Origin of the sequence: Tengunoibacter tsumagoiensis (assembly GCF_003967535.1) — a bacterium.
Taxonomy (GTDB): Bacteria; Chloroflexota; Ktedonobacteria; order Ktedonobacterales; family Ktedonobacteraceae; genus Tengunoibacter; species Tengunoibacter tsumagoiensis.
Genome location: NZ_BIFR01000002.1, coordinates 1,038,086 through 1,268,771 on the forward strand (window position 1 = coordinate 1,038,086; position 230,686 = coordinate 1,268,771).

At 49.6% G+C, this 230,686-nt stretch carries 196 protein-coding genes, 3 pseudogenes and 6 CRISPR repeat arrays (2 of these 205 cut by a window edge); of the genes and pseudogenes, 96 read left to right on the forward strand and 103 right to left on the reverse strand.

What is annotated here, in order from left to right:
* From EL628_RS24525 to EL628_RS24570, 10 genes are all read left to right on the forward strand, one after another.
* Positions 1-243, forward strand: partial view of a carbohydrate ABC transporter permease gene (locus tag EL628_RS24525; RefSeq protein WP_126582635.1) — the 3' portion only. The gene continues 738 nt to the left of window position 1, outside the view; the window shows 243 of its 981 coding nt (coding positions 739-981); the start codon falls outside the window, past its left edge; the stop codon is at positions 241-243.
* Positions 244-292: 49 nt separating this feature from the next.
* Entirely contained in the window at positions 293-1,174 is an 882-nt protein-coding gene (locus tag EL628_RS24530) for a carbohydrate ABC transporter permease (protein WP_126582636.1), read from the forward strand.
* A gap of 110 nt (positions 1,175-1,284) precedes the next feature.
* Entirely contained in the window at positions 1,285-2,787 is a 1,503-nt protein-coding gene (locus tag EL628_RS24535; RefSeq protein ID WP_126582637.1) for an ABC transporter substrate-binding protein, read from the forward strand.
* Between the two features lie 24 nt (positions 2,788-2,811).
* Positions 2,812-4,614, forward strand: coding sequence for a cache domain-containing sensor histidine kinase (locus tag EL628_RS24540; protein WP_126582638.1), 1,803 nt, complete (start codon positions 2,812-2,814; stop codon positions 4,612-4,614).
* A gap of 15 nt (positions 4,615-4,629) precedes the next feature.
* The gene (locus EL628_RS24545; protein WP_126582639.1) at positions 4,630-5,385 is read left to right on the forward strand and encodes a response regulator transcription factor; all 756 of its coding nucleotides are present in this window, start codon (positions 4,630-4,632) and stop codon (positions 5,383-5,385) included.
* Positions 5,382-6,677 (forward strand): ABC transporter substrate-binding protein, encoded by a 1,296-nt coding sequence (locus EL628_RS24550; protein WP_126582640.1) that lies wholly within the window; start codon positions 5,382-5,384, stop codon positions 6,675-6,677. Before EL628_RS24545 ends, EL628_RS24550 begins: the two co-directional genes overlap by 4 nt.
* 612 nt (positions 6,678-7,289) lie before the next feature.
* Positions 7,290-7,817, forward strand: coding sequence for a discoidin domain-containing protein (locus tag EL628_RS24555; protein ID WP_161975741.1), 528 nt, complete (start codon positions 7,290-7,292; stop codon positions 7,815-7,817).
* A 142-nt stretch (positions 7,818-7,959) separates the two neighbouring features.
* Positions 7,960-9,339: an ADP-ribosylglycohydrolase family protein gene (locus EL628_RS24560; protein ID WP_126582642.1), complete on the forward strand. Its 1,380-nt coding sequence runs from the start codon at positions 7,960-7,962 to the stop codon at positions 9,337-9,339.
* A 50-nt stretch (positions 9,340-9,389) separates the two neighbouring features.
* Positions 9,390-12,227 (forward strand): family 78 glycoside hydrolase catalytic domain, encoded by a 2,838-nt coding sequence (locus EL628_RS24565; RefSeq protein ID WP_126582643.1) that lies wholly within the window; start codon positions 9,390-9,392, stop codon positions 12,225-12,227.
* A 42-nt stretch (positions 12,228-12,269) separates the two neighbouring features.
* A complete protein-coding gene (locus tag EL628_RS24570; RefSeq protein WP_161975742.1) occupies positions 12,270-13,901 on the forward strand; it encodes a right-handed parallel beta-helix repeat-containing protein in 1,632 nt (543 codons plus the stop codon).
* Positions 13,902-13,955: 54 nt separating this feature from the next.
* Here the strand turns inward: EL628_RS24570 and EL628_RS24575 are convergent, their stop codons facing one another.
* Positions 13,956-14,234, reverse strand: a complete 279-nt coding sequence (locus EL628_RS24575; protein WP_126582645.1) for a hypothetical protein — start codon at positions 14,232-14,234, stop codon at positions 13,956-13,958.
* 769 nt (positions 14,235-15,003) lie between these two features.
* Here EL628_RS24575 and EL628_RS24580 point away from each other — a divergent pair.
* Positions 15,004-15,222 carry a site-specific integrase gene (locus EL628_RS24580; protein WP_126582646.1) on the forward strand — a complete coding sequence of 73 codons (219 nt, stop codon included), beginning with the start codon at positions 15,004-15,006 and terminating at the stop codon, positions 15,220-15,222.
* Here the strand turns inward: EL628_RS24580 and EL628_RS24585 are convergent.
* Positions 15,206-15,553 carry a hypothetical protein gene (locus EL628_RS24585; RefSeq protein WP_126582647.1) on the reverse strand — a complete coding sequence of 116 codons (348 nt, stop codon included), beginning with the start codon at positions 15,551-15,553 and terminating at the stop codon, positions 15,206-15,208. The genes EL628_RS24580 and EL628_RS24585 overlap by 17 nt on opposite strands.
* 144 nt (positions 15,554-15,697) lie before the next feature.
* Between EL628_RS24585 and EL628_RS24590 the strand changes: the two genes are divergently transcribed.
* The 7 genes from EL628_RS24590 (at position 15,698) to EL628_RS24620 (ending at position 22,206) form a co-directional block, all read left to right on the forward strand.
* Positions 15,698-16,879, forward strand: coding sequence for an MFS transporter (locus EL628_RS24590; protein WP_126582648.1), 1,182 nt, complete (start codon positions 15,698-15,700; stop codon positions 16,877-16,879).
* A gap of 339 nt (positions 16,880-17,218) precedes the next feature.
* Positions 17,219-18,751, forward strand: a complete 1,533-nt coding sequence (locus tag EL628_RS24595; RefSeq protein ID WP_245994551.1) for a sensor histidine kinase — start codon at positions 17,219-17,221, stop codon at positions 18,749-18,751.
* Positions 18,748-19,101, forward strand: a complete 354-nt coding sequence (locus EL628_RS24600) for a response regulator (protein WP_126582650.1) — start codon at positions 18,748-18,750, stop codon at positions 19,099-19,101. Before EL628_RS24595 ends, EL628_RS24600 begins: the two co-directional genes overlap by 4 nt.
* A gap of 205 nt (positions 19,102-19,306) precedes the next feature.
* On the forward strand, positions 19,307-19,888 hold the full coding sequence (locus EL628_RS24605) for a carbonic anhydrase (RefSeq protein ID WP_126582651.1): 582 nt from the start codon (positions 19,307-19,309) through the stop codon (positions 19,886-19,888).
* A gap of 29 nt (positions 19,889-19,917) precedes the next feature.
* Positions 19,918-20,787 carry an SGNH/GDSL hydrolase family protein gene (locus tag EL628_RS24610; protein WP_126582652.1) on the forward strand — a complete coding sequence of 290 codons (870 nt, stop codon included), beginning with the start codon at positions 19,918-19,920 and terminating at the stop codon, positions 20,785-20,787.
* Positions 20,788-20,909: 122 nt separating this feature from the next.
* Positions 20,910-21,683, forward strand: coding sequence for an LLM class flavin-dependent oxidoreductase (locus EL628_RS24615; protein WP_126582653.1), 774 nt, complete (start codon positions 20,910-20,912; stop codon positions 21,681-21,683).
* 190 nt (positions 21,684-21,873) lie between these two features.
* A complete protein-coding gene (locus EL628_RS24620; protein WP_126582654.1) occupies positions 21,874-22,206 on the forward strand; it encodes an SDR family oxidoreductase in 333 nt (110 codons plus the stop codon).
* Between the two features lie 238 nt (positions 22,207-22,444).
* Here the strand turns inward: EL628_RS24620 and EL628_RS24625 are convergent, their stop codons facing one another.
* Positions 22,445-23,719, reverse strand: a complete 1,275-nt coding sequence (locus EL628_RS24625) for an MFS transporter (RefSeq protein ID WP_126582655.1) — start codon at positions 23,717-23,719, stop codon at positions 22,445-22,447.
* 507 nt (positions 23,720-24,226) lie between these two features.
* Here EL628_RS24625 and EL628_RS24630 point away from each other — a divergent pair.
* Together EL628_RS24630 and EL628_RS31140 are read left to right on the forward strand one after the other, a co-directional pair.
* A complete protein-coding gene (locus tag EL628_RS24630) occupies positions 24,227-25,024 on the forward strand; it encodes a class I SAM-dependent methyltransferase (protein ID WP_126582656.1) in 798 nt (265 codons plus the stop codon).
* Between the two features lie 93 nt (positions 25,025-25,117).
* The gene (locus EL628_RS31140; RefSeq protein WP_174719976.1) at positions 25,118-25,450 is read left to right on the forward strand and encodes a hypothetical protein; all 333 of its coding nucleotides are present in this window, start codon (positions 25,118-25,120) and stop codon (positions 25,448-25,450) included.
* Here the strand turns inward: EL628_RS31140 and EL628_RS24640 are convergent.
* The gene (locus EL628_RS24640) at positions 25,447-26,181 is read right to left on the reverse strand and encodes an N-acyl homoserine lactonase family protein (RefSeq protein ID WP_126582657.1); all 735 of its coding nucleotides are present in this window, start codon (positions 26,179-26,181) and stop codon (positions 25,447-25,449) included. The two genes, EL628_RS31140 and EL628_RS24640, sit on opposite strands and share 4 nt — an antisense overlap.
* A gap of 565 nt (positions 26,182-26,746) precedes the next feature.
* Entirely contained in the window at positions 26,747-27,025 is a 279-nt protein-coding gene (locus EL628_RS24645) for a zinc-binding dehydrogenase (protein ID WP_126582658.1), read from the reverse strand.
* 8 nt (positions 27,026-27,033) lie between these two features.
* Between EL628_RS24645 and EL628_RS31145 the strand changes: the two genes are divergently transcribed.
* A complete protein-coding gene (locus EL628_RS31145; RefSeq protein ID WP_126583608.1) occupies positions 27,034-27,339 on the forward strand; it encodes an alpha/beta fold hydrolase in 306 nt (101 codons plus the stop codon).
* A gap of 480 nt (positions 27,340-27,819) precedes the next feature.
* Here EL628_RS31145 and EL628_RS24655 read toward each other — a convergent pair whose 3' ends face one another.
* Positions 27,820-28,347 (reverse strand): pyridoxamine 5'-phosphate oxidase family protein, encoded by a 528-nt coding sequence (locus tag EL628_RS24655; RefSeq protein ID WP_126582659.1) that lies wholly within the window; start codon positions 28,345-28,347, stop codon positions 27,820-27,822.
* Between the two features lie 140 nt (positions 28,348-28,487).
* Between EL628_RS24655 and EL628_RS24660 the strand changes: the two genes are divergently transcribed.
* Positions 28,488-29,129: a TetR/AcrR family transcriptional regulator gene (locus EL628_RS24660; protein ID WP_126582660.1), complete on the forward strand. Its 642-nt coding sequence runs from the start codon at positions 28,488-28,490 to the stop codon at positions 29,127-29,129.
* 63 nt (positions 29,130-29,192) lie between these two features.
* Here the strand turns inward: EL628_RS24660 and EL628_RS24665 are convergent, their stop codons facing one another.
* From EL628_RS24665 to EL628_RS24685, 5 genes are all read right to left on the reverse strand, one after another.
* Complete coding sequence (locus tag EL628_RS24665) at positions 29,193-29,471, reverse strand: recombinase family protein (RefSeq protein WP_126582661.1); 279 nt, start codon at positions 29,469-29,471, stop codon at positions 29,193-29,195.
* A 389-nt stretch (positions 29,472-29,860) separates the two neighbouring features.
* The gene (locus EL628_RS24670) at positions 29,861-30,094 is read right to left on the reverse strand and encodes a tectonin domain-containing protein (protein WP_126582662.1); all 234 of its coding nucleotides are present in this window, start codon (positions 30,092-30,094) and stop codon (positions 29,861-29,863) included.
* A 96-nt stretch (positions 30,095-30,190) separates the two neighbouring features.
* Positions 30,191-30,811, reverse strand: coding sequence for a GNAT family N-acetyltransferase (locus EL628_RS24675; protein ID WP_218028989.1), 621 nt, complete (start codon positions 30,809-30,811; stop codon positions 30,191-30,193).
* Between the two features lie 75 nt (positions 30,812-30,886).
* Complete coding sequence (locus EL628_RS24680) at positions 30,887-31,738, reverse strand: SDR family NAD(P)-dependent oxidoreductase (protein WP_218028990.1); 852 nt, start codon at positions 31,736-31,738, stop codon at positions 30,887-30,889.
* 60 nt (positions 31,739-31,798) lie between these two features.
* Positions 31,799-32,677 (reverse strand): SDR family NAD(P)-dependent oxidoreductase, encoded by an 879-nt coding sequence (locus EL628_RS24685; RefSeq protein ID WP_126582663.1) that lies wholly within the window; start codon positions 32,675-32,677, stop codon positions 31,799-31,801.
* A gap of 165 nt (positions 32,678-32,842) precedes the next feature.
* Between EL628_RS24685 and EL628_RS24690 the strand changes: the two genes are divergently transcribed.
* From EL628_RS24690 to EL628_RS24700, 4 genes and pseudogenes are all read left to right on the forward strand, one after another.
* A complete protein-coding gene (locus tag EL628_RS24690) occupies positions 32,843-33,445 on the forward strand; it encodes a TetR/AcrR family transcriptional regulator (protein WP_126582664.1) in 603 nt (200 codons plus the stop codon).
* 197 nt (positions 33,446-33,642) lie between these two features.
* Positions 33,643-33,759: pseudogene (locus EL628_RS31220) on the forward strand (IS3 family transposase); the annotation flags it as partial.
* Between the two features lie 397 nt (positions 33,760-34,156).
* Positions 34,157-34,360 carry a hypothetical protein gene (locus EL628_RS24695; protein ID WP_126582665.1) on the forward strand — a complete coding sequence of 68 codons (204 nt, stop codon included), beginning with the start codon at positions 34,157-34,159 and terminating at the stop codon, positions 34,358-34,360.
* A gap of 79 nt (positions 34,361-34,439) precedes the next feature.
* Positions 34,440-35,399, forward strand: coding sequence for a P1 family peptidase (locus EL628_RS24700; RefSeq protein WP_126582666.1), 960 nt, complete (start codon positions 34,440-34,442; stop codon positions 35,397-35,399).
* Between the two features lie 76 nt (positions 35,400-35,475).
* Here EL628_RS24700 and EL628_RS24705 read toward each other — a convergent pair whose 3' ends face one another.
* From EL628_RS24705 to EL628_RS24715, 3 genes are all read right to left on the reverse strand, one after another.
* Complete coding sequence (locus EL628_RS24705) at positions 35,476-37,140, reverse strand: glycosyltransferase family 4 protein (protein ID WP_161975743.1); 1,665 nt, start codon at positions 37,138-37,140, stop codon at positions 35,476-35,478.
* Positions 37,141-37,383: 243 nt separating this feature from the next.
* Positions 37,384-37,806, reverse strand: a complete 423-nt coding sequence (locus EL628_RS30640) for an alpha/beta hydrolase family protein (protein WP_245994421.1) — start codon at positions 37,804-37,806, stop codon at positions 37,384-37,386.
* Positions 37,803-39,611 carry a WD40 repeat domain-containing protein gene (locus EL628_RS24715; protein ID WP_161975744.1) on the reverse strand — a complete coding sequence of 603 codons (1,809 nt, stop codon included), beginning with the start codon at positions 39,609-39,611 and terminating at the stop codon, positions 37,803-37,805. The genes EL628_RS30640 and EL628_RS24715 overlap by 4 nt, the downstream gene beginning before the upstream one ends.
* A 211-nt stretch (positions 39,612-39,822) precedes the next feature.
* On the opposite strand from EL628_RS24715, the gene EL628_RS24720 reads away from it, so the two are divergent.
* Genes EL628_RS24720 through EL628_RS24735 form a run of 4 tightly spaced genes read left to right on the forward strand, consistent with a single transcriptional unit; the run spans position 39,823 to position 43,650 of the window.
* A complete protein-coding gene (locus tag EL628_RS24720; RefSeq protein ID WP_126582669.1) occupies positions 39,823-40,869 on the forward strand; it encodes an ArsR/SmtB family transcription factor in 1,047 nt (348 codons plus the stop codon).
* A 51-nt stretch (positions 40,870-40,920) separates the two neighbouring features.
* Entirely contained in the window at positions 40,921-41,736 is an 816-nt protein-coding gene (locus tag EL628_RS24725; protein ID WP_161975745.1) for an ABC transporter permease, read from the forward strand.
* Positions 41,736-42,761 carry an ABC transporter ATP-binding protein gene (locus EL628_RS24730; protein WP_126582671.1) on the forward strand — a complete coding sequence of 342 codons (1,026 nt, stop codon included), beginning with the start codon at positions 41,736-41,738 and terminating at the stop codon, positions 42,759-42,761. The genes EL628_RS24725 and EL628_RS24730 overlap by 1 nt, the downstream gene beginning before the upstream one ends.
* Positions 42,748-43,650, forward strand: a complete 903-nt coding sequence (locus EL628_RS24735) for an ABC transporter permease (RefSeq protein ID WP_218028991.1) — start codon at positions 42,748-42,750, stop codon at positions 43,648-43,650. The genes EL628_RS24730 and EL628_RS24735 overlap by 14 nt, the downstream gene beginning before the upstream one ends.
* 407 nt (positions 43,651-44,057) lie before the next feature.
* Here the strand turns inward: EL628_RS24735 and EL628_RS24740 are convergent, their stop codons facing one another.
* Positions 44,058-44,930, reverse strand: coding sequence for a sigma-70 family RNA polymerase sigma factor (locus tag EL628_RS24740; RefSeq protein ID WP_126582672.1), 873 nt, complete (start codon positions 44,928-44,930; stop codon positions 44,058-44,060).
* A 179-nt stretch (positions 44,931-45,109) separates the two neighbouring features.
* Between EL628_RS24740 and EL628_RS24745 the strand changes: the two genes are divergently transcribed.
* Positions 45,110-45,739, forward strand: coding sequence for an LUD domain-containing protein (locus EL628_RS24745; RefSeq protein ID WP_245994426.1), 630 nt, complete (start codon positions 45,110-45,112; stop codon positions 45,737-45,739).
* Between the two features lie 205 nt (positions 45,740-45,944).
* On the opposite strand, the gene EL628_RS24750 is transcribed toward EL628_RS24745, so the two are convergent.
* Complete coding sequence (locus EL628_RS24750) at positions 45,945-46,142, reverse strand: hypothetical protein (RefSeq protein ID WP_126582674.1); 198 nt, start codon at positions 46,140-46,142, stop codon at positions 45,945-45,947.
* A 42-nt stretch (positions 46,143-46,184) separates the two neighbouring features.
* On the reverse strand, positions 46,185-46,343 hold the full coding sequence (locus EL628_RS29970; RefSeq protein ID WP_161975746.1) for a hypothetical protein: 159 nt from the start codon (positions 46,341-46,343) through the stop codon (positions 46,185-46,187).
* Between the two features lie 335 nt (positions 46,344-46,678).
* On the opposite strand from EL628_RS29970, the gene EL628_RS24755 reads away from it, so the two are divergent.
* A complete protein-coding gene (locus tag EL628_RS24755) occupies positions 46,679-47,497 on the forward strand; it encodes an inositol monophosphatase family protein (RefSeq protein WP_126582675.1) in 819 nt (272 codons plus the stop codon).
* Between the two features lie 133 nt (positions 47,498-47,630).
* Here the strand turns inward: EL628_RS24755 and EL628_RS24760 are convergent, their stop codons facing one another.
* Together EL628_RS24760 and EL628_RS24765 are read right to left on the reverse strand one after the other, a co-directional pair.
* A complete protein-coding gene (locus EL628_RS24760; RefSeq protein WP_126582676.1) occupies positions 47,631-48,467 on the reverse strand; it encodes a sugar phosphate isomerase/epimerase family protein in 837 nt (278 codons plus the stop codon).
* Complete coding sequence (locus EL628_RS24765; protein WP_161975747.1) at positions 48,464-49,528, reverse strand: Gfo/Idh/MocA family protein; 1,065 nt, start codon at positions 49,526-49,528, stop codon at positions 48,464-48,466. Before EL628_RS24765 ends, EL628_RS24760 begins: the two co-directional genes overlap by 4 nt.
* A gap of 131 nt (positions 49,529-49,659) precedes the next feature.
* Here EL628_RS24765 and EL628_RS24770 point away from each other — a divergent pair, with 131 nt between their 5' ends.
* The 3 genes from EL628_RS24770 (at position 49,660) to EL628_RS24780 (ending at position 52,269) form a co-directional block, all read left to right on the forward strand.
* Positions 49,660-50,496, forward strand: coding sequence for a helix-turn-helix domain-containing protein (locus EL628_RS24770; protein ID WP_161975748.1), 837 nt, complete (start codon positions 49,660-49,662; stop codon positions 50,494-50,496).
* A gap of 455 nt (positions 50,497-50,951) precedes the next feature.
* Positions 50,952-51,473: a GNAT family N-acetyltransferase gene (locus EL628_RS24775; protein ID WP_126582679.1), complete on the forward strand. Its 522-nt coding sequence runs from the start codon at positions 50,952-50,954 to the stop codon at positions 51,471-51,473.
* A 169-nt stretch (positions 51,474-51,642) separates the two neighbouring features.
* Positions 51,643-52,269 (forward strand): nucleoside/nucleotide kinase family protein, encoded by a 627-nt coding sequence (locus EL628_RS24780; protein WP_126582680.1) that lies wholly within the window; start codon positions 51,643-51,645, stop codon positions 52,267-52,269.
* Between the two features lie 78 nt (positions 52,270-52,347).
* Here the strand turns inward: EL628_RS24780 and EL628_RS24785 are convergent, their stop codons facing one another.
* The 3 genes from EL628_RS24785 to EL628_RS24795 form a co-directional block, all read right to left on the reverse strand.
* Positions 52,348-53,412 (reverse strand): GOLPH3/VPS74 family protein, encoded by a 1,065-nt coding sequence (locus EL628_RS24785; protein WP_126582681.1) that lies wholly within the window; start codon positions 53,410-53,412, stop codon positions 52,348-52,350.
* Between the two features lie 318 nt (positions 53,413-53,730).
* A complete protein-coding gene (locus EL628_RS24790; protein WP_161975749.1) occupies positions 53,731-55,110 on the reverse strand; it encodes an MFS transporter in 1,380 nt (459 codons plus the stop codon).
* Between the two features lie 532 nt (positions 55,111-55,642).
* The gene (locus tag EL628_RS24795; protein WP_161975750.1) at positions 55,643-56,242 is read right to left on the reverse strand and encodes an HD-GYP domain-containing protein; all 600 of its coding nucleotides are present in this window, start codon (positions 56,240-56,242) and stop codon (positions 55,643-55,645) included.
* A 558-nt stretch (positions 56,243-56,800) separates the two neighbouring features.
* Here EL628_RS24795 and EL628_RS24800 point away from each other — a divergent pair.
* The gene (locus EL628_RS24800; protein WP_126582684.1) at positions 56,801-57,715 is read left to right on the forward strand and encodes an AraC family transcriptional regulator; all 915 of its coding nucleotides are present in this window, start codon (positions 56,801-56,803) and stop codon (positions 57,713-57,715) included.
* Positions 57,716-58,048: 333 nt separating this feature from the next.
* Here EL628_RS24800 and EL628_RS29975 read toward each other — a convergent pair whose 3' ends face one another.
* A complete protein-coding gene (locus tag EL628_RS29975; RefSeq protein WP_161975751.1) occupies positions 58,049-58,186 on the reverse strand; it encodes a hypothetical protein in 138 nt (45 codons plus the stop codon).
* Positions 58,187-58,793: 607 nt separating this feature from the next.
* On the opposite strand from EL628_RS29975, the gene EL628_RS24810 reads away from it, so the two are divergent.
* From EL628_RS24810 to EL628_RS24820, 3 genes are all read left to right on the forward strand, one after another.
* On the forward strand, positions 58,794-59,903 hold the full coding sequence (locus tag EL628_RS24810) for an alpha/beta fold hydrolase (RefSeq protein WP_218028992.1): 1,110 nt from the start codon (positions 58,794-58,796) through the stop codon (positions 59,901-59,903).
* Between the two features lie 34 nt (positions 59,904-59,937).
* Positions 59,938-60,399, forward strand: a complete 462-nt coding sequence (locus tag EL628_RS24815; RefSeq protein ID WP_126582686.1) for a cupin domain-containing protein — start codon at positions 59,938-59,940, stop codon at positions 60,397-60,399.
* Positions 60,400-60,817: 418 nt separating this feature from the next.
* On the forward strand, positions 60,818-62,134 hold the full coding sequence (locus EL628_RS24820; protein WP_126582687.1) for an MFS transporter: 1,317 nt from the start codon (positions 60,818-60,820) through the stop codon (positions 62,132-62,134).
* Between the two features lie 43 nt (positions 62,135-62,177).
* Here EL628_RS24820 and EL628_RS24825 read toward each other — a convergent pair whose 3' ends face one another.
* The gene (locus EL628_RS24825) at positions 62,178-65,819 is read right to left on the reverse strand and encodes a WD40 domain-containing protein (RefSeq protein WP_126582688.1); all 3,642 of its coding nucleotides are present in this window, start codon (positions 65,817-65,819) and stop codon (positions 62,178-62,180) included.
* Between the two features lie 585 nt (positions 65,820-66,404).
* On the opposite strand from EL628_RS24825, the gene fxsT reads away from it, so the two are divergent.
* Together fxsT and EL628_RS24835 are read left to right on the forward strand one after the other, a co-directional pair.
* Entirely contained in the window at positions 66,405-68,987 is a 2,583-nt protein-coding gene (gene fxsT / locus EL628_RS24830) for an FxSxx-COOH system tetratricopeptide repeat protein (RefSeq protein WP_161975752.1), read from the forward strand.
* 486 nt (positions 68,988-69,473) lie between these two features.
* On the forward strand, positions 69,474-70,928 hold the full coding sequence (locus EL628_RS24835) for a hypothetical protein (protein ID WP_126582690.1): 1,455 nt from the start codon (positions 69,474-69,476) through the stop codon (positions 70,926-70,928).
* Positions 70,929-71,009: 81 nt separating this feature from the next.
* On the opposite strand, the gene EL628_RS24840 is transcribed toward EL628_RS24835, so the two are convergent.
* The 3 genes from EL628_RS24840 to EL628_RS24850 all read right to left on the reverse strand — a co-directional run bounded on the left by EL628_RS24840 (position 71,010) and on the right by EL628_RS24850 (position 74,231).
* The gene (locus tag EL628_RS24840; RefSeq protein ID WP_245994429.1) at positions 71,010-72,080 is read right to left on the reverse strand and encodes a hypothetical protein; all 1,071 of its coding nucleotides are present in this window, start codon (positions 72,078-72,080) and stop codon (positions 71,010-71,012) included.
* Positions 72,081-72,458: 378 nt separating this feature from the next.
* On the reverse strand, positions 72,459-73,001 hold the full coding sequence (locus tag EL628_RS24845; RefSeq protein ID WP_126582691.1) for a dihydrofolate reductase family protein: 543 nt from the start codon (positions 72,999-73,001) through the stop codon (positions 72,459-72,461).
* Positions 73,002-73,181: 180 nt separating this feature from the next.
* Complete coding sequence (locus EL628_RS24850; RefSeq protein WP_126582692.1) at positions 73,182-74,231, reverse strand: aldo/keto reductase; 1,050 nt, start codon at positions 74,229-74,231, stop codon at positions 73,182-73,184.
* A gap of 164 nt (positions 74,232-74,395) precedes the next feature.
* Between EL628_RS24850 and EL628_RS24855 the strand changes: the two genes are divergently transcribed.
* On the forward strand, positions 74,396-74,830 hold the full coding sequence (locus EL628_RS24855; RefSeq protein WP_126582693.1) for a MerR family transcriptional regulator: 435 nt from the start codon (positions 74,396-74,398) through the stop codon (positions 74,828-74,830).
* A gap of 63 nt (positions 74,831-74,893) precedes the next feature.
* Here EL628_RS24855 and EL628_RS24860 read toward each other — a convergent pair whose 3' ends face one another.
* Positions 74,894-75,490 carry an NUDIX hydrolase gene (locus EL628_RS24860; protein ID WP_126582694.1) on the reverse strand — a complete coding sequence of 199 codons (597 nt, stop codon included), beginning with the start codon at positions 75,488-75,490 and terminating at the stop codon, positions 74,894-74,896.
* A gap of 612 nt (positions 75,491-76,102) precedes the next feature.
* On the opposite strand from EL628_RS24860, the pseudogene EL628_RS30645 reads away from it, so the two are divergent.
* Positions 76,103-76,222 (forward strand): annotated as a pseudogene (locus EL628_RS30645) (chaplin); the annotation flags it as partial.
* Here the strand turns inward: EL628_RS30645 and EL628_RS24870 are convergent.
* The gene (locus tag EL628_RS24870) at positions 76,212-77,522 is read right to left on the reverse strand and encodes a winged helix DNA-binding domain-containing protein (RefSeq protein WP_126582695.1); all 1,311 of its coding nucleotides are present in this window, start codon (positions 77,520-77,522) and stop codon (positions 76,212-76,214) included. The pseudogene EL628_RS30645 and the gene EL628_RS24870 overlap by 11 nt on opposite strands.
* 300 nt (positions 77,523-77,822) lie before the next feature.
* On the opposite strand from EL628_RS24870, the gene EL628_RS24875 reads away from it, so the two are divergent.
* Positions 77,823-78,428, forward strand: coding sequence for a dihydrofolate reductase family protein (locus tag EL628_RS24875; RefSeq protein ID WP_126582696.1), 606 nt, complete (start codon positions 77,823-77,825; stop codon positions 78,426-78,428).
* A gap of 548 nt (positions 78,429-78,976) precedes the next feature.
* On the opposite strand, the gene EL628_RS24880 is transcribed toward EL628_RS24875, so the two are convergent.
* On the reverse strand, positions 78,977-79,429 hold the full coding sequence (locus EL628_RS24880) for an NUDIX domain-containing protein (protein ID WP_126582697.1): 453 nt from the start codon (positions 79,427-79,429) through the stop codon (positions 78,977-78,979).
* A gap of 385 nt (positions 79,430-79,814) precedes the next feature.
* On the opposite strand from EL628_RS24880, the gene EL628_RS24885 reads away from it, so the two are divergent.
* Positions 79,815-80,618 carry a hypothetical protein gene (locus EL628_RS24885; RefSeq protein WP_136626722.1) on the forward strand — a complete coding sequence of 268 codons (804 nt, stop codon included), beginning with the start codon at positions 79,815-79,817 and terminating at the stop codon, positions 80,616-80,618.
* Positions 80,619-80,624: 6 nt separating this feature from the next.
* On the opposite strand, the gene EL628_RS24890 is transcribed toward EL628_RS24885, so the two are convergent.
* The 3 genes from EL628_RS24890 to EL628_RS24900 form a co-directional block, all read right to left on the reverse strand.
* A complete protein-coding gene (locus tag EL628_RS24890) occupies positions 80,625-81,197 on the reverse strand; it encodes a GNAT family N-acetyltransferase (protein WP_126582699.1) in 573 nt (190 codons plus the stop codon).
* A 149-nt stretch (positions 81,198-81,346) separates the two neighbouring features.
* Positions 81,347-83,110 (reverse strand): ABC transporter ATP-binding protein, encoded by a 1,764-nt coding sequence (locus EL628_RS24895; RefSeq protein ID WP_126582700.1) that lies wholly within the window; start codon positions 83,108-83,110, stop codon positions 81,347-81,349.
* Positions 83,107-84,852: an ABC transporter ATP-binding protein gene (locus EL628_RS24900; RefSeq protein ID WP_126582701.1), complete on the reverse strand. Its 1,746-nt coding sequence runs from the start codon at positions 84,850-84,852 to the stop codon at positions 83,107-83,109. The genes EL628_RS24895 and EL628_RS24900 overlap by 4 nt, the downstream gene beginning before the upstream one ends.
* A gap of 257 nt (positions 84,853-85,109) precedes the next feature.
* Between EL628_RS24900 and EL628_RS24905 the strand changes: the two genes are divergently transcribed.
* Positions 85,110-85,577: a macro domain-containing protein gene (locus EL628_RS24905; RefSeq protein WP_126582702.1), complete on the forward strand. Its 468-nt coding sequence runs from the start codon at positions 85,110-85,112 to the stop codon at positions 85,575-85,577.
* 157 nt (positions 85,578-85,734) lie between these two features.
* On the opposite strand, the gene EL628_RS24910 is transcribed toward EL628_RS24905, so the two are convergent.
* The 5 genes from EL628_RS24910 to bioF form a co-directional block, all read right to left on the reverse strand.
* Positions 85,735-86,976 (reverse strand): beta-ketoacyl-[acyl-carrier-protein] synthase family protein, encoded by a 1,242-nt coding sequence (locus EL628_RS24910; RefSeq protein WP_126582703.1) that lies wholly within the window; start codon positions 86,974-86,976, stop codon positions 85,735-85,737.
* Positions 86,963-87,976 carry a biotin synthase BioB gene (bioB, locus tag EL628_RS24915; RefSeq protein WP_126582704.1) on the reverse strand — a complete coding sequence of 338 codons (1,014 nt, stop codon included), beginning with the start codon at positions 87,974-87,976 and terminating at the stop codon, positions 86,963-86,965. Before bioB ends, EL628_RS24910 begins: the two co-directional genes overlap by 14 nt.
* Positions 87,977-87,981: 5 nt before the next feature.
* Complete coding sequence (gene bioD, locus EL628_RS24920; protein WP_126582705.1) at positions 87,982-88,707, reverse strand: dethiobiotin synthase; 726 nt, start codon at positions 88,705-88,707, stop codon at positions 87,982-87,984.
* Positions 88,700-90,055 carry an adenosylmethionine--8-amino-7-oxononanoate transaminase gene (gene bioA / locus EL628_RS24925; protein WP_126582706.1) on the reverse strand — a complete coding sequence of 452 codons (1,356 nt, stop codon included), beginning with the start codon at positions 90,053-90,055 and terminating at the stop codon, positions 88,700-88,702. Before bioA ends, bioD begins: the two co-directional genes overlap by 8 nt.
* 143 nt (positions 90,056-90,198) lie before the next feature.
* Complete coding sequence (gene bioF, locus EL628_RS24930) at positions 90,199-91,392, reverse strand: 8-amino-7-oxononanoate synthase (protein ID WP_126582707.1); 1,194 nt, start codon at positions 91,390-91,392, stop codon at positions 90,199-90,201.
* A 202-nt stretch (positions 91,393-91,594) separates the two neighbouring features.
* Here bioF and EL628_RS24935 point away from each other — a divergent pair, with 202 nt between their 5' ends.
* From EL628_RS24935 to EL628_RS24950, 4 genes are all read left to right on the forward strand, one after another.
* Positions 91,595-93,073: a glycosyltransferase family 87 protein gene (locus EL628_RS24935; protein WP_126582708.1), complete on the forward strand. Its 1,479-nt coding sequence runs from the start codon at positions 91,595-91,597 to the stop codon at positions 93,071-93,073.
* Between the two features lie 75 nt (positions 93,074-93,148).
* On the forward strand, positions 93,149-94,768 hold the full coding sequence (locus EL628_RS24940; protein ID WP_126582709.1) for a molybdopterin-dependent oxidoreductase: 1,620 nt from the start codon (positions 93,149-93,151) through the stop codon (positions 94,766-94,768).
* A gap of 229 nt (positions 94,769-94,997) precedes the next feature.
* Positions 94,998-96,257 (forward strand): MFS transporter, encoded by a 1,260-nt coding sequence (locus EL628_RS24945; RefSeq protein WP_126582710.1) that lies wholly within the window; start codon positions 94,998-95,000, stop codon positions 96,255-96,257.
* A 245-nt stretch (positions 96,258-96,502) separates the two neighbouring features.
* Positions 96,503-96,955: a hypothetical protein gene (locus EL628_RS24950; protein ID WP_126582711.1), complete on the forward strand. Its 453-nt coding sequence runs from the start codon at positions 96,503-96,505 to the stop codon at positions 96,953-96,955.
* Between the two features lie 248 nt (positions 96,956-97,203).
* On the opposite strand, the gene EL628_RS24955 is transcribed toward EL628_RS24950, so the two are convergent.
* On the reverse strand, positions 97,204-97,467 hold the full coding sequence (locus EL628_RS24955; RefSeq protein WP_126582712.1) for a hypothetical protein: 264 nt from the start codon (positions 97,465-97,467) through the stop codon (positions 97,204-97,206).
* A 330-nt stretch (positions 97,468-97,797) separates the two neighbouring features.
* On the opposite strand from EL628_RS24955, the gene EL628_RS24960 reads away from it, so the two are divergent.
* The 4 genes from EL628_RS24960 (at position 97,798) to EL628_RS24975 (ending at position 101,287) form a co-directional block, all read left to right on the forward strand.
* Positions 97,798-98,427, forward strand: coding sequence for a hypothetical protein (locus EL628_RS24960; RefSeq protein ID WP_126582713.1), 630 nt, complete (start codon positions 97,798-97,800; stop codon positions 98,425-98,427).
* A gap of 53 nt (positions 98,428-98,480) precedes the next feature.
* Positions 98,481-99,578 (forward strand): WxL protein peptidoglycan domain-containing protein, encoded by a 1,098-nt coding sequence (locus tag EL628_RS24965; protein ID WP_126582714.1) that lies wholly within the window; start codon positions 98,481-98,483, stop codon positions 99,576-99,578.
* Positions 99,579-99,797: 219 nt separating this feature from the next.
* Positions 99,798-100,709 (forward strand): hypothetical protein, encoded by a 912-nt coding sequence (locus tag EL628_RS30285; protein ID WP_176589864.1) that lies wholly within the window; start codon positions 99,798-99,800, stop codon positions 100,707-100,709.
* A gap of 248 nt (positions 100,710-100,957) precedes the next feature.
* Entirely contained in the window at positions 100,958-101,287 is a 330-nt protein-coding gene (locus EL628_RS24975; protein WP_126582715.1) for a GIY-YIG nuclease family protein, read from the forward strand.
* A 60-nt stretch (positions 101,288-101,347) separates the two neighbouring features.
* Here EL628_RS24975 and EL628_RS24980 read toward each other — a convergent pair whose 3' ends face one another.
* The 3 genes from EL628_RS24980 to EL628_RS24990 are packed head-to-tail and all read right to left on the reverse strand — an operon-like array spanning position 101,348 to position 105,358.
* Positions 101,348-102,457, reverse strand: coding sequence for an ABC transporter ATP-binding protein (locus EL628_RS24980; RefSeq protein ID WP_126582716.1), 1,110 nt, complete (start codon positions 102,455-102,457; stop codon positions 101,348-101,350).
* Positions 102,420-104,294, reverse strand: a complete 1,875-nt coding sequence (locus EL628_RS24985) for an ABC transporter permease (RefSeq protein ID WP_161975753.1) — start codon at positions 104,292-104,294, stop codon at positions 102,420-102,422. Before EL628_RS24985 ends, EL628_RS24980 begins: the two co-directional genes overlap by 38 nt.
* Positions 104,267-105,358 (reverse strand): ABC transporter substrate-binding protein, encoded by a 1,092-nt coding sequence (locus EL628_RS24990; protein ID WP_126582718.1) that lies wholly within the window; start codon positions 105,356-105,358, stop codon positions 104,267-104,269. The genes EL628_RS24985 and EL628_RS24990 overlap by 28 nt, the downstream gene beginning before the upstream one ends.
* 304 nt (positions 105,359-105,662) lie before the next feature.
* Here EL628_RS24990 and EL628_RS24995 point away from each other — a divergent pair, with 304 nt between their 5' ends.
* Both EL628_RS24995 and EL628_RS25000 read left to right on the forward strand, forming a co-directional pair.
* Positions 105,663-106,460, forward strand: a complete 798-nt coding sequence (locus EL628_RS24995) for a COG4280 domain-containing protein (protein ID WP_126582719.1) — start codon at positions 105,663-105,665, stop codon at positions 106,458-106,460.
* A 41-nt stretch (positions 106,461-106,501) separates the two neighbouring features.
* A complete protein-coding gene (locus tag EL628_RS25000) occupies positions 106,502-106,720 on the forward strand; it encodes a hypothetical protein (protein ID WP_126582720.1) in 219 nt (72 codons plus the stop codon).
* Between the two features lie 54 nt (positions 106,721-106,774).
* Here the strand turns inward: EL628_RS25000 and EL628_RS25005 are convergent, their stop codons facing one another.
* Complete coding sequence (locus tag EL628_RS25005) at positions 106,775-107,398, reverse strand: Chromate resistance protein ChrB (protein ID WP_126582721.1); 624 nt, start codon at positions 107,396-107,398, stop codon at positions 106,775-106,777.
* A 1,858-nt stretch (positions 107,399-109,256) separates the two neighbouring features.
* Positions 109,257-109,593: a CRISPR direct-repeat array (repeat unit 37 nt).
* 380 nt (positions 109,594-109,973) lie between these two features.
* Here EL628_RS25005 and EL628_RS25010 point away from each other — a divergent pair.
* A complete protein-coding gene (locus EL628_RS25010; protein ID WP_126582722.1) occupies positions 109,974-110,576 on the forward strand; it encodes a GNAT family N-acetyltransferase in 603 nt (200 codons plus the stop codon).
* A 405-nt stretch (positions 110,577-110,981) separates the two neighbouring features.
* Positions 110,982-111,610: a CRISPR direct-repeat array (repeat unit 37 nt; unit sequence GTCCAAATGGGAGAAAGCCCGAAAGAGGGATTATAAC).
* Positions 111,611-112,303: 693 nt separating this feature from the next.
* The gene (locus tag EL628_RS25015) at positions 112,304-112,864 is read left to right on the forward strand and encodes a YcxB family protein (protein ID WP_126582723.1); all 561 of its coding nucleotides are present in this window, start codon (positions 112,304-112,306) and stop codon (positions 112,862-112,864) included.
* A gap of 261 nt (positions 112,865-113,125) precedes the next feature.
* Here EL628_RS25015 and EL628_RS25020 read toward each other — a convergent pair whose 3' ends face one another.
* Positions 113,126-113,758, reverse strand: coding sequence for a hypothetical protein (locus EL628_RS25020; protein ID WP_126582724.1), 633 nt, complete (start codon positions 113,756-113,758; stop codon positions 113,126-113,128).
* 353 nt (positions 113,759-114,111) lie between these two features.
* Between EL628_RS25020 and EL628_RS25025 the strand changes: the two genes are divergently transcribed.
* The 3 genes from EL628_RS25025 (at position 114,112) to EL628_RS25030 (ending at position 115,755) form a co-directional block, all read left to right on the forward strand.
* Entirely contained in the window at positions 114,112-115,065 is a 954-nt protein-coding gene (locus tag EL628_RS25025) for a hypothetical protein (protein WP_126582725.1), read from the forward strand.
* Positions 115,066-115,224: 159 nt separating this feature from the next.
* A complete protein-coding gene (locus EL628_RS29980; protein WP_161975754.1) occupies positions 115,225-115,362 on the forward strand; it encodes a hypothetical protein in 138 nt (45 codons plus the stop codon).
* Between the two features lie 3 nt (positions 115,363-115,365).
* Positions 115,366-115,755, forward strand: coding sequence for a VOC family protein (locus EL628_RS25030; protein WP_126582726.1), 390 nt, complete (start codon positions 115,366-115,368; stop codon positions 115,753-115,755).
* Between the two features lie 4 nt (positions 115,756-115,759).
* Here EL628_RS25030 and EL628_RS25035 read toward each other — a convergent pair whose 3' ends face one another.
* Together EL628_RS25035 and EL628_RS25040 are read right to left on the reverse strand one after the other, a co-directional pair.
* A complete protein-coding gene (locus tag EL628_RS25035; protein WP_126582727.1) occupies positions 115,760-116,401 on the reverse strand; it encodes a YczE/YyaS/YitT family protein in 642 nt (213 codons plus the stop codon).
* 420 nt (positions 116,402-116,821) lie between these two features.
* Complete coding sequence (locus EL628_RS25040) at positions 116,822-117,079, reverse strand: hypothetical protein (protein WP_126582728.1); 258 nt, start codon at positions 117,077-117,079, stop codon at positions 116,822-116,824.
* Between the two features lie 460 nt (positions 117,080-117,539).
* Between EL628_RS25040 and EL628_RS25050 the strand changes: the two genes are divergently transcribed.
* Together EL628_RS25050 and EL628_RS25055 are read left to right on the forward strand one after the other, a co-directional pair.
* Entirely contained in the window at positions 117,540-118,154 is a 615-nt protein-coding gene (locus EL628_RS25050; RefSeq protein ID WP_126582729.1) for an IS607 family transposase, read from the forward strand.
* Positions 118,126-119,352, forward strand: a complete 1,227-nt coding sequence (locus tag EL628_RS25055; RefSeq protein ID WP_126582730.1) for an RNA-guided endonuclease InsQ/TnpB family protein — start codon at positions 118,126-118,128, stop codon at positions 119,350-119,352. The genes EL628_RS25050 and EL628_RS25055 overlap by 29 nt, the downstream gene beginning before the upstream one ends.
* On the opposite strand, the gene EL628_RS25060 is transcribed toward EL628_RS25055, so the two are convergent.
* Positions 119,304-119,723 (reverse strand): Uma2 family endonuclease, encoded by a 420-nt coding sequence (locus EL628_RS25060; RefSeq protein WP_126582731.1) that lies wholly within the window; start codon positions 119,721-119,723, stop codon positions 119,304-119,306. The genes EL628_RS25055 and EL628_RS25060 overlap by 49 nt on opposite strands.
* Before the next feature lie 500 nt (positions 119,724-120,223).
* Between EL628_RS25060 and EL628_RS29660 the strand changes: the two genes are divergently transcribed.
* The 3 genes from EL628_RS29660 to cas6 all read left to right on the forward strand — a co-directional run bounded on the left by EL628_RS29660 (position 120,224) and on the right by cas6 (position 123,155).
* Positions 120,224-120,388 carry an MFS transporter gene (locus EL628_RS29660; RefSeq protein WP_136626723.1) on the forward strand — a complete coding sequence of 55 codons (165 nt, stop codon included), beginning with the start codon at positions 120,224-120,226 and terminating at the stop codon, positions 120,386-120,388.
* Between the two features lie 140 nt (positions 120,389-120,528).
* Positions 120,529-121,590, forward strand: a complete 1,062-nt coding sequence (locus EL628_RS25065) for a beta propeller repeat protein (RefSeq protein WP_126582732.1) — start codon at positions 120,529-120,531, stop codon at positions 121,588-121,590.
* 632 nt (positions 121,591-122,222) lie between these two features.
* A complete protein-coding gene (cas6, locus tag EL628_RS25070; RefSeq protein ID WP_126582733.1) occupies positions 122,223-123,155 on the forward strand; it encodes a CRISPR-associated endoribonuclease Cas6 in 933 nt (310 codons plus the stop codon).
* Positions 123,156-123,550: 395 nt separating this feature from the next.
* Here the strand turns inward: cas6 and EL628_RS25075 are convergent, their stop codons facing one another.
* Positions 123,551-127,387, reverse strand: a complete 3,837-nt coding sequence (locus EL628_RS25075; RefSeq protein ID WP_126582734.1) for a HEAT repeat domain-containing protein — start codon at positions 127,385-127,387, stop codon at positions 123,551-123,553.
* A gap of 277 nt (positions 127,388-127,664) precedes the next feature.
* Here EL628_RS25075 and EL628_RS30650 point away from each other — a divergent pair, with 277 nt between their 5' ends.
* The gene (locus EL628_RS30650; protein ID WP_281276569.1) at positions 127,665-127,841 is read left to right on the forward strand and encodes a CRISPR-associated endonuclease Cas2; all 177 of its coding nucleotides are present in this window, start codon (positions 127,665-127,667) and stop codon (positions 127,839-127,841) included.
* A 198-nt stretch (positions 127,842-128,039) separates the two neighbouring features.
* Positions 128,040-128,440: direct repeats of the CRISPR family, unit length 37 nt; unit sequence GTCCAAAGAGGAGAAAGCCCGAGTAGGGGATTATAAC.
* Between the two features lie 371 nt (positions 128,441-128,811).
* Here EL628_RS30650 and EL628_RS25085 read toward each other — a convergent pair.
* From EL628_RS25085 to EL628_RS25100, 4 genes are all read right to left on the reverse strand, one after another.
* Entirely contained in the window at positions 128,812-130,353 is a 1,542-nt protein-coding gene (locus EL628_RS25085; RefSeq protein WP_126582735.1) for a phospholipase C, read from the reverse strand.
* Positions 130,354-130,589: 236 nt separating this feature from the next.
* The gene (locus EL628_RS25090; RefSeq protein ID WP_126582736.1) at positions 130,590-131,375 is read right to left on the reverse strand and encodes a sulfite exporter TauE/SafE family protein; all 786 of its coding nucleotides are present in this window, start codon (positions 131,373-131,375) and stop codon (positions 130,590-130,592) included.
* Between the two features lie 105 nt (positions 131,376-131,480).
* Positions 131,481-132,914 carry an MBL fold metallo-hydrolase gene (locus tag EL628_RS25095; RefSeq protein ID WP_126582737.1) on the reverse strand — a complete coding sequence of 478 codons (1,434 nt, stop codon included), beginning with the start codon at positions 132,912-132,914 and terminating at the stop codon, positions 131,481-131,483.
* A 34-nt stretch (positions 132,915-132,948) separates the two neighbouring features.
* On the reverse strand, positions 132,949-133,533 hold the full coding sequence (locus EL628_RS25100) for a rhodanese-like domain-containing protein (protein ID WP_126582738.1): 585 nt from the start codon (positions 133,531-133,533) through the stop codon (positions 132,949-132,951).
* Between the two features lie 456 nt (positions 133,534-133,989).
* Here EL628_RS25100 and EL628_RS25105 point away from each other — a divergent pair, with 456 nt between their 5' ends.
* Positions 133,990-134,562, forward strand: coding sequence for an RNA polymerase sigma factor (locus EL628_RS25105; RefSeq protein ID WP_218028993.1), 573 nt, complete (start codon positions 133,990-133,992; stop codon positions 134,560-134,562).
* 786 nt (positions 134,563-135,348) lie between these two features.
* A CRISPR array of direct repeats spans positions 135,349-136,048; the repeat unit is 37 nt.
* A 335-nt stretch (positions 136,049-136,383) separates the two neighbouring features.
* Positions 136,384-138,047: direct repeats of the CRISPR family, unit length 37 nt; unit sequence GTCTGAATGGTGGAAAGCCCGAAAGAGGGATTATAAC.
* Positions 138,048-138,068: 21 nt separating this feature from the next.
* On the opposite strand, the gene EL628_RS31225 is transcribed toward EL628_RS25105, so the two are convergent.
* Positions 138,069-138,200 (reverse strand): hypothetical protein, encoded by a 132-nt coding sequence (locus tag EL628_RS31225; RefSeq protein WP_443098293.1) that lies wholly within the window; start codon positions 138,198-138,200, stop codon positions 138,069-138,071.
* Positions 138,201-138,418: 218 nt separating this feature from the next.
* Between EL628_RS31225 and EL628_RS25110 the strand changes: the two genes are divergently transcribed.
* A complete protein-coding gene (locus EL628_RS25110) occupies positions 138,419-138,994 on the forward strand; it encodes a hypothetical protein (RefSeq protein ID WP_126582739.1) in 576 nt (191 codons plus the stop codon).
* Between the two features lie 45 nt (positions 138,995-139,039).
* The gene (locus EL628_RS25115; RefSeq protein WP_126582740.1) at positions 139,040-139,390 is read left to right on the forward strand and encodes a YrdB family protein; all 351 of its coding nucleotides are present in this window, start codon (positions 139,040-139,042) and stop codon (positions 139,388-139,390) included.
* Between the two features lie 150 nt (positions 139,391-139,540).
* Here EL628_RS25115 and EL628_RS25120 read toward each other — a convergent pair whose 3' ends face one another.
* The 5 genes from EL628_RS25120 to EL628_RS25140 form a co-directional block, all read right to left on the reverse strand.
* Positions 139,541-140,029 carry a GNAT family N-acetyltransferase gene (locus EL628_RS25120; protein ID WP_126582741.1) on the reverse strand — a complete coding sequence of 163 codons (489 nt, stop codon included), beginning with the start codon at positions 140,027-140,029 and terminating at the stop codon, positions 139,541-139,543.
* Positions 140,030-140,093: 64 nt separating this feature from the next.
* On the reverse strand, positions 140,094-140,669 hold the full coding sequence (locus tag EL628_RS25125; protein ID WP_126582742.1) for a GrpB family protein: 576 nt from the start codon (positions 140,667-140,669) through the stop codon (positions 140,094-140,096).
* Positions 140,670-140,799: 130 nt separating this feature from the next.
* Entirely contained in the window at positions 140,800-142,443 is a 1,644-nt protein-coding gene (locus EL628_RS25130) for an MDR family MFS transporter (protein ID WP_126582743.1), read from the reverse strand.
* Positions 142,444-142,595: 152 nt separating this feature from the next.
* Positions 142,596-145,904, reverse strand: coding sequence for a winged helix-turn-helix domain-containing protein (locus tag EL628_RS25135; RefSeq protein WP_126582744.1), 3,309 nt, complete (start codon positions 145,902-145,904; stop codon positions 142,596-142,598).
* Positions 145,905-146,090: 186 nt separating this feature from the next.
* The gene (locus tag EL628_RS25140) at positions 146,091-147,338 is read right to left on the reverse strand and encodes a cytochrome P450 (protein WP_126582745.1); all 1,248 of its coding nucleotides are present in this window, start codon (positions 147,336-147,338) and stop codon (positions 146,091-146,093) included.
* Positions 147,339-147,803: 465 nt separating this feature from the next.
* Between EL628_RS25140 and EL628_RS25145 the strand changes: the two genes are divergently transcribed.
* The gene (locus EL628_RS25145) at positions 147,804-148,775 is read left to right on the forward strand and encodes an aldo/keto reductase (RefSeq protein ID WP_126582746.1); all 972 of its coding nucleotides are present in this window, start codon (positions 147,804-147,806) and stop codon (positions 148,773-148,775) included.
* Positions 148,776-148,924: 149 nt separating this feature from the next.
* Here the strand turns inward: EL628_RS25145 and EL628_RS25150 are convergent, their stop codons facing one another.
* On the reverse strand, positions 148,925-149,332 hold the full coding sequence (locus EL628_RS25150) for a VOC family protein (protein ID WP_126582747.1): 408 nt from the start codon (positions 149,330-149,332) through the stop codon (positions 148,925-148,927).
* Between the two features lie 333 nt (positions 149,333-149,665).
* Between EL628_RS25150 and EL628_RS25155 the strand changes: the two genes are divergently transcribed.
* Positions 149,666-150,238, forward strand: coding sequence for a TIR domain-containing protein (locus EL628_RS25155; RefSeq protein ID WP_126582748.1), 573 nt, complete (start codon positions 149,666-149,668; stop codon positions 150,236-150,238).
* Here the strand turns inward: EL628_RS25155 and EL628_RS25160 are convergent.
* A complete protein-coding gene (locus EL628_RS25160) occupies positions 150,235-151,464 on the reverse strand; it encodes an ISAs1 family transposase (protein ID WP_126581053.1) in 1,230 nt (409 codons plus the stop codon). The genes EL628_RS25155 and EL628_RS25160 overlap by 4 nt on opposite strands.
* 227 nt (positions 151,465-151,691) lie before the next feature.
* Between EL628_RS25160 and EL628_RS25165 the strand changes: the two genes are divergently transcribed.
* Together EL628_RS25165 and EL628_RS25170 are read left to right on the forward strand one after the other, a co-directional pair.
* Positions 151,692-152,462 carry a hypothetical protein gene (locus tag EL628_RS25165; protein WP_126582749.1) on the forward strand — a complete coding sequence of 257 codons (771 nt, stop codon included), beginning with the start codon at positions 151,692-151,694 and terminating at the stop codon, positions 152,460-152,462.
* Between the two features lie 54 nt (positions 152,463-152,516).
* Entirely contained in the window at positions 152,517-154,319 is a 1,803-nt protein-coding gene (locus EL628_RS25170) for a WD40 repeat domain-containing serine/threonine protein kinase (RefSeq protein WP_126582750.1), read from the forward strand.
* Positions 154,320-154,425: 106 nt separating this feature from the next.
* Here the strand turns inward: EL628_RS25170 and EL628_RS25175 are convergent, their stop codons facing one another.
* Positions 154,426-155,679 (reverse strand): RNA polymerase sigma factor, encoded by a 1,254-nt coding sequence (locus tag EL628_RS25175; RefSeq protein ID WP_126582751.1) that lies wholly within the window; start codon positions 155,677-155,679, stop codon positions 154,426-154,428.
* 488 nt (positions 155,680-156,167) lie between these two features.
* On the opposite strand from EL628_RS25175, the gene EL628_RS25180 reads away from it, so the two are divergent.
* On the forward strand, positions 156,168-156,872 hold the full coding sequence (locus EL628_RS25180) for a DUF998 domain-containing protein (RefSeq protein ID WP_161975755.1): 705 nt from the start codon (positions 156,168-156,170) through the stop codon (positions 156,870-156,872).
* 60 nt (positions 156,873-156,932) lie between these two features.
* Here the strand turns inward: EL628_RS25180 and EL628_RS25185 are convergent, their stop codons facing one another.
* Complete coding sequence (locus tag EL628_RS25185) at positions 156,933-157,493, reverse strand: hypothetical protein (RefSeq protein ID WP_126582753.1); 561 nt, start codon at positions 157,491-157,493, stop codon at positions 156,933-156,935.
* Between the two features lie 724 nt (positions 157,494-158,217).
* Here EL628_RS25185 and EL628_RS25190 point away from each other — a divergent pair.
* Together EL628_RS25190 and EL628_RS25195 are read left to right on the forward strand one after the other, a co-directional pair.
* Complete coding sequence (locus EL628_RS25190; protein WP_126582754.1) at positions 158,218-159,078, forward strand: hypothetical protein; 861 nt, start codon at positions 158,218-158,220, stop codon at positions 159,076-159,078.
* 351 nt (positions 159,079-159,429) lie between these two features.
* Entirely contained in the window at positions 159,430-160,335 is a 906-nt protein-coding gene (locus EL628_RS25195; RefSeq protein ID WP_126582755.1) for a P-loop NTPase family protein, read from the forward strand.
* Between the two features lie 314 nt (positions 160,336-160,649).
* Here EL628_RS25195 and EL628_RS25200 read toward each other — a convergent pair whose 3' ends face one another.
* The gene (locus tag EL628_RS25200; protein ID WP_126582756.1) at positions 160,650-161,102 is read right to left on the reverse strand and encodes a rhodanese-like domain-containing protein; all 453 of its coding nucleotides are present in this window, start codon (positions 161,100-161,102) and stop codon (positions 160,650-160,652) included.
* A gap of 133 nt (positions 161,103-161,235) precedes the next feature.
* Here EL628_RS25200 and EL628_RS25205 point away from each other — a divergent pair, with 133 nt between their 5' ends.
* Positions 161,236-162,120 carry a LysR family transcriptional regulator gene (locus EL628_RS25205; protein ID WP_161975756.1) on the forward strand — a complete coding sequence of 295 codons (885 nt, stop codon included), beginning with the start codon at positions 161,236-161,238 and terminating at the stop codon, positions 162,118-162,120.
* 79 nt (positions 162,121-162,199) lie between these two features.
* Here EL628_RS25205 and EL628_RS25210 read toward each other — a convergent pair whose 3' ends face one another.
* Positions 162,200-162,634, reverse strand: a complete 435-nt coding sequence (locus tag EL628_RS25210) for a DoxX family protein (protein WP_126582758.1) — start codon at positions 162,632-162,634, stop codon at positions 162,200-162,202.
* Positions 162,635-162,951: 317 nt separating this feature from the next.
* Between EL628_RS25210 and EL628_RS25215 the strand changes: the two genes are divergently transcribed.
* Together EL628_RS25215 and EL628_RS25220 are read left to right on the forward strand one after the other, a co-directional pair.
* On the forward strand, positions 162,952-164,220 hold the full coding sequence (locus EL628_RS25215; RefSeq protein ID WP_161975757.1) for an MFS transporter: 1,269 nt from the start codon (positions 162,952-162,954) through the stop codon (positions 164,218-164,220).
* Between the two features lie 416 nt (positions 164,221-164,636).
* Complete coding sequence (locus EL628_RS25220; RefSeq protein ID WP_126582760.1) at positions 164,637-166,736, forward strand: glycoside hydrolase family 36 protein; 2,100 nt, start codon at positions 164,637-164,639, stop codon at positions 166,734-166,736.
* Positions 166,737-166,813: 77 nt separating this feature from the next.
* On the opposite strand, the gene EL628_RS25225 is transcribed toward EL628_RS25220, so the two are convergent.
* The 3 genes from EL628_RS25225 to EL628_RS25235 form a co-directional block, all read right to left on the reverse strand.
* On the reverse strand, positions 166,814-167,038 hold the full coding sequence (locus EL628_RS25225) for a hypothetical protein (protein ID WP_126582761.1): 225 nt from the start codon (positions 167,036-167,038) through the stop codon (positions 166,814-166,816).
* A gap of 489 nt (positions 167,039-167,527) precedes the next feature.
* Positions 167,528-168,175, reverse strand: a complete 648-nt coding sequence (locus tag EL628_RS25230; protein WP_161975758.1) for a response regulator — start codon at positions 168,173-168,175, stop codon at positions 167,528-167,530.
* A gap of 18 nt (positions 168,176-168,193) precedes the next feature.
* The gene (locus EL628_RS25235) at positions 168,194-170,578 is read right to left on the reverse strand and encodes a sensor histidine kinase (protein ID WP_126582763.1); all 2,385 of its coding nucleotides are present in this window, start codon (positions 170,576-170,578) and stop codon (positions 168,194-168,196) included.
* 264 nt (positions 170,579-170,842) lie between these two features.
* Between EL628_RS25235 and EL628_RS25240 the strand changes: the two genes are divergently transcribed.
* From EL628_RS25240 to EL628_RS25260, 5 genes are all read left to right on the forward strand, one after another.
* Complete coding sequence (locus tag EL628_RS25240; protein WP_245994434.1) at positions 170,843-171,601, forward strand: ABC transporter ATP-binding protein; 759 nt, start codon at positions 170,843-170,845, stop codon at positions 171,599-171,601.
* On the forward strand, positions 171,598-173,964 hold the full coding sequence (locus EL628_RS25245; protein ID WP_126582764.1) for an ABC transporter permease: 2,367 nt from the start codon (positions 171,598-171,600) through the stop codon (positions 173,962-173,964). The genes EL628_RS25240 and EL628_RS25245 overlap by 4 nt, the downstream gene beginning before the upstream one ends.
* Positions 173,965-173,988: 24 nt before the next feature.
* Positions 173,989-174,651 carry a hypothetical protein gene (locus EL628_RS25250; protein WP_126582765.1) on the forward strand — a complete coding sequence of 221 codons (663 nt, stop codon included), beginning with the start codon at positions 173,989-173,991 and terminating at the stop codon, positions 174,649-174,651.
* 320 nt (positions 174,652-174,971) lie between these two features.
* Positions 174,972-175,580, forward strand: a complete 609-nt coding sequence (locus EL628_RS25255) for a TetR/AcrR family transcriptional regulator (RefSeq protein WP_161975759.1) — start codon at positions 174,972-174,974, stop codon at positions 175,578-175,580.
* 46 nt (positions 175,581-175,626) lie between these two features.
* Entirely contained in the window at positions 175,627-177,231 is a 1,605-nt protein-coding gene (locus EL628_RS25260) for an FAD-dependent monooxygenase (RefSeq protein ID WP_161975760.1), read from the forward strand.
* A gap of 7 nt (positions 177,232-177,238) precedes the next feature.
* Here EL628_RS25260 and EL628_RS25265 read toward each other — a convergent pair whose 3' ends face one another.
* The 3 genes from EL628_RS25265 to EL628_RS25275 form a co-directional block, all read right to left on the reverse strand.
* Positions 177,239-178,027: a class I SAM-dependent methyltransferase gene (locus EL628_RS25265; protein ID WP_126582768.1), complete on the reverse strand. Its 789-nt coding sequence runs from the start codon at positions 178,025-178,027 to the stop codon at positions 177,239-177,241.
* A 71-nt stretch (positions 178,028-178,098) separates the two neighbouring features.
* Positions 178,099-178,764, reverse strand: coding sequence for a P-loop nucleotide/nucleoside kinase family protein (locus EL628_RS25270; protein WP_126582769.1), 666 nt, complete (start codon positions 178,762-178,764; stop codon positions 178,099-178,101).
* A 14-nt stretch (positions 178,765-178,778) separates the two neighbouring features.
* Complete coding sequence (locus tag EL628_RS25275; protein ID WP_126582770.1) at positions 178,779-179,756, reverse strand: alpha/beta hydrolase family protein; 978 nt, start codon at positions 179,754-179,756, stop codon at positions 178,779-178,781.
* 265 nt (positions 179,757-180,021) lie between these two features.
* Here EL628_RS25275 and EL628_RS25280 point away from each other — a divergent pair, with 265 nt between their 5' ends.
* On the forward strand, positions 180,022-182,553 hold the full coding sequence (locus EL628_RS25280; protein ID WP_126582771.1) for an ATP-binding protein: 2,532 nt from the start codon (positions 180,022-180,024) through the stop codon (positions 182,551-182,553).
* A 125-nt stretch (positions 182,554-182,678) separates the two neighbouring features.
* Positions 182,679-183,749 carry a VLRF1 family aeRF1-type release factor gene (locus EL628_RS25285; protein ID WP_126582772.1) on the forward strand — a complete coding sequence of 357 codons (1,071 nt, stop codon included), beginning with the start codon at positions 182,679-182,681 and terminating at the stop codon, positions 183,747-183,749.
* 87 nt (positions 183,750-183,836) lie between these two features.
* Here EL628_RS25285 and EL628_RS25290 read toward each other — a convergent pair whose 3' ends face one another.
* Positions 183,837-185,600 carry an ABC transporter ATP-binding protein gene (locus EL628_RS25290; RefSeq protein ID WP_126582773.1) on the reverse strand — a complete coding sequence of 588 codons (1,764 nt, stop codon included), beginning with the start codon at positions 185,598-185,600 and terminating at the stop codon, positions 183,837-183,839.
* The gene (locus EL628_RS25295) at positions 185,597-187,342 is read right to left on the reverse strand and encodes an ABC transporter ATP-binding protein (RefSeq protein WP_126582774.1); all 1,746 of its coding nucleotides are present in this window, start codon (positions 187,340-187,342) and stop codon (positions 185,597-185,599) included. Before EL628_RS25295 ends, EL628_RS25290 begins: the two co-directional genes overlap by 4 nt.
* Before the next feature lie 521 nt (positions 187,343-187,863).
* On the opposite strand from EL628_RS25295, the gene EL628_RS25300 reads away from it, so the two are divergent.
* From EL628_RS25300 to EL628_RS25315, 4 genes are all read left to right on the forward strand, one after another.
* Positions 187,864-188,226 (forward strand): TfoX/Sxy family protein, encoded by a 363-nt coding sequence (locus tag EL628_RS25300; protein WP_126582775.1) that lies wholly within the window; start codon positions 187,864-187,866, stop codon positions 188,224-188,226.
* A gap of 84 nt (positions 188,227-188,310) precedes the next feature.
* The gene (locus EL628_RS25305; RefSeq protein WP_161975761.1) at positions 188,311-189,372 is read left to right on the forward strand and encodes a LacI family DNA-binding transcriptional regulator; all 1,062 of its coding nucleotides are present in this window, start codon (positions 188,311-188,313) and stop codon (positions 189,370-189,372) included.
* Positions 189,373-189,506: 134 nt separating this feature from the next.
* The gene (locus EL628_RS25310) at positions 189,507-190,520 is read left to right on the forward strand and encodes a zinc-dependent alcohol dehydrogenase (RefSeq protein ID WP_161975762.1); all 1,014 of its coding nucleotides are present in this window, start codon (positions 189,507-189,509) and stop codon (positions 190,518-190,520) included.
* A gap of 76 nt (positions 190,521-190,596) precedes the next feature.
* Positions 190,597-191,364: a hydroxypyruvate isomerase family protein gene (locus EL628_RS25315; protein WP_126582778.1), complete on the forward strand. Its 768-nt coding sequence runs from the start codon at positions 190,597-190,599 to the stop codon at positions 191,362-191,364.
* 221 nt (positions 191,365-191,585) lie between these two features.
* Here the strand turns inward: EL628_RS25315 and EL628_RS25320 are convergent, their stop codons facing one another.
* The 23 genes from EL628_RS25320 to EL628_RS25425 form a co-directional block, all read right to left on the reverse strand.
* Positions 191,586-192,755 carry a tyrosine-type recombinase/integrase gene (locus tag EL628_RS25320; RefSeq protein WP_126582779.1) on the reverse strand — a complete coding sequence of 390 codons (1,170 nt, stop codon included), beginning with the start codon at positions 192,753-192,755 and terminating at the stop codon, positions 191,586-191,588.
* A gap of 17 nt (positions 192,756-192,772) precedes the next feature.
* The gene (locus tag EL628_RS25325; RefSeq protein ID WP_126582780.1) at positions 192,773-193,027 is read right to left on the reverse strand and encodes a helix-turn-helix transcriptional regulator; all 255 of its coding nucleotides are present in this window, start codon (positions 193,025-193,027) and stop codon (positions 192,773-192,775) included.
* 49 nt (positions 193,028-193,076) lie between these two features.
* Positions 193,077-193,196 carry a helix-turn-helix domain-containing protein gene (locus EL628_RS30425; protein ID WP_136626724.1) on the reverse strand — a complete coding sequence of 40 codons (120 nt, stop codon included), beginning with the start codon at positions 193,194-193,196 and terminating at the stop codon, positions 193,077-193,079.
* Between the two features lie 123 nt (positions 193,197-193,319).
* Positions 193,320-194,420, reverse strand: a complete 1,101-nt coding sequence (locus EL628_RS25330; protein WP_126582781.1) for a 3'-5' exonuclease — start codon at positions 194,418-194,420, stop codon at positions 193,320-193,322.
* A 105-nt stretch (positions 194,421-194,525) separates the two neighbouring features.
* Complete coding sequence (locus EL628_RS25335; protein WP_126582782.1) at positions 194,526-195,524, reverse strand: hypothetical protein; 999 nt, start codon at positions 195,522-195,524, stop codon at positions 194,526-194,528.
* A 790-nt stretch (positions 195,525-196,314) separates the two neighbouring features.
* On the reverse strand, positions 196,315-197,475 hold the full coding sequence (locus EL628_RS25340; RefSeq protein WP_126582783.1) for a phosphoadenosine phosphosulfate reductase domain-containing protein: 1,161 nt from the start codon (positions 197,473-197,475) through the stop codon (positions 196,315-196,317).
* A gap of 39 nt (positions 197,476-197,514) precedes the next feature.
* Positions 197,515-197,862: a hypothetical protein gene (locus tag EL628_RS25345; RefSeq protein ID WP_126582784.1), complete on the reverse strand. Its 348-nt coding sequence runs from the start codon at positions 197,860-197,862 to the stop codon at positions 197,515-197,517.
* Positions 197,863-198,101: 239 nt separating this feature from the next.
* A CRISPR array of direct repeats spans positions 198,102-198,579; the repeat unit is 37 nt; unit sequence GTCAAAAAGGGCTCTGGATCCCAGTTGGGATTGTAAC.
* 59 nt (positions 198,580-198,638) lie between these two features.
* Positions 198,639-200,867 carry a DNA polymerase gene (locus tag EL628_RS25350; RefSeq protein WP_126582785.1) on the reverse strand — a complete coding sequence of 743 codons (2,229 nt, stop codon included), beginning with the start codon at positions 200,865-200,867 and terminating at the stop codon, positions 198,639-198,641.
* Entirely contained in the window at positions 200,864-203,764 is a 2,901-nt protein-coding gene (locus tag EL628_RS25355) for a bifunctional DNA primase/polymerase (protein WP_126582786.1), read from the reverse strand. The genes EL628_RS25350 and EL628_RS25355 overlap by 4 nt, the downstream gene beginning before the upstream one ends.
* 31 nt (positions 203,765-203,795) lie before the next feature.
* Entirely contained in the window at positions 203,796-204,356 is a 561-nt protein-coding gene (locus EL628_RS25360) for a DNA N-6-adenine-methyltransferase (RefSeq protein WP_126582787.1), read from the reverse strand.
* Positions 204,353-206,023 carry a DEAD/DEAH box helicase gene (locus EL628_RS25365; RefSeq protein WP_161975763.1) on the reverse strand — a complete coding sequence of 557 codons (1,671 nt, stop codon included), beginning with the start codon at positions 206,021-206,023 and terminating at the stop codon, positions 204,353-204,355. The genes EL628_RS25360 and EL628_RS25365 overlap by 4 nt, the downstream gene beginning before the upstream one ends.
* A 77-nt stretch (positions 206,024-206,100) precedes the next feature.
* Positions 206,101-207,456: a DNA cytosine methyltransferase gene (locus tag EL628_RS25370; protein WP_126582789.1), complete on the reverse strand. Its 1,356-nt coding sequence runs from the start codon at positions 207,454-207,456 to the stop codon at positions 206,101-206,103.
* A 142-nt stretch (positions 207,457-207,598) separates the two neighbouring features.
* Positions 207,599-208,060, reverse strand: a complete 462-nt coding sequence (locus EL628_RS25375; protein ID WP_126582790.1) for a hypothetical protein — start codon at positions 208,058-208,060, stop codon at positions 207,599-207,601.
* A gap of 66 nt (positions 208,061-208,126) precedes the next feature.
* Positions 208,127-208,513, reverse strand: coding sequence for a DUF488 family protein (locus EL628_RS25380; RefSeq protein ID WP_161975764.1), 387 nt, complete (start codon positions 208,511-208,513; stop codon positions 208,127-208,129).
* A gap of 147 nt (positions 208,514-208,660) precedes the next feature.
* Positions 208,661-208,867, reverse strand: coding sequence for a hypothetical protein (locus tag EL628_RS25385; protein ID WP_126582792.1), 207 nt, complete (start codon positions 208,865-208,867; stop codon positions 208,661-208,663).
* A 200-nt stretch (positions 208,868-209,067) separates the two neighbouring features.
* Entirely contained in the window at positions 209,068-209,334 is a 267-nt protein-coding gene (locus EL628_RS25390; RefSeq protein WP_126582793.1) for a hypothetical protein, read from the reverse strand.
* Positions 209,335-209,609: 275 nt separating this feature from the next.
* Positions 209,610-210,857 (reverse strand): hypothetical protein, encoded by a 1,248-nt coding sequence (locus EL628_RS25395; protein ID WP_126582794.1) that lies wholly within the window; start codon positions 210,855-210,857, stop codon positions 209,610-209,612.
* A gap of 170 nt (positions 210,858-211,027) precedes the next feature.
* Complete coding sequence (locus EL628_RS25400; protein ID WP_126582795.1) at positions 211,028-211,549, reverse strand: DUF84 family protein; 522 nt, start codon at positions 211,547-211,549, stop codon at positions 211,028-211,030.
* Between the two features lie 53 nt (positions 211,550-211,602).
* Positions 211,603-211,845, reverse strand: coding sequence for a hypothetical protein (locus EL628_RS25405; RefSeq protein WP_126582796.1), 243 nt, complete (start codon positions 211,843-211,845; stop codon positions 211,603-211,605).
* 118 nt (positions 211,846-211,963) lie between these two features.
* Complete coding sequence (locus EL628_RS25410; protein WP_126582797.1) at positions 211,964-213,631, reverse strand: hypothetical protein; 1,668 nt, start codon at positions 213,629-213,631, stop codon at positions 211,964-211,966.
* The gene (locus tag EL628_RS25415; protein WP_126582798.1) at positions 213,624-213,938 is read right to left on the reverse strand and encodes a hypothetical protein; all 315 of its coding nucleotides are present in this window, start codon (positions 213,936-213,938) and stop codon (positions 213,624-213,626) included. The genes EL628_RS25410 and EL628_RS25415 overlap by 8 nt, the downstream gene beginning before the upstream one ends.
* Positions 213,939-213,959: 21 nt before the next feature.
* Positions 213,960-214,853, reverse strand: coding sequence for a sigma-70 family RNA polymerase sigma factor (locus EL628_RS25420; RefSeq protein ID WP_126582799.1), 894 nt, complete (start codon positions 214,851-214,853; stop codon positions 213,960-213,962).
* A gap of 35 nt (positions 214,854-214,888) precedes the next feature.
* Complete coding sequence (locus tag EL628_RS25425; protein WP_126582800.1) at positions 214,889-215,719, reverse strand: hypothetical protein; 831 nt, start codon at positions 215,717-215,719, stop codon at positions 214,889-214,891.
* 398 nt (positions 215,720-216,117) lie between these two features.
* On the opposite strand from EL628_RS25425, the gene EL628_RS25430 reads away from it, so the two are divergent.
* On the forward strand, positions 216,118-216,327 hold the full coding sequence (locus EL628_RS25430) for a helix-turn-helix domain-containing protein (protein WP_126582801.1): 210 nt from the start codon (positions 216,118-216,120) through the stop codon (positions 216,325-216,327).
* A 99-nt stretch (positions 216,328-216,426) separates the two neighbouring features.
* Here the strand turns inward: EL628_RS25430 and EL628_RS25435 are convergent, their stop codons facing one another.
* Positions 216,427-216,570, reverse strand: coding sequence for a LapA family protein (locus EL628_RS25435; RefSeq protein ID WP_126582802.1), 144 nt, complete (start codon positions 216,568-216,570; stop codon positions 216,427-216,429).
* 436 nt (positions 216,571-217,006) lie between these two features.
* Between EL628_RS25435 and EL628_RS25440 the strand changes: the two genes are divergently transcribed.
* Positions 217,007-218,008, forward strand: a complete 1,002-nt coding sequence (locus EL628_RS25440) for a helix-turn-helix transcriptional regulator (RefSeq protein ID WP_126582803.1) — start codon at positions 217,007-217,009, stop codon at positions 218,006-218,008.
* A gap of 126 nt (positions 218,009-218,134) precedes the next feature.
* The gene (locus tag EL628_RS25445) at positions 218,135-218,611 is read left to right on the forward strand and encodes a PPC domain-containing DNA-binding protein (protein WP_126582804.1); all 477 of its coding nucleotides are present in this window, start codon (positions 218,135-218,137) and stop codon (positions 218,609-218,611) included.
* A 132-nt stretch (positions 218,612-218,743) separates the two neighbouring features.
* Here the strand turns inward: EL628_RS25445 and EL628_RS25450 are convergent, their stop codons facing one another.
* From EL628_RS25450 to EL628_RS29985, 7 genes are all read right to left on the reverse strand, one after another.
* A complete protein-coding gene (locus tag EL628_RS25450) occupies positions 218,744-219,988 on the reverse strand; it encodes an MFS transporter (protein WP_126582805.1) in 1,245 nt (414 codons plus the stop codon).
* Positions 219,989-220,280: 292 nt separating this feature from the next.
* Positions 220,281-221,126 (reverse strand): DNA damage-inducible protein D, encoded by an 846-nt coding sequence (dinD, locus tag EL628_RS25455; RefSeq protein ID WP_126582806.1) that lies wholly within the window; start codon positions 221,124-221,126, stop codon positions 220,281-220,283.
* A gap of 242 nt (positions 221,127-221,368) precedes the next feature.
* The gene (locus tag EL628_RS25460) at positions 221,369-222,352 is read right to left on the reverse strand and encodes a hypothetical protein (protein WP_126582807.1); all 984 of its coding nucleotides are present in this window, start codon (positions 222,350-222,352) and stop codon (positions 221,369-221,371) included.
* A gap of 17 nt (positions 222,353-222,369) precedes the next feature.
* Complete coding sequence (locus EL628_RS25465) at positions 222,370-223,254, reverse strand: hypothetical protein (RefSeq protein WP_126582808.1); 885 nt, start codon at positions 223,252-223,254, stop codon at positions 222,370-222,372.
* Positions 223,251-224,144, reverse strand: a complete 894-nt coding sequence (locus tag EL628_RS25470; protein ID WP_126582809.1) for a hypothetical protein — start codon at positions 224,142-224,144, stop codon at positions 223,251-223,253. Before EL628_RS25470 ends, EL628_RS25465 begins: the two co-directional genes overlap by 4 nt.
* Positions 224,145-224,585: 441 nt before the next feature.
* Positions 224,586-229,211 carry a caspase family protein gene (locus EL628_RS25475; RefSeq protein WP_161975765.1) on the reverse strand — a complete coding sequence of 1,542 codons (4,626 nt, stop codon included), beginning with the start codon at positions 229,209-229,211 and terminating at the stop codon, positions 224,586-224,588.
* A 351-nt stretch (positions 229,212-229,562) separates the two neighbouring features.
* A complete protein-coding gene (locus EL628_RS29985) occupies positions 229,563-229,715 on the reverse strand; it encodes a hypothetical protein (protein WP_161975766.1) in 153 nt (50 codons plus the stop codon).
* Positions 229,716-230,063: 348 nt separating this feature from the next.
* On the opposite strand from EL628_RS29985, the pseudogene EL628_RS25480 reads away from it, so the two are divergent.
* Together EL628_RS25480 and EL628_RS25485 are read left to right on the forward strand one after the other, a co-directional pair.
* Positions 230,064-230,315 (forward strand): annotated as a pseudogene (locus EL628_RS25480) (xylose isomerase); the annotation flags it as partial.
* 59 nt (positions 230,316-230,374) lie between these two features.
* Positions 230,375-230,686, forward strand: the 5' portion of a protein-coding gene (locus tag EL628_RS25485) for a hypothetical protein (RefSeq protein WP_126582811.1). The gene runs 15 nt beyond the window's last position; the window shows 312 of its 327 coding nt (coding positions 1-312); its start codon is at positions 230,375-230,377; the stop codon falls past the right edge of the window.

Sequence of the window (230,686 nt, forward strand, 5' to 3'; positions counted from 1 at the left end):
TCAATACTTGGCAGTTTGCAAGTGTTTGATCTGGTACAGGTTTTGACCCATGGCGGTCCTTACTTTGCTACAGAAGTCGTCAATACTTATATCTATCATCAGGCCTTTGGGGATACGGCGGCCTCAGTTGTGGAGCCAAATGTTGGCTTCGCCTCGGCAGCCTCCTTTTTTTACGGGCTGATTTTATTAGCGCTTTCGATAATGCAATACTTCGTCTTTCGCATTATCCGCCGCCAGCAATAACAAGTTGTTTGTCTTTTTGTACGTGTACAAATAGAAAGAAGGTACCTTCATGGCAACACGTGTTTCAAGATATCGGCAGAAGAAGCGGCTCCCGGCGTATAAACGTCGCCAGCGTCTCAGCAGCCTACTAACACATATGGTGTTAATTGCTGGCGGTTTTCTCTGGGTTTATCCATTTCTCTGGGTGTTTTCAAGCTCACTACGCAAACCGGAGCACTTTTTTACAGAAGGGCTGAACCTGATTCCTAAAGAACTGGCTTTATCAAACTATGTAAATACCTGGAATGACGCCTCCTTTGGTGCTTACTTCTTCAATTCAGTTTTTACGACTGTTTTGACCGTGGTCCTCACTCTTTTTGTTACGTCTATGGCTGGTTTTGTACTTGCGCGCAAGACATTTCCCGGCAAAAGGGCTATCATTGTTCTGGTTGGAATAACGCTTTTCTTGCCGCATGGTTATACTATTATTCCCATTTTCGATATTATGCAGAGGTTGGGGTTGTTAGACACGTTATGGTCAATTGTTATTGCTGAGACCGCGGGTGGTCTGGTGTTCAGTACCTTTTTGTTCATGGGCTACTTTTCGACCATGGATAGACAGATTGAGGATGCTGCGCGTGTTGACGGGGCAGGATTTCATCAGTTATACTGGCGAGTCTTATTCCCACTGGCAGGTCCGATGGTTGCGACAGTAGCATTATTCACTTTTATCAGTTCCTGGAATAACTTTCTGATCCCGCTGGTTTTTACGCTTGGGCGACCAGACCTCAATACCCTGGCGATTGGACTTTATTCGTTTATTGGAGAGCACTCCACCAACTGGACTTATGTCTGCGCTGGTTCAGTAATTACATTAGGTCCTATTATGCTGATCTTCGTCCTGTTGCAGCGCTATTTTATTGATGGTGTCAGTGGAGCGGTCAAAGCATGAGTGAAGCATGGAGTAATGTATACGAAGACAGGGGGAGGCCTCTCCTCCTGCTTTTCTTTTTCCTCTATATGTTGTAGAGTATAAAACAAAGACAAGGGGGTCTTGATCATATGAGTCATCTTCAACAAGCATCGATACGTAGAAGCCGCCGCAGCATTTTACAGGCTGCGGTGACTGCGGCTGGTGCTCTAACTTTGAGCGAACTTCTCTCAGCTTGTAGCGAGCGACCAACAACCTCCCCCTCTACTGTCAATCTGGTCTACTGGGACTGGTTGATAGCGCAGGCCCCCTGGGTGAACAACGAGATCAGGCTGTTTGAAAAAAGCCACCCTCACATCAAGATCCGCAAGGTTACGCAAGGCACTGGCCTCTATGACACGCTTTTTGCGCTGGCAATCAAGGGTAATCAGGTTCCAGATATTTTTATGATCCCTGAGACACCAATGATGAACAAGCAGATCGCAAAAGGCTGGTTATTGCCGGTGGACAGGTGGGCTGATCATGCCTGGAAAGCCAGGTTTCCGACGGGCGCACTGCAGGAAGGAAGCAATATTTTTAACGGCAAGCTCTATACTGCGCCATTAAGTGGAATGGCGCCAGGGCTACTGCTTTATATCAATAACGCGGTTTTTAAACAGGCTGGATTGGTCAACAGAGACGGAAGCGTGCTTGTTCCACAGACATGGGATGATGTCACACACGCGGCTGAGAGTATTCAAAAGAAGAGTAATGGCACAGTGTATGGCTTCGGCTTTGGAAATGTCGGATTTTCGGTGTTGTCCTGGTGGATGGATGTTTTTATACGGGGTGCTGGCTCAGTAGGGGGCGCAGGCAACACCTTTGGTTTGTTTGGCAATCTTGATTATCGCGTTGGCAAATATACCTATGCTACCGATCGCAATTACGCTGATTGTATCGATCTTTTTCTTGACTGGAAACGGCGCAACTATTTTTATCCTGATTCTTTGAGCGTAAGCGATGAGGTGGCACGTGTGTTTTTTGAGCAAGGGAAATTTGGGATGATTGTAGGCGGAGTGTGGAACCAGGCTGAATGGACATCCCATCATTTTACTGATTATAGTCTGACAACACTTGTATCGCCCACAACGATCCCCGCAGGGTACTTTTACCACACAAATGGAGGAAGTTTTTTCGGAATTTCGGCGAAGACTCAGCATCCAGAGGAAGCGTGGGCCTGGTTTGACTGGCTCTACAGCCCCGAAACCGGGAAACGCTGGGTGCAGATGGGTGAGGATCTCTCAGTTTACCCACAGAATAACGATCCTGCACTCGTAACTCTTGCACCTTTTAGGCAATATATAGGTATGACGAATTATACCCTGGCTGGCCCTGATCCATCCATACGCAATCCTGAGACCGCACATGTCCTGCTTACGCCTATGAAGCCCGATATTGGAGATGTATTGACTGGAATCTATACAGGGCAGATAGCAGATAGCAGTGAAGCGCTTTCTGCGCTTGCCAACCGGTCGCAGAACATTCTGAGTGATTCTATAACGTTAGCGCAACAGCAGGGGTACAATGTGAGCATCAATGATTTTATCTTTCCTGATTGGGATATTTTGCAGCCGTATATTACGAGATCAGTATAAGTGTTGTATAGGAAAAGCGAGGCAATGATGCTCCATATTTCTCTCCGTCATGATGGTATCTTATTGTTTCGCACGCAGCTTTTTCTCCTGCTTTTTCCCTTAATTATCGTGCCAGTACTGGTTGTAGGTCTCATCTCATATGCTGTTTCCGCGCAGGCGTTACAAAATCGTTCAACGGCGACAGTCGATAGTATATCGACCCTGCTCAATCAGAACATGGATACCACATTGCATCAGATGACCCAACTCGCCCAGATGTCATTATATAATCCGAAACTTTTGCGGATCGTCACCGATTATACACAGCATCCAGAGCGTCAATTGAGCATCAATGATACTGTCCAATTACGGGACGCGCTGAACCAGATCATGATCGAGGACAACTCAATTGTCTCGGTCGATGTGTACACTGAGGGGCAGGTTACGTTCAGTCAGCCGGTACAATACAGTGTTCTGCCAGCATGGAAACAGCAAGCATGGTACAATCGTGTAACGCAAACTGCCACGCGCACCGTCTTTTTGCCGACGCATCAACTTCCATCAGATATGATGGAGCGTTTGCGACCGCGTATTTCCGTCTTTTCCATTGTGCAGACGCTGGTCAACCTGGATACATTACAGCCAGTTGGGGTAGTAGTTATTAACGTTGATGCTCGGACGCTCGAACAGACCATTAGTAATTCGCAAGGTGCGACTGACACCAAATTTTTAATCTATGATGAGAAACAGCAACCTGTGTATCCTCTCGTTGCCACCTCGGAGAAAGACCTGAATATTACGAATGCCGTCTCACATGCGATACAGCACAAGCAGCAGCAACTGAACTGGGAGCAGACCGATTATTTTCTTTCGAGCAATACTTCTCTTTTATCAAGGTGGACCGTCGTAGCGCTTGTTCCTACCCAGAGTCTTTTGCGTGATATTGATGGCATAACCAGAACGACGTTCATTGTAAGTGCGCTCGTTCTCGTTTGCACACTGTTCTTACTGTTCTTTTTTGTCAATGGAGTGAGCAGCCAGGTCACACTGCTCAGGCAACTCATGCAAAAAGTAGAGCGAGGCAACCTGGACATCCAGTTTCAGCATCGTGGAAAAAGTGAAATTATCATCTTAGGGCAGAGCTTTAACCGGATGGTTGAGCAATTGCGACAGCTTATTCAGGATAAATATGAGGCGCAGCTACAACGACAGCGAGCGGAGCTGGCGGCATTGCAGAGCCAATTGAATCCGCATTTTTTATACAACACGCTCTCTACATTTCAGATGCTAGCGATCAGTGAAGGGAATGATGCTCTGGCTGAGATGTCGTACGCTTTAGGGCAGATGATGCGTTATTCGCTGGCCGCCGAAGAGATTGGAATGCTTGGCAGAGAAGTAGAACATCTGCAAAACTTTTTGCTCTTAATGAAATTTCGCTTTAATGATCGGCTTCATTATCGTATAGATATTGCAGAGGAGCTCTATAATTGCTTTTTACCCAGATTAACATTGCAACCTCTGGTCGAGAACGCAATTTATCATGGAATTGATCCCAGAATAGAAGGGGGGAGCGTGATCGTGCGTGGTTTTGTCCAGGAGGATCTTTTGATTCTGGAGATAGATGATGATGGAGTTGGTATGACCGAGGAAGTAGAGCGACGCTTGCAAGCGTCGCTCTCGTATGATGCAAATTTCGTAAGGAGGTCAAAGCATATAGGAATGCTCAATATCCAGGGGCAATTGCAAAGAATTTTTGGGCCCGACTATGGTCTCTCTGTATCTCGTGGGGAGAGAAGTGGAGTAACCGTCAGAATACGGGTGCCAATCACAAGAGATGGAGTAGTGTAAACACAGGAGAACTGTATGCAGCCACGTTTAGAAGGATCGATCCTCGTCGCAGATGACGAAGATGTTACGCGCAAGGGGCTCTGTCGTCTCATTCAGCGGACAAATGGCTCTTTTCCTGTATTAGAAGCATCAAACGGCCTGGAAACATGGGAGATCATGCGTTCCGTCAGCACTCTCTCGCTTGCATTTATTGATATTCGGATGCCAGGAATCGATGGTTTAACCGTCTGCGAAAAGGCCAGGGCGGCCAGTCTCGCGACCAGGATCGTCATTATTTCAGGTTTTAAAGAATTTGAATATGCGCGTCAGGCGTTACGGTATGGAGTATCTGACTATCTTCTCAAGCCCGTAAAGCCCTCCGATATTGTACACCTGATCGGCAATATCAATGCCCCACTTAATCGAGAGCCTGTCCATGATGAGAGTCAAGAGCGTATGATCATCGAGTGGGTAAGAACATATGTCTACGACTACCTGGATAAAGATCTCACGCTTGCAGAGATAGCCGAGAAATTGCATTACACGCCAAACTACCTTGGCGTGCTTTTTAAGCGGGCTCTTGGCAAAGGTTTCCAGGAATACCTCATGGATTGCCGCTTGCAGCGAGCAAAACTCCTTTTGCAAGACCCCTCTTTGCGCCTCTCAGAAATTTCGGAGCGTGTAGGGTATACCAACACGAGAGCCTTCACGCTCGCATTCCGAAAAGTCTATGGACGGTCACCGAAAGAATATCGAGAGGCTGCCGGGCTGGTGACAGGGGAGATGGAATGAACGAACGTTTGACGCGTCGTCAGTTGCTCAAGGATGCATCACTGCTTGCGAGTACTGGTGTACTCATGAATGCTTGCAATCAGAGTACATTGACACATGCAACCACAGAACCCACCGTCGTAACTGCGTATTCCTGGTTAGGGCCCGACAACGTACAACAAAACGTCGTGGCCTTTAACGCACTCTTTGATGGCTTTCATCAAGCTCATCCTGATATCTCCATCAAATGGACGCTCCTGAGCGCCGAAGATTACGACATGATGCTCAGGGTTCGTGTCGCTGCAGGTACAGCCGCAGACCTGTTGATGCTGCATCCGGGTACAGAGATGTATCGCTATATCAATGCAGGAACCTTAACTGATCTTTCCAAAGAAACCTGGACAAAATATGTAGAGCCTGGTGCGCAAAGGGTTGCTTCCTATCATCAGAAGATCTATGGCTTGCCCGTGGGCCAATCGGCATTGGGAGTCATCTACAACCAGAAGATTTTTCAGGAATTGCACCTCGTTGTGCCCTCCAACTGGAGCGAGTTTCTTCAGACATGCCGCATGCTCAAGGCGAAAGGTTTCACGCCTCTCGCTCTGGGGATGAACGGAGCGGAAACCGCAGAGTATATCCCCTATGCTATGGCACCATCGGCTCTCTATCAGCATGATCTCGATTTCGATGAGCGAATGCGTCATGAGCAGGCTACATTTAGCAGCTCGGTGTGGAAAGATATGTTGCAAGATTACCTTGCGCTTTATCACCAGGGATTTTTTACAGCCGATCCTTTACATACGACCTCTGATCAGGCAATACAGTATATTGCCGAAGAGAAAGCGGCAATGATTATTGAGGGGAACTGGAGTATCCTATCTATCCAACAGGCAAATCCTGGCATACAACTGGGAATGTTTCCCTTGCCCTATGTTACAGGAGATACCTTACCATGGGTTTCCTCTGCGGTCAGTGCAGTTCTGGGTATCTCAGCCCAGACAAAAGTGCCCGAGCAAGCAAAAACGTTTTTGCGTTACTGGTCCCAGCCAGAAGTGATGAAAAGCTTTGTGGAGACTACATTGACGTACTCAAGCTTTTCGAACGTAGATGTCGTTATGACAAGTCCCGTTGGTGATATGATTCCTTACTTAAAGTTTGGATCATACCCTTTTCTGAATCAACAATGGCCAGATGGAGTACAAGCAACGATGCTGAGAGATATTCAAGAGCTTTTTAGTGGAACCATCAGTATAGATCAGATGCTTTCTGACATGGATATGGTCTTTCAGCAACACCGTACTCAAGTTGAGTAATGTGAGGAAATCCTTGTGTGTGCAGCACTACGCGTCCTCCACTACGAGCATACGCTACAATTGCGGAAGCCACCTGCGAGTGGCAGATACTCCACTGGAGGAATCACTAGCAGCCGATAGGTTCCTCTCCTTTGCAGCATTCATGGTATCGTCGACCTGATACTGGCTGGGATAGTCGCAGGCCTCGTTGTTCCCATATGAATTGCAGATACCATTGCCGACTCCTTCGTCTAAACCCAGATAAAACATATTTGGGCCTGAAACTCGAAATGGATTTCCATTAAGCGTTAGTTGAGACCCGGAACGGGTCTCAAAACCACTCACCGCAGCATGCGCTTTCTGATGAGATGATGAAACAAGCGCAAAAGCTCATTGATTATCAGCACTTTTTTGTTGATTGACTACGTCATACATGTGCCATTTTCATTTATAGTTAGAATGGTGTCTATGCTTCTGAAAAAAGCTTACCACTTCAATCCCTTCAGACCTGTATGCAAATTGGTCTGGAGCATACAAACAACGCTGTTTATGTATAAAATGAAGGCCAAAAGGAGGATCTTCGTACGCATCAGCGCCAGTACCCTTCCTGGTGACGATGGAGGGACCTATCGCATGGCTTTCGCTGAAGTCGAAGCTTATGCACTGGTGAATGTGGCTCGCACGGCAACGCCCCTGGCCACAAGCTCAGTTGAGGATACCAACATCAAGTGGGGATTGCAATACGTGAACGATGGACAGCACAATTCGATCCTGTATTCCTCATTGGGTTGGATCAGCAGCAATAGCTTGCAAAACAATCATACAGAGACACTCACGCTCAACCTGGGAACTGCCAAAACCTTTACCTATGTTGATCTCTATCCTCGCAACGATACTGGCGTAGTCGGGACCGACTTTCCGGTTGATTTCACTATCGATGCTTCCAGCGATGGTACGACCTGGGCTCCCCTCGTGACCAGGCTGGCTACCCCACTCCCAGTGATGGCGGTGTGCAACGCTTTAGCTTCGTTACCCAGACAATACAGTATCTGCGTATACAAGCGACGAAACTGCGTGGAGATGGGGACGGAGGTACGACCTATCGTGTGGCCTTCGCCGAAGTCGAAGCTTACTAGGAGACCGCTCGCTTTGAACAGATAACTTTATGATGAGTCATCGCGAATGTTCGAAGAGTTAAAAGGGCTCCTCGGCAATTCGGGATGACTCATAGAAGCTCTTCTGGGAGCGTAGTTTGTAACCACTGGGGGCTTACCAAGCTCCCTCACAGTTAAGGAGGAATGATATGGCTGGATGGGATATATTGGAGAACCTTGTTCGCCAGGAAGTGATCCAGAGACGAGAGGAAGGGTGTGGAACTGAAGGCTTTATTCAGCAGATAGAGCAGGCCGCAGGACAGGAGCAACGACTGATGGAGATATATATGGCTTTGCAAGCGCTTCCTATACAGACTGATTTTCCTTTTGCTGAACCAAATGATTTGGAAGCTATTCGTGCTGAGCGACCGGAGCCGGTAGATCTCTCTCCCAGGGACCTTTCTGAAGAGGACTGGTACGATAAATTTCTGGGGGCCTGGTTGGGACGTTGTGCTGGTTGTGCCCTGGGGAAACCTCTTGAAACGGGGCTTTTTATGCACGGTGGTTGGACGTATGTCAAACGCTGGTTTGAAGGTGCAGATGCCTGGCCTATCACAGGCTATACTCCTGCACAATCGCGCGCACAAGCAGAAGATGGTCTTGAGATTACGAACAGCAGCATCAAGAGCACGCGGGAACATATCCGTTTCATGGAGACCGACGATGATATACGCTATACCGTCTTAGGTTTGTTGCTGTTAGAGGAACGCGGCAGCAACTTTGACGCATGGGATATTGGCAAACTCTGGCATCGTACACTTCCCTATGAATATGTGGCGACAGCAGAGGCGCAAAGTTATCTGAATTTCTCGCAGGTGACATCTCATGCCCAAAGAAACGAAGTGCCTTCCAATTGGAACATCCAGACACAGGACTGGGTACGGACATATCTTAATCCCTATCGTGAGTGGATCGGCGCACAGATTCGGGTCGACGGTTGGGCATATGGTGCGGCAGGACGGCCTGAACTGGCTGCTGAACTGGCCTGGCGTGATGCATCGTTCTCACATGTCAAAAACGGTATCTATGGGGCGATGTTTATGGCCGCCATGATTTCAGCTGCCTTTATTGAAGACGACATGGAGCGCATCATCGCGATTGGCTTGAGCAAAATTCCGCGCAATTGCCGTCTGGCACATGATATTCGGCGCGCTTGTGAGATCGCGCATGCGGCTCAGAGCCAGGAAGAATTGGTTGAGTCAATCTGGCAAGCGTTCAAGCACTATGGACATGTGCATACAAATAACAATGCAGCGCTGGTGGTGGCCGCGCTTCTTTTTGCGCAGGATGATTATCAGACCGCAATAACAACTGCGGTACTGGGTGGTTGGGATACCGACTGTAATGGAGCGACGGTTGGCTCTATCATGGGCGCGAAACTGGGTGCGCGGGCCATTCCAGAGCATTGGACTGCGCCGCTGCATGACATGTTGTATGCCGAGATTCATGGCTTCGATCCAATCTCAATCTCTACCTGCGCTAAACGAAGCTATAAAGTCTTTCAACGTTTGCGCGGCCAGCAGCTCTAATAGTATCTATTTTCACTATTTGAACAAAGAGAACATGGAAGAGTAATAGTATGCAGTTTCAAGCCCATTGGATATGGAAGAGAGGCGAAGCGATACCCCGGAATGTGGTGATGCAATTTCGTCAGACGTTTCACCTGACACAGCCTCTTCCCAGTATGTCTTTACATATCAGTGCAGATAGTCGTTATATTCTCTTTCTCAATGGGGTACGTCTGGGATATGGTCCAGCGCGCGCCTTTCATGAGCACTATGAGTATGATACCTATGATGTGTCGCCCCATCTTGCTGAAGGCATAAATGTCATCGCCGTCATGGTTCAGCATTGGGGTGAAGGAACATTTTTGCAAAGAGTTGGACGTGCTGGTCTGCTCGTACAATTGGATAACCAGTTGACCCATGAGACGGTGGTGGCAACAACTGAAGATTGGCGTGTCAAGCGTGCCTATAGCTATCGACAAGATACTGTACGTATCGCCTGTCAGCTCCCCTGGGAAGAACAATTTGATGCACGCTTAGAGGAGAAAGGATGGACAACTACTCTTTTTGACGATACCACATGGGAACACGCTGTGGAACTTGGCCCGGTAGGCATGCAGCCATGGGGTGACCTTCTGGCCCGCACTATTCCATTTCTCAGCGACGAGCCAGTGTCGCCGGTACGGATAACCGCCGCCGGACTCTGGCGACGTCCAGAGGTCGTGGCAGCCATCCATCTCCTACCGTATATTGCCCCTGGCGATCTCACTGTTAAAAAGCAGTATATAGATATAGTACTTGCCACTATTCTACAGATGCCAGAAAAGGGTGAGGTAACAGTGAAGATCTGCAGCCCATATGGGCAAGGTCCACAACTTATCATCGATGGGCAAGTGAGTGAATGGCAACCGTCATCCTCAGATAGAGAAGTAGAGTGTCAGCTCGCTCAAGGCGACCATGTGTTGTTATTGAATTGGCAGGGTGAGGGGCATGATCTAGACATCACTATCACAGTCAGCGGTCAAGAGGGTATGAGCGTGAGGCCACTCCTTGAGAACAGTGAAAGCTGCTGGTATATTGCTGTTACACCGTGGGAGAGCCGTGCAGCAATTTTACATGCAACCACTATTGATGAATTACTGGCCAGTGGAGGTACCTGGCAGGTGGTTTCAGCCCTGAATGCACCAACCGTTGATGTGTATATGGATATTACCTCCAGTCGTGTCGTGATAGAACAACACAGTCAAGTTAGCTTGCCCATTGACGTACCTGCAACAGAGCCACAGCTTGCACAACACTATCTTATTGATTTTGGGCGTGAAGTTATTGGCTGGATTACATTCGAGCTAGAAGCACCTGCAGGGGCAATTATCGATCTGGTAGGCATCGAAGGTATTCAAAAGGGGCAGCTTCAATGGACAGAGTATATGAATAACTCGCTGCGCTACACCTGTCGGGATGGATTGCAGACATACACTTCGACAACACGGCGTGGCTTTCGCTATCTCGTAATCGCAGTTCATAGTGCCACTGCTCCTGTACGACTGAATACTCTGCTCACCTCACTCTCAACCTACCCTGGTCGTCAACGCGGGAGCTTCCGTTGCTCCGATGTACGTCTGACCCAGATCTGGGAGATGTGTGCCTATACGCTCAGAATGTGTACAGAAGATACTTTTACCGACTGCCCCGCCTATGAGCAGACGTTATGGACAGGTGATGCCTACATTGACACCATGGTTCATGCGGTTGTCCATGGAGATCCGCGTATCGTGAAGCGAAACCTGAAGCTGGTGGCCGATTCTTTGCGTTATCTACCAGTGGTTAATTCTCAGGTGCCGAGCGATTGGGAAGAAGACCTCATTCCCAACTGGAGTTGGTTATGGACTCTGGGATGTCTAGAGTACTATCACTATACAGGCGATCTGCAGACGATACAAGAACTCTATCCGGCCCTTGTACAGCAGGCTGATTTTATTTTGCAGGCGCGCAATACGTTTGGGCTCTTTGAAATGCGTGGTGTATGGCATCTGTTGGATTGGGCACCGCTGGATGATAGAGAACCGAACATCATTGCACACGAAAATATATTCGCAGTCGCTGCCTTGCGTGCGACTGCTGCTTTAGCCAGAATCGTCAACGATATGTCAGCTGTAGAGCGCTATGAGCAGGGAGCTGATCAGATGCAGAGCGCCATCAACAACGTTTTCTGGTCTGAGCAAGAACAGGCATATGTTGACAGTCTCCATGGTGATGGAGAGCTGAGCACAACCATCTCGCAGCCGACCAATATCAGTGCGCTTTTTGTAGAGGTGGCTACTAAGCAGCGGGCGAGTGTGCTCATGCCTGCTGTCGTAAAGAAGCCTGATCACTGGGTACGCACGGGAAGTCCGTGGATGTTATCCTTCAACCTTCAGGTGCTGGCACGTGAAAAGAAAAGTTCAGAGATGCTTACAATGATCCGCAATTATTGGGGCGATATGCTTGATAAAGGAGCCACCACCACCTGGGAGGCCTTCGCAGGCTGGATGCCCAATGGACGCTGGTCTCGTTCCTGGTGTCATGCCTGGTCAACGATGCCCGCCTATGTACTCTCATCGGTTGTACTTGGTATTCGTCCGCTTGAAGCGGGTTTTGCGCATAGTTTGATTGCGCCTCAACTCTGTGGGATGTCCTGGGCGCAGGGTAGTATGCCTACGCCACATGGAGAGATCGACGTATGGATAGAAGCTGAAGCAGGAAGTTTGATGTTACAGGTTCACTTGCCGTCTGAGATCTCAGCAGAAGTGCGTTTACCAGTCCATAAAAAGAGTAATCCTGGCGTTATCGGCTCAATAGCCCGAATAACGCAGGTAGATAATGAATGGCGTATCGCACTGCCTCAGGGTTCAAGAGTAACTATAGAAGTGTAATGATGTATAGTTGACCATTTATTGAGTAGCATGGAGTATAAGATGATACGTTGGCATAGCTTCCTTCTCTTCATTTTTATGAGTGGTATCTGTCTGACGGGTACGTTTTTGGTCATGATGCAGACGAGCAGAGCAGCAGGGGCAGTCTATTATGTTTCGACCACAGGTAATGATAACAATGTGGGTACGATTGATCAGCCTTTTGCATCAATCAGTCGTGCAGGCTCTGTGGCGAAGGCAGGTGACAGAATAGATGTGCGTGGCGGCGTCTATGCGCTCTCTGACGGAGTGCTGATTGGAACTACAGGGAGCCCTGGCGCTTTGATTACCTACGAGGCCTATCCTGGTGAGCAAGTTATATTGGATGGAAGCCATGCAAAAGCGGATGCAACCTGTCTGGTTATCATGGGCCAATATAACAGCGTGAAAAATTTCACCTGCCAGGGTCCCTGGTTTCAAGGTATTCTGGCGTGGAATGCCCAGCACGATCAGATTATCGGTAATAGTGTACATGATACAACCGCGTATGGCATGTTAATTGCAGGCGATAAAATGGGGAGTACGGCCGATATTTTTGTGCAAGGTAATACTATTTTTCACAATGGCGGTGTCCAGAATGGCACGGGTGGGATCGATGCTACCTATGCGACTGCTGTGACGCTTGCTGGAAATATTATTTATGGGAACCGTGGGCTCGGTTTAGACATTAATGGGTGTGATACCGTTGATATGGTGGGAAATGTCTTACATGATAATACTGGTGTCGAGATCCAATATAACAACACCATAAATACCACAGCTGAACAGAATTTTGTGTACGAGTCGACAAGTGCGAGCAATCATGCTGATGGGAAGCTTCCCCATGGAGTCCAATTTGGCAATTTTTCAGATATTGGCGCAAACCCCATCAATAACAATGTTGTACGGAACAATATTTTCGTTGGACAAGATACAGGGTTTATATATGTGAGTGTGGGGCTTGGAGGTGGTCTGAAAAACACAGTGGTCGCGAACAATACCTTTTATGGTGGACCAGGTGGTTTTGTCGTCTATATCGATCCAGATGCCGGGCACCAGAACACCCAGTTTGTCAATAACATTTTTATGGGTACCCATTCGGGCTGGGTTGGTGATGTACCGCAGAGTGCTGGCTTGCAATTTCAACACAATACCTGGTGGGGAGGCGATGGAAATGCTATAGGGGGAGCCAGTGCCAGTGATGTTAATGCCAATCCACAATTTGTTGGTGAAGGATCGTTGGATGCTGCAAGCTATCAATTGCAGGCTGCTTCTGCCCTACGTGGCAAAGGTGTTCATCTCGCCACTGTGACGAATGATTTTGCTGGCAGCAAACGTCCTATTCAAGGTAGCTATGATATTGGTGCATATCAATATGCCAGTGCTCAAGCCGTAGATGTGACACCACAGCCAACTCCGATTGTAACTCCGACCCCAACCCAGGCATGGCGTACGCAGGTTGTTTTCGGTGCTCCAAAGACAACAAAATATGCAGTCCAGGGTCCCCCTGCAACTATCAAGGGTCATACAAACACTTCACCATTCAGCCCTCTGCTGTATATCGTTGGGGGCGTTGGTGCTCTACTGTTGCTAGGAGGTGCCATTTTTTGGGTATGGTCAAGAAGAAACAAGTCAAAAACACCTATAGTAGAGTAACTTCCTGCTAAGCTGCTGATATTTAGATGAGATGACCAGACCTGGTATATAATGTTACTCTTCGATCTCTTCAAGTGCAGGAATCAGACGAAGATAGCTAATTGGCTTGATAAATTCTGTATGTAATCCGTGTTGTTGTGGCTTTTGCTGAGCATGTGCAACTTTCTCAGAATAAGCTGGGTACGAGACGTGCAAACTGTAATCGACAACAGAAAGCCCACTGGTACGACGCTTCTCATGTTCCCGACCAAACAGACCATTCCAGGCTCCTGTATCACAGGAAACAACGCCAGGAAGTACAATGCCTGCTTGCAGCGTCTTTTTTGGAAACAAGCAGAGGTCCCTATTCTTCTTTATCAGAGAATGAGGCTCAACGATAAAGGTTGAATAAGTGAAAGATGCCTCTCTTTCACTTTTAAGCAAAGAAGTGAGTTCTCGTAAGAATAAGACCACTTTCCAAGCAAGTCAAAAGAAAACGGATGGTACCTATGCTAGAGTTTAGCACGGAACGTACTAAAGACCCGCCTTTGGAGGTCACCTCCAATTCTTGGAGAGACCTGATGCATTTTATCTCTCCCATCCCCCTATCGCAACAAGAAAGCATTTGTGGGGGCCAATCAATTCTTCATTTGAAAAAGGCAGTCTATGAATACAGGCGTTCTACTGCCAGACTGGACTATGTGAGGAGAGATGCAGGACAGGGCTTTTTGGTTGTCCCGAAAGTCATGAGTGGGTGCAAAAAACGTCATTTCTTGCCAGGATAACGAAATTCCAAAACCGTTAAGAAAGTGAGAAATGACGTAAATGTACCTTACCATATTCGGCGAAGTCGAGCAACATGAGCACGTCTCATTGGAGATTGATGTCGCTTCTTTGTACTCGGCATTTGAAAAAGTGAAAGACGGGCGGAAAGACAGAGGAAAGCGCTATCCGATTGCGTTGATATTGATGCTCCTGTGTATGATCAGTCCCGTCATACCAGGGGAGTGACGCAAGCTCGTGCAAAAGTACAACGGACGAAATTGGAGGCACAGGAGTACACATCCGATGCAGAATAAGGGAGGAAAAAGCCGTCAGAAGAGTCTGAAGAAATCGAAAGTATGTGAGTCTGGAACGTGCCATTCAGGACTATCTCGATGACCATGAAGGCGGCAACCATAGTGAAAAAACGATCGAGTGGCATGCAACCGCTCTTGGACTCCTGAGAGGTTTTCTTGAGGGACGAGGTATCCTGCGCGTTATTGACGTTGATGCCCCAGATATCAGCGCGTGGTTTGTGCTCTTTGACATAGCGGGGCGAGGAGTCAGTTACGGGCGATAATGTTACACAAGCTTTGATCTGTGTCACTACTCTCATTGTAGACGCCATGTCTTTTCTGTCGCTTGCTCAATTCGGTCTGTTTGCTGCGGCGCTCCTGGTCGCAGAGGGTATCGGTGGGAACGAACCAGATTGCTTGCTGAGGGCTAGAGAGATAGGGGGCAACGCATTGAGGGAAAAAGTTGCCCTCTGCGCCCCCTGCAACGATAACATTCTCTCCAGGCAGGATCAGGAGATCCTCAATGACCAGGGCGAAGTTCCTGGGCCACGATTCAACTGTCTCCCGGAATAGTTCTTCAACCGGGCGCTGAATCCAGCGCTGGTTCATATTCATAGAGAGAAATTTTTGAGCTTCGATGTCCTCTCCTCCCAGGCTTCCCTTTTATCTCCTCTCAGCAACCAGGCGGTGACTTGAAAAAGGAGTCTGGGCGTGGTACAGTGCCGAGAAATTATAAATTCATCTTTAAGGAGTTGTCTTTTGTTCACACAGCCGACGGCGTTGCGAACGGCACGTTATGCTATATCTCTTATGTTTTTTGTCAATGGGATGCTCCTGGCAAGCTGGGCGTCACGTATCCCCACAGTGCAACAGCAGCTACAGTTAGATCCTGGTCCACTGGGAATCGCCCTCTGGGGTCTTGCGGTAGGCTCGCTTGTAGCGTTTTCTTTTGTGGGCTGGCTGATTGTTCATGTGGGGAGCCGCCTGTCTACGACGATAGCCGCTATTGTCTGCTGCCTGGGCCTGATTGTTCCGGCCTTTGCGCCCAATCTGCTGCTTCTCTGGATCTCACTCTTTTTGCTGGGTATGGGCAATAGCGTTATGGATGTGTCGATGAATGCCCAGGCCGCCGCATTGGAAGAGCTTTACCGTCGGCCAATTATGTCGTCTTTCCATGGACTCTGGAGCGTGGGGGCCCTGGTTGGGGCAAGTCTGGGTAGCTTGATGGCCTGGCTGAATATCATCCCCCTATTCCATTTCATGCTTGTCGCCAACCTGCTTTTCCTGGTAGTGGTGTTTGCCAGTCGCTGGCTCTTGCCGACAATGACAAAGCCTACCGAGAAAACACCTGTCTTTGCGCGTCCAACAAAGGCTCTGCTGGGCCTGGGTATTATCGGCCTCTGTTCTTTTATGAGTGAAGGCGCGATGGCGGACTGGAGTGGTGTTTACCTGCATTTTTCGCTGGGTACTGGTGTTGGTCTGGCGGCTATGGCTTTTACCGTGTATTCCTTTGCAATGACCATTGCGCGCCTGCTGGGTGATTCTGTGACAAAACGGATTGGCCCCGTGCTGCATGTGCGCCTGGGTGGTCTGCTGGCGGCTTTAGGACTGGGCGTGGCCCTGGTATTTCATCAGCCTATCGTGGCCCTTGTGGGCTTTGCCTTCGTGGGAATTGGACTGGCCTGCATGGCTCCCCTGGCCTTTAGTACCGCGAGTCGGGCCCCTAACCAGGCTCCTGGCCTGGCTCTGGCCGCTGTGGCGACTATGTCTTATGCTGGTTTGCTGGTGGGGCCTCCTGTTATCGGGCAACTGGCGCAAGTCTTCTCTCTACCTTTTGCGCTGGGTTTTCTGGTCCTGCTGGCCCTGGTCATTGTGTTGTTTGCTCCTACGCTCGCACGCACACCCCAGCCTCAGGAGGCGGAAGCTGCTGAAGTAGGTTGATTCTGGTTCCCAAAAAGCATCAGGGCCGCTCTCAAGTGGCCCCTGATGCTTTTTGGGAACCTTGTGTTTATAGTGGTTTGACGTGGTTTGACATCTTCAGGCAGGAGGTTCAAATAAGCTTGATAGTCAGCCTGGGCTTCAGTGGGATGCACGAGTTCTTTATGGCAGCTCTGCGCTCGGGTAAGGTAAGACATGGGACGCGATCCTCTGGTTTGTTCTGGTCCGACATCTCGACACGCGTAGACTGTATCAGCTTGCATCAGCTTGATACAATACAGAATGAGAATGAGCGATCCTCCAAAGCACAGGGGACAGTAAAAGGGGGGCGTTGGCGTGGATATGAAAATCAGAGAGAGAAGGGCTGACCTGACCCATACACAACAAGAGGCAGAAGCACTGGATGGGCAGTTGCAGGAAATACAAGAACGACTTCAATTGGTACAACAGGCCGCAAATGTAGGCATCTTTGAGTGGGACATGCGGACCAGAATCATTACCTGGACAAAAGAGGCTGAGGCTCTTTTCGGACTCCAACCAGGAAGCTTCGGCGGAGACTTTGCTTCCTGGGAAAAAACTGTGCATCCAGACGATCTATCAGAAGCTTGTACAAAGGTTTTTGAATCAGTAACACAAAAAACCAGGCTGGATGTACAATTTCGCACCATCTGGCCTGATGGCAGCATTCACTGGATTTATACGAAAGCGCGCACTTTCTACGATACTCAAGGGAACCCTCTGCGCATGCTTGGCATTAATATTGATATTACCGAGCGGAAAAACGACGAAGAGCAATTACGCCTTTCAAGAGAGCAACTCCGTCTCTTCGCGGAAAGCGATATTGTTGGGGTGTTTATTGCTGATATTTACGGCACTATCTACCACGCAAACGATGCGTTTTTACAGATCGTTGGTTATAGCCGCACAGAACTTTGCGAAGGAAAGATTCGCTGGACAAATATGACGCCACCAGAATGGCTGCCTTTTGATCAAGAAAAGCTTCGTCAGGCACAGCAAGCCGAAACGCCGATGATCTATGAGAAGCAATATCTGCGTCGAGATGGGCGCATAATTGATGTGCTGGTTGGGTATTTGCTGGTTGGTGAACGGCGAGAGCAGGCCATCGCATTTGCCCTGGATGTGACGGAGCGCAAGCAGGTAGAGCGGCAGAAGGATGAATTCCTGGGAGTCGTCAGTCACGAATTGCGCACCCCCGTCACCAGCCTCAAAGTCTTTGTGCAAACCGTGCAGAAGCGCCTCAAAAAATCTGGTGACGATGAGAATGCGGAACTGTTGGGAAAAATGGGTGCGCAAATCGATAGATTGGCCAGGTTGATTGCAGAGCTGATAGATATTACGAAGTTAGAAACAGGAAAGCTGCAACTCTCTGCACTCCAATTTGACCTTTCGTCCTTAATTGATGAAGTCATTGAAGAGATGCAACGCACAACCACCCATCATAGTATTCGCAAAGAGGGTATACTATCAATAAGCGCCTGGGGAGATAGAGACCGCATCGGGCAGGTCCTTATAAATTTGCTCAGCAACGCAATAAAATACTCACCTCTGGCTGATAGCATCTGTGTTAAAATGGAGGCAGATAGTGAACAGGTCACGGTGAGCGTACAGGATTTTGGTCTGGGCATTCCTCAGGAGCAACAGGAGCAGATTTTCCAGCGCTTTTACCGCGTGGAAGAGAAAGACCGCGAAACGATCTCTGGTCTTGGACTTGGTCTCTATATCGCTGCTGAGATCATCAAACGCCATGGCGGAAAAATATGGTTTAAGAGTACTCCAGGAGAGGGATCTACATTTTTCTTTAGCTTACCATTGCAGAGATATCCATCTCTCATGGAAGAAATGGAAGGTGCATGAGCAAACGAATTTTGTTAGCTGATGATGACAGAGCAATCCTTGAAGCGATTAAAGCGATGCTTGAAGATGAGGGCTATGAAGTAGAAGCGACGCCTTTAGGGGCAAGAGTGATTGATCTCTGTGATGATCCTCCGGCGGTACTCATACAAGATATCTGGATGGGGGGAGTAGATGGACGTGACATTTGCAAAGCGCTCAGGCAGCAAGAGAAGACGAAAGAGCTTCCTATTATTCTTATTTCAGCAAATAGAGATGTGCGGCAGATCGCACAAGAAGTTGGTGCGAATGACTTTTTAGTGAAGCCATTTGATATCGATAACTTGCTTAATAAAGTTCAAAACTATACATAACAAGATGTTTTCCTTGAATTTTCATATATCCATCCTGACGCTCTCGTCTTCAGTCGTCAAGGAGCATTTTTTTGCTTGCCAACGCCCGTACCGGTTGGTGGCTGCCAGGACTTGACGTTGTCGTTACGTAACGTGTTAAGCTGGTTGGGGATGAAATAGAATAAGGAGAGTATGGCGGTTCGATAGCATCCAGAGGAGAAGCATCATGACTGATACGACTTTTGCGACCTTCCTACAACGCAATAAAGATTTTGCTGCCCGTCATTTCACAACGGATACAACTCAGGAGAAGTCGCTGGCGGAGAAGCTGGCGAGTGTAAAGGCTCTGATCATCGGTTGCGCTGATATGCGCGTAGATCCTGCTCATGTGTTGGGCCTTGAACTGAGTGAGGCGGTTGTGTTGCGCAATATCGGCGGACGTGTCGTGCCAGGTACGTTGCGTATGATGGGTATGCTTGCCCAGGTTTCCCAGGCTGCCGGGACTAATCCTGGGGGTGGCAACCCGTTCAACTTGATCGTCCTGCAGCATACCGACTGCGGTATTACACGACTGGGAGATCAGCCTGCCATGCTGGCCAATTACTTCGAGATCAGTCCCGAGGAGCTCAAGGCCAGAGCGATCAGCGATCCCCGAGCTGCGGTGGCCTTCGACGTGGCTATGCTCCGGGCAACTCCTGCCTTGCCTGCCAACTGGCTACTATCCGGACTGGTCTACGATGTCTTGACAGGCCTGATCGATGTCGTTGTACCACCCGCCCCGCTGCGTTCCGCCGCCAGTGCTGTCTAAGAGAGGTTTCTCCTACTATTATTGAATTTGTGGGTGACTCGATTACTTCTGGTCTGACTGACTCAAAGTCTTCTCTCTCCGCTTATGGCTGGTTGGCTGGTGAGCAGTTAGATGTGGAGCATACGCAGGTTGCGTTTTCGGGTATCTGTCTCGTTGAGCAGTGCCATTCATCGACCGATGTGGGTATGAGTACTCAGTTTTTTAAAGAGAAGACAGTGCTTTTTTCTGACTCTCCGGATTGGGATTTCCAGCGCTATCAGGTTAGCGAGGTCGTGATTAATTTGGGAACAAATGATAATGCGAATACCTCGGATGCACATTTTCAGAGTGTTTATACTTCGTTTCTCCAGAATATTCGGCAGAAATATCCGAATGCTGCGATCCTGGTCTTGCAGAACCTGTTAGGTGAGTGGATACCACAGACGCAGGCAGCGGTCCAGGCGCTCAATGATGCCGGTGATAGCAATGTTTTTTACATTGATACGAGCAACTGGCTGGTCTATCAGTCGTCTGATTATAATGATGGAGCTCATCCCAGCGATTCCGGTCATGCTAAAATAGCTCAGCAGCTGGTTCCGGTTTTGAATGCTCATTTGCCGGGTTCAGGAACACCGACACCTACCAGTACTCCTACGGCAACGCCTACATCGACACCTACCAGTACTCCTACCTCTACCCCAACAGCAACGCCGACGAGCACTCCGGTTGTAACCTGGACAAAGTGTGCGGATGAGGGTGGTACCTGTACGTTCGGTGGTATGCATCAGGTTCGTTATGGTGCTAATGGGACGTATAATTATCAAACAGCAACTGGCAGTATTGACTGTAATAATGCGACCTTTGGCGATCCAACGCCAGGAGTTTTTAAAGAGTGTGATGTAGCTTCTTCTGATACATAGATGCCAACGCCAAAAGTGGGAAAGATCCAAATAATGCAGCAGGATCTGACATTTTTCGCAGGTGTTGAGCATACTTGCTTCTACAGCATAAAGAATGATGAAAGAGGGAGGCGAAAACGCCTATGCGCATTGGAGTAATATTCTACGCCAAAACAGAATGGGAAGATGTGCTTGCAGCAGCAAAAGAAGCAGATCAAAGCCGTATTGACGCTATTGGTATTGGGGATCGCTACTATGGTGATGCTGATGACCCGTTTCTTTCTGGGCTCACACTCTATGGGGCGCTCGCAGTGGCAACTCAACGCGTGAATCTGGTCCCCATGGTTCTTTCTCACCCAAATATGCAGATTGGTCGCCTTGCAAAGGAAACAACCATGCTGGCGATGATGAGTCATGGACGTTTTGAACTAGGAATTGGAGTGGGGGATTACCCACTAGAGCCCCATGCATGGGGAGAGCCCTGGCCTGCTGGTCATGAACGAGTAGATGCATTGGAAGAGACCATCATGGTGTTACAACGAGTGTGGACTGGTGAACACGTTACCTTTGAGGGTCGCTATCTCCATACACAAGGAGCTGGGTGCCGTCCAGTTCCAGCCCGTCCCCCCCGCATTGTCATTGGTGCTGGCAGATCAAGTTATCTTGTACGAAGTGCGATCAAGTACGCAGATGAAATCAATGTATGGGGAGAAGATATGCTGCGACAAGCGAGTCTCCATATCGCACAATCAAGAAGACCTATTCAGCTCTCCATCGGCTGGGACCAGGAAGTAGCAGCATTTGAGCAGCAGGTTGAAGCATTAGAGAAGATGGGTGTCTCTCGTGTGTACTTCAACCTTTGGCATCCTTTCACGTCTCTTCCCGCGTTGTGCAATGTAGCAGAGAAGCTTGCATAACAGGTTTCTTGCTCTCTCAACTCTTGTCGAGATCATGCCTGCACGCTATCAACAAGATCCGACAGGCCCCCTCCAGGTGAGCACTACACCTCCTCACCTGGACTCTTCTACCAGGTTCGTTCATCGGCAGAGTATCATCTGATGTTGATCCAATTGCAAAACTACGGGGCTCACCAACGAACATTTCAGCATCGCACGAAGCCCAGGTGCTCGACGGTCAAATTCCAACTTCTTCGCTCTCTCGGTTGCCAAAGCCAGTGTCGAGAGTATGGTGAGAAATCTTGCTGAAGAAGTCGGCCCCTCTGGCATTCGTGTGAATGCGGTAGGCGGAGGGATGATTCTGACCGATGTCAATGCCTTCATGCCTCAGACGCTCAAAGATCAGATGGCGCAAAGCACTCCCCTACGGAGAAATGGGCGTCCCGAGGAGGTTGCCAGTGCTATTCTGTTTCTGGCGTCGGATCAGGCAGCCTTCATCACAGGTGCGTATCTAACCGTGGATGGAGGCAATTTCATTATGTAATCGCAAGCTTGTGCTCTCAAGCATCTGTCGGCAGGCAAGAAGGACCTGGAACCTGTATGCTGCATTCCCTGGTCACGATCTAGATCACGCCGGAATCTGTTCCCTCCATTCCGGCCTTTTTGGGAGAAGTGGCGGTCTTTGCCCAGGTGCTCGCGCATACTGGTTGGCTTCAACGCATTCAAGTTTGACCAGGGCTTCTCCAGTCTCTTGAGGTGAGAAGAGAAACTGTTCACCACACTCACTGGTGAGCACCTTTGACTAACAGTGCACCTGCGAGGAGCGTTACCCCAACCACCATCCACCCGGCGTGAAAGATACCAGCGTGCTGGATTATTCCCCCAAAGAGGAGTGCAAAGAGTACAAAGGCGAGCGAGGAGAGGGCACTCACCCCCGAGGCTGCTCCTGCGCGTACTTCTGAGGGGAGGGAATCGTGCAGCATGCGGGTAAAAATCGTATTGACCGTGACTCCCCCTGCAACCAATACTCCCTGGGCCAGAATAACAATCATAGCGTTTCTCACGACGACCAGCGCCAGGCTCGACGCCACCAGTAACCCGACCATCCCCACGACACTGGTCGGCTTCGTGAATGTCAGTCGAGCTGCAAGCCAGGAGCCTGCACCTCCCGCTAAGAGCAACGCCGCATTGGCTATCCCATAAAGCCCAACCGGAGCATCCAGGGCTAACTGCCAGAGCGGCCCAAACTCGAAGACCGCCGAGAGAAGGAGCGAGGTGGCAAGTAAGATAGAGATGGTGCGCAGAAATTTTCCTCGCTGGAAGAGGATCTGCGAAATAGCTCGCACATGACTGACGAATGAGGTGCGTTTCTCGGTGTGATGCAGATGAGGTTCCTGGAGGGTGAGTAGGGCGACCAGGGAAATAATCCCCAGCGGAATCGTAGCAAAATATGCCAGCCGAGGTGAAAGCAGCACAGCCACCAGCCCACCAGCGAGCGCACTGAGGAGTAAGGCCAGGCTATTGAGTTGCTTGACATGGCTCAGACGTTGGGCAAAGGCGAGCCCATGCCCCGTCTCTTCCAGCAGCATATCGTACAGGATGGACTCGTAGGTGCCTGACATTAGGGCGACTGAGACCCCGAAGAAGAGGGTGCTGACCAGGTAGGTCGGGATATTGTAGCTGAGCCCCCCGAGCAGGGCGTTGATCATGGTAGCGAGCGAGGATAGCATGAGGATGCCCTTGCGGCTCCAACGATCAGCAAGGAGCCCTGAGGAGAGATCGAATAGAGGGATCAGGCTGCCATAGCAAGCGGCCATCAGGCCAATGGTGGCTTGATCAAACCCAAGACTCCGGAGAAACACCTTCTCGATGGGTGCCCAGAGCACCAGCCCCTGTGAAAAAGCGGCAATATAAAGTGGTAGTAGGCGGGTTCGCAACGCTTGAGACCGAGATGTCCATGACGTGTGGTTGATGAGAGGTTGCTGCATGTCGTTGTTCCCTTTTTTCAGAGCATTGATATCATTTAAATAGGCATTATGTGCAACATTTAGTTGCATATAACTTCTCAATGCGAGGCGCAAAAGTGGAAACGTTCAAACGTCGATTCTTGAAGAAGATATGAAGTCTTTGAAACTCACAGGGGGTGCGTGTATGCTTCTTTGACCTCTTTGGAAGGAAAGCCACTCTTTCGACGAGGTTGGAGAGATATCTCGCCTATAGCTTCTGGTGTGGCAGGAAGTTCTCCGGGCAATGGTCCTGCGCTGAAAATGGCTCCCGTTGGGCTGTATATGCAGGCGAGGGGCCAGTATGAAGAAGGATTACACTTCGCCGAGATGGCAGGGAAAATGACGCATTGGCTAGAAACGAGTGGTGCGACTGATGACGCAGTCCGGGCTTGTTGCTCTCCATCGCACGCATCGCGTTGTCATCATACGAACTGATCCAGGCAGGTGGTGAAGGGCTGGAGAGGGGGCGCGCTTGTCCTGGCCTTCACCCGTATGGTAGACTGAAAATCCCGCACGGGAGGCATTTGGTACCAGATAGGAACAAGAGGAAAGAAGAATATGCACGATCATATACCCCTTCGCCAAACGTTCGATCAGGAAGCTGAACTCTATGACGAGGCTCGACCAGGGTATCCCGAAGCCCTCTTCGACGATGTGGTGGCGCTCTCAGGTATCCCTCAGCAAGGGCGTATTCTCGAAATTGGGTGTGGAACTGGGCAGGCAACAGTTCCGATGGCACACCGTGGATATCATCTTTTGTGTATTGAACTTGGTGCAAACCTGGCAGCGGTTGCTCGCCGTAATGTGCGTGCCTATCCGCAAGTACAGGTGCAGACGTTGGCTTTTGAGGATTGGCCAGTGGAGGAAGGGGCTTTTGACCTTGCGCTTTCTGCCACGGCCTTCCATTGGATCGATCCTGCCATCGCTTATCAGAAAACCGCACAGGCTCTCAAGCCTACGGGAGCCTGTGCTCTGTTCTGGCACGTGCATGTGCAAAGTGAGGCATCTGCGGGCTTTTTTGAGGAGGTGCAGCAGATCTATCGGTCACTGGTCCCTGAGCAGCAAGAGAAATACGGCCCATTACTGTGGCCCCATGAGGTCGGAGAACCGGTTAAGGCGGAAATGGAGCGGACGGGCCTCTTTCGTGACGTGTCAGTCCGTCGATATTACTGGGATGTCACCTACGATGCAGCCAGTTATCTTCGCTTGCTGGACACCTATTCCAACCACAGAGTGTTAGAGAAGCCCCGACACGACCGTCTCTTTCGCGAGATCGCTGATTTGATCACTACCCGCTATCATGGTCAGATAACGAAAGGATATATGGCCATCCTGTACGTGGCACAGCGAAAATGACCATGCAGCCAAACGCTATCTCAAGTTGAGGCGCGAGATAGGTGATGTCAAGCCCAAGGCTATTCCAGGGCCACACTAGAGAAAAGGTACAGCGTGCCATCGAAGCATGGGGATGCCAACTTCAGTTACACGCTCTTTCTGCCCTCCAATTCATCCGACTTGTCACCCATTGAAGAGGCTTTCTCCAAGCTCAAAGTCGCGTTACGCCGAGTAGGAGCGCGAACCCGAGAGAGCTTACAAGAGGCGATTGGACAAGCGCTCCTCACCATTACTCCACAGGATGCCATCGGTTGGTTCCAGCACTGTGGCTATTGTTCATTGGCACAAGGATTGCTCGAAAAAGGGAGCACTGTTCCGCAAGAACATCCTTTTGATCCGGTACCGGAGAATGCCATCATGCCGCCAAGGTTGGGCAGCTGCAGTTAGTCGAAAAAGTCGGGGAGTTGTTTGAGCGTCGCCCATTGAGGGCCATCGTGTCCGAAAATGATCAAGGAGAGGTGCCTCCTCTCGGCCAGATTGAGCAACTTGCGCGTGCTGGCAATGGCACCCGCTCCGTCGGCATCCGTTGGACCAACTGGCCGATCAGTCGTGAAATGAGCCTGGACGGCGACGGCATCAATGGTAAGAAGCACTGGCCCGGTCTGAGGCAGATGGACAAGCACCGCCTGGTGTCCAGGAACATGTCCACTGGTCTCGATGAGTTCGAGGCCAGGAAGCAATTGGGTGTCGCCATCAACCAACTGATATCGCGAGGCTGGCTGATCCCACTGGGAACGGGTGAGCGCAAAACGGGGATGACCGGCATGCGCTACTTCATATTGTCGGCGTTGTGCAATGAGCTGGGCATTGGGGAAGGCTCCATGATTGCCGGAGTGATCATCGTCGTAGTGTGTACAAATGAGGAGATCTATGTCAGAAGCTTGCACACCTATCATTGCCAATTGTTCAATAACGCCCTTCCCGTGTTCTATTCTCTGAATCCCCGGTGTGTTTGGCAGTGGCTGGAAGTTTGGGGGAAAGCCGCTATCAATCAGAATGTTTTTGCCATCTCTGGTCTGAATGAGATAGCAGGGAACAGGTAAGGTGAGTGGACCCACAATCATGGTTGCTACCTGCATCAGGTAGAGTCGCTGCGGGTCAGATGCGCTGGTTCTCATACAATGGTCCTTACATTTGAAAAAAGACGAGTTTCAATTTGGGCGCGGCATCCGCACCAGATCGAATGGTCCCCTTTACAGGAGTGTCGTCAATACCGAGACGTGACAATCAGACAAAACGACCTGCAAGAAGTGTAGCATGTTCAGAGTAGCCAGAGAAAGAGCAAATCTATGCTATCAGCATACACATACGCATCAGTATGCTGTTAACATAGGTTCAAGAGTGTGTGTCCCTCTCCAGGATCGCCTCTGCTGCCACGTGCATTAACTCGTCGAGAATAAACTACTCTTTTGACCATCAGGAACGCTCTCAAAAGGCGGCTCAAGACTTCTGTGCACCGTTGTAGATGTTGTTCTCCAGGCTCGCTGTGTTTTGCTCCCACATCATAGGCAAAGCGATCTGGTCATTTCTTGTATTTGGCATCTGGAGGACGAAACCGCCCAACTGTGCAGTCTTTTGCGTCTCTCTCCTGATCGAGGCGCAAAAGACCGCCCGTGCCATATTGTCATCACCAGTTCAGATGGTCATGTGAATACGAGGGGTAGGCGTGTACGAGCAATGACCTTACTCTACGACGCGCAAAACAATCTTTCCGCGCAGATGGCCCGCTTCGCCGCGCTCGTGAGCCTGGTATGCTTTGGGCAGTGGCACGATGGTATCGATGGCAACGCGTACCTGTCCGGTGTCGATCAAGCGTCCGATTTCGACAAGCTGTCCCGCGTTGGCATGCACCTGTTTGCCTCCGATTATGACTCCAAATGCCTCTGCCTGCGAAGCGGCGGGATGGCCCAGATTGATCGGAATCAACATGCCGCCGTGTTTGAGCACGGGGAGAAGTTGCATGGGGTTCTCTGGTAACAACCTATCGTTACGATCAACGCTCCTGTGGCCGGTCTACTGGAGATCCTCTCTATGATGTAAAGACAGCAGTCGCTGATCTTGATGCCTTACGTGCGCACTGGAATCTCCCACAATGGATTGTCCTGGGACATTCGTGGGGAGCCACCCTTGCGCTTGCCTATTGCCTTGAATATCCCTCCCGTGTACGCGCATTGATGTATATCTCTGAGGCATTGATGAGTCATGGCACGCTGAATATCACCGCAATCAAGACGCGCTATTCACGTCTGCTGAACAACGTCATCTCGCAGATTTAAAAGCACAGCTTTCCATGGTACAAGGAGAAGCGTTTGATGCAGTTGAGCGAGCGTATTGTGAATTGTCCTAGTCTACTGATATCGCCGATAGATCACGTGCTCGGGAACTCGCTCGGCAGCTTTTTGTGGATGGCCTCCATATCAATTTCCAGGTCAATCAGGTTCTTGGGGCAGATTGTAATCGCTTTATACAGCAGCCAACTATGATGGAACAGGTTGCTGCCTTGCAGATACCAACATTGGTTATTCACGGTGCACTCGATCCACGCCCGGCCAGGGGAGCTCAGCACCTTTCTCAATGCCTACCATCTGCCAACTACATTGAACTTCCCGGTGTCGGACATCTACCATGGATAGAACAACCAGATCTCTTGAGTAGCGTCCTCCGTCCATTTCTAACACATCTTTTGTGGCAAGAAAAGATCTTGCCGTGCCTCAAGGTGGGTAGTATAGGACTAACACAGGTGTTGCGAAACCGCTTTATGGAGGTGGCATGGCTCCGCCGTAGCGGGCAATCATGGTCAGAGGACGGACGCGCAAAGCAACTGGGGACACTGCTGCCGCTTGCTGGATGGTTAATCCCTGGTGTTCAAAAAACGCCTGGTATTTTGCCACCCAGGCAGGAATCTGATCAAACGAAGGATCGTCCAGGCTCACTTTCGCCTCACCGGTCAGGATAAAGGAGTCGGCCCCACTCATGTCGAGGTTAAAATGCAGGCCCACCTTTGGATTCTGCTGGATCTGTGTCAGTCGGTCGCGATCCTCCTCTGCTGTGCTGGCGATGAGAAAGGTGGATTGCGCCTCATCCCACAGAAATGCGGCCGGGAGGGCGTGCGGTGTCCCGGTTGCATCAACGGTGGTGAACCAGAGAAACAGTTCCTCGCGCAGGCGGCGAAGGATTTGCTCTCCAGCTGGAGTTGAGGGATCGGGAGACTGAAAAGGTGCCTCGCGATGATGAGGGAGGCGTCCGCGGTCGGGTGTGGAGGAATCAGAAGAGTGAGAAGACATAGGTTGTTCCTTTCGTTTGTTTTTTGCAGTTAACAGATGCTCTTTCCTAAACGCAGGAAAGCTTGCATTAAGTATAGCTGGAACGCTTCCGTAATGCAAGCTTTCTTGCTTTATCAGGCTACACAGGATATACTGGTAGGATGAATATACCTCACCCGAACGCGCCACTCGCCAGACCAACAGGCAAGGAGAGAGATGCGGTGCGCCGCCGACCAGGTGGTCGGAGTGCTCGCGTGCAAGCTGCTGTGTTTGAAGCGACCTTCCAGCTTCTCGAGGAAAGGGAATATGAAAGGCTCAGCATGGCCTCCATTGCCGAGCGTGCTGGTGTCCACGAAACCTCTCTCTACCGCCGTTGGAAAACAAAAGAACAGCTGGTCCTCGACGCCGTCAATCATCGGGTCGTACAGGAGGTTCCTGTTCCTGACACTGGAGCGCTGCGTTCTGATCTCATCGCGGTGTTACAGTCTCTTCAGCTCTTTCTGCAATCGAGGGTGGGGCAGGCCCTTTTTCAAACGGCAGGTGCGACGCTCCACTTGCCTGAACTCTGTGCTCTCCGGCAGGAGCGCTGGGGTCAGCGACGTGCTCAGCTTCAGATCCTCTTTGATCGTGCCATCGCACGTGGGGAATTATCGCCACAGGTAGATTGCCAATTCCTCTTAGAAATGCTCAGTGGCATCATGTACATGCGCTTATTTGTGGTCAATGAACCGGTTGATGAGATGTTACCCAAACGGGTCGTGGATCTCATCCTTGCAGGGCAAACCAACTTAATTGCCAACTGACCCACTAGTACGCTGTAGATTTTGGAATTCTGTGGGTGAAAATTCGGTAATTACGTGGGTGATTCAACCTCTTTGACATAGCGATACAGCGTAGCACGAGAGATGCCTAATACTGCGCACATTTCTGGGATAGAGTGAACGTCCTGCCCGATCCAATTTCTCGACCATAAAGGTGTCGCCTCGTAGTACATATGCCAGTGCTTCGTTCAGCCCCTTGCGTTCGGCTTTTGATCCCGTAATCTTGTCCACAAACCATTTCTCACATCCTGCTGTTTTCAGCGCATCAATCTGGAGCGCCTCGTTTTGCTCCTGCTTGGAGACGCGCACATAGCCAATCTTCATAAACTCCTCCGTTTGCCTCAGATTTCCCGTCAACGGCCTAACGTTTTGAGATTCGTCAAGGAGACGTTTTGTGCGTGCGGAGCTGATGCGACCCTCCCCTAGAAAAGCAGCGCCATCTGTTGCAGAAAATGGACGTTTGGTGAGTCAACTTGGTGAGATCTCTGGTAGTGCTGCTCGGGCCAGCAATAAGAAACAGTTTCTGATCTGCAAACGTGCCTTCATCGGCCCTTGCAGATCAGAAAACTGCTTCTGGAGGCTTGGAGCGCGAACTCGCTCATGGTGCCTCTCAGTGCTCATACCCGAGTGCCAGGCAGCCCCAGCCCGGATCGCAGGAGCGTAAGAGGCATGATTCGGGCTGGGGTCTGAACTCTCGGTGCTTCTTGCTGGCGTCAAACAACCAGTGGTGTCCAGGCATTGTTCACCAGGCGATAGACCTTGTTATCTGTACCAATGGACCATGCTGTTCCATCAGAGGCCACACTTACCTGTTTCCCAGTACTGGGGGCTGCCTGCGTCCAGCTCTTCCCTGTGAGCTTGTAGTACTGACCATTGAGACCTATTCCCCATAGGATTGTTGCCGATCCAGAGGACTGTTGTGAAAATTGCCAGGCTATTGCTTTCACTGATGGATCCCAACTGTTGCTCTTACTTTCTGAGCATGAAGCTCTCGCGTTTTCAAGTAGAGACGGTTCTTTTTCACCGAGAATGCGTAAGAGCCCTTAGGACCTGGTTTGTCGCAAGTTGGCGGGTCTGTTTTCAAGGATACCTACCACCTGAAACCAGGGCGGATCAGGGAAGGGATTCTTTTCAATTCGCATCCCTACGTTGCGCATCACCCCAATGGAAGCCACATTCTCATAGGTGGTCGTCGCTACAATCCGCTTCAGATGAAGCTGCGTGAAAGCATAGTTGATCAATGCTTGGATTGCTTCTGTGGTATATCCCTGTCGCTGATAAGTTGGGGAGAGGGCGTAAAACAAGCCGAATTCAGGCGATTTGAAGTAGACATCTGCGTCCTGGCTGCCCGACCGCAATGAGGGCAATTGCTCAAAGGCCCTAAAACAAGGAACAAACCCGCACGCACCAATGACTTGCTGCGTTTGCTTGAGCACAACGGCCCGATCTCCGTAGGGTGGTTGGTTGAGCTTGGCCAACTCTTCGTAGCTCAAAATGGTCCACTGCAACCAGCTCTTACGCTCATCACGTGTGTTCGCTCCTTCTGTCCCAAATTCGGCAGCAAGGAGATCGACATCAAGAATCTGGTGAATATCATCGAGATCATTGAGGGTAAAAGGTCTGATGATCAGTCGTTCAGTTTCTAGAGGTGGAACACGCATCATAACCTCTTTTCTTTTCCATGTTTCATACATCTCCAACAGAACTATTGAGTCAGAGTGCGATGTTCGCTCTCTGACTCATAGCGAGGCGAGCGCGCCTGCCAACCCGGTTAGCTGTTCACTGATCTGTCGGAGTCGGTGGCGTGCAGCCACGTCATACGCTTGAGGATGCGCACGTGCCTGCTGCATCTGGTCAAAGTATTGGCCTGTCACATTGTCCAGCGTCGACGATGTTGCCAGGTACATCACGGAACGAACACCTTCTTCGACCGTGGTCTGGGTAAAAGGGATCGTCTCGCGAACCATTTTGGTGTTCATCAGCGAGGCTGGATGTACACAATTGACGGTAATATGTTCTTCTTTCAACAGATCAGCCAGATCAATGGTAAACATCACCAGCGCGAGCTTACTGCGGCGATAAGCATCATAGCCATTATAGCGGCGTTCAAACATGATATTGTCAAAATCAATTGGAAGTTGCCCGACTGATCCCACGTGAATAATGCGTGCTGGCTGGCTTGTGCGCAGACTGGGTAACAGGAGGTGCGTGAGTAAGAAAGGCGCGAGATAGTTCACCGCAAAACGAAGCTCATATCCATCTCGGCTGAGTTCGCGTCTGCCTCCCAGGAGCTTTCCGCTCCCCACACCGGCGTTGTTAATGAGCATATCAATCTGAGGATGTTGGGTTTGCACGCGCTCAGCCAGACTGCGTACCTCTGAAAGATCGGCCAGGTCCGCCAGATAGGTCTCCAGATTCCTCTTTCCTGTTGCTTCTTGAATTTCTCGCAGCGTCTTCTCCAATCGCTGTTGATTACGCCCATGAAGCAGCACTGTTGCGCCTTGTCTGGCCAGGGCAAGCGCGGTCTGTTTTCCGAGTCCATCGGTTGATCCGGTGATCAGGATTGTTTGTTGCGCAAGAGGTTTCATCATATGTTCTCTTTTCAAGCATGATGTTTTCTGTGTACGAGAATGCTCTGCGTCGCGGGCGTCCTATGAGATGGGTTGGGCGTTTGCAAGGCCCAATGCTCTTAGCAGCAGTCCATCACGTGTACGGTCAGGCAACAAGCGTAGGACAGCAATCATTCTGAGCCCTCGCCCAGCGAAATAGCGCGTTTTGGGACGGCGGGAGGTTAGCGCCTGAACAATGGCAGCTACTACGACATCAGGGTTCTCCAGTGACTGGCTGGCTGAAGCTTTCGCTACTGCAGCAAGTGCTGGCGCATACAGTTGCATAAGTTCTCCAGGCACCTGCTCCCTGGCCTGTTGGGCCGCTGCTGCCGACTTTTGAAAGATCTCTGTCTGCGTAGCCGCTGGTTCAACGATAGAGACAGATATCCCCCAAGGGCGAAGCTCGCTACGCAGCGCATCGGTTACCGATTCTAGCGCGGCTTTCGAGGCTGAGAGCACTCCCAGATAGGGAATTGACACCAATCCAGTCGGCGCGCCAACATTAATGATACGTCCCCGCGTTTTCCGTAGCAGAGGGAGAAAAGCTTGTGTGACCGCAATATGTCCGATGACATTCACCTCAAATTGTTTGCGTACTTCCTCGATTGGAACCAATTCAACCGGACCCTCCACGATAATACCAGCATTATTCACCAACCCAACCAGTCCCGCATTCCCAATTACCCTGGTAACGGTTTCCACTGCTTGAGCAACGGAGACGGGATCAGTGATATCGAGCAAAACAGGAGTAATCCGAGCAGAGATATCGCGTTGGAGCTTCTCCCCATCAGAGGATCTTCGTACACCTGCAAAGACCTGAAATCCTGATGCATCGAGCCGGTGTGCAGTTGCCGCACCAATACCACCAGCTGCTCCCGTAATCAAAACGGCTCCACTCCGTGCCTGAGTCGTTGTAGCCATAGAGATCATGTTCCTTCCGCTGAAAGAAGAGAACAGTTTGTCTCTCCACCCAGCTTCTGCTAGAATAAACGAAACGTAGCGTGTCACTCATTGACGCTTTATAAATATATACGAAACGTGTCGTTTCTGTCAAGAGGCATTCTAGAAGTGGAGAGGAACATCAAGATGACTCAGGAGGCGAAGAAACTGGAGTCCTTCACACCTGGTCGCCGGCGCAGTGATCAGGCGCATCGGGCGATTTTGCAAGCGGCCAGGGAGGTACTGGAGCAGGTGGGCTATCAGGCGATGACCATTGAAGCGATTGCGGAGAGAGCTGGTGCGGGAAAAAAGACCATTTATCGCTGGTGGCCTTCCAAAGCAGCAGTAGCGCTTGAAGCCCTGACCTCGCAGACCGAGGTGCAGGTGCTTTTTTCCGACACAGGTTCTCTGGAGGGGGACTTACTCGCCTACTTTGAGCTTTCTTTTTCAGGCTTGCGGGGAAAATCAGGAACGGTGTTGAGCGGGCTCGCTGCTGAAGCGCAGTTGGACCCGGAATTTGCGCGAGAATTTCAGCGGACGTTCATTGTGCCACGCAAGCAAGAGCTGGTTACGCTCTTGCAACGCGGCATACAACGAGGTGAACTGGCCCCTGATACCAATCTCGAGGTCCTGGCGGACTTGATTTATGGAGCCAAATGGTACCGCTTTCTCTTATATCCTGCGCCATTGGATGATGCGTTTGCCAGGGAAATTGTCAAGCTGATTCTCCGCTTGCGATCAGAAGCGTAGCGCTCGTAGTACCGCTTTGTCACAAACCGCTCCACAAGAGGAAAGATTTCGGACATTGACCACTATCTACAACTGTAGGACTAAGCAAGAGTGACCAGCGATACTGGAGAGCCGGATGCCAGGAAACCGGCACGTCCGTTTCTGGGGAGGGGGGTCGAAAAAGGACCATCGCTAGATGGCAATTCGTCAGCCTCCTATCCCACGTCACGTACATTGCGACAGCAAATGGTTGGATGTACCTGGCTGCCGTCTTGGATCTTTACTCGCGGTGGATTGTTGGCTGGGCCATGGTAGCCAGGCAAGATGAAGCCTTGCAAGCCAGAGGCTGGCTTTTTAACCCCCAGGATAGAGGGGTGCAACTCATTCAAAGTGATGTCGTGCGATCAAGCAGGACGCGTTGGAGTCCATCCATTTTCCGGTTGAGGTCTTTGACACATCTTTTCCTTTTACAAACTGAGGATGCTCGCAGGTGTGCCCATCAGACTGGAGACACAGGAATGATCGCTTCGATGTGCGTATAGTCATTGTTCAGGAGCGATACAGGATAGGCTGTGATGCCGATGAGCAAGGCTGAGGGCCTCATATTGAGGCAAAAGGATCGTCTCAGTGACCCTTGACCGAAGCTGCCAGAAAAGCGACGATTCGTGGCGACATCGCCATCTACCTCCTTCACACGCCGCTGCGTATTCCACGTGCTAACAAAGGCCCTCTATGGACCAGACAAGAGACAACCTGGACCAGGAGGTCGCGAAGAGCGCACTATATATTCCTCGTTTGCCCTGTGTCCACTTCTTGTCCACCTCTCATAGAGGGGAGACGAAGATCCTGGCGATCCGCCTGGGAGTCCATCCCACAACAGTGTTGACAGAGACGCGCATTCAAAAATTGCTTGCTCGCTCGAAAGAGGGCAGATAACGATATACGAAGCAAATGGTATAATAGGGGCAGGGGAAAATACACTTTCTACACAACTCTCTCGAAAGGATTTTCTTGTATGCAACAGTTCATTCCGCAAACGCTTTTTGACGGTCCAGCTCTCACATTTGACTTTCCCGCTCTGCTCATTGGAATTGCTGAATATGAAGAAGGACCAACTGGGTGTAGTGTCTTTCTGTTTCCTGAACGTGTTTCGACGAGCATTGATATCCGAGGTGGTGGTGCAGGAACAATGGGAATGGTTGGAGATGAGGTTCGCCTCCATGCCATTTGTTTTGCCGGAGGCTCTCTCCCTGGTCTTGAAGTCGTCAGTGGGGTGACCGCCGCCTTGTGGGAACAATGGGGGCGGCCCGTTGGGCAATATGCTATTGGTCACGGCGCAAGTATCAACGATTACCGGCGACGCAACAATAGCGTCTACCCAGATTACCTGTTGGGACGTGCAGCTGTATCTCACGCGCGAGCTGGATATTTTTCTCTGGGAGCCAGAGGGGCCGGGCGACTGGCCAATTGTGGAGGACTCTTTGGGATTGAGCGGGGAGAACCATCAGGGCAAGGTGCAGCCTTCCAGCAGATTGGCCCAACAAAAATCGCGGTGTTCGTCGTCGTCAATTCCTTTGGGGTCATTCTGGATCGATCTGGACAGGTTGTGCGTGGAAATCGCCATCCACAAACCAAAGAACGCAGGCATCCTCTTCTGGAAATGCAGATGCTTCACGCGCTTGGAGAACCGATTCCTTCTCCTTTTGGGAATACCACGCTAACCCTTGTAGTGACTAATCAGCGACTCAGTGTGCAGGCGCTACGCCATCTGGGGCGCCAGGTTCATACGGCAATGGGAAGATGTATCTATCCATTTCACACCATACAAGATGGAGATGTGCTCTATGCTGTAACAACCAATGAGGTTGACAATCCAGCATTGGGTGGGGTCGCTCTCGGTATCCTTGCTTCTGAACTGGCATGGGATGCAATCTTAGCAAGTGCTTCAGAACCAGAAAAAAATGGATCTCTTTGATGACTTTCCAGGCGAGGGAGCGTACAACACTACTTCTGGAAAGTCATCCAAGTGGAGGCATACTAAAGCCCCTGGCTTACCTGCTTAAAAGAGAGAGATGAATGTCATGATTGGCAAAGAGGATAAATCCTTCAAGGTAGAGTTCCCATAGGATCGCACGGCAGGCTTTTTGGTCTTTTTTGTGCTGCTGCTGGACAATCATGGCGACACTATAACGTCCATCAATGGTGCGGATTATCTCCCCTTCTAGTGGCGTTAAGAAGCGACGATGAGGCCAGATAGGATCTTCGTCTGAGAGAAGCAGCCGAGATGGATCAAATCTGACCTGAGAGGGAAAATACGGCCTCCAGTCGGCCTCAATCTGGTGTGGTTGTAGGTCAGACGCTAATTGGCTTGCATAGGGAGCCATTAATTGTTCATAGAGTGCATAGGACGCTCCCTGGAACATGGGAGGATACCAGGTATGCTCTTCTTCCGCTGCATACCATCCGCACGCTCGCTTGTGTTGCTCATACTCTTTGGCAAAGAGGCTGGGCTGGTAGACAGGCCGAGACGTATTGGTTGATGGTTGTTGTGCGACTGTGACAAGCGTCGCCAGATTCTGCCGGAGGGCATTCATACTGAAGCGTTCCTGAGCAAGCGAGTGAGCTTTCTTTCCCATCTCCTCGCGGTGTGCTTTGTGTTGAAGCACGTGTAGTAACGGTGATATGGCCTGACCCCAATTGACCTTGATCCCGTGTTTGGTAAGAACAGTATCAACTGTATAGCCGGTTACTCCTGTCTCGACCACATCCTTAAAGCCGCCCCACGCTGAGCATATTACGGGCACTCCACAAGAAGCTGCTTCGGCCTGCGAAAGACCGAAATTCTCCCGGTGATAGAGGCTAAAGTTGACCACTACATCTGCTGCCGCGTAGAGATCCGCCAGGTCTTTGCCGAAAAGAGGACCCGGAAATATGACCCGGTCTGCAATGTTCAGGTCTGCTGCTAATTGTCGTAGCCAGGCCACATAGCCAGTATTGCGTACTGCGAACTCGCCTAAACAAATGGAGTCCTCCTCTCCTACCAGGCAAAGACACACCTCAGGGAGCTGCTTCGAGAGGGCCGCGAGCAGGTAAAAGAGTGTATGCAGATTCTTTTGAATGTTGAGCCGGCCCACATAGAGAAGCAATGGGGCATGAGCGGAGAGATGATGCTTCTCCCGTGTACCCTCTCGTTCTTCAAAACGCTGTGGAGCAAATACGCTCTCATCGACGCTTAAGGGGATCACCCCTTCTCGTAAGGTGCTCCAACTGATCAGGCGCTTCCAGATGGCTTGATCTGCTTTGCTCGTAAAGAGCAGGGTATCCTCTGCTCGCAAAAAATGCTGCCAGGGGAAGAGCATCGCCTCTGCTCCTTTGGGCATGACTCCTCCCGCGAACAAAATTGCCGGGAAGGAAAGATCAAGTTCCGCTCGGAGCGTAAGGGCCAGTGCGCTCGCAGGATAGAGGTCGGCCCACAAAATATCAATGCTGCCGAGAAATATAGCCAGTTCTTCCTGATGGGCCGTGGATGTGCGATCAAAAGAAAAGGACGTTCCTTGCGGTGCGGGCTGATATGGAATGACGTGGGCGAAGTCCTGAAGTGCTCTCGTGATATCGTGGGCCACCCTTCCCATGCTCCAGAGCTTGCCAAGTTTGGTTGGAGTCGAGGAGGCGAAATCCCCCCACAGTATGCCAATGCGAGGCCTCACGTTCATCATTCCTACTCCATTCTCGTGAAGTGCTCTCTTACGAGCCAGATGCTGGTGATTGGTAATCCAATATAGTAGTATATCATCTGTATCTATATACCGTCCCCTTTCTTGATGCTGGTGGCAGTTGTGTGGGAAACAGGAGTAGTGGTCTAATAAACCATAATCCATTCATTGAGTTCCATCATAGAGTCTACCAGAGCGGCAAGTTCACTTTTGCCGCCCTGTATCACTGTTTCCTGTGAGGCTGCGTTACTTCGCCTTGAGGGCGGAGAGCGCAAATGTCAGCATCCGTTCGTAGAGGCCAATCTCCTCTTCAATGTGGAGCGAGCCGTGGCCAGAGTCAAACCAGTCAATGTCAATCTGCTTGCCCAGGGCTTGCAGACGGGCCACATACTGCTCCATTTGCCGGGGCGGACAACCGCGATCATGACGGCCTTGAACCACCAGTACAGGCGCCTTTACCTGTTGAGCATAGGTGATGGGAGAACTGACACGGTACACCACTGGCTTCTCTTTAATTTGAGGACAAAATCTGCTCACACCTCTCAGGGCATTTACCACTTGTGGAGACGTGAAGAGGGAGAGACAGGGGAAAGAAACCAGGAAGGCGATCAAAAGGGCTTGCACCCCTTCCATCCCGGCGATTTCTGACCCTTCGCTTCTTTCTGTCACACAAACATTGCTTCTCGAATGTGCCATACATGTACCTCAGAACTCGCAGAAGCGATGCGCGTTCCATCAGGAGACCAGGCGACATCAACGACAGGTGTGTGATGGCCACGATAGATCAAGAGAGAATTGTCTGTTAAAATGTCCCAGACGCGCACAGTGGTGTCAGAACTCGCAGAAGCAATGCACGTTCCATCAGGAGACCAGGCGACACAAAGAACCGAATGGGTATGTCCCTCATAGTGGCGTACAAGCTTCCCGGAGGTGGCCTCCCAGATGTGGACAGTTCTATCATCTCCTGCCGAAGCAAGAAATTGCCCATCGGGCGACCAGACAACTGTGTGTATTCTCCTGGACATGTCGTGGCCCTTATAGGTGCGTACTCGCCTGCCGGAAGCGACATTCCAGATGTGTATGGTACCATCAAAGCTTGCCGACGCGAGGAGACGACCATCAGGGGACCAGGCGACATCCATGCCCCATAGGTTGTGTGTGTTATAGGTGCGTCTCTTTTTCCCAGTCGTTGCTTTCCAGGTGTGTATGCAGCTGTCATTGCCGATCGAAGCGATGTATTGTCCATCAGGAGACCAGGCAACAGCATGCACACTATCGGAGTGGCCTCGGTAAGAACATACGAGCGAGCCAGTAATAGCTTCCCATATCTGTACGGTTTTGTCAAAGCTTGCCGAAGCGATGTATTGCCCATCAGGAGACCAGGAAACCGCATTCAGTCGCTCAGTGTGACCCTCGTAACGAAGCCGAAGCGTACCAGAGGTGGCATCACGGATCTGTACAGTTTTATCAAAGCTTGCCGAAGCGATGTATCGTCCATCAGAGGACCATGAGAGAGCACTGATCTGGTAGGCATGATGCTGATACTGATCAAGAAGTTTTCCTGAACGAGCCTCCCAGATATGTATGGCGCCACCAACCTCCCCGGAAGCAATCCGATCCCCGTCAGGAGACCATGAGATAGTGTTCACGTTAGAAGTATGACCATGATAGTTATGGATCAGTTTCCTCGAAGTCCACTCCCAGATGTGTATGGTTTTATCAAAGCTTGCCGAAGCAAGGAACTGCCCATTGGGAGACCACATGGCAGTTTTCACCCAATGAGTATGTCCTCTGTAACAGCATACCAGTTGTCCAGAAGTGGCATCCCAGATCTGCACTGTCTGGTCACCACTTGCAGAGGCAATGAGTTGGCCATCAGGCGACCATGCCACTGACAGCAACCTATTCGTGTGACCCTTATAGCAATAGTGGAGCAAGCCAGAAGTGGCATCCCAGACTTGAACAGTGTTGTCCGTGTCTTCCCAATTCCCTGAAGCTGATGCAATCTGTCGTCCATCAGGGGACCAGGCGACGGCTCGCACAGTCGCCTGGTGGCCTTCATAATGGGTCCGAAGTTTTCCTGTCGCTGTTTCCCAGATCTGCACAGTTTGGTCAGAACCCGCCGAAGCAAGCAATCTCCCATCGGGAGACCAGGCAATAGTTTTCACCCCGACGTGGTGACCCTCGTACTGTAGCAAGAGCTTCCCGGACGTCGCTTCCCAGATTCGTACCGAACTATCCCGGCTCGCAGACGCAATCTGGTGTCCATCAGGAGACCAGCCAACAGCTTTGACGGTATCGGCGTGCCCACGTAGAGTCAGGTATGTTTGGCCAGTGGAAATATCTCGGAGACGCACTGTGCCATCATGCCCTCCTGAAGCGATCCTCTTCCCGTCCGGAGCCCATGAGAGGGTGTTTACCCATCCGCCTACATGTTCATAGGCGAGCAATGGTGTGCCCAGAGATTCTTGCATCGTCTTTCTCATCCATTCTTCTATTGGTGCTTGCAAAGATGTAACAAACACAGCGTTCCCAATGTTATATGACGAGCTGGGAAGCATCATGGTACTGCGAAAATGGCTTGACAAGGTTCTGTTTGCATAGGTATACTATGTCTATAGACACCTGATTAGCTAATTAGCTAATCAGGTGGTAGAATGGCTGAAGGAGGAGCAAGAACACAGTATGCCATCGGTTGATGTCTCAGAGGAGCCATTGCGTTCTCGTTTGCAGATGGTGCTTTCGCCTGTGAGTGAAATGTTGACCAGCCTCCACGTTCTGGCTGATCCAGGTCATCACCTCTCAAACCAGGAGTGGGCTAGCGCTACACAGAATGACTTACCCCTTGAGGTGCGTGAAGTGACGCAGGAGATTGAGCGCTATCAGGCTGATTGGATTCACTTGATTGATCTGCTGTATCTTGATGGAAGACTAGAAATGGCAGTGCTTGAATTCCTGGATTACCTGGCTGGCTTGCCACCGCGCCAGGTTGTGGATGTGCTCCTGGAAGGACTGCCCGATGTTGCGGCATTTGGCTGGATCAATGAGCCGCTAGAGCAAGGGGATCTCTCTACATCCTGGATACAGTTACGTATTGATCCAGAGCCGCTGGTCACGCGCTTACTCGTTGCGCTGAAGAGCTATTGGGAGCAGATCTTTCATCGTGAGTGGGAACACAGGCGTCCTCTATTGGAGCAGTGTCGTGCCCAACAGGCTATACGCCTGGACAGCATGGAACCACCACAATGGTTAGCTTCGTTACATGCTCGCATTGAGTATGATAGGGCGACAGATACAGTAGTGTTCCATAAGAGACACGAATTGCGTTTTCCACTTGAGGAAATGCTGCGTATTGTCTGTACTCCTTCAACGTTTGCGGCGCCCCATCTTATGGTGGGCTATGGGAGAGGGCTCTTGAATCTTACCATGCACGCGACAGCGGCCTTAACCGATCTGCGGACCATTCCGCCTGGGATTCTACCAGTTGCCAAAGCTCTTTCGGATGAGACGCGATTGCAAATTTATAAATTGGTGCTTAAGCGTCCTCATTATACGCAAGAGATCGCTTTCACAATGAAGTTGGCCGAGCCTACTGTATCGCGTCATTTAAAGGTTTTGCGAGATGCAGGATTGGTGCAGAGTCGCAAAGAGGGATTAGTGGTGCTTTATACTGGGCTACTCAACCCGGTTGATGCTTTCGCACAACGTGTGCGCGAGTTTCTCCGTAATTGATCTCTTTCAATGAGTGTGGCTTATGTATACCTTTTTCAAGGAGGGGATCCTGTGCCCTATTGCATACGCGTTGGATACGCTACATTCCGGCGTAATTGGATCGTTGTCTTTCGCGCTTATCCCTGGAGCTTTTTCTTTAGTGGTCTCTTTAGTGGTCTTTGTAGTGCGGCGCTCGCCTTTTTTAGTTATTACCTCCTGGCGTACGGACAGCTTGATGAACGTTTTAGTAGGTATGCTGGTACGTCGGATTATTTGAGCTATGTCATCCTGGGCGGTAGTATTCTCTCGTTCTCAATTGGTATCCTGTTAGGCGTGAGCCGTGGGCTGATTACTGAGCGTCGTGAAGGAACGTTGGAGAGCTTGTTGCTCGCTCCTACGCGGCGCTTCCCATATTTCGCGGGCATTACTCTACAATGGGTCGTGACATGTCTGGGGGAGGCTGTCTTGCTTCTCGTGTGTGTCACCCCCTTTGGTCTCCATTTGCACCATGTTAACTGGTCCTCGTTGCTGCTGTCTTTTCCTATTGCACTGATTGGCCTCTTTGGGATGTCGACTGTCCTGGGTGCCTTGATGCTCGCTACGGGAGATACCTATGTCTCTCAGAATACGCTCTTTGCAGCTATGACCTTTCTCTGTGGCTTTGCCTTTCCAGTCAACTATCTTCCACTTCCGCTGCAATGGTTGGGGGCCGTGCTTCCAGTCAGTGGAGTGGTGCATCTTCTGCGGGCCGCACTCCTCAATGGAGAGTCGCCTGCTCAATTGGGCCCAGAGATGCTTTTCTATCTTGTCCTTGGTCTGATATATGCAGTCGTAGGTCTCACACTCATGCGGCGAGCTGAACGCCGCGCCTTGGAAGGAGTATTCTAATGGAACGTGGTATCCTCGCCAGAGGCTTGACAAAAGTGTATAAGACGCGCAAGCATCGGGGATGGCTCCGTGTGGAGCGGCAGGAAAAGGTGGCAGTACAGGATTTGACCTTTCACATCCCACCAGGTCAGGTAACAGGTTTGCTGGGATTGAACGGCGCAGGGAAAACGACGACTATTAAGATGCTGAGTACACTCCTTGCACCAACCTCAGGTGAATTGCTGCTTGACGGAATCGATATGCAGCGCCAGCTTCTCGAAGTGCGCAAGCGTGTCAATATGATTGCGGGCGGTGAGCGCATGGTGTACTGGCGTTTGACCGGACGTGAGAACCTGTGGTATTTCGGACAACTCTATAATATTGATGGGAACCTCTTGAAGAGACGTATCGAGGAACTCTTGCATCTGGTAGGCCTCGCGGATGCTGCTGATACCGTTGTCGAGCGGTATTCCAAGGGGATGAAGCAGCGCTTGCAGATTGCACGCGGCCTGATCAATGATCCCTCATATCTCTTCCTTGATGAGCCAACCATCGGCCTCGATGCACCTATTGCTCGTGAACTTCGCCAGGTTGTGCGTGCAATGGCTGAGAGTGGGAAGGGTCTCCTTCTCACCTCGCACTATCTGCACGAGGTGGAAGAACTGTGTTCTTCTATCTATGTTATTAATCAGGGGCGCCTGATCGCTGAGGGGAGCCCTGCTGACTTGAAGAGATTGACCTCACAGGAGCGCATTATACGCATGCAACTTCCTTCTCTTCCTGCTGACGTTGAAGCCGGACTACGTGAGATGGCTCGTGAGCATATGGCGCGCCTGGAGATACTTGCCAGCGACGAGGTGATTACCGTGACGCTCCGCCATCCTCAGGATCTGGGTGGAAGTGCGGCAACAACTGTTGTGCGGACTGGAGGGACTCTGCTGAAGCTTGAAGTGGTTGAACCGAGCCTGGAGGATGCTATCTTAGCCCTCTCTGATAGTTTGCAGAGACAGGAGCAGGAAGAGGAGGTTGGCCATGGCACAAGGTAAACGACAGGCAGCAATGCCAGTCTCTTTTTGCACCTCTTCTATAGCGCTTGAAAACCCACGTCAACGCTTGACTCGCTATTGGCGTATTATTATGGCTGAGATGCTGAAGCAGCACCGAATGCTCTTTGGTGGCAAATTGATCTACTGTTCAATGTTGCTCTGGCCTGCGTTGGAGCTGGGTACTGCCTATTATACCTTTCAACCACTGGCTCATGCGCCCGGCCTGCGTCAACATTGGCCTCTGGCCGCTGATGCGCGTGCAGTGATGCTCTTCTTCATTACGGGAATGCTGGCGTATGTCTTTTACTGGTCACTGGTGCAATCGTCCTGGATGTTTTCGCGCGAACGTTTTGAGGGGACGTTGGAGATGATGTTTTTGACGCCTGCCAATCGCCTTGTTCTCATGCTTGCCAATGGAACTGCCGCCCTTTTTCAGAGCGTCTGGCTCTTTCTGACATTTACTGTTGGGCTGATGGCACTGGTGGGTGGGCTGCATATGTCGCATCCAATGATGCTTGTGCTCGCATTCCTTTCCCTGTTCCTACCTGCGATGGCCTGGGCCGTCTTTCTCAATAGTTTCTGTATTTTTGCTCGTGACAGTAGCTTTTTTTATTCGTTGTTGGAGCCGACCATGTCTTTCTTGAGCGCTGTCCGCCTGCCACCTTTTGTCTATCCACTTGCCGTGCGTGTTGTGGGCAGCGTTCTCCCTTTGACAACGAGCCTGATCATTCTGCGTGCAGCCTTGTTGGAGGGGGCAACGTTAATGCAACTTATGCCCCAGCTTGTTTTCCTGATGGGTTTAACTCTGGTGTTGTTTGTGCTTGCGGCCTGGGCGCTCAAACGGGGCGAGGAGCATGCTCGTCATACTGGTAGCCTCTCTCTTTTCTAAACTTCCCGTGAAAGAGACGTGATAGCAGTCTGGCGTGGGGCTGCCATCCATGTGGAGTGCATAGAATTGGGCGTAGCCCCATTGCTGATGGCATGACCCACTCAGAGAGCTTTCTCGATAATGGTTCTGCCAACAGCTATATACTGGCATGCCTTGCTAACGAACTCCTTGTATCCTCTCAGAACTCTCTTTCATCATATCACTTTCCCAGCAAGAGCTTATGCTCTCTACCTATCATCGTAAAGATTTTGTATATGTCGGCTTTACCTGCACAACTTGCCGATTTTCATGTATTCATTTTTGCAATGGCGAATTTCACGGTGCTGCGATGAGATGGGTAGTACCATTCTTGCACGCGCGTTTTCCTGGAATGAAATAGGCAACTGCTGGCAGTCACTGGTGAATCGTCAGTTGAGCAGGATCGCCAGGTGCAACTGGTGTAGCTGTGCAGGGTCGACGATTGCATCGATGGCAACGAACTTTCCATCTCTAATGGTGAGACGCAGGAGGAGCAGGAGTTGCCCACGTGGGGCAAGAACGATTCCTACTGCTCCGTCTATGAGTATCGGTTGCGCGAATGGGATACGTTCCATGATCTGTCTTGCTCCTCTAGCGACGGCCTGTGCGCCACGGACTTCCCTTACTGCGCCACGGGACACAGCTACGTGGTCGGCTCGGAACACAATATCAGGATCGAGCAGTGTCAACAGTGCGTCAAAGGCTCCTTCGCGTGAGGCGGCGAGGAAGGCAGCAACGACTTCTCGATTTGCATCAAGATCAGTGTCTTTCCTCATTGCTGCACCTTGCACGCGGCGGCGGGCACGACTGGCAAGTTGCCTCGTCGCCATCGGAGAACGTTCCACAAGAGGCGCAATCTCATTGAATGGCACGGCAAAGATGTCATGCAGGACGAAGGCGAGTCGCTCAGCGGGAGCAAGTGTATCCAGGACCACCAACAGCGCCAGACCCACCGCATCGGCAAGTTCCGCCTCTTCTTCAGGGTCAATGCCGTCATCATGGCTGGTGATGGGCGACGCTTCCAGAGACTGCTCACGCCGCGATGTACGCGCATGGAGCATATTGAGGCAGACTCGCGCCACTACCGTTGTCAGCCACCCGCCCAGGTTCGAGATGGTGCTCATGTCGGAACGGAAGAGATGTAGCCAGACCTCCTGGACTGCATCTTCTGCCTCGGCGAGGGAGCCAAGCATGCGGTAAGCCATCGCTCGCAGACGCGGACGCTCCGCCTCAAATTGGGTAGCCAGTTGTGTATCTCTCATTGGTCACATTTCCTCGTTTTGATTTGTCATAAGTATGACAAGGGAAACCTGGCTGATGTGACAAGGAAAGTCCTTTCCACCTTCGCTGTCGTATATGCGAGCCAGGTATCAATGAAATGTTATCGCTACAAAAGGGAGAGGCTTTCCGGGCAAAAGATAAGAAAGGGAAAATAACCTCAATGGCTACCAATCTCTCACATTCTGAATTCACACAACTGGCATCTGAGAAGCAGATCGAGAAGACTATTCAGGCGCTACAAGCCAACGGCATATACGTTGTTCTCTTTGAGACCGGTGAAGAAGCAAGAGCGTATGTGCTTGACCTCATTCCCGATGGCACAAAGGTCTACGATTCACCCTCGCGTACCATTGAAGTACTTGGCCTGACAGAGCAGATCGAGCACGCTAGCCGCTTTCAAGCTGTGCGTACTCTGTTATCAACGTTTGATCACGTTACCCAACGCAACGAGATGCGCAAGCTGGTTGCGGCCCCCGATGTACTGGTGGGAAGCGTCCAGGCAATTACTGAACGGGGAGAGGTCCTCATTGCATCAGCCTCTGGCAGCCAGGTAGGTGCTGCCGCCTTTGGCGCAAGCAAGGTGATCTGGGTGGTTGGCACACAAAAGCTCGTACATACGCTCTCAGATGGGCTTCGTCGTATCCACGACTACAGCCTTCCCTTAGAACATGAACGTTCCCTACAAGTCTATGGCCAGACCAGCTCCATCAATAAACTCCTGACCATCAATGCAGAGCACGAGCCTGGTCGTACCACGATGGTTCTGGTTAAGCAGCAGCTTGGTTTCTAGGAGATCTGAACACAAGTCATACGTAGCATCTCAGTCAGAAGATGTGCCTCCTCTAGAAGCCATCAACGAAACTCTTTGGGCTCAAAAAGTGGGCTGTTAGGGGAATAAAAAGTAACTCCTTCCAGAACAGGCACTTCTGCTCTGGAGGGGAAGCCCAACTGCCTGATTTGCTAAAGAAAGTTATAAGCTGAATGTTTTTCCTCTATCAATCGCTGAGTAAATCAGGCAGCATCAAGTTGACAAATATCTCTTCTAGATGATCATGCTCAGTACAAAATCCAGTCATGACAACCACAAGATCGAGATCAGGAATTACGGCAATATACTGACCAAGAGCACCGGCATTAAAGAAGGCATCATGATTGTGCCATCGCGCAAATTGCTTGATATACCCATGCTGCATCGTCTCTTGGATGTAGGTGACAGGAATAATTTGCTGGTCATCTCAGAGACCTTGATTGAGATAAAGATACCCGTATTTTGCCATCTCTCGTGGGGTCAATTGTAGGCCAAAACTGCCAATATATTGACCAGGGCGATCAATGCTCCAGGGATACGTTTGCTGCTCATCCCAGAGTCCAAAGGGATGAGGATCATCAAGCACAAGGGCGTCCTCTTTCCACGGGAAAGGTGTTCCTGTCTCGCTGTGCCATGAAAAAGAGAGGAAATAATGATTTATTTGCACAAAAACGGTTTTAGTGCTAGATGCAACAGGGAGGTGAGACAGCCTGCTTGCAAAGGGTTGGAAGGTAAGGGCAGTCACCCGCGACTGTACCTCGCCTGCTGCACAAACGTGGCGTCAAGCAGGAGCTGAGGTCTTTCGTCCACGCTCTGGGCAAAGTGTGAAGCGACTTTCTGTTCAAGAGCGACAAGCCTTCTCGTCGCCTATTCTGGCACCCTATCAGACGTATAAGATAGTTAAAGTAAGAAAGGATAGAGATGGATTATCAAAATTTCCTCCTGAAGACGCTCACAGCAGCTGCCCAAATAGCGCGTGACCGTTTTGGAAACGTCTCATCAGCGAGAAAATGTGGCGACCCCACCCAGATGGTCACTGAGGCTGATAGAGAGATATCAAGCATGATGATCGCAGAGATTCAGCGGACCTATCCGACCCATAATATCCTCGATGAAGAGGCAGGGATCTTTGACAATTCTTCTGCCTATACCTGGGTGATTGATCCCATCGATGGAACCAGTAATTTTGCGCAGTCCAGCCCGCTCTATGGCTGTATGATAGGACTGCTCAAAGACCACGAACCAGTTGCTGGTGGGTTCGCGCTCCCTGCTTTTCACGAAATCTATACGGCTGAAAAAGGAAAGGGTGCATACTGCAATCAGCAACGTGTGTGGGTGCAAGATGATCAGGAATTGCTCTCAGCCTTGATTGCTTATGGAATAGAAAAGGGTCAAGGAGATTCGCAGAGAACCAGAAAAGAATGCGAACTCTTGGCAGAAATCATCCTGGCTTGTGGAAGTGTCCACACAAGTGGGAGTGTTTTTGACGCTGCGATGGTTGCGAAAGGAGTCTATGGCGGCTTCCTGTATCGGAACTGTAAAATTTGGGATAATGTGGCACAGCACCTTCTGCTTGAGGAAGCAGGAGCTCTCTATACCGATTTTTTTGGCCAGCCGATCGATTATAGTCATCCTTTGACGAAAGCAACAGAGACGTTTCATTTTTGTGCAGCTCCCCCGGCTTTCCATCGTCAACTCCAGCAGATTATTTCTACCTGGAAGGTGAAGGGTGCTTGTTGAGGAGCCCACTCATGTTTGGACGATTTCTTCGTCAGAGGGACGAGCATGGCAACAGCGAGCTCGTCCTCTAAGGTTTAGAAAACGACGCAGAGGTCAGTAGTATGCAATACGAAACTCGTTGCTCTGTTTTTGTCTAGGCCAGGGAGGCGATGATGGCTTGCAGGCGTGTCACGGCTGCCGGAATATGTTCGCCTGGCAGGTGCTCTAAGATCAGTGGCAGATCAGGACGCCTGGTGCGCAGAAAGTCGATGTAGGGCTCCTGTGGGAAGACACCCAGACCAAATTCTGGTGTATCCACTTCGGCACCCTCCGCGCTCACATCCTTCAGGTGCGCAATGACAAAGCGATCCTCAAAACGCTGAAAAAACTCTTCCGCTCTTTGTGTGCTCTCTGGCAACATGGCGTGTGTGAGATAGTTGTAGGGATCGAGTACCATTTGCAGATGTGGGGAGGCGATGCGCTCCAACATGATTTCCATCCGATCGTAGCTGCCAATGACGTTATTGACGAAGCCTTCCAGGGCTAGAATAGAGCCATGCTGCTGCGCGACCGGGACCAGTTCGTTGAGCGTCTGGTAGAGTGTCTCCCAGGCTGCCGCACTCTGATTTTCGGGCGAGGCGATCCAATCGTTTTCTGCATGGAGAGTCCCTGTCTCTGTGGCTACTACTGGTGTTCCTAACAGTGGTGCAACCTGGAGACAACGTTTGATATAGTCGATAGAACTGCGGCGTTTGGCCTGATCGGGAGCTACGAGATTACGATATGCGGCCAGTCCGACGATACTGATGCCCTGCGCCTCCAATGTCGCACGAAGCGTTGCACTGTGCTCTGGGTGGGCCAGACAATCATCCAGGAGCGTGTTGGCAAGCTGTACTGTAGTCAGACCAGAGTGGTGGCATGCGGCAATCAGGCTCTCTACGTCAGGGTAGTCATAGGAGAAGACGCCGAGTCGTGGCCATGCAGGTGTCATGCTGGTACCTCCTCAAAGGCTACAGGCTGCCCATCAGCATCCTCCGACTGACAGGCCGCGAGTGTCATTTCAAGGGTCAGGAGATTATGGCGGGCCGAGTTATATGGTTCCCGCTGCTCTGCGATGGCGCTGAGTAACTCACCCATAGCGCCGGCAAAGCCATCGGGGAACCAGCTCCCTTTGAGGTCGAAGCGCGAAAAAACACCGTCGCGCTCGAGCTCGATAAAATCGTTCCCCAATGCGCAGCCACGAATGGTTCCCTGTGTTCCATGCAGCCAGAAGGGATGACCCTGGCGGCTCGTCTCCGTTCCGCCGATACAATGGATGAAGGCGCGTACGCCATGTTGATAGCTGAACTCGGCGCTCATCCCCCAATCGCTCTTGCTCTCTAGCGGCTGATTGGGCGTGCGGTACTCCTGAGCACGTACATTGCTCAGCTGGTAGTCTTCAAGCCAGCAGCGGATAATATCGATCCAGTGGATTGCGTAGTCGTAGGTGGTGCTATGCGGAATCAGGTCAAAAGGACTTCCTGGACGCCACGCAAAGCTGGTTTCGAACAGGTGGGTGACGGCCAGGAGTGAACCGATTGCCTGCTGTTGCAGCAACAGGGTCGCCACCCGCCAGGCTGGTGACCATCTCCCATTCTGATTGACGGCCAGCAAGAGACCGCGCTGCTCTGCCTCGGTAACCAGCATGCGAGCGGTGGACAGGTCGGGAGCGAAAGGCTTCTGGCTCAAGACATGTTTCCCAGCCGCCAGAGCGCGTTGGATCAGCTCGACGCGTTGAGCCGGGTGCGTCGCGATATCGACGACTTCAATATCAGGGTTGTCTAGCAGCTCGTCCAGGGTCTCGAAAATGCGCAATGTCGACCATTGTGCTTGCGCGGCCTGTGTCGCGGCGGGCTGGATATCATAGATGCCGATAACGTTTAAGCCGTATTTCTGGTAAGCGGGGAGGTGTGCCCCACGTACAATGCCGCCACTGCCGATGATGCCGATGCCGGGGCGATAGTGAGCGGGAACGTGCGGCTGTGCAGCCAGGAGTATTTGTGCTAAATCCATTGCGAAACCTCCATGTTTGAATGAATAATCCTGCCTTGACTGTACCATGCCGATCTGCCATAATCTACCTGCTTTTGGTAAGATTTCTCCTGTATTGTCACCATTTAGGAGATAGGGAGGCGCATAACGCCATGCAGAAGATTGCATGTGAAGTGCTTGGACTGGCTGCTGGTCGCCACGATGGCGGACCAACCGGGCGTCCACACCGGCATTTTGAGATTGAGTTGACGCTGATTGAGAAAGGGGCCCTGCTCTACCTTTTTGGGGATACCTCGATTCCACTGAGTGCAGGACAGTTAGCGGTCTTCTGGGCGGCTCTACCACATCGCCTCCTGGAGTTTGAGCGGCACACCGTGCTGCACTGGCTGACGATCCCGCTGGGCGATATTCTGCATTGGCGTTTGCCGGGAACGCTGACGCAGCGGATGATGGATGGAGAGATGATCGTCGATAGCACCCGGACCTGTGCGCACTTTGATGCGCGTGTCTTTACGCGCTGGCAAGAGGATCTGCGCGCCGCGTCTTCATCGGTACAAGAAGTTATTCTCCTGGAGAGTCGAGCCTGCCTTCTGCGCCTGGCACTTGCGGCAGAGTATGAAATGGCTGGAGGAAAAGAGGCTGGCGCTACTGGTCAGCAAAGGAAGCGCGCTGAGCTGGCAGCACATTTTATCGCGGCACACTATACCCATCAACTGAGCGTGGGGGATGTCGCGAGCGCCATGAGAGTGCATGAACATACAGCGATGCGTCTCTTTCAGCAAACCTTCGGCATGAGCATCGTCGAATACATTACGCAGTATCGCCTGGCCCATGCGCAACGCCTCCTCGCTACCAGTGATGCCTCTGTGCTCGAGGTCGCGATCGCCTCTGGCTTTAGCTCCTCCAGCCGTTTCTATGCGGTCTTCACGCAAACGTTGGGACGTACACCCCGAGCCTATCGTCAGGCCCTTAGCGCACCGAAGGGATAGTAGCGATCGTTTAGTCAGCGCTCTTGAATGTTATTCTCAATCAATGCCTCTATTATTAAAGGGCGAGCAGAGCGTATTGAGTAATGGGTGCTTTTCGCTGAATATGCGATTGTTTGTCCGTTTTTAGTGCATGAATACGTGGATTTTGGCCGTCCAGGATTGCCTTTTTTCTCAGTTGATCTGCGTATTTCTGTGCTACAATAAACTGATATGTAAAGCATTATTTCTAAACTTTAGAGAAAGAAGATCGCTTTTTTATGTCAGCTGATGATTCGACCTTGCTAGATTTACGTGGTAGTTTTGTTGATCCTTATGATTGTACCCAAGTTTTGCGCGCTACCTCTTCCCACACTTGTGAGCAGACACCCTCTCTTGTCTACTAAGCAGACCCGGGGAGCAGTGCCGGAGCTTTTGTTGTACCGTGACAAAACGACTATTTGGAAAGGATCTCCGCCATGATTGTCTTTGAAACTGAGCGGATACTCGTCCGCCATCTCCGTGATGATGATTTTGAAGCATTCTATGCCCTCTGTAGTGACCCTGAAATTCATCGCTATATGGGTGATGGGAAGCCCCTGACGGCGGAGCAGACTCGCTCCTGGATACAAATCTCACAGGGCAACTATCGACAGCGTGGCTATGGTTGCTTCGCGATCACTTCGCGCCTGGATAGCCAGATGATTGGTTTTGGCGGTATCGCGCGCCCTGCAAACAACCCCCATCTTGAGATTATCTATGCCTTGAAACCATCCTGCTGGGGCCAGGGGCTGGCGAGCGAGTTTATCAAAGCCCTGCTAGCAACTAGCTTTGAACGCTGGCAAATCCCACGTCTTGAAGCGACGATTGACGTACGCAACCATAGGTCAAGCAAAGCTATCGAGAAGGCTGGCATGCTCTTTGTGCGTTCCAGTGTAGATGAAGATGGCTATACAATCCTCTGGTATGCGCTAGATCGTCCAGATCCTTCACATATGTGAAAAGGGAAGATGTCTGCTGAAATTTTCTGACAGACGGTGAGCAGGTGACTGGGATGATCGATTGGGATGCTGCGGGCTGTGGTGATTGTGCCCTTGAGATGCTGAAGCTGCTCTTTTCCGCTCTTTGGTAAGATGAACGGATAAGTTATGCACAAAGAAGGGGAATATCATGCTCTTCGTTGTCATGGGGGCGAGTGGAGCAGGGAAATCCACTGCTCTCGATAGGCTTCTGGTCCAGCACCCACACGTCGTTTGGTACGATTTTGATGCGGTTGGCGTTCCCTCAACTGCTGACAAGAGGTGGCGTCAATGTACGACTGAGCACTGGGTGAAGATAGCTCTGGAGCATCAATCACACGAACAGGACATGGGTTTATGTGGTGGTGCCGTTTTCGGGGAACTCCTCGCCTGTCCCTCCACTCCACAAATCGCTGGACTTGCAGGCTGTTTGTTAGATTGTGGCGATGTTATTCGTATTGATCGACTTCGTGGGAGAAATGTTCACGATAGCGGCATCAGTCAAGAAATGCTCAACTGGGCCGCATGGCAACGTATGCACTCTGTTGATCCTCAATGGAGACAAGACGTGATTCGAGTTGATGCCGAGCCTACCCTGCGATGGGGCCACTGGGATCACTGGCACCGAGGAGATCCTCGCTGGAATATCTGGACCTTTGACACCACGCCAATGACAATTGATGAGGTAGCAAAAGCTCTTTCGGATTGGGTAAGAGAACAAAAACAGGCGTATGCGGCTGGCTGGAATCCTTTACGAGGTCGGTGGTGGGAAGCATGAAAGATGGTAAAGGTCCCTTTCATCCCCAAACGCAGAGCCAGGTGTGAACCTGCTTTGGTGCTGGTGGCAAAGCTCCATCTATCTTCGTTTTGGTCCCTCACGTATACCAAGGGCCAGGTGCAACAGCGTATCGTAGAGGTCGGGTCCGATAGCATCCGCTACCACTGTGTCGCCGTCAATGAGGGTGCGCAGGCTCTTTCGGGCCTGCTCTATCTCCTCTGGCTCAGATAGGATCTGGTAGATACCACCAGTCATCCTTCGCCCGGTGGGCTGGCCTGGGAGCCTGATCTGGTGCGGGGTCTGAAACGTACCGGGAATGATCGTAAGCAGAATGAGCAAAGCCGTAGTATAAGGATCAGAAGGTTTTCCTGAGAGGAGCGCCAACCGCAACTGGTTGCTTAATCGGCACCATTGTTCATTCTGACGATTGAGCACCAGTGTTTCAACTTCGCCGAAGAAAGGGGCACGTTCCCTACCCATGAACTGGATGCAGACTTGTTCCTGAAGTTGGCGCTCTATCCGGTCATACATGGTTCTTACCCACTGTTTCCCTTCGTCCTGTGCAGTCAGGAAAGAAAGCCAGTCGCGGACTTTCATGGCATTCCCTACGGGCTGCATTCGCCAGAGAAGCTCATCAAGCATCTCATCGCCGACAGGTGGCTCCCTCATCACGATCAGCCACCCTTGCACTCCTTTGCGGGCAGGCTCCTGGTACACGAGAGAGAGTATCAGCAGGCTGAGCCAGGCAAAGAGAAAGCCAGCTATGCCTGCGGGAAATGACAGACCGACCAACACAGAACAGATCGAAAGGAAACTGATACAGACCAGGGTCAGGATCAGATACAGCAGCGGCCCGGAAGGCGAACGAACGCGATTGTACCGAGCGTAATTTGGTAAAGGTTTTACCTCATCCATACGCACGTACCCGCGCAGCGCCAGTTCCATAAGCGCTGCCCCAAGGTAGGTAAAGAAGTTCATCTTGACAGCAAAACCAGAAGCTAGAGGGATATCATTGCCAGAGAGATCAACACCAGTTCGATAGAGCAGCAGCGTTGAGGCTTCCAGGAAACTCAGCGAGGACAATGGAATATCTAACGACCCTTCTCGCTCGAAGTCTGAGCGTTGCGTGAAGAAATCAGTCATGATCCGAGCTCCTTCCGGACGAATAGGAATGGCGGAGGCGTTGCATCTATTTTATCACCAGGAAGAAGCTTTTCACAGAAAAAGCGGAGAAATGACAGCTCTTCGCGTTTGTTCCCTAAGAGGGTGCTCCCGAATCCAGGATGACTCATCATGGCTTTGCTTTTCAGCGAAATCGTTTCTGGAAGCTACACAAAGCTGAGTAATAAGCCCTGTCTATCTGGTGGCATGTTACATAGTATGGGTCCTTCTTGCGACTTCATGGCATGGCAATAGCTTCGCCTGCTACTGTACCATGAAGTCGCAAGAAACGTGGTGCCGTTACCCTATGTTCACCTCTCTTTTCTGATCCGTACTTGTCTCCATTTCTTCAGCCTCTGGCCCAAATGTGCGCAGCTTGCGCATTGCGTTGATACTGGCAATCAGTGCGAGTAGCCCGACCACAGTATAGATGGTATCCACAAAACCAAAATGCATTCCACCCAACGTGGCGTGAAAGTGGTGCAAGGCCGTACTGCTGAGAAAACCAGCCAGGAAGGTGGAAAGCATTGAAGCCATGCTCATACAAGGCCACGTTACTCCTGAAACTCGCCCTATCATCTCGCGTGGCGTGGCACGCAGGAGCAATGGCATAATCGCTGAGCCAATCCAGGCATTACATCCCCCGAGGCAGAAAAGCAGCGCTACCGCTGGCCAGAATTGCTCTTGACGTGCCAATACCAGCATTGTTCCACTCCAGGCCAACAATGCCAGCCAGAGGAGGCGTGCCTCCCCAATGCGTCTGATAAAACGGCCTATCAGGGCAGAACCAACGATGGCTCCACACGCTGGCACAGCGACAAAAAAGCCGTAGAGGCCTGCCGGCACGTGCACATTCTCCAGCAGAAAGAAGAGATAGAGAGTGTTTAGCGCGCCAACGCCAAGCATAAAGAGCATGCCAGAACCGATAATCGTTGTTACAGTCCTATCGCTCAGCGCAAAATGTAATCCTTCCCCGAATTCACGGAGAAAATGACCACGTTCGCTAACCGCTACACGGCGAGCTGTTTCAGATACGTGAATACCACGAATCATCAGCCAGGAGAGGACAAATGAAAGTGCGTTGATTAGCACGCTCCACAGTGGGCCAAATGTCATAAAGCAGAGGCTTCCAAGCGCGGGCCCCAGAAGCCATCCCATATTCCCTGCTATGCTGCTCAGGGTGCTGGCCTGGCCTAACTGCTGCTCCAGCACAATATCACCGAGGAGTGCCATCTTTGAGGGACCAAAGAACTGCCCACAGGTACTCAACAAGGCCACTGTACTATAGATTGCGAGCAATTGCCCCCAGATCGGCAAAACCAGGCCGCCCACCAGAGGAAGCGGTAAAAGTCCACTCACAAACAACAAGAGCAGAATGAGGAGAGCGCGTACCAGATCCATGATCAGCATGGTATGGCGTTTTTCCCAACGATCAACAAAGACCCCAGCCATTGGCCCTATCAGCAAGCCAGGCAACGTTCCAGCCAGGTAGACTCCACTAAAAGCAAATGGAGCCCAGGGTTGGCCTCCAGCCACACGTGTGCCAACCCACAGAGCCAGCGCACTATCGAAGGCGGCATCTCCAAGTACAGAAATGGCCTCTCCCAGCCATAAAAGCGCAAAGTTGCGGTTAAGAAGGAGGTGATTCACATTTATAGGTAGTGTTTTTTTGCGCATCATGTTCTTCCCTATAGTATAAAAACATTTTATGTACATGTATGCCCATGCACACAAAGCACAAAGATGGGGCGAAACCTTTTGCGCGGTAGAAGATTGGCTAAGTAGTATGTTTAGTGGAGGCAAAAACAGGAAAAGACAGCATTTTCCAGCACTTAGAATGCCTGAAAATGCTTTCTCAACTGAGAGAGAGAAAGCGCCTGCCTGGCAATGCTATCACATCACCAGCTAAAGTCATATGTTTTCCCAGCCATTACCGCGCAGAAATTGCGCATATGCCTGGGGGATTGTAGATAGGAGTGCTAGAAAGCATCACCTGCATAAGTAGCTGCAAGTGGCATACCATAAAGTGCTCCTTCTCCTTCACAAAAAAAGATGTTGTACACGGAGAGGTATATATTTCATAATGTCACTTGCACAAATATACATGCAAACTCAACTGAGGTCAAGCCCATGAGAGTCAAGAAACAAACGATGTTGAGACTATTGGGAATTATTCCCATGCGGCTTCTCCTGATCATATGAGCAAATGGCCCTACCAGGGCCAGGAGAGGGGATCGATGGTATCCATTTGCAGGAAGGCATCAACGATTTGCGGATCATAAGCGCTCCCTGCGCACCGTCGCACTTCTGCTCTGGCCTCGGCAGGGGAAAGAGAGCGTCGGTAAGGTCTTGATCCTGTCATGGCATCATAGGAATCAACGATCGCCAGGATACGTGCCCCAAGTGGAATGGCTTCCTGTGCCAGTCCATATGGATACCCGCATCCATCCCATCGCTCATGATGCGCCAGAACGAGTGAGGCGATGAAAGTCCACATACCTCCTGCTTGCTGAAGCAACTGGGAGCCAATCTCAGGGTGGCAGCGCACGATTGCCCATTCATGTTCTGAGAGAGGACCTGGTTTATTTAGTATGGCGGCGGGAACCGCAATTTTTCCAATATCATGTACAAGGGCTGCCAGACTAATCAGGTATGTTTCTTCCTCGCTCAAACCTAGCTGGCACGCGAGGGCATATGAGAGTATTGCCGTTTTTTGTGTGTGTTCACGTATGGTATGCTGGTACCAGCAAAGAGCGTTCACCAGGGAAATATGTTCAAGTGCACTTCTGCTCGTATCTCTTGGGTGCGTCATGTGGTTATCCTTTTTTTGTCCAGGACAAAATGAGTTATTGGACGGTGTGTTTTCACTCACTATCATACCTGTTCTCTGCCTGGAAGGAACGATCGTTAGGTATCGTCTAGCAGTCGTTTTGCCATGTTGTGAACGCATCAATAGTCAAACTGAAGCATTGGCGATTGAGCGTCCTGGGGTTTGCCACCGTCGTTCTGTCGCCACTATGAACACCCTTAGCTCTGTAACTATTTATGTACCCGTGCTCAATTGAACCATAGCGATCAATAAAGGACTTCTCCCTATGAATTCATTGTCCCTCTCTCTTTATGAAGGATAAGAATTTGCCCCTGTTGTATTTTTATCGTCCCCCGCCACCTTACGCTCTTCAAGAGCTCGAACTGCTATTTTGCATGTGTCCCACGATTTGCACAACGAGGTGACAAAATAGAGACAGGAGCCGAGACAATTGAACGAAAGCTCAAAAATGAAAGAGTTTCACCTTTCCATGTTCATAGAGGAGAGGATATACTGTGGAAAAACAAGCCTTCAGAAACGACAAGAGGAAATAGACCTTCAATGAATCATGACTATACTGAGCGAATCAAGAGGGTGCTAGAGTATGTGGAAGAAAATATCTCTGAGCCAATGAACCTGGAAACATTAGCCGATATATCAAATTTCTCGAAATATCATTTTATAAGAGTATTTACTTCTATTGTTGGTATCACCCCTATAGGGTATGTTCAGCAAAAACGGTTGCAAAAATCGATTTCTTACCTCAGGGAAACAAATAAAACCGTTTTAGAAATTTCTTCCCTTTGCGGTTTCGACTCCATTTCTAGTTTTCAAGCGGTCTTTAAAAAATATTTTCAAACCACTCCAAGCGAAGTAAGGAAAAGGCGAAAAAATCAGAGCAATTTCCCAGCACCTTTTCGCAAAAATCAGGATGAGCCCCCTCTTTCTTTCGAGTACGATAGACGAGTCAATCATCACTTTTTTAGGAGAGTTTGGGATATGAATATCGTCATGAAGGATATACCCACTTATGAAGTCGCCTATGTCAGGCACGTGGGAAGTTACCTGGATACAAGTGCTTCGTGGGAGAAATTAGGGCAATGGGCAGCAAACAATGCATTGTTTCCGCCTGATCAGCATGTGATTGGGATCTCTTTAGATGACCCCAATAGTGTAGATGAGTATGCTTGTCGTTATGATAGCTGTATCACAATCCCAAAGGGATTTGAAAAAGAGAAGCATACAGAAGTGCAGTTTCAACACCTCCCTGGTGGACTCTATGCCTGTTATCAGTTTTACGATACGATAGAGAAAATAGGACTTCTTTATCAAAATCTGTATGGACAATGGCTCCCCCAGAGTGAATATGATGCCGATGATCGACCGTGCCTGGAATTTTGTCTGAACAATCCAGCACATGATCCCGAAAGGAAATGCAAGGCAGAGATCTGTATCCCTATTCGTAAGAGAAGATAACGAGCATCTTTTTTTCTCAAGGGAATTCACAGTCAGGAGCCCAATGGCTCGCTACGCGTCTTGTATGCTGCGCGCATTGGTCATTGTCGTTCCTGCGAGCTGCGAGCACAGGGTCAGGAGAGTAGTGCCACGCTCAAGCCACGGCAGGGGAGCGCGGCTCTGTGGCCGCTTTCCTCTTCTCGCGCGAATTCTCCGCCGCCACCTCGTACAGCCAGCGAACTGCATGCTTCTACCCCAGTGGTCTGGCGTGACTGGCCACGCTGTAGCATCCGGTGAACCTGGCTCAAAGTCGTTGGCAGCCAAACAATCGAACTACAAAGCGTCACTCTACTCTCACCACCACATGCCCAAGCGCCCACCAAGAAGGTCTGGACCCGAGCGGAGCGTGCTCATTGGCGTCTTTCCTGGGACCAGCGCTTGGCGTGCAATGCTCGTCCGACGGATACGCCCCGGCTGATCATCACGCTTCATGGGCTTCCAGTTGCCTTTGCCTTCAATCTGTTTGCCACAGCTTAATTTTCTTGAGCGCCATCCTATGTATTCTCGCTTCTGTTCGCGTATTGATGGTGTTCAATCACTAGTCTTCCTATTGACCTTCGTTCTGATGTCAGGTTTCTGGTGGTTGTGAGCGATCTTTTTGTGTGAACTATTCCTTTTCACATCTCTTGGGTGTTTAATACACAAGAGCAGCAATCTCCTGTATCAGGTTGTCTGATTGGTTTTCCCTACCAGGCGGCGCTACCAATGACATCATCTTTTCTCTCCAAAGCAGAGCTTTACTCGTGTTGCCATCAGAGATCGTTATCTATCGTTTGAGTGGAACATTGCGTGGGTTGGCAACAAACGATCACCAGACGATAGGTAACGATCTCTAAAAAGGGAGGAGAGCCTAGGTATGCTTTGCAGTGAAAAGAAGAGAAGTTGACGCTAGCAGATGCAAGCTATACGCATCCGCCAGTGACTTTTACCTGGAAAGAGGAGCATGATTCCGCTATCCAGTCCAGACGAAAGATTCAGGTACGTCTTTCTTCTCTTCCCAGATCAACTGACGAAAAGTGAGAAAGGAAAAAAGCATTCAATGACAACAAACAATTCTGCCCATTCTGGCAATACGAAAGTGAGCAAACCTTTCGGCGGGCGTCCTCAGTTAGTACAAGGCCGGTTTGCCATGCTCAAATATTTCCTCATGAAAGGAAGGAGACGCTGGCTCCTGGGCTTCGCCCTTGTGGTGTTTTTGAGTCCTGCTCTGACCGCATGGCGTCTGTCGCCACCAACTCTACCTCCGGCAACACACATCCAGGCGTCTTACGCTCAGGAAGAGCATACGCTTCTCCCTGCTGGTTTTACAGAAGGTACTGTCACGACAAACGGCATCCGTATGCATTATGTGCGCGGAGGACAGGGCAGGCCCTTAGTGCTACTGCATGGTTTTCCAGAGACCTGGTACTCGTGGCATAAGGTTTTGCCAGATCTGGCGAAACACTATCTGGTGATTGCGCCAGATCTGCGAGGCGCTGGTCAGACCGATGCACCGTCAAGCGGGTACGATAAAATGACAATGGCTCAAGATATTCGGGGTCTTGTTACTCAATTAAAGCTAGATTCTATCGATCTCGTCGGTCATGATATTGGCCTGATGGTCGCCTTTGCGTATGCCGAACTCTATCCCACTAGCGTGCAACATCTGGCGTTGCTGGAGGCACCGATCCCTGATAAGAGCCTCTACCAATATCCAGCGCTCACTGCTAACGGCCCCGGCGTCTGGTGGTTTGGATTTTTCGGTGTCCCACAGATGCCGGAAAAGCTCATACAGGGGCGTGAAAAGACCTTTTTAGAGCAATTCTTCCAGAACACCGTGCCAGTGCAGGTCCAGGGGAGTATTACCGCGGAAGAGATAGCACTGTATGCCCGAAACTGGCAAGATCCTGCGCGTCTGCACGCATACATTAGTTATTTTAGCGCATTCAAAACGGACACTGCACAGGTGGATGTTTATAGCCAGAAAAAGCTACTGATGCCAGTGCTAGCTCTTGGAGCGGACCATAGCATCGGCACAGCGATTTTCACTCAGGTTGAGCAGTATGCCACGAACGTCACAGGCGACGTGATAAGCAACTCGGGACACTGGATACCTGAAGAGCACCCGCAAGAGTTAGTCAGCAAGTTGCTCGCCTTCTTGAGTAAATAACCTGTCAAACAGAGAAAATGAAAGGTAAAGATCTATGAACATAAATATATCATCTCTCGTGTTGCAGGAGAACGCAGGCGAAACCACTTTTGAAGCCAGTGGGGAATACTGGACCTGGAAAGCAACCGGAGAGGCAACCAATGGGCTTTACGATTATGCTGTAGTCACCACCCTTCCCCAGGTTGGACCACCTGAGCATGCTCACCAACAAGAGGAGCTGCTTTTTATCCTGGAAGGAACCTATCAGATCAAACTTGCTGAGTCAGTGTCTACTGTCTTGCCAGGGACATTTATTCGCATTCCGAGCGGAGTACCACATGCCTGGCGTGCTTTGACAGCAGGAAAAATGCTCGTCACGTTCCTGCCAGGAGGGCTGCGAGGCTTCTTTGAAGGGATGCGCCCCCTCTATCTGGCACCTCAACTCGATATGCAAGCGCTCATAGAGCTTGCCAGCAAGTACGGTCTGGTTGTGACTGGCCCGCCGCTGGGAGAATAATTCTCATACGGAGCGCTACCCAGGAGACTGCATACATCCATCTTTTTGGTCTCCTGGGTAGAGCTCTGTGGCGGAGCTGGCTCTTCAAACGGATAAACTGGTGGCAGTATTGTTTGAGGCGTTCTCAGAGGAGCATCTCCCTTCTCAGCATTGGAAAGCCCTGACTGACAAACCAGGCTCTTCCTTTAATTCCCCTTTCCATGCTATGATGGCAGATGTGTTAGCAAACGACCAGCGTGGTGTAGGGGTACACGTTTTCTGGAATGCTTCCACAAATGTAGGAAAAAAGAAGCTCCCTGTCTCGCAATGATCAATTACAACAAAAGATTCACGTAATTGGCGCTGACAGGACTGGCGGCGTAGCCGGTATCCTGGCAAATTAACATTGCTCGAACAAAATGACAAGGAGAATGGATTGATGAAACAAACGAGCCTGGCCGTTTTTGGGAGAAAAGCCGGTGACTTCTGGATCTTCTGGACGGGTCAGACCATTTCACAGATCGGTAGCGCGCTCACTAACTTCGCCCTGCCACTACTCGTCTTCAATCTCACAGGGTCAGCACTGAAAGTCGGGCTGACCCTGGCCGCAACGTATTTACCGTATGTGCTCTTTGGTCTAGTGAGTGGAGCATGGGTGGATCGCGTTGATCGCAAAGTCTTGATGATTGGCCTGGATATCGCGCGTGCAATACTTCTCGGGTTGGTGCCCCTTCTGGCATTTTCTACTCATTTTCCTCTTTGGTGGATTTATCTGATCACATTTCTCAATGCGACTCTATCAATGATCTTTGGTGCTGCGAGTCTTACAGCCATTCCTCACCTGGTGAAGCGAGACGAGCTGATCAAGGCCAATGGGCGGATGCAGGCTGGCGTCTACGTGGCCTTCATTGTTGGCCCGCTATTGGCTACCTTGATCCTGACTCACTGGTCGATCCAGGCCGTCCTGTGGTGCGATGCCCTTACTTTTCTGGGGTCGGCAGGCTCGCTCGGGTTCATCAGAAGCAGCTTCAATGGGACACCAGTTCAAGAGCAAAGCCAGGCTGCGCTCGGTCCAGCCATTCTGGAGGGGCTACGCTATGTTTTCTCCCACCCGGTGGTTTACATGGCGGCTCTGCTGGCACTCCTGGTCAACATGGCGCTTGCCCCGATCAACGCTCAGGTGGTGGTCTTCGCCAAGCAAGTCCTTGATGCCAGCAATACGCAGGTGGGCGTCTTGGCCACTGCTCTAGGTGTCGGCGGAGTGCTTGCCACCCTTGCTGCTGGTCCCCTGAAGCGACGCCTCCCATATGGTATCCTCCTGCTGGGTTCGCTTCTGCTCGCGGGTGTCCTCACCATCATCTTCGCCATCACGCGCAACTTCTGGGCGAGTGTGATTCTTTGGGGAGGAATATATGGCATGGTCGCCATCTTCAATGTGGCCCTCTTCAGCATTTTGCAGGGCGCGGGGCCAGATCGCCTGCTGGGGCGCGTCATCCTGTCTGCCCAGCTCCTGGCTGCGCTGGTTGTTCCCGTGGTAGATGTGCTCAGTGGCCTTGTCATTGACCAGGTTAAAAATGTAGCCCTGGTCTTCGGTGTTCTGGGAGTGTTCATTGTGGTCATTACGCTGGCCTTCATTCCCGGTCCCCTGGCTCATGTCGAGCGCTTTCTGCTAGAGGGGCAGTCCTCCAGTCTTCCTCCGGTCCCACCAGAGGAGCAGCCTTCCTCCAGCACTCTGCAGGTCTCTTTAGATAAATAGCTACTAACTTTGCCCCGAGGTTCAGGGTCCCTGAACCTCGGGGCTAGCTGGATGGTGAACCATCCGCGCTCGCAGCCCCTAAACTGCGCAGTGCCGCCTGCTGAGCGTTCGTCAGCCCAATTGTGTCGCTGATATTCAGCCGCTCATAGGGCCGGTCGGCTCGCAAGGTGGCGAGATGCTGATGACTCTGCATCCCCCAGAGCTTGATGACGCCATCTTCCCCACAACTGGCGACCGTCTGCCCATCGGGGCTGACTTGCACTACCCGGACCCATCCATCGTGAGCCTGAACAGCAGCCAGGCTCACCCCGTGTTCCGGGTTCCACCAGCGGACGGTGCCATCATTTCCCGCACTCACCAGGATATCTTGTTCAAGATGCCAATCAAGTCTCGTGATAAACCCACGATGGCCTTCTAACGTCCTCACGAGTCTGCCTTGTCGTACATCCAGGAGAAGCAACGTCCCTTTTTCTCCATCAGTTCCTCCGATCACCAGTTGTTCGCCGTTCGGGTTCCAGGAAAGAGCTGTGACGGCACCTCCGTGATTGAACTGGCATAGGAGGGCGCTATCCTTCGCTTGCCAGACCTGGACCTGTCCATCTTCACTGGCGCTGGCAATGAGTGTGCCATCTGGAGACCAGACAACACTAGAGACCAGGCCGGTATGTTCAATTCCCACCCGGTTGGAGCCTTCCTGGATATCCCAGAGACGGACGCTATGATCATAACTGCCACTGGCGAGCCAGCGGCCATCCGGGCTCCAATCCACATTGATGATGAGGCCAGCTTGCAAGATATGAGTACAGGCATTCGTCTGAGCATCCCAGATGCGTATCGTTTGATCAGCGCTTCCACTGGCAATCTGTTTTCCGGCGCGGCTCCAGGCGACTGTCTGCACGAACTGCTGGTGCCCCTGCAGGTTCTGTACGGGAGTCTGGGTCGTCACGTTCCAGAGGGTAAGCGTCGCCTCGCTGCTACCACTTAGGAGGAAGCGTCCATCAGGACTCCAGGCCAGAGCATACAACGTGAGGGTATAGCCGTGCATCGCGCGCACATGCTGCCCGCTCACCTTCTCCCATGTGCGAATGGTGCTATCCATGCTGCCGCTGAGCAAGCGATCTCCTCCGGGCAAAAAGGCCAGGGAACGGACACCATCACGATGCCCCTGGAGGATATGACGGCACTGCCAGGTCTGAGCATCCCAAAGCCGAATTGTCTTATCGTGGCTAGCCGAGGCCAGGGTGTGGCCATCAGGGGACCAGGCCAGTCCTGATACCCCTCCAGTGTGGCCTGCCAGCGTCGTCTGGCAGGTGCCCGTTGCCACCTCCCAAAGTTTGATCTCCTGGTCGAAACTGCCACTAGCGAGGAGCCCGGTGGTAGGGGCGAAGGCCAGTGTGCTGACCATACCCCTATGTCCATGCAGTTCCTGCAGCAGCGTTCCCTGGTCGGCGTCCCACAGCTGGATGACAGCGGTATCTGTACTACCGCTTGCCAGCATCCGCCCATCCGGGCTCCAGGCGATGGCCCAGATCTGCTCGTTCTGATGTGATAGACTGGAAAGGTGTGTCCCGGTTCTTACGTCCCACACGCGCAACGTGCCATCATACCCCCCGCTGACCAGTTTCCCATTGGGGGTTATGGCCAGGGTAGTGACCGGGGCAGTGTGATCTTGCCGTGTCCAGATAAGGGCTCCACTGGCCACCTCCCAGAGCCTGATCGTCTGGTCCCAACTAGCAGTTGCCAGCGCTTGTCCATCAGGACTGAAGGCGATGGCGCTCACACGCTCGGTATGACCCCGGATGATCAGGTGGGCCACCTGGCCCTCCTCGCGCCAGACCCGCACCTGCCCACCGTTGGTGCTCGCTGCGATGTAGTGCCCATCCGGACTGATGGTCACCGCCAGCACCGCATCGAAGGCTTCGGTGAAGACCACCTCACGCAACGTTGCTCCAGCAAGGATCGCATCCTGCATCTCGACACCTTGCAGATAGGCCCCGCGAATGAAGAGCCGGGAAAGGTCCAGGCCGCGCAGATGCCCACGCAACTCTTTGAGCAGGCTGATAACGTTGGCGGGACCATAGCTCTGTGTAGCAACATCCTCGGAACGGAATTGCTCCAGCAAGCGTAGCAAGCATGCCTCGACCTGTATGTCTGCTCCCAGTTCGGATCGGAGCCGTTCGATGATCGGATGAACCAGCATGCGAACCTGTGTCTGGCGTACATAATCTTTGGCCTGCGCCTGCTCCAGAGCATATCTGCGCAACTGTTGTGGGTCTCCCTGCACAATCTCCTCACTCAGACGTTTGCCCAGCGCATCGATAAGATATTCCATCACCACCGATTGCAGGCTAAAGCTCGTCTGCAGCCCCCGCTCCAGCAGTGAGCGTCGTCCCAGCGCCTCCAGCGCCTCCAGCATCTGGGTGCGTGGTACCCTGGAAGGAAGAATCTGTACCAGCGTATCCAGGGAGGTCCACTCGCGCAACACGGCTAACCAGGTGAGCAAGAGATGCTCCAGGGGCGTCAGACGTCCCATTTGCTGGCGCAGCAGCGCCCGGATGCCATTGAAGATCAGCTCACCCTCGTGCAGAAACTGATCGATATCGTTACTGAAGAGGTCGGAGATTGCCTGCGCCACGATCTTCAAGGCCAGGGGATTGCCTGCATAGCTAGCAACCAGGTGCTTCCAGGCAGTGGGTGTGCCGTTGAGTCTCTTGTCAGCGAGCAATTCTTGCGCGGCCTGGATGTCCACTCCAATCAGACGGAGCGAACGCACAGGCGCACGAACACCTTCTAACGGCGCAATTTCTTTGGGCTTCTCCCGGGAGGTTACCAGCACGCAGCTTTGATGAGCTGCTTCGGCCAGGCGCTGGATCAGTCGCCCATAGCCCTCGTAGCCTGGCAGGTAGCTACCTTCAGTATCCCCACTCGCTAGCAGTGTCTCCAGGTTATCGAGCACTAGCAGGCAGCGATGCGCCTGCAGGCATACCAGCAACTGGTTGAGACGCTGCTCAAGCGACCTGGGAAATGTTGTGGGGAGTTCCTCGGAGAAGAACGTGATACAATCGGCAACCAGATCCTCACACGAAGGGGCGTCGCGTACCGAGCACCAGAGCACTGCCTCAAAATGAGGAGTCAGGTGCTGTCCCAGGAAGGATGCGAGCATACTTTTGCCGATGCCGCCCATACCGAGCAGGGCAATCAGGCGGCAGTGTTCTTGCTCGATCCATTGAGTCAATTCAGCCACTTCCACCTCACGACCGATGAAGTGGCTCACGTCGAGGGCTCCCACCCAATCAACACGTGAGAAGGCGACAGGCTCTGATAGCGCAAGATCCACAGAGAGATTAGTACGTGCGAACGGTTGGATAGGCGCAGGAGGATGGAGCAGGTCCTGGAGCCAGGCTTCATTCAGCAACACTTTCTGGCGGGCCACACGCCAGAAGGCGCGAATCTCCTCTTCTTCGCGTCCGACAGGAAAGGCTTGCTGGTTGACAGCAAAGGCGAGTAAGGCCTTGAGGTGCTCGACGTTAGGATACGAACCTCCGGCCTCCCATTTCACCACTGCTTTGCGGGAGACACCCAGCAGTTCAGCTAAACCAGCTTGCGTCAGCCCGATGCTTGTACGCAGCGTCAGCATGGCCTGCCCAAAGGGGTAGTCGCGCTCCCCATAAGAGGATTGCTTCACCAGGAGTACGCCTTTCTGATGGACCAACGAGCGCGTAGTGGGAACTGAAGGAACCTGATATGGGAACTGCAGGACACTGATTTACCCTGACACTCCCCCTATACTAAGGAGTGTGGATGCGCTTAAGGCGGGTCCACCCGGTTGGGAAGAGTCTGGGAAACTTGCTGGTGACTTCAGGCTCTTCCTTGTCTGATAGTTTGTTCTAGCATAACACATCCATTTGGAACGGACCAGCCTGTGTTCAAGGATGGGAGTGGTTTGCTTGAGCACAGGATAGTGCTTATGAGATATCAAGTGCTCTGTTTCAGAGCAAAAGCTGCTCCATTCTCCGAGTCATGTACTAGAAAGAAAGAGAGGTTTCTATGCCAAAAATGAGAGAAGAAAAGATATTATATATTGTTTCTCTTACATTCCTTCATGCTGGTATTGTATTTTGTGACAGAATTCGCCGTCAATCTGACGAGGGAGGACCAGATTGGGGCGATTAACCCGCCCCAATCTGATTCTCCCCCGTCATTGTGCTATTTTGGGGATATCCTCAGTATTAAGAGAAGAAAACAGCAGCACATAGAAGAGAGTATTCCTATGCCGAAAAATGAACGCTTACAGCAGGAACGTATTCGACGCAACTGGCGTCAGCACGATGTGGCTGATCAACTGGGTATTAACAATGTGACGGTGCAGCGCTGGGAACGTGGCACTCAGCAGCCAGGTGCCTATTACCGAGCGAAACTCTGCGAGCTTTTCAAGCTCAGTTCCCAGGAACTGGGGTTGATCACCATGTACGCTTCAGAGGATGAAACATCTGCAGTGTTACAACCAGAGGACACGCAGCCCGAGGAGACGGCAATCTGGACTGTCCCCTACGCACGTAATCCTCATTTCACCGGGCGCGAAACCTTCTTTGAACTCCTGGAACACCAATTCTCGCTCCAGAAACCAGACTCACCGCCTGGTATCCGCCAGGTGGCCCTGACCCAGGCGCAAGTTATCAAAGGACTGGGAGGTATCGGTAAAACACAGATAGCCGTCGAGTATGCCTATCGGGCCCGCGAGCAGGGACGATATACTCATACGTTGTGGATCAATGCCGGAAGTTTAGAAACCATCCTGGCCAGCTTCGTCGCACTGGCAGAGCTTTTGCCTATCGGCCTCTCCTGGAAGGAGACCGATCAGCGCACACTGGTGGCGGAGGTTCTCCGCTGGTTGGAACGTTGCGATCGGCCCTGGCTGCTGATCTTTGACAACGCCGACGACCTTTCCTTTGGCCACTCCTTTCTGCCTGTTCGGGGGAATGGCAATATTGTGCTGACCACACGCTCAAGCGCGGTGGGTTCACTTACTTCTTCCATAGAGGTAAATACCATGGAGGTGATGGAGGGGGTACAGTTTTTGCTGCGACGGGCTCAACACACCATATCTGCCAACGCCAACAAGATAGAAGAAGCCACGAACATTGTGATTGCATTGGCCCAGTTTCCTCTGGCTATCGATCAGGCTGGCGCTTATATTGAAGAGACTGGATGCAGCTTGCAAGACTATTTTCAGATCTATCACCAGCGCCGCTACGAGTTACTTGCGCGACGGGGCAAGCACATGGGCTATCCTGAATCGGTGGCAACCACCTGGTCCCTCTCGTTTCAGCGCGTGGAAGAGATCCATCCGCAGGCGAGGGAACTCTTGCGGCTCTGTGCATTTCTGGCGCCTGATGATATCCCGGAAGAACTGCTCATCGACGGAGCCTCGTACTGGCCCCCGGCCTTACAACAGGCGGTGGCTAATCACTGGCACTTCAATCTGATGCTGGAAGCCTTGCAGGCATTTTCCCTGATTAAACGCGTTGGTAGGGAACGCCAGTTGAGTCTGCATCGCCTCATCCAGGTGGTACAACGAGATCTCATAGCTCCTGATGAACGCAGGCAGTGGGCGGAGCGTGTGGTGCAAGCGGTGCATACGCTCTTCCCGCGTCATCTGCGCGATGTCAGCTCCTGGCCAACGTGTAGGCGCTATCTAGGGCAGGTGGAAGAGTGCGCAGTCTTGATCCGGCAGTATCGGCTACGTTTTCCAGAGGCAGCCGAGCTTCTCAACCGGGCAGGGCTCTACTATATGGAGCATGGCTTCTATCAAGCTGCCAGACCATTTTTTGAGCAAGCACTGTCCTTACATGAGGAATCAGAGGGGGCACATCCTCTCTCCTTAGCCCGGAACCTGAACAATCTGGCAGTGTTGTATTTGCGCCAGGGAAAATACCAGCAGGCTGAGCCGCTCTTTCAACGAGCGCTCCAGATCCGTCGCCAGCCGGGAGAGATTCCTCAGAACGACATCGCCCAGAGTCTGCATAACCTGGCGCTGCTGTATTCCTATCAAGGAAAATACCAGCAGGCAGAAACCTTCTTTCAGCATGCGCTCTCTATCGCAGAACAAGTCTTTGGAGAAGAGCATGAGAAAACGGCGATCTGCCTGCAAAATCTGGCAAAGGTCTATCGTATGTTAGGACGCTATGAACAGGCCGAGCCACTCTATCAGCGAGCGTTGACGCTACTGGAGAAGCAATCAGGTCCAGACCATCCCCTGGTGGCCTATCCGCTAGGAGGGCTCGCCAATCTCGCGGTCGAACGAGGGACGTATGAACAGGCCGAAGCACTCTACCGGAGAGCGCTGGACATTCTAGAGCACCAGTTGCGCCCGGATCATCCCTATATAGCCGATTCTTATCGAGGATTAGGCAATCTCTGTGCTGAACGAGGCGACCATGAGCAGGCGAGACGATGGTATCGGCAAGCGCTTATCTTGCTGAAACAACAATTCGGCCAGGATACTCCTCTGGCCGCCCCAGTTCTGATCAGACTGGCCACTTTGCAGGCTGAACAGAAAAATGACGAGCAGGCCAAATTGCTCTTTCAGCAGGCATTGCACCTCAATGAACAAGCTTTTGGAGCCGAAAGCCCATCCCTGATAGAGCCTTTGCTGGGCCTGGCAACCATCGCAACCGCTCAGGGATGCTTCGACCAGGCAGGACAGCTCTATCAGCAAGCACAAGCCATTCTCGAACAGCACCTGGACCCTGAACATCCTTTTGCCGCTCGTATTCTAGAAGGGCTGGCCGATCTTGTACGTAAGCAAGGCTTCCAGCAAAGGGAAAAGATCCTGTTGACACAGGCGCTGTAGAGGTTGGCTCAGAATAGATGTAAAATTCTATCATAAAGCAATTTTTTATATTTCTGGAGGGAGAGAGACATGGATGCTTCTCTCATACATGCCTATCTATGCTCGTGCTGCGTTTCTTTCGATGGGCGGCAAAATTTCAACTTCATCCAGGTGCGAAGGCGCAGCATCAGTTCAACGCCCAACAAGATGGCGGGTAAAGCCGTTCGCGTGATCAATGCGTGCGAACACATCCGGGAGGTGTTGTTCAGAAATCTTTTCGACGAGAGCCTCCTTCAGTTGTGCAAGGTTTGTAGGGCGGCTTTTGCTCATAGTTTTTTGAGCTCTGGCTCTCCTTTCTCATTTGTGAATTATTCATTAAATTTTATCTGGCATGGTTCAAATGGAGTGAGAACCATGTGACACATGAGCGCGACGATTGACAAAAAGAATCCCTGAGAGATAAGGTGATTTTGACAAAAAAAACAACACTGTTCTCAGGGAGGAAACATGAATCATTGTAGCACGATTGAGCAGCGCGTTGATATCATTTCTCAGATGTTGGCCCAGCCAAGTCATGGATTGGTGAGTCAGTTGAGCCGAACGTATCAGGTGTCCCGTCAGACCTTGTATCGGTGGGCGGCAAGCGGGCGCAAAGCGCTGCATGAAGCGATGGGTGCACCGCTGGTCCCACTGAAGCAAAAAACGTCGCTTGCCACACTGGTTCTGACCTTGTTGATCGAAAACCACGCCAGGTATCGAGGCATCCAATCGACGCTCAAACGGTTGCATGGCATACGCATCAGCATAGGAAGCATTTGCACGATCATCCAAGATGCGGGGCAACGTGCGCAAGCGTGGATGAACCGACAACGTGCACAAGCACCACGAACCTTGGCTCTCGATGAGCAATACAGTAGCCAGCGCGGCAAAGCCTATCTCAATGTCATTGATGTTCACAGCGGACAAGTGTGGGCGAGCATCCCTCCCGTGGCGGTCGATGGCGAAAGCTGGACGCTGGTGTTGTGGTCGTTGAGCGAACAAGGCATTGAGCCCGTTCACACCGTCAGCGACGGAGGCCGGGCCATTGCTGACGCATTGAGCCATCTGGAACTCGACCAGACCCATCAAAGAGATGTGTGGCATCTCTTTCACGTCGCGGCACAAGTTCAAGGGCGTCTTGAGCGAGCTGTGAAAGCCGAACAAGACCGCCTGCCAGCGCTGCAACGGCAAGCCGAACGCGTCGCGGCGGGAAAACACATTCAAGGAAGACCATCGGGCAGAACGCTGCACCAACAGCACATCGTCCTGGCTCAAATGCAATCGGTTGCCGATGCGGTGCGCTATCTGTGTGAACAGTTGCATGCGTTGTTGGATGTGGTCGTGTTGCATGATGGGGCTATCATGAGCAGTTCGTTTCGAGAACAGGAACTGCAAACCATCGTTGCCCTGCTCGACGAGGTGGCGATGCTGGCGCAACCGGGCTTGCAGCAGCACCTTGCGATGCTGAGTAAGCAACTGCGTTTGGCCTTGCCTCATGCCTTGTTGTTTGCCCGACTGCTCGATGGCAGCCAGGAGCAGGCGCTTTCGCGGTTGGGCTCTCAAGCCGTCGCGTTGCTGGCATGGGCATGGCAGCGGCGAAGCGTGCTTGGCCCAAGCAGCCAGGATCTCTTGCGTGATCTTCCATCGCTGTGGCAAGCGCAAGCTTCCCTTCTCTTTACGGCTTGGGATCGAGCGGTTCGAGCCAGCAGTGCGGTTGAAAATTGGCACAGCATTGTGCGGCCTCATTTGGCCGTTCATCGCACGCTTTCTGCAGGAATGCTTGCACTGCTGGCTGTTTGGCAGAATCATCGGATTGCACCTCGTGGACTTCATGAGGGGCTCTCCCCTTTACAACGAACAGGATCGACCGAAGATCAGCCTGATTGGCTTGCCGCGTTGGGCTATCCTGTTCTTGTCGTTTGACTGTTCAAAAGTGTCACATGGTTTTGAACCATGCCTTACGACAAAAAAGACATATGTACCAGAAACAATGGTACAGCCACACTAAACGGTGGATGAGCACAAAATGACTTTGCGTGGTCTCCTCCGCGGTCGTTTTGGCTGATGAGGATCAGGCAACGGCTTGATCCGTTTGCGCCCTCGTTTTTTCGGCTCTTGCCAGGCTTCGGGTGGGACTTTGTACGTGAACAACTCAACAAGACTCCAGAGATGATCGGTGAAACCGCTCGCCATGGCAGGACTGATCTGTTGATCCTGGGTGCTCAACTGCTGGTGCGGCCAGCACAGATTGTAGGTGACTCCCAACAAAAACATGCCGTGATGTACGGTCTCAAGCCGAGAGGCTGCATGCCGGCATTTGCGAGTGAAATTGGCCAGACGCTCTCGCATGGTCCCATTCAATCGTTCAATGGAAGTCGTGTTGAGTATCTGACATCCAGGGGTTTCTTGTAAGAGCTCCTGTGCTTTCTGTGGATCACCATGCGGCAAACGTCGCTCCACCTCGACCACGTGGTGCTTATGCTGATGTTTCATCACTTGCCCAATCACCAGGTTGGACCAGATTTCTAAACAACACCGTCCTCTCCCACTCGCTCGCTTGATTTTTGAGCGAAAGGTACGCTCAATACTGTGCGGATAGGCTGGCCAGCCATCCACGCAAACCAGGATCGCGCTGATATGCTTGCTCCACTGACGAACCTGCGCAAACAAACGATCCGCTAAGCGTGCGTTACGCGTTGGCTGCACGACGCCAGCTAACCAGAGTCGTGTCGGAACCAGCATGGCGAGGGCCATCCAGATCACCTGTTTTCTCCCTTTGACGCGAATTTCATCGGCTTGCACATGACTGAGAGTGAGATCGGCTTGCTGCATCATCATTTCATGCACCTGTTGGCACTGTTTTCCCGCTCGATCTCGCCACAGAGCAATGGTTCGTTCATCCAAGCCAAAGGCTTTGACGATGGCTTGCACCGGACAGCCATAAGCGAGCAACGTGACCACAATCACAATGAGTGCGGTCGGCTTGCGCAGCCCTTCGAACATGGTTCCTGTTCGCGAGGTAAACGTTTTTTTGCAGATCTTGCAACAATAGCGTTCTCGTTGGCGATCATGCACCACACTGTTTCCTTGCCCTGTTTGGCCTCTTGCAGAATACGCCAAATTGGGGCAAAATTGGAGAGACGCGTTCATCGGCTTGATGTTTTTTGTTTGCATAAAAAAAGCATGCCGTGTAACGCGTTATTTTTTAAGCCCCCTTTTCTCTTTCACCTTTTAGTGTTGCTGTACCCTTGCTTGAGCAATGTATAAATATGGTAGGAAAAGCCGTCTGCTTTTGCCTGGCTTCTGAGTTTGAGAGGAATGTTTTCGCATTTATTCCCTGAGAACTTCTTTTTGTGTCATTGTATGTGATGATACCATAAAAAATCCCCCCATTATGCTCGTAATATGAACATGACGAGGGGATTAATAGTAAAAGGACCCACTTGAGACTATCTATGCCTTTACTGGTTGGTAGGTGAGGATCACTGTGCCTGTCCTGGTTGCCTTGGTGGAGATAAGTTTCAGCCTCTTAAGGCTCTCTCCATCTTCGAAAAGGCGCTTTCCCTTCCCCACAATCACCGGATGGACCATAAGGGTCAGTTCATCTAGCAATCCTTGTTCAAGCAGCGAGTGGACAAGGGTTGGACTGCCAGCCACGCCAATGTCCTTTCCGGGCTGCTGCTTGAGTGAAGCCAGTGCCTCGGCGGGATTTTCGTTGAAGAGTGTCGAGTTGTTCCACTCGACGCTTTTCAAGGTGCTTGAGACGACATATTTGGAGATGGTATTAATATAGCTGGCGAAGGGCTCATCAGTAGATGTAGGCCAGTAGGAGACCCATTCTTCATAGGTCACTCTTCCCAGAAGCACAGCGTCCTGAGAATTGAGCTGTGCCGTCAGCGCTTCCCCCATGTCCTCATCAAAGTGTTCTTGCCATGTATTAGGAGCTTCAACAACGCCATCAAGCGAAATAAACAAACCCGATACAATTTTTCTCATCTGTTCTCCAATCTATAAAAGCTACGAGGAGTCTCTCCTTCTGGTGCTATGACACATGGAAGAGTATATCTCACGGGATAGAGGTTGTCTTGTAGAAAAACGAAAGCCGCTCTGCTGTGACGAAGGAGGCGTCATCGAAGCGATCCCTGGCACCTCATCATACTCACTCAATCTTCTCCTTTATCGTGTGGCAACTTCCGTCTGACTAATTTGAGCATGTTCTTCTGGAGTTAAGCGCCAACCGAGTGCTCCAGCATTTTCGCGTGCCTGGCGGGCATTCTTGGCACCAGGAATAGGGATGATGCACTCGTCTTTGGTCAGAAGCCAGTTAAGCGCGATTTGCGCGATGGTTTTATCATGTGCATGGGCAATCTCCTCCAGGATCACAAACAGTGGCTCTATTTTCTTGCGCTGCATTACACGAGGCGTTGAGAACAAACGCCGCCAGGCAGGAACTTCCCCTTTGGTATCTCCGGTCAGATCGAGTCGAAGGAAGAGACTCAACATCCTGCGTGTATTGGCTGGCATCGAGACGTCCGCGCTGCGATATTTGCCAGTCAGAATGCCCTGTTCCAGCGGACTGTAGGCGATCAGTGCGACCTCCAGTTCCCGACAGGCATCCAGCACTCCATTGGTTTCGGGGTAGCGATGCAAGAGGCTGTAGCGAACCTGATTCGACGCCAGAGGAATCCCGTATTGGGCGAGTCTCGCATGGGCTTGCCGCATTTGGGTAGCGCTGTAGTTGCTCACTCCAACCGAGCGCACCTTCCCAGCCTGGACGGCTTCTGCCAGCACATCCATCAGGTCGTCCACCTTGAGCACCGGTGACAGCGTATGGATTTGATAGAGATCGATGCAGGGAACCCCCAGACGCTCCAGACTCTGGTCTAAGGCTTGCAGCAAGGAACGTGCCGATGAACGCTGGCGGGCCATATGAGAAAAACGCGTGAGCGGTGGCGCAAATTTGCTTGCAATGGTGATGGGACGGCCATCTTCGCGGTACTGCTCTCCAAGCAAGCGCTCTGACGCACCGTTGCCATAGACTTCCGCCGTATCAAAGAAGGTGAAGCCAGCATCCAGGCTGGTGCGGTAGGCCTGGATGATATCTTCCTGGGTGTGTGATTGACCATAGTTCCACCAGGTGGTATCACCCCAACTCCAGATACCAACCCCCATGGCTGGGACAACCAGACCTGATGTTCCTAATTTCCGTTGCTCAATCGTATTCATGTTTTCTCCTCTCAAACGTTGGTTTGTTCTTGCTTGGCTGGATAGCCTTCGTGTGATTGATGATTGTATTCATCTCTCTTCTTGAGCCCTTTTGCCTTGTTTCTGTTCAGAGTGTAAACTGTAGAGTAGACTCTATAGTCAAGTCCCTTTTGGAGGAGTTTGCGATGTTGATCAAAGAATTGGAAAAAAAGACCGGTTTGACGCGTCATACCATTCGCTTTTATGAGAAAGAGGGGTTTCTTGAGCAGCGCTCGATCCGTCGTGGGAAAAATAACTATCGGGACTATTCCGAGGATGCAGTTGCCTATCTCATGATGCTCAAGGCAGGTCAGGCGGCAGGATTTACGTTAGCAGAACTCAAAGAGCTGATCCAGGCAGATGAGGCAAATGAACTTCCTCTGCAAAAGAAGGTTGAGCTTATTCGCCAAAAGATGAAGGAGATCGAGAGAAAAAAAGCCGAATTGGACCAGATTCAAACGTATCTCGCACAGATGTTAGCACACAAGGTGGCATTAATGGATGTTGAGGAAAAAGGGGATGCGCGAGAGGAATACCTGCGCCATGCCAGTGTGTTGATAGACGCTCTTTCCTCTCCCTAAATTGTGCGCCGCCTCATCTCAAAGGGAGACTGAGCCTGCATGCAATCCCAGGGGAGATGGCTTTTAGCGGCGTTCTTGTGAGGTCCTGCCTTCCAAACATGCCAGAGCTAGAGGCAGATAGGCCCGGTCTTCTGGCCCCAGAGCGAGCGCTTCTAGCTGGTTGATCGGATAGAAGGCTGCCCCCAGTTCATAACCATCGACCTCTCGCATGTCAGGGTGATAGCTATCGGCCAGTGCACAGTAGATCAGGTGAAGATTGTGTGGATAAGGATAAGGTGGATAAGGATAGGCCTGAAGGAGATGGCGAAAGCCAATAAGATAGGGAGTCTGGACGGTCCAACCGCTCTCCTCCTGGAGTTCACGCCTCAAGGTTTGTTCAAACGTCTCGCCAGCTTCACAGTGTCCACCTGGCAGGAGATGATAGCTATGTGGGTCCTGGATCGCCAGGACCTCATTTTCACGCAGGACGAGACAGCGAACTGAGGTCACGTAGTCTTTTGCCTGTGGAGGGAGTTCCTGATTTGCGTAGCTCGTTATGCGCAGTTGCGCCCCACCCCAGGTGACATCTCTTTGATGCAGAAAACTGCTTCTCTGTACATAAGATAATAATTCAGTATGAGTTTCTTCAGGATGTTCAGAAATAGATGAAGATGTATTCATAGTCTTATTATGAGCTTTCGTATGGCTGGGTGTCAAGCTCTGTGTAAAGCTCTCTCAAGAGGCAAATGAGAGCATCTCCGTAGCCTTCTCCACATTCTGAATACGAATGAAAAGTGTCAGGATAAGAATAGACAGGTAGCATCCCGGTAGCATCTCATTGGTAGGTGGTGACTCTTTCATGAGTTTCTATTGATTTGCATTTTGAAGCACTATCTATGACTCTTTCTAATAGAAAATCATATAAAATTGTGTTAAACTTATTACAATGGTGTGGTGTGCTTTGGATAAGGGGTGGTATATATGAGAAATATTCTGTGCTGCACTCTTCTCGTTTTTTCTCTCCTTGCTTTACATTTTCTTGCTTTCCCTTTTACACATGTTTATGCGTCGAGTGTCTGTGCTTCAGGGCTCAAGGAGGTTGATTCGGCTGCAATTAATGATGCTGAGACGGGCAGGCGTATGGGTACCTTGACGCTCTGTGAAGCAGCAGGGAAAGATGGGGCGGTGTCGGTTGAGGGCGTAGTTCGAGCCAATCATACAGACACCGAGATTGGTCTTACGATAACGGAGAAACGAGCAACGGTAGATAATGAGACGTGCGTGGACTGCAAAGTTCTCAGCGGTAATCTTCTTCAGGCCCCTGTGCATGTTCCCATCAATGTGTGCGGAAACACTGTGAATGTTATCGCACTTCTGAATCCAGCCTTTGGCAATACCTGCATCAATAAATAGCACTGGTAGCCGTTGAGGTGATAGCAAATAGCGTCTGCACCTTTTTTTCGAGAAACTCTCCATAGCGTTGAGAAGCTTGTAAGATAGCCTGCATCTGTTCATCGTTGAGCGATAGAAAGAGATTGAGCTCAACGATGACAGTCTCTTTTTTGAGCGTTCGTTTCCAGGTCCCGATAATCTGGCCATTGAGTACAATTGTATTGGTAAAGAGGACATTGCCACGTGTATCAAGTCTGTCTGTGTGTGCGAGATCAAAGATGGCGCTCCGGTCTGTATAGCCGACGACATACTCATCATAGTTTGGCAGAAGATACGCTATCTGAGCCTGTCTGAGGGTTGCTGGCTGCGATGGTGCGAACCAATAGGTCTGGCCGTCGATACTGTCAGAGACCAGATCGGAAGCGGCCATGGCGAGACCTGCTTTGACATCTGTTATGGTCAGCCCTGACCACCAGGCAAAATCTTGCACAGTTGCTGGTCCGTGGCTGGTAAAGTAGCGGCGCGTAAAGTGTGCCAGCGCCTCATCGCGATCAAGCCGTTTCGTCTGAGGAGCGCGTTCATCCAGCAGGGCATAGGTGAATTGCTTTCCTCGCCGTGGTCCACTACAGATGATGCCATCAAGCTCGGCCTGCATCATGAAGAGGGTGCTCTGAAGATCTTCCTCAACGCGAATACCAGCTTGCTTTAGATGAGCGACGAGTTCTGGTCGAGTGAGATAGTTTCCGCCCTCCAGTGCTCGGGTGATGATGTCATTGCTGCGCAGAAAGGTTGCATGATCGAGCAAAAGCTTGCGACAGAGAGAGCTATTAAGAGCCATGACGCGATGGGCTGTGAGTGCAAGGAGCCAGCGAATGTCTGCAGGTGTGACGAAGTGCCAGGTGGGTCGCATTACATGCGTACGCAGGATTGTGCCAGCATCGAATGCTCTGTCAATCTCTTGCTCTGTTGCCTCTGGTATGCGGAGGGCCAGGGCCCATTTAGCCGCTCCATAATCTTGCGCCTGAACGGCCACCAGCCAATCAACAGCTGCGAGCGCATCTGAAAAAAGCGGACGACTGATCCCTTGATGATCAAGGCGCTGCTGTACTAACGCTGTTCTGTCCAACATACGTTGAAATCCCCCCTGTGCTGATATGTGACCTGGCTCGATCAGATCACGTTCTCTCTCGTTACTCTCTACAGTATAGCCGGAAAGCAGGACAGAAACCGTCCTTGTTTTGGGGGTTGTGCCACAAAATCGGGGGCGAGCTCGAAGCAGCGATACGTGGCTGTTGCCAATCGTCGTTGAGTCAATCAACATGGAGTGCCACCATTGCCGTGGGATTGATGCGCTTCTTAGGAGAGCGACTTCCGCCAGTGCCCATGCCTGGATTGAGGCAAGCTACATCGGCGCGTTAGCTGATCTTTCCCGACAAGAGCAGGTCCGAGGATGGAAGCAACATCCGCATTACCGCTTTCGTTCTCAGCTCATAGAAGAGAGATAGGTACAGCTTGCAAAACAATCAATGTTCTTCATCACTCATGCCGAATGCAAGAGGGAAAGAAATGAAACAGCGATGAACATCTGTGGTCAGCAACCAGATAGGAGAGGAAATAGGTCATGAGAAAAGTTATTGCACTCGAATTCGTCACCCTTGATGGGGTCATACAAGCTGGAGGAGGGCCAGAGGAAGATACCAGTGGTGGTTTCAAGTATGGCGGGTGGCAAGATCCCTATTCTGATCATGTTCTTGGAACCGTTATGAAGAAGCAAATGAGCATGCCGTTTGATCTCTTGTTAGGACGCACAACCTTTGACATTTGGGAATCCTACTGGCCGTACCATGTGGACCAATGGCCCAGTGTCAGTACAGCGACCAAGTATGTCGCCTCCAATACCCGCACTTCTAGCCAATGGCAGCCTTCCGTGTTTTTCGGCGGCGATATTACGGAAAAAGTCAGCCAACTTAAGCAAGAGTCGGGGCCAAATTTGCACGTATACGGCAGTGCGCATCTCCTTCAGACGCTGATGAAGCATGATTTAGTCGATGCATTCTGGCTCAAGATCTATCCGCTGACGTTAGGGAGTGGAAAAAAGTTATTTACCGATGGCACCATCCCAGCGGCGTTCAAGATGACGGAGAGCCACATCTCCCCAAATGGTATCATCATCGTGAATTACGAGCGTGCAGGCGCGGTGACAGCCGCAACAATATCCGCTTCCTGACATCCCTGAGGTCTCGCGAATCCTCCTCATAACCACATGATACTTGAGCCGTATCTCACGGCTCAAGTATCATGTGGTTGCCCATTGCTGCAATGACTAGAAATGGCGTATCGTCATTCGCTTCTCAAGCCAGTGTCTGGAGGTTCGCAAGGTCAATTCTCAGATTCCACGCTATTTACCAGCTATTTGAGCAATGTTTAACTGAACAACTGAGAGAGAAAGCAATTTTGAGAACAGCTCCATCTGTTCAATTGAATGGATGGAGAACAACAGCCCATGAAATATCAGCAACCTGATTGCGCTTGTCATCATTTCCAGTTGGTTGGGCACTGATAATGCAACTGGGAATCTATTTGGTGTCTGTTGTCTCGTTTGTACATCGACTTTGCCATACTGTCATAAAGTAGAAAAGACGCCCTCTCACTATGGGAGGACGTCTTTTCTACTCTTGTTTTGGTGGTTCTGCCCAAAATCCTGGGATAAAATCACTTTTGGGTGGAACCAGTTTTGTTTGAGCGAATGAGATTGGCCAGAAGGGTGATTATTCCTCATTCGAACCGGAGATGGTTTTCTTCATTGCGCTCTCTCTTGAAGGCGGCCTTCACTGCCACAAGGGGATGGTAATGCAAAGATTGTAATTCCTCCCAGGAAAACCAACGAGGCGTTTTGTCCCCCAGGGACGCAAAAGGATGATTAGCCTCCGCAGTGACCTGCCCTCCCAGAAGGGTGCCTAAAAAAGTGACGGTGATGCTATGCCAGGGTTGCTCTGGCTTGATAACTTCACTCACGTCGAGCAGATAATCGATCGACGCCCGCAGCCCTGTTTCTTCAGAAAATTCCCGAAGAGCGGCCTCTCTCAAAGATTCGCCGAAATCAACTCCACCCCCAGGGAGATGCCATTGTACTGATCCGACGTCTGTTCCATAATGAGGCACCATAATCAATGTATGCTGATCAAAGACTGCAAGACATGCACGTACTCTGATAGGAGGATTATTCATGCTATTGCGGCTCCCTCTCTGGCTGAACCTGCGTTCTCCTATTTTTTACTGACCAGTTTACCATATTTATGCGTACAAAGGCATATTTTAAATGAACGGGTACTTCTAGCCATATCTATGCCATTGATTCACTAGCAGACAAATTGAGACGAAGTGTATAGGAAATCAAATAGATATATCTGACTATGCAAGCGAGCAAATATATGTCATAATAGGTTGGATTGTCTTATATAACGTAGCATACGTAAAAAATATGAGGAATAGAAAAACTATGCAGTGCGGTCTTTGCGGTCATAAGATATCTGAGGGTGAGAGCGTTTGTCCACAGTGTCAGGTATCTGTTCAACCATTGGCTGCCCCTATTGAACAGGGGCAGCCAGTGCCAATGGTTAGAACGGCACCAATTCTCCCAGTCTCGCCTAAAAGGCATCTCAATTTCTGGATCTCGCGTATCATAGCCTTGATTATTGTAATCGCGATAAGTGTGTGTAGCCTCTCTTCCTGTTTGTATTTGCAATACGGCCAGAATATTCAATCATTCATGAACAATCTCAGCAAACAAGTTCAATCATCTCAGCTCTACTACGCCTCTACTGATCCACAAACAATCTATTCCCGCGTGACTGGTAAAGCCTCGGATGATACCGACCCATTAAGCGACACAAATGTCAGCTATTGGCATACCACTGATCCTGGTGCTGCAGATCAGTCTGCTACCTGCCTGTTTAAGGATGGCTCTCTCCATGTGACTATTCAAACTCCCCAGGCGCTCTTTTATTGTACATCGGGTCAGGTCTATAAACAATTTGCTTTTCAAGTGAATTATGCAATTCTACAGGGACTGGGTGGTGGAATTGTGTTTCGCACGTCGAATAGTGATCATACCTATTATCTCTGGAACCTTGATACCAGTGGGGCCTATCGATTGATGGTTATCAGTAACAATCGCCTTGTCTCAGTGTTACTGGAAGGCAAGCATATCTCTTCCTTTAAGACTGGCTACAATCAGGAAAATGTCCTCACTGTTATCGCTTATGATTCGATGATTCTGCTCTATGTCAACAAACATTTTGTCGATCGTGTGAAGGATAACAGTTTTGCCAGTGGAGAGATTGGCCTGCTTTCCTATAATGGCGATACTACCACGGATGTAAGCTTTACGAATGCGAAGGTCTGGCTCCTTTCCTAGAATTTGTTACTGTTTGGGTGCATGAGCGCCAGGGATGCGAAAGATGGTCTCATGATGAGTATAGAATTCTGTTTTGAGAAGACCAAAGACGTGCATATCCTGGCGCACTCCATTATGGATCTCGTGCTGACGAAGAATCCCTTCGCGCTGAAATCCGACCTGCTCCATCAAGCGGAACGAACGCGTATTAAAACTATAGATTTCGGCATAGACGCGTTCAAGCCCTCGTACCGTAAAGGCATAGTCAAGTAAGATTTGTAATGCCGTCTTCCCAATGCCACGTCCCCATAGCTGTTTCTCACCAATGAGGATTCCAACCGCTGCCCGTTTCTCCTCAAGATCGATGAGTGCTAACTGGACAAAACCGATCAGACGCTCGTCAAACTGAATACCAAACGTGGCCATATTTTCTGAGGGATTGGTAATCCGCTGCTCATAGATCTGCTGAAAGGCTGCCCGAGACCGTCGTGGGCTCCAACCCGAGAGCATATTGAGTTCATGATCCAGATCCCAGGTGTACAGTAAAGGGATATCCTCAAATTCCAGTGGGCGAAGCGTAACAGTATTGAGTGAAAACATTTCGTTCTCCAATTTTTTACGGCTATTGTATCAGAATAATTCCTGAATATGCGAGTGTTTCAGTGGGAGGTATGAACAGACGCTATTAAGAAGAACGGGTCACTACAAGCGAGACCTTCTTTTAGCCAAATAATGTTTTCTGATTCTCGTCATTCCGACCCCTGCCAGATACACTGCATCTCTTGACTGGTCGTGAGTAATTGTTCAAGTGAGCCAGTAGCTTCAATCCGCCCCTGTTTCAAGACGATGATCTGATCAGCCCGCTGCAGGACCGAGCGGCGGTGTGAGACGGTGATGCAGGTCTGTGTTCTGGTTGCTCTCAGCCGATCCCAGAGGAGTTGCTCTGTCTCAACATCAAGAGCGCTGGAGAGATCATCACACACGATCAATGCAGGCTGACGAACGAGCATACGTGCCGCGGCCACGCGCTGGATCTGACCACCGGAAAGCTTCACCCCTCGCACCCCAATACGTGTATCCAGCCCATGCTCAAGTGCCGCAATATCGTGATCCAGAACAGCGGTATGGATGGCTGCCTGGAGCTCATTGGTGTGCTCGGGGAGACCGAGCAGGATATTCTCACGTATGGTGTCACTAAAGAGGTGAGGAACCTGGGCAGTGTAGGCACTGCGTCGCGGGATGAAAAATGCAGCTGCGTCTGCAATAGAATGATCGTTCCAGGTGATCTCGCCTGCATCGGCTCTCACCAGACCGAGGAGCGCGAGCAAAAGTGTTGTCTTGCCCGCGCCGATACGCCCGGTAACCACGGTCAACGTCCCACCCTCAATGCAGATAGTGATATCTGCAATCCCTCTGCCTGTCTCAGGATAACGATAGCACAGATCACGCACGATCAGTCGCTGCAAGGGAGGGACAACTGGCTGGAGCGCAACAGGTTGCTCTGGCTCCTCATCAACCTCATCATGCATATGAAGGTCATGATGTGCCACCAGCAGGTGGCTCGGCGCGCCCTGGAAGACATTGACCATCCGCTCAAAAGAGATGCGTGCCCGGGTCTGCTCAGCAAGTATGCTGCCAATATCGGTAAAGAAATCGCTAACAATGGCCAGATACGTGAGAAAGATAACCAGATCACCGGGGCGGAGCTGACCCGCTGTCTGTGAGAGCGCAGCGAGGACCAGAATCAGTGCCGTACCGATATCACCCACATTGCCAAAAAGGGCATCCAGAGCACCTGAGAGCAGGCGATCTTTCACCATCGAGGCACGACGCTGCATGTTCAGTGCGTGAAAGTGAGCAATCACGTGCGGTTCTGCTCCCGCAACCTGGATGGCCTGGACCGCCCCGAAGATCTCGCCAATGGCTCCCGTCACATTACTGGTCGCGGTACGGCTGGCCCTGCGATACTTCTCCAGACCCTTCTGTGCTTGCCGTGCCAGTACGACGATACAACAAAGCGGGAGAAAAACGAGGAGCGTGATGAGCACATTGACCCGCAACAGGATGATGAAGACAACAGAGGTATACACGATGAGCGCGCAGGTTTCTCCGAGATGGCCGAGCAGATCTACCACAATGGCCGTATCGTCGCGAAAAGAGCTGATTGTGTTGCCAAGCGAATCGAGGAGAGCCTGGGCTCCAGGTCGCTCCAGGATGTGCTTGAAAAGATTGTGCTGCAACAGGGCTTGTGTGCTAAAATCGAAGCGGATCGTACCAGATGTTCCGAAGTTGACGACAATGAGACGGATGGCGATCGCAACCAACCAGGGAAGGAAGAGCATAAACAGCGCAGGTGTCACCTGCGTATGTTGGGGGAGCATGTTGAAAAACGCCTGGATCATCAGGCCAAAGACGATGCGCTCACCATAGCAGACGAGCATGATGAGCGGCCTGCAGACAGCGCTGACGGGACGATAGCAGACCAGTCGCCACAAAAAGCGCACATTCCTCATGCTAAAACCTCCTCCAGGCCAACTTGTAACAGGTGAAAGAAACGCGAAGAAACATCATGTGCGAGCTTATCGTAAGAGCCATATTCGAGCACTGCGCCATCTTCCAGAATGAGAATCTCATTGGCCCGTTGGATAGTGCTGAGACGATGGGCGATCACGATGGCCGTACGACCGTCGAATAATGTGTCTAGCGCTTTTTCCAGCAGCGCTGCTGTTGCTGGATCAAGACGAGACGAGGCTTCATCCAGAATAATGATCCCTGGATCCTGTAGAAAGACCCGTGTAAATGCCAATAATTGTGCCTCTCCTGCTGAGAGGGCACCCGTGGGCAGTACCGTGTCCAGGCCTGTCGGCAAGCTCTGGTACCACGCAGAGAGGCCCAGGTTCTCGAGGGCTGTCAGAATACGTTCGTCGGAGATCCCACGATTAAAAAAGGTCAGGTTATCACGGACACTGGCCTGGAAGAGTTGGACATCCTGTGTCACCAGGCCGATATGCTGACGGAGCGTCTGCAGGTGTGTCTGTTGGACTGACACACCATCGAGACGAACACAGCCTTGTTGGGCATCGTACAACCTGAATATCAGCCGCGCGAGGGTTGTTTTCCCACTTCCCGTCCGCCCTAAAATACCGAGAACCTGCCCGGGTTGGACCGCAAAGGTCAGATCACGCAGCACGGGTACATCACCCTCATAGCCGAATGTGACATGTTCAAACTCCAGCGCAAGCGGACCACGCCCAAAGGTCGCCCCTGACCCATCATGCAGCCGCGAAGTGGTAGAGAATAATTCATAAATGCGCTGAATACACGCTTCGACTTGTTGGAGATCCTGAAGTTGTGTCTGAATAGTCCAGATTGGTCCAACCAGCATAAAGGCATACGTATACATAGCAAAAATGGTGCCAATGGTAATAGCGGCTGGATTGAAACTGCGCAGATATGCACCGAGTATCAATGTGAGCACGAGGCTGCTCGCAATTACGGCAAAGTTGACAAGGAATATCCTGGTTTCGCTCATACGTGCCTTGTAGGTGATAGGAAACCAGGTATGGAACTGCCGCAGAAAACGACGCAGTACCGTTGTAGTGGCCCCATTGGCGCGGATCTCGGCTGTTCCCTCCAGCCGTTCGCCCAGGAAACCATAGAACTCTGCGCTGGCTTGCCGTTGAGCTACCCAAAGAGGGATGAGACGTCGGCGCATCACCATCAACATACTGAGAAAAATAAGCGCATACACACTTGCTCCCAATCCTGCGCGCCAATCAATCCGAAAGAAGATCGCCAGGATACCACACAGCAAAAGGATGTTGCCGCCGAGCTGAATAATGAGGCGCGAAAAAAAATGAGAGAGCGTATCGACATCGCCATCAATGCGTTCAATCAACTCGCCAGGGGACCGTTCTTTGTGAAAAGAGAGGTCTAGCGACAAACAATGCGCCACCAGATCAGTACGTAACTGGTTCGTTGCCGTCCAGGCAATAGATTCACCCAGATAGCTATCTGCGACTGCGATCCCCTGATTGAGCAGGGCAAAGCCAATAAACGAGCAGGCTATTAAGAGGAGGGTCAGTGAGACACCATGTGCCAGGGCTGTATCGATAAAGAGCTTCAGAAGCTGTGGCTTGAGTAATTGCAAGCCAGCATTTCCAAACAAGAAGAGAGCCAGAAAAAGACTCCCCACCCATTGTGGTCTGAGATACCTTGCAAGAAGCGCAAAGTAGCGCCTGAGCAGAACAAGCACATTCTTCTCCTATAAGTTGATTGAGGGTTCTATCTACAGGTATGACAAAAGAAAACTGCCCTTTGCAAGTATAGACTCAATACCAGCAAAAAAATCGTCCATTTGCACGATGCCAAAAGCATGTAGCTGTGATATACTATGGGTGTAAGGAAAGATCTACTGGATGAGGAGTGAAAAGGATGTTTTGTAACTACCTTGACCCGGTCCCCCTTGCCTGTGGCATGGAGGTCCCTTTGTTCACAGATATGAGGTGATGTATGGCAACGCTCTCTTATCGCAAAGATGACATCTTCAACTCAGCAGCCCAGGTGATTGTTAATCCTGTGAATTGCAAGGGTCACATGGGGAAAGGTCTTGCGCTGGCTTTTAAACAAAGATATCCAGACATGTTTGCCGTCTATCAACAAGAGTGCCGCGAGGGGAAACTGCGCATTGGCCAGCCGAGCCTCTACAAAGCGAGTACGCCCTGGATCCTCAATTTTCCGACAAAAGACCATTGGCGCGACGACTCAAAGGTTGCATACCTTGAGGAAGGTCTTCGGTATGTTGTCGACCACTACAAAGCGCTCGAGATCCAAAGTATTGCCTTTCCTAAGCTGGGAGCAGGGCTGGGCAACCTCTCTTGGAACGTGGTCGGACCGCTTATGGTCACATATCTCAGCCTGGTAGACAGTGATGTCTTCATCTACATAAGCGAGGAAGATCAAGAATACCTCCTGAAGTAACTTCCCTCACGTCGTGGCAATGTCTCGCAATTGTCGCTACCTGAGCGAAACCTGAGTAGTGACGATGTTTTTTGCTCGTTAAATATGTTTGCAGCTATCATATCAGAATACTTCCTGAATACGCGAGCGTTTCAGTGGAAGGGATGAACAGGCTCTGTTAAGAAGGACTGGTCAATACCAGGGAGACATTGTGTCCTCCGAAACCAGCTGCATTTGAGATGATGGTATGAAGTGGATAGGGACAGGCTTCTGCCAGTATCTTCAGTGAGCCACATGCAGGATCAGCCTGCTCGCTATTGAGCGTTGGGGGAAGTGTTTGCGTCCGCAGAGATTGTATGGCTGCGATGGCCTGGATGGCACCGGATGCTCCCAAGGTATGGCCTACCGCAGCTTTGATCGCCACGACTGGTATGGCTGGCAGCGCCTGACCAAAGGCATGGGTAAGGGCCATCGCTTCGGCTCGATCTCCCTGGACTGTTCCCGTTGCATGGGCAAAGATAGCATCGACCTCCCGTGCAGAGACATCGGACTTGCTCATAGCCCGTTTCATCGCCTGAGCGAGATGTGTGCCCGATAGATCGGGACGTGTCTCATGCGAAGCATCGATTGTCGTACTATAGCCAGAGAGCTCTGCGTAGATAGAGGCACCGCGAGCCAGAGCATGCTCATAGTCCTCTAAGACCAGAATACCGGCCCCTTCGCCCAGCACGAAACCATCCCGGTGCAGATCAAACGGGCGACAGGCCTTCTGAGGCTCACCATTGCGCGTGGAGAGCGCCCGAGCAGCCTGATCTCCAACCAGCGTTAAAGGGGTGATACATGCTTCAGTCCCGCCGCAGAGCATCGCAACCGCATCCCCACGTTTGATCATTTCAGCCGCCTCGCCAATGGCTTGAGCGCCAGTTGCGCAGGCGGTGTTGAGGCCATAACTGGGACCATGAAGATCAAACTGCCGAGCGATCTGCATCGCCGCCATATTACTAAGCATCCGTGGGATCAGACGTGGACTGACTTTTCCAGGTTCGTTGGCAAGAATATGGGCAAGCCCTTCGATTAGACTCTCTTCACCGCCATGGCTCGAACCAACCAGCACACCAATCTGATAAGGGTCCAGCGTACCTCGCTCTAAGCCTGCGTGCTGCCACGCTTCCAGCGCGGCAATGAGCCCGAGCAAAGCGAAACGAGCAAATCGTTTGAGCTGTGTGGCCTCGATGGCAGACGGAAGCTCTAACTGGCGAACTTCCGCAGCGATCTGTACCTGGTAGGGGGTGGCATCAAAGTGCGTAATTTTTTCGATGCCACAGTGGCCTGCGCAGAGATGATGCCAGAAGCTCTCTACGCAGTTGCCCAGGGGCGTCACGGCCCCCATGCCAGTAATCACCACTCTACGCGTGGACATGGGCCTCGCTCGTTTGCTCGCTATTGTCGGAATGTTCTTCAAGCTCAAAGCCCATATCTTTGATCATCTGCCAGGTATCCTGATAATCCTGGCCCGGGGTTGTGAGATAGCCGGAGACAAAGACAGAATTGGCCGCGTAGAGTGCCAGCGGTTGGAGTGAACGCAGATGCTCCTCGCGTCCAGCCGAGACGCGGATCTCCTGGCGCGGATTAACCAGACGCATCAGACAGAGAATACGCAGGCAGTCGTACGGTTGCACATAGCGGTGTTGGGCAAATGGTGTGCCTTCAATCGGTAGCAGAAAGTTCACCGGAATGGATTGTGGCTCCAGTTCGCGGAGCGCCAGCGTCACGTCAATGATATCATCTTCACTTTCGCCCTGTCCAAAGAGCACCCCGGAGCAGAGTTTGAGACCAGCCGTACGGGCGGCCTGAAGGGTATTCAGGCGATCCTGATACGTATGGGTCGTACAGATCTCAGGATAATAGTTCTCACTGGTGTTCAGGTTATGATTGAACTGTTCCACACCCGCTTCATAGAGTGCCCGAGCCTTCTCTTCAGTGATCAGCCCAAGGCTACAGCAGATCGAGATATCGACCTCTTCTTTGATGCGGCGAACAGCCTTCGTCAAGAAGGAGATCTCACGGTTATTGGCTCCGCGCGTGCTAATGACGATGCAGTAGCGTTTGCTCTTTGCTTCTTTCGCTTTTCTTGCTCCCTCGAGGAGCTTCTCCATACTTACCAGAGGATAGCGTTCGATATTGGCACTGGAGATACTGGATTGTGAGCAGTAGTGGCAATCTTCTGGGCAGATACCACTTTTGGCATTAATCAGCATGTGGAGATGGACCTGTTTGCCACAGAATTGCTCACGAACGCGATAGGTGGCGCTCAGGAGATCAAGGATCTGATTGTCAGGACAGTGTAAAACACTGAGACACTCTTCGCGTGAGAGTATGTCACCAGCAATTGCTTTATCGGCCAGGGCTTGAAAGCTCATTATCTTTACCTCTCTTCACCTGTTAAGGAAAGTTGCGTTACAATAGTTTGAAGATCGATCTGTGTACTCTGGTGTAGCAGAGTATCGTGTCTCCGTTCTGCTGCGTATGGGATCACTCCTATTAACGGAGCGCGCCCCCAGCGTTTGAGTGCCTCGACATTGCTGTTCTGGGATACATCCTCTATCTCAGCAGACAGGGTATTGAGAATAATTCCCAGAACGCGACAGCGTTGTGCCGCAACGGTTACCGTTAAAGCAGTATGATTGATCGTTCCCAGGACATTGCGCGCGACCACCAGTATCGGCAGATCAAGCTGTTCTGCAAGATCGAGAAAGGTCGCTTGCTCCGTGAGAGGAACGAGGAGTCCACCGGCCCCTTCGACAAGAACGATATCATAGCGCTCGGCCAGCTCGTGATAACAGTGCATAATTCGTTCTGGATCAATCTGCCTGCCTTCATGCTCGGCTGCCACGGCGGGTGCCAGTGGTTCCAGAAATGTATAGGGAGTAACCAGCTCTTGCGGAGCTGTACAGCCAGTAATCTGACGCAGAAAGAGCGAATCCTGTGGTTGTAGTGCACCATCAACCACCGGGCAGCCCGTTTCGGCTGGTTTCATAACCCCCACCTTCCAACCAGCCTGTTGCAGTGCAAGCGCTAACATAGCGGTCACCTGTGTTTTGCCAACGCCTGTATCGGTCCCGGTAATAAAGAGTCCTTTGCCTCTACTCATCTGCTAATTTCTCCGCTACACTCTGGATCGCTTCGCCCGTCACCTGTATCAGCAGCGCCAATTCCTGTTCTGAGATAGCCAGTGGTGGCATAAGCACCAGCACATCCGAGAGAGGACGTAGAATAACCCCCCGTCTCCGAGCCTCTTTAATCACCAGACTCCCCACCTTCTTTTCAGCGGGGAACGGCCTCTGGAGATCTTTCTGCTGCGCTAACTCGATGCCCGCAACAAAGCCATACTGACGGATATCTGCTACAAGAGGAAATGCTCTTAACTGCTCCAGACCCTGCGTTAACTGCTCGATGCGTGGCTGGAGACGGTGAAGTGTCTGCTCCTGCACAAAGATATCCAGATTCGCAAGGGCAGCCGCACAGGCCAGGGGATTTCCCGTATAGGTATGACCATGATAGAACGTGCGTCCAGGCCCCAGGAATGCCTGGTAGATCTCTTCAGTCGCCAGCGTTGCAGCCAGTGGAAGATAGCCACCAGTAATACCCTTGGCCAGACCCATAATATCTGGCTCAATCCCCTCATGCTCACAAGCAAACATCGTACCAGTGCGACCAAAGCCTGTTGCGACCTCATCGACAATAAAGAGTGCACCATGACGTTTTGTCATCTCCCAGACAGCCCGGGTATAACCACGTGGGTAGATACGAATGCCGCCAGCTCCCTGAAATAATGGTTCTATCACAACACCCGCCAGTTCATGACCATGACGAGCCAGCACACGCTCCAGCTCATCCAGACAGGGCATATGGCAGTCGGTACAGGAGGGCTGATTGCCGCAGGTACAGGGGACCGTCGAATCAACGGTGATAGTAGGAAAGAAGAGCGAGGTGTAGGCATGGCGATAGATCTCCATGCCACCAATACTCATGGCACCTACGGTATCGCCGTGATAGGCATTGGTAATCGAAAGGAAATAGGTACGCTGGGGTTGATTGCTCTGTTGCCAGTATTGGAAAGCTTGTTTGAGCGCAATCTCCATAGCGGCGGCCCCGGTATCGGAATAAAAGACCCGGCTCAATCTGCCTGGTGCCAGTTCAATAAGCCTTTTTCCAAGCTCAATCGCCTTTGGGTGGGTGAGGCCCAGCATCGTGGTATGAGCGACCTTATCAAGCTGCTGGGTGATTGCGGCATTGATGAGTGGATGGCGATGCCCATGGAGATTGGCCCAGAGCGATGAGACCCCGTCCAGATAGCGCTTCCCTTCCTGATCAATAAGATAGCACCCATCCGCATCGGTAATCACTAACTGCGGTTCGGCCTCCCAATCCTGCTGTTGCGTAAAGGGATGCCAGAGATAGCGTTTATCGTCAAATTCTAACGAATGTTCAGTGGGCATGGTATGGTCCTTCCTGTCTAAGATTGTTCGTCGCTTGCCAGACGAGACGTTTATGAAAGGGGCTCACCATCTGGCATGAAACCTCCATTTTCAGACGAGACGTTTCTGAAAGAGGCTCATCATCCGGCATGAAACCTCCATTTTCAGACAAGACCCATCTGAGAGCCAACTTTTTTGATGATGTCCAGTGCAAAGAAGAGATCCTCATCGGTATGGGACGCCATCAAACTGAAGCGGAGCCGTGATGCTCCCATCGGGACGGTTGGCGGACGAATCGCCACCGCATAGAGTCCCTCTTCGCGGAGGTGCGCCGCCATGTGCATAGTGCGTTCCGCATCACCGATCAGCAAAGGAATGATATGAGTGGCTGAGGCGAGCGTATCAAAACCCAACTGCTGTAAGCTCGTACGAAAAAACGCTGCTTTCTGCTGGAGGCGTCCTGGAAGGTCTGGATCTTCTTCAAGCAGATCCAATGCAGCCAGACTGGCGGCGAGATCGGCAGGCGGAAGAGATGTTGTAAAAATAAATGGTCGTGCCACATTGATGAGAAAATCCTTCATCAAGGTGGTGCCACTCATAAAGGCTCCAATGCTCCCAAAGGCTTTACTCAATGTACTGATGGTAAGAATATTTTCATGGGCCGATTGAGGGAGTTGGGCGACCAGGCCACGGCCAGCAGGGCCCAGACAGCCAGATGCGTGCGCCTCATCGACAATCAGAAATGCTTGATACCTCTCACAGAGCGCAGCTATCTCAGCCAGGGGAGCCAGATCGCCGTCCATACTAAAGACGCTATCGGTTACCACAAATGTTAATCCACGCTGCCCGCTTGTAGAGCACTCTTCAAGCTGCTGCTGTAAAGCGATGAGAGAACAATGGGCATAGGTTCTGGATTGGGCTCCACTTAAGCGGCAGCCATCGATAAGGCTGGCATGGTTGAGCTCATCGCTAAGAATGATGTCGCGTGGCCCGGCGAGTGCGGCGATAATTCCGACATTGGCTTGATATCCACTGGTGAAGAGAAGCGCCTGCTCATGACCTTTAAAGGCGGCCAGACGTGCCTCAAGTTGTTGATGAAGAAACGTACTGCCAGCGATCAAGCGAGACGAACCAGTTCCGCAGCCATACTGTTCAATGGCAGCGCTGGCGGCCTGTTTCAGGTGAGGATGATCGGCAAAGCCTAAATAATTATTGCTACTGAGATTGAGGAGTTTGTGTCCATCGACCGAGATCCAGGGGGTTGAGCCATGGGAAAGAGGAGAGAGCTGTCGGAAGAGGTGGCGATGGCGGATCGCGTGCAGACGTTGCTGCATAAATTCCTGGGCCGTTCTTTTCATCTTGCGACTTTTCCAATCTAAGACGCTGGTTAGTGACGAGCTTGCAATTGCTGTTCTGATCTTAGCATAAGCTGTCAATACGAGCAGTCATGGCTGTAAATAAGTACTGTTTTGAGACGTGATAAAGAATGAAGCAGCGATCCCCGGCAGACGGGGAGCAGCTTCTTCCCAACACTGTATTGTAGAGAAAGTGACGACATACATGACGCAGAGTATTACCGCGCCGTATCGAGAGACTCCTCCATCTTCTTATCGTCATCCCTGGAGAACATCGGCTATCCTGGGACTGCTGTTGCTTCTCTCTCTTGGATGTGCCAGTGTTTTAGCGCGTATTGCTCATCCAGGGGACACGAAGGATGGCCTCTTTTTAGGGCTCTGGCTCGTGAGCTTTCTACCCTATCTGGCAGCCTGCCTGCTGATAGTGAGGACAGGGCCAGCCGTCGGCAAATGGAGATGGGTCGAATGGGGATGTCTTATCGCTGGCGCGCTTCTTTTGCGTGTGATATTTATTCCTATCGATCCTAATCTCTCGCGTGATTCCTGGCGATACGTCTGGGATGCTCGCATCACCCTTCATGGGTATAGTCCTTTAGCGACAACACCCAATAATCCCATCTTTGTGCAATGGCAGGATGTTATTTATCAGAACAGTCGCTATCGAAATGTTCCCAGCCTGTATCCTCCCACGGCCCAGGGAATCTATGTCTTAAGCTATCTGCTCTTTCCCAGTAATCTCTATGGCCTCAAGGGCATTTTTATGCTGTTCGATCTGGGGTCCTGTGTCTTGTTGGCACTTCTTTTACGACGCCAGGGCCTTGACCCCCGGCGCGTCATTTTTTACGCCTGGTGCCCTCTGCCGATTGTTGAGTTTGCGATGCAGGGCCATGTTGATGTCACGACGATCACCTTTATGCTCCTGGTCTTCTGGTTTGATCCCATTCAGAAGCCATGGGGCCGGATTCTCACGGGCTTCTTTATTGCTATGGCAACAATGACAAAATTCTATCCATTGTTGCTCTTGATTGTCGTCTGGAGGCCAAGGGACTGGGCTCTGCTCGCCTCTTGTTTTGGCAGCATCGTATTAGGATACATTCCATTTCTCGTGTTGGGCCACGGCCAGGTTGTTGGCTTCTTCTCACACTATGCCAGCGAGCAGGGTGGAAATGCAGGACCGATCCAATTGACCTCCTATCTATTGGGCCTCCTCTTCTTGCGGCGCAACATGCCGTGGATTCTTTCGCTTCAGACGCTTATCAATCTGGCCGTAGTGAGCGCCGCCGTCGTGATTGTCTGTATCCAACGAATGCGCGGAAAGATCAGTAAGGAAGGGGCCTGTCTCGTCCTGATTGTGAGTGTGTTTGCCTGCTCCTCCCATGTGTTTCCCTGGTATGTGGCGGCCCTTGTCCCCTGGCTCCCCTTTGGCATTGGCTCTTTGTGGGCACAGAGAAGTGACCAGCAGAAGCGACCGCTTCATACACGTTCTATAGCCTATGCCTGTGGCTGGTATTTTGCCTGCATCAGTGTGATTGGCTACTTTTGTGTGACCCCCAATCAGTGGTATGCGTATGATCTCGTAACCTATGGCGTTGTGTGCATTGGACTCGGCTTTATTCTCTGGTATGAGCGAGAGAGCATAGCTGAGACTGTGAAAAATTGGAGCTCTCTTCGTGACAAGAGGTAGTGGGAGAGACGATAGCTGCGTAAAGAAGAGGGCTTTTAGCGGGCTCTTTTCATTCCGCGATAACAGAGGAGAACTATGGAGAAAATACAAGAGCATCCTGAGAAGGACGCTCGCTCCAGGCAGACTCGCCTTAGATATGGTCTGCTGGCTGCCTTAGCAGCATTAGGAGCAGGATTGGTTGCGAGCTTAGTGACCATTACTATAATGGGATTTCTGCGTCTTTTTGCAGGCATTCCAACGCCTGTCGAACTGTTTGGAGATCGTGTCCTGAAACTGTTGAGCGCTGATACCTTTGTCCGAATGCTGGTCACCTTTGGGCATGATTCAAAACTTGGACCGTTGAGCCTGGCACTGTGGGGCATGCTTGCTCTGGGAACAGTTTTAGGTTTACTCTATGCCTTATTGGTCCGCTTACGACTTCCTGTGCAGAGTTGGCAACCTGAGAAACGAGAATGGTTGACGGCTGCTGCTCTTAGCCTCGTCATGATTCTTCTGGCAGTCATCTTGTTTTGGGATGAACTGCGACAAAACTTTTTGGGTCTACCAATTGATCAGGCCAGATTTGCAACGATCCTGGGACTGATTCTTCAGTTCTGTGCCTACGGTTTTATCCTTTGTCTGGCCTATCGGATGTTGATCCCTCATCACTATACAGAAGAGAGTGGATCAAGCGTCCAGAGCCAGCGCCGACGTCAGCTTTTACAGCGAGCTGGTGTTGCAGTGGTTGGGCTCGGTGCAGGAGTAGCGGGTCTGCAACTGGGAAACGAATACAAGCAGCGGTATACCTCCTATGATGGGACACAGGCGCACCCGCATAACGAGATCACCTCACCGATTACGCCCAATGACGAGCACTATGTTGTCACCCAGAACCCAATTGATCCCACCCCCAATCTGGATGTGTGGCGTCTGGAAGTGACCGGCCTGGTGGGTAAAACCGGTACCTACACATATGAACAGTTAAAGCAGTTGCCCTCTACTTCACGTGCAATTACATTAGAATGTATTGCAAATGGGCCTGGGAGTGGCTTAATGAGCACCGCCATCTGGCATGGCGTCACCCTGAAAACGTTACTAGCCCACCATGGTGAGGCGCAAAATACAGCGAAATATGTCTCGTTTTCGAGCGTCGATGGCTATACTGTGAGCCTTCCTTTGCAAGAGGTTCTCGAAGCGGATGCGTTACTGGCCTGGCAGATGAATGGCTCTGATCTTCCCCTCCGCCATGGCTATCCGTTGCGTGTATTGATTCCGGGCCGTTATGGGGAAGAGAACCCCAAGTGGCTCACACGCGTTGATCTTGTCGACCATTTCATTGGCGGCCTCTATTCAGATCAGGGATGGTACAATGGTCAATTGCATACGATGAGCCGGATCGACCATCCTAGAAGCGCTCGCAAGTTTGGCGGACCCATTGAAGTTGGAGGTATCGCTTTTGCTGGCTACCGAGGGATTCAAAAAGTGGAAGTCAGCACCGATGCTGGCACTACCTGGAATACAGCCACACTTACCTCTCCGCTCTCACCGGATACCTGGGTCTTCTGGAACTGGACGTGGCAACCTGCCCAGGCTGGCGACTATACACTCGTCGTGCGAGCCACCGATGGCACTGGCGAGCAACAGACGAGTCATCGACAGGGGACCGTTCCCAATGGCGCGACAGGCTATCATGAAGTAAAGGTCACGCTTCAATAGCGAGCAAGAACGGTTTTCTATACCTGAGAGAGAAGAAGGAGATCCTTCTGCCTCTCTCTTTTTTATGGAAGAGATGACTACGAAAAGACTCGTCAGTCTTGCAGAGGAGTGTATACTTGTGGCAGATCGAAAGTGTCGTGCTACATATCGTATAGATAAAGTTGTACTGAAGCATTTTTGAATAGACTTATAGTGGCTCTCTGAACGCAATTGCAGAAAGAATGTGTGTGTGAGTAATCTTATCTTGCCGAAGCAAGCTACGACAATGCACGAAAGTCGGACCCTCAAAGGTGGGTCGCTTGCTATGATGACTGGTATTATCTGTCTGGCGTATGGGACATTTGCTTTTACCGGAGCTGGTTGGGGACCTCTTCTGCCACCACTATCGACGCAACTTCAACTTCCGCTTGATCAAGTGGGGCTTCTGGTTGTGGCCTGGTCGTTTGGCTATATTCCTGGGGCGTTAACGGGTGGCAACTTTCTTGATCGATCTGGTCCTCGCTTTGTGCTTGCCTTAGCGACGTTTCTGATGACAATCGGAGTCGGTGCATTATTCTTGTTCCTCACTTTTCATGTCAATGTCTTAATCGGGCTGATCTGTTTTTCGGGAGTTATTGGTGCTGGCGGAGGAATGGTTGATTCTACAGGCAACGGTCTGATCAGTACACTGTATAAGAAGAAAAGCGCCACTGCTCTGAATCTCTTTACACAACTATATCCATTATCATCAATGATTATTGCGCTCATTGATGGATTGCTTCTGCTCTGGTTTCATGGTGATGCTCGACCGCCATTGCTCGTCACATTTAGTATGGGTATTGTGACATTGCTTGCAACCATCTTTATGCCGACCCATCTTCCTAAAGAAGAGACAGAGGAGATTGTTGAAGCTCTTGAGCTCCCACTCCCGCGAGCTTCTCTGTGGAAGAGGCTACAAGCGTTACTAACGATCCAGGCACCTGTGGCTTTGGGCATCTTTCTGGTTGCCGGTGTGATCACGATTGTACGTACCTGGGCCGCCACGTATCTGCATGTTATTTATGGACAAGATATAAATGTTGCTGCTACCTGGAGCGGGATCATGCTGGGCTTATCAGTGGTGGCGGGACTTCTGATCTCGCTCATTATTGGTCGGTTGGGAGCCTGGAGGATGTCATTAATCAGCATGAGTGCCTCTATTCTGGGACTGCTCTTGTTGCTCTGCTTCTCATCACAAACGATGGCACTTATCTCGCTCACCATCGCCATTATTGGCCTGACCCCACTGGCGGCCTCCTTTTTAAGTCTAGGGAATGAGCGTAGTCAAGGGAATGTAGGCTCAGTTATGGGGCTCCTCTTCTTTTCGATAGGCATCAGCAATACCATCTATAACTGGATTTTTAGCTTTTTGTTTAATCGTGTTGGACCGTCCTGGGGCATTGTTTTCTGTATCGTTGCCTTGACCGGCGGGATTGTCGCAGCCCTGACCCTTCGCCCACAAGCAAGGTAATGCTCTCAAAGAGCGTCAATGGAAGTGCTGGGGAGCGTTTCAAAAAGACATACGCTGAGCATGCTTACGTGAATACGATCCTGGTGTAGTTTTCTCTTCATTTTTATTTCTGTGCTGTTTTGGAGGGGGTTTGTAGGAAAGAGCAGAATAGTATGGTATACTGGTATCTGGATAGGAATGATCCTGTCTATGGTGTCAAAATGGATACTGTGTTGTATACCACACATGTACTGAAAGGATTCTTTATGTACAACTCACCGAAACGAGTCTTTGTTGTGAGTCTGCTCCTTACAAGCCTGCTCCTCAGCATTTTTGCAGGCAGCGCCTTCGCCGCAGGAAATCATTTCCAGACGGTAAAACCCCTTGCAACTGGTAATTGCACCTCCTCTTATTTTACAGTGACCCTATACAAAGATTTCAATCAGAGTGGCGACTCTCTCTGTTTCCAGGGACCTGGAATCTTCAACCTGACGAATTATCCAGGTTGGAATGATCAGGTAAGTAGCTGGTCCTCAACTGGGTGCACACGTACGGTCGGTGTGATCGTTTTTTCTGTTGATATCAATAGTGGTGGTCTGTCCCAGGTCTTGCAATATCCAGGGAGTGGCTATTCAGGCAACTTCACAGGCACCAACGGAACCATTCCCAACGACTCTCTTTCATCGATCAACTTTGTCGAATGTCAGGTAATTGGGTAACCGAGGAGACTGGCATACTGTAGGAAGATAGTTGTCGTTTTAAACCATGTATATGTCTAACGAATCAGGATCAGAAGACATGTATCCTGTTACTGGTTCGTTAGACATGTAAGTGAAATGAAAAGTATTTTTGCTGCAAAAAAACGCACAGGAGTAGACAAAATCTCAGTCTACTCCTGTGCGTTTAGCTTTTAGATCGAGCAAAACAGTGGAATCTATCTTGACGCCCCTGCAATGTGAAAGTGTGTTTAGACGTCGTGATCATGATCATGAAAGCGCTCATGGCTCGCATCGTGTTCGGTGATAGGATCATGCTCCTGTTTAAACAAGTAGTCATGAAGTTTGCGAGACGCCGTTCCTCGTGGCTGATGATCATGTTTGTTAAACAGATAATGATCGAGGTCGTGAGTATGAGCGTTATGAGAGGCCTGTCGTAAAAAGACAATGCTACAGATGGCACCAATCAGCGCCAACAGACTGATCAAGATCCAGAACGAGAAGGTGATTACCATGTCGGTGCTCCTGTAGCTAGAGGGATACTATTCTTATCTAGATAAACGAAGATATATCAAAATGATCAAATGCTTCATAAATTATTTCATTGTATGTCATAGTTGTGGAAGATAATCGAAAATAAGATTTAAATCAGCTAGGAAGCTGCGTATTATGTGACTATTTTTATACTGTGAATAGGATAAGTACCGATTACAGTAAAAAAGAGTGAATAGTTTCCTGGTACTTTACAGAAGACGAAAAGAAGAAACGAATATGATCCAATCAGTAGGAAAAGGATAGTGTACGCATTCCTTCTTTTCTGAAGGATGAAGAAAGGTCAATGCTTGATGAATATGGGGTATGGTCATCGACAGATGATGCGATTAGGGGTTATTCTTCTCTTTATGAGTTCAGTTACCTGCTCACTTTTGTTTGGCTTCAACGCAACTGCTCTTGCAGCGGCCTGTAATCCTGCTACGCCACTGGATGCCAGTGCCGGGTCTGCAAGTTGTGATATGACAATTAATGCTCAGGTAAACCCGGGTGTGTTGACGCTGACGAACGATGCGGCAGCAGCAGTGCCGGGAAGCCCCTTTACGCTAACAGGAGCAAACCTACCAGGCACGTTTACGTTTACGAGTGTTGTCAAAGATCATCGTGGTCTGGCGCTTGGCTGGACATTGAGTGCAGCCTCATCCGGATTAAAAAATGGCACAACCACGCTCCCTTTGAACCTTACCGGACTGGATGTCAGCTCATCCTGTACGAATGGGACATGTACCAGTACCACCTTTACGGCGGTTACGCCGTTGACGACAACGTCCACAAAATTTCTGACGGCAGGAAACTCTGCGCATACGATTGTCGTAGACGGAGATTACACGAATAAGATAGATGGTACCTTTACTATTGTGGCAGGCTCACCTTCGGGTCTATATAGTGGGATCATTACTATCACGCTTGCAAATACCTTTTAAGGGGTTGGAGGAGGAGGCGGGTTGTCTCCTCCTGGTAAGAATGGATACCAGGAATGTATAAGCAGTGTGTCGTTTTCTCGCCCATCACGTTTTTAAGCTGTATCTGTCTGATCTATCTAGGATGGTTCCTCTGTATGCCAGGAGGTGGATTATTTGTTTCTGCGGCAGCGCATGAGAAGGGGCCTCATTTTAGTATCGAGCCAACCTTTGATCTGCCTTACAACCTTCATCCGCGCAGTTATTTTATATACAATACGACGCCAGGAGCACAGATTATTGACAGGCTTCGCGTGACAAACGATGGAGATGTGCGTGGCACCGTCAGCTTTTATGCTGTTGATGCGACAACTGCGCAGGATAGCGGCACAATGTTTTTTCATAAAGAGGATGCGAAGCACGATGTTGGAGCATGGATTTCGTTGAGCCAGCAGGAATTGACGCTTAACGCAGGGCAGAGTTCAGAGGTTGCTTTTACCGTTACTGTGCCCACAAATGTTCGTCCGGGTCAGCATGGTGGAGGTATTATTGCGCAGGATCTGACGACCCATACTCAAAAAAGCACCACTCAACTCAATAGTGTAGAGATTGGCTTGCAGTCTTTACTGGCGTTAGGCGTTTTGATTAATCTTCCTGGTCCGGTTGTTGAAGATTTACAGGCAACAGGAGTGAGCTACGATAGTGGAAGCAACTATCAACGCGTCTTAGTGGATCTGCAAAATAATGGGAACCAGCTTCTCTATCCCTCAGGAACGTTACAGATTCTCGACGAGCACAAAAGAACGTTGCAGGATCTTCCTCTCTCTCTTCAGACCTTTTTGCCTCAGACTTCTATCTCTTATCCTGTCTACATGCAAAAGATCGCACTGACGGCGGGCAAGAGATATACCGCTATGGTCCATTTGATCTATGGCCACGAGCATACCCTCAATTACACCACGCTTTTTCAGGTTCCTTTTCCAGATCGGGGCCCCTTAAATACGGTTGTTCAGCATCTCATTCCAGCGTCTACAAACTCGGGCGATTTCTTCAGCCAACTCACTCCCTGGCATTATGGTATTGCCATCTTTCTTCTTTTCTTTCTCATCAGCGCCTGCTTCTTCTGGGGGAAGAAGATCTCCGGCTGGATCAGGCAGCTGCGAACAAAAGAGTGACGCAATTGTGTATGGCCTGTATGTCGCCGGTCTATTAACGTAACGATCTATTGGCCTTGACGCGAATCATTTGTCCTATGTGGGTGGACTATTTCCATATATTGATACAGAAATAAGAATAGTCCGTTATACATGACAGATATGAATTTGCGATCCTGCAAGATTTCTTTGTCTATCTATCTTTCTCAATATGTTCTTTTTGTTTCAAGGAGTTTTATTGTGTATACTCTTGTTTTTCGGTTGATTCGCTATCTTGTCTCTCAACGCTGGGGTATGATTTTATTGGGGAGTATTGTTGTTATCGTTGGAATTATCATTGGCCTTACCTCTCGTCAGGTTACCTATCAAACAACTCAAAAAGCTCTTGTAAAACATTATCTCTATAGTGAGAGTGGCGACGATAAAAATAGAGCCTATGTGCAACTGGATGGTGATTCTGCATTGTATTTCCTGGATGAAAAGGATTTTACACCAGCATTGTCTTCCTCTCTGTTGTCGGATCACCCGCTCTGGCAGGTGACGTTTGATCCTGAGGATACCACACAGATTACGGCTACAGCGGGTAATACTGGAACACATCTTGATGGGACAGGAGCACATGTGGCTCAAATTGTAGCCTATGATGAGAATAGTGCGGACCCCAAGACCTATCAGACCAGTGGGTATGCAGCGAATCCCCATGGGAGTTACCAGAATAACTGGCTCATTGGTGGAGGCGTGATGCTGTTAGGGCTGATTCTGGCCTCGCTGGCCTTTATCTTGCCTCACTATCGCAAGAAGCCAGCGCTTATCGGCGGACAATTTACCGGAACACCAGTTCAGGGCTTTCCTGCCTACACACCCAATCCAGGTGCATTCAGCGCTCAACCGCAACAACCCGTAGCACCTTATCCATTTGTCAATGGTGGCCAACCATCATCATCTCCCAACCAGCAATACCCAAACCAGCAGTACCCAAATCAGCAGTATCCCAACCAGCAATACCCAAACCAACAGTACCCAAATCAGCAGTACCCCAACCAGCAGTATCCCAACCAACAGTATCCCAACCAGCAGTATCCAAATCAGCAATATCCCAACCAGCAGTACCCAAACCAGCAATATCCCAACCAGCAGTATCCAAATCAGTAACCCCATAGCGATTATCGGATACCAGTAAGTTCGTTGAGTGTGACCTGAAAATGCTCCCATCTGGTGAGTGCATTTTCAGGTCATAATGATTCTGCGAGATTTCAAATTCTTTTCATCGCGTAGGAAGCCCTCTTTTTCACGTCTGTAAGGGAACGCCCAGAATTTCTTCGGGATGCTTCTTCTCCCTTCTTGACAACTCACGTTAGTTAATGGTACAATTGAAAAAATATGGAAGGGAAAAGACACAGATGGATCATCGGAAAGAGCTCAGTAAGGCTTATAAAGAGCGTGTACCCTGTGGTTGTATCTATAAAATCTCAAATACAGTGAACGGAAACTATATTATTGGTTATGCAGCTGATATGAAGAGTGTTGAGAACCATTTTCAATTTGCGATGGCGACAGGTTCTACCATTCATCCAAAGCTCAAACAAGATTGGCTGTTACTGGGTAGCAAAGCCTTCACATTGGAGATGCTTGAGACATTGGAAAAGCGACCTGAGCAGAGTCAAGCAGAATTTATCGATGACCTCAAGACACTGGAAGCGTTATGGTCTGCTCAACTGGAGAGAGGATAGAAAAGGCTCAGTTGCGGCCCCCCTGTGTTAAATGCGATGAGGGGCCACAGACGATATGGATCAACCAACAATGACCTGACAGTATTCAGGAGGAAATTCTAACCATAATCGTTGCGCAATCTGTGGCCGGAAGGGGGGAAACGTCAGAATGGGAGTTGATGTGACCCCATCAAGTGCTATCAGCGTTCGCCACTGCCCACCAACAAATGAGGTATGGACCACCTTTCCTTCGCAATGATTTGTGTGATCAAGCTGGCGCATTTCCTGAGAGACGCGAATATTTTCTGGACGAAACAGCAAATACGTTTTCCCAGCGATGCTTGTGTTGCCAGCAGTTTGTGCCTTGCCCTGAACGATCAACTGCCCCTGAGTATTCTCTGTCAGACGCAAAAGAACCATATCCGTATCGGTGCTCTCCACAACTTCCCCCGAGAGCATATTTGCATACCCCATAAATGAGGCTACAAAAGGGTTGTGTGGATACAGATAAAGATCAGTAGGTGTTCCACATTGTTGCACCTTACCATCGCGCAAGACCATAATCCGGTCAGACATCGACATTGCCTCATCGCGATCATGCGTAACATTGATAACCGTTATCTTAAGATGCCGGAAGAGTTGCACCAATTCTGTGCGCATATTTTCGCGTAAGCCAGCATCCAGGCTCGAAAGTGGCTCATCCATCAGCACAAGGCGTGGTTCCGTTGCCAGGGCGCGCGCCACCGCCACGCGCTGCTGTTGACCGCCTGAGAGCTCATAGGGATAGCGCTGCCCGACCCCAGGAAGATTCACCAGTTCTAACAGCTGCTCCACCTTTTTGCGGATCTCTGACCCTGGCTTTCGGCGTAAGCGCATGCCGAAAGCGATATTTTTCGCAACCGTCATATGTGGCCAGAGCGCATAATCCTGAAAGACCATCCCGATCTGGCGCTCCTCCACCTCAAGTGCACGTTTCCCATCATAGAACACCTGTCCACCAACCCCGATCCAGCCGCTATCAGGTGCAATCAGGCCAGCGATCATTCTCAGCATCGTCGTCTTGCCACAGCCAGAAGGCCCAAGCAGTGAGAGGATCTCTCCTTCTTCCATCGTCAAGTTGACATCAGAGACGACGTTCTTTGCGCCATAACGTTTATTGAGCTGTTTGATCTGTAGATACGTATTGTGCATAATTTGCCTTTCTCCGTTGCATACGCCCTCCAATTTTTCCCACCAGCCAGGGTAAAACGCGTATTGCGATCAGGGCAAACGCGACAATAGCAACATTGAGCATTGAGAGTGCCATCCCTGGTCCTAATTTAAAATCATTGAAGAAACTGATAATCTGTACCGGCAATGTTGGCTGTCCAGGCGGATAGAGCAGTTCAGATGCCGCAAGTTCAAACATTGTGCCAGTAAATACGAGGAGCCAGATAGACAGCAGGTGGCTACGTAACAGGGGACCAACGATGTGAAAGATGAGTTGGAAGATATTGGCCCCCTGCACACGCCCTGTTTCGAGCATGTTTGTGCCAACCTGCTCCAGTCCGCCAATACTCAGTCGTGTTGCATAGGGCAGATTGCCACCGATGTAAGCGCAGAAGAGGAGCCAGATGGTACCATAAAACTGGATACCATCCTGTCCACCAATCCCAATATTTTCCAGGTACGGAGCGTTCCAGGCAAAGATGTAGCCACAGGCCAGAATAATACCAGGAACGGCAATGGTGACCAGGGTAAACATACTGAGAATGGATCGTCCAGGCAGGTGAGTGCGCCGAATAATAAATGCAATTGGCAGGCCCAGCAAGGTCGTCATGGTTGCAGTGCCCAGCGCCAGCCAGACCGTACGAGACAGGGCATCTAACGCATCTGATCCCTGAGCCAGAACCGCCATATAATTAGCAACGGTCCAATTGCTGGACGTTAATCCATTCCCAAAGGCATGCAGGAATGAGAGGATCAGACACATGCTCAGCGGCAGAAGCAGTGCCAGCGTAAAGACCAGGATACAAAAAAGCAGCGCAGGCCAGCGCCAGAGACCCAATGAGATTGGGCGTGCAGGGCGATTCCGTCCACTAATGACCTGGAATGAACGTCGACGCTGGACGCCAGTCTGTACCAGCAAGGCCAGCGCAATGGCCATAAAAAGTAACAGTGAGAGCGCGGCAGCGGCACTGAAATTGACTGGTGCCGTATTGATTGCCGCATAGATCTGATACGTGACGAGCGTGACGTTTGAACTTTGCGCGATAGTGGCCGCAGTACCAAAGTCGGAGAGCGCTTCAGCAAAGGCAATCAGCCCGCCAGCGAAAATAGCGGGCGCAAGCAAAGGCGTATTAATGCTCAACCACGCACGCCAGACGCGTGCACCAGAGAGCCGTGCCGCATCCTCAAATTCTGAACCCAGCCAGCGCAAAGCTGCGGATACCGAAATATACACATACGGAAATGATTTCAGGCTGAGGACAAAGATGACGCCCGCAGGCGAGAAAAACCCTTTTATCAAAGCATCTGAAAAATGCAAAAATTGATCGGGAATGCCTCCCCGAATCAGAATCAGCGACCAGGCCTCACCAATCAAGAAGGATGGGAAAAAGAAGATGATCCAGACCAGCGTATCCATCATGCCACGGAAAGGAAGATCGGTCCTTTTGGCAAGAATCGCCAGCGTCGTTCCCACCAGCGAGGCAATGAGCGCAGTAATTGCAGAGAGCCAGAGTGAATTGCCAAAGGCTTGATAGTTCAGTGGATCGCTGAAAACCTGTTTCAACGCAGACAGGCCAGGGGTAACATCTGGATTGATGGCATAGATATTTGGAAAGACGCTTTGGAGAAGAATCGCCGCCAGCGGGTAAAGTACCAGTAAGCCAAGCACCACAATCGGGATACCGACCACCAGTAGCATACTTATCAGGCGTAAAAGAGCAGATCTGCTCAATGAAGACGTTACAGAAGGTGAAGTAGATAGCTCTACCTCACCCTGTTCGTCAACAATCGCTACTGAACGATGTTGTTGTGGAACCATTGTTTTAATTCTGCCTCTGCCTTTGCCCATTGGGACACATTCAGGTCAATAAAATTGATGTCAGTGTACTGACGTTGCACTGTAGGTGTGACCCCTTTCACCAGAGGAATGAAATAGGTATCGCCATCAGTTGGATCATGTTGTGTCATCACTGACTGACCCTCAGGAGAGAGCACCCAGTTGACGAACTGTTCAGCACAGGCGGTATGCTTTGAGTGCGCTGAGACGCTGATCACACCAGGCAGTCCAATAACTCCGGAGGAAGGATAGATAATTCCCAGTGGCTGACCCGCCTTGATGGCTCCATAGATAGCTGAGTCCTGCACAATACCGAACTCACGTGCGCCCGTTTCAACACTATTCAATGTAGGATCGTTTGTCTTAAAGTTGATTAAACCATTCGCTTTGAGCTGCTGGAAGAACTGCTTGCCCTGATCCTCACTGCCCATGAGCTGGGATACACCAGCAATCAGTGGATAGGTTGGGCCAGAATAAGCTGGATCATTCATTGCCACAAGGCCCTTGTATTCAGGTTTGAGCAGATCATTCCAGTCCTTTGGTAATCCCGCTGCGGGAACCTTGTTTTTGTTATAGGCAATGGCTCCCACCGTGGTCAGGCTGACTGGATAATAGCTGTTATCGCCGGGCACATACTTCAAGCCCTGTGCGGTGAGATTACTCGTGCTGGGTGATTGCCATTTTAAGAGCAGATTTTGATCATCAAGCGACTGCATCGTCACATTTCCATCGAACCAGGAGACGTCCCAATGAGGGTTATTGCCTTCGGCAGAGATCTTGGCGATGAGAGGACCAGTGCTGTCGTCAACAAGCTTCGTTGTAATGCCAGTCTGTTTCTGGAAAGCTTTGGTGACATCCGAGTCATATCCCTGTGCGGAATACACGGTCAAGCCAGTGGCTTTATCGCATGTTGTACTCGTCGTTGCAGTAGTAGTCGAGCTCCCACCGCAGGCACTTAAAATAGTGACAAGACCAACCAGTGCCATCAGTACATAAGAATGACGGAAAAGAGAAGTGCGCCGTTTTGCATTCACTACGGTATTCATTGTGCTGTTATTCCTCTTTCACCGATACCCGGGTGATAAAAAACCTGGGCCATTTGACCCATTGAGCAAAGCTTAAGGGGAAAGAATTAAGCATTATTTAAACCTTTGTTAAGAATGAGTAAAACCTGTTACAAATAACACATGTTCATTGCAACATGTGTTACAATAAGCATGTGCTACCACACCGTTGTGGGAACGTGCATCATCTCAGATGACATTTCTATCCACCATCCTGAACATTCGTCTGAGTGGAGCGCTTTAGTCATCGTGTTTTAATTGGTCTGATACAGAGGAGATTTGTTTGATGGAATGGGCTGTCATTGTACCCGCATTTCTCGCGTCCCTGGTGGAATTCGTTGAAGCCTTTACGATTGTGCTGGTCGTTGGTGTGACCATCAATTGGCGTAGCGCGCTGATTGGTACGTTCGCGGCGGCTGTTGCTCTTGCGATTATTGTTGCCATCTTTGGCACCGCACTTGTCTATTATATCCCCCTCAATATTTTACGCCTGGTTGTTGGTATCATTCTGATTCTATTCGGTTTGAAATGGCTCAAAAAGGCCATTCTCCGTTATAGCGGCCTCAAAGCGCTTCATGACGAGGAAGCTATTTTTGAGGAGAATATGGCGGAGCTGCGTGCGCGAGGTGAAAATATCCAGAAGATTCAGCCGACAGCGGTGGCCCTTGCATTTAAAGCCGTCTTTCTGGAGGGCTTAGAGGTTGCATTTATTGTCATTACCTTTGGTAGTAACACCTCATCGCAGCTCTGTAGTAGTTCGTGTGGTCTGGGTGGGATTGGTTCAGCTGCACTCGGCGCGGCAATTGCTGGCGGACTGGTTATTCTGCTATGTTTACTGGTACGGGCCCCCTTGAAGCAGGTCCCCGAAAATACCCTCAAATTTATCGTTGGCATTATGTTGACCTCATTTGGAACCTTCTGGGCCATTGAAGGATTTCAGGTAAGCTGGCCTTTTTCTGACGCATTTATTCCCATTCTCGTTGGCATCTACCTGCTGGCATCATGTGTGTTCATAGCCTGGTTGAAACGTCAGAAGCAATCACCGATTCCTGCGCCCAGTGTTCGTGAGAGCCAGACAGTCTAAGGCGTCGGAACGTTGTAAAGAGAGAAAGGGAGCATAGGACGTTGAACGTTATCAAAGCAATTTATAATTTCCTTGTTGGAGATATCATTATTCTCATTGGGATCATCCTTGTTTTTCTGGTGTTTGCCTTGTTCCAATTTGTCGCTGCACTAGCATTCCTGCGACCATATATGGGAGCAATCCTCATTGTCGCGATTCTCGTCGTGCTGGGCCTGACCTTGAATCGAGAACTACGCTCGAAAAAGAGAAAGATGGCCTGAGAAGAGTGATGTCTGAAGTAGCTATGAGAGAGATGCATAGCTACTTCGCCTCGATCAACTTTTATGGGGGTGATTGCGTTCAGTGCGTCGTGGGTGAAGCTGCTTTTTTTCAGTGATCAGTGGAGGGACATGAGATTCATCCTCGACCTGTTTGAGGAAGACCTTCTCCTCAAACTCTTCAAGCTGTTGCTCACAACGCTCAATACTCTTTTTAGCGACCTCACGGCGAGCAGCATCATACCAATCTCGCTCGACGACTCGATCATACCATCGACGAATCTTATCCAGTTCCTGACCAATCTCCTCTGCCTCAGCATACGTAAAGTTCTGGCGAAAGGTTTCGAACTCAATCTCTTTACTAAAATTGACATCGCAATTCTCGATAATCTCATCATATTGCAGATTGCTCTGTGCAATGAAGCCATCGATAATCTTCGTTTCTTCTTCCAGAGGTAATTCATGGAGGGGTAAGAGATGATAATTTCCGCCTTGCTCAGTAATACGCTCAGTAATTTTTTGCAGAGTCACGACCAATGAATCGAGCTCGGGTAAAATACAGACACTTTGTTGGAGATAGAGTGCGCCTATTTTCTTCAACTCACGCCAGACACTGACACGGATACCGGAAGGTTGGCTGGGTACCTGATAAATCAACAGAATATACCGATGAAGATCCATGAATTTCTCACTTTATGACGCAGACAATACACCGGGCCTCCAGTAGCTTACCGCCCTGAAATGAAGCCTCACGACTTGTATTGTACCATACACAGCGCGACAAGAAATCTCCGGACCCCTTTTGCGGGAGGGAGTTGCGGCCTCGGTGCTGAGCTCAGCCTCCCGCATCGCTCTGGAGGAGGCTTGATGGGAATTCACCTTCAAAAAAAGGCGCTTTTTGGTCCTGAACAAGTGCTTTAAAATAGAGCCTACTGCAAAATGCCCCATCAACCCGCTTTCTATGCTATACTAGAAGGGCAGGGGTCTGAATAGGAGAAAGCCCGAATAGGGGATTATAACTGCCTTTGGCAGTAGTGACTGAATACACCAGAAGTATTGTCTGAATAGGATAAAGCCCGAAAGAGGGATTATAACACCTCAAAAACAGCGCTTCCAATGATGCGGCCCTCTAGTCCAAATGGGAGAAAGCCCGAAAGAGGGATTATAACTGCCGCTTACCGCCATTGTGGATTTTTACTCATGATTGTCTGAATAGGAGAAAGCTCGAGTAGGGGATTATAACTGATTGATCATTCTGGGCCCAGTTCCATAAACTGGTTGGATTCCAAATGGGAGAAAGCTCGAAAGAGGGATTATAACCAGGCAAGCTTGTCAGCCAGGCGCGGCAACATCCTGAGTCCAAATGAGAGAAAGCCCGAAAGAGGGATTATAACTTCAATGTACTCGCTCATGCCCTCATCCTTATTATCTGTTTGAATGGGAGAAAGCCCGAAAGAGGGATTATAACGCAGGATCTATCAGTGTTTCTGCCACGCCTTCCGGTGGTCTGGATGGTGGAAAGTCCGAAAGAGGGATTATAACATCTCACAATCATGACAAGCGTCAACACCATCAATTTTGTCTGAATAGGAGAAAGCCCGAGTAGGGGATTATAACTTCAAGATACCTGCAATTGACTGCAAATTATAGTATAAGGTTGGAATGGGAGAAAGCCCGAAAGAGGGATTATAACCTGTGGATGATCATGGATACCAATCACATCAAAAGGAGTCCGAATGGGAGAAAGCCCGAAAGAGGGATTATAACCGTCGAGCGATGGCGATGGATACTGTCGATTGCTTAATGTGGCAGAAAGCCCGAACACGAAGGTGCTGATAATTCCTTTGTTGATCAACCTGGCTTGACTGAGCATGCGTATCATTTCTAATGAACCAGGTCAACATAGTGAAGGTGGACCGAATAGCATCGGAACCAGAGAAAGAAACCTCATCACGAAACGATTTAACAAGCATAAATTAGTATTTTTGACAAAAATAGATAATACAAGTAGGGCGTCTCCTTCCTCAATCGTGAAGCTCCACCATGGTAGCCCCTCCATAATATCCTTTCCCATTGAGCAATGGAGGAGCGACCATCGGAGATCCCCAGCAGAGGAAAGAGACAAGCGGCTTTCCCTACTTTACATTACAATAAGTGTAATTTTTCTTATATCGAATACTACAAGGAGGGAAGGTTGCTTGTCTCTCCTGGGCGAATGAAACGACAGTCGGAAGAGCGGAAAGCCCAAAAGAGAGATGGTAACTGGAGACAATACAAAAGGCCCTGCTCTCTTTTATGAATGTGAGATAAAGGAAAACCCGAAAGAAGATACGACCTTTCTGTCAGATGAAAGACCAATTTTGCGGGAGGTGGTCGTGCCCTCGGTGCTGAGCTCAGCCTCCCGCATCGCTCTGGAGGCGGCTTGATGGGAATTCACCCCAAAAGAGCCTCTTTTTGACACCGAAACAGCGCTTTAAAAAAGAGCCTCACGCAAAATGCCCCCTCAAGCCGCTTTCTATGCTATACTAGAAGGACAGGGGTCTAAATAGAGGAAAGCCCGAATGAGGGATTATAACCATCCGTTGACGCACTCAATCATCTCAAGTAACATCGTGTCTAAATAGAGGAAAGCCCGAATGAGGGATTATAACTCTTTGCAGTTTTGTCCACTCGTCATAAACGAGGACTATGTCTAAATAGAGGAAAGCCCGAATGAGGGATTATAACCGTCGGCTAAAAATTTCTTAGGGACCAGATAGACCGTCTAAATAGAGAAAAGCCCGAATGAGGGATTATAACGGCCGTGTCTCGAACGAGAAGTTGAACTCTATCGTATTAGTCTAAATAGAGGAAAGCCCAAATGAGGGATTATAACCTGCAAATCCTCCATCGGTTCGACCTGGTTAGCAGGCGTCTAAATAGAGGAAAGCCCGAGTAGGGGATTATAACTTCCAATATACCGTGATAGGACTCTTTTTCCCTCGGTCGAAATGGGGGAAAGCCCGAGTAGGGGATTATAACTATGTAGCACAGGAGTGGGCAATTGTGCAGAAAGGCGTCGGAATAGAGGAAAGCCCGAGTAGGGGATTATAACCGGCGATTATTGACTGGTATCAAAGTGGATGCAGTTGTCGGAATGGGGGAAAGCCCGAGTAAGAGATTATAACCTTCAAAATGGTGAAGAGATGCATCAGGCATTTGCTTTTTAGTCCAGACTTGCATAGGATGGTGAGCAAGCAGATGAGGAGCAAACCCTATGAAGATTGAACCTGTCGAGTTAAAAGGCATGCGAGCCCGGCTTGTCCCTTTGGAAGAGGCCCATATACCAGCTCTCTATGCAACGGGACATGATGAAGAACTCTGGACGTATTCGGCTCTGAAGGCAACGACGCTTGAAGAGATGTCTCATCTCGTTCACACCTTTCTGCAAGATCAACGACGAGGCGAAGCGCTTCCATTTGCCATTATTGATCTGGCAGATCAGCAGATTGTTGGATGCACTCAACTCCACTCGATTTCCCAGGAGCATCGGCATGGGGAGATCGGGAAAACCTGGCTTTCTCCTCATACCTGGGGGACCCACCTCAATACTGAATGTAAGTATTTGTTGCTGCGCCATTGTTTTGAAACCCTTGCAATGCTTCGTGTTCAATTTCGGACAGATGGGCGCAATGTTCGTTCGCAACGGGCAGTTGAGCGGCTGGGAGCAGTGCGCGAAGGGGTATTACGCCACAACTGGGTTCTGCCGAATGGCTATGTTCGTGATACCATCTACTATAGCATCCTTCTTGAAGAATGGCCCGCTTGTAAGCATCATGTGGATGGCATGCTCAGATCGGCATTCAAAGACCTTATGTAGGTGTGGGTCTCGTCGTACGCTCTCTCTTCTCATCGTGAAGGTAGATCCTCATAGCAGATGCTGACTCTTCACACAAGTTCCCATGTATCCATCACCATCCCTTTTTCTGCTGAATCGTGGCCTGCCTATGCTGCACATTTTGCCCTGCTGTCAGCTTGGGGAAATAGAGCTCTATCTTTGTTTGTTTCCTGCATCTCTTTACAATCATTTGAGATGGCATCAATTTAGCGGGAGGTGGTCGTGGTCTCGGTGCTGAGCTCAGCCTCCCGCGTCGCTCTGGAGGCGGCTTGAGGGGGCTTCACCCCAAAAAAAGGAGCTTTTTGACCCCAAATCAGAGCCCTAAAAAAGAGCCTCCCGCAAAATGCCCTATCAGGCCGCTGTATATGCTATACTAGAAGGGCAGGGGTCCAAATGGGAGAAAGCCCGAAAGAGGGATTATAACTGCTATCTCCTTTCCTCCTAGAGCTTCCTTAATTTTGTCCAAATGGGAGAAAGCCCGAAAGAGGGATTATAACATGGCAGTCACGATGCCTACATGCCCGACACCAGGAGTCCAAATGGGAGAAAGCCCGAAAGAGGGATTATAACCTTGCTGCGAAGTCGTACCACTGTTTCACACCCGCCTGGTCCGAATGGGAGAAAGCCCGAGTAGGGGATTATAACCGTCTCTATAATAGCTATTCAATGCTTCAGTCTCTTTGGTCCGAATGGGAGAAAGCCCGAAAGAGGGATTATAACCAGGTAATGCGTTCCTCCTTTTTGATATTACGGAGTCCGAATGGGAGAAAGCCCGAAAGAGGGATTATAACTGTAGGTAGTGTTCGATGGGTGCCGATTACCCTATGTGTCCGAATGGGAGAAAGCCCGAAAGAGGGATTATAACTTCAAAAATCACTTACGGGTTTCTGTCGGTTTGTATACGGTCCGAATGGGAGAAAGCCCGAAAGAGGGATTATAACGAAAATAGTCCTCATAGTCGCGAAGTAATTTTTTAAGGTCCGAATGGGAGAAAGCCCGAAAGAGGGATTATAATGAAGGTGCCACTTCACTCGTCTCTTTTTTTCGATCATCGTCCAAGAAAGAGGGATTATAACTACCGTATGCTTGCGCCTCTCTTCCATTTCCACACTGTCCAAATGGGAGAAAGCCCGAAAGAGGGATTATAACAGCTCAATTGATAAAAACGGCAACGCAATGCATCATAGTCCGAATAGGAGAAAGCCCGAGTAGGGGATTATAACGGGGAATAATCGGGGTTGTAAAGTCCGAATGTGAGAAAGCCCGAAAGAGAAATTATAACTGGACGCAATAAAAAAATCCTTGCTCTCTTTTATTGCAGGTAAATGACTTGAAGTGTGGTCACTCCTGGTGCTTCAGGTCGCTTGCTACTGATAGATTGTTCTACAGGAATACAAGGGCTTTTGTTGAAGGATCTCGAAGAAAATAAAAATGAAGCACATAGCCGCTCTCCCAAAACAGGTGGTATTTGGGATCGATTTTTGAAAATTCTTGGGCTAAATCTTTGAACTTTGGGACCAATCTTTAAACAGAGAGTGGCTATGAGCGTAAAATGTTTGGAAAATACCTGTGAAGCCCTGTTCTGTAGTATTTTCGCGCAATCTATGCTATAGTTGGGCGCATTGGGATCTATCATGCTAAGATCTTATTCGAGAATCTATGATGCAATGAAAACTAACACCAGGCAATGAGAAGTGAGGATATTTTTCATGGATGAAGTACAATATACCCTGACTCGTGATGATTTCTGGCACCTCCAGCTCTACGCATTTTCGCGTCGGCAGCGACGGACAATTCGCCTCCGGCTTATCCTCATCAGCGTTGTTTTCGTCTGTTTATTCATCTTTCTGAACGAAATTTTTTCGGGCAATTATAGCCTCTCAATCCTTCTAGTCGTCTTTACCATGTTTTTGGTTCTGCTCGTTCTTCTCCTCATCTTTGGTCTCTTATTCCTTATGATGTGGCTTGCCGCATCCCGATCTAATGAGGTGCTGGGGAAAAAGGGCGTGAACGTCCTCACGATTAATGAACAAGGCGTACAATACCGGAATGAGATGGGCAATGGCACATCATCCTGGCAGGCATACAAGGCTATTGAGGAAGATAAACGCAATATCTATTTTGTAGTGGATCAACCGGGCCGCCTTTTCATGGCGAATCTGATCCCCAAAAGCGCCTTCGAGAGCCCATCGGGTTCATTGCGCATGCGCGAGACTACTGGCAGGAGCAAGCTGAGCAGGTCGCTACAAGCCATTCGTAATGGCCGTTGATAGATCGTACTCCGCCAGGGTGCTTCAGAAGTTGTGTAGGAGGACCTCCTTTCAATCAGTCTACACCACCATGTACCTGCCCTTCTTGCTATCTGGATTGGGCATAGAAACGTTTCTCGTTCTTCTTTGTTATACAGAAAGACCATGAGAGATATGAAAGAAACGTTCAAGATTCTCTGAAGGTGTGCTCAAGCTGTAGATAGTATAGCTTTTTCTCCTGTATGCTCGTGAGGAGGTTATGGAAAAAAAGCTTTGTTTTGTTCATTCAGTCAGATAAGGAAGGAGACGCTGTATGAGTGTCTCCCATGGATGAGCCTCTACCACAGGGATGCCATGGTGTTGTGCCTCTGTGGAGAGCCATTGTCCATAGAGCCAATGAAGGCGGCTCCAGGTCGTGGCAAGATGTGGTGATAGACCACGCCAACGCTGGTTGATATCTTGAGCAATAATCTTTTCCTGTGGTTCCTGTAGAAAGATTGTGCGTATAGATGATCCTGCCTGGGCAGCGGGGAAAACAGCTTCGAGCCCACCAAATACTGGTTGAGTGGCGAGATAAGGAAGAATCCCATCTCCCTCAATAATAAGAGGCGTCTGTGTGAGTAAATGATGATTAATAATCCCTTCAAGTGCCAGAGAAACGACTGAACCTACTTCCTGTAAATGAGCACATAATTCTTCGGGTGATCTGCTCCACACATCAGCGTTTGCCAGAAAAAAGTGGAGGGCTGGAGAGTGTAACGGTGAAACGATCTTTTGCAGTGCAAGCCGAATATCATCTGCCTCAATCCAGGGGACGTCAAAAATTTTGCTTAATTGCCTGGCGGCAGATGTTTTTCCAGCCCCAGAATGACCACCTAACAAAAGAATTGTCCAGGAACGCGCTATTTTTTCCATTCAAACCTTTCAAAGACAAGAAGAGTCTTATTCCTTCCATATCTGGCACATAGCTGGCCAAAGTTGGCCATCATCAATTAGATAGTATACATTTAATGATACAGTTTTTTCCAAAGGCTCTTACTATCGCCTGATTTGTCAACGGTCAGGCTGCGGGAACCGCCAGCGATAGCAGTGGTAATCCTCAGGGCCAGATCTATCTCGAAGCTAGCAACTATAACACTCATACGACGGGTTCGACTGAGGTGGCCTACCACGATTTCAAAATCTGGACCCTGGATTAACGTTTGAGTTCACAAAGTTATAAAGGAATATCATAAGTGAATACCACCAGGAGTGCGGGAGATTAAATTATGGGAAAAGAAATCTCTAAAAATGCTCAAATGCCAGGATGGGGCGCCATCAAACGCAAGCGACGGAAGGCTGTATTGCTTGTGCTGGCCTGTGTTGTGGTGATGGTTTCGGGCATCCTGTTGTTCCTTCAGGTGCAAAATGAGGCTAAACGTCAGGGTCAGGCCGACGCGACACGGCTTGCCACTAATCAAACGCAAGCCGCTCAGACCACTGAGGCTCGAACGAATGCTACCTCGACCAGCCAGTATCAGTTGTTTGCTACTGTTCAGGCTCAACAACAGGCGACCAGCCAGGCATTTATCGTGACTGCCCAGACCCAGCAGGCGGTAACCGCCGCAACCGCAACCGCGAACTCTCTTGCCGCCAACCCTAATCCTTATGTGCCAGGACAGGGTAGATCGGTGTATTTGTCTCCTCTGACCGGCGATTCTGAGGGAGATTCCGCATGGATGCCTCCAGATGGAGAACCCAGCGTGTGCGTATTTAAAAATAGGGCTTTGTACGCCTATCGCATTCCTTGTGAGTTTAAGCCAACTGCTGGAGACGCCTTTAAAAACTTTACGCTGGAAGTGAAAATGACGCTTCTCAGTGGAAACTATGGAGGAGTGATGTTTCGGTACAAGAGATCTCCTAACACAGCGTATATCCTGGGTATTGACTCACGTAACGGTTGTACTCTCTGGTTCGACCAGTTTGGAAAACACCCTTCTACAGCTATCTCTAGACAGTCCTGCCCTTCTTTTCATCAAGGAAGTGAGAACACCATCGGTCTTGTGGCGCAGGGCAGTGCCATTTCCTGGTTTATCAATGGACAGCTTTCAGGAAGTGTCAGTGATACTCTCTCCGATGCAGCAGGAACAATCTCTTTGGTTGCCGGCAACTATAGCAATAGTCAAACTCAAGAAGAGCCCAATTGCGCTTTTCGTGATTTTAAACTCTGGAATCTGGATTGAACAGCCCTGGTCTCTGGCGGCTCCCTTTTTATCGTATGCGATACTACAAAATCGTTGTCTTTGCTCCCCTGACTCCTTTAGGATGAGTGTATTGACCCAGCTCTCTCTAGAGATGTTGCTCTTGCTGAGAAATCTCGGTGGGGGAGGAGGCATGCGTTCATGACTGCCATTGAGCGAACAGCCTATCCTCGTTTTACCCATGTCTCTTCAGTCAAGGAGTTACGTGATATCTATACGTTCTATAGATGGGTACTGAAAGAGGATTTTACAAATCGTAGCAGTCATGTAGGAGAATAAAAAATGGAGATGAAGCTTGAGTTGGTCCCGCTTCCGGTGGCGGATGTTGAGCGAGCCAAAGTGTTTTATGTGGAAAAGATGGGCTTTCATGCCGATCATGATGTACAGCCGGGCAATGGGATGCGTGTGGTTCAGCTTACCCCGCCAGGCTCAGCCTGCTCAATTGTAATTGGGACTGGGATGGGCGAGATTTCAGAGGTCCCGCCAGGATCAATTAAAGGGCTGCATCTAGTGGTCAAGGATATCGTGACGGCTCGCGCAGAGCTGGCGAGCCGTGATGTCGAACTGAGCGAGATCATTGATATGGGCGGGATAAAGTATGTGTATTTGAGCGATCCCGATGGAAACAGCTGGGCATTGCAGGAGATCCCGGCTCATGTTGAGCTGCCATAGCCTGTTATAAACGCAGATATTTCTGCAAACGTTTAATCAGATAAAAGCTTGCTTCAACGGCGGGACCGATGCCCAGGGCAAAGAGCAGGGTGCCAATGCCGACGGTCCCGCCCAGTAAGTAGCCGAGCACAAGGACTGTGATCTCAATGGCGGCACGTACCAGCGAGACACGGATCTTTGTGATTTCTTGGAGCCGAACCATCAAGCCATCACGAGGACCGGCTCCCAGACGGGGAGAGATATAGAGTGCCGTGCCCAGGCCGATGACAGCTACTCCCAGCACATCAATAAGCAGGCGCAGCAAGAAGGGGATGTTGCCCGGGTCAGAGATCAGGTTCAGGCGAATGATCAGATCGACAAAGCTGCCAATCAAGAGCATATTGAGCAGCGTACCGACGCCCGGGTAGACTTTGAGGAAGAGGCTCAGGCCAATCAGGATGGCTCCAACAGCAATATTGGCTGTCCCAAAGGTAAGTGGTGTGTGCTTGCTGATGCCTTGATGAAAGACATCCCAGGGATCCAGCCCGATGCCAGAGCGATAGGTCAGAACGATGCCGAGTGCATAGAGGAAAAGACCAGAGATGACTACAATCATACGGACAAGATAGCTCCATGACAGATAGGTTTTCCACGAGAGTTGGTACATAGCATATTTCCTTTGTTATAAAAAAGAAGATAGTGAAATAGTCTTCAAAGTATAAAGAAAAAAGCGGCTGGTAGCACCAGCCAGGAGAGACTTCTCAGGCCAACCAATTCATATATACGTATGGGGGAAGACAACGCAGGCAAGAGTACAGGCAGTTATGCTACGTTGTCAGACGTTTTTTTTGAGAGTGTTTGATTTGCATCGCATCCACCTTCTCAGTCCCTGACCTTCCGCACCTGTGGTGCTCACAAAATCAATTGTTATGAGCCATCCCAGATTTACGCTTTTGTTGGCTTTCAAGGGAGCCTCTCAAGACGTTCTTGCAGATTCATTTAGTCTAAACGTCAATAATATCTCAGTAGGGTCCTATCGATTTAAGTGAACCATGAATATATAGTTTGTAAAAATGTACCAGCAATGCTAAGATCTTTTTATAGCTTCCGCCCATATTAATTCAAACTCAGTTTTATTAATTTCGTGCTCTTTTTTAAACTCAAAAAATGATAATGGTTGGTCTGCCAGTCCCGGACCTACGCCAGGGTGATACTCCTTATTTGAGCACAACCACTTCTCTCCATACACTTCCACCTGACGAGTTGGCCATTCATCTTCAAACTCAAAATAAGCTGTTCCAACCATTAATCCTAAATCTGCATCATGCTTAAAGTATATTTTCATGTAAAAATATCTACTTCGTGCTTTACTCGAAAAGCACTTTATAAGAGGCTTATCGCCCAATGGTGTTGATTCGTTCAACATTTCGTTATCAATAATCAAAACAGCAAAAAAAGAAGAGGAAGCATGTATACTACTTTACCTCTTCGTTTTTTATGCCTACTAAACTTCTTCTTCAAGAATAAGGTATACTTTATGATAAATATCTGCTACCGAAAGAACAGTTTCAATACTCCTCAAAGAGATAACAGGACTCCTCTCAGCATAAATAGAATAATTCCAATTATACTGGGCTGTACGATAGTAATGCTCAATATAACATTTTCGAGATTCAACAAACAGAATCTCTTGAATAGCTGGGTACAATTGATAAGCTTGAAGCTTCTCATTACGATCTGTCGTCTCAGTCGAAGGAGAGGTGAACTATATTGAAAAATATATTGAAATGTGGTAAAATGTATGTATGGATAACACATATTCACCTAAGCAATTCGGCAAACTTATCGGTCGGACGACCAATACTTTGCAAAAATGGGATCGGGAAGGCAAGCTAAAGGCCCATCGTTCTCCTACGACGAACCGGCGCTACTATACTCATGACCAATATTTGGCATATCGGGGGTTGATAGCACCGGAGCAAGGCTTAACCATTGTCTATTCCCGTGTCTCAGGGATTGCGCAAAAACCTGATCTCGCCAATCAAGTTGAGGCACTGGAAACCTACTGTGCACAGCATTCACTTGTAGTCGATGAGTGGATGTCTGATATTGGTAGTGGGCTCAACTATAAAAGAAAACAGTTCAATCGTCTCATGGAGCTCGTCGAGTTAGGGAAAGTCAGACGCATTCTCATTGCGCATCGGGATCGTTTAGTGCGCTTTGGCTATGAGTACTTTGAAGCCTTCTGCCAGCGACACCATACTGATCTGATTGTGATACATGGGGAAAGCCTCTCTCCTGAGCACGAACTGGTTTGGGATTTGATTGCTATCGTTACTGTTTTTTCTGCCCGGCTTCATGGGCTTCGTTCTTACAAGAAAGTGATCAAAGATGCTGCTCTGCACAAAGATCAGGGTTGACGTCTCCGAACAAGATGCTGCTGCCCTTGAGTTCATGCAGGGCAAATGCAGGGCGCTATATAACTGGTGGATTGGACGCCTCAAAGATGGAGAAAAGTGGCCTGGATGGAAAATAGCCAAAGCCAGTTTGCAAGAGAGCAAGCAGCATGATCCTGAATTGTGCCAAGTCTATGGCAAATTGCTCCATGAGGTCTACTTCCGATTAGATGCAGCCATGCAAGCATTTTTTCGACGCGTGAAGCAGGGTGAGAAACCAGGGTTCCCACGGGTACGCCCGCGCCATAACTTTTTTACGCTCTGCTATCCAGCCATGTACCTCAAAATCGAAGGGGACACATTCATTTTACCGACAGGAGGGAGAGGCAAAAACAAGCAGTACCCGAACATCAAAGCTCATTTAACGGAAGATCCACCTACGCACTTTAAAGAGGTTGCTATTAGTCGTGATGCTGCTGGCCGCTACTATGCTTCTTTTGTTGCTGAACGAGAGGAGGAAACGAACAACAACAATCGAGTCGTGGCCTTCGACCTTGGGATCAAGACCTTGGCAACGGGTGCCAATGAGCAAGGCAGGATCTATCACATTGGTGGCTTTAAGGGGAGTCAATACTATAACAAACAACTGGACAAGATCCGCTCAAAGCGTGACAAGTGCAAAAAGAAGTCACGCAGATACATCTATCTGAGCAAGGTTTACCAACGCGTTTCCCAGAAGAAGCGCAACAAGCAACGGGATAGCCTGCACAAGGCTTCTCATCTCATCGCGCACAAACTGGTTGAAAGAACCGTCGTGATCGGTGATTTGAGTCAGAGGCAGATGGTAGCGAAACAGCATCAAGAGCGCAAAAAGTATCTTAATCGATCGGTCTACAACGATTGGGGCTTATATACGTTCACACAGATGCTTGTTTACAAATGCCAACTGTACGGCAAAGAACTGGTTTTAGAGAATGAACGCAACACGTCAAAAATGTGCAGTGGGTGTGGCAACTTACAAGCCATGCCGCTCTGGAAAAGGACGTATTGTTGCGTCGAATGTGGACTCGTCATGGATCGCGATGAAAATAGCGCTGTCAACATATTGGCGAGGTTCATTACCCGGCGAGGGTCACACACTCCTTCTGTGGAGTGCGGTGTACTGCATGCGGATCAAAACAGCGTAGAAGTCGTGGAGGCTTCCTGTCCGACCCAAGTGTAGCAATTAGGATGGTGGTAAACACGTTTTACTACGTTTTGAAAGGCAGAATGAACTTCTACTATGAACGTTGGAGATGCTAAAGCCTTAGTCTGTGTCCAATCATGAGGATCACAAGAAACGGTAAGATCAGGATGATAATATCTGCTCTTGGAGAGCTGGACTGTGACATCTGAATTATAGACATGGCATTCCTTATTCCACAGAGCGGCCACCACTAAATGAGAAAGATTGGCAATAATTTGCGAATGAGCAGGAGAACCTCCAGTCATCAAACGAATATGCCCATCTACATATTCGTATGCGTGATTAGGGAAAGTTTCAACCATTCTCCAATATTCTTCAACTGTATAAACCTGATCAGGATTCTGCACAATATCACCTCATCATCTTTTTAGAATATACTCCTAAAGAGAAGGTACATGATATGGTATTAATATGCAAGAAGCAACCTATTAATATTATATTATATCTTATGTAAAAAGCTTTCAGTGTATATTACAAAATCAGAGAGCATTTGCTAGCATCTATCATACATACTAATGCTAAGAGCCTGGACATGAGCAATGATCAGGTTCGCATCAAAGTAACCAGTATGGACGGCCAGGATGAGATCTGGTGTTTTTTTATGCTCAAATAGATAAGGTGTCAAAAAAACCTAAGAGCGCTTAAATGGCTTAAATACTTGCTTTATATTTAGCACAAAGTCATAGAGCTAGTATAGCATATGTGATCATATATGGTTCAATATATACCCTCGTGAATGGTAAGCTTATCCTTCTGACTTCTCACCTGTTTCAAGCTCAAATCCAGATAATTTGCCACTATTTTTTACTTCCGGCTGGTATCCAGGAAGAGCAAGAGGAAACGACGTTTGACAGACAGAAACGCTTTGCGAGGTCTCATCTCTGGGATGGTTGGACGGCACGAACAAGGTTGTGTGAGTGGAGCGACGCAATCACTGCAATCGCTTGGATGGGTTGTCGGACCACTCGTTGGTGGGTTCGTGACACCATTGGAACTGGTGGAAGTTCCTTAAATGCCGTTTCGTGGTAACTCTCGCAAAAATGGTCATTTTATAGAAGAAAAGTACTTTAAATAGGGCTCGTGGGCTTTATACCTCTCTATTACACTAACGTTATCCCATTGGAACACTAGCGTGTCATAGAGAGGTATATTTTGAAAAAAACAGCACTATCAGCATCCTTTCTCGGGATGGCTTTTCTTGTTTCTCTTTTCGCATGGCGTTCTACTACTAGTCATGCTGCTATATCACAATGGCAGGCAATTTCTAGTCCGAATAATAGTGGAGATAGCGAGCTTCATTCGATTTCTGCCTATTCTCCTTCAGAAGCATATGCAGTAGGAACAAGTAGCGTTCCTCATTCATCAGACACACTCCCCATTGTGCTTCACTGGAATGGATCAAAATGGACGTTTGTTTCTGATTTTGTTGTTCCTGATCATACGGAATTAGGTGCAGTCACAGAAATATCTCCTTCCGATGTTTGGGTGTTAGGAACAAAAGTCGTTTCTCAACATGTGTATCAAGAAACCCTTACACACTGGAATGGGAAAAAATGGAATCAATTTGCAGCTCCCTCTTCAGCGGTGTCTCGATTTACAACCATTTCAGCGTATTCCTCTACGGATATCTGGGCTGTCGGGGGGCACCAGGTGGAACATTGGAATGGGCAAAAGTGGATGATAGTTTCCGCCGCTATTCCACCCAATGCTGCACTCTACTCATTTGAAGGAATAAGCAGTCATAATAGTAGTGATGTTTGGATCGTGGGATCATATGAGACGGGTGACTACGGTCCTGCTTTTTCTTTTTCTGAGCACTGGGATGGAGTGCAATGGAAACTACAATCAACTCCTACAAGTAACAATGACCTGATGAGGGTCAAGGCTATTGCAACGAACGATGTATGGGCGGTAGGGAACAATCAAGTGTTACGCTGGCATGGACAAAAATGGACACTTGTGTATACTGCCACTGATGATCTTTCTCTGCTTTCCGTTGACGCGCATTCATCACAAGATGTTTGGTGTGTTGGACGTACACATTCAGGTCAGCCATTTCTTTTGCACTGGAATGGAAAAACGTGGTCTACTGTCACTCTTCACGTTGCTGGTGAGTTGAATTCAGTTGTTTCTGTTCCAAATAGCTCTACCTACCTCTCGGCTGGATATAAACTTGCCGGTCCCAATAGAACCTTGATTGAAAAATACAATTAGCAACATTTTTTTCGCCTATGCCCCCATGGTTGTATTACTATAACTATGGGGTTTAACGTATTCTCTTTACGTGTTGCTAGCTATTTGCTTGATAGGTGCTAGTGGATAACTAGAAGCAATAAAAAGGCCTTATTCTCTCTTATGGATATTTGAAGAGGAGCTGAGAATTGGTGTGCTGCAAATTCATAGGTGAACTCTCTTCTCAGTCCGAATAAGGCAAAGCGCGAAAGAGAGAGTATGCGACGGGGGACCAGTTTAGCGGGAGGTGGTTGTGGTCTCGGTGCTGAGCTCAGCCTCCCGCAAAATGTCCTCTCAAGCCGCTTTCTATGCTATACTAGGAGGGCAGGGTCGGAATAGAGGAAAGCCCGAGTAAGAGATTGTAACTGTAGCGTTCGTCTTTGCTGGTACAAGATGTCTTCATGTCCAAATAAAGGAAAGCCCGAGTAGGGGATTATAGCCAGTTGCCTGATCACTTACATCAAGAATGATGTGCTGAAGTCCAAATGGGAGAAAGCCTGCTGGGAAGTATGGCCTTTCAGGTGTGTGCAGAGATTCCACGCTGGGCTATCAAGAAAGATCGTGGCGAAACACAGAAGGCAGATGATGAACTATTCATCTGTTAGAGGAGCCCTATGCAACATCCTGAGTCTAAAGATCTGAATATCTCCTCTGAACAACGAGGAGAGCTTTTTTCCATTCTTATCCGACTCCATCCGATTGCCCCTGGCCAGGTCTCGCCCAGTTCAGGACCTCAGATTCAGGCGGCCTTTCTCGATCTGATTCACCAGAGTGATCCGGCATTATCGCAATGGCTTCATGAGCCTAATCAGCGTCGACCATACACCCTGAGTTTATTGCAGGGCTTTCACCATCTGCCACCGGAGCGACTGGCTGATGCAATGGCCAATAATCGGCCTCTGCCAGTGCTTCCAGGGCAGAGCTACTGGCTCCGTATCACTATGCTTGATGCAACCATTTTTGGTTCATTTGTCAGTCAACTTTTCGTCAAGGCTCACACGCTCACATTCCGCATTGGTGAGGCACAGTTCTCCATCAGTCGTGTGATCAATGCGCCCGATCCTCAGCAGGATAGCTCATCCTGGGCCTCCTATTCATCCTTTGCAGAGTTATCTGCCTTGCGGTCAATACAAAAACAGTACACATTTGAGTTCGCCACCCCAACAGCTTTTAGCAAAGGACAGAAGGCCTGGGGAAAACAGTTATTTCTCTTTCCACTCCCCTCGCTCGTCTTTGAGAACCTGGCGCGTCAGTGGGAGATCTTTGCACCAGCACATCTACGGCTGGCCACCCAGGGCTTAACGTCACGCGATATTGAAAACTGGTGCGATGAACAGATGATCGTCTCATACTATACCCTGGAGACACGCTATTTGTCCGCACATAAATTTGGACATGTGGGTTTTCAGGGAAAAGTGACATACGAAGTGAAAGGCAATCCAGGCGCGCCCATTGCACTCTGGCTTCCATCGCTTGCACGTCTGGCCTTGTTTTCTGGTATTGGATACAAGACGACCGTCGGGATGGGGCAGGTGCGTGCTGGGTAATGCATTGTTGTCGGAAGATCGTGTTCGCAGCTTGCCAACATTGTTGCAATAGCCGAGTTTTTGTCGGAAATGGCCGAGTCTGTATCAAGCTTTGAGTCAGGGTCGCATTGAGATAGCTGCCTTGCAGCAGCTGTGTGTCAGTGCCTTTGCCCTGGATCAGCCAGCGTCGCAGCCTGTTTGGATTAGTATGGATGCGTCAGTAGCAAAAAACTATGCATCCATATATCATATTTTGCTTCAATTATTTCCTGCACATTGAAAGCTTATATAAAACAATATATCGCCATTAATATGAATTTGCTCGACACATTTAAGCAAAACAAGTATCGTTCTATCAGGAAAATTGCATACTTATAGCCTTTCCCAACATGAGATTTGCACATCTATTCATTAGTTTATTCTTCTACTTCATGCTTCGCATCTTCGAATTGGAAAAGGATATCCTGGATAGAATTGAACATGAGTGAAAAACCCATCACCCACAAGCCAAGAGCGCTACCTGTTGCAACATGACCTGTATCAGCGTTGGTCCATAGGGCATCTAGGAGGTCTACTATTGCCTCCTCACTACCCATCTTACCAAGTGCCAAAGCGGCACCACCACCTTTCTCCCTCTGTTGCCGAGTAGGGACGGGATCATTAGCAATAGCACCTTGAAGGAATCTGAGCAAAGCAGTTGATGCATTTTTATGCACCCGTACGCCAAGAAGTGAGATAATATATAATCTATCACCTTTATACTCTTCACTTAATGCCCCATCTCCTAACAAAGCAATCAATTGCCTTGTCACGTCCTCGTCTTTTAATGTGGAGAGAGCATAAATAGCACGAAGTCTTTCTGACTCAATAGAAAATTGAGCTAATTCTTTCAACTTCTGAATACTAAGGTTGCTTTTTATTTTTCCAAGTATGGGTATCACATATTCACGAATTTCGTTATCTTCTAATGCTTGAAATAATTCATGCACTATTGAATTATCAGCTAACTTTCCTAATGATGCTAACGAGCTAATACGTATCTCTCTATTGGGGTCATTCAGCGCTTGTAATAACACTGCACGTGATTTGTTTTTGTCTCTCCAGAGCAATTCAGCAATGTTAGATCTTAATTGAGGCGCAGTATTTGGGTCTATAAAAATGGGAAGCAATGGATCAATCACATCACTTTCTCCATTTTCTATTAAAGGAAGCAGAAACAAAGAACGCTCATCTGTTGAGTGATCAGTATCCATAATAACAGGGAGAACAGCAGAACATATGCGCTGATAGAGCTTTTGGTTTCTTTCTTGATCCCAAAGAGCTGAAGGGAATGTCATTTTCTTTGATTTTTCTAATATTCGACTTATAGAGATAATAGCTTCAACTCTTGTTTGCTTTTTAGCTTTTTCATCTAATGCAATACTTATGACACGTTCTATACCATTTATATCATCTAGATCTGCAATTCCCGGAGCAATACCTCCTTCAAAATATTTTTCATTGAGAAGAAGGGAGATAGATGGCTCACCAGTGGCAATTAAGATGCGAATAAAATCTCTGAGCAAATGTTTTCTGCTATATCTCTCAACTCTTTTATATTCTTCTAAGAAAATAGGTCGTAGCAAATCCGAGATAAAAGGAAATTCCAATTTTTGGAGCACTTCGGCAGCTCCTGATCGAATATTTATATCTTCTTTCTTATTTCTCACCAATGCAATAAAAGTAGAAATAATATCACTTTGTGCGCTTCTATTGCTTAGTAGATGTGTAAGATCATCAAATTGGAAATTCATTTGAGTTGGATCTGTCTCCCAGAGCCAAGCAGCACTCACCTGTTTTGCAATTTCTAACGCATAGCAACGAGTCTGCCGTGGATATGTTGAATCAACAATAATTGGCATCATATGGGTCATAACTGAAGGCCCTGCCTGTATCAATGCTCCAATAGCCGTCGCACGTACAAACTCATCTTCTTTTGCATCACAGAGTGTTTCAATCAGTGCCTTTTGCGCTGATGAAGACGTGCTCATTCTGCCAAGCTCACCTAAAGCCCAGGCAGAAGCAGCTCGTACGGCTACTTTTACTGAATGGCGACGTTGACCACTTTTTCGGTGGACCATCTTCACCACAAAGGGAATAGCCTGCTTGTCTCTTAGTTGCCCAAGAGCCCAAATCGCAGCACATTTGATGAGATCTGATTCACTCTCATTAAAGATGAGAGTACATAAAGCTGGAATAGCACTGATACACGTAAGCGCCCCTAGTGTATGTAGAGCAGCCACTCTGAGAGTAAGCTCATCTCTCTGTTGTTTTCTCGATTCTGGCTTTTGTAAAGCCATCTCAAAGATGAAGTCAACAAGATCTGGCTTTTTCAAAACATCGTCTTTAAAAAAAGGAAGCACCCAAAGTGCTGCAGAACGTTCTGCAGCGTGGCTTGCAGGCGCAAAGATTTTCTGTATCCACATTTCTTGTAACGGCGCTTTTGTTAATTGCAGTAAAAGTGCCCATGCATATCTTTTTTCACTTCCTCTATTATTCTCTACTATATATAACAGTTGCTGCAGAAGAGAATGAATGGAAGGCATACTATTAGCAAAATGCTCCGTTTCTAGAATACAGAGTGCTCGTAGAAACAGGACAAATGGTGTATCATCATCCTTCGCTTGAAGGCCATTTACGAGGAGAAAAACATCTTCAATCCACAGAGCAAGCAGCAGAATGACCTCAGTCCAAGCACTTGTATTGGTTCTATAGGTATTGATGCGTGCAAGAAGAGTTGATCTCTCTGTTTTACGCAGAAATCGCGCAACAAAGAAGCACTGCACTTCGAGAGCGACCCAACTGTAGAAGGAAGAACCCGAGCGTTCCTCTCTGTCATTTTCTTCCTCTTTGACAAGAAGACCGCTATTCAAAACAAGCTGTACAATATCATCGGAGCTACCTTGATATTCAGAGGGAAAAGTTGAAAGCAGACCAGAGACCCATGTAGATAGATCAGAGGAAGAAATACTATAGTGCCATTGCCCTTCTTGCGTTGCCATATTCCAGCTAATCTGTTCCAATACAGAAAAAAAGAGATTGAGTAAAAACGGTTGCATAGCGATTTGCCTCCCCAATTGTCGCACTACCACATAGTGATAAAGCGCTTCCCGTGAAACAGCGTGAAGAGGATTTTCAAAATATGCCTCGCACAGCCACAGTATGTGTTGTGGGAGTTTGGCAAACTGGTAAAACCAGCTTTTCTGGCTGACTTGATGAAGGAGAGCATCTGATTGATCTGGGATCTCGTAAAACCAACGTTTGATATAGGTGTGTATCTGCTCTGTTGTGAAACCTACAAGTTCTATCTCTTCAAGAGGTGCATGCTCCCACACATGCATTGAATTTGCCAGATAGTATTGACGTGTAAAAGGAAAACCAGGATACCCATCATAGCGAGAGGTCACAATAATATGGCTGTGGGTAAGTCGATCAAGCTGCTGAAATGCACGCTGAAGCATCGGTAACCGCTCTTGAGAGACAGTATCAAGCCCATCTAGAAGAAAGATGGTTGGTGCCTTCTCCAGATGGTACTCTACCCAGTTTTTCATGCTTGTAGAAAAGTGATGGGTACGTTGGAGCAGGGAAGCTATCACTTTATACAATGTGTTCTCGTTCTTGTTCTCAAAGAGTTCATCAGCCAGCTTTCCTAGTTGAAGCATAGCAGGAAAAACGAGATGATCTAGAGCAACACCTTCTTCTAGACGGTTAAATTGTTCACGAGCTGTTTTTGCTGAATCCGCACGCAACAACCAACTTTTACCTCCTCCAGCTTCAGACAAAATGACCGTCCGACGACAGGAGCTTCGAATAGCTTGCCATTCAAAAAGCTCTCTCTTCCAATCAATAAAATGATTATCATAGTCCATATCATAGCCAAGTTGCCAGTGTAAGTGCGATATCCAAAACGGCGATGCAACGAGCCAATTCGGGCGTAAAATGTCCGTTTCACCTATAGCTCGATGGAGAACGGGCCTTTTCTCTCTACTGATTGATGTATTATGCACATTAAAATTATTATAAACGACTAATTGTAATTGAGGAAGAAAAACATCTTCAAAATGAAATGACGTATCCATATTCTCAAAGTAGCCAATAAGTTCCTCTCTTAAAAAATTTTTTTCGCTCTCTTCCATTGCTTTAAATCCTTTCTCTAATTTCAAATTTTTCACTTCAATAAATGCAAATTTTTTCTTATTGAATTTTAGATACATCAGGAAAAAAGGTACCCTTTATTGCCAGAGGCTGCCTGATAGTGTATTGTCCTTTCACTCTTGAAACAAAGAAAGGGAAAATAATACCCATGAACTGTAGCACATTTGCTGAGCTGCGTCAGTAGTTCTATCAGACCTTTGGGCGCAGCGCTGATGCCCTTTTCAATCTGTGTGATGCATTGTTGTCGGAAGATCGTGCTCGCAGCTTACCATAATTGTCGCAATTACCAAGTCTGTATCAAGCTTTGAGTCGGGTTGCATTGAGATAGCTGCCTATTTGTCTAAACGTCAACTCACAAAGAAAGAGTTGATTTTGCTGAGAGCGAAGCTTGCCAGGCACCTAGATGAGGAAAATGATAGTGTTCGTTTTTATCCTCTTTGTTCAAACTGCCTGGATAAAGTTGAGACCGTAGGCGGACCTTTACCAAAAGAGGAGAATATCTTTCTTGTCTGAGAAAGAGTAGGACCATTTTAGCGGGAGGTAGTCGTGGTCTTGGTACTGAGCTCAGCCTCCCGCGTCGCTCTGGAGGCGGCTTGAGCAGACTTCACTCCCAAAAGAGCCTTTTTTTGACCCCGAATCAGCGCTCCAAAAAAGAGCCTCCCGCAAAATGCCCCCTCAACCCGCTTTCTATGTTATACTAGAAGGGCAGGGGTCCAAAGAGGAGAAAGCCCGAGTAGGGGATTATAACCTTAGCACTTTACAAACACCATCTATTGACTCACTTTGTCCAAAGAGGAGAAAGCCCGAGTAGGGGATTATAACATTGGAATTAAAGAATTCAACTGTTCAAGAGTGTTTGTCCAAAGAGGAGAAAGCCCGAGTAGGGGATTATAACATTGGAATTAAAGAATTCAACTGTTCAAGAGTGTTTGTCCAAAGAGGAGAAAGCCCGAGTAGGGGATTATAACAGGCTCGCATACACACGCAGCCCAGGATATGCGGCGTCCAAAGAGGAGAAAGCCCGAGTAGGGGATTATAACCAGTATCCGTATGCCTGGGAATAGTGCAGAGATAGGTCCAAAGAGGAGAAAGCCCGAGTAGGGGATTATAACTGTATCCCAAACATGACGTTATATCCGAGGATCATCCAGTCCAAATAGAGGAAAGCCCGAAGAGAGATTATAACTATTTCACGAGCGCATTTGCGGCCAGTTCACTGGCTTCCGTCCAAATAGCTAAAAGCCCGAACAAGGAGATGATAACCTCAAGCAGCCATCATCGTGTATTGATCTCAGGGCGTGGCGTCCGCATAGCGTCATGTCCAAAAGGTGCTACTATAAACTGGAGACTGGGGGGACTTCACCTCCAAAAAAGGCTATCAAGCTGACATGCAAACAAGTTGGCATAGCGAGAAGCCAGGGAGAACTGATCCTCCCTGGCTTCTCTGTTCTGCTGGTAAGGGGTTTATTGTTATGTCCAGTATTTAGCGACGAATAGGCTCGCCGGTGGTTGGATCGAGGTAGAGTGAGCGGGTATCGTCGTTATGGAAGTCGAACAGATTGTTTAAGGTTCCGGCAAGGGCATCAAAGGACTGATTGCCAATGCGTCCAAGCTTCCAGTTATCTTCAATGAAGCGTAAGATGGAGCTCTGGTCGGTGACGGTATGATCGACGGAGTTCTCTTTGGCAAAGGGCGAAATCACCATTAAGGGTAAGCGAGGACCATAGCCACAGCGGCCCTGATAGGCGCCAGCTTTCGCGGCACCGCATGCTCCAGCCCCAGTCAGTGCATCGTTAGGATCATTCGACTGGCTCACAATGGGACCAAGGACGTGGTCGTACCAGCCATCAGAATCATCATAAGAGATGATGACCGCTGTATTTTTCCATTCGCGAGATTTTTGCAGTTTATTGATCGTATTGACCAGGAACGTCTGCTCATCGAGTGGATCAGAGTAGCCAGCGTGACCATCCTGGTAGGCCGAAGCTTTGAGGAAGCTGACTGCGGGCAGTTGTCCTTCGTTCACCGCTGTCCAAAAGTTCTGTAGATCGTACTGGTGGTTCGCCTGATCGGTTTTTCCAATCATCTGTGCAGAAGTTGGTGGGAGATGATGAGGATTGGAGGTTGACTGGTAATACTGGAATGGCTCATGATGAGGGATATAATCAGTGACGGTTGCACCACTGATATTGGTATGGGTTGTGCCACAAACTGTCTGCCCATTGGCAACTGAAGAAGGTGCAAAACCACCCTCAAACCAGCCCCAGGTCAGGTTCTTTGCATTCAGCAGATCGCCGACATTCATACCAGCCATCGAGGCTGTGGTCCCCTTAGCAGAGCAGTCATCATAGGCAGGGTCAATATCATTTAACATCGAGCCATTAGAGGTGACAGGATAGCCAGGATACCCGAAATTAGCAGGGGTAGCTCCATACGTCTGACCTGAGATCAAGTTCAACGCGCCAGGCGTCGAAGGTCCAAAGGTCGTGCCAAAGGAGTTATCGCTCATCGCAAAGTGCTGAGCATAGTTCCAGAGAGCGGTCGTGGTATTGCCATCATAATAATTCATGACAATTGATTTATCGGCACAATGACTGCCAGCAGCAGACTGTACAAACTGGTCCACGAGCCCGTGATCATAGGCCTTCTGCTCATCTGTATAGGCATGGTCCTGATCACATGTGATGGGGGTTGAGCGGTCGATTCGTTGTGGATTGCTGGTGTTTGGATTGGCCGTTAACAAAGCCGGGCTCAGTCCGTTGACTGTGGGCGTATTTTTTCTGGCAACGAAGGCTGGCTCACCAGCTGGATTGGTGGCATAGGGATAGGTGCCAAAATAATGATCAAATGACACGTTTTCCTGGAAGATTACTACTACATGTTGAATAGGGGTCGTTGTGTTGTCTAAATGAGAAGTTGTCTGGTCATTAGTGGCAGAAACTTTTGCTGCGACGCCAGCCGTCGCACTCAGTAAAACAACGACTAAAGTTGCAATCGATGCAATGAATCGCCAATGTTTTTTCATACTGTATTGATCCTTCATGTTATTCGCTCAGAGTGCAAAATGTTCGCGGTATACCATACATAATGAGTGAAGATGGAAGTCCAGCCTCTTGCCCTCAGGGTTATCAGGTTTCCAACTTCAAAAATATTTCTGAAGGCACTCTGACTATAGCTCATGAATGTTAATTTGAGGATAACATTCTGTTAAAAAAGATTCACGATTATTTTGCTCTTATACGAATGGATCAGTTTTTTCGGTTAGAATGAGAAAGAGTGCAATAGGAGTGGAAGGTTGATACTGAGCACGACGCTTGCCAGGGCTAGCACAAAGACGGCAAATATCTGGCTCAATCGTTGCGCTGGGAGTTTCTGGTTCATCTGTGTCCCCACCAATAATCCGGCCAGGCCCGCGGCTGCGAAAAGAATGATCTCCAGCCAGGGAAGGGGTCCACTGTTCAGGTGTCCGAGTAGGCCCGAGGCGCTGTTGATGGCGATAACTAGCAGAGAAGAACCGACTGCATCCTGCATCGTCATACCAAGAAACAGGACCAGTGCTGGCACAAGTAAAAATCCACCACCAACACCAAGAAATCCGGTGAGAAAGCCAACCCCTAACCCTCCGAGCAGCGTCATCCACCAGGATTGACGTTTCCCTTCCCATATGGACTTCTGTATTGGCTTCTTTGGACGAAGCATAATGAGGGCAATGACCAGCATTAATAAGCCAAAGAGGACTAGCAGTATTGGCCCGGAAAGGCATGATGAGATGCGGGCACCAAAATAGGAAGCTATCAGACCATACACACTAAAGAGGAGTGCTTTTTTGATCTTCACATGGCCGGCGCGGTAGTGAAGGACCATGCCAAATAGCGCATTTATGCCCACAATTACCAGCGATGCTGTCACGGCAGTATGGGTGTTCATCCCAAGTCTATAGACAAGGATAGGGATGGTAAGAATAGAACCGCCACCACCTAACGCTCCCAATGTTATGCCAATCAGCGCACCAGGCAGCAATATGATCAATAATGAGAGTGGATCCATGTTTTTCCTTTTCTTCGTTTTTACTTGTCTCTAGCAAGCAGGAGGTTACCAGAGGTCACAGGAGCGGAACAGCACCTCTTGCCTGCCAGTGGATAGACAAGACCCCTAACGAGTTTCGATCAGTTGCTTTTTTTCTACGGGCAGGCCAGCCATCTTCCAGGCTGCAAAACCACCTGTCATATCAATATGCTGGCTGAAACCATGTGCAGCCAGGATGCTGGCTGCAATGGCCGAACGACTACCAGCCTGACAGTGCACCACAAACGCCTGTTGAACAGGAACCTCGTGGAGCCGTTGCTCTAGTTCTCCCAAGGGAATATTGATCGCACCATGTACGTGCCCTGCTGCATATTCGCTGGCAGCTCGGACGTCAATGACTGGAAGATGCTCTTGCTCGAGGCGCCGATGCAACGAGTGCACATCCAGTGCTTGCAGCCTCTTAACTGCTTGTCCTTTTTCTTGCCATTGCTGGATTATCGAGACTGGAAGATAGCCTGTTATCGTATCCAGGCCGATTAAGCTGAGTATTCTTCGTGCTTCGATGGCCTCCTGTTGATCAGCGATCAGTACAAACGGACGATCGTAAGAAAGGAGCCATCCAGCCCATGTCAGAAAGGAACCATTCAGGGGAATATTGATCGTACCAGGGATATGCCCGGCTGCATACGCATTTGCAGCACGCGTATCGATAACTTTCACCTGAGCAGCGAGTTGAACCTGCACCTGTTCCAGCGTCTGTAATTGAGGGAATGGCTGCGTATTCAGCAGGGGAGGGCCAACTTTATTCATACGTTTCATCTCAGCAAAGTAGAACGGTGGCTCGGGTTGGCCTGCCAGGACCGCCTGTACAAATGCTTCTTCATCGTTGATAGAGAAGGCCCAGTTAAAGCGCTGCTCATATCCCAGCGTTGTCTGAGGAATTGCACTCAGGGCACGTCCACAGGCGCTCCCTGCCCCATGACCAGGCCAGATTTGCAGATACTCAGGAAAGTCGTACATCATCTGGAGCGAACGGAAGAGTTGACGAGCTCCTTGCTCCATTGTTCCCTGGATACCGGCTGCACGCTCTAACAGATCAGGGCGGCCAACATCTCCCACAAAAATGAAATCGCCAGTGAAAATGCCTATTGGCTCATGGGCACCGTTATCAGTGATGAGAAAGGAGAGATGTTCCGGCGTATGTCCGGGCGTATGCAGAGCTTGAACGAGAATATTGCCCACTTGAAACGTCTCTTTATCTCGGAGCAAGACAGCTCCAGCCTCTGCCGCATAGCTATATTTCCATTCAACTGGCCCCATATCGGACAGGTAGAGCTGTGCACCAGTCTTCGAGGCCAGTTCGCGCGAGCCTGAGACAAAATCAGCATGGATGTGAGTCTCTGTCACCTTTGTAATGCGCAGACCTTTTGACCGTGCCAACGCGATGTACTGATCAATGGAACGGTGTGGATCAATGACCAGAGCCTCGCCTGTAGCCTGGCACCCAAGCAGATAACTTGTCTGAGCCAATGACTCATCATAGAAGGTACGTAAAAGCATATCTGTTCTCCCTTTCTCTTCCAAAACCTTCGTTTTATTCCGCAATCCGCAACTGTTTGACGACATCGCGCACATCACAGTTCACGGCCCGATTATAAGGAAGTTTGCTGAGGAGTAGCGCCATGCCACAGGTATCTGTCAGGGCCGAATAGGTTAGTCCTGCGCCGATAAAGCCTGCCAGAAGAGCCAGTGGTCTCCAGATAAAGAAGGAGCCCAGTACACTCAGCAGGACAATCGAGCCAGCAAAGCCCCGCACTTGACGCTCCATACTCCAGATCTGTTTTCCTCGGTTAACAGGCTTCTGCGCCTGTTTCCAGGCATTGATGCCTCCTTGTAGCACATGAAATTGTGCCAGACTGGTGGTCTGAAAGATCTTTGCGGCCTGTTCGGCGCGTACTCCACTCCGGCAAACAAGGATAACGGGTCCCTGGATAATCTGGGCTACCTCTGTTTTATGTTCGGGAAGCTTATCAAGTGGTATATTATAGCTCCCAGGGATATGCTCTGCCTCATATTCTGCGGGCGTGCGTACATCGATCACCTTTGCAGCATTATTCCTGGACAGGAGCTCTTCAACATCGTTCACTTCAATTGTGCGCCCAGATTTCGTACCAGTCATGGTCATATCTATTCTCTAACTTTCTCTATGAATAAGAGAATAGAGGGTTTCTCTATTCTCTCCGTTTGCTTGTATGGTGCTATGACACCAATCGAACGTACAGGCTGTTCTCTTTCTTTGGATGCAGGCTTCGTTCAATCGGTTACATATGGCTTCAGGTTGTGATCTCCCTATGCTATCGTCTTTGATGCCATAGAGATCGCCATGGTTACATTGCTACACTAGAAGCTCGCTTTGTGAGTGAGTAGACTGGTACTCTCAAATTTGAGAGCGAGGGGTGATGGTCGCCAGGAATATCTTTCCTTCGTAGTCATCCAGTGGTAAGATACTGGTGATTAAATACTGTGAGCCTGATTCTGTAATTTTTTCTCAATATGGTGCATAAATAGGTTCGATAAGGAGGATAAAACAGCACAAATGAAAGAATTCTCTCCAAAGATGCCATGGGATATCAACATGAACGTGTATGAAACTGAGGAAGAGCTCTTGCAAGGGTTGCGCCGTAACGAGAAAATGGCCTGTACCTGTATGCTCAAGCGTTTTGCGAAGAGGTTTTATCTGCTGGCACGCCGCCTTGTCAATAATGATGCGGAAGCTGAAGAGGTGCTTCAGGAAAGTTTTATCCAGGCATGTAGTCATATTGTCAGCTTTGAAGGCAAAAGTAGTCTTTATACCTGGCTCTATCGCATTGTGACAAATGCTGCACTGATGAAGCGTCGTCGCCACACTCTAGAAACGCTTCCTTTGATCGCTGAAAAAGATGGCGAGAACATTGACTACACAATGACGTTGATCGATGAAGGGAATAATCCTGAAGAGAACATATTGCATGCAGAGGTTCGTAGCGCGATTCGTGAAGCGTTAAAACAATTGCCTGATACCTTGCGCGAGGCATTTATTCTCCGTCATATTGAAGACCTGAGTACAAAAGAGGCCGCCGCCAGGTTGGGTATTGCAGAGTCTGCCTTGAAGGTTCGCCTTCATCGAGCACGTCACATATTACAAACTCTGCTTGCCATCTACCAATAATCTGTCTCTTATCCATGAAGGTTGTGGATGTTGTGTGCTGAACAATTCTCTCGTTCCAGCTTTGCTTTTGATTATAGCACTTCGCCTATTTGCCTATACGCATGCGAGCGATGTTATTCACATGAGAGGGCAAATGCCTTACGTCGGTGGGCCAGACCTGCTCTATTCGGATGTTATTTCCCACCAGTCACTTTTTCTCCGAACCCGCAAATGCGGCGATGAGACCAAAAGCAATAGAAATACTCCCCGTCACATACCGTTGGAAACGCTGAAAGCGTGCATTCCTCTTCATAAAGCGTTGCGATCGTTCCGGCCAGCAGTCCATAAAATGTCAGGCTGCAGAGACCCAGGACCGCAAACAGGCTTCCAAAGAGGAGAAACTGCAGTAGACCAACAATAAACGTCATTAGTTTTACATCGAACAAGAAAAGCATGAAAGGTTACTTGTCTTTCCTGGGCGAATGAAATGATGGTGGGAAGAGGGGAAAGCCTCAAAGAGAGATGGTAACTAGACGCAATAAAAAAGGCCTTGCTCGCTTTTATGAATGTGCGATGGGGAAACCTGAAAGAAGATACGACCTTTTCTGTCTCATGAAAGACCAATTTCGCGGGAGGTGGTCGTAGTCTCGGTGCTGAGCTCAGCCTCCCGCGTCCCTCTAGAGGCGGCTTGAGTGGACTTGACCCCCAAAACAGCCTCTTTTTGACCTCAAATCAGTGCTCCAAAAAAAGAGCCTCCCGCAAAATGCCCCCTGAACCCGCTTTCTATGCTATACTAGAAGGGCAGGGGTCGGAATGGTGGAAAGCCCGAAAGAGGGATTATAACATCCTTACCTCACATATCTAGGACCTGTTTCACAAGGTCGGAATGGTGGAAAGCCCGAAAGAGGGATTATAACTGGTAAGCTTCCAGAGACAATCCATAGGTATATTTGTCGGAATGGTGGAAAGCCCGAAAGAGGGATTATAACATGCCCGCGTCGTCGAGAATCTGACGCACAATTTTGTGTCGGAATGGTGGAAAGCCCGAAAGAGGGATTATAACCTACAGTTGATATCGTTCGTGAAATGTACGAATCTGTGTCGGAATGGTGGAAAGCCCGAAAGAGGGATTATAACGGCCATTGCCTGTACAATGTCTCGGCGTTTGGGCATATGTCGGAATGGTGGAAAGCCCGAAAGAGGGATTATAACACAACCAACAATATGCCTATAACGCCCTTCATACCTGTCGGAATGGTGGAAAGCCCGAAAGAGGGATTATAACTCGTGCTCGATACGGTGACTCCATTCGAATTCCTTATCGTCCAAAGAGGAGAAAGCCCGAAAGAGGGATTATAACCTGAAAAAATTAGGACAATACTGCTATGACTCTAACGTCCAAAGAGGAGAAAGCCCGAAAGAGGGATTATAACTGCTCAGAATAGAGACGGGGGGATATTTCTTTTTGCGTCGGAATAGCGGAAAGCCCGAAAGAGAGATTATAACCCCACTCGGGGAGCAATGCAGCGTAATAATCAGAACTGTACGAAGAAAGGATTATAACGCAATAGTTATCTCCCCATTGAAGTGATAGATGAGAGTCCTAATGGGAGAAAACCCGAAAGAGAATAGGACCCTTCTTACGTTGATGAAAGACCAGTTTAGCGGGAGGTGGTCGTGGTCTCGGTGCTGAGCTCAGCCTCCCGCGTCTCTCTGGAGGCGGCTTGAGGGGACTTCATCCCAAAAACAGCCTCTTTTTGACCCCAAATAAGCGCTCCAAAAAAGAGCCTCCCGCAAAATGCCCCCTCAAGCCGCTTTCTATGCTATACTAGAAGGGCAGGGGTCTGAATGGTGGAAAGCCCGAAAGAGGGATTATAACAAAAGATCTTCAGAATGAAGAGAGTTGAAGCTACTGTCTGAATGGTGGAAAGCCCGAAAGAGGGATTATAACTACCACGCAATAAAACATTTGTCAAGCATTAAAATAGTGTCTGAATGGTGGAAAGCCCGAAAGAGGGATTATAACTTATAGTGAGATACCTCATAAATTCATTGAAGATATAGTCTGAATGGTGGAAAGCCCGAAAGAGGGATTATAACTCAAACGGTGGAAACGCATTCTCTATGATGCGTCCAGAGTCTGAATGGTGGAAAGCCCGAAAGAGGGATTATAACGTTCATCGATCATTTTTGAGAGATATTCCTGTTGCTGGTCTGAATGGTGGAAAGCCCGAAAGAGGGATTATAACCGTCATATACTGCTTTGGTAAGTATGCGCTTCGGTAGTCTGAATGGTGGAAAGCCCGAAAGAGGGATTATAACCGGACGGATTGACATTGCTCGACATCGTCGCATAGCGTCTGAATGGTGGAAAGCCCGAAAGAGGGATTATAACATGTCGATAAAGGATCTGCGCGACGCCGCCATCTTTGGTCTGAATGGTGGAAAGCCCGAAAGAGGGATTATAACGAGAGATATTCGATAATAGCGTCTCTGTTTGTTTTTATGTCTGAATGGTGGAAAGCCCGAAAGAGGGATTATAACGGTTAGAATCTGCTATAGAGCTTCTTAAAAGCGAAAGTCTGAATGGTGGAAAGCCCGAAAGAGGGATTATAACAGCTGGTCCATAGCCATTTCAAAGCTATTTTTGGTGTCTGAATGGTGGAAAGCCCGAAAGAGGGATTATAACTTGTGCGGAGAAGTGTCACGATCTCCGATGCAACCTCGGTCTGAATGGTGGAAAGCCCGAAAGAGGGATTATAACTACTGCTTCCACTGGCCCCTGTCCCTGCAGGGAGGACGTCTGAATGGTGGAAAGCCCGAAAGAGGGATTATAACGCCGGGACTGCCGGTCTGACGGGCATTGCCTCCAGCACGTCTGAATGGTGGAAAGCCCGAAAGAGGGATTATAACTCTCAGTAGCCTGAGCAACAGAACGAACATTGTCGAAAAGTCTGAATGGTGGAAAGCCCGAAAGGGGGATTATAACAAGAGTGTATACCGACATACGGTAGACGAAGTGTTTGATGTCTGAATGGTGGAAAGCCCGAATGAGGGATTATAACGCCACACAGCAAAATCAAAGAATAGCCTTTTTCCAGTCTGAATGGTGGAAAGCCCGAGTAGGGGATTATGACTTGTACAGGCAGTAACAGATAGTAATAGATATGAAGTCGGAATGGTGGAAAGCCCGAGTAGGGGATTATAACTGTTCAATTTTCACTGGACGATAGCATCCATCTTCATGTCGGAATGGTGGAAAGCCCGAGTAGGGGATTATAACTGCCGCTCGTTCGGTCACATGATCAGGAAGCGCAGGGTCTGAATGGTGGAAAGCCCGAGTAGGGGATTATAACGATGTTCATATTGCGATGCCAGAAATTGCAAATGAATTGTCGGAATAGGAGAAAGCCCGAATAGGGGATTATAACGTTCAGTATCTAATTCTTGCTCTTTCTCCATGCTCTGCTTCTGAATGGTGGAAAGCCCGAAAGAGGGATTATAACTGGAATAAAAAATTCTGATTGTCAAGCCATCCAATGGGTTCGAATAGCAGAAAGCCCGAAGAGCGGATTACAACCAGCATCGAGCCCGCTATCACTAAACATCTCCATGAAGCCCAAATAGAGGAAAGCCCGAATAGGTGTTTGAGGCATCATAAAATGTATCCATCAGCAATGTGCTTTGAGAGGTATTTTTCAGTTAGCGTGAGATAGAGTGCAATTGTGGTGCCCATTCTTTTTCAGCAACGGCATGCGATAATGTCTATGAGTGGTTCTTTCTTTTTTGTCGCAATTGGCTCTTTTCTTGCAGACACTTTAGCGGTACTATAGCGTGAAGGAGCGAGCTTTGCTACAGAAAGAAAGGGACTAAAAAAATGTTGGCATATGTGTTCTGGCATCAACGAGCGATGAATGGAGCCAGAGAGGATTATCAGGAGAAGCTGCTTGCCTTTCATGAGATATTGCAAGAGCGGCAGTCACAGGGGTTTATCGGTTCAATAGTCCTGGAGATGGCTCAGGTGCCCTGGATGCCTGAGGGGAGTGAGGTCTACGAGGATTGGTACCTGGTAGAGAATTCATCGGCCCTTGATCCATTGGATGAGGCAGCGGTGACCGGAATCTGTCGAGAGCCTCATAACGCGGTTGCACGTCTGGCCGAGTATGGAACAGGCGGCCTGTACCGCTTAAAGGATGATGCGATCGATCTGACGCAGGTAGCGAAGATTCGCTCTGCCACCTGGTTTAACAAGCCAGCTGGCGTTAGCTACGCTCATCTCTATGAACAGGTGCACCAGCATCGAGAGGTGCAAGAGGACGTTTTGTGGCAGAGACAGATGACGATGGGGCCTGCACTTGAGTTCTGTTTGCATCATACTCAGGAAGATCTGCTCTCAAAACAGATACAGGCTGTGCATGTAGAGGTGCACCCGATCTTTGTGCCTGGCCGCTAAGCCATAGGGCTTCTATTGTAATGGGGAGACAAAGGACTGTTCTTTATGAAATTATTTAAATATTTTAACCTTGCGCTGGCGTTCTTTCTGGAACTGAGTGTTCTGGCAGCCCTGATCTACTGGGGCTTTGTAACCGGTTCAAATCTATTTTTGCGCATCCTTCTGGGCATTGGTACGCCAGTCATCGCTATTATCATCTGGGGCAGATATGGTGCACCAAAATCGGCAAACCAGCTGAAAGGAGTCTGGTACTGGCTTCTGCGTATTGTCTTTGATGCTGTGGGGGTTGTAGCTCTCTTTCTTGCCGGTCAACCTGTCCTGGGGGCGATCTTTGCAGTCGTTGCTCTCATCAACTGTGTGCTTGGCTATGTGTGGAAGCAGTATCCACTGGCATAGATCCTCTGAACCCTGAATGGCTGTATACAGCCAGGTGATTTCCATCAGATTGGTCGCGTGAAAAGAAGATAACGATGTATGCAGGCAGATAATGTGAGTTATACGGCCAGATACATCGTTATCTTCTCACCAGGATCTCTTTGATTTCGGCTATGCCAACTGCTTTTCATAGAGGATCACCTCAAGCGGTTGATAGAGATCTTTCCCAATTTCTTGTTGATAGGTCTCTCTGCCAACTTCGTGGTAGCCATTCTTTTCGTAGAGCTTCTGGGCTGGAATCTGGAGAATAGAGGTATCCAGTTGCAGGATCTGATAGCCAAGAGAGCGAGCATATGCTTCGAGTTCATGAAGAATGAGCTGGCCGTAGCCGCGTCCCTGATAGCTCGGATGGATACGCATGCGTTTGATCTCAGCGCGTTCTGCATCTGTCCGTTTTAAAGCGCCCATTGCTACCACTTGACCGTCGTATTCACCAACCAGAAATTCTCCCTGATTCTTGAGATACACATCCTCAATCGCATAGATATCATCGTCCCAGGGACCACGTCCTAGATAAGCTCCCGTCTGCTGAAGAGCAAATACATGAAGATATTCAACAGCTGCCTGGTCAATTGAACTATAGCGGCGCAATGTAAACATGATCTTGTCTTTCCTACAAAAGAGGCTACACAAAAAAGCTGGAAATAGCTATCAGGGATTGATACTATTGGTCGGATGGGCCCATCTGCCAGTTGGTCGACTGCGCCCAGTCCTCAGCCGCAGTGATAACGATGTCGCACAGGGGATCTTTAATGTCATAATAAAAGTCGACATCATCTGGATGGCGTTGGGAGAGATGCTGTTTGATCAGCGCGTATGCTGCACTGGCGACGGGATGGGCACGCAGGTAATCGCGGAACAGAATGGGATAGCGTTGATTGGGACGGCCAGACGCTCGAATATGAAGATGCATTGGGCGCAGGCTGGTAGGCGGGCGGAAATAGCGTTTCTCCCAGTCCGTTGCAGGCCCTTGATACAGCGGTGGGAGGTGATCCTGCGTAATTCCAACGGCTTCTGTATATCCAAGCGAACCCAGAGCTGCGACAAGCCGGGGCACATTATCGAAATCGTTGATAGTCACCTGTATATCAATAATATCTTTGGCCGCCAATCCTGGGACGGCTGTTGATCCAATATGATCGATGCGAAGTGCGCTATCGCCTAAGACCTCGCGGAGCGGCCTGGCCAGAGCCAGAAAATCCTCTGGCCAATGAGACTGATAGGGAATAATCGTAATCATCGAAACCTCCTGCTACACACACGACCTCGCTATTGTAAGATATTCGCTTTTGTTCGTAAAGAGCGCAGGACAATCATGATGTTCCTCAGTCTCTGGCTGCTTTGCCAGCGGCTCCTGATGAGGTTTTCAGTTACTCCGTGGGCGTCTTCTGGATCTCCACTCTGGGCATGAAGAATACCATCACCAGTCCAACCAGCAGAATACAGAAGCCCATGAGAAAAGCCATATGAATACCCTGTGTCAGGCCCTCCCTGACCGCTCCTAATACCTGATCTAGCGTTCCCTGGCCAAAGGCTGAGAATGGTCCGGCCAGTGCGTGAAGTGCCGAGGGATTGAGTACGATATCTGGTTTGTCAAAGATCTTCAACAATGCGTCGGGGACCCGCTGCTTGATTGCAGTTGGTAGGGCTGCATAATAGGCTGGTGTGTAGTGAGCCACCAGGAATGGACCAATAATTGAGAGCGCAATCGGTCCTCCCATCTCCTGGAAGAAATCCATATTTGCGACGCCCTGCCCAATCTTATGGGGGGGCAGCGAATTCACAATGAGCGTGCTATAGAGTGCCATACTTGTGCCAATCCCCAGGCCCATAAGTGCCATTGCTACAATCATCTGGATCGGCGAAGAATTGACATCCAGGAATAAGAATGCCCCACCTCCTGCCACGATAATGGTCATACCAATGATCGCGAGCAGTTTATAGTGTCCTGTACGCGAAGCCACCTGACCGGAAATGATGCTACTGATCATAGCCGAGATCATCATGGGCATGAGGAGAAAGCCGCTATTGGTTGCCGAGATACGAAGTACTCCCTGTGCATAAAGTGGTAGGAAGGCCATACTCCCGATCATCCCCATAAAGGTAATCATGATGTTCAGTGCTGAAATGGTGAAGACGCGATTTTTGAAGAGGGAGGGATCGATAATCGGTTCTCCTCCGCTCCGTCCGAGGTGCACCTCGTAGAAGCCCAGCAGAATCAACAGCAGCACTCCTCCACCCAACAGACTCGGAATCTGCCAGGAGAGCCAGGGAAAGAAGGTACCAGCCCAGGAGAAGCCAAGCAGGATCGGGACCACGCCCAGGATCAGGAGGGCCGCTCCAATAAAGTCGATTCTGGCCTTGACATGCGACTGTCGCAGTCGTGGCATCAGGAGTAGCAGACCGATCAGTACAAGGAGGATAAAGGGGAGATTAATATAGAAGACCCAGCGCCAGGAAATGTGATCGGTAATCCAGCCACCGATCACTGGTCCCAGGATAGTGGAGAAGGTAAAGATCCCCATCATCCCCCCCTGCATTCTGGCGCGCTGCTGCGGCGGCAAGAGATCAGCAAAGGTCGCCATAGCAACGGGCATAATCCCTCCTGCCCCCAGGCCCTGAAAGGCGCGGAAGAGGATCAACTGATCCATCGATTGTGCCATACCGCAGCATGCAGACCCAAGCAGGAAGATGCTCAGGCCAGTGAGAAAGATACCTTTGCGCCCGAATAGATCGGAGAGCTTGCCGTAAATCGGGATCATAACCGTAGATGTGAGCATAAATGCAGTAGAGACCCAGGTGAAACGATCAAAGCCATGAAATTCGCCGATGATATGTGGCATGGCTGTCCCGGTAATATTCTGATCCAATCCGATAAAGAAGAGAGCCAGCAAGAGCCCGCCCATAGTGGTGAGAACCTGTTTACGGCTGTAGTCTCTCGGTTTCTGCGGCTGAGTCAGCGGAGATGTCTGCGTTGAAGGTACAGCAGCATGTTCCTGGATGGTATTGCCCATAAGGTGGTAAACCCCTTTCAGTTCTTTGTTTTTCTTGATCTGCCATTATGTTAAGAAGCAAGTGGGTAATACCACATCCACCACTCGGGTAGTTTTTGATGAGGTCTGCGAAATGCGTGAAGGAGGCCTGCAAATGGGAGCATACAGGCGCGTCAGAAGAGCTTCAGGTGGCGAGCCACCTCACTGGCCTCCAGACGATTATTGACTTGCAGTTTGCGATAGAGGTTTTTCACATGAGCTTTGATCGTATTGACTGATACGACCAGCTCGCGCGCCATCTGGGGATTAGTCTGACCTGCCACCAGGAGCCGTAAGACGCGTTGCTCCTGGGGTGAAAGCGGCTCGACAGTCAGCATTTCCCGTCTGGTCTGGGGATCGGTCTCTGATGCCATCAGATGAAAGGCATGGAGGATCTGGTGTATGTAGGTACGGAGCCACTTTTCCTGTACTGTGGGAAGGAATGTACGGAGCAGAACGGCCAGTGGCTCGCCCTCATCGAGGAAGAGTCGCATATACCCTTCGCTATGTGTCTGGACTAGCGTCTGTCGAAGCAGAGAGCGGGCCTCCTGTTTTTGTTTGCAGGCTGCATAGGCCAGCACCATCAGAACCTGGATCTCAAGCGCCTCCCGTGTGCGTTGTCTGGCATGTGCAATAGCGAGTAGTGACTCGAACTGTGTGAGTGCAGCTGGCGCGTCGCCTTGCGCCAGAAAGAGGCGTGCCTCTAATAGCTGTAATCGCTCATAAGAGTGCCTTGAGAAGCCTGCTTTGTGCTGGCTCAGAGCAAGGAGGCTGTGTTGTGCTGCTGGTAGATCGCCGAGAGCAAGTTGTAGCCGTATCTGCCAGTTCTGTATATCGAAAAGCAGGGAGAGCACATGGGGTGATTGAATCAATTCTACACGTGCCAGCAGTGCTGTAAGCTGTTGTTGAGCCTCTATCGTCTTCCCCCGGAGATGGTGCAAGAGCGCAGGATACAAATGGATCATTTCTTGCCACTCGACTCCGAGGCTCTGCTTGTCTATCTCTTCCAGTTCACGTTCCCATTGTTCCATTGCCTTCTGATCATTCCGTTCATAAGCAATGCCCATCAATCCATGCACCGCATAGATCACATCTTCCCAGTCCTGTTTTGCTCTGGCCTCACTGAGCACCTGCTGAATATATTCTGTCGCTTGATAGAGCTTGCCTTGCATCAGGAGAATTGAAGAAAGCATGATCGTCGTCGCACGTGTAAAGCTTTTATTTCCTGAAAAAAGGCTGCACTCACGTGCTTCTTGAAGCTTCTGGTATGCTTCGTCTAGATTCCCCTCATTCATGGTCTCCATCCCAATGACTGCCAGGCAGATGCTACGCCAATCAATCTTCTCCGTATGGTGCCCGAGGCTCTTCTGGTGCCTGGTTGGAGGAGGCGGTAGCCAATCAAGTGCCTGACGAGCATATGTTCCTGCTCCAACAATCTCTCCATGCCGCCAGATGACGAGAGCACGAAAGGCAAAGACCTCACCGAGCCTGGCGTAATTTTCACTGGCTCGCCAGCTCTGTTCGGCTCGTTGAAGCCGCTCGTTGATACGCCCTGTTTTGAACTGAATGGCTTCGTTTTCAGCCTGGGCAAACAGGAGTGCGAGCGCTTCGTAGAAGTACAGTTCAGGATGATGTTCCAGAATTGTTTCAGGGATCTGGCTCAACCAATGCAGGAGCGTATGCATCTCATAGAAGCTGGTGGTAGTGCAGATACGCCCGATCAAAAAGGCAGCGCGTTCAAGTTCCTGAGCACTGAGTGCGGCGTCTACAGCCTCTGCGAACAGACCATGATGCTCATACCATTGACTTGCTGCTTGCGCCAGGGTGCGGATCTGCTCTGCTCCCAGTCGGGTCCGCGCCTCTTTGCGCATTGCTTCAGCAAAGAGAGCGTGATAGCGATACCATGGCTCGGCCTGATTGGCCCCTTCTAATGCTTCCAGAAAGAGTCCAGCTCGTTCGATACGTTCAAGCAACATCGCACAATCCTGTTGGCCGGTCACAGTATCACAGAGCGAACCAGTCAGGCGGCTGAGCATACTCGTCTGAAGTAAGAAATGTTGTACCACCTCTGGCTGGGCATTCAAGACCTCGGTAATAAAGTACTCGACAATACGAGGATGCATGGGGAGCGTTGCGTTCAGGCGGCTCTCCGAGCTGCCTGACAGCAGAGCCAGCTGATGCTCTAGCTCGCTGTGCGGTGGCTGTCCAGGCAAGGTAAGCTGGAGCAGACGGAGCCCGGCTGCCCAGCCCTCCATGCCTCTTGCAAAATCACCAATTGCGTCATCGGAAAGCGTTGTGATCTGTCTGGGTGATAGGGACTGTTGTAAGAAGGCGGTAGTTTCGGCGGGAGAGAAACGCAGATCAGCAGTATGGATATCTTGTAACTCGCCTCTGCTGCGCCAACGTATGAGCGGCAATGGTGGCTCACTACGGGTCAGTAAAAGGATATGGAGTGACGTGGGTAAGTGATCAATAAAAAAAATCATCATTGCGTGGATGCGTGGTTCTGTAATAACGTGATAATCGTCCAGAATCAGCAACCCATTCTTGATAAAATGAGTAATATCATTGAGCAGTAGCGTCAGCATCATTTCCTGAGAGGGGAGTTCGAAGGGAGGTTCCAGTTCCGAGAAGAGCAGCGCCAGGGCACTGCGTCCTAGATCGGCATGAAAACTCTGGCAGGCTGCAATGATATAGCGCCAGAAGCGCACAGGATCGTTGTCTCCTTCATCCAGTGACACCCAGGCCGTATGCGTATGGGTTGAATGCGCGGTCGTTTCCCCAGATAGCTGTGATAGCGTTGTGGTCGCGTGGGTCTGGCGCTCCGTGACCCACTGGCTGACCGTGGTCGTCTTGCCAAAGCCTGCGGGCGTTGCGAGCAGGGTGAGTTTGTATGCCATCCCTGCATCAAGCAGGGCTAATACGTCTGGACGCGCAATCAGTGTGGAGGGAAGATGGGGAGGATGAAGCTTTGATATCAGGAGCGGCATCCTCTGCAGTATGAGCGGCTCATCTGCATGATCTTTTTGCCATGATGAGGGGATTGGAGTGTGCCTGATCGTAAGCGCATTGCTCTGCTTTCCATTGTTTGTCGATTGAGGAACTGGAGGCGCGGGCCGATTCTCACCTGTCAACTGAGCTGCGACTTCTTCCAGGCGACGGATAGAGAGATCGATGGTTTTGCCAATATAACGCTTGATGGTCTTGTCCTCATGCGAGCGGTAGCCGTACCAGTAGGTACTGCCGCGTTGTAGCTTCTCCTGACGGGCTGTGTAGTGTATTCCAGTGCGACTGACAAACGAGAACGACCTGATACTGCACAGCCAGGGCACCCATTCAGAGCTTGTTGGCTGTGGAATCTCTTCAGCGATCGCCCCGCCTGTCATCGTGTAGCGCTGTAGCTCTTCTGACCATATGATCCTGTAGGTTGTGCGCCTGGGCATGAATCTCCTCACCCTGAATACTCGTGGTGTATTACCTAACAGTGCAGTATAGCATATACATCGTGTTAGGTAATACACTCACGCGAACGCTTCAGGACTTTTGAATACCCCCACCTTTCTCCCAGGCTCATAGGGTGAACGGCTGGCGGGCTTCAGGGTTTCTGATGTTGAACGGTGATCCGATGTTTATGGCTGTGTCGTCACGGGTAATGCGGTGAGGCCACGTAACAAGAAATTCGGACGCCAGGAAACAGCAGGTGAGGAAAGCTGGAGATCAGGGAGTCGATGGATCAGCTGGGTTAGCGCAATCTGGCTTTCCATACGGGCCAGCGCAGCTCCAATACAATAATGTGCGCCATAGCCGAAGCTAATCAGACGCTTTGGACCAGAAGAGCGTGTGATATCAAAGACCTCTGGATTTTCGCCCATCACCGTATCATGATTGCCTGCTGAGAGCACAATAGCGATCCGATCTCCTCTGTGGAGTGATTTTCCTTTGAACTCTTTATCTTCAGCCAGAAACCGAAAAATGAAGCTGACAGGAGAGTCAAAACGGAGCATCTCCTCAATCGCAGACGGGACCAGGGAGGGATCTTGTTGTAAGAGCGCTCTCTGGTCCGGGTGAGAAAGCAGTGCATAGAGGCCATTGCCAATTAAATTGGTGGTGGTCTCATGTCCTGCAAAGAGCAGCATCGTCACAATAATTAGTAATTCCTGTTCGCTGAGCCGCTCTCCATTCTCTTCGGCCTGTACCAGCGTACTCAAAAGATCTTCTTGTGGATGCTCACGTCGCTCAGCAAGGATAGGTTTGAGCTGCTCTGCTGCATCCTGTAAGATGGCCGCCATCTGCTCAAGCTGTCCCGGGGCAGGAGGAACGGGAGTCAGAAGTGTGAGCAGATCGCTAATGACATGCGTACTCTTGCGCACGTACTCGCGTAGCTCATGGGGAATACCCAGTACATCCAGAATAACCGTTGATGGAAGGGGAAATGCCAGATCCTCAATAATATCAAAGGTTTTTTTCGCAATGAGCTGATCCACAATCTCTGTCACAATGACTTCTATGCGACCACGCAGACGCTCAACCACACGGGGCGTAAAGGCACGATGAACGAGTTGACGCTGGCGTGCATGTTCTGGATCGTCCATGGCTTGCATAAAATTTGTGAGATACGCACTGATTGCAATCAGCTTGTTTCGCTCCTCTTCAGGTAAGGCCTCCAGAACGGGAACAAACGATAGAGGCGCACTATGAAAGCTCTTATCTTGAAAGATCTCCAAAATATCGTCGTAACGGGTAACCATCCAAAAGTTAAAATAGGGGTTCCAGTGGATAGGATCATGCTCACGTAAGAATGCAAAGGTTGGATAAGGATTGGCAAGAAATGAGGGGTCAAGGAGGTTATCCGTTGCGGTTGTGGGATAGAATTGCATACATGTAATCCTTTACTTGAATGTTTGTATTTCACATTTATAGGTTCCATCTAAAGGATAAGCTAATTTTGCCTTCCTTTCAAGCTTACTGGCGGCAAAGAGGACAGAATGTTGATTGTATCTCCATAAGGTGCGAATAACGCAGGCTCTTAAAGTACATTATCCAAGATTTCTGAAGATTGATATGATCATGATTGACTCTTTTCGCATTGTACATTTAGATGTGTGCGCGTAGATGGAGAGAATGAGTGGCATGGAATTATCTCTATCTCTATGTATCGCAGAGAATTGTTCTTATGAAACGTGCCTGCAAGAAATAGCAGCGTCCTGTTTGACGAATTGAAGCTATGAAGTATCTAATGATGGGAGACACGTTGGCATGAGCCAACAAACCGAGAGCGATGCTTATCATCGCTGTCTGAGTATTTTGAGTCTTGTTCTGTGAAAAGGAAGAAAGAGGTTCGGATGGAATATACATATCTTGGCCGTACGGGACTGAAGGTGAGCCGGTTCTGTCTGGGCACCATGAATTTTGGCCCATTGACCAACGAGGCAGATAGCTTTGAGATTATGGACAGTGCGTTGGATCGCGGCATAAACTTTTTTGATACTGCTGATGTCTATGGATGGCAAAAGGGTGAGGGGATCACCGAGCAGATCATTGGGCGCTGGTTTGCTCAGGGTGGTGGACGCCGCGAGAAGGTTGTTCTGGCCACGAAAGTCTATGGCGATATGGGTGACTGGCCCAATGACTCCCGTCTATCAGCTCGCCATATTCGCCAGGCTTGTGAGGCGAGTCTACGGCGTTTGAAGACGGACTATATTGATCTTTATCAGATGCACCATATTGATCGGAACACGCCCTGGGACGAGGTCTGGCAGGCGATGGAGCAACTGGTTCGCGAGGGCAAAGTACTCTATGTTGGGAGCAGCAATTTCGCAGGCTGGCATATTGCACGTGCTAATGAGATTGCGGCCAGGAGGCATTTTCTGGGCCTGGTTTCAGAACAGAGCCTGTATAATCTGAATGCGCGTATGATTGAGCTTGAGGTGCTACCAGCCTGTCAAGAATATGGACTGGCTCTCATCCCCTGGAGCCCCTTAGCTGGGGGCCTGCTTGGTGGAGTATTAAAGAAGAGCGAGCAAGGTCGTCGTGCTGATGCACGTATACAAAGCGAGATTGAGAAAAATCGCTCCAGGCTGGAGGCATATGAAAAGTTCTGTAGCGAGCTCGGTGAGGAACCTGCTCATGTTGCGCTGGCCTGGTTGCAGTCCAATCCAATGGTAACTGCACCAATTATTGGTCCTCGTACGATTGAGCAGCTTGATAATACCATGCATGTACTTACTATTCAGTTAAGTCCAGAGCATTTGCGTCAACTGGACGAAATCTTCCCTGGCCCGGGCGGACAGGCTCCCGAGGCGTATGCCTGGTAATAGTCTCTCTGGCCAGTCTTCCTGATCGGCAGAAATGCGTTCTCTCGACCATTTCTGCCAACCAGGAAGCTGATTACAAGCAGATCGCTCTCCCCTCTTTACGTGCACGTAAAGAGGGGAGAGCGATCTGCTTGTAACGGCGATATTTCCTATATTCTTGGAGAGGTAAAAGCGATAAGGTTGCCATCGAAGTCATAGAAGTAGTAGGAGGCGGTTCCTTGCTCCTCTGAGTATTGAGGGCCTCGTACTTCAATTCCTTGTAGCCGAACGCCAGCGATGGCGGCTTCTAGTCTGTCTGCGGGGATAGCAAAGCTAAAATGTACTGAGCCCCAGCGTTGTTCGCTCGAGTTTGGCGAGTAGATCTCGTAGGGTAAACTGCCTTTGTGCAGGCCAATGCGCTGTGATTGTCCAGGTGCCCCTGTCCAAAACCAGGCCCATTCCTCGCTAATCTCACCTTGAACCTGTAATCCAAGGGCATGGCGATAGAAACTTGCTGATTTCTTCACATCTTTCACGGTTAAAATCAGTTCTGTTAATCCGGCTGTTAACGGTTCCATTGGTTCCTCCCTGGGTATATGATGAGGTCTATCATAGGGATAATCAAGTGGAAATGCAAGCCCCAATTTTTCTTTTCTGTTTCTTTTTCTCCATTTCTCGTGATGATAAAACTTTTATCGCTGATACCGCAAGAAGACCCGTCGCTATGAGCACAAGCACTTTTTCTCGGCAGAGCCAGACTGGTCGCCAGGAACTTTGCTCCTACAGACTTTTCCATTGAATTCCATCTATGATACAATTCCCTTATAAGTAGTAAATGACGTGTAAATAGCTATCTGGCCGGTTCGCAACCTATTCCCTATTGGGAAGTATTTGAAAGAGGAGAGCTGTCTATGTCTTCTCACATGACTCTCTTTTGTTGCTATGCTCAAAAAGAGAGAGGTTTAGCACAACGTTTAGAACAGCAGCTTGCTCCTCTATTAAGACGAGGGGCGGTGGGCGCGTGGAATGAGCTGGCTATTGATGTCGTTGGCGGATGGGATGATGTGCATAGGCACCACTATACCACCGCTGATATTATCCTGTGGTTGGTAAGCCCGGATTTTCTGGCTTCGGACTATCTTCAGAGTGCTGAAATGGTGAATGCGTTGGAGTGGCAGCGGCGGAATGAGGTGCGTCTTGTTCCTATCCTGGCTGAGCCAGCTCCATGGAATGATGGACGTTTTAGCCAGTTAGACCTGCTCCCCAAAAATGGGCTGGCTTTGACCGATTCTGCCTGGCCTGATCAGGAAGAAGCCTGTTATGCAGTAGTCGAAGCACTCCACACCCTTATCAAAGAGCTGGATACGTCACCGTTACAGGCGAAGGTTCAACCAGCGGCCCCACCACCATTGGGCGCACCATCACGCGTTTCAGTTCTGACAGGAACGCTGCCTCTATGGCGCCGCAGGGCGTTCCAATTCTAAACGACATGGCATGTTCCCTTCTGAACCAGAAGAAAAGCCTGGGTAGGGTCCTGCTGAAACCAACGGATTTGGTCGGGAACATTTTTGACCCCCAAGCGATCCATGAGGCTCAGCACACAGGTGTTCAAAAGGGTTAACACATGGGGAACGCTTTGGGTCCGTGACTGACAACCATCTTCCCCCAAGGTCACATCTCGACGCCAGTGCAGTCGATTTTCGATCGCCCAATGCTTTCTCACTACGTCCAACAGACGATCCGCTGACGCGTGTCGCATGGGCACATTGGTGAATCCATAGACCACTTCTTGTCTGCGCTGTCCTGTTTTGCTGATCACCGTGTCACGGGTGAGGCGAAAGACTTGCTCAATGCCACACCAGGTGGCGGCAAACCAGTCATTGAGGTCGGGGCTACAGACGATCTCCCGCCTCTCCACGCGCCCATGACCTTTCTCACACGTCTGGGCTTGCTTCCACCGTCGACGATCAGGGGAGGGATCTTCAAAAAAATCGGCAATATCTTCTCGCAAGGATGGTTGATTGCCTTTGGCTATCAAGACGTAAAACCCACCAGCGTGATGAATCAGGGAACAAAAGTGCCGTTGGGTATGCATCGCATCAGCGCTGACAATGCGTCCTCTAAGTACTGCCGGGTTGAAGAGCGTCTTGGCCGCACTGATCTCATTTTGCTTGTCTCTCACATTGCACTGGGCCAGCATGATCCCTGTGTTGACTTCATACAAGCTCAATTGATGGACCGGGGTCTCTTCTGAGGTCGTTGCCCGAACGGTCTTGCCATCCAGGGCCAGATGGGCATGCTCGTAGGCACCTGCGGGTGTTCGTAAACGACTCGGTTCATCCTGGCAACGACCTTGCGCTTCCCATCGCACAAAGAAATCAGCCAGCAGTTGACTCAACTGTGCAGGATCGACCATGGCCAGGTGATTGCTGTAGGTGGTTTGGCAAGGCATCGTCTTTCGCGTGAGCCCAAAGTGCTGCGCAATGAGCATCCTGCGATAGCGTGCCCATTGAGTGACTCCTTTGAGGGTTTTTTCTCCACAGATCTTGGCGACGACGACCAACGTGAGCACGAAAGCCAGTTCATAGCGTTGTCCCTGACCTCTTCGGGGATCGGGAAGGTGTTGAAAGAGATGATACAAAGAGAGAAAGAGTGCTGGGTTGTTGATTTCTGCCTTCCTCTCGGGAAGGGAAAATGTGGTATAGTCCATGCAGAGTTTTCCTTGAGAGTGTGATTGGTTTTTCTATTCTACAAGGAAAACTCTTCTTTTTCATCTCCATTTTTAGAATTGGAAAGCCCTGATGGCGCCGTTGGTCACTTGCGCAGGTTATACTTTTATGCTTACTCGTTGGAACACTGGTGCTTGCCCCTTTGCTCTGGTATAGGGTGACAGATCCTTTCTCTCACACCGTTCATGCTGTCAAGCCAAAGGCACTCGTGAATAGTACACATATGGCCACGCCAACTGCAACGGCCACCGGACAAGTACTGCCAACCCCCACCGCAACGCTCCAGCCAACGGCCACTTCACAGCCGACGGCGACCTCCATTCCTCAAAATGGAGGTACAATACCAGCAGGCTCACAACCCAATTCTGTGCAGCCTTCTCCAACGGTGCAGCCCACCGCAACGCCCACACCCACGCCTCTTCCATCCTACGCCATGAGCTATTATGTCTGTGGGGATCAGGCCCAATTAACCAATACCACAGCCTGGAATACGGTGGCTTCTGATACCGTGGTGAATGCCTCCGGGTACTCTGGACCTATTCACAGCTATACAGGTGCCAGTGGGAATCCAAAGAATAGCCCGGGCAACTGTTCCGGGTTTTTCCAATGGGCCTGGAATCAAAATGCTGTGCAGGCACAGTGGAACTGGTCCAACGCCTTTTTGCCCAATGGGGCATGCAGTGTATCTGTCCACATTCCTTCCTGGTATGCAGGCGCTCCTGATGCCTATTATGTCTTGAATATTACAGCCAATGGGGGGAGTAGTGCCAGATATGCCTTTGATAAGCAGAATCAGAATCAGCCAGTAACAACCTGGCTGGACCTGCACGTAAATGGAAAGGTTCCTTCGCTCAGTCTGCCAAAGAGCACGAATAACACCTATACCTTCTCTGTAACCCTTACCAGTGGGCGAACGCCACAATGGTACCTTGGAGCAGATGCTATTCGCTTTAACTGTACAACCAGTGCTGCTCAATAACATGGGTGAGCTCTGTCGAAGGATTGATAGTACGATGAACAGGAAGAATGTCGTATGTGGAATCGGGAAGGACAGGAGTTAGGTAATTACCGCTTGCTGAAGCGTATTGGCAAGGGTGGTTTTGGGCAGGTCTATGTCGCTGAACATCTTTATTTGCAGACGCCCGCAGCCGTGAAATTGCTGCTTGATGATATTGAAGATGCACAGCTAGAAAGTTTTCGCGCAGCATTTCTTCAGGAAGGGAGAAGGATTGCTGCGCTTAAACATCCCCATATTCTGCGGGTGATTGATTTTAATATTGAAAAGTCTACGCCCTATCTCGTTATGGAATATGCTGCTCATGGAACATTGCTGGATCGGCATCCGGGTGGAGAGCGTGTTGCTACTGATCTGATTCTGAACTATGTCAGACAGATTGCGGAGGCGCTGGCGTATGCCCATCAGACACGGTTGATTCATCGCGATGTGAAGCCGGCCAATGTGTTGCTGGATGAGCAAGATACTCTTCTCTTGAGTGACTTTGGGATTGCTACCGTTGCTCATCATACCTCATCAAGACGGACCGGTACCTATGCCGGGACTGCTGCGTATACAGCACCTGAGCAATTGCAGGGGAAGCCTGTTCCGGCAAGTGATCAATATGCCCTGGCAATTATGGTCTATGAGTGGATCTGTGGTGAGAGGCCGTACCTGGGTAGTTCTGTTGAAGTGATTGGCCAGCATCTCTCTGCGCCGATCCCTTCACTGCGTCAGCATGATGCTGAGATCTCGCCCGCACTGGAGGCCGTTGTTCAGCAAGCGCTGGCAAAAGACCCTACCCAACGTTTCGCCACCGTTCTTGATTTTGCAGATGCTCTGGGGAGCGCTCTCCATCCATCTGAGGCCAGGCGCTCCTTTCCTCAGACACAGGTGTCTGATCAGTTTCGCGCTTCCCATCAAGAAGATGGGAGTGGTACGAACTGTTCTACTGTGGCTCCTCAATTGCCTCTCGTCTATGAGCAGCCCGGAGGTCGGATCAATGCATTGGCCTGGTCTCCAAATGGGAAGTACCTGGCAGCAGGTGGAGAAGCTCCATCGCTCCATCTCTGGAATCCCCTCACCGGTCAGATAGAGAAAGTCCTCTCCGGACATCTGCAACAGATTACCGCCGTTTCCTGGTCAGTGGATAGTCGTTTTGTGGCGACAGCCAGTCAGGACAAAACGGTACGTGTCTGGAATATCGCCTCTGGTCAGGCCTTTCGTTGTTATACTGGACATGCTGCGAGCGTGAATGGTATTGCCTGGTCACCCGACGGAACACGGCTCGCTTCTGCAAGTAGTGATTGGAGTGTCCATATCTGGGAAGTGGAGACAGGCAGAGTGGTTCAGCGTTATGAAGGACATGATGGACCTGTCTCTGGACTCGCCTGGTCACCTTATGGGGGCTTGATTGCCTCTGCCTCCTGGGACAAAACCGTTCATGTCTGGGAAGTTGCAACAGGGACGCAAACGTGTTGCTATAAAGCGCATGAAGCACGCGTGAGAGCCGTACTCTGGTCGATTGATGGCACCCTGGTGGCCTCGGGTGGAGATGACCATGCTATCCATGTCTGGGAGGCCTCCACAGGAAAACGCGTGTGTTGCTATACAGAAAATACGTCGCCAGTGACGGCTATAGCCTGGTCATTGGATGGCGTACTCATTGCGTCAGCCGCCCTTGATCAGACGCTTCAGATCTGGGAAGCCAGGAGTGGGCAGCAGAGACAGACCTTTCGCGATCAACCCCTCTATGATGTGGCCTGGTCGCCCTCTGCGTCACCCACGCGTCTTCTGGCGGGAGCAAGCGATAGAGTGAAAATCTGGTCAATAGCAGAATAGCCTGCCCGGTCGCTGCCATTGTGCGAACAGATGAGCGTCAACCTGCAACGACGCAAGGGAACACGTCGTTGCAGGTTGATGCTCATTAGTGATATTGAAAACCTATTTACGCTTCAGTGATGGCTAACACCCGAAACGTTTGCGGCTCTACCAGCACATCGATATGCTTCTGGCTCTCCTTACTTTGAAAAGAACTGACCAGCGCCGGGATACCTGCATGTTCGATTTCCTCTCCCTGGCGCCAATGGATGCGTTTGTGTGTGTTCCAGAAGCGCCGGACCTGTGGCAGATCGAACGTCAGATGCGAAAGCGTGTTGTAGTGTGTCCGTTGGCACTGAAGACAAGAAATAGCAATGCCAGCCTGTCTGCCCATCCCATGATACTTTGCTGGGAGATCCTGTGCTTCTTTGATCGTCAGTGTTGCCGGTCCTCCACAAAAGAAGCAGCTTGGCTCCTGATCGATGGCTTGCCAGTAGTACCCATACAGTTCTTTTAGTAGCTGAGCGCATCTGGCTGCGGAACTACTGACCTTCTGCCAGTTGCCGGTATCGCGTCTTCCCCCAAGAAGAACGCGGCAACCCTGGCATCGAAAAGAACATTTCCCGGCAGATGCGTCCTCATTGAGCACGAGTCGGTCATCCCCACACCACGGGCACCACAGACGTGTTACTTCCGTTGTTGGCCGTATTCCTGGCGGATAGATGCCGTAAGCTGCCAACTCCTGGCTCAGATGGGTTGCACAGACGGTACGCAGTGCGATCTTACCTCGATAAATACGTTGGACCAGCGTGGCCTCGCTTACCTGAAGTTGCCGCGTGATTTCATCGTGCGTTGCTCCCTGAAGGTATCGGGCCACCAGTGCTGTGCGCAATGATTCGGAGACATAGCCAAGTGCCTGACTCAACAGAGCACTCAATTCCGCACGTTCAAGCTCAATTTCAATTTCATACGTATCTGGAGCTGCCACTTCGTCTATGTTCCACTCATCCTTTTCCAGACCATAGTCGGATGCTGTGCTCGTAGCCAAGGATGTGTGAGTCATACGGTGGGCACGCTCGTGTTGATCCTCCCGCAGCCAGCGCAAGCAGATATTGCGTGCGATAGCCGCAAGCCATCTTCTAAGAGGCTCAGGCTTTTCACTGCGGCTGCCATACCATTTATGCCGGTTGCGCCATGCTTCCAATAGCGTCTCCTGCGCCAGATCCTCTGCGGCATCCGCGTTACGAACGATGCCAGCACATTTCTGCACCAGCCATGCTCGTTCACTGGTGAAAAGATAGTCAATGGGGAATGCGCTTTGTGTTCCAGCTTGCACCGGTGGCAGTATTACCGTTTCTTCATACGGTGGTAACACCATCATTCAGCTCTCCTTCTCAATCACCTTGATAGATGTTTGCTTCATGGCATACACTTCTTTATCGCGAACGCGGCCAAAAACCTGACACATTGTCCTGTGTTTTTTCCAGCACCTGAATTTAAAATATTCTCATCGCTAGAACGGTGTTCTGATCTTAAGAGTATGTCTTAAGAGCCTGGGGACACGTTTGATGTCCCTTCCAGCTTGAAGAAACGGACGGTTTTTTGTCAAAGATGAATGAAATATACACTTGTCATGTATATGACGTCAGACAATATCTCTTCAATAATGAAGTATCGAGGTTATCTCGATCAGCCAGCATTGGCGGCTCTTAAGACACACTCTAAGACAAACTCTTAGCATTTACCCATGATGACAGAATTGCGACAATCTTGTGATAGTGGTGCGACAGAAGCATTTTATATTTATGAGGAGAATGAAGAAGGTAGAGAGAACTCTCTATATATGAAAGAATGAAGGAGAACTATTTCATGTCCCAAAATGATATAAACTATAATACAACTAAAGAGGCAACATTCACACCGCCCACATGGGAACGGCAAAAATTTCTGGTACTGTTCTTTGCACTCATAAATATCGCGACACCGCTTCTCTTCGTTATTGCGTTTATCGTGAATGGGTTACTCAGACCTGGTTATTCACCTATTCGCCAGCCGATTAGCGACCTGGAACTGGGACCACTAGGCTGGACGCAAAACCTGACGTTTGTGATTTGTGGCTTGTTCTTTATCATCGCAAATGTAGGAATCTACCAAACACTGTACCCAATGCTTGGCAAGATCCGTTCCCAGATCAGTCTGGTACTCATGATCCTTTCAGGTTGTGGGCTGGTCCTTGGTGGGATCTTTACAGAAGGCGTATCGGGGCACCCAGTATTGTGGCATGATTTCCTGCATATTCTCGGCTTCCATCTGCTTTTTGATTTATTGAGCATCGCGCTGTTTGTTATCGGATCGGGTCTGTTAAAAGAGGTGAGGTGGCGGAGCTTCGGCTGGTATTCGCTGGCAACCGGACTGCTCACAGTGCTCCAGATCTTCGGGCCCTACTTTTACAATCATGGGAGATGGACCGCTCCAATTGGTGGGTTACTGCAAAGAAGTATGGAGATTGAAGCCTTTCTCTGGTATGTGGTTCTGGGGGTAATGCAGTTGAAGCGAATACGCAGGAATAGATAAAGCACTGGCAAGAAAGCGGCTCTTGCCAGTGCTTTATCTATCATGCATAAGATCCTACCCCTACTCCAGGTAGCCCACTATAATCTCAGTGGCTTTAAGCTGAGATCTGTAAAATTGGCAAATGTTAGGATGAACGGGATCAAAGAGTACAGGATGCGTACTCTCTAAAGGACAGGCATTGTAATCAGTTACAGTTGTGGTAGAGATTCTTTTGGTAGAGCGTTGTTGCGTATCTGGATGAGACCATGCGAATTCAAGCCAGTATATCAAATCGCCATCTTCGTCTTTGCTGGCCTCACGCCCTATCACTGTTGCGGTTGCCTCCATTCCATACTGTGTGAACCAGGCGTGAAAGCTAGGCTGCAGGATGGCATTGACATCACGCCTCTTCAGAATAAAATAGACTACCATCGCACCAACAAGCATTATGATGATGGTCACTGGAGTGATGTAAACACTCAATGCGACAGGGAGAACAAGAGCTTCGTAGATTATTACAAAGCCAACAACAAAACCGTTTGCGTATGGTAATAGAAGTACGAGAAGTCTTAGGAACATAACCTGCTCCAGACGTTTATTCAAAGCTATAAAATCTCTTTGTTTCAGCTCATCCCAGGACATGTCAGACATAGTGTTCTTTCACTCTCTCGTTATCGCAGAAAACGAACGATTTTGAGACACCTTAGCAGGAGTGCACTATTCTGTTTGGCTCAATGATGAGATTCTCACAAGTAGTCTCCTTACTCTTTTTTGTGGCAATCGAATCGTTGTGTTTCGCCTTTTTCTTACCAATGTCACATTGGCAGGTCAAACGAGCCCATGTTCTCGGTAGCGCTTGCTCTAGTATTGGGTGAAGGTCGATGATGACATACTAATGAACGATAGTTAACCATTCAAACACTTGTATTCATTAGATCTCTAAAAAATCCGCAAAATGTAATGCCACTTACACTCTGCTCTGATCTGTTCCCTTTCTTATGGGCAGATCTAAATACTTTATCTTCTCTCATTATAACTAATCGCCAGCGTAAATTGTATAGATGCCATTTGTTTAATCCAGTCTTTCCCTATATTTCTCTTTAGTACCTTCTCATTAATTGTTTATATTACTATACCTGAATTTAAAATATTCTCATATAATTAAAATGTAGTCTTCATCTTCATCACTACAGACCTGGTTTACTTCTACGTAAAAATGACAATAGGCGTATTCATGCAATTGGATGTATTATTGAAGTGGTAGCTGAGGATACCATACATTCGAGCCAATCCTTCTTGATTTCTATTTAACCCAGTCGGGCGGAGTATTCCGCCCTCTTTCTCATTTGAAAAGGGATCTGCACATATGCATCAGTCACTACCTTCGGTAACCCCACAGCTCGCGTCTCGATTGGAAGAGAGCATTGCTTTCTTTTCCACCGAAAAGCAGCGGATGCTGTCTTTATGTCCTGGTAACCCGTACGGTGCCTATACACGCTCTTTTGGCAAAGCCGTAGCACTTTTGGCACAAAAAGCACATAGCGGACTGTATAATCGTGTTCATCATATCAGCGGTGATGATGTGGGATTTCTTGATGAGATTATTGAGTGGTATCGTAGTTCTGGTGGCATTTGTAGCTTCCAGGTCGTTCCTCTTCTCTCTTCTCCGTCTCTTCTCTGGCAACTGGCGAAACATGGATTTTATCAATCAGGATTTTACAATGTTCTGTACGGCCTTCCTGCTATACAACAGGCCTCCTTCCCACAGCTGACCATTCGTTCTGTTGAACCAGAAGAAAAAGAAACCTTTGTGGATATTTATTTCAACAGTTTTGGTCTTCCAAAGACAGCAGCCTACGGCTATGTTCATGAGAGTATGTCTCGTCTCATAGATGTGTCGAGCAACAACTGTTTCTTTGCACTTGTTGACAAGAAACCAGTAGCCATTGCGATACTCTCTCTGTATCAGCAGGTTGGCTATCTGGCTCTGGCTGCCACACTCCCCTCATTTCGAGCATATGGCTGCCACCAGGCATTACTCCAGGCTCGCATTACCAGAGCAATAAGCCAGGAATGCGAGCTTATTGTCGGTCAGGCTGGCGTGGCAACAGGGAGTCAGCGCAATATGGAACGATCAGGGCTTCGTCTTGCGTATACAAAAACGGACTGGACAATCTATAATGCGCTGGCGGACCCGGACAAAAATACTACTTCCTTCAATCGATAAGGGTAGAGCTTTTGAGGTCTCCAAGAGCTTCTGCAACCTGTATTTGGTAGTGGGTCACATCAATTTTTCTCGGATTGGTTGAATGGAGAACAAACTTCTCAGCATGAAGAGTAGCGTCCCAGGCTTGTTGTAAGTTTCCCATTTTTATGTGCGTCGGAACCTGATTGGCGTATAAAACAAAATACAGGGTATCCATAAATTCTACAATGTAAATTAGCTTGACAAGCCAGTCGGAATTCTGACAGAGGAATGTAGGTGGTAGTCTAAAATAGGAGAAAAACAAGAATTTTGATGTAACAAAGTATCACTTTAGACGTATAAGCTGTAATTAGGATAAAGGAGTAAAAAAATATGAATAACTACACCGAATTTCTCAAAGCTTTTGGACCATACTTTACTCAAATAAAAGATCGTTTTCAGGCTACAGAAACATTTTCAACTGACCTTTTGAAGCAACTAGAGGAAAATCTTCTAGCTGCTAACGTCAGCCCTCAGGCAACTCAAATGGTCAGCGAGAAATTGTGGCACCTGGCTGAAGGCGATTTTATTCACTCTGGAGAAGATGCATATCTTGCTCTTCATAATGAACTTGTATCCCTCCTCGAAACTCCTTTGAATGTTCTTTCATCACGGCCTCAAAAGCTGTTTGAGGTAAAAATACTCATAGGATGGCCTGATTCAGGGGTCACAACCACTGCAGTAAAATTAGCTTATCATCTGAAAAAGGCTGGTAAAAATGTGTTCCTCATATCAGATGCCCTTATCTATTCCACAAAAACTAAGAATTTGAGAAAGCAGATAAGAGAGAACACTATTGATGTTCAAAATCCAGATCAGGCCGTCGATTCTATTGACACAATGTGCAATTTTCTACAATCAACACTGTTTACAGAACCGATGAGTATCATTATCGATTTCCCCACGCACCTTATAGGTGGAAACACAAGAAGTCATGAGCTTTCTAAGCTACACGACATGATGAGTAAAAAATATCCTGAAGCATCTGTTGAAAATATTGGCATATTTGATGCAGAGAATGGGCAACAATTTGTACCACAATTCCGTCGTATGTTTTCTTATGATCGCCTTAAAAGTGTCATTCTCACAAAAGTAGATACGAGCCCAAAAGTAGGATGTGCTTTTGCATTAGTGGATGACATAGGGGCGCCAATCACTTTCCTTGGAATAGGAGCAGATATCGAACATCTCGTTTTATTGGATCCTGGAAAGTTTGTAGATGCTCTTTTTTTACTATAGTGAAAGTTCGTTGCTCGCACCAGAGCAACAAATATCCCCTCCATCCGAACTGCCAAACGAGCCGAATTGGTACATCGTCCTGATTTAGAGACGGAACATGTGGTTTTTGCTCTCGGCTGGACACCTCCTGATGATCAAAGGCTCTCTTGTTAGAGGAAAAAGTGTCCTTACGTTTTTAGGAAGAACCACATGTCTCTTCAATCTATCCCTTTAGAGGAACCTGAGGATACAATGCTGATGCTTAGCAAGTTGTCCTCACCGCTTCCTGTCAAGATGATTCCTTCTGTTCGTACGTCCTGGCTGATGCGACCCTATCAGGTTGGTGAGCCAGCGCGTACCAGTACATTCCCTTCCTTGAGGATTCCCTCTACTGCTCCACCCTCTCTTCGCCAATATTCGATGCCACCAAGCATTTCTTTGACCTGAAAGCCCAGGGCGCTTAGCCTTGCCGCTGCCTTTGTGGCAGCATTACAGGCAGGAGACCAGCAATAAATGATCAGGGGCTTGTCTTGAGAGAATGCTTTCATGGTGTCTGCAGTAATAGTTCGATAGGGGAGATTTATGGCACCAGGAATATGGCACTCCTCAAAATCCTGGGTACTCCGTGCATCAATCAGGACAAAGCCATCGTAACCGCGCTGGAGATCTCCCATGACATCTGAGACATCTGTTTCAACTGCCAGTCTCGCAAAAAAGTGCTGATGGGCAGCTTTGGACGGCGCTGCTGGTATTTCCAGGACCAGTGAAACAGGGGTATTTTGTGTCATCGTTTTGCTTCCTTTGGTGGGAATGGACTTGGGCACCACTGTTGGTGCAGGTCAACTCTACCATAGACAGCGGCATCAGCGTTCGCTATACTTTTTGATGAGGAACATCACTCTTTTTGATGGAGAACCACCAATGGATTTTATTTATCTCCAAACCCTGTGTGAAGTCGCCAAATGGGAAAATTTCACACGGGCGGCTGACGTGCTGGGATATGCCCAGTCAAGCGTGACCACCCAGATTCAGAAGTTAGAAGCACAGTATGGAGTGGTCTTATTTGAGCGTCATGGTCCGAAAATGCAGCCAACGCAGGCGGGAGACGTTCTCATCGCATACGCTCGGCAGATTCTGGCCTTGCATGAAGAAGTAAAGGCACAACTTATCTCGCAGCAAACAGGGAGCCTGACGATTGGGACGATTGAAACCCTGGCCGCCTGTTACCTTCCCTCTCTCCTGCAGACTTTTCATAAAGAGCATCCCAACATGACGCTTGCACTGCAACTAGGCAATGAAGACTCGATTATACAGTCCATCCAGCAAGGAACCTGTGACCTGGGGTTGATTCTGGATACGGCCACGCAGGACCCTGACCTTATCAGCATCTCGGTGCGGCAAGAAGCGCTTGTCATTGTGACCTGCCCAGATTCATCATATCGAATGTACAAGGAAATTACGCCACAGGATCTCGTCAATGCCAGCTTCATTCTGACGGAACAGGGCTGTACCTATCGCGCTTTCTTGCTTCAGGAACTCAAGAAAGCTGGCATCGCATATCATATGCTCTCGGCGTTTGAGAGTCTTGAAGCTATCAAACAATGCGTGATGCGTGGCCTGGGGATCGCCTTCCTGCCCTCTTTTGCCGTCCAGGAGGAAGTGGCTCAGGGAAAATTACTGGCGATTCCATTTGCACCCCAGGCTCATTTTTCGACACAGGTCATTTTTTTGAAGCGGAAATGGCGTTCCCACGCATTTCAGAGCTTGCTTGATCTTCTCAGTTCTGTCCCGTCGGTTATTATATAAGAATATATCTTGCTGATCGTGCGTACACTTACCTGTGGAGGTTTACGCCCCTCTGCATCTGCTCTTCCAGTTGTGAGGCTCAGGCTTGCGCGAACCAGGAGCGGCGCGCGAAGACAATGAGTGCGCAGAGGAGGCTAACGATGAGTGGAAAAAGGGCCGCTGCGATACCCATTCCTCCCAGCAGCGTCACGGCGACCGCTCCAATTGTGATGATAACCAATCCGCAGGCAGCAATTGGCGTCAGTCGGCGTTGAATGCGTAGGATGCCAGGCAGCAACAGACCAAGCCCGCCTGCGCATTCAGCTACACCGATGAAGTAGATAAACCATTGTGGAAAGGGCACCGCCAACTGGGCCTGCATCACGGCGGGAGGGGTGAGCAGTTTCATGCAGCCAGTAGCAAGAAAGAGGAGCGCCAGCAAGATTTGCAGCGTCCAGAGAGCTATCGAGCGAAATAGATTGCGACCACTCGATGTCTGCTGGTTGACCGAGCTGCCGCTGATAGTGCCTGTCATATTTTTCTCCTATGTTTGACGTAGACTATTGCCTTTTTCTTCTTTGCAAATTGCAAGGAATGATACTATCCTATTCCAGGAGAAGGATAAAAAACCGGAAAAAGAAGAGGGCATCTTTGGAAGAACACCTTGATGAGCAACATCCATTTCCGGTTTGGAGAAGGGCCAGAAGAAGAGATATAGAGAAGTCACTGACAAATTGCAAGGAGAGTAGGTGGGGGGATGTGATCCATTGGGGGTCAGGGAGATACAAAGGCTCTTTCCTTCCGAAACTTGCCGCTCCTACGTAGATGAAGACCGGAAAGGAACCGAGAGAGATGCAGACAGCAGTCCTCGAACAGAAAACCGTCACCAGTCCTTTGCAGGAGAGTGTAAGACCCAAAGAGCCCACAGCAGCACTGATATTTCTTATTGGCTGTGTTTCCTTACTGATGACAGGCTTTGCCATTATTATCCCTGTTTTTCCCCAGCGCTTGCAGTCGTTCGGGATGGGATCTGAGATGCTGGCGCTGATGGAAGGAGCCTTTGGCCTGGGCATGTTTCTTTTTAGCACGCCAATGGGAACCTGGTCTGGCCGCATTGGTCGCAAGCCTATCCTTTTTATCTCGCTGGCTGGTTTTATTGTGACCAATCTCCTGCTGGCATTCGTCAACGTGCCGCTGTTCTTTATTCCCATCCGTTTTGTGGAGGGCATGCTGCTTTCCGGCTTGATTCCGTCGGCGATGTCGATGGTTGGCGATACCATTCCCCTTGAGAAGCAGGGGCGCTGGATTGGGCTACTTACGACGGCTCAGGCGGTTGGCTTCGCCCTGGGGCCGGGCCTGGGGGGCGTCCTTTATCAGAGTATGGGCTTTGCCAGTCCCTTTCTCCTCTCGGCTACCATTGCGCTGATGGCTTCTCTGCTCGCTATTTTTCTTGTACCAGAAACGCTCTCCAGGCAGGCGAAAGCACAGGCGAGGCAGCAACGCGTGACACGTGGAACTGGTGCCTCGCAGCCGAAACAATGGCAACTGGCATCTCTGATCTGGCTGGTCGCTCCATTCCTGGTGATTGACTTTGGTATGATCTTCACCTACCCCTTCGTGTTCCCGCAGTTTCCCTTCTTTTTTGAGAAGATCTTACACTATAGTTCGGCGCAGTATGGACTGCTGTTCAGCGCTTACGGCATGGCACTGGCCGTCTTCCCGCTGATTCTGGGGCGGCTCTCTGAGAAACTGCCGAAACGACCGTTGATTGTGATGGGAAGCCTGCTCTTCAGCTCTTTGATCGTGTTTACATTAGTGGCTCCCCTCTATCCGTTTCTGCTGGTGGGTGCGGTCCTCTCGGGACTCGGCAGTGCTTTTGTTGAGCCAGCTATGGGGAGCATCTACCTGGCGAACACGAACGAAGAGAATCGCGGCCAGATCATGGGTCTGCGCGGATCGGCTATTTCACTTGCCGTCATGCTTGGCCCGCTGATGCAGGCGCTTGTGGGTCTCTGGATCACTCCGCAGACCACCTTCGCCATCGGTGTGCTGATCTCGTTGGGCATGGCCCTGGTCGCCTTTCTCCTGTTAAAGAAACCCCGCCAGGCGCGTCAGGCCTGATAGCAGAACAGAAGAACGAACTCCAGGATCAACATGGTGAGTACAAGCTCATTATCTCTCTTCTCTGGAATGCTCATGAAAGCGCGATCTCTTGAGATGCAATCCCACCACTACTCAGATCATCTTGTTTGATCTGTTGTGCGAGCTGGTGGGCCTCTTCTTTGCGCAAGGGATCTTCTTTGAGTGGATAATAGAGGCCCAGATCTATCCCATGTTCCTTGAGCCTGTGTCATGAGCATAAGGTCAATCTGGCTTTAAGAGTCCCTGGCCCTACGGAAAGTGTTGCAACAGGAAGGTGGTAATGGCTGAGATTGATTTGGGCCTCACACATACTAACGATTCGCCATTCTCAGAGATTGTTATTGATAGCAAGGAGATTCGCAAACGCTAGTCAAGAGAATTGAGAGAAAATATGTATGGCTCGCTTTATTACTTTGTCTGAAAATCCGCTTTCCCTGGTTTTGGAGATTACGGATGAGGGTGATGTGCACCTTCTGCATTGCTCGGCACTCCCTTTTCGAGAGGAGAGGGTCCCTGAGAAAGATAGGTCCCTCTATCGATTGGTTGAACTTCAAGCGACTGGAGAGGATCGGGATGGTCATCATAGCTCAAGATATACCTACACCGTTCCTGGTAAACGGCTTCACTATAGCGAAGATCGATCGTACCAGACGGATTTTGGCACAAAGTGGGAGATTGAACAGGTTGATGCCACGACCGGACTGCATGTGATCAGCCATCTCCAGCTTTTTTCCGGTCTTTCCTGCCTTCGATCCTGGACAGAAGTGCGCAATGATGGACCAGTTCCTCAGACGATTGAGTATATCTCGTCATTTGCGTATTACGGTTTTGCGAAAGAAGGAGAGCAGAACTGGGATCAGCGCATGCAGTGTTCTGTTCCCTACAGCACCTGTCTGGGCGAAGGACAATGGCGCAGCTATACGCTGCCAGAGATCGGCCTGAGCCGTGTTGGGCCCTACTCTGGTCGACGTTTTGCGATCACGAGTGTTGGTACCTGGTCCAGCGGCCAAACATTACCGGTGGCTTACCTCCAGAATAACGAGAGCAATGAAGGCTGGCTCTGGCAGATTGAACACAATGGTTCCTGGCATTGGGAGATGAGCGATATCGCCCTTGATCAGCTCTATGTTCAGATAAGCGGGCCAACTGATCAAGAACATCAATGGTTTCAGCCACTTGCTCCTGGTGAGACATTTACCTCGATTCCGGTGGCGTTATGTGCAGTTGAGCAGGGATTTGAGCAGGCTGTGGCCCAGATGACACAATATCGGCGGCGTATTCGTCGTCCTAATCGCGACAATGAACAGCTTCCTGTCATCTTTAACGATTACATGAATTGTCTCTGGGCCAATCCTAGCGAAGAGAAACTCCTCCCATTGATTGATGCCGCAGCGGAAGTCGGGAGTGATTATTTTTGTATTGATGCGGGCTGGTTTAATGATGGCTACTGGTGGGACTCAGTTGGTATCTGGACGCCCGCAGAGACGCGTTTTACGCATGGTCTCCAGAGCGTGCTTGAGTATATTCGGCAGCATGGCATGGTGCCAGGGCTCTGGCTTGAGATTGAAGTCATGGGGATACACTGCTCACTTGCTCAAGAATGGCCGGATGAATGTTTTTTCTGTCGCCATGGTAAACGGGTAATTGATCATGGCCGTTATCAGCTTGATTTTCGCCATCCTCTTGTCCTGGCCCATGCCAATGAAGCTATTGATCGTCTGGTGCAAGAATACGGAGTTGGCTATCTCAAGATTGATTACAATATCAACATTGGAGTTGGAACCGATGTGGATGCCGCCAGCCCTGGCGTGGGATTGCTGGCTCATAATCGTGCGTATCTGAACTGGCTGGATCAGGTCTTTGTGCGCTATCCACATCTGGTCATCGAAAATTGTGGGAGTGGTGGCATGCGGATGGATTACGCACTGCTCAGCCGTCATAGCCTGCAATCTACAAGTGATCAGGACAACTATCGTCTGTATGCACCGATTGCCGCGAGTTGTCTGAGTGCCGTCACCCCAGAACAGTCGGCGATCTGGACCTATCCATTAGAAAAAGATGAGACCGAGGGCGTTATTTTTAATATGGTGAATGCGCTCTTACAACGTATTCATCTCAGTGGGCAATTGGCACAGCTCCCACCAGCACATGTTGCTCTCGTGAAAGAGGCGATTCAGCTCTATAAAGAAGAGTTGCGGCGCGAGATTCCCCATGGGCTCCCATTCTGGCCACTTGGCCTTCCCACATTTGATGCCTCCTGGGTCAGCCTGGGGCTTCATTGTGGGCAGAAGGACTATGTAGCTGTCTGGCGTCGTGATACTGGGGAGGCCAGTATCGACCTTCCTTTGCACCACCGCAAGGGAATACCATCAGAACATATTCAGTGCATTTACCCATCGCAAGGGCCAGATACCTGGAACTGGCAGGAAGACAAAGGCGTATTCACCGTTACGCTGCCGACACGCTATAGCGCTCGACTCTTTAGAATTGGCTAGAATTGGCTAGAGAGCCGTAGAGGTCAGTTGAGGGAGCCCTCAACTGACCTGTGGCAAATGTATGTATTGAAAACCTATCAGGCTTTGGCTACCGCAGGTTGAGCAGTGTGTTTCTTCGCTGCCTCCTCCAGATGCTCAGTTGCCTGGATATGGTGTCCATGAGCCATATGAGCATGTGATGCAGCGGTCTCATGCTCGCCTTTGGCATGATGCTCAGCGGCTTTCTCGTGATGTTCTGCGGCCTTGCGATGATGCTCAGCAGCCTTACGGTGATGCTCGATTGATGGATGACCAGTTGCCATATGATATCTCCTTTGACTTTATTCGCACGTGCAGCGATACACTTGTAGAGACTGGTACCATCCCTGGTAATTCATATTCCTGTTATCATAGTATCGGGTCAACAAAATATATGCACAGAGGAGCGAGGAGCACCTGAAGACATTCTGTCACTGACCCCCGGAGGCTTGGAAACAAGTCGTACAGTGTCCAGATCCAGCTCGTCTACGAGCTACGTTAGGAACGAATAGGTACGGTCGGGTGCATTCCAGCCTGACCCGCTAAGGTGAAGGACTAAGAGGTCTTTTTTGCCTGTATCTTGAATGTGAGAGGAACATCTTCGCATTTGTTCCCTCAGATGTTGCTCCCAAATCAGCGATGACTCATACAACATCAACCTAAGTATTGGCGTTTATAAATATTGCACTTGGGTATATCTGGGCCTTATCGTATCATTTTAGGCAGCTATCTGAGCAAAAGATGAGGCTAGAACAGTTGTTGCCTCTAGTTTCTCAAAACTCTGGATTGAGGAGCAAGCCATAGCGCCGAGCCACAGCGACTGCTTCTACACGTGACTGAACATTGAGTTTTTGATAGAGATTCGTCACATGTGATTCCACGGTTTTGATCGAGAGATGAAGCTGTTGACAGATCTCATTATTGCGCATTCCTTGCATAATCAGGAGGAGAATTTCTTTTTCTCGCTGGGTCAGTTCCAGTGGTCGTTGCTGATTGAGTAGTGGACGAATATCGGGATCCAGACTCTCTTGCCCTTGTGCTACGCGAATGACTGCCTGGCGAATGTCCTGGCTACTTGCGCTCTTGAGCCAGTACCCCTTCACGCCGAGGCGGAGCATATTCCAGACATAGGCATCCTGATCATAGGCCGTCAACACCAAAATTTGCGGGTGCCTCTCCTCTGTTAGTAGCGTCTGAGCAATAGTAAACCCATTTGTCTCCTTCATAGCGATGTCGAGAATGAGGACATCGGGGCAGAGCCGCCGACATAGGGCTATGGCTTTACGTCCATCACTGGCCTCACCCACGACGACAAAAGCAGCATCTTCCTCGAGCAACTTCCGTGTTCCTTCACGCATCATCGCATGGTCATCCGCCAGGACAATAGAAATAGCCTGTGGATCTCTGTGTTGTGTCTCCATCACACCTCTCATTTCTTGTTAGATTGGCTCAGCAAGCTCCCAATTCAGTGCCTTGTGCGAGGGATGATGCCCAGGTCGGCATATAACACGCACACAGACGCCTTTGCCAGGGCTGGAACGCAGTTGAAAGAGACCATGAATAGCCTGTATTCGTTCAGCCATACCAACCAGGCCAAGATGTTCAGCTGAGACCTGTTGTGCTTGCATGCCTCTGCCATTATCTATAATTAGGAGGCTACATGTTCCATCCTGGCTCATACGCATGCGAATCCAGGCCGCTTGCGCCTGAGAGTGCTTGAGAATATTGTTGAGTGTTTCTTGTATAATTCGATACATCGTTAACTCGATTTTTTGGGGAAGGCGAAGCGTCTCATCTCCTCGATACGTGACAGAAACGGTGAGCTTTCCGCGCTGTTGCGCCTGTTGCGCCAACCAACCAATAGCCTCTCGTAGCCCCAACTCACTAAGTAGCGGGGGGCGTAGCTCAAGGCAGGTCGAGCGCAAACTCTGTACAACCGTACGTGCTAGCGAGAGCCCCTCCAGCGCTTGTGGATAGTCACGATGATCAGCCAGATGCCGTGCCAGCAGCATAGCCTGCTGAAGGGTACCATCGTGTAGTTCAAGGGCCAGGTGGCGCCGCTCATCTTCTTGCGCCTGGAGTAAGCGATGATTGAGCGCGGCCAACTGGCGAGCATTCAGGCGTACTTGTTCAGTTGCACGTGTGCAGATCTCTAGCAGTGTCAATTGTGCGGTCACGGTCTCCAAAAAACTGATATCTTGTGTGCTATAGCCTTCTTTATTAAGTTTAGGACCAACACAAAGATATCCCTGTCGCCGCTCTCCTTCATACAGTGGAAAAAGCAGCATTTTGCCAGCGACAAAGAGCTTATCTCGCCGCTGACTCAAAGCGGCCTCCGCAGCAGCGACCAGCTGCATATACTCCTGCTCCCTTTTCGCACCGCGCTCATCTTTCTCCGCCGTAAGCGAAGAGGAGCTCACCCATCGCGAAAGCGGGGTCGCATGAAAGGGGGGATAGTCACTAGGCAAGACGAGCTCTTTCTTCACTATTACTTCTACTTCCGAGGCATTAAGCAAGCGAGCTAACAAGGGAAGTGTGACTTCACAAATCTCCCAAAAATTTTGCGAACGCGTTAAAGCAAAACTATAATCACGCAGTGTGCGGTTATAGGCGTAAAAATCGCGATAAAATACCTGGTCTCCAAGCATCCGCACCTTCTGCCAGCACCAGGGGAAAAGGCAGAGACTGAGCATGAACCAGCCTGCCTGGACAAGCGAGCGGTCAAAGGAAACCAGGCTATTGAGCAACCCCCAGAGAAATAAGTGACTCAAGACAAAGCAACTTGCCAGAGAAAACCAGAGCATGCTACGGACCAGGCTGCGACTCAATAGGCCAGTCTGCCCAGCGAGTTGATGTGTGAGTAGCACAGTGTAACAAACAAGCGGCAAAAGCATCACCGGGAGCAGTAACAGATGATAAGTGACAAAACTGACTACCGCATGTTGTAGAAAATCTCCTTCAGGTGTGAACCGCAAGAGCACAAGCAAGATTCCCATGCCTATGCCTGGGCAGAGAAGGCAGAGTATGTTCAGTACACGCGGCATCATTTTTGATTTCCAGTGCCGCAATTCCCAGAGTAGAAAGCTCATCACTAAGGCCACGCAAGCAACCAGGAGGCTAAACAAGAGCAGGAAGCCAACAGATGTGGGTACCATCGGGACATGATAGAGAACTGCATTGCTGTTCATGGCAAAGGACATCAAGGCAAATATCAGGCCAATGATCGTCATACTTGCGAATACACGATCCTCGGCTGCCAGGCGTTGAAACCCGGAATGGATGCCCCAAATAAGCAGACACATACAGAACAGTGAAAAAAGATAGACTAGGAATGAGATCGAGGTCCCAATAAAGGGGAAAAACAGCCCGGCCAGAATGTGACAGATCGCCAGAATGGCAGCAAGTATCATGAGGGGCGAAGAGGCAAGAGCAACATGTCGTGCCAGGTAGTGCTGGGAGCGATGAGGAAAGACAGAGGCCAGACTGATAACAGTCGCAACCATTCCTTGAGCCAGAATGGCCCAACTGACAATCAAGGCGCGATGCCAACTTCCCATCAGGAGAAAACAACTCATCAAGCCTGCACTCAAAAAAATGACGTACACCATGCGCGCAAGTGCTACATTGCGCAGACGGAATAACAACACGGTACCACTTCCCCCAAAAGCCCCCGCCAACACGATGGTATAGATAGCATTCTCAGAAGCGCTAGCACCCATGGTTGCTTGCTGCATACTTAGACTTAGACATCCTATCAACGAGAGGAGCCCAAACACACTGAGCCACCCATGAGCACTCTTCATACTGGCCAGGAGAGTTTGCACGCAATCCTTCCCTTTTTGAACTATTTACTTCTTCACCGCTTACATGCTCTCTTAAAGAGTATATGAAAAGAGTATACGCTCTCTATGCCAATGCTGGCAATCAGGGTTTTCCCTGATTACAGAATTTCGTTTTTTGCCAGCCCGTTTTATATGTCTTCAATCCTGCGACAAGAGTAGGGTTTTCTCGGAAGACAAACCCCAGCCAGCCAGGTAGTATAGCTTCAATAACCACAAAAAATTACCAAGTAAAAAGGAGGACGCGCATTGCAGTATCAACCATCGTCATCACACGCTCCATCCTATGCTCCTATGGGAAGTGCCCTTATTCAAGTCGAACATCTTTCCCATACCATTATTACCAAGAAACAGAATATTCCCATTTTGCACGATATTTCTTTCGTGGTACCAGAAGCAAGTCTTTTTGTTATTAATGGCCCCTCAGGAAGTGGCAAATCAACGCTGCTCAACATGCTCACGGGTATCGATCGGCCAACAAGTGGGCGTATTCTTTTTGCAGGTGAAGAGATACGCGCAAAGGGCGAGGACCAGTTGGCGAAGTGGCGCGGGCGCCATGTCGGAATTGTCTTTCAGTTCTTTCAACTCATCTTAACCCTGTCGGCACAAGAAAACGTGCTCCTGGCGATGGAGCTAGGCGGATGCCGCTTACCCCGGCGCACCTGGCGTCAACACGCCCTTTCGTGCCTGAATACGGTAGGATTAGGAGCGTTCGCCAAGCGGCTCCCTAGTGAACTTTCTGGCGGCCAGCAACAGCGTGTCGCTATTGCCCGCGCACTTGCCAATGATCCCCCAGTGCTGATTGCGGATGAACCAACCGGAAACCTCGATTCTCAGTCTGCTCAGGCGATCTTCCAGATATTTGTTCAACTTACCAGCCACGGCAAAACTATTATCTATGTCACCCATGATCCAACCCTGGCACGGCGTGCCTCATCTGGTATTGAGCTCTCTGATGGGCGTATCGTTCAGTCTCTGCCAGGATCAATGAGTGGAGGAATGCAATGAGTTTTCTCTCACTTGATAGCGCACTACGTCATAAAGCCATTGCGGAAGTCACCAAGCGCAAGGCACGCTCTTTCCTGGTCATTCTTGCCATTTTTATTGGGGTGTTTGGCCTAACCAGTATTAATATTTTTGAGTCCAAGCTTATAGCGGGCTATGCCTTCCAGCAAGATCGCTCACATGCCCCCGATATCACTGTACTTGTTGATCATATTACCCCAGAGCAGGGCCAGCAGCTAGTCGCTAGGACACCTAACGTCCAGGCCGTGCAACTCCAGATGAGTGCCCTGGTTCAGTGGCAAACAAACGGTCAGCCGACCAAACTGCATATCACCGCCTTTCCTCATCCTCAGCAAGTGACTCTTGGAGCCTATACCATCATCAAAGGGCGTGCACCCGGCCCTGGAGAGATTGCCATGGAGATTGAAGATGGGTCCTTCGCGCCACTCACGCTGGGTGAAATGATTCAGATCCAGAGGGGACAGGGAAACCAAACCTTACATGTGGTTGGTATCGCAAAGACGGCTGGTATTGGACAACTGAAAGGCACTGGTAGCGCTCAAGGCTACATGAGCCAGTCCGGCTTGCAGCAATTGCTGGGGACTATGCAATTCAACAGTCTGACGCTCAAAGTTCAGGACTTTAACAGGGTGCATGCCACTGCTCAGGCCGTCAGCACCCAGCTCCAGGACATAGGCGTTCATAGTCAGGACACCCAGATTCAAAGCAGCGTTGGCATCCAGGTGGGCGACGCTTTTCTTACGGGACTCTTTAATCTTGTGCGTCTCCTCGCGGCTGGTGCTATCATAGTTTCCTGTTTTCTTATCATGAATACGTTGATGACTGTCATTGCCGAGCAGACTCGCATTATCGGTACAATGAAGGCTATGGGCGGAACACGGGGTATCATTCTTGGCAGCTATCTGCTGACCGTCTTCATCTATAGCATCATTGGCACCTTCCCTGCTATCATAGTGGGCATCTTGGCTGGCTATGGTATCGCACTCCGTTTTGCCACTAGCAAGTTTTTAGATTTGGGTGGCTTCTCACTTGAACCGATCACCCTACTTATCAGCATCATCGCGGGTCTGTGTGTGCCTCTGCTGGCGGCCCTCTTTCCTTTGCTGGAAGGGACACGGATCACTGTGCGCCAGGCATTGAGTGCCTATGGTGTCACGCATAGTGCTTCTTCTCGGAAAACCTTGTTGTCGCATCATCTGGCCTGGGTCCCGCAAACCTTCTGGTTGGGCTTTCGTGGCCTCTTTCGTAAGCGTACACAGGCCATACTGACGATTGCCGCGCTCACGCTCTCAGGAATGACATTTCTGGCTGTGATGACTGTGCGCTATGATATTAGCCAGCTTGCTTTCCATACCTACGATAACTATGCCTATGATGTTGTCTCTATGGGCGCCACCGCCCAGCCCTATCAGCCACTTCAGCAGCGGATGCAAACAATCAAGAATATTGCCATCTTTGAATCAGGTTATCTATTGCCTGCCTCGACCCGCTGGGGGGTCATCGATATTGTAGGCATCAATCCACAAACACAGCTGTATAAGAAACCAATGGTTGACGGCCAGTGGCTCAATGCCCAGCGCCATAACACCATTGTTCTTGATACGACCTTCCTGAACCGGGCTCATCTCGCCATTGGCGACACCCTCCAACTGACCGATGATAATGGCCATAGTGCGAACTGGCAGATTATCGGCTCACTCAATGACTTTAGCCCTGTAGTAGGCTCATATGGCGTCGCCTATACCACCCTTGAGGATCTCAATCGTTTTGAAGGGCATCAAGACCTGCAAGCCAATGAATTGTTTGTCCAGGCTAAAGAGAATACGCCAGATGCGCTCCAACGACTCGTTACCGAGACAAATAGCGCATTGCAAGCTAGCGGCTATGATGCTCTGGCCCAGACGAAGCAGCAACAAATTGCCAGCGAAGACAGTAGTGCGGCTGGCATCTATATCATCTTCTATGTAGCTGCTGTTGGTGTGGCTATGGTTGGCATTCTAGGTCTCTATAATGCCCTTACAAGCTCTGTCCTCGAACGCCAGCGTGAAATTGGTGTTTGGCGCTCACTAGGAGCACGTGCCGGGCAAATTACCCGCGTCTTCTGGATCGAAGGTCTCACCCTGACCATCCTGGGCTGGTTACTCAGTAGCATCATAGGAATTCCGCTTTCTTCAGTTTTTGTGAGCCTCTTCTCCTCCTGGCTGTTTCCCATCCCCTACGCTTTTGCTCCCAGCTCGCTTGTTTGGATGTTGCTCATTATGATTGTCATTACCTTGCTTGCCAGCCTGGGACCAACCCAAAGAGCCGGGAGGATCCGCATTGCGGAAATTCTCCGCTATGAATAATCTAAGACAAAGGATTTGAAAAAGATGGACGTACTTTTTACACAACTTGTCGAGGGGCTTATCGGTATTCTCCTCGTTGCCGTGCTCGCGGTGCTAGCATTTCTCCTTATATACGGCACTTTACGCCTGCTGCGCCTCCCTGTCTCATGGGGCGTCTGGACCATTAGCATCTTCTCGCTCTTGTTGAGTGTGACCTACAGTGTTTTCCTGGTGCTACAGGGACACTCCCTGGCGCAGTTGAGACCACTTCAGGAACCGGGAAGCAACCTGGGGTTTCTCTCTTTCCTTATCATGGTGTATTCGCTGGGACAATGGCTCACTCGGCGCTTGTACCTTCTTATGAAGAAGACGGGACAAACCGTCCTCACGACCTTCTCGCGCAACATCTTGCTTGTGCTACGTAAATATCATCCACTCTTTGGCTGGGTAGTGGGGATCACAGCAACGGCCCATATGTTCTACTATATTTTTCTGCTGGTACTCCATCCTACTGTGGATCAGCGCCTCCAGCGTGACCTACTGCTAGGTACCGTTGCCTGGCTCGTGCTTGGTGTGTTGCTCTCGTTGGGTTTTTTTGTGGAAAAGGCGGTAGAGAGGAAAAAGCTTCCCAAGGGGTTGCGTACACTTCATTTTGTGACAGCTCTTGCTTTTTTGGGTATCATTATTGTGCATGTGAGCCTCAAATAGTACTGCTTACTCTATCTTGTGGCATCTTTTCTACCACAGGATGGGGCTGACTATCAGGCAGTAGTAAAAGGTTGAGAAGAGGCGAATCAGGCTTATGTTTACACGTTTGAACTCGGCACTACCAGGAATGCAACGACAATTGCATACAATGAACCTTTTATGTCACCCTTCTGAACAGTTACGATTTTTACAGTGATCCTGGCCATACCTCATGAGATGGAAAATCAGCTTTCGGCCCCCTTGACACCCACAATCTGGGCTGGTACATTATTAATGACTGACTCAGTCAGTCATTAATAATGGGAAGGGGCTGTTCTCTTATGCCTCGAACAAAGGAGGCGAATCAACAGATTCGTGCTGAGCAACGAGAGCATATTCTCGATGCTGCCTTACAGATTTTTGCCCGGAAAGGGTTGGACGCTACCATAGATGAAGTTGCCACTGAAGCTTCCATCAGTCATGGTCTTGCGTATCGCTACTTTTCCAGCAAAGAAGCCCTTATTCAGGCTGTGGTCAAACGGGTGACGATGACCGATCCTCTTGGTCTACAAAGTGTGCTTGAAATGCCGGGCACTCCTGGAGAGCGTTTGACGTTGCTGGTATCAAGACTTCTGGCCTCCCGACGCGATCACCCGGCCTTCTTTCAACTGATTAATCACCTTATGGACCAGATGCAAAACAGGGCGTTTGTTGCAGAGAAGCAACATGAAGCATTCCTCAAGCAGAGCCAGGATCTCTTCAGTGTCATCAGGCAATTGATTGTTGAGGGTCAGGCAACGGGCGAGATTCTGGCAGGCAATCCTGATCAGTTAACAACCACCCTTACAGCTTGCCTTGAAGGTTTAACGAGACAGGCTGCACGCGATCCTGAACAGTTCAAACGGCAGTGTCCCGATGTGGAGATCCTTCTCCGTCTGTTCAAGCCTTAAAAATCATGCTGTTCCAAGCATCTCTTCACCTGGAAAGGACTATCTTATGAGTTCTGTCTTTCAGACCGATGTGCTGGTCGTAGGATCTGGACCAGTTGGGCTGACCCTCGCCCTTGACCTGGCTCGGCGGAACGTTTCTTGCCGTCTGATTGAACAATCCTCTGTCTATCCAATTGGCACGCGTGGTAGGGGGATTAGCGTTCGTACACAGGAAGTGTTTGAGGACCTGGGCGTTCTCGCTCCACTCTCAGCCTATGTTGAACCGTTAGTGCCCTTGCGCACCTATGACCAGCAGAACAACCTGATCCAGGAAATCAATCTGACCCACATTCGCGCGTTGGTTTCACCCCCTTATCAAGCCATCTTTATGGTGAGCCAGCACCACACCGAAGCCGTGTTGCGTGAGCGGCTGGCATCGTATGGGGTCTCGGTCGAACTCAACAGTACGCTGGTGGGGGTGACGCAGTATCCAGATTACGTGGTCGCTTCAGTCCAGGGCGCGAACGGTGTAACCGAGATCCAGGCCCGCTACCTGGTAGGATGTGATGGGGGACGCAGTACCGTGCGGAAACTCGCTGGTATCTCTTTTCTTGGCGAAACCTGGGACGAAGAACATCACATCCTGGCCAATGTCAGTGCCAGCGGATTAGATGCCACCGCCTGGTGTACCTGGGGTAATCCGGTACAAGGGGGATTGACCCTGAACTGGATGAGTCAGAGTAATACGTGGTTTTTCATAGCACAAGTTGTTCCCAGCGCGGACGGTTCCATGCCTCCTGCGACCCTGGAGACACTCCAACGCCTCTTTGACGAACGCGTCGGTCTGCCCGGGGTCCGTTTTTCTGATCCCACCTGGATCTCCGTCTGGAGGCCAAACATTCGCATGGTTGATCGGTATCGAAATGGTCGGGTGTTGCTTGCTGGAGATGCAGCTCATGTGCATTCTGCGGCTGGTGGCCAGGGTCTGAATACTGGCGTTCAGGATGCCTACAACCTGGGTTGGAAACTGGACTATGTGCTCCAGGGCGCGTCAGAAACCCTCCTTGATACCTATCAGGTTGAACGCTTGCCCATCGCTCTTGGTGTCCTCGCGACAACCTCTACACGTCACCGCGCTTTTGCGCAAGATTTCGGTCAGGCCATAGTGAATCTGACCTCTGGTCAGGAGTCCTTTGCCGACCCAAGCCAACTCAGTCTCTCGTATCGTGGGAGTCCGCTGGCTCGTGACGATGGCGACCCTTTAGGCATACGAGCTGGAGATCGTGCCCCTGATGCCTCGCTTATCCAGGCAGAAAACGGAGAACAGATTCGCCTCTTCGATCTTTTTCAAGGCACCCATTTCACGCTGCTTCTCTTCTCAGGCCAACCTGTGCCGCAGGTAAGAGGAGTATCTCACAATGATTTGCGCATATATGTGATTGCACGCCCTGAAAATTCCATGGATCGTTCTGCATCTGTTTTCATCGACAGTGCTGGTCAAGCCTATAGCGCGTACGGGATAAAAGGCGACGCGCAGATCCTGATTCGCCCTGACGGATATATTGGCTTCACAGCAGGCAACCTCAACCTGGAAGAAGTGAGTAGTTACTTCAAGGACATTGCTCTTTTGTCTTTACTGAACATTCCATTCTCGAACGAGCAACGTGCTTGAAACGTCCCTACGGTACTTGGGGGTATCCCCACACGAGCGTATTAAACGTGGACAATGCCAACCGCCCATCCTGTAGAAAAGGCGAAATGACCTTTCTGAATGCTTCATCGAAGGTGTTTGCCGCCTCCTCCCCCATGCGTTCTCGGGAGAAACCGTTCATCGAATGAAAGGATTGGATATACGCCTCTCCCGACTGCATAAAGAGGACAGGATGCGTACGAATGGCCCCGCGCTGTTGGAAGAGGTGACGCTGTTCCAATTCCTCAACAAGGTTGTATGGGCTATATTCTCGATTCGTTGAAAACTGTTGGATCAGTTGTCCCAGTGTATCACTCCAAGGATGGGGATTGGTTCCTCGCTCAACAATGGCAAGGGAGCCATGTGGTGTCAACAAGCGCTGAAATAAAGGGAAAACGACATCCCATTCCATCCAGTGCAAACTCTCGCCTGCTGTGATAAGCGCATAGGGTGGTTGCAACTCGACTTCCTCTACGCGCCCTGAGATCCAGCGCAGATGAGGATGATCGCCGCCAGGGAGTGCCCTCCCTTTGTTAAGCATGGCAGGAGAAAAATCAACCGCATCTATGCGCTCCCCCCCGCTTACAAGCCGACGGGCAAGGTCTCCCGTTCCACACCCCACGTCGAGAATGGTTCGCGGTTCATCTGTCACCAGCTCAAGGAGCATGCTGATTGCTTCATCTGAGTACGGAGGCCGATGATGATAGACCTCGGCAATTCCAGTGTCCTTGAATTGCTCTGCATATATGAGGCCAAGATGGCTGGGTTTGGGATTCATAGCAATGTTTCCTTTTTGCCTTCCAGAATAACAGCAGAAGTCATGTCTGGGACTGATTTCCTCTCGTCATATCAGCCTTTCAGATGAATATAGTCTAACGCTTTCTGCACATTTTCTTCGTGACCATTCGCGGTATCTAAGACCAACCGTTCTTCTGTCCAGGGGAGATAGTTTTTACGGCTATGCTCAACGTCCTGCCAGGTTAATTCCGGAATCCCATGCATATTTCTTACGCGGGATGCAATCCTTTCCTGATGAAGTTCTCTCTCTAAAACACACTCAATAATAATCAGTGTTGCATGGTGTGTCCGTGCCAGATTGTGCCACATAGCTCGCGCTTCTTGCACTGGATTTACTGCATCAATAATCACTGACAGTCCATGTTTTAGTTGTTCGCCGGCGAGCGTTTCGGCTACTATATATGCGGCTAACCCGGTTTCAAACCTTCGTGTTATGCCACTTTTAATAATCGAAGATTCAATTGGATCGACTGAAAAGAGTGGCATTGATAGCTTTTCGACAAGACTTTCCGCGAGAGTACTTTTACCAGCACCTGGTAAGCCAGAAATGAGAATAAGTTGTACGTTCTTCATGTCTATACTATAGCTGAAGAAGATACAGAATGGAAAGGCCTCTTCCCTTTTGCAGGTATCATAACGTAAAAATGTTCTGCTAAAGCCAGGAATTTCCCTGGTAGAAGCAATGACCAGACTCAGGCGGAGTGTGAGTCTGGTCATTGCCAGAACGGAAACTATGGCAGTTTTAGTTCTGTTTCTAGCCAGTTCAGGCGATCTTGATGGCTGAGATCATCAGCAAGAGCATGATCGGTCGCATAGAGTTTGATTGTTGTGGGGTCTTTTGCGACCTCAACGAGATTGTTCAAGTCTGCCAGAGAGACATATTTATCGAGCCGACCATATTGGAAGAGGACAGGTGTGGGTGAGACATACTCCATGAGTGTGATGGGATCAATAGATGCGGTATCCACCGTATAGTCTAAACGCTGCCTGGCTGTTAACGTATCCAGGAAGAATGGGACATTCCAGTTGCTGAAGCGAGCAGTCGGTGCCATGAGTACGGCTGCTTTAATTCGTTTATCGATGCCAGCCAGAATCGAACCATACATTGCCCCGTAATCATGCCCAACAAAGGCGATGCGCTGCGGGTCGATCGTCGTCGTTGATACCAGAAGATCCAGGCCACGTCGAAGAGCAATCGTCTGTTGAATGGTGGCTTCGCAATCTTTTGCACTATTTGTTGGTGGGGTTATCCAGGGGTAGAAGCCCTGTGGTAAGAGTGAGATAGTGCCTTTGTGTGCTAATGTAATGGCATCTTGCAAAAATTCATCGCGATTCCCGGTGGGTGAATCGTCTAACCAGTGCATAAACAGTGCTCCTGCAAAGGGTCCCTGTCCTGTCGGAACCACCAGATAAGCCGAAACAATATGATCTTCCGAAACATAGGTGATATCGTGGATACTGACCTCATCCTGTTGCGTTACACTGATCTCTTTTACCTGTAACGATGCTTTGGCATTATAGTCAAATTGGTGAACGAGGGAAGAATAACTGGCATTCGCAGAGGCGCACCGTTGCTTTTTTTCGGCATGTGTTGAAGCAGATGCATACGTGTGGGGGATACAATACCAGGCGGTTAAACTGGCTGCTCCAAGCGTCAAGATCAGTCCACAGAGACGAATAAATAAACGCAATTGTGTTGTTCTTTCCATTATCTGTTCGCTTTCATGTGTGTGAGAAATGATCATAAGTTGTAAGGAAGCTTTCTGGCTATACAATATGTCAACAGATGATCCTCTGCCGTCGAATGTGCTGTTGGGAGCGACGAAGATACGCAGAGTATGCGCAGAATTTATGCGTAGACGCTGTGAAGTATCTATGATCATGGTGACTGGTCTACAGAAGATGACGTAGTATAACAAGAGGTGAAGCGGAAAAGAGCGAAGCAATCAACGACTGCAAGAGGAGCATTTCTTTATGGATGGCATGCAATTTGGACAGTGGTTTCATTCTCGGCGGCGCAGCTGTGGATTTTCCAGTCAACGTGCCCTTGCGCAAAAGGCTCGCGAGGATGCGCATCTGGCCCAGGTAGGTATTTCTGAAGCCTTTCTGGCTCGTCTAGAAACAGGACAACTGGTTCATCCATTTCGAGGACCTGTGCGGCAACGGGTACTGGCTCTCGCTCAACTGCTTTGCCATACCTCACGTGAATTGCAGACCTATCTACGCATGGCCGAACTTATGGAGCTAACATCATCTGAGGAGGCTCTGCTCGCACGCATTCGTAGCCAGATCTCCACAGTAAAGTCAGGAGCCCGGCTCCTCTTTCTTCCTCCCTCTCGCATGCTATCGCCTGGCAGACAGAAACTTGTGGCGCAATTTCTGGAGATCTTTCAGCATGATCGGCCTCAGGTCTCCTTGATTACAGGGCTGGTTGGGACTGGTAAAAGTACTCTCGCAAGCGCCATTGTTCAGCAACTTGCCAGACAAGATTCTGTATTCCCAGGTGGTATCATCTCTTTTCCTTGTCGTGGGTATCGAGGTGCAGCCGGTCTTGCAACATTGCTGGCCCAGGTTTTTCAGCTAGTTTCTTCCCATTTCCAGATCAACCCGGGGACTTCAGCAGAGATGAGGACCAGCCCCTTCTTTGTATGCAGGCAGGAATGCCTATTAGCTTCCCCAACTATTGAGGCCTCAATCAGTTCACTGATCAGCCAGCTTCGTCCGTATCTCATCAATCGATCATTTCTGTTTTTGCTTGACGATGTTGATCCCTTATTTCCTCTCGCCCGAGCCATCGATGCTCTTTCAGGAGCGGATCGTGGCCCTGATATGCTTCAACAGCAGTCGAGTGCTTTTCTCGTGACCAGTTGCTATAACTTTGCTTCAGCCTCTATCGCTTATACCTTCTCTCTTGCCCCGCTCGAACTTGAGGATGCTCATGCGTATCTCTCTGAACTGCTTCCGGAGCCCTTAGACGAGAGTGAGATGCTTCTCGTAGAAAAGGCATGCGCAATGGTTGGGTATCTCCCCCAGGCGATAGAGGGCCTTGCTGCATCTATTCGTATGGGGGTCCCAATTTCATTGCTGCTCTCTGACATCGCTGAACAGATTCTCTCGAGCGAACACCATCTGAGCGATAGGATAGATTATGCGTTTCGGATGCTCAATCCAGACACACAAAAGAGTTTTGCCCTGCTCGCACAGTCTGGAGTTTCAAGTTTTAGCCTGGATACCGCTGTTGCCTTACAGATTGTTCCATCTGGCAAATCGCAACCGGGCCAGTTGCTGCAACCATTTTTAGCTGACGCATCATCAGAGCATCCATTACAAAGAGCAACGCAGAGAACAGTCAGCCAGTTGAGTCAGCTTGTACGCCACTCATTTCTGGAAGTTTTGCCAGCAGAGAGCCTCCCATCTCTTGTTGATCTGCCAGTAGAAAAGCAGGCTGATAGGAAGATACATCTGATCTCTGTACCTGGAAAAGAGCGACAGGTTCGCTATCGCCTCCATCCAATGCTTCAGGCCTACGGATCTCATAGCATACAGGCAGTTGATCAGGAAGAGATACATGCGTTGCGGCGCAACATACGAGCATATGCCCTGACCTATATTGAACAACACACTGAGAAGATTGCATCTCTTTTGCAGGAACGGGAGATATTATTTACGGCGTGTATGCAAGCTCTTGCTCAAGATCAACACGATGATGTTGTGCGTCTTGTTGCTGGTCTGGCTCCGATCTCCTGTCGCCTTCAGCAGAAGGAAGATGGAGATCGACTATTTTATGCAGGGATCTCCGCCAGCCAGCAACGCCATGATCGTCGACAACAAGCAGCGTTTATCTCGAGCTTAGGCTGGCTCCTCTGTCAGCGTGGAGCTTTCCAGCAGGCTCGGCAGACCTGGGAAGAAGGGCTTGCGATGACCAGAGCCTCCCATTTGCACCAGTGGCAACCGCTGCTGGGACTGGCTCACCTGGCCCACCTCCAGAATCAGGTTGATGTTGCAAGCACCTATGTTGAGCAATATCTGAACTATAGCTGTACAGATGCGAATAGTCTTTCTACTCTGGCGGCTCAGATGCGACTTGCCTCCTACCGACGTCTCCAGGGGCATCGAGAAGAGTCCGGGCACCTTCTCACAACCATCTTGCAATCTCCAGCTCTTGTGAAGACAGACGCCCACAATGACGATGCCTATGTGATTGACCTCATGACCAGGATAGAGCATGATCGACTTTCAGCTCAATATGATGCATCGTTTCAGCGAACGCGGCAGCTCACAAGCTTCTTTCAACAGCAGGAAGAGCCCTATGGACTGGCATATCTCTTATTTAATCAGATGCAATTTGCGCAACAACAATCGATTGAGGACGATCTAGCGGTGATGGCTCACTGGATGCTCGTAGCATCAGAGCAGATTCAGGCGACCTATTTTAGTCGCTACGCAACCCAGTTCTTGCAGCAGATTCCCCAGTTGAACCGAAAGAGGCAATCCGTCCTGGTTTAGCGGCACATCGTTGGTCTGTGAACTGCCAAAAGACCGGCCAGTTGAGCTACGTTTCGTTGGCAGAGAACGTTCTTTAGGGAGGGGGGAACGAATGGTAGGAAGTTGGATGTTCCAAGGAGAACAATATGCAGACTGCACGCGAACTTTTTCACAAACTGGCAGCATTCGAGCCTGACGGCTCATATGTCTTTAGCATCTATCTGGATATGAGTCCACATATGTCTGGAAAACAACCATGGAGGCGTACCTCTACTCCCGTTCTGAGAGATCGTTTACGCGAGATAGAAAAGACATTATTACCTCGCCATCCTGCACTGAACGGATTTCGAAAGGACGAAGAGCGAATCCAATCATACCTTGAAAACCATGTTGAGCCCTGGCTCCAGGGAGTGGCTATCTTTGCATGTGACCAGCAGAACCTCTTTGAAACATTGGAACTCGGGGCCACATTCCAGAATCAGATTGCGTTTGAACCCTATCCGGATCTATTTCAACTGGCCCATCTCCTCGATGAAGAAGAAACCGTCGTGACCGCCGTTGTTGATACCAATACGACGCGCCTCTTTGTCACACGTATGGGTTTTCTTGAGGAGGTTGCCGGACCAAATGATTCGCCAGATGGCTACAGTAAACGGAATACCACCTGCTTAAATCAGGCGCGCTACCATCGAAGAGTAGAGAATAAGCGCAAAGAATTCTTGCGTGAGGCGGCGTCGGCTATCGAAGAGTTGGTCGATCAGGAAGGAGCCAAACGTGTGATTCTGGCTGGCGATGCCGTAGCAATCCCTCAGTTGCATCAAGAGATCTCAAAAAGAATTGAGCCTATGGTGCATGAAGAGATTCTGAATCTCGATATTCGTACTCCGCTCCGTGACGTACAGGCAGAGATTCAACCAGTGATTACCTTTATGAATCGGGAAGCATCCCACACGCAGGCAGATAATCTGGTGGAGGGAATACGTGCCAATGGGCTGGCCGTAAGCGGAATACAAGAGACGCTCCATGCGCTCGAACTTGGACAGGCTGATGTACTTATCCTGGCCAATGATGTTCCACTTGATGAGCAGGAACGCAGTAAACTTGTGCGAAAGGCAGCGAATACAGGCGCAAAAGTCGAGTCCGTTCAGGGACACGCAGTCCTTCAAGCCATGGGGGGAGTGGGCGCATTACTGCGTTATCGTGCAAATTGGGTCTAGTCTCTCCCGCATTGAGGAGACTGATTGTTTCATCGAAAAAAGAAGAAGAGGAGCACGTCCTCTCCTTCTTTTTTGTAATCTTCCCAATTAGAGCGATGGCTGTATCTGACTGTGCCAGAGCTCACGCATGTCTTCACTGCTCTCTAGCAGCGAATCAAGTGTGCCAACGGCTGAGATCTGCCCATCCTTGAGAAGGATGATCTGATCAGCATGTTGGAGCGCCGCACGACGATGGGTGACAACCAGACAGGTGGTATTCTGATGTGTGAAAAGGCGCTCCCAGAGTTTGTGTTCGGTCTCAACATCGAGTGCGCTGGAGAGATCATCGAAGACCAGAAGGTCTGGATCTCGTACAAACATGCGAGCAGCGGCAGTGCGCTGTGCCTGGCCTCCTGAGAGGCGAATGCCACGAGGACCAATGGTCGTAGCCAGCCCCAGCGGCATCTGAGCGATATCCTCCTCCAATACTGCGGCCTGGAGTGCCTCTGATAGCTTGACTGGTCCTTCAGGAAGCCCAAGCAGAATATTGTTTTGCAACGTATCGCTAAACAGACGTGGAATCTGAGGTGTATAGGCACAGTGTGGAGGAATGAAGAAGCGCGCTGGATCATCAATCTCTGCGCCATTCCACAAGATCTCCCCTGAATCTCTGGGAAGCAGGCCAAGAAGTGTGCGTATAAGCGTCGTCTTGCCAGAACCAATTCGTCCAGTGATCACCGTAAAGGAACCGCGTTTGATCTCCATCGTGATCTGTTGAATACCAGTCCGGGTCCCGGGATACTGATAGGTCAGATCTTTGAGCGACAGTGTCTCTAACGTGATCCGTTGGAAGGTTGCATTGGTAGGGCCCACAGAGACCGGCACATGCCGAACCAGTACCTGTGCGGGCTCATCTGGAATCATCTCAACCATGCGATTGATCGAGACTTCCTGCTGTTTGTAATCGCCAAGAAGAAAGCCCCAGAAAGCGGGAAGCTGAGTCGTGAACCAGAGATAAGAGACAAACAGCGCAAAGTCCCCCACCGTAAAGGTCTTATCGGTCATCGCTTGAGCCGAAAGTAAGAGCATAATGCCCACCCCAAAAGTTGTCGCCGTATCATTGACGGTGCCAACCAATTGACCAAACAGAAAGCCCTTGAGGCTCGTTTTGCGGCGTCGAGCATTCAGGGCCTGCAAGTGATCAACCATAGGACGTTCAGCGTTTGCGACCTTAATCGCCTGTACGGCCCCGAACAGTTCACCAAGAAAGCCAGCCACTTGCCCAGCTGCTTCACGGCTATTTTTCGTATAGAGATGGACACGGCTCCAGACCAGACGTGCAATCAGAAGAGAGAACAGCAGTGGGAGGAAGATCACCAGTGTAATGAGCAGATTGATCCGCATCATAATAACAATGGCCGTAACGGCTGTAGCTGTCTCTGCAAATGCACAGGGAATCCAGAGAGGGAAATCGGACGTCTCTGAGACATCATCGCGAAAACGGCTGACGATCTCACCCGCCGATACTGGAAGGCTGCTGGCACCTGGACGGCGAAGCAGGCTCGTAAAGAGATTAAAGCGAAGAAGCATACCAGCAGTTGAGCGAAAGGTAATCTCACTCCAGATCTGCCCATATGATGTAAGCAATCCTCCCAGGCCCACGGCGATATAGAGCGCGATCAAGCTCCATATATTCAAGGTAGCGGGCGCTTTATTGCTTACCTGGTCAAAAATGATCTTTTGAATCCAGCCTGGAACAATCTGGACAATAGAAACGATAAAAACGCAGAGCCCATACAGAAGGAAGAGCCAGGGACGATAGATCACGAGCCGCCAGTTGAAAGGTAGCGTTTTCAAACGGGATGTCGTCATGCGAGCACCTCCTCCAGGCCAGATTGTAAGAGACGAGAAAAGTGTGAAGCTGGATTTCGCATAAGGGATAAGCGCGGGCCATACTCAATAATGTTTCCCTGATCCAGCAGCAGGATAAAGTTGGCGCGCTGCACCGTTTGCAGTCGGTGCGCAATAATAATCCCGGTTCTTTGAGCAAGCAGTTGATCAAGTGCCTGTTCAAGCAATGCTTCAGTCGCAGGATCAAGGCGTGACGAAGCCTCATCGAGCACCACCAGGCCAGGATCTTTTAGAAAGACGCGTGCAAAAGCCAGTAGTTGAGACTCACCAGCAGAAAGACCTTGTCCATTGGCCCCGATCATTGTATCCAGGCCATTGGGAAGCGAAGCCAGCCAGGTGCGAAGTTTGAGCGTGGTCAGCACCTGCATAATCTGTTCATCGCTCACCTGTGGGCTGAAGAAGGTCAGGTTATCGCGAATACTGGCCTGAAAGAGCTGGATATCCTGCGTTACCATCCCGATATGGCTGCGAATATCATCCAGAGCCAGTGTACGGAGATCAGTATCGGCAAACTGAATGGAGCCACTGATGGGATCATAGAGACGGAAGAGCAATCGTGCGAGCGTTGATTTGCCACTGCCAGTCCGTCCGAGCAGGCCCAGAACCTGTCCAGGGGCCAGCGAAAACGAGATATCATGCAGCACAGGCTCCTGGACCTCATAACGAAAGCTGACATGTTGCATTGTGACAGAGAGCGGCCCTGCTGGCAGGCTGGCGCTCATGGTCTCCAGAACCTGCGGCTGAGTATGCAAGAGCTCTTCGACGCGATCAATACTGGCGGTAGAGCGCTGGAGATCTTGAAATTGAGTGCGGATACTTTCAAGTGGTCCTGAAAGCATACCGATGTAATACATGATCACATAAGCTGTTCCCAGTGAGATCTGTCCCTGCACATAGAGAAATGCTCCCAGGCCCAGACCCAGCGCATACCCCATGAGAAAGAGGAACTGGCTACTGACATACGTCGTATTGCTGACCAGGCGTGCACGACGATGCGTCTCTAGCATACGATGCATCAGCGTAACCAGGCGTTGGGTGATATATGGTTCAGCGCCGGCTGAGCGAATATCCTCTGTCCCCTGGACATGCTCCTCCAGGAAGGCATAGTGGTCGGCATCAGCCATGCGTTCGGCCTTCCAGAAGGGAGCAGACCGTTTCTGGAAGAGAGCCAGTACCGCAAAAACAAGACAGGTATAGCCAACCAGCGCGATTCCCAGAAGTTGGTCTACGGTGAATAAAAAAATCAGAATGCCCAGGATAAGAAGAGCATTGCTTGCCAGTTGGAGCGCGAACTGAGAGAAAAAGTTCGCCAGCATCGTCACATCCTGATCGATCCGTTCAATGAGCTCACCAGGAGTGTGTTTCTTATGAAAAGGCAGATCCAGTTGGAGACAATGGAGCGTCAGATCTGCCCGCAAAGCATTTGTTGTCTTCCAACTGGTGCTCTCTGCGAGATAGGAGAATGCCAGACCAACAGCGCGTTGGAGCAGAGCGGTAAACAGAAAGAGCCTGGCTGCAAGGAAGAGAACCTGAAGCGGCCCATGAGTCTGTGCCGTATCGATAAAAAAGCTAATGACTTGTGGATTGAATAGCTGGAGCACAATATTAGCAAAGAGCAGCAGTGTTAATACCAGCACAGCTAACCATTGTGGACGGAGATAGCGAACCAGCAAGTTCCAATTGCGTAGAAAACGTCGATGCATAGAGACAGGAGATCCTTTCAGACAAGAACATGCCATCAGTCTATTTGCCGGGCATGGAGCGATAGCCAGAGAGAGGCCAATAGTGGGTATGGATCACAAACGGGAAGAAGATCTCGTGTCTGGAGAGGTGCGTAGATTGCACCTGTCAAGAGGATATATGCAACTGAAGACGCTGAAAAAAGGGCGCAAAAATCTTGATCGACAAGGAAAAAAGACTGCGCTTAGACGACCCCCAGAGTCGCCAGCACCGTATCAGGTAAGGAAGCGAAAAGCGTCATCAGAGCATCTCACCGTTTGTGAAAACAGTAGAAAAAATGCTGATTGTCATGTAAACCTCCACGAAATAATATATACTGATCATAGCATAGTGGTTGGAAGAATACAAGCAGCGATCGCGCGATCATCGATTCCAGCCAGACGAGATCAAGTATCTTACTGCTGAATTTGAAACCCTGGTATCCTTCATTATTTCCTAAAAAATTACTAAGCAAAGAGTAAATTTATAAAGGAAGAGCGTAAATATGGCTTTAACAGAAAAGCAGCAGCAAATCCTTATTCAGGTGGAGCAAGCGGCGCAATTTTATCCCCATCTCGAGATCACCTTTAGAAAAATGTTTGGTGGCGGCATGATCTACAATGCTGGAAGACCAATAGGCTCACTTACAAAACAGGGTCTCTCATTAAAACTCAACGCAGATGATCGTGATCTGCTCCTGCAAGAACCAGGTGCAGAGCCACTTCAGCACGATGGGGAGGCACCAAGCAAGCAATATGTCATTGTTCCAGAGCAGATTAGCGCAGAGCCGGAGCAACTGGGACCGTGGTTAGAGCGGAGCGTCTCATATGTCCTGACAATCCCAGTAAAACCCCGCAAGAAGCGCTAATCTCCTCCAATTCCTTGACAGAGGCACAAGCGGCCAGTTATACTATGTATGTTATCGTCAACATATTCGCCAGAGAAGGAATATATGCAGAGGAAGCGCGTCACGCAAAAGGACGTTGCAGCTGTTGCAGGCGTATCTACAGCTACTGTTATGCGTGTATTATATGAACAGGGATATGTTGCTGAAGAGACCAGAAAGGTGGTTGAGGAGGCCATTCAGCGCACAGGATATCATGTGAATGCAGTCGCTCGTAGTCTGCGCCATCAGCGAACGACCTCTATTGGCCATATTTTGCATTCGCTGGTTCCCAATCCGTTTTTTGCAGGCGTGGCTTTAGGAGTAGAGGAAGAGGCCAGTCGGTGGGGATGGAAGCTCCTGATGATCAGCGTGCGTGATGATGAGCGGCGAGAACGCCTGGGAGTGGAAACCTTTATTCAGCAACAGGTTGATGCTATTATCTTTACAACTCCAATCAGCGAAGAGAATGTGCAAGTAGCACTGGACGCAGGTATTTTTGTTGTGCAGGTTGAGCGTCCAACGACCATTCCTACGCCCAGCGTCATTGTGGACAACTATACTGGTGCTATCCAGGCGATGGAACATCTCATTGCGCTTGGACATAAGCGTATTGCATATATTGGCATAGATCCTGAACTCCTGAGGGCTCAGCACCATTTTGGCCGTTACGTTGAGGAAGAGCGTTTGAAGGGCTATCTGGACAGTCTCCACAAGCATCAGATCCCGTTGAATAAGCGGTTTCTGGATCTGGGAGCACATTCGTCCTTCAATCGTACTATCCCCTTGACCCTTTCTCAATCGTTACGAGATATGATAGTGCATGCAGAGCGCCCAACAGCTATCTTTGCCTCTACCGACACTCTGGCCGCGCATGTTCTTCAGCAATTACATGACTATCGTTTGCGGGTACCAGATGATATATCGATTATCAGCTTTGACGATACTTATGCACCTTATTTAACACCGCCCTTAACGACAGTTGCTCAACCCATGATGGAAATTGGGAAGGCAGCGGTCCATCTGATCTTAGACCATTTTCAAGAAGAACCATCTGCTCTGGATGCTTTTCAACAGAAAAAACTTGCCACGCATCTTGTGGTTCGTTCATCGACTGCATCCATTTTATAAAAACTGTGCACTCAATCAGACAACTCGTATGCTCTGGTTGCCATATGTTGACGACAACATATGGCAAAAGGACCGGAGAAAAGAGACTCTGCAGTCTTTCTAAACTATGCAGAATAAAAAAAAGGAGAAAATATATGGTAACGTCCCGAAAAATTGTCTTTACAGGAAAAGATCAAGTTGAGGTCTGGTCTGACGAGGTTGGTCAGCCTGGTCCAGGCAAAGTTCTTATTAAAGCCACAAAAACGCTGATCAGCACTGGAACAGAGATGATCGCCTTGAGCCGTCAGTTTGAACCAGGTTCGCATTGGGATAGTTGGGTGAAATATCCCTTTTTCCCTGGATATAGTATGGTTGGCCAGGTAGTAGCCATTGGCGAGGGTGTTGAAGGCATACAAGAAGGGGAGCGTTTTGCATTGCGCAGGGCACATCAGGAGTATGTGATTGCCGATCCTGATGAGCTTTATCCAGTGCCACAGGGAATTGCCGATGAGGATGCGCCCTGGATTGGTCTGGCAACGATTGTCCAGAACGGTGTGCGCCGGGGAGATCATCGCCTTGGGGAGCAAGTAGTGGTGATTGGACTGGGCCTGATCGGTCAGCTCGTGGTGCAATATGTCCGTCTCACTGGTGCCAGGCGGGTGATCGCGGTGGATATTGCCGAGGAACGCCTCGCCATGGCATCCGCGCATGGTGCGACAGAGACATTGGCGATGGGTGTTGATGAGGCTCGCGAACAGATTCTGCAGCTTACAGAAGGCAAAGGGGCGGATGCCGTCTATGACGTCACTGGGAGTGCGCGTGTTTTTCACAGTTCACTGGGTCTGCTGCGACGTTTTGGACGCTTGATTCTCCTGGGTGATACCGGAACTCCTTCTGCCCAATCTTTGACTGGCGATGTTGTATCAAAAGGTCTCTCCATTTTAGGAGCACACGATAGCAATCCGCCCGAACAGTCAACGGATCATGCATATTGGAGTAAGCAGCGCATGGCTTCTTTATTTTTCTCGTATGTACAGCGCGGCGATATGCATGTCTCTGATCTGGTAACCCACCGCTATTCGCCGCTTGATGCTCCAGCCGCCTACAAGATGCTTAGCGAGCGACGTGCCAATGCGATGGGCGTCATCCTTGACTGGACACAACTGTAATCATTTGTTCATTTGTTTGCACAAAGCGGCCAATGGCACACTAAAAACGCATTGGCAGTGAAAAGGAAGGTAGTATATGAGTTGTATTCGACAATCTTTTTGCTGGTGGAGTTTTGCCCCCAGGTATGATTCCCCTCAACAACTCCTGCACGCCGCCAGAGAGATTGGCTATGAAGGGGTTGAATTGATTGATCAATCTCTCTGGCCCCTGGCAAAGGAATGCGGACTAACCATTGTCTCCACTAATGGCGATTTTCTCATTGAGCAAGGCTGGAATCGACGCGAGCATCATCTCCAACTGGAGCAGAAATTGCGCGAGATTGTTCAACTTGCTGAGCAGTGGGCCATTCCCAACATCATCGTCTTCAGCGGTAATAGACAGGGACTCGATGATCGGCAGGGGGCAGAAATTACAGCGGAAGGTCTGGCGCGCGCGGCCAGGATTGCCGAAGATGCAGGAGTTACACTGATACTGGAATTACTCAATAGCAAGATTGATCACCAGGATTATCAATGTGATCGGAGCGCCTGGGGCATCGAAGTGTGTAAGATGGTCAACTCCCCACGTGTGAAGCTACTGTATGACATCTACCATATGCAGATTATGGAAGGAGATCTAATTCGCACCATTCAGGGCAACCATGAGTACTTCGCACACTATCATACGGCAGGTAATCCTGGCCGCCATGAACTCAATGAGGATCAGGAAATTCAGTATCCTCCCATCATGCGCACTCTTTTACAGACGGGCTATCAGGGGTTTGTGGGCCAGGAATTTATCCCCCAGGGAGATCCGCTTGTCGGCTTGAAGCAGGCATATGACCTGTGTGATGTTCGCCTCTGATCTGATGGACTTATGAGAAGAGAAGAGAGAACCATTTCTTTTTAGCAGAGAAAAGGTTCTCTCTTCTTGCTTACTATTCCTTGGAGATGAAGAGCCCGATCTGAGTAAAGCGGCGGATGACGGAACTACAGCCGCGTTCAACACAGTTCATTAAAATACACCTAAATACACACTTTAAGGTGTCAATTGAGGTGTCAAAAAGCCGATAAACAATGGAAAGGCTACTCATTTTCCTTTTTAAAAAGATTTTCTATCTGAGAAGCTGCGTCTTTATGCATTTTCCGTGTAGCATGACCATAGACATCATCAGTCATTGAAATGCTACTGTGGCCCAGCATTTCCTTACGTACAACTGGATCAATACCTAGACGACGAAGAAGCATTGACGCATTATGACGTAATGCATGAAACTTTGTATGTTCTATCCCTGCCTCTTTCAATAACTTGCTAAAATGATGACGAATATGATCATCACTCATAAATCCACCAACCCGAGTACAAAACACCAGATCTAATCCCTTCCAATTTAGCTGCATTTCCTGAAGTTTTTTCTGTTCTTCCAGATGATTACGCAACAAATCTATAATGTCAGAAGGCAAAACAATAAGACGTTGGCCAGCAGCCGTCTTAGGAAGCCCTTCAATATACACCATCTTTTCTGAAACCGGATGCTTTGTATAATACAGTTTGTTGTGTATCTGCAAAACTCCTTCTTTGAAATCAATATCGGACCACTTCAAACCCAGCAATTCACCCTCGCGCATACCCAGAAAGAGAGCCATTACAAACAGCACATACCATTTCGATTTCTTTGCATGCTCTAGTAGCCTACTTAATTCTTCATCAGTAAACACATGCACCTTTGCACGACGAGCTTTCGGAAGTTTCGCATGAGCAACAGGATTATACAAAATCTTTTTCCATACCACCGCATCATTAAGAGACTGCTTCGCCAAACTATGGATAAGACGAATTGTATTTGGAGATAATTCCCCATCCCACGATTGATACAACTCTTGAAACATTTCGACAGTTAACTTCTTCATCTTTACATGCCCCAACCCTGGAATAAGCCTAGACTTAATATAACCTAGATACATAGAATATGTTTGTAACAATATAGTTGGGCCATGAACACCAATCCAATAAAGAAGATATTCCCCAAAAGTCTGATCCTTACCTACTGCAAGATTACCCGCATCTCGCTCATTAAGCATTCGCCGCTTAGCTCGTTCCGCTTCCTGTTTGGTATCATAGTACTCTTCTTTGCGCTTACCATCTCCCAAAGGCACACGGGCGACCCATCGACCATCAGCACGCTGTAAGACCGTCCCTTCACCACGAGCACGCCGCTTTTTTTCTGGCTTATCGGTTTGTTCTTTTTTTGCCATAACTTTTCTCCTATCGCTTAAGCGATAAACACATAGTTAGTCTGTCTTGTTAAAGCCCACTGATAGAGGCTATTGGTATCGAATCGAATCATACGACCGGACATACGGATTACAGGAAGGCCTTCATCGCGCATCAGCTCAAAAACTTTTGTACGACTAACCCCAAGCCAGGAAGCGGCACCCTTTACATCAAGAAGCTTCTCAGGAGCCGTACCAGGAGGAACCGAAACAACTCCAAATTTCCCTATTGGATTACGACGAGATCGAGCCATAACATACCTCTATTTCTGCTTCCCAGGAAACTGTAAGTAAGGAGTGATTTTATCTGCTAACCGAGCTGCGGCCAATGCCGAGAATCCGAGCAACCTGCTCAATAGTCAGAAGCGGAGGGCACAACTGAGGAGTGCCAGTACCCTCATCTTGCGTCTTGCGCTTGCACATCACATATTTCCTTTCATATCTAGTCAACTATCATCCTGATTGTGTCTGTCATACCCTCCACTTTTTTTGAGGGCCGGAGGTGCGCGTATCGAATGGTTTCCAGCTCTCGGGTAAGAGCATGGATTAGAAGGGATGATCCTCATTTTCGATTTCTCCCAACGGTGGCGATGCTTCTAAAGCAACTGTTTTCAGTGGCGAGTCATCTTTATCAGAGGAATCCGCGCGGGCAGCTAGTGCTTTCAAGACCCCCAGAGCGCTTTGAGCATCGGCTGTCGCACGGTGGGAACCTTCTGGCGTTTCCACTCCCAGCATGTCGCACGCCGTCCCCAACTTCTGCCAGGTATAAGAGCGGTAGTAGCTATTCCAGGCTCCGTGATACGCTGCATAGGGCTGCATCAAGTCTTCCCACTTTGCTGAAGGAAGTCTGTAACCGTATCTCTCGGCAGTCAATCTCAACAGCCTTCTGTCAAAGTCGGCGTTATAGACCAGCACATTGCGGTAGCGACGCAATATTGTCTTGATGGTAGGCCATACCTCAGGGAAGGTAGGTGCGGTCTGTAACATCTCAGGAGTGATGCCATGGATGTGTGTGGCCAGGTCGTGACGTGCAGGATCTTGCGGTTGGATCAGTGAGGAGAACACAACAGCACCAGAAGCACTCACAATGGCCAGCTCGATAATCTCATCACTATCGCCCAATCCGGTGGTCTCGCTGTCAAGAACGACCCATGTGGACGTCTTCTTAATATATTCAGCTGCCCAGAGGCACGCCTCCACCTGCCTCTCTTTCTGTTGGATCTCCCAGCGGCAACCAGGACAGTGTCCCAGAATCAGATAATGATGCTTATCTCTGCCATGGCTGCTATCGTAGAACCCACATCGCAAGCAGGTGTACGTTTGAACAAGCGCAGCGCGCATTTTTGTGATAGCCTCACGCTGCCGATCCGTTGGAACACGCCGAGGAACGGCCATCTGAATGTTGTAGAGGTAGCGGATATAGGGAGCCTTCTGGATAAAGTAGCAACCCTCTGGCTCACCCAGCGGTTTGAGCTTGAGCCTGCGCAGTTGGGTGTAAGTGTAGAGATGCTCTGGCCAGCTTCCATAGAGATAGCGAATAGCTCCTGGACAGAGTGATGAAGGCTCTTTTTTCCAGTCTCCGAGACAAACACTGCACGTGTAATTGCCGTTGATTTGCTGCGAGAGCACATGCCGCTTTTTTTCCATACGGTTCTCCTCACAAACATACAAAAGACCTCACTATCTTTTCAGACAGAGAGGTCAAACGTTTTACCAGTAATGATTGAAATGGGTGGTCCCGGACAGGTGGATCTATACTGCCAGGGTTAACTGTCGAGGTTTATTGAGGTATTGCGGGTCCTGGCGCGGATACCAGGGAGTTTGCCGAAAGTCAGCGAGCCAGAGGCGTGTGGCCTGCGTATGGCGTGCACGCTCCAGCCCTCGGCAGCCCTGACACTGATCAAAGTGCCCCGTCTTGCAGCTATCACGCACCGGCGGTTGATGATACATACCTGGTTTCATGCGCCACTCTGCATAGCCCCAGATACCCCGAACTGGCTGAATAGATGGCCCAACGCTATCCGTCGAAAGGGCAATGCCCCACTGATCGCAAAGCCAGAGCAGTTCGCCCAACGCCGGAGCATAGCAGACTCCCCAGATATGAATGCGCTTGACTCCCTGCCCTCCCAGGAAGGGGATTAAGCGGTACATCGTCTCGCGAAAATGGGGCATAATCTGCGCAGGCATTTTCCCCGTTATACACCAACCACCTAACGCAAAAGTATCTTCTGGCTGAAAGTAAGCTAACACTCTTTGTGCACAGTCCAGGTACTGTAATGCGGAGACGCCCTGGGCTGAGAGCAGGCAGGAGAGGCCATTACGATGCTGGGAGAGGAAGGCCGCTGCCTGCACCGTTTCCTCAACAGCATCCCTGGCATCTCCCTCAGACCAACGTCGCTTTCTACGTACAAAGGTTCCGTTCAGTTCGTTCTCATCCCACATCTCATCGATGAGAAAGTCATAGCTGGCCCGAGCTGTGACCCGATCGGCATAGCCAAAGCGTTCAGCGTGCCTTTCCTGCTGTTTGAGTGCCTCCGGAAAGCTCAGACGCTGACCTGGTCCGTCGGAGAAGGCTCCACTATCCTGAATAACCTGAGTGTGGGGGGCAACTTCGACCGAGGTGGTCGTTTTGCTAGTTGTAGTATTGCCTGTAACTGGAGAGATACAGGCAAAGGGCCCCGTGGCTGGTGCGTGATAGTTCCATCGTTTCTCACACTGACCACAGTAGAGCCGAATAGCTTCGTTTTCCATAATGGCCTTTCCTCAATGCGCTGCTGTTTGCACCTTGATTATGAAACCGGCAACAGAAGGCCTGTGTTTGCGGGAGGTGGGTGTGGTATTAGTCGTGAGCTGAACCTCCCGCAAGGCTCTAGAAGCCGTTTGAGAGGAGGATTCCTTAAGAAAGGTTCGAAATTTGACCTCTTCTGTGGGCAAAAAAAGCAGCCTCCCGCAAAAGCTGGCTTTTAGTGGCTTCTCATGCTACACTAGAGGGAGAGCCGTCGAAAAGGGTTCTGGATCTCGGTTGGGATTGTAACGATCACAGTAGCGTGCAACCCTGCTGCCACCTGGATAGTCGAAAAGGGTTCTGGATCTCGGTTGGGATTGTAACTCGACGGCTGCCACCTCCACAACCTGAAACCCTGGCTGTCGAAAAAGGTTCTGGATCCCCGTTGGGATTGTAACGGAGGTTGTCGTCTCATTGACGCCGGTGCCCTTTTTTGTCGAAAAGGGTTCTGGATCCCCGTTGGGATTGTAACCGCATGGTTCGGACGGCTGCCGCCTGCTCTACTGGCAGTCAAAAAGGGCTCTGGATCCCCGTTGGGGTTGTAACGTATGTTTGACATATATCCGCACATTGTTAATAGGCTAAAGCCGAAAGAGGCTTGCCATCTGGTCTCAAATTGAACTGATCTTATAGAGATAAGCTCTGTACTGAAAAACCCGCCTAAAAGTTCTTTTCAAGCATTTCCTTTTATTTATTCCATTCTTCTACCTCCACAATATTTCTCTCTTTTAAACGCAAACCATAGATGAGCAAAGCTCATAAGCTATGCTCGATATCCCATAAGTGGTGTTGATGTGGCACTGACATATGAGTGTCTTGTTGGTACCTCTTTTTTCCTTGATTGAGCTCTAGCAGCTCTTGATAACGAGCAATAATGGCCTCTGGGTCTCTGTATTGGATGGTGATCTGCATAAGATCTGCGACTGCATTTCGGACATCGCTCAGCAGGTGGGCTTCTTGTCTATTTGGGATCATGGTAGGCCAGCCCTTCGTATATAGAAGGTGTCTGGGTATTCTAGACTCAAGCTGCTCTCTTTGTGCTGCACATTGTCTGGCTTTTGCCAGGCCTGTGAGTTGCGTTTTACTTAGCAGTTGGGGGGCAATATCTCCAAGCCAGCGATCACTCTGGAAACTAAAGGATGAGGCAATCTCAAGATCAACCATCTCTCGATAGATCTCATGATTCGCCGGGTTCATTGCAGAGGCTTTGAGATCATCAAGGCCTGCGAGTATACAGTAGGCGCATGAGACCCGGCTCATTCCATAGGTAGCGTAAGCCTCATGTAGTGGAAAGTTATGGATACGGTGGTGCGCCAGAACATCCTCCAGCGACCAACTCAGAATGGGAAGCCAGTTATAACCTGTGGTTTCAAAAGTGGTACTGGTAAGTCTGACCTGAGGAGCACAGATTGGGGCTTTTGCACGTGCGGAGCTCTCCTGGCGACGAATACCTGCGGCATTGAGAATAACGGCCTTGGGATAGCGCTCAACAAGATCTCGGCAGATAATGGCTGTTTTGAGCTCGCTGGTACAGAAGCGCATCGAGGCCGTTGACCAGGGCAAGATGACTTTGACACAGAGTAACTGGCTGTAGCGTTCCACATTTCGTTGCCAGCGAGTTAGCCACCGATCCATCAGATCGCCAGCTTGTCTGCGAACAACGATCAGATCAAGCCCAAGACGTGTTGCCAATCGTTCACATGCAGGTAATGAGTCTGGATGTTCTACCCGGCCCAGATCGCTATGTACCAGGATCAAGGGGCCCTTATGCCCAACCACATTGAGATAAGCTTTGACTTCAAAGGCTGTAACATCGCTATCTTTACCGCCGGAGACTCCAACAGCTACTGGTGAATGCTTCTCGATCAAGGTAGTAAGTAGTGGCGTCGTTTCAATGTGAGGAAAAGGATACACCATAATGCACCTTCTTTCTGACTGGAGAATGAGCAATACCGTCTAGAGTGTAAGAAGCGCGAGCTCTTCTGGCGTTCGTAACCAACGACGGTACGCATCTTCTTCGCCTCGATGAACATGGCTTCGAGGGATTTGATACTGAATATGCTTTGCCACCCCTTGCGTTTCTAATACGATAGCCTCTGCTACAATGTAAGAGCCATCTGCCCGGCAATGACGATACAAGGCTTGTGGGGCTAGGCGAAGCCGCTCCTTCTCATAATATTGCGCCTCTTGCTCTAATCGAGCTATTACTTGCGTATGTTCTGCGATAGTTTGTCGCAGTTCTTTGAGGCGTTGAGAAACCTGCTCTAAGGAATGATGAGTTAAGGGGTCAATGATCTCTGACATGGCTCTGCCTTTCTCGTTAAAATCTTTTTGATTGAAGAACAGAACATAAGAAAGTGTTTTTGCGGGAGGTAGGTGCGGTGGTGGTCGTGAGCTGAGCCTCCCGCAAGGCTCTAGAAGCAGCTTGAGAGGAGGATTCCTTAAGAAATGCCCGAAATTTGACCTCTTATGGGGGCAAAAAAAGCAGCCTCCCGCAAAAGCTGGCTTTTAGTGGCTTCTCATGCTACACTAGAGGAAGAGCCGTCAAAAAGGGCTCTGGATCCCAGTTGGGATTGTAACACAAACCCTTGCCGCGCTGCTTCTCTTGATTTGGTGGTCAAAAAGGGCTCTGGATCCCAGTTGGGATTGTAACACCGAATCAGCAACGCGCTTAACAAACTCTGGGGTAAGTCAAAAAGGGCTCTGGATCCCAGTTGGGATTGTAACAGGCATCTTGCTTCAATAAGATCTACATAATCCTCAGTCAAAAAGGGCTCTGGATCCCAGTTGGGATTGTAACTCTACTGCAATCATATTAATTTACTCTTTCTTAATCGGGTCAAAAAGGGCTCTGGATCCCAGTTGGGATTGTAACCGCATTTAACGCGCTTGCGGACAACCCCGTCTGTTCGTCAAAAAGGGCTCTGGATCCCGGTTGGGATTGTAACCGCATTTAACGCGCTTGCGGACAACCCCGTCTGTTCGTCAAAAAGGGCTCTGGATCCCGGTTGGGATTGAGAACTCTGACCATAAACAAACCTTCTCCAGGGCTTAGGGTCCTGGAAGGGATTGAATAACAGCTACTCCTTCCGCCAATATTCATCTATGAGCACTTCAGCCTCAGGGATATGAACGACTTTGAGGAAGTCTCGGCAGGCTTGCTCCATGGCTTGCTTGAGAATCTGTTCGGCAGGCTCCAAGAGGTGGTCTGGGCACTCCAGGACGACCTCGTCATGAACGGCTAAGACGAGGGTCACTTCTGAGGGCAGGTTCTTCTGAAGAAGGTGGAGCATGCGCTTCATGATATCTGCATTGGTTCCCTGAATCGGATGGTTTTTGGCGGATCTCTCCATGCTTGCCCTGGTAGCCCTGTCTGTTTTCTCATTGACAATAAAGGGGCGTCTACGACCAGCCAGGGTGACACCATAGCCTCGCCTGAGCGTCTGCTGAGCCGTGATACGAAGCCACCGAGCTATCCCAGAATAGGTCTGGAAGTAGGTCTCCATAAGCTGTTTCGCGACATCTTCAGGAATGCCCGCACGATTCGCCAGACCTCGGGCTCCCATGCCGTAGGCAAGGCCATAGTTGATGGTCTTTGCAAGGGCGCGGGCAGGATACTGGCCTTTGTAGAGGTGTTTTCTGGTGTCGGTCTCTGGAGGAAGATTGAACATAAGCCTGGCCGTTTCTTCGTGCAGATCGGCCCCTTCAGCGAACATTCGCAAGAGGGTTTCATCGTTGGCTACCTCTGCCAGGATGCGGAGCTCGATATTAGAGAGGTCCGCTTTGAGTAGCTTATGGCCTGGTGGCGCAATAAAGCACCGACGGATGTTCTCGTCTTCATTCTTCTCTTTCGAGGGGATCTGTTGAAGGTTGGGTCGGCTACAAATGATGCGGCCAGAGAGGGCTCCGATCTGAGCATAATCACAGCGGAGCCGACCATCACTATCGATCATTTCAAGCAGGTTCTCTCCAAAGGCGCTCCGGAACTTTTGCAGCTTCTTCCATTGCAGAAGTTTTGCGATGACTGGAAAGGTTCCAGCAAGGGGTTCGAGGGTGTCCTCGCTGGTGGATGAGACCTCTATTCCCATTGCATTCAACCCTTTAAGAAGCTGGACTGAGGATTTCAGGTTGATCTCAGGCCCTCGAGGAGGCCGTGGAGAAACCTCATCCCACGCGACCATAGTCTGTTGGTAGGACGAGCTTCTTTGAGGCCCCTTGTTGGAGAAGGCTGTGCTCAATAACTCTGTTAACTCTGCCTCCAGGTGGAGTTGTCGTTCATATTTCGTGGCCAGGATCTCTCGCCAGAGGGTCTGATCGATGAGTACACCTCTCTGCTCAAGTGCCGTGATCGCCGGGATCGCTTGATTCTCAATCGCAACAATGCGTTTAAGGTCGTTTTTCTGTAGTTGCTTTTGTTGCAGTTGACCAATCTGATAGGGGACCTGAATATCTTGAATCATGTAGGCCAGCTGCTCTGGTGGAAACGGAGCTGCCCATTCCTCAGGCCGCAAATCTAATCCGGCAAACCATTGGCGAGCCTCTTTTCTGACAGGAAGACGATAGCGTGTAGCAACCGCCTGGAGATTGACTGGTACGTCAGGATCGAGTAACCCAACCCCGTGAATAAGTTGTTCAACCAGCATCGTATCGTACATCTTGCAAAGCTGAATGCCAAAGTGCACTTGTAAGAAGCCTGCATCAAATTTTAGATTGTGCCCAACCCAGGTGACATCGGCTTGTTGGAGGAGGGTGCGTAAAGCATATCTCCATTGAGCCTGCCATTCCGCGCTCAATCCGTAATAAGGTCGTAGATCCAGGAGAAAAACCTGACCTGGCCTCCCCAATGCAAGGGAGATAATTTTCTCTTTATGGGCCTTCAGACCAGTTGTTTCGAGATCTAGACAGATTGGCTTCTTCTCCCTCGAGAGACATTGCTGGATCTCCTCGATATCTTGAAGAAAGAAATCAGTCTGGGTGATGCGCTTTAAAGCGGGAAGAGTGGCACATTGCTGTTCAGAAATGAGTAAGCGATGGTGTTTGCAAGAGGGGACTCCTGTATCGCTATAATATTCAACAGTATTCTTACAGTGGGCGCATGTCTCCTCTTTGGAAGCTGTGGTGTTTGATGTTTCCACAGCGCGTTTTTTCTGCAAGTACTCTATCAAGATGGGTTTCTTTTTCGCCAACCACTCCCATTGAACCTCTGTGAGAGACCCTTCCGGGGCTTCTACTCTAAGCGTTGTCTCTCCCATGATGCTCAGCTGAACCCCCTTTTCGTGGAGTTTTTCAATAATTTCGTGGATGATCATAAGTCCCGTTTCTCCTTTCGATGTCCATCTGCGGGGGATTGTAGTGGTAGTGATGGCGGTAAGGATTTTTCGCAATATCCTTCAATGGCTGCGGTATGGCCTGGGGAGCCTTTTGAGCATGTCTGTTCTTTCTTTTGCCCGTTTTTTTGCGGGGTGTGAAGGGAGTGTTTTCCATCTATCTCATACCCCATTACATCTACCTCATCACCTAAAGAGGATTCCACATTTTCACTCTGCGTAGCATTGGAAAGACTCCCTGCATTCCCCGCAACTACGCGCCAAAGGCTTTTTTTATTGTGTTTATCAAAGGTCTTTTCAAGTCGTAAATTGTCTTCTCCAAAACAGGTCTCCACGTGCTTGTCAAGTGCTTTTCCGAGGCATATTTTGAAGGATTTGGGCTTCTCTTTGAGCGTGATTTGAAGTGGTTCGGGGAGGGCCTCTATGAGGTCAAAGTGGTATTTTGTATCACCACCTCCCGCAATTTTGCCTTCCCCTGTGATAATTGCACTAAGATCCGATACTGAGGTCCACTCTTCTCCAAAAACTTTCCTCCAGGAGAGGAGAAAGGTTTCCCATTGCGGACCCTCTTCATCCGCTTGCTCCTGAAGGGTATCCAGGTTGGCGAGGAACCCAGACACGCCTGCGTACTCGAGAATACCTCCTACAACTTCTACCCAACCGGTCATGGTTCCCATGGCGGGCAGGTGTTCGTATCGCGGTTTTCCTGCTGCGTACCAGGCTCGTGCTAGTGTGAGGAGTGCGCCTACAATCTCGGCACGATGTTCTAAGGCCCAACTGGCCAGGTCTGTGTGCTTAAATCCCTTCCGTTTAAAAGGCTTCGACATCCTGGCATCGAGCCGAATGCGATAACACCGACGAGCAATATCACCACCCAGACGAATGTTATTTCCGGTCGCGATCCAGGTCGCACGCTGAGGTACGCGAGCCATCTTGGATGCTCCCAGAATACGACCGCGCCACCAGTCTGATGTTAAGACCGCGTCGAGATGCTTGGACTGAAGGCGCTCCACGACGTTATCGATGGTGATCATGGTTGCACCTTCAATTAGTAATGAGGTAATGGACTTTTGAAGCTCATCCGGGTTATCTGAGAGGGTGAGAATCATCGCCCCCATTCCTGTTGCGATTATGGAGACGACATCACTGAGCAATCCTTTCCCTGTCCCCTGCTTTGGGGCGTCGATGAGGGCCATGGGCACATGTCGCTTGATTGCAGGCCGAAGTAGTGGCGTAAGCAGAAGCCCCAACGCGTTAGCCTTGTCAGCATCGGTAGCATAGGGGAACTCTCCAATCACGTCCCAGATTAGAGTCAGTGCTGCCTGTCGTTGCTCAGGTGTCGGGTCTAATGGGACTGACAGGTTCCCCATGCCTTCCTGAGGCGCATAGTACAGCCGCGATTTTTTATCATATCCTGATGCAGACAGAACACTCCCGTCCTGGCGGATTACTGGCGTCTCGACAATCGCTGTCAGCGGGGGAAAAGGGAGATAGGGTTTGTTACTCTGCCGGGCCAGGATCTGTTCTGCAATCTCTTTGGGCGGGGAAACGGGATATTGTATAGAACCACCCTCTTCTACACTCGCTTTTTTCAAGCGATAGAAGTTCGCTGAGTGAGTCATCACTTCTTTTACTTCTGGAACGCTCATTTGCGTAATAATGGGGCGTTTCTCTTCGTCCTGCCCAATGCTCACGAGCCGCGCTGCTTGAAGAAACAGGGTTGGTGCATGTTGTTCCGCGTGTTGAATTGCCTCGATCGCTTTATCGACCGCATTTCGCAGCTGGTCAGTGCCAACAATAATATCTGGCAGTGGTGCTTCCCCATCTGGGTGCCTCTGGCCTGTGGTTGGGGGAGACCCATGACCATTCCCATTAGAGGCTTGGCCAGATGAAGGTAAGAGGTCTGATTCAGGGAGCATATGAGAAGGTTCGGAGATGACCATAGTTTTTGTATTGATCACCCAGGGCTCACGTTTCTTGTGGCTATCTTTATATGCGCTGGCCAGGCTCGCAAAGGCTTCCTCACGCGTATAGGGTTCATATCCCCCCTTCGTATTCTCCTTTGGCGTCTGTTGACAATAGCGCTCGAGAATCTCTCTGGCCATTTCGAGCGAGTAGTGATGGTCGCGTAACTGGCAGGCCAGCCAGAAGCCAGTATCATTGCGGCCAGCTTCTTTCTTGATGACTCTGGTAAGTGCTCGGGTGAGCAGTGTCTCATGCGCGGTCTCTGCGACCTCTGGGACTGATGCATTGGGAGACTCCTCTGATAGGGCTATGCGGTGTTCAGGAAGGGCTGACTGGTGCAGAAATGCGACGAGTGCCTCAGGAAGTTGCAACAGGTCATCGGGTTCTGGGTCACGGAGCCAGAGATAGCGGCCAGCATGGCTCTCCCCACAGAAGAGGGCATTGCCTCCGTCTCCTCGAATATCGAGCCCTGGCCAGCGTTGACCCAGCTCTTTATTGCTTTTGCCAGCCAGCGTTGGCACATGCCACCCTGGGTGATGGAAATGGACGTGATAGCCACCAGACCCTGTCTGCACATGAGGCGAGAGCCCAAGTTGCTCGAGAGTCTTTTGTCCGGATTTCCCATCAAAATCAAGAACTACCCTTTGATTAATGGCCCCTGTCACCAGAGACCAGAGGGGCGGTTGATAGGTCTTCTGCCAGTATTCCACCTCTTGCAAAGAGGGGTGCCGGTTCTGAAGTGATCCCCAGGAGAAACGCTTCGGAGTGCCGTCTTTATTCAACCCACCAATCCTGACAGGTCCCTTATCTTTATCGCAGGGAAGAATTGACCATTGGAAATGGCGTACAGTATAGCGCGCCGTCTGGAAGGGTTCTTGTTCATTCCAGATGGCACTCATGGATGTGGTTGTCATAGAAGCAATTCCCCCTTTGCATCACGAGCGCTCATGTGAACACTCCATTCCAAAGTGCTAAATTTTGTGGACGCGTTTTTGCAGGTGAGACGCGTTGGGCAACCACCCCAAACTGACTGAAAACTTCAAGGAAGCATTCTCTTTGAGGTCCCAGGTAGACAAAGATGGTTCCATGAGTGTGCCCACACTCTTGCAGGATCTTCCCCGAGCTGGGGGTGAAGAAGCCAACCTTATGATCGGTAAAACAGATAGGATAATCCCACAGGGGCGAAAACCAGGAAGTATCTGTGCGGCCTGTCGTTAGGAGAATCGCCTCAGAGACGCGGCCCGCTTGATACTCCTGAACTAATTTCGTGATCCAGACGCCCTGATTTGTCTTCTTCCCAGGCGTCTGGCGGCGTCCAAAGGGAGGATTAAGCCAGACGCGACCTTCCCAGGGGAAGGCTAACCCATTCTGTTCCCTGGTATAATAAGTGCCTGCCTGGACGGTCTGGTTAGCAAGCTCTGTTGAGGCAGGGTCCAGATCAATTGCACCCATGACTTCTCGAGCTGCTTGTAAGTAGCGAGCGGGAGTATACCATTCATCACTCATGTACCTACTTTCGATCCTTTCTGTGCTTTCTGCGCTTTTTTTGCAACAATCTGATCAATCAAGTCGGAGGCCTCACCCCGTGTGATTCCCGGTCTAACTGCCACACGATGCTTCTTCAGAAGCGAGATCTGCTTTTCAGAAGCGGGAGTCGATCTCCAGGGGGCCTGTATGTCTACGAGGACAAGGTTCCGTTCATCTTTTTCGAGGAGGCGTGCTTTCATCTCTGCATGCTGTTGAGCCCAGGCAAGAGGGGCTGCTTGAAGCCAGAGCTGTCCTTCATAGGTAGGAGAGAGAAAGGCCCAGACATCATAGGTCTCCTCTGGCTTTCGTGAGGGAGTGAGCAGGATGCGGTGTTTTTGGGCACCCACCTGCAAGCAGTAGCTGTTATTATGGCATTTCTCCCAGGGACGTGAGCTAAACAAATTGACTGCCTCATCAATGTGTCGTTCTTCAGAAAGCGTACGGACAGGTGCAATCTTCTCTTGTTCTGCCTGTTTCTGGCGTTTGACACATTGAAGTACGGTTTCATGATCCTGGAGTGTGATTCCCAGAGCACCTTCAATCGTTTGAGGGAGAAGATGCTGTTTCTGTTTGATACAATTATCGGTCAGATCCAGCAGAAGGCATTGAGTTTTGCCTTCTGCAACACGGAGGCCACGCCCAAGGCTTTGTAAGAAGACGACAGGCGAGAGTGTGGGTCTGGCCATGATGACACATTCAATGAGCGGTTCATCAAAACCCTCCGTCAAGACCATTACTGTTGTCAGGACAGTGAGTCCGCCTTCATGAAATTTTTGATAGAGACGGCGGCGTTCTTCGCGAGGAGTCTGACCAGTGATAGTTGCGGCTGCAACACCTTTTGTAAGAAAGACCTCTGCAAGATGCTGTGCATGTGCAACCGTTACCCCAAAGCAAACGGCCCTTTTTCCAGGAGCGTGCTCTTGATAGGCCTCGACAACGCGCACATTACGTGCTGGCGTATCAATAGCTCGCTCAAGATCTTGGACTTGAAAGTCTTTCTCTCCCTCTGTACTCTTCGCAAGACGAACCGCTTCTAATGAGGTCTCCGTTCGGATAGCAACTGCTTTTAGATCACTGAGTCGCCCACTGGTGATTGCATCAACAATGGTCATTGAGAAAACGGGAGGGCCAAAGATGGGTTCAAGTGAACGTTGGTCGAAGCGATTGGGGGTTGCTGTGACTCCGAGATGAAAGGCCTTATTGAGCTCCTGAAAGACTTTTTGATATTTGGGAGCAGGCGCATGATGGCATTCATCGCAGATAATGAGGCCGAAGCCGAAATGCTTCAGTTTTTTGAGGTGACGTGTCTGGTGGATAGTGTCAATACTCGCCACTGTTACGGGATCTCCGTATTCATGCACCCCACCCCCAACTTTTCCAACGGCACAATCAGGGGAAATCCTTTGCAGCTTCATGCGTGCCTGTTCGAGTAGCTCATCACGATGAGCTATGATTAATACCGGAGACCCTTTCTCTTGTAACCACCATGCAACCAGAAAACTAAAGAAAACGGTCTTGCCCCAGGCAGTGGGGGCGACGACAAGAGCCTGACCTGTCGAGTCAAGACGAATCATCTCCAACACCTTCTCCAGAGCCTCTTGCTGGTCTGGAAAGAGTGTAATGACTGGAGAAGGTACATGATCCATTAAGAGGTATCCTTTCCAAAAAATGCCCTGCTGTCGTTGGGCAGAGACAGCAGGGGAAGAATAGAATGTCATCAGTTCTAGCAGAGAGAGTCTGTCATGCGTTTGGTAAGGAGAAACATCACGGGTGGTGTGACTGCATTCCCTAGTTGCTTTACCTGTTCACGTCGCGTTCCTGTAACGATATAGGTATTGGGAAAAGCCATCGCGGCCTGGATCTCTTTCGGGGTCAACATACGAAAACCACAGTCTTCGACTGCTGGGATGCCCGATGTATTTGCAACAACTAGAGCATGTCTGGCCAGGGTAGTAACTGTCGGGGTTGCATCTTGCACTGGTGCCATCTTCCCGTGATTGTAGTAGGTCATCAGCCAGGTAGGAGGAACTACCAGGCTATGGTGATTTCCACTTGCACACATAGTGGATGTTGGGGAAGAGAGGGCACGAGGGCGGTATTCTCCTAAATGATCTAAGATAAATGGAGGGACGGTGATCCCATTGCTATCATATGCCGTCTGGGTTGGAAAGGGCTGTTCAAAAAGTGCTGCAGGGCGTGCATCAGGGTGATTCAGATTGCAAAGGAAGGGTTCCTGTGCAAATTTCTCCAACCCATAGGCAATACGTTTCATGGTTTTAGGACGCAACGGCTTAGCACGATCGCCGATCCGTGGAGCAGGATTGTCCCAATCAATCGCATTTGCTGCCGCATAATAATAAGGTGTAACTTCGTTCGCATCTAGCGGGCACCGATACACATATTGCTGTTTATATTTCCCGTACTGTCTCTGAGGATTCTTCCAACATTGCACAGATGCCACATCCTTCCCACATTGCGGACAATAGGCAGTGGGGGTGATCTTGAGATTGGGACGGCGATTCTTTCTCTTCCATGCAATAAAGTACATCCGATCTCGGCTTTGAGGAGTAGGATGCGCATACATACTATTGAAGTAGACAAGTTTATAGTCATATCCGAGACTTCGCCACGCCTGAAGCCAGGCATGGAACGGCTTCCAGAGAAGAGCATCCACCACATTTTCAAGAATGACCCCCTCATAACCATGGCATTCCGCCCAGTCCAGGGGCGTCCACATGGTACATCTCGAGCGCTCTTCCGCCTCATCAACCGGGGTCACATCTCCTTGTTCCCAGAGCTCCATTTGTCCCTGCCCTTTGCGCTTCCGTCCTTTGGCAAGGCTATGACTGGTGCATTCTGGTGACGCAATAAGTAGGGTGGTGGCAGGAAATTGTCTTGGGTTTGCCTGATGGAGGTCTGTTAACACATGCCGAGTGTGGGGATGATTGGTGTGATGCGTTTCAACTGCCCGCTTCCAATGGTTAATGGCAAGCCGAACGGTTACCCCCGCTTGCATCGCGCCGGTGCTGGACCCCCCGGCACCACAAAACATGTCCGTGACGGTAATATCGAGTGTCATCCTTGATCCTCCTATAGAGAAGAGATGAAGTGGTGAATGGTGGCATATCAAGTTCAATTCTCGTCAAGAAAGCCCTCTCAGTCTGCTCTTTTGAACTAAAACTAACTGAGAAGCATGCTCAGAGAGGGCTTGAGAGAGGTATTTAAAGAAGAAACAACTTCTGCTGAGGGGTGCCTGGCTCTGTGGTGCGCGCTTTCAGAGGAGTGGGCGGATTCGCTGGCATCGGTCGCACGACCCCAGGTAGGAGTGCCATAGGGTCCTGCCAATTGGGGAAGGCCTGCTCTTCCTTGCGATCCCACCAGCGGTAACGCCAGCCACGAAACCCTCGCATATAGTTCGGTATGCTGACTGCGTGAGCATCGCCATGACGCACTAGCCCAAAGCGGTTGCCGGGAAAGTAATCAATCCGCACGAGCGGAGCAAACCCACGAAGCGCGCCGTTATACACGATATACACACGATCCCCAGGCCGCATTTTTGGTGTGGCACCGTAGAGGTAGAAGTGCCATTCTTCCCCACTCCATGGGGCACCTGCTGCATCGCCTTCATTAATCCAGCGATCAAGACCAAAAGACTGCGGGACTGTTACAACCACATCACCCATAGAACCCTCCTTCTTTGAAGGATAAACAGGCAAGAAAACCGCTGAAAAACAGAATCTTCTGGTAGTTCACTGAATGACCTCAATTTCAGGACACTGTGCTTGAAGGAGTTCAATGACAGTATGGCGGTGGCAGGTTGCATAATGTTTACAGGCACACAGTACAATTGGCTGATAGCCTGCCTGCATGAGACGAACCAATTCAGCAATTCCTTTGTCTGGGTCTTGAATCTTAATAGGCATGTCTGGTTGATTATAGTTGATATTTCCTAAGGCCTGGATCGTGAGGTAGCGTGCTCCCCAGCGTTCCTGTAACCGGCGTTTGTTCCATTCTGGATGCCAACGCGATACGGGTCGAAACCGAATATCAACCAGGACAGTGGAGAGATCCTCCATCCATGTGACAAGCTTTTGTTCAGCAGCAGGGTCTGCATAGCCTAATGCAAAAACCTTCATAAGACTCTTTCCTTTGCACGTTCTGGGACATGATCCTGAAAAACAGGCCTTCAGCCACGCCATTGTGCTGAGAAACCTGCTATTTCTACTACACTCTTGATCTCTTTGGGCAAAGCCAGTTGGAGGGGCGCGAAGCACCCACTCTTCTCAAGAACTTTTTTTACCTGTCGTGGATGGTTGAACCTCCCCAATGATTTCCAGGATCTGATCCTGTCCAATCGATTGATAGCCATGCTCCTGGTTCACCAGCTGGACATGATCATCGTACACTCGTCGCACTCTGGCCGTATCCAGCCCACCATCCTCGACCACATACCGGACGATATCTCCTTCAGTAATGTTTTGATTTGACACAGATCTTACCCTCCCTTAAGTGAACCTCTAACAGATACCACAAGCCTTCAAGGGTTTCTGTTTCCAGGGTATTTCCTCCATGTGTGTGCCAACGCGTCTACATTGGCACACGTGTTAACGGACGAGCGCAGTGCACCACCGGCTCGCACCAGCCTACCCCCTAAATCGGCAATAGGCTGAGACGAACGGCAAGGCTTCTTTCAGGGACGGTTGGACCAGCCAGAGAACAGATCAATATGGTTGGCGCGACACGCATTGACTGCCTGCCTCCCATGACTCACAACCTGAGCCTGTCCATTGATAATGAGAAGGCCTTCTCTTGCGGCTGTGACCTCGTAGACAGCATGTTCCCCATCAATGCCGTAGTAATAAGCTGTACCAGTCTCCTCTACTTGAAGATCCTGATTATCCTGGTTGAACGCTTTTCCCAGACTGGTCCCCCAGGGATTCTTATGAAAGATGTCCATTCAGGTCTCCTTCCTTCGGTGTAGAAAACATTGTGGTTTTTGCTTAAGCAGATGTAGTCAACAGGTTTTGTCAAACACACCCAGGCCCCTAAAAACGTCTTGCAGGAAAACAGGTACTCAGGTTAATGGCATGTCGACCGAAAAACAGGGGGGATGTTTACCTGGGTGTGTACAGAGGTTGATGAAAAGTGTTCACCAGAGGAGTTCACCAGTGCAAAAACAAAGGTGTTTACCAGGGTCAGCGGAAATGTTTACCAGCGGCTGGGTAGAGGTGTTTACCCAAGTTGGGAAACGGGCAAGCTATCGACCACAGTCCCGTCATGGACGACATCGTCCAGTAAGTCTTCCTCCTCCTCTTCGTTTTCCAGATCCTCTAGTTGGGATGAGGATTGTGCTAAGAGATACATTTCATAGGCATCTTTGACAGGCTTGACTGTTTTCATGTAATTGCCCCCTATATTTCTCCAGCTCATCTTTCGGCGGATATGGTCAGTAAGAATCCGTTGCACCACTTCTGGTGCCAACCCTTCGACTATCAAGGGAGGAAGAGCTTCTAGCTGTCCCAGATCCTCGGTGTGCTGCTTTGGGGCTGACTTAAGCAGTTTGGGACCTTTTTGACGAGGGCTAGCAAGAGCACGAGACCCCTCCTGACTGCCACTTCGAGACTGCTTCACCTCACTTACGCTGATCTCGACCTTGCGGATAGTATGACTCACCTGAGTAAAGCCATTGGAGAGATTATCCATGAGCCGTGCAAGATCCTCAATCTGTTGGAACATCTCACTGCGTAATCCATCAAAGCGTTGATCGAGATGGGCCAGGTCCTCTGGACGAGCGTTGACCAGAACGTTTACCTGTTCTCTTGCTGACTGCTCCTGTTCACCCAGAGTGTTCACCAGTTCCGTGACCCGTTGCTCTAAAGCGTTCACCTGAACTCTCATAGTATCCATACTTACTTGAATGGAGGTGAACAGGTTGGCCTGGCTTTGTTGAAGAAACGCGGCAAATTCTGTCAGGTGTGCCTGCATATCTTTAGCCTTTACCACTTCGTGTTCACCACTGTTTTCTTCTGGTAGGTGAACAATGATGGTATAGCCAATTCCTGCAATAACCCGCAGGAAGAGGAGAAATTTACCAGCTATTCCTGAGAAGTCCCAGATCAGAGATGCCACAGTAATTAAGGTCAACAGACCAAACATACTGCACAAGGAGAACAATAAGACGGCCTTCACTTTGTTGCCGCTCCGTTGCGTTTTGCGTGCAAGTTGGAGCGCACCGGCCAGGATGATCTCTGGCGCGATACTCATCACCGTTTGAGCACCATAAGTCAAAGTGGGCGACCAGTGGGCGGCACTTGGGATAACCGTCTCTGCGATCATAAAAAGGGCGCTACCAAACATCATCGGTTCTGCTAAAAGCGATAATAACAGCTTGATCCAACTCGAAAGAGCAGGGATAAAGGGCAGCTCGGCAATAATGCGTTTGGGTGTCCATTGTTCTTCAGGGGGTGCGGGAGTTGTCATAATAGAAGCTCCTTTGTCGATAGTGGATAAACCGATGCTAGCAAACGATATTCTTGTGAGAAGGTTTCTTTCTAAGCATGATTGCGTTTCAATAATTTTGCGGTAATGCGCTGCATTTCGGCAGAGGCTTTAACATACCAGTCGCCACAGGTAGGGCTAGGAACAAACAATCAAACGGACAGCAAATGGCGGGCTTGCAACGTTTGAAACAACTTTACGACTGCATCTTGAATAAAATCGGCCCGCGACTTTCCTACCAGGCTAAGGTGTGGATCATTATGAGATTGCACCTGCCCCCACTCTTGTAGCACCTGCCCTGCTGTCCAGGTATGTACGCCTCGTCGCTGTACCTCTTCAACCGCACTGGAGGGGAAAACAATCGCCTCACTCTCAACCTCAACGCAGGTACCATCGGGGAACCTGGCAACCACCAGAGCAATATCGAGCCATGCATCCATGCGCCAGTATAAGCCGCTTTCAATAGCAAGGGTAAAAGCCGCTCTGGGTACTAATTGGGCAGTATGAAGTGCACGGTTTATTGCACCCTGTCGTGTCTCCTGATTGAATGGTTGTTCAGCAATTGCTGAATGTGCTTTCACTGCCTCGATATCAGCTTTAACTCCCAATTGACACAAAGCATTTTTCACGGCTGTTACCTTAATCTTGCTCTGTGATCCAACTGCGATGATCATGAATCAATGCCCTTTCCGTCCCTACCTGGGACCGTCAACCAGAAACATATGATTTACTCTTCGGTCTTCGCTTCTGTGCTGGCTTGCGGGGCCATGCTATACGCAATATTAAGAGCAGCTAGCAGGTTAACATCTAACATTTTAAGAAGTCCTTCAACGATTTCCTCCTGTTCTTTGATAGTCTTCCCTGCCAACTGAGCCACAATTTTGCTTTTCAGCGTCGTTGTCGCAAAGTATGGTTGGTGATCTTCCAGGTTCATTTGGTTGTTAAAGAGTGGGTGCGGTGACTGGGCCATAATCTCTTCTCCCTTCTGCCCTAGCACCTCTCGCATAGCCAGTTGCCGGGCTGTTGGCTTGCGGAGGGACTGCTCTCATCACTAAAAAAGGGGGCTTTGCCCGTCGTGTAAATCCTTTCTAAGCATGTTTGCGTTTCAATAATTTTGCGGTAATGCGCTGCATTTCGGCAGAGGCTTTAACATACCGGTCGCCACCAGTTGTCTGCCAGATCTGTTGGATAATCTGTTTCTGTGAAGAGCCCATCATCAATAGATCCAGAACAGTCTGTTCAAGCTCAGTGAGGGGTGTTTCCTCTTCCGCCTCTTCGCATGGCTTCTCAGCCTCTTCGAAGGGGGGAGAGGAGGCCGCTTCGATGAGATGCAATTGAGGGCGTTGAGAAGTGGGCACAGGGCTATCCTTCGAAGTGGGTGTGGCCTGTAAGAAGGCCAGCATATGTTCAACCGTAATCATGGGGATAGCACCAATCACAGGACCATCCCATCGACTGCAATCGAAAATCATCACCCCGCTTCCAGCTCGTCGAATTGTTGGTAAGAGCGTCTTGATCGCATCATTTTCCAGACCGGACATCCGTGCTCGGCGATCAGAACTGAAGAAGACAATACGACTGTTAAAATTTTCTGTGACACGCGTTGGGAGAATCTGTGCATCAAAGCTCTGCCCACTCCCAATAAAGAAACAGCGCCACTTACGTGCCTCGAGAACCACCTTCCGAATGACTTTGATCAAGCTCGGAATGCTCTCAATATCCTCACCCTCCCTGGCTTGACGCTTATTTTGTGCTTTATACTGAATCGCCAGTTCCTCATCATAATCTGCCAGCACAGGCAGTTCATCGGCAAGCAATAAGAAGGGGTGTTTTGTCTGTCTCGTCGCACGATAAAGCGTATCGCGAACCTCTAATTCGTGGAGAAGTCCAGGAATAGACTGAATAATGTCCTGCTTGCGATCCAGATAGGTGACTTTCGCAGTGGGTGGCAGACCCTGTAGCGTGCATCCATTGAGCACTGCTAGTTCGGCCATAGCCCCATGGGGATCCCAGATTACTACCTCAGCTCCGCTCTTCAGCAGAACCGTCACATAGTACATGAGGGCCGTCGTTTTTCCCCGCCCAGGCTTGCCTGTGACCGCCATTGAGAGTACATCATCAACAGTCCCATAAGCAGGGCCCTCTTTGACATAACAGAGAACCATACGCTCATTGGAGATTAGATGGCACATGTCTGGAAAAGCAGGCGCTTGTGGGATAGTTTCTTCTATCTCCTCGTCCTCAGCATGCTCTGGGACGACTGGCCCGGAAATTTCGGATTTCTCGACTAGACGCGGCGATTGAAAAGTTGCATAACCGTTGGAGCCATACTGGTCATCGCGAATCACCAGAGTATGCCCCACAGGAATTGTTGCATGTTGAACCTGCCAACGGGTCGCCATCATCAACCGTTCCTGCTCCTGTTGCGTTTTGATCTGCTCCAATTTGAGACGCTCCAGGTCCAACTGCTGTTGACCCAGAAGGAGTTGCTCAGCCGCCCATTTTTCGGACTCAATCTTTGCAATCTCTGCCTGCCGGTGTTTGCGCTCAAGTTGGCGAATGCTTACATTATGCCAGGTGAGGTAGAGGAGATAGAGTAGGGCAATCCCAATACCTCCCAGGAACGTCCATTCAATATAGAGCCAGAGGGACTGTAAATCGTGTTGATGCTGCATGAGCATCGCAATCACCACAATAGCACCCATGATGGTTCCAGAAAGCCAGATTAAGGTCTTTGTGCTCAACTGTTCAACCATGATGCACCTCACGATCCATCTGCCAGGAACGGCGCATCCACCGTCCAACACGGAGAATGGCATACCCAAACAGGCAGATGAGCAGGAATTTCACGAGACTATCAGACCCACTATAAAGAGTGGTCAGATAGGTGATCGACTCAAAAAAGGCGGTACAGGCAAGATTTAACACATACGCTGCGACAAACAGCGAGGCTGCCAGAAGCGTGAAACAAGCCACGACACCAACCCCAAAGACGATACAAAAACAGAGCTGCATATTTGGCCGAAATGACGTGCCTTGTTTGCTGGATTGTGGGAAAAGCATCACAGATCTCTCATTTCTCCCCTAGGGGATTACAGATAGAGCAGCGGTTACAGAAGTAGAGGCACGTATTTCAGAGGAGACCAGAGCAACGTGTGCCTGGATGCGCTTGATTGCACTCTTATGCTGTTGCTGTATGCGCTGCCGTGTCACCTGAAAGGACTGAGCAATTGGCCCACAGTTCATGCAAGGTGCTTCCCCATTGAGTCCGTAATACATCTCGACGATCTTCCGCTCTTTCGCAGGCAAGAGCTCAAGGAAGGATGCTATCTGGATACGCATATCCATTTCATCTTCGATCGCGCTATAAGCGTCTTCAGGATCGATCAGGAAATCATAATAAGTTCGCGTGTCGTCAGCTCCCAATGGCGTATCAAGGGAATGATAGGTGGTTTTAAGCCATGAATAGATCAGAGTAATGCGATCCTCAGGGATATGAGATGCGTAAGAAAGTTCTCCAATCGTCGGATTACGTCCAAGAGTATCTGACAGAGAGTGATAGAAGCGCTTTGCAGTCACCAGGTCAGCAGCAGCTCGCGCAGCAAGATGGACTGGGAGCTTTGCGGCATACACATAGCGCTGCATTCGCTGGAGGATACGCCAGTAGCCAAAGGTGCTAAAGCGATAGCCTCTGGTGTAATCAAATAGCTCGACGGCTCGCATCAGTCCTAGGTTCCCTTCTTGAATCAGATCCATCAGCATGTGAGAAGGTACATAGGGGGCAAATTTAAACGCGGTATCCACCACTAATCGTAAGTTGCCCTCGGTCAACGCATTCATTGCAGCTCTATCGCCATTGGCTGCCTTTTTGGCCAGCGCATACTCTTGAGCCTCAGTCAAGAGTGGGTAATGCTGGACATCCTTCATATACAGGCGAAGCATATCGTCCGAGGCTGTCATGCTTTGAGAATTGTTCATTGATAAATCTCCTTTGAAAGCGGAAAGAATATGTCTTAAGCAGCAGTAAGAAACCGACTGGGAACACCAACCGTGACATGCCAGCAGGGCTCATTCATCCCTCCAGAAGAGAAGAGCGCATGCACGACACACTGGTGCGTCAAGAGATGCCAGTGACGAACCTGTTCAACAAGAACGCATCGCTGTTGGAGAAGAAGTGCCTGGCGTTGATCAACCATGCCATAGAGCTGGCTCATGAGTGCATCTACCACAGCCATCAACAAGATCTGCTGACCGGTAGGGGAGGCAATATGCCGATGAACCAGATTATGATAAACGCGCTGATGGCTGGGAAGATCCTCTTTGACGTCCTCAACAGAAGGAATCAGGCTTTCATCCTCGATGTTCTGAAGCTCAGGGAGTGCATCAATGGGAAGGATCAGCGACTCAAGAGCGGTCAATGACTCTTCAGGGAAGAAGGTACGCTCTGCTCGCTGGGAAAGGGTGTTGGGCTGAAATGGACGCACGTTTTGTGCATGTGCTTGTAAGAAAGAAACGATCTTTGCCGGTGTCACGCCGCTACGCTGGAAGCGACAATCCCAGGGATAAGCCATCCAGAGATCTTCCTCGGAAAGAAAGACCGTTGTATAGTCTGTCTGGATGCTGTATGGCGATGGAGAGACGTGAGTCAGATATAACCCATCAGAAGCAATGCCAAGAACCCGTAGGAAGCAGAGCCCTTCACGACTCATTTCCTCCCGAAGACTGGGCATCACTTCTGAACCATCCTCACCCATGGAGAAGCAAAGATCGGGCAAAATAGTGGCAGGAGCCACGCACGTCCAGTGAAAACCTACACGCCGCTGAAAAGTTTTTGCATTTGCCATGCCAGGCTCCTTCTTGCTGAAAAAGTCAGCAACAATTTGACATCGGAGCCTAGCACGGTATAATGCATGTAGACTCGACGTTTGGGCTGTATGCAGGTGAAAGTTTTCTCAGGCTTTAGCACCCGCAGACGGTTGGTTGGGTCGTTTAAGAGGCGCTTGTGGTTGCAGCCACGGGCGTCTTTTTCGCGATCTCTTTGGTGAGCAATTAAATTCTATTTATTGCTCATTATTCCGTTTAATTGCTCATATTTGATCTTACTAAGAAGATAACATCCAGGTTTCACAAAAGTCAAGCTTTTTTTGAGCAATTATGAGCAATTATGAGCAAACTAGTTGTATTAAAGGCTCTCTTATGCTAGAATCTAGCATAAATAGTGATACGATAAAGGCGGTAACATATGACGAAATTTGAAGAGTTGCGCACGAATGCAGGGCTAACTATTACACAGCTCTCTAAAGAGTCTGATGTATCGCGTGCTACTATCGAAAAAGTTGAAAAAGACCTTCCTGTTCGCGCGGCTCTTGCAGCCAGACTTTGTAATGCATTAAGCAAACATCTGGATCACCAGGTGACCTATCAAGAGGTAGGGATTCGCACTGTTCGGTAGTATCCCCAATGTGGTTTTATCCTGTATCAGGGTATGAGCACCAGTAACCATTTCTCCCAACCAGGGCTGCTATTACAGCCCCTGGTTTTTTCTTCTCCCTTACTCTACGGGACGTCCCCAATAGCGCATAGCGTTGGCCTGCTTCCGGTAGGCGCGAAGGGCTCGGCGCTGTTTACGCGTCTGCCACCAATAGAAGGCAATGCCTATGCAGAAGCCAATCATGAGATAGAGTAAAGCCTCCATGCATGTCTCTCCTTAACCTCTTTAATAACGGCGGCTACCTGAGTGACTTGAACGACCACTCCCTAACCAGATGCCAATAGAGAAGAAGAAGAGGCAGAGAGAAACGATAAACCAAATGTTGACGCTCAGTGTAAAATCCATGCGCATTATCCTCCTATTCTGTACCAGAACCGTCATGAAACTTCCCAAAATTTCTTGTATAATTGTTGTGGTAGTGTCGATAACCTCTTCAAACGTAAGTGGTGTATCTAGATGTAATTTTACTTGAGTGCCTGGTTATAGACCACGACATTAGACGGCATCGAGACGACAAAAGAGACGGCATTTTTTATGGAAAAACCCTATAACGACATCGAGACGACATCTCAATAGCTTCTGACTATAAAAAAGTGCTAAACATCTCTTTTAGATGATTATTTTGTAGAGGTATAACTTGATGGGCCAGAAGCAACTCAATGAGAAGCTTATCAATGCTCGGCTGAGCAAACAGTGGACGCAGGAAGAAGCCTGTGAGAAACTAGGGGTCCCTAGCGCAAGAACCTGGCAGCGTTGGGAGAGAGAGGGAGTCACACCATCGCTCTATTTCCGCAAGAAGTTATGCGAAGTTTTTTGTCTCTCTCTTGAAGATTTAGGTTTTGAACAGCCTACCTCAATTGGAAACATATCCTCAACACGAGAACGAGCGCATTCAAATACCTCTGAGAAAGAACCACCGCCTCTGTTAACCCCGAAGAACGCTTCCCTTTTTAAGGCTCAGACCACAGATGAAAAGTTATTACAGACTATCATTGAACGAAACTTTTCCAGGGATCTCACTGAAGAACTGCTTGCATCAAATATAAAAACCATGAACTTTAGAGATGAGTGGCAATATGTCGTAAACAACTTAGTAGCGGAGGCAAAATCAGAACTACGTGCTATGGTTTTTGATGTAGAGCTTACACGCTGGTGGAATACTATTGCAGGGCAAATATACATGATGACAAATATAGGGCTTTTGAAAAAGAAGATCCCAATCAAACGAATATTCATTCTCAGCTCATTAGATATGAGACTCAGAATGAATACACTTATTACGGCCTATGTTCATCACAAAATTGGTGTAAATGTCAGAATATGTAAAGCTGCCAACTTCCAGAATAACATTCCATTCAAGCCAGATATGTTCTCTGTCCACGACAATCTGTTTGTTACACTCTATTACTTTTCGTTAGAGAAACCCATTACTAATCTGCTCCTCGAGACCAAACACATAGCAGAATTTACCTCTTTCTATGATGACTTGTTTGAGGATGACCAGCTGTGTAGCGATGTAGAGTCTGTAGTAGCCCGCTCCCACTACAACGAGAGCTTTTTTACTACAGTAAAAACAGAATTAAATATGTTATATACACTTGAAAAATATGGATCTGTGACCGAACTGGCCAGAAGGTTATAAATAAGGATGTGTATTTCTGAACCAAATCGGCCTCATTTTTTGTTGATTTGAGAGGAACTATTGATGTACGATGCAATCAAAGTTCACTTCTAAGCGTGTTCACTCCATTTTAGATGAGAGGTTTTTATGAAAAGTGCAGTACTCACTATCGGAAGGACTTTTTCAGTAACATTTGAGCATGGAAAAGACTTCTTCTCCGAACTTCAAGATTTTTGTGTTCAGAACGATGTCAAACAAGGCTATATCCCTTTTTTCATAGCAGGTATGAGTGAGGTAGAGCTGGTGGGAACATGTGAAAAGGTTGAAGATAAGAATGCTCCCATCTGGTCAAAAGTCTACCTGGAGAATGTAGAGGCAGTTGGAGCTGGGACCATTGCCTTTGATGAAGAGGCAGGACTGATCTCGCCTCATATTCATGTCTCAATCGGTCGCAAAACTGATTCTGCCAGAGCTTACATGAGCCATCTGTTAGGAGCAAAGGTATTATTTCTAACAGAGATGGTTTTCGTTGAAGTCTTAGCGCCCGATTTTCGACGCATTAAAAACGCATCGCTCTACAATGTTGGCCTCCTCTCATTTCTGAAGGATGGTAAGATCCAGTAGCGAGCGTTTGTATAATCAGGGGGACCACTGGTCTCCCAGCAGCGTTAGAGGTATGTTTTTATTAACTTTAGATGACCCATATTTGGACTGGTGAGTGTTGAGGACGTTTGGCATGCGATCTCACAACGCTAATCAAATCTGCTCATTCTTATGTGTTGCTTGCCACTGTTCCATTCTTCTTCGGTGAAGGATGTAGAAGCCTAGAGCACCGATAAGCAGGAAAACAGCAGTACAACAGACTCCATTCCATCCGGCAATACTCCATGCCAGGACGCCTAGTAAGGAACCGATAGATCCTCCGATGTAATAGAGAATGGAGTATGCGGCATTCAGGCGGCTTCGCTCTTTTTGATTTAATTGCGACATTCTAACCTGGCAAGCAACATTGTTCACCTGTACCCCCAGATCCAGGAAAACAACACCAAGGGCGAGCGTATTAAGATGGTTACCCGTCAACCAGACGAGGATGAAAGAGCAAAGTGCGATCAAAAGCGCTATACCGTTCATTCGGCGTGGCTTCTCTGGATCGATAAATTTGCCAATAAAAAAAGCTCCAAAAACCCCTGCGATGCCTGCAACCCCAAAGGACCCTATTGCAGCACTGTTATAGTGATACGGCGCTGTAGTGAGGAAAAAAGAGAGGGATACCCAGAGCATATTGAAGGCTGCAAAACCAAGGAAACCAAGGATGATTAATTCCTGTAATACAGGCTCAGTTCGGACAAGGGTGGAGAGAGATCCCAGAAGTTGCGGATAACGCAAGCTATTCTTTTGAGAGGGGTCATCTGGCAGGAAGATCCTCAAGGAGAGTGCCAGGCTCAAGGTAAGCCCTGCTGCTATCCAATAAACGGCCCGCCATCCCAAACGCACTGCGATAAAGCCGCTCACCATCCGAGCTGCGAGCATCCCTATCAGGAGACCCCCCATTATTACTCCTACAACGTGGACTCTCTTCTCATAAGGGGTGAGCTTTGAAGCAAATGGAATAATCACTGGGGGAACGATACTTGTTAATCCAACACAAAAACTCCCTAAGGCGAGAAAGGGTATCGTTGGGGCTATTGCCATAGATGCCAGTGCACATGTGGCGAGGCAGAGTAAAAGAACAATGAGCAGGCGCTGATTCCTGTTATCTCCCAAAGGCACAATAAAAAGCAATCCGACGGCATAGCCAATCTGGCTCACCATGGGGATGAAACCGATCTGATCAATAGAACCGCCAAAGCTCTGCTGCATCTCGACTAGAAGGGGTTGAATATAGTAAAGATTGGCGATTCCAATACCGCAGGCGACAGTCATCATGAAGATCAACGGATATGTAAGCTGGCCAGAGAGTTCTTCCTCTGTCTTGATGGCTCCTTCAACGTGCTTACTCATTGTGCATGATGCTCCTTCATTTCCTGGCGTCCCTCGTGTTTCTTGCATGTACCTTACTTTGCTTAAAGATCACCCCCAAGCAAAGTAAGATAGTACGATTTGTGCGCCGCTCTCAATGTATCGAGATACTCCCTCGGACTGCCGCTGCTTCCATTGCGACGATTCCCTGCACTTTCTATTATAGGGTTCCTACAGGAGACATCACTATGGATACTATGGCTAATACATTTTGCGTTCTATGGAAGGAATGAGCTCTTCTCTTCATAAGCAAGCAATGAGGTACGTAGCTGTGTTATTCAAACAGTTTTTCCTGGTTGGAGGCGCTTTTCTTTGTGCTGAGCTTCTTTTTCTTCACACGGCGGCGTTCTTCTACCATCGCTCTAATAGAGGCGGCTGAGGGCATATCTTCCGGCATAGGTGCCTGAATAGCTTCAATAGCTTTGCGCACCTGGTCTCCCACAAAGAAGTGTGTTTGTGAAGCTTCATCCAGCCCTTCGACCTCATCTCGTACTATTTTTGCGCTGGTCTGTGTATTCTTAAAATCTATGGCGGAAAGCTCTTCAGCTCCGATGCGATCCAGGTAATCTTCCTTTTCAGGAATTCCTTTTTTCTCTTTCAACTCTTGAAGGGTATGGCGATGTAATCCGAGATAGCCTGCATCAATAAAAATGCCGAAGGTCTCTGACTGCACACCGGCATTCTGGGCCGTTTCCCCGAGCTGCTTGTAGCTCTCGCTCACTTTGAGCCGCATCTCTAAGCGCTGTTCTTGCTCTTTTCGTAGCTGGTGTATCTCTAATGTGCGGGTTGAAAGTGCAAAGTAGAGTTGCGCTGCTGCTATCTCGGGCTTGCGTGGATTCCCATTTTGGGCGACGATGTAACAAGCCAGTCTACTTAAAGCATAATCTTTAAGCTCACGTTCAGCACTTGATCCGAGTTGGACCATTTTCCCGCTGGCGGGAAAATGGTCTTCTGCATTTTGTCCAGTCTGCTGGAGAGCGATAATGGCCTTTTGAATGGTCGCATCAAAATGTTCCCACCGTTGGTAACCGAGGAGTGGTGCTAGTTGACGAGCTGACCAGTATTCAACGCCATGGACATTTAGCTGCTTGATCGAGTCGAAGTCAGGAGATCCCATCATTCCCTCCAGATTCCTTATGAACTCAAATTTCTACACTTACCACATTATATAGTTCAATTTGTGCTAAATTCCATAAAAAGCGCATTAAAAATATTCCTCCTATTTACTCTATTCAAGCATTCATGCATGTAACTTCAAAGACGTGAATGTAAAAATGATGGCTAAAAAAAGCCTGGCTGGGGCGTTGCTCTTGTTTTATTGGGCGTGATCCTATCTTCTTTCTACAAAGGCTGGTGGTGATCCTACTTCTGTTGCGAGGCTAACTTTGCGACTTCTTCTTGTTCTCTTCTATTCAGGGCTTCGAGGTGACCTATACGCTCAATAAGAGGAGGAATACTTTGATCTACCTGGTGGTCTCGTTGGATTTCGGCGAGCATTCGTCTAAGTTGGTGTTCAAGCGCGGGGCCCTGTCCCAGATACACTGCGAACTCGTCAGCTTTATGAATCTTCACAGTTTTTATCCGCTGGGTATCTATTCTCTCTGTGTTAAGAATGGCCTGCTTCCGCACGGTCACGAGCCAGAGGAAGTTTCCTGTCAAAGCAAGAAACAAAGGGAAGGGCAAAGGGCCCGGGTACTCGTCCAGTTCTGTCCAATCTGGCTCGTCAGTATTATAAGCTGCGAGATGATGAGCCAGGAATGGGAGCAAAGCTTCAATACGTTCTGGAGTCAGATATTCCTCAGGAAGGATAAGGTCGGTACCATGTCGCCATGCGAGCGCGACTCCTTTCCCATAATAAAAACTTCTGGGCGTTTTCAGGTGAATAAGAGGAGGATCATAACGCCGTAAGGCTTTTCGATAGTGTTGGTAACACTTCTCAATCAGAAGATCCTTTTGTTCGCCTTCCCACGCGGCAGCCAGGGGTGTCTTTGATGTGGATGGTGGCGTAGAAGAAATGATCCGGCTCCCAGAGGAATACTCATACCGAGTCTCCTGCGGTCGTCGAGAATTCTCTTGTTTAGGTCTACCTATTGACCAGTAATAGGCCAGATAGTAATAGAGGAGCCAGACAAGACCAGACAGTATATGAGGATGCTGTAAGTAACTCCAGAATACTGGTGCTGTGTTTACATGAAGCCACCAGGGAAATGATCGCCATCCCCATTGTAGCCATGCAAGAATCCATGATGGGACGCATACGCCAAAAAGAAATGACAAAAGCCCACCACAGAAGCGGGCAGACGCTAATTGATACAGCTCTATCGTCAGAGGTCTGGGTGTTTGCATTCGATGATGCTCCTTGTTCATAATTCTCGTATAGAACCTTCACCCTCATCCCAGTTATGGCCCTTCTTAGGAGCTATATCTGTTTCGGGTTCTGACGGAACAGTCTTTTCTGCAATGGAAAGAGATACAGCCTGCTCTACAGGTGCAACATCCAATAATTTCGCTTGCTCCTGGAGCCATTGATCGCGTTGAAGCGTTTGTTTCTCTTCCTCTCTGCGATTTAATTCTTGCATGGCAGCGATCTTTACAGGGTTTGTATCGGGTATCTGACTCCAATCAATCTGCTCCCACAAGCTCTTTTTCTCGGCAGTAGCTGGCGGCAAAGCCTTTTGTTGAGACTGTTTGCGGGGAGCTCGAGGCTTTTTAGCGGAAGATTGCAACGGAGTAGAGAGTTTTGCTACTTGCTCAGATTGCTGAGAGAGGTCGGTCGCATTCTTCAATGTTGTCAGCTCTTCATCCGTCAGAATACGTCGGGCTATCCATGTAGTATTGGGTTGGATCTTTTCCCAGATACAGGCCACTACTGGGGCCAAAGGCAGACAGAGACACCAGCGATAGCTCAGATTCCCTAAGGTAGGTGGAAAAAGGGACCCTGTCCCCAGGATAGCCAGTATCGATAGATGCAGCCAGCTTGCACTCTCTTGAAAAAGGTTGGACCAGAAAGTAGAGAGCGGCTGGAAGAAGATGAAGAGAGGCGCATACCAGAGGAGCGAAATGAATGCTTCTCGGTAGATTCGGAACCAGCGTTTCTCAGCATTCCAGAGGGGTCCAGCTGCTCCTCTCTGAAGATTGCGCCCACGAACGAGGACAGGTCCAACAAGATAGAAGAGACACACCAGCAATACCCAGATAGCAACCCTCTTGAGAGTCAGTGCATCTCTTCGTACAAAGAGATATCTCATCCTATCTCCTGCCCTTTCTCTTCGAGAAGAAAGATTCGCAGTCGCTTACGCTCCTCATCCGTCTGTAGGTACGCTCGGCGGGCCGTAACCAGAGCATCATACACTTCCTTTTTGCCGCAGTAATACCAGGCAAAGTCATAGTTGTTCAGCAATGAGGGCAAGATATGCTCACCAAGCCGATCAAATTTCTTTTGCGTCAACTCTATCTCAATTGCCACATGCTGGCCAGGAGCTAGAGGAACCTCTTCTATCAGGGATCCATTGCGAATGATGGGAAACATCCCCTCTTCGAGCAGCTCCATCACGCCATCAGGCCGGTGAGGGATTTTGACACCTCCTTCTTTTATCTGGTGGGCTTCAATCGCCCGTTCACTGATCCACCGATGTGCTGGCGCATGAGAACCTCCGTTGGCGAGGAAGAGACGACGTTTTGTGATGTGATACGTATGAGAGGTTAGCGTCAGCCGATTGCGGTCTTCTGGGAATGGGAGCTCATTCCAATCTAAGCCCAGGTTGAGCAACCCACTCTGTGTGATGCGTAGCCAGGGAGGCTCATGTGACCAGGGTTGCCAGACATCCACAAACCCCATCTTGTTCTGCCAGCGTCTGGCTAACTCGGCAACTGCATGAATGCGTTTGCGCCGATCCTGAGGCCAATGCAGATGACTCCGCCTCCCCCCATGAAGAGGTGCACCTTCTTCAGAAGAGTGTGGAATCTCAGTTGCGGGAGAGAGATCAGGTGCAAGGAACTGTCCGAGCTGATCAAAGCAGACAAATTTTTGCTGGGCGACAAAAAGAAGAGCCTTATGATCACGGGAGGTATATTTATAGCTTCCCTTGTCTGAACGGTGTTTTTCATCAGCAGGATAAAGTGGGCGTCTCATAGGCATGAAGAACCGTTTCCTTTCACAATAAAAAGCCAACCTGAAGTATAGCTCAGATTGGCAGGAGAAGAAATGTGAGCGGGTGTTTAGGCCAAAAGGCATACCTGCACCCTACAGATACTGTCATGCAACGTCATGCAGAAACGTGCACTTTTCTAGTAGATGCAGATTCTTTCATATGTCTGAATGGGTCTTGAGAGGCTCCCAAGGCGGAGTAAGAAGATTACTATACATAATATTACTCATATATCTCTGTTTCATACTCCCTCTGGAGAGTACTTGGTCAATGTTCAGTGAGAGATAGGAGTGATCACATCAGCCCATCACCAATTTGATCATAGAGTAATCCCTGTAAGAGACTCAGCACCTTTTCATGGAGATATCAATAATTTTGAACCGACACGCTTCTGATACATATAGCTACCCGAAAACAAAAGTTAGCCTTTGCTAAGGACGAAGGAGCTCATCTACCTCTGCAAAAATTTCAAAGAAACGTGTCCCCAACCAGGGATATTTCTGGATCAGCCCGGATGCTAGAGGAAGAAGCATTAACGTATCACTCCTTGTCTCTGCCAACAACCAGTTCCTTTGTATTAAATCAACTGCGATTTCCCACTTTTGCACCTCACATAATCCCTGTGTTATCCCTTTCAAGGGATGCACTCGAGATCTGAGTATGTCTATCCCTCGTGCTACATCTAGAGCTTCCTCCCACATCTTCAAGGCGTGCTCCCACTTTTGCACTCCACTGAATCCTTTCGCTATCGCACTCAAGGCTATGGCTCGCCATTCAGGCTCCCTTATCTCTCGTGCTACATCTTGGGCATATGCCCACTCCTGCGCCTCGCTCAAACTATTCACTATCTCCGTTAAGGCACTGGCTCGAGACTCAGGCACCTCTATCTCTCGTGCCACCCCCAAGGCTTCTCTCCACACTTCCTGGGCATGATCCCATCTATCCACGCCACTAAGCACCTCCGCTATCACACTCAAGGCACTGGCTCGAGACCAAGGCACCTCTATCTCTCGTGCCACCCCCAAGGCTTCTCTCCACACTTCCTGGGCATGATCCCATCTATCCACGCCACTAAGCACCTCCGCTATCACACTCAAGGCACTGGCTCGAGACTCAGGCACCTCTATCTCTCGTGCCACCCCCAAGGCTTCTCTCCACACTTCCTGGGCATGATCCCATCTATCCACGCCACTAAGCACCTCCGCTATCACACTCAAGGCACTGGCTCGAGACTCAGGCACCTCTATCTCTCGTGCCACCCCCAGGGCCCGTTCCCACTCCTGTGCTCCACTGAGGTCCACTGCAATCGCACTTAAGGCACTGGCTCGAGACTCAGACTCCTCTATCTCTCGTGCCACCCCCAATGCCCGTTCCCACTCCTGTGCTCTACTGAGTCCCTCTGCTATCGCATTCAAGGCACTGGCTCGAAAATCAGGCACCTCTATCTCTTGTGACACCTCCAGGGCTCGCTCCCACTCCTGTGCTCTACTGAGTCCTTCTGTTATCTCACTTAAGGCACTGTCTCGAAACTCAGGCACCTCTATCTCTCGTGTCATCTCCAGGGCCCGCTCCCACTCCTGTGCTCCGTTGAGCCCCTTTGCTATCACACTCAAGGCTTTAGGTCGCAATAAAGGCTCGTCTATCCCTCGTACCGCCGCCTGTGCTTTTCGCCATAGCTTCAGGGCTCGCTCCCACTCTTGTGCTTTACTGAATCCCTCTGCTATCGCACTCAAGGCACTGGCTCGAAACTCAGGCACCTCTATCTCTTGTGACACCTCCAGAGCCCGCTCCCACTCTTGTGCTTTACTGAATCCCTCTGCTATCGCACTCAAGGCACTGTCTCGAAACCCAGGCCCCTCTATCTCTCGTGCCATCTCCAGGGCCCGCTCCCACGCCTGCGCTCTGCTGAGTCCCTTTGCTATCGCACTCAAGGCACTGTCTCGAAACCCAGGCCCCTTTATCTCTTGTGGCAGTTCCAGGGCCCGCTCCCACTCCCCCACCCTACTGAGTTCCTCTGCTATCGCACTCAAGGCACTGGCTCGAGACCAAGGCCCCTCTATCTCTCGTGCCACCCCCAGGGCTCGCTCCCACTCCCCCACCCTACTGAGTTCCTCTGCTATCGCACTCAAGGCTACTGCCCGCAACACAGGCTCCACTATCTCTCGTGCGATCTCCAGAGCTCGATCCCACTCCTGTGTTCTACTGAGTGCCTTGACTATCGTACTCAAGGCACTGGCTCGATCCCAAGGATCTTCTATCTCTTGTGGCAGTTCCAGGGCACACTCCCACTCCTGTGCTCTACTGAGTCCCTCTGCTATCGCACTCAAGGCACTGGCTCGACCCCAGGGATCCTCTATCCTTCGTGCTACCCTCAGGGCTTCTCTCCACATATCCAGGGCCCGCTCCATCTCTTGCACCTCACTGAGTCCCTTCGCTATCTCAATTAAGACCTCACATCGGGACTTCGACACCTCTATCTCTCGTGCCAGCCTCTGCGCTGTCCTCCACAGCTCCTGTACCCGCTCCCACTCCTGCATCCCACAGAGTCCCTTCGCTATCTTCATCAAGGACTTAACTCGAACTGAAGGCACTGCTATGTCAGAGGCAATACTTATTGCTCTCAACAGTATTCTTTCTCGCTCTTGTCGTTTCTGCTGCTTGTGGTAATGCTGAACTAGCATGATCAAGAGACTTACGCGTCTCTCATCATCTGTCAAGAGCTCTATCCATCCAAGAATCTCGTTTTCATGATTGAGGGCTAACCCAACCTGAAACAGGCTATCGGGATAGCTATCAACCTGACTCCGCAGGCTGCCCCGCAACAATGTGTATTTCCAGAGCCGAGGGAGGGACGCGATCTCCTGATAATGCATGTGGCCATAGTTGATGGCGGCCTTCTTACCCAGGTCCAGATCCTGAATATAGGAGCGATTAGTGATGTCATATTGCTCTTTGGCGCGTCCGTAACTTCCTTCATCCAGGATATGAAAGAGTTTGTCATACTGACAGGCAGAGAAGAGGTGCTTGATGTAGTGGTTGCGCGCATAGATGCGCCTGGCTTGTTCTTTGGGATCAGGACTGTCCTCCCAGATCAGGGGTTCACACCAGTTCACCATCTTGTCGTGATAGCCTTCTTCTTCGTCGGTGGCAAAGACATAGTCTTTTTCCGAGTTGGCTTCGTCCTGGCGCAGGTACTCTTGCAATTTGAGATGAAAAATGGTGTAGTGACGCTGGCCGTTGTCGCGGATGAACCCACCCAGCCGCGTGATGCCACCTCGTAGACGATCATCTTCCAGATGCAGAATCTGTCGTATCTGCCATAAGGTGAGAGGCTGGCGAGCGACCAAGAGGAGCCCAAGCACAGGCTTGATGACTTCTCGCCACTCGATATGGTTGCATTTGAACCGCTCCATTGCGACAGAAAACAGGTTATTGGGATTGGTGGCCAGACGCTGAATCAGGTCTTGTGGTGAAAGATCTGGCGACTCCTGAAGCTCTCTGGCCACGAGATCGAGATAGAGAGCGTTCTCTTCCATTTTTTCGTAGAACTGATCGGCCAGATGGCGATCAAGCCGAACGTTGTGGTGCTGGAGGATGAGGGCAAAGTCGGCTCGTGAGAGATTGGGGAGGGCGTAACGATGGTGTGGTTTGAGTAAGGTTAAAGGCTGGAGAGCATCATTGGGACGCGTTGCCAGAACAAAGACGATACCAGCGGGAGGATTCGTGGGCAAGAAGGAGAGATCTCGCACACCATTGAGGTCTTCTTCGATCTGATCCAGGCCGTCGATAAAGAGGACCTCCTGTCCCCCTTTGCTCGCAATTTCCCGTAAGAGGTTGGGGAGATAGTCGCGCAGAGCTGCGCGTACTTCTGTAGAGACATAGGTCTCTGAAAGGTTGTATTTGAGAATCAGACGTGCCATCAGATTGCGCAGGAGCCCCACCTGATGATCAGGGCCCGGATTAAAAGGGATGAAATGAAAGGCGGGCAGATCACTCTTATATGCCTCAACTAATTTCGCCATCATGCTACTCTTGCCCTGACCCGCTTGACCAGTGATACTGACATAGCCACCCATAGGGAGCGTGGCCTGGATCATCTGTTGAAGCTCGGCAATCTCGTGTGCACGCCCGACAAAACTTTGCAGTCGATCAGCTATAAACGCTGTATGGTCTGCCAGCATCGTTCGTAAGCGGTCTTCCTTGCCCTGATTTGTGGAAGGAGGAACGGGAGTTTCATCAGGTCGAACCAGATCGGGATAGCAGGCGATCTCAAAGACATCATGCTGGACGCCACTAAGGACAGGGCGCTGCCGTTCTGGCAACGCTTGTGAGAGGTATTCAAAGAGTGTATTGACTGTCAGGCAACCATCTCGTCTCAGGGCCTCAGGAGCCAGGCCCTTGAGGGCTTGCAGGACATGGTAGGTGAAATACCCATGCCCATACTTTGTTGTTTCGGCAGCATGTTGCTCGAGAAGACAGCTTGAGAGAGCCACACGTCCCGTCATTTTACTATCCAGCATCTGTTGTACGTAGGTACGAACGGTCTCCTGATCACCCGCTCGATAGCCTGAACCAGCAAAACCACCGCTCGCACAACAGTCCAGCAAGAAGAGGCGTTTGCGCGATCCTTTCCCTTCAAAAAACGTTTTCCGGAGCCGCTGCATCCCCAGGGTCTTCTCCATCCGATAGGACCGGCGCTTAAGAATCCTTGGCTCATCAAAATCATAGTTACACAGAAAGACTTCCTGCTCATCATCCTGCTGGATATAGAGTGATTTGCCATGGCCAGCATAGAAAAAGACGACCAGATCATTCTCCTGGGCTCGATCAAGAAACATCTCGGTTAATGCTTCGTTCATCGCTTCCAGCGTGGCCTGCTTTCCCAGCAACAGTAGGCGGTTTGCTGGATCAAAGCCCAGTGTTCCTAATACCTCATCAATAGCCTGGGCATCCTGTTCAGCATAACGTAAGGAGGTTAAGTGGGAGGAAGGAATATAGTCATTGATGCCAATGCATACCGCATAGCGCTTCTCTGTATATGTTGATTGTTCCTTCATCACCAACTCTCTCAATCTCTCTGATAGCAAACGACCGTCTAGTAACATCTAGTATATAGATAACGGAGAAATGTGTCTATTTTGCAGGCTGATTCTCAGGTAAGACCAATCGTATTACACATCCTTATACAGTCCAAAACCTTTTTTAGCTATTTCACATTTTAGGTTGAAATTGACCTCTAAGAGTATTGTAGGCTTTTTGGCGAGCGGTTGGAATGGACGATTGAGCGGCTACTCCTGTGTTTCTTGTTCCGGTTGAAACGACTTCCGCAACCGAGGATATTTGCGAGCATTCTCTTCAGCAAAGAGGTGATCACGCATTCCAAAGCGATAGGGCATTAATTGGACATGTCACAATGGGCAAGTGGTCACCCTTTGTGCCACCTCTGCGATGAAATGATAGGTCTGCTTATTCTCGTGAATATCGAGGATCGTCCAGCCTGCTAAATTCAGGAGATCCACGCGCTCATCATAACTCTCTATGGGCGCTATTTCTTCATCCATACAAACCTACGCTACAAATCCTTGTTACACCAATGTAAGTTGTTGAGGAAGCAGTGACTGAAGGATCGCCAAGCGTTCCCATTCAGTGGGGATATATTCACAGGATCGACGCCAGCAATCCAGATACAGCGGGTCTTTCTTTGTGCCTTTCAACGGATGATCAACCCACTGGCCTGCATCCCACGACTTGGAAAAATCATAGCAATACGCTAAATAAAACACCCTAGCTGCTCAGTTTAAGGTGCTTTTTTTTTATGCTCGAATAGATAAGGTGTCAATTGAGGTGTCAAAAACAAAGATAACAGTAGTCAAATAGCTTAAATACTTGCTTTATATTCAGCACAAAATCATATGCAGATTATGGAAGGAGATCTGATTCGCACCATCCAGGACAACCATGAGTACTTCGCACACTATCATACCGCAGGGAATCCTGGACGCCATGAACTCAATGAGAAGCAGGAAATTCAGTATCCTCCCATCATGCGCACCATTTTACAGACGGGCTATCAGGGGTTCGTGGGCCAGGAATTTATCCCACAGGGAGATCCGCTTGTTGGCTTGAAGCAGGCATATGACCTGTGTGATGTTCGCCTCTGATCTGATTGACCCAAGAAGAGAGAACCTTTTCTTTTTAGCAGAGAAAAGGTTCTCTCTTCTTGCTTACTATTCCTCGGAGATCAAGAGCCCGATCTGAGGATGACTATCTGGAACTGGATGCTCACCAGCGAGAAGAGCTTTGGTTGGCTGCTGGTTACTTGCCAGAGGATGAGACTACCCTCAATGCACAAACCTATGATCTCTCACTAAACTTGATGCACGCCTTTATCTATCCAGCGGCTCTCGTCGATCAGCAAAACAATCTCCTGGATGTGAACTCGCGTTTTCTTCGCTTACATGAGCTCCCAGCCGTTGAGGACATTCCTCTGGATCAGCGGAATATGATAGCACTTGCATTTTGCAAAGCCTTT

What these genes read in the sequence shown, in the direction of transcription:
- EL628_RS24530 (WP_126582636.1), top strand. Translation starts at nt 293, where the DNA reads ATGGCAACACGTGTTTCAAGATATCGGCAGAAGAAGCGGCTCCCGGCG.
- EL628_RS24535 (WP_126582637.1), top strand. Translation starts at nt 1,285, where the DNA reads ATGAGTCATCTTCAACAAGCATCGATACGTAGAAGCCGCCGCAGCATT.
- EL628_RS24540 (WP_126582638.1), top strand. Translation starts at nt 2,812, where the DNA reads ATGATGCTCCATATTTCTCTCCGTCATGATGGTATCTTATTGTTTCGC.
- EL628_RS24545 (WP_126582639.1), top strand. Translation starts at nt 4,630, where the DNA reads ATGCAGCCACGTTTAGAAGGATCGATCCTCGTCGCAGATGACGAAGAT.
- EL628_RS24550 (WP_126582640.1), top strand. Translation starts at nt 5,382, where the DNA reads ATGAACGAACGTTTGACGCGTCGTCAGTTGCTCAAGGATGCATCACTG.
- EL628_RS24555 (WP_161975741.1), top strand. Translation starts at nt 7,290, where the DNA reads ATGGCTTTCGCTGAAGTCGAAGCTTATGCACTGGTGAATGTGGCTCGC.
- EL628_RS24560 (WP_126582642.1), top strand. Translation starts at nt 7,960, where the DNA reads ATGGCTGGATGGGATATATTGGAGAACCTTGTTCGCCAGGAAGTGATC.
- EL628_RS24565 (WP_126582643.1), top strand. Translation starts at nt 9,390, where the DNA reads ATGCAGTTTCAAGCCCATTGGATATGGAAGAGAGGCGAAGCGATACCC.
- EL628_RS24570 (WP_161975742.1), top strand. Translation starts at nt 12,270, where the DNA reads ATGATACGTTGGCATAGCTTCCTTCTCTTCATTTTTATGAGTGGTATC.
- EL628_RS24585 (WP_126582647.1), bottom strand. Translation starts at nt 15,553, where the DNA reads ATGAATATGAACCAGCGCTGGATTCAGCGCCCGGTTGAAGAACTATTC.
- EL628_RS24595 (WP_245994551.1), top strand. Translation starts at nt 17,219, where the DNA reads ATGAAAATCAGAGAGAGAAGGGCTGACCTGACCCATACACAACAAGAG.
- EL628_RS24600 (WP_126582650.1), top strand. Translation starts at nt 18,748, where the DNA reads ATGAGCAAACGAATTTTGTTAGCTGATGATGACAGAGCAATCCTTGAA.
- EL628_RS24605 (WP_126582651.1), top strand. Translation starts at nt 19,307, where the DNA reads ATGACTGATACGACTTTTGCGACCTTCCTACAACGCAATAAAGATTTT.
- EL628_RS24615 (WP_126582653.1), top strand. Translation starts at nt 20,910, where the DNA reads ATGCGCATTGGAGTAATATTCTACGCCAAAACAGAATGGGAAGATGTG.
- EL628_RS24625 (WP_126582655.1), bottom strand. Translation starts at nt 23,719, where the DNA reads ATGCAACTAAATGTTGCACATAATGCCTATTTAAATGATATCAATGCT.
- EL628_RS24630 (WP_126582656.1), top strand. Translation starts at nt 24,227, where the DNA reads ATGCACGATCATATACCCCTTCGCCAAACGTTCGATCAGGAAGCTGAA.
- EL628_RS24640 (WP_126582657.1), bottom strand. Translation starts at nt 26,181, where the DNA reads ATGAGAACCAGCGCATCTGACCCGCAGCGACTCTACCTGATGCAGGTA.
- EL628_RS24645 (WP_126582658.1), bottom strand. Translation starts at nt 27,025, where the DNA reads ATGCAACTTCTCCCCGTGCTCAAACACGGCGGCATGTTGATTCCGATC.
- EL628_RS24655 (WP_126582659.1), bottom strand. Translation starts at nt 28,347, where the DNA reads ATGTCTTCTCACTCTTCTGATTCCTCCACACCCGACCGCGGACGCCTC.
- EL628_RS24660 (WP_126582660.1), top strand. Translation starts at nt 28,488, where the DNA reads ATGAATATACCTCACCCGAACGCGCCACTCGCCAGACCAACAGGCAAG.
- EL628_RS24665 (WP_126582661.1), bottom strand. Translation starts at nt 29,471, where the DNA reads ATGAAGATTGGCTATGTGCGCGTCTCCAAGCAGGAGCAAAACGAGGCG.
- EL628_RS24675 (WP_218028989.1), bottom strand. Translation starts at nt 30,811, where the DNA reads ATGATGCGTGTTCCACCTCTAGAAACTGAACGACTGATCATCAGACCT.
- EL628_RS24680 (WP_218028990.1), bottom strand. Translation starts at nt 31,738, where the DNA reads ATGATGAAACCTCTTGCGCAACAAACAATCCTGATCACCGGATCAACC.
- EL628_RS24685 (WP_126582663.1), bottom strand. Translation starts at nt 32,677, where the DNA reads ATGGCTACAACGACTCAGGCACGGAGTGGAGCCGTTTTGATTACGGGA.
- EL628_RS24690 (WP_126582664.1), top strand. Translation starts at nt 32,843, where the DNA reads ATGACTCAGGAGGCGAAGAAACTGGAGTCCTTCACACCTGGTCGCCGG.
- EL628_RS24695 (WP_126582665.1), top strand. Translation starts at nt 34,157, where the DNA reads ATGGACCAGACAAGAGACAACCTGGACCAGGAGGTCGCGAAGAGCGCA.
- EL628_RS24700 (WP_126582666.1), top strand. Translation starts at nt 34,440, where the DNA reads ATGCAACAGTTCATTCCGCAAACGCTTTTTGACGGTCCAGCTCTCACA.
- EL628_RS24705 (WP_161975743.1), bottom strand. Translation starts at nt 37,140, where the DNA reads ATGATGAACGTGAGGCCTCGCATTGGCATACTGTGGGGGGATTTCGCC.
- EL628_RS24715 (WP_161975744.1), bottom strand. Translation starts at nt 39,611, where the DNA reads ATGCAAGAATCTCTGGGCACACCATTGCTCGCCTATGAACATGTAGGC.
- EL628_RS24720 (WP_126582669.1), top strand. Translation starts at nt 39,823, where the DNA reads ATGCCATCGGTTGATGTCTCAGAGGAGCCATTGCGTTCTCGTTTGCAG.
- EL628_RS24730 (WP_126582671.1), top strand. Translation starts at nt 41,736, where the DNA reads ATGGAACGTGGTATCCTCGCCAGAGGCTTGACAAAAGTGTATAAGACG.
- EL628_RS24735 (WP_218028991.1), top strand. Translation starts at nt 42,748, where the DNA reads ATGGCACAAGGTAAACGACAGGCAGCAATGCCAGTCTCTTTTTGCACC.
- EL628_RS24740 (WP_126582672.1), bottom strand. Translation starts at nt 44,930, where the DNA reads ATGAGAGATACACAACTGGCTACCCAATTTGAGGCGGAGCGTCCGCGT.
- EL628_RS24745 (WP_245994426.1), top strand. Translation starts at nt 45,110, where the DNA reads ATGGCTACCAATCTCTCACATTCTGAATTCACACAACTGGCATCTGAG.
- EL628_RS24750 (WP_126582674.1), bottom strand. Translation starts at nt 46,142, where the DNA reads ATGCAGCATGGGTATATCAAGCAATTTGCGCGATGGCACAATCATGAT.
- EL628_RS24755 (WP_126582675.1), top strand. Translation starts at nt 46,679, where the DNA reads ATGGATTATCAAAATTTCCTCCTGAAGACGCTCACAGCAGCTGCCCAA.
- EL628_RS24760 (WP_126582676.1), bottom strand. Translation starts at nt 48,467, where the DNA reads ATGACACCTGCATGGCCACGACTCGGCGTCTTCTCCTATGACTACCCT.
- EL628_RS24765 (WP_161975747.1), bottom strand. Translation starts at nt 49,528, where the DNA reads ATGGATTTAGCACAAATACTCCTGGCTGCACAGCCGCACGTTCCCGCT.
- EL628_RS24770 (WP_161975748.1), top strand. Translation starts at nt 49,660, where the DNA reads ATGCAGAAGATTGCATGTGAAGTGCTTGGACTGGCTGCTGGTCGCCAC.
- EL628_RS24775 (WP_126582679.1), top strand. Translation starts at nt 50,952, where the DNA reads ATGATTGTCTTTGAAACTGAGCGGATACTCGTCCGCCATCTCCGTGAT.
- EL628_RS24780 (WP_126582680.1), top strand. Translation starts at nt 51,643, where the DNA reads ATGCTCTTCGTTGTCATGGGGGCGAGTGGAGCAGGGAAATCCACTGCT.
- EL628_RS24785 (WP_126582681.1), bottom strand. Translation starts at nt 53,412, where the DNA reads ATGACTGATTTCTTCACGCAACGCTCAGACTTCGAGCGAGAAGGGTCG.
- EL628_RS24790 (WP_161975749.1), bottom strand. Translation starts at nt 55,110, where the DNA reads ATGATGCGCAAAAAAACACTACCTATAAATGTGAATCACCTCCTTCTT.
- EL628_RS24795 (WP_161975750.1), bottom strand. Translation starts at nt 56,242, where the DNA reads ATGACGCACCCAAGAGATACGAGCAGAAGTGCACTTGAACATATTTCC.
- EL628_RS24800 (WP_126582684.1), top strand. Translation starts at nt 56,801, where the DNA reads ATGAATCATGACTATACTGAGCGAATCAAGAGGGTGCTAGAGTATGTG.
- EL628_RS29975 (WP_161975751.1), bottom strand. Translation starts at nt 58,186, where the DNA reads ATGAAGCGTGATGATCAGCCGGGGCGTATCCGTCGGACGAGCATTGCA.
- EL628_RS24810 (WP_218028992.1), top strand. Translation starts at nt 58,794, where the DNA reads ATGACAACAAACAATTCTGCCCATTCTGGCAATACGAAAGTGAGCAAA.
- EL628_RS24815 (WP_126582686.1), top strand. Translation starts at nt 59,938, where the DNA reads ATGAACATAAATATATCATCTCTCGTGTTGCAGGAGAACGCAGGCGAA.
- EL628_RS24820 (WP_126582687.1), top strand. Translation starts at nt 60,818, where the DNA reads ATGAAACAAACGAGCCTGGCCGTTTTTGGGAGAAAAGCCGGTGACTTC.
- fxsT (WP_161975752.1), top strand. Translation starts at nt 66,405, where the DNA reads ATGCCGAAAAATGAACGCTTACAGCAGGAACGTATTCGACGCAACTGG.
- EL628_RS24835 (WP_126582690.1), top strand. Translation starts at nt 69,474, where the DNA reads ATGAATCATTGTAGCACGATTGAGCAGCGCGTTGATATCATTTCTCAG.
- EL628_RS24845 (WP_126582691.1), bottom strand. Translation starts at nt 73,001, where the DNA reads ATGAGAAAAATTGTATCGGGTTTGTTTATTTCGCTTGATGGCGTTGTT.
- EL628_RS24850 (WP_126582692.1), bottom strand. Translation starts at nt 74,231, where the DNA reads ATGAATACGATTGAGCAACGGAAATTAGGAACATCAGGTCTGGTTGTC.
- EL628_RS24855 (WP_126582693.1), top strand. Translation starts at nt 74,396, where the DNA reads ATGTTGATCAAAGAATTGGAAAAAAAGACCGGTTTGACGCGTCATACC.
- EL628_RS24860 (WP_126582694.1), bottom strand. Translation starts at nt 75,490, where the DNA reads ATGAATACATCTTCATCTATTTCTGAACATCCTGAAGAAACTCATACT.
- EL628_RS24870 (WP_126582695.1), bottom strand. Translation starts at nt 77,522, where the DNA reads ATGTTGATTGACTCAACGACGATTGGCAACAGCCACGTATCGCTGCTT.
- EL628_RS24875 (WP_126582696.1), top strand. Translation starts at nt 77,823, where the DNA reads ATGAGAAAAGTTATTGCACTCGAATTCGTCACCCTTGATGGGGTCATA.
- EL628_RS24880 (WP_126582697.1), bottom strand. Translation starts at nt 79,429, where the DNA reads ATGAATAATCCTCCTATCAGAGTACGTGCATGTCTTGCAGTCTTTGAT.
- EL628_RS24885 (WP_136626722.1), top strand. Translation starts at nt 79,815, where the DNA reads ATGGTTAGAACGGCACCAATTCTCCCAGTCTCGCCTAAAAGGCATCTC.
- EL628_RS24890 (WP_126582699.1), bottom strand. Translation starts at nt 81,197, where the DNA reads ATGTTTTCACTCAATACTGTTACGCTTCGCCCACTGGAATTTGAGGAT.
- EL628_RS24895 (WP_126582700.1), bottom strand. Translation starts at nt 83,110, where the DNA reads ATGAGGAATGTGCGCTTTTTGTGGCGACTGGTCTGCTATCGTCCCGTC.
- EL628_RS24905 (WP_126582702.1), top strand. Translation starts at nt 85,110, where the DNA reads ATGGCAACGCTCTCTTATCGCAAAGATGACATCTTCAACTCAGCAGCC.
- EL628_RS24910 (WP_126582703.1), bottom strand. Translation starts at nt 86,976, where the DNA reads ATGTCCACGCGTAGAGTGGTGATTACTGGCATGGGGGCCGTGACGCCC.
- bioB (WP_126582704.1), bottom strand. Translation starts at nt 87,976, where the DNA reads ATGAGCTTTCAAGCCCTGGCCGATAAAGCAATTGCTGGTGACATACTC.
- bioD (WP_126582705.1), bottom strand. Translation starts at nt 88,707, where the DNA reads ATGAGTAGAGGCAAAGGACTCTTTATTACCGGGACCGATACAGGCGTT.
- bioA (WP_126582706.1), bottom strand. Translation starts at nt 90,055, where the DNA reads ATGCCCACTGAACATTCGTTAGAATTTGACGATAAACGCTATCTCTGG.
- bioF (WP_126582707.1), bottom strand. Translation starts at nt 91,392, where the DNA reads ATGAAAAGAACGGCCCAGGAATTTATGCAGCAACGTCTGCACGCGATC.
- EL628_RS24935 (WP_126582708.1), top strand. Translation starts at nt 91,595, where the DNA reads ATGACGCAGAGTATTACCGCGCCGTATCGAGAGACTCCTCCATCTTCT.
- EL628_RS24940 (WP_126582709.1), top strand. Translation starts at nt 93,149, where the DNA reads ATGGAGAAAATACAAGAGCATCCTGAGAAGGACGCTCGCTCCAGGCAG.
- EL628_RS24950 (WP_126582711.1), top strand. Translation starts at nt 96,503, where the DNA reads ATGTACAACTCACCGAAACGAGTCTTTGTTGTGAGTCTGCTCCTTACA.
- EL628_RS24955 (WP_126582712.1), bottom strand. Translation starts at nt 97,467, where the DNA reads ATGGTAATCACCTTCTCGTTCTGGATCTTGATCAGTCTGTTGGCGCTG.
- EL628_RS24960 (WP_126582713.1), top strand. Translation starts at nt 97,798, where the DNA reads ATGAATATGGGGTATGGTCATCGACAGATGATGCGATTAGGGGTTATT.
- EL628_RS24965 (WP_126582714.1), top strand. Translation starts at nt 98,481, where the DNA reads ATGTATAAGCAGTGTGTCGTTTTCTCGCCCATCACGTTTTTAAGCTGT.
- EL628_RS24975 (WP_126582715.1), top strand. Translation starts at nt 100,958, where the DNA reads ATGGATCATCGGAAAGAGCTCAGTAAGGCTTATAAAGAGCGTGTACCC.
- EL628_RS24980 (WP_126582716.1), bottom strand. Translation starts at nt 102,457, where the DNA reads ATGCACAATACGTATCTACAGATCAAACAGCTCAATAAACGTTATGGC.
- EL628_RS24985 (WP_161975753.1), bottom strand. Translation starts at nt 104,294, where the DNA reads ATGGTTCCACAACAACATCGTTCAGTAGCGATTGTTGACGAACAGGGT.
- EL628_RS24990 (WP_126582718.1), bottom strand. Translation starts at nt 105,358, where the DNA reads ATGAATACCGTAGTGAATGCAAAACGGCGCACTTCTCTTTTCCGTCAT.
- EL628_RS24995 (WP_126582719.1), top strand. Translation starts at nt 105,663, where the DNA reads ATGGAATGGGCTGTCATTGTACCCGCATTTCTCGCGTCCCTGGTGGAA.
- EL628_RS25005 (WP_126582721.1), bottom strand. Translation starts at nt 107,398, where the DNA reads ATGGATCTTCATCGGTATATTCTGTTGATTTATCAGGTACCCAGCCAA.
- EL628_RS25010 (WP_126582722.1), top strand. Translation starts at nt 109,974, where the DNA reads ATGAAGATTGAACCTGTCGAGTTAAAAGGCATGCGAGCCCGGCTTGTC.
- EL628_RS25015 (WP_126582723.1), top strand. Translation starts at nt 112,304, where the DNA reads ATGGATGAAGTACAATATACCCTGACTCGTGATGATTTCTGGCACCTC.
- EL628_RS25020 (WP_126582724.1), bottom strand. Translation starts at nt 113,758, where the DNA reads ATGGAAAAAATAGCGCGTTCCTGGACAATTCTTTTGTTAGGTGGTCAT.
- EL628_RS25025 (WP_126582725.1), top strand. Translation starts at nt 114,112, where the DNA reads ATGGGAAAAGAAATCTCTAAAAATGCTCAAATGCCAGGATGGGGCGCC.
- EL628_RS29980 (WP_161975754.1), top strand. Translation starts at nt 115,225, where the DNA reads ATGACTGCCATTGAGCGAACAGCCTATCCTCGTTTTACCCATGTCTCT.
- EL628_RS25030 (WP_126582726.1), top strand. Translation starts at nt 115,366, where the DNA reads ATGGAGATGAAGCTTGAGTTGGTCCCGCTTCCGGTGGCGGATGTTGAG.
- EL628_RS25035 (WP_126582727.1), bottom strand. Translation starts at nt 116,401, where the DNA reads ATGTACCAACTCTCGTGGAAAACCTATCTGTCATGGAGCTATCTTGTC.
- EL628_RS25040 (WP_126582728.1), bottom strand. Translation starts at nt 117,079, where the DNA reads ATGAAAATATACTTTAAGCATGATGCAGATTTAGGATTAATGGTTGGA.
- EL628_RS25050 (WP_126582729.1), top strand. Translation starts at nt 117,540, where the DNA reads ATGGATAACACATATTCACCTAAGCAATTCGGCAAACTTATCGGTCGG.
- EL628_RS25055 (WP_126582730.1), top strand. Translation starts at nt 118,126, where the DNA reads ATGCTGCTCTGCACAAAGATCAGGGTTGACGTCTCCGAACAAGATGCT.
- cas6 (WP_126582733.1), top strand. Translation starts at nt 122,223, where the DNA reads ATGCAACATCCTGAGTCTAAAGATCTGAATATCTCCTCTGAACAACGA.
- EL628_RS25075 (WP_126582734.1), bottom strand. Translation starts at nt 127,387, where the DNA reads ATGTATCTAAAATTCAATAAGAAAAAATTTGCATTTATTGAAGTGAAA.
- EL628_RS25085 (WP_126582735.1), bottom strand. Translation starts at nt 130,353, where the DNA reads ATGAAAAAACATTGGCGATTCATTGCATCGATTGCAACTTTAGTCGTT.
- EL628_RS25090 (WP_126582736.1), bottom strand. Translation starts at nt 131,375, where the DNA reads ATGGATCCACTCTCATTATTGATCATATTGCTGCCTGGTGCGCTGATT.
- EL628_RS25095 (WP_126582737.1), bottom strand. Translation starts at nt 132,914, where the DNA reads ATGCTTTTACGTACCTTCTATGATGAGTCATTGGCTCAGACAAGTTAT.
- EL628_RS25100 (WP_126582738.1), bottom strand. Translation starts at nt 133,533, where the DNA reads ATGACTGGTACGAAATCTGGGCGCACAATTGAAGTGAACGATGTTGAA.
- EL628_RS25105 (WP_218028993.1), top strand. Translation starts at nt 133,990, where the DNA reads ATGAACGTGTATGAAACTGAGGAAGAGCTCTTGCAAGGGTTGCGCCGT.
- EL628_RS31225 (WP_443098293.1), bottom strand. Translation starts at nt 138,200, where the DNA reads ATGATGCCTCAAACACCTATTCGGGCTTTCCTCTATTTGGGCTTCATG.
- EL628_RS25110 (WP_126582739.1), top strand. Translation starts at nt 138,419, where the DNA reads ATGTTGGCATATGTGTTCTGGCATCAACGAGCGATGAATGGAGCCAGA.
- EL628_RS25115 (WP_126582740.1), top strand. Translation starts at nt 139,040, where the DNA reads ATGAAATTATTTAAATATTTTAACCTTGCGCTGGCGTTCTTTCTGGAA.
- EL628_RS25120 (WP_126582741.1), bottom strand. Translation starts at nt 140,029, where the DNA reads ATGTTTACATTGCGCCGCTATAGTTCAATTGACCAGGCAGCTGTTGAA.
- EL628_RS25125 (WP_126582742.1), bottom strand. Translation starts at nt 140,669, where the DNA reads ATGATTACGATTATTCCCTATCAGTCTCATTGGCCAGAGGATTTTCTG.
- EL628_RS25130 (WP_126582743.1), bottom strand. Translation starts at nt 142,443, where the DNA reads ATGGGCAATACCATCCAGGAACATGCTGCTGTACCTTCAACGCAGACA.
- EL628_RS25135 (WP_126582744.1), bottom strand. Translation starts at nt 145,904, where the DNA reads ATGCCCAGGCGCACAACCTACAGGATCATATGGTCAGAAGAGCTACAG.
- EL628_RS25140 (WP_126582745.1), bottom strand. Translation starts at nt 147,338, where the DNA reads ATGCAATTCTATCCCACAACCGCAACGGATAACCTCCTTGACCCCTCA.
- EL628_RS25145 (WP_126582746.1), top strand. Translation starts at nt 147,804, where the DNA reads ATGGAATATACATATCTTGGCCGTACGGGACTGAAGGTGAGCCGGTTC.
- EL628_RS25150 (WP_126582747.1), bottom strand. Translation starts at nt 149,332, where the DNA reads ATGGAACCGTTAACAGCCGGATTAACAGAACTGATTTTAACCGTGAAA.
- EL628_RS25155 (WP_126582748.1), top strand. Translation starts at nt 149,666, where the DNA reads ATGTCTTCTCACATGACTCTCTTTTGTTGCTATGCTCAAAAAGAGAGA.
- EL628_RS25160 (WP_126581053.1), bottom strand. Translation starts at nt 151,464, where the DNA reads ATGGACTATACCACATTTTCCCTTCCCGAGAGGAAGGCAGAAATCAAC.
- EL628_RS25170 (WP_126582750.1), top strand. Translation starts at nt 152,517, where the DNA reads ATGTGGAATCGGGAAGGACAGGAGTTAGGTAATTACCGCTTGCTGAAG.
- EL628_RS25175 (WP_126582751.1), bottom strand. Translation starts at nt 155,679, where the DNA reads ATGATGGTGTTACCACCGTATGAAGAAACGGTAATACTGCCACCGGTG.
- EL628_RS25180 (WP_161975755.1), top strand. Translation starts at nt 156,168, where the DNA reads ATGTCCCAAAATGATATAAACTATAATACAACTAAAGAGGCAACATTC.
- EL628_RS25185 (WP_126582753.1), bottom strand. Translation starts at nt 157,493, where the DNA reads ATGTCCTGGGATGAGCTGAAACAAAGAGATTTTATAGCTTTGAATAAA.
- EL628_RS25190 (WP_126582754.1), top strand. Translation starts at nt 158,218, where the DNA reads ATGCATCAGTCACTACCTTCGGTAACCCCACAGCTCGCGTCTCGATTG.
- EL628_RS25195 (WP_126582755.1), top strand. Translation starts at nt 159,430, where the DNA reads ATGAATAACTACACCGAATTTCTCAAAGCTTTTGGACCATACTTTACT.
- EL628_RS25200 (WP_126582756.1), bottom strand. Translation starts at nt 161,102, where the DNA reads ATGACACAAAATACCCCTGTTTCACTGGTCCTGGAAATACCAGCAGCG.
- EL628_RS25205 (WP_161975756.1), top strand. Translation starts at nt 161,236, where the DNA reads ATGGATTTTATTTATCTCCAAACCCTGTGTGAAGTCGCCAAATGGGAA.
- EL628_RS25210 (WP_126582758.1), bottom strand. Translation starts at nt 162,634, where the DNA reads ATGACAGGCACTATCAGCGGCAGCTCGGTCAACCAGCAGACATCGAGT.
- EL628_RS25215 (WP_161975757.1), top strand. Translation starts at nt 162,952, where the DNA reads ATGCAGACAGCAGTCCTCGAACAGAAAACCGTCACCAGTCCTTTGCAG.
- EL628_RS25220 (WP_126582760.1), top strand. Translation starts at nt 164,637, where the DNA reads ATGGCTCGCTTTATTACTTTGTCTGAAAATCCGCTTTCCCTGGTTTTG.
- EL628_RS25225 (WP_126582761.1), bottom strand. Translation starts at nt 167,038, where the DNA reads ATGGCAACTGGTCATCCATCAATCGAGCATCACCGTAAGGCTGCTGAG.
- EL628_RS25230 (WP_161975758.1), bottom strand. Translation starts at nt 168,175, where the DNA reads ATGGAGACACAACACAGAGATCCACAGGCTATTTCTATTGTCCTGGCG.
- EL628_RS25245 (WP_126582764.1), top strand. Translation starts at nt 171,598, where the DNA reads ATGAGTTTTCTCTCACTTGATAGCGCACTACGTCATAAAGCCATTGCG.
- EL628_RS25250 (WP_126582765.1), top strand. Translation starts at nt 173,989, where the DNA reads ATGGACGTACTTTTTACACAACTTGTCGAGGGGCTTATCGGTATTCTC.
- EL628_RS25255 (WP_161975759.1), top strand. Translation starts at nt 174,972, where the DNA reads ATGCCTCGAACAAAGGAGGCGAATCAACAGATTCGTGCTGAGCAACGA.
- EL628_RS25260 (WP_161975760.1), top strand. Translation starts at nt 175,627, where the DNA reads ATGAGTTCTGTCTTTCAGACCGATGTGCTGGTCGTAGGATCTGGACCA.
- EL628_RS25265 (WP_126582768.1), bottom strand. Translation starts at nt 178,027, where the DNA reads ATGAATCCCAAACCCAGCCATCTTGGCCTCATATATGCAGAGCAATTC.
- EL628_RS25270 (WP_126582769.1), bottom strand. Translation starts at nt 178,764, where the DNA reads ATGACCAGACTCACACTCCGCCTGAGTCTGGTCATTGCTTCTACCAGG.
- EL628_RS25275 (WP_126582770.1), bottom strand. Translation starts at nt 179,756, where the DNA reads ATGGAAAGAACAACACAATTGCGTTTATTTATTCGTCTCTGTGGACTG.
- EL628_RS25280 (WP_126582771.1), top strand. Translation starts at nt 180,022, where the DNA reads ATGGATGGCATGCAATTTGGACAGTGGTTTCATTCTCGGCGGCGCAGC.
- EL628_RS25285 (WP_126582772.1), top strand. Translation starts at nt 182,679, where the DNA reads ATGCAGACTGCACGCGAACTTTTTCACAAACTGGCAGCATTCGAGCCT.
- EL628_RS25290 (WP_126582773.1), bottom strand. Translation starts at nt 185,600, where the DNA reads ATGACGACATCCCGTTTGAAAACGCTACCTTTCAACTGGCGGCTCGTG.
- EL628_RS25295 (WP_126582774.1), bottom strand. Translation starts at nt 187,342, where the DNA reads ATGCATCGACGTTTTCTACGCAATTGGAACTTGCTGGTTCGCTATCTC.
- EL628_RS25300 (WP_126582775.1), top strand. Translation starts at nt 187,864, where the DNA reads ATGGCTTTAACAGAAAAGCAGCAGCAAATCCTTATTCAGGTGGAGCAA.
- EL628_RS25305 (WP_161975761.1), top strand. Translation starts at nt 188,311, where the DNA reads ATGCAGAGGAAGCGCGTCACGCAAAAGGACGTTGCAGCTGTTGCAGGC.
- EL628_RS25310 (WP_161975762.1), top strand. Translation starts at nt 189,507, where the DNA reads ATGGTAACGTCCCGAAAAATTGTCTTTACAGGAAAAGATCAAGTTGAG.
- EL628_RS25315 (WP_126582778.1), top strand. Translation starts at nt 190,597, where the DNA reads ATGAGTTGTATTCGACAATCTTTTTGCTGGTGGAGTTTTGCCCCCAGG.
- EL628_RS25320 (WP_126582779.1), bottom strand. Translation starts at nt 192,755, where the DNA reads ATGGCAAAAAAAGAACAAACCGATAAGCCAGAAAAAAAGCGGCGTGCT.
- EL628_RS25325 (WP_126582780.1), bottom strand. Translation starts at nt 193,027, where the DNA reads ATGGCTCGATCTCGTCGTAATCCAATAGGGAAATTTGGAGTTGTTTCG.
- EL628_RS30425 (WP_136626724.1), bottom strand. Translation starts at nt 193,196, where the DNA reads ATGTGCAAGCGCAAGACGCAAGATGAGGGTACTGGCACTCCTCAGTTG.
- EL628_RS25330 (WP_126582781.1), bottom strand. Translation starts at nt 194,420, where the DNA reads ATGGAAAAAAAGCGGCATGTGCTCTCGCAGCAAATCAACGGCAATTAC.
- EL628_RS25335 (WP_126582782.1), bottom strand. Translation starts at nt 195,524, where the DNA reads ATGGAAAACGAAGCTATTCGGCTCTACTGTGGTCAGTGTGAGAAACGA.
- EL628_RS25340 (WP_126582783.1), bottom strand. Translation starts at nt 197,475, where the DNA reads ATGGTGTATCCTTTTCCTCACATTGAAACGACGCCACTACTTACTACC.
- EL628_RS25345 (WP_126582784.1), bottom strand. Translation starts at nt 197,862, where the DNA reads ATGTCAGAGATCATTGACCCCTTAACTCATCATTCCTTAGAGCAGGTT.
- EL628_RS25350 (WP_126582785.1), bottom strand. Translation starts at nt 200,867, where the DNA reads ATGATCATCCACGAAATTATTGAAAAACTCCACGAAAAGGGGGTTCAG.
- EL628_RS25355 (WP_126582786.1), bottom strand. Translation starts at nt 203,764, where the DNA reads ATGACAACCACATCCATGAGTGCCATCTGGAATGAACAAGAACCCTTC.
- EL628_RS25360 (WP_126582787.1), bottom strand. Translation starts at nt 204,356, where the DNA reads ATGAGTGATGAATGGTATACTCCCGCTCGCTACTTACAAGCAGCTCGA.
- EL628_RS25365 (WP_161975763.1), bottom strand. Translation starts at nt 206,023, where the DNA reads ATGGATCATGTACCTTCTCCAGTCATTACACTCTTTCCAGACCAGCAA.
- EL628_RS25370 (WP_126582789.1), bottom strand. Translation starts at nt 207,456, where the DNA reads ATGACACTCGATATTACCGTCACGGACATGTTTTGTGGTGCCGGGGGG.
- EL628_RS25375 (WP_126582790.1), bottom strand. Translation starts at nt 208,060, where the DNA reads ATGGGTGATGTGGTTGTAACAGTCCCGCAGTCTTTTGGTCTTGATCGC.
- EL628_RS25380 (WP_161975764.1), bottom strand. Translation starts at nt 208,513, where the DNA reads ATGAAGGTTTTTGCATTAGGCTATGCAGACCCTGCTGCTGAACAAAAG.
- EL628_RS25390 (WP_126582793.1), bottom strand. Translation starts at nt 209,334, where the DNA reads ATGGACATCTTTCATAAGAATCCCTGGGGGACCAGTCTGGGAAAAGCG.
- EL628_RS25395 (WP_126582794.1), bottom strand. Translation starts at nt 210,857, where the DNA reads ATGACAACTCCCGCACCCCCTGAAGAACAATGGACACCCAAACGCATT.
- EL628_RS25400 (WP_126582795.1), bottom strand. Translation starts at nt 211,549, where the DNA reads ATGATCATCGCAGTTGGATCACAGAGCAAGATTAAGGTAACAGCCGTG.
- EL628_RS25405 (WP_126582796.1), bottom strand. Translation starts at nt 211,845, where the DNA reads ATGGCCCAGTCACCGCACCCACTCTTTAACAACCAAATGAACCTGGAA.
- EL628_RS25410 (WP_126582797.1), bottom strand. Translation starts at nt 213,631, where the DNA reads ATGGTTGAACAGTTGAGCACAAAGACCTTAATCTGGCTTTCTGGAACC.
- EL628_RS25415 (WP_126582798.1), bottom strand. Translation starts at nt 213,938, where the DNA reads ATGCTTTTCCCACAATCCAGCAAACAAGGCACGTCATTTCGGCCAAAT.
- EL628_RS25420 (WP_126582799.1), bottom strand. Translation starts at nt 214,853, where the DNA reads ATGAACAATTCTCAAAGCATGACAGCCTCGGACGATATGCTTCGCCTG.
- EL628_RS25425 (WP_126582800.1), bottom strand. Translation starts at nt 215,719, where the DNA reads ATGGCAAATGCAAAAACTTTTCAGCGGCGTGTAGGTTTTCACTGGACG.
- EL628_RS25430 (WP_126582801.1), top strand. Translation starts at nt 216,118, where the DNA reads ATGACGAAATTTGAAGAGTTGCGCACGAATGCAGGGCTAACTATTACA.
- EL628_RS25435 (WP_126582802.1), bottom strand. Translation starts at nt 216,570, where the DNA reads ATGGAGGCTTTACTCTATCTCATGATTGGCTTCTGCATAGGCATTGCC.
- EL628_RS25440 (WP_126582803.1), top strand. Translation starts at nt 217,007, where the DNA reads ATGGGCCAGAAGCAACTCAATGAGAAGCTTATCAATGCTCGGCTGAGC.
- EL628_RS25445 (WP_126582804.1), top strand. Translation starts at nt 218,135, where the DNA reads ATGAAAAGTGCAGTACTCACTATCGGAAGGACTTTTTCAGTAACATTT.
- EL628_RS25450 (WP_126582805.1), bottom strand. Translation starts at nt 219,988, where the DNA reads ATGAGTAAGCACGTTGAAGGAGCCATCAAGACAGAGGAAGAACTCTCT.
- dinD (WP_126582806.1), bottom strand. Translation starts at nt 221,126, where the DNA reads ATGATGGGATCTCCTGACTTCGACTCGATCAAGCAGCTAAATGTCCAT.
- EL628_RS25460 (WP_126582807.1), bottom strand. Translation starts at nt 222,352, where the DNA reads ATGCAAACACCCAGACCTCTGACGATAGAGCTGTATCAATTAGCGTCT.
- EL628_RS25465 (WP_126582808.1), bottom strand. Translation starts at nt 223,254, where the DNA reads ATGAGATATCTCTTTGTACGAAGAGATGCACTGACTCTCAAGAGGGTT.
- EL628_RS25470 (WP_126582809.1), bottom strand. Translation starts at nt 224,144, where the DNA reads ATGCCTATGAGACGCCCACTTTATCCTGCTGATGAAAAACACCGTTCA.
- EL628_RS25475 (WP_161975765.1), bottom strand. Translation starts at nt 229,211, where the DNA reads ATGAAGGAACAATCAACATATACAGAGAAGCGCTATGCGGTATGCATT.
- EL628_RS29985 (WP_161975766.1), bottom strand. Translation starts at nt 229,715, where the DNA reads ATGGATGAAGAAATAGCGCCCATAGAGAGTTATGATGAGCGCGTGGAT.